Origin of the sequence: Bradyrhizobium sp. LMG 9283 (genome assembly GCF_045571415.1) — a bacterium.
In the GTDB taxonomy this organism is placed as follows: domain Bacteria; phylum Pseudomonadota; class Alphaproteobacteria; order Rhizobiales; family Xanthobacteraceae; genus Bradyrhizobium.
The window spans coordinates 7,494,406-7,725,091 of sequence record NZ_CP120691.1 but is presented as its reverse complement, the minus strand read 5'-3'; the positions used below and the strand labels follow the sequence as shown (position 1 = coordinate 7,725,091).

Genomic DNA, 230,686 nt, shown 5'->3' with positions numbered 1-230,686 from the left:
TGACCTTGTCGGCTCGGGCATCAAGGAAAAATACGTTTTCCAAAAGATGGGTGTGCCGTTCCGGCAGATGCACTCCTGGGACTATTCGGGTCCATATCACGGCTATGACGGCTTTGCGATCTTTGCGCGCGACATGGATATGGCCGTCAACTCGCCGGTGCGGAAGAAAACGAAGGCCCCTTGGAAGGAAGCTTCGAGGGCTAAGCTCCTGGCTGCAGAATAAAGCAACTCATCTCGCTCTCTGGGAAAGCCGGGGCGATACCAATCTCGATAGTGAAGGACTTCAAAAATGGCGCAGAGTGCCGAACACGTGCTCGATCATCTCGAACTGTTCCGCGGTCCAGAATACCAGCAGATGCTGGCCAAGAAGAAGATATTCGAGAATCCTCGCGATCCCGCCGAGGTCGAACGTATCAAGGAATGGACGAAAACGGCCGAATATCGGGAAAAGAACTTTGCGCGGGAGGCGCTAGCGGTAAATCCGGCCAAAGCCTGCCAGCCACTCGGCGCCGTATTCGCCTCTGTTGGCTTTGAGGGCACGCTGCCCTTCGTCCACGGCTCGCAAGGCTGCGTGGCCTATTACCGCAGCCATTTGTCGCGGCACTTCAAGGAGCCTAGCTCCTGCGTCTCTTCGTCAATGACGGAAGACGCTGCCGTATTCGGCGGCCTGAACAACATGATCGACGGGCTCGCGAACAGCTACAACATGTACAGACCCAAGATGATTGCGGTCTCCACGACCTGCATGGCCGAGGTGATCGGCGATGATCTCAACGCCTTTATCAAGACGTCGAAAGAAAAAGGCTCGGTTCCGGCGGACTTCGACGTGCCATTCGCCCACACGCCGGCGTTCGTCGGCAGCCACGTCACTGGTTATGACAATGCGCTCAAGGGCATTCTGGAGCATTTTTGGGACGGCAAGGCCGGAACAGCGCCGAAGCTGGAGCGCAAGCCGAACGCAGCGATCAACATCATTGGTGGGTTCGATGGCTATACCGTCGGAAACCTTCGCGAGATCAAGCGCATCTTGGCGTTGATGGGCATCCAGCACACGATTCTCGCCGATAATTCTGAAGTCTTCGATACTCCGACAGACGGCGAATTCCGGATGTATGACGGTGGTACGACGCTGGAAGATGCGGCCAACGCGGTTCACGCCAAGGCGACAATCTCCATGCAGCAGTGGTGCACCGAAAAAACGCTGCCATTCGTGGCTGAGCATGGCCAGGACGTCGTATCCTTCAACTACCCGGTTGGCTTATCCGCAACTGATGACTTTATCGTCGCACTGTCACGCATCAGCGGCAAGGAGATTCCAGAGCAACTCGCGCGGGAACGTGGCCGTCTGGTCGACGCCATCGCTGACTCCAGCGCGCATATCCATGGCAAGAAGTTCGCGATCTATGGCGATCCGGATCTTTGCTATGGGTTGGCTGCGTTTCTGCTCGAACTCGGCGCCGAACCGACCCATGTGCTGTCCACCAACGGCAACAAGGCGTGGCACGAAAAAATGCAGGCGCTGCTTGCAAGCTCGCCATTTGGGCAGGGCTGCCAAGTCTATCCGGGCCGAGACCTCTGGCACATGCGCTCACTCCTGTTCACCGAGCCGGTCGATTTTCTGATTGGCAACACCTATGGCAAGTATCTGGAGCGTGACACTGGAACGCCGCTGATCCGCATCGGCTTTCCAGTTTTTGATCGGCATCACCATCACCGCTACCCGCTATGGGGCTATCAGGGCGGCCTGAATGTGCTGGTGAAGATCCTGGACAAGATCTTCGACGAGATCGACAAGAAGACCAACGTTCTTGGCAAAACTGACTACAGCTTCGACATCATTCGTTGATGAGCGACTGTGCGCGTGCCATCGCCCAAGCACTCGACGATGGCACAAGCACACGGCGGTTGACCATGCAATTAGTTTGCGCTGAGAGGAAAAAGGTATGAGTTCACTAGCGGCCACGGTCCAGAATGTTTTCGACGAGCCGGGCTGCGCCAAGAATGGCAGTAAGTCGGAGGCTGAACGTAAGAAGGGCTGCACCAAACAGCTGCAGCCGGGTAGCGCTGCCGGCGGCTGTGCTTTCGATGGAGCCAAGGTTGCGCTGCAGCCGTTCACCGACGTCGCTCACTTGGTCCATGGTCCGATCGCGTGCGAAGGTAACTCTTGGGACAATCGCGGCGCGGCGTCGTCCGGCTCGAATCTGTGGCGCACCGCATTCACAACCGATTTGAGCGAAACCGATATTGTATTCGGAGGCGAGAAGCGGCTCTGCAAAGCGATCAAGGAGATCATCGACAAGTGCGACCCGCCCGCCATCTTCGTCTATCAAACCTGCATCCCGGCGATGATCGGCGACGACATCAACGCAGTCTGCAAGGCAGCATCTCAAAGGTTCGCAAAGCCGGTGATCCCGATCAATTCCCCGGGCTTCGTCGGCTCGAAGAACCTCGGTAACAAGCTCGCCGGCGAGGCCTTGCTCGACTATGTAATCGGGACGCAAGAACCGGACTACACCACGCCGTACGATATCAACCTGATCGGGGAATACAACCTTTCGGGAGAGCTCTGGCAAGTGAAGCCATTGCTAGACGAGCTTGGAATACGGATTCTCTCCTGCATCTCCGGCGATGGCAAATATCGCGAAGTCGCTTCATCTCATCGCGCGCGGGCGGCGATGTTGGTGTGCTCAAAGTCCATGATCAACGTCGCACGCAAGATGGAGCAACGCTACGGGATCCCGTTCTTCGAGGGGTCGTTCTACGGTATTCAAGATTCGAGCGAATCGCTGCGTCAGCTTGCCCGCTTGCTAGTTGAACGCGGCGCGCCGGCAGATCTGCTCGGGCGCACCGAAGCGGTGATCGCGCGCGAGGAAGCGTGGGCCTGGGCTGCGATCGAGCCGTACAAGCCACGATTCGAAGGCAAGAAGGCCTTGTTGATTACGGGCGGCGTCAAGTCATGGTCGGTCGTCGCGGCACTCCAGGAAGCCGGGCTTGAGTTAGTCGGAACCAGCGTCAAGAAATCAACCAAGAAAGACAAGGAGCGTATCAAGGAGCTCATGGGGCAGGATGCCCACATGATCGAGGATATGACGCCGCGCGAAATGTACAAGATGTTGAAGGACGCAAAAGCGGACATCATGCTATCGGGCGGCAAGTCGCAGTTCGTCGCGCTGAAAGCGGCGATGCCCTGGCTCGATATCAACCAGGAGCGTTGCCACGCCTATATGGGCTATGTCGGAATGGTCAAGCTGGTGGAGGAGATCGACAAGTCGCTCTCCAGTCCGATGTGGGAGCAGCTACATCGACCGGCACCATGGGAGGCATTAGCCAAGGCGATGGAGCAGATGCAATCGCCGGTGGCCGCGATCGCCTGCGATCCGGCGCTTGCCGAAACCGCGCGCCGCGCGAGAAAGATCTGCGTGTGTAACACGGTCGATCTGGGCACGATCGAGGATGCAATCTACGCGCACGGCCTGAGGAGCGTCGCAGGGGTCAGAGAGCATACCAATGCGGTCGGTGGCTGCTGCCAAAGACGCATCGAAGGTATCTTGGTGTCCGAGCCATCTGCCATGCGACACGCCGCAGAATAGGGAGGCGTCATGGCCATCGTCATAGCGCCGACAAAGGCCTGCGCTGTCAACCCGCTGAAGATGAGCCAGCCGATCGGCGGCGCATTCGCCTTCATGGGGCTGCGCGGGGCGATGCCGCTTCTGCACGGCTCCCAAGGGTGCACATCCTTCGGGCTCACGCTCTTTGTCCGGCATTTCAAAGAGGCAGTACCGCTGCAGACCACCGCGATGAGTGAGGTCGCGACCGTACTCGGCGGGTATGAGAATCTCGAGCAGGCGATACTGAACATCTACAACCGTACCAAGCCTAAGATCATCGGAATCTGCTCGACCGGTGTCACCGAGACCAACGGCGACGATGTGGATGCCTACCTCAAGCTAATCCGGAGCAAGCATCCGCAACTCGCAAAGTTGCCACTGGTGAATGTCTCGACGCCTGATTTCAAGGGCGCGTTCCAGGACGGCTGGGAGAAGGCTGTGGCGCGCATTGTGGAGGTGCTGGTGGAAGGGCCCAACGCCAATGGCCTGCGGGATCCATCGAAGGTGAATGTTCTGCCGGGATGTCACCTCACGCCCGGGGACCTTGATGAACTCCGTGTCATATTGGAGGATTTCGGGTTGTGCCCGTCCTTCCTCCCTGATCTCGCGGGATCGCTCGACGGGCATATCCCCGATGAGTTTACGCCAACGACCATCGGCGGCATCGGCGTCGACGAAATTGCGAGCATGGGCCGCGCCGGATGGACGATTGCAATCGGCGCGCAGATGCAGCGAGCGGCAGAGGTCATGCAGGTCAAGACCGGCGTGCCTTTTCGCGTCTTCGAGCGGCTGTGTGGTCTCTGTCCGAACGACGAATTCATGACGTTCTTGAGCGAGATCAGCGGCCGCCCCATACCATTGAAATATCGGCGCCAGCGCGGTCAGCTCGCCGATGCAATGCTGGACGCGCACTTCCATATTGGCGGTCGCAAAGTTGCGATCGGGGCTGAGCCAGACCTCCTGTTCGATTTGTCCGGCATGCTGCACGACATGGGCGCGCAGGTGACCGCGGCCGTGACGACCACTCAGTCGGGGGTGATCGAGCGGATCAAGACCAAGGAGGTACTCATTGGCGATCTCGAGGATCTGGAAGAGCTTGCCAAAACAAAGCGTTGCGACCTGCTGATCACGCATTCGCATGGCAGGCAAGCGGCGGCTCGGCTGAAAGTCCCGTTCTATCGTACGGGGTTTCCGATGTTCGACCGACTTGGCGCAGGACACCAACTATCCGTGGGCTATCGTGGTACCCGCAATCTAATCTTCGAAATCGCCAATCTCGTGATCGCGCACCGCGAGGAGAACGATCAGCCTACCCCCGATAGATGGCGGACTGCGGCCGGACTGCCACGATGCTCGCGGTATCGCAGCTCCACCGCCGCAGCTGAGAGATCGATTGCATGAAGGTCGCGTTTGCCACTCAAGACCTTAGACGCGTCGATGCCCATTTTGGTTGGGCAAAGAATATCGCAATCTACGATGTCACGCCTGGCGGGCACGTGTTTCTCAAAGCGATTGAGTTTGAGGGCGATCTTAAGGAAGACGGAAACGACGACAAGTTGGCGCCGAAGATCGAGGCCATCAAGGACTGCGCAATCCTTTACGTCGCCGCCATTGGCGGTGCCGGGGCTGCGCGAGTCGTGGCCAACAAGATCCATCCTATCAAGGTGAATAAGCCAGAAAGCATTCTGGTGTTGCTTGAAAAACTCGAGCGCGTACTGAAGGGCACGCCACCTCCCTGGCTACGCAAGGCCATGGCAAAAGACCGACGGCGCACGTTCGAGTTCGACGAATGAGGTGATATGACGACAAAAATAGAGCAGCAGGGCAGCGCCGTCGAAGCGCCGTTCCTCAAAGAGTTGATCAAGATTTGGCGTGCTCAGGATACCAACGGAGCCTGGGAGGCGAAGAGCGATCTTGACCTGCTCGAACCCTATATCCTGGACAAGGAGAAACGGCGCGCATTGCCGATTATCGGTGATCCTGATCCCGATACGCTGTGGCGACTTAAGCTGTTTTTCGATGCGGTCGCGCTCTCGATCGAGAGGGAGACCGGCGTGATGATCCAGCCGATTCTGGATCTGCATCATGAAGGCTTCGGCCGCATGGTGCTCATCTCAGGCCGGCTGATCGCCGTGAACAAGCAGCTGCGCGATGTGCATCGCTTCGGATTCCCTAATTTCGTAAAGCTCGCGCAGGAGGGCGACAGATATGTCAGCGACGGAATCGACCTGATTCGGAAATTTCCGGACGTGGCGAACTATCGGGGGTACTCATGAGCGATCGTGAAACACTGAAGGCAGAACTAAAGAAGCTGTCTGTCAAGGCGACACAAGCCAAGATGGATCTGCACGACCTTTCGGAAGAATTGCCCGTCAACTGGACCTCGATCATGGTGGTGGCGCAGAAGGCGCACAATGCCTATGCCGAACTCGAGCGCAAGAGCCATGATTTGAAGGCGCTCGAAAATACTTAAAGGGGCCCGACCCATGTCATTTGCAACGCGCGATGGACGCGACTGGACGCCAGAATATCTGATCACGATCGATAGCAAGAAGTGCATCGGCTGTGGCCGCTGTTTCAAGGTGTGCGGTCGAGATGTCATGACCTTGAAAGGAATCAACGAGGAGGGCGAACTTGTCGACCTCGACAATGACGAGGACGATGAAATCGAAAAGAAGATCATGGTTCTGAGCGATCAGGGCGCTTGCATCGGCTGCGGTGCATGCGCCCGGGTCTGCCCGGCCAACTGCCAGACCCACAGTTCAGCCGCAGCAGAAGCTGCGTGAGCGAAGACAGTCATCCTGTCGCGGCAGGCGAGATATAGGTGAGAAAAGACACAATCTTGATCAGAACTCATGGTGGGACGGCGCGTCCGAATGATCTCGATCAAACATCGAATAGCAAGATCGCACGAGCTAAAACGCAAGCGTTGCCCCGCGCTGGTCGAGCGCCGGGTATGTCATGCCGATAGAGTATCCATCGCTCACAAGCCAATCGCCTCCGAGGTCCACGTATTCGAAGGCGATCTGCGCCTGCGCGGAGCACCGGGTGATCGAACTGCCTTGTCATGATGGACTTCGAAGGGCCTACTTCAGAGGCAGGTAACCAATGCATCGGACGATTTGATCCGAGCGGGTGCTGTGACATGTCTGCTTGCGGATCAGGAGAAGCTTACTTGCCGGCGGCGCCGCCGAGCATGGACAACGATGCCTGCCTCGATTTTGGTCGATCTCATTGAAAACGTAATGTGCTGCGAAGCGTGGCTGGTCTCTTTGCGCACTTCCGGTGGGGGCGAACATTTCGCTGCCCAGACTAGATAGTCGGTGCAATAGTGTATGCGATCGGTCGATCTCCTTTATGGGCGGTTCGATCTTGGCTAGCGCGTTTGAAACTGGCTGGATCAGCCAACGATTCTGCCATACATCAGTCGCAACGATATTACGTCCGTAGATCTTCGGGTTACTCATCCGCTGGTCGAGAACGCGGGCAACTGCGAGAAGACGGCGATCATCGCTGATCTTGTCACGTCCGTCTTAGAGAGGATGGAATCTCGTCTAGCGGCAATGGGTTTTGCTCACGTGGGCTGCAATCACTGGGTGCTTGATCCTCACCAGCACCCCGAAGTGTGGATGAAGAACGAGGACGATGAGTGGCAGCGGGTCGACAAGCCTACGAAGTATCCTTCGAAAGCTGGGGCAGTGATATCGATACTCAGATTCGGACGATGACCCTTCATTTTACTTGGAGCGCGCTCTTAGGGGGTGCGCGTGGAGTAAAGTGGCTGCAATAGCAGCCCGAGCCTGAAATGACGGACATTTGACCGTTCTTACGCGCGGGCGCAATGGTCTTAGCCAAAGGGGGCGCAAGCTCGCCGCGTGCGCCCCTCGCCGGCTGGAAGCGAGCGTTCAACCTTTCTGCGAGGGGCACTTGCCATGCCGCGGTGGGATACCAGGCATCGTAACCGGCCTTCCAACCTGGCCATCAACGAGCAGCAATGACTGCCACCGCGTTCAGCTGTCCGGCAAATGCTCCAGAAAGCTTGGCGCGCGAAAGCTGCAGCTGCGCACCCAGCGTGGAAGGGGCAGCAAGGCTCAATGGTCGTGCGAATTGGTCTGAATTATGCGCCCGAGCAATGCGGCGTGCTACAATGGCGAAGCTTGCGCGTTGGATTGCCAGAAACACGATCCGCTCGGGCACTTGTACGGTTCTTGCAGGGGTGATTGCACAGCGACAATGAAGAACGTCTTGCAATAAACGAGCGATGTATGCAGCCAAATCCCATCTATGCGATTTGCGGCTTTAACGACATTCCGAGCCGCCAGGCCATGGGATTCCATCTTATGGTCGTCGATGATGACGGCAATCACCGGCCGTGGTCCATCATTGTGGTGCGCTGGGGCAAAAAGGTGCTTGGCTATGTCAATAAATGCCCGCACAACGGCGTCAATTTGGACTGGGAGCGGAACGAATTTCTCGATCCCTACGGTACCCGGCTGATGTGCGGCAAGCACGGTTCGACCTTCGAACTCGGCACCGGGCGGTGCGTCGAAGGTCCATGTCAGGGTAGAGCGCTCACACCGATCGCGTTGGCGGTTCTGGATGGTGATATCTGTGTCTGCGGTGTGCGTCTTGTCGAAGACGATGCATCGCCCAACAACTGAAGACCGCGCTCAGACCGGCCGGTTCTCGTTGCGGTTTTTCACAGGCTCCATCCTCTTTAGCCCGTCGTCGTACGAGATCTCCTCATAGGACAGATCGAGATCCTTTGCGGCATCGAGGAGGTAATCAAGCTTGCCGCCCGGATCGAGCTTCTTGATGTCGTCCTTGTTGAGCCCGACCAGGTCCATCATTTCCTTCCAAACGGTGGATTCATCGCACGGCAAGACGTGGAAGTTAATATCACCGAGCTTGATTCGGTATTTCGCCAGCAAATCTAGGTTGTTGCAGAACATGAAGTAGCTGCCGTTTGGGCTTAAGGCACCGTCAAGGACGGTCGCGACGTCAGCAAGATAGGCGAAGGAATGCAGGTAGCCGGCCAGCACCGGAATAGTGCGTTCTCCATCCTGCGCGATCGTCAACACCTGCTCGATCGAATAGTCCGGCGGCCGTTTCTCGTCCGCGACTTGAGTCTGGAATTTTAGTGCGACGTCGCCGCGAAAGCCGAACCGGCCCGGCTTGGTAGTCCCGCCTTTGAGTACGGCATTGAGCAGGCGGCCCTCCTTCTCAAGTCTGCCGAGTGCGGTGTTCTCGATTGCGGTCATTAAATTCGTCCTCGATCTAAGCTCTTCACCGACGCCTTGGCCGGTGCCAGATGCAATGCAAATTGCTTGCCGTCGCGTGCCTAGCGGCCTTCGGCGTAGCTTAGAAAGAAAACGCGTCAGTGAGCTGCGATCGCCTCAACTAGCCTTGTCAGGAACCCGACACCGGTCCCAAAGCCAACAGGCGCGCTCCGAAAGAGTGAGTATCATCAAGCGTCTGCGCGCTGGCACGTGACTTGCCCTTGGGAGCTGGATCCAAGCTGATGAGGGAAAGCCGTGATCAACCTGACGGATAGCGCAGTGAATGCAATCAAGAGCGCGATTTCATCGTCGACGCACCCGACCGGCGGTCTGCGCGTCATGATCGAGGCAGGCGGCTGCAATGGGTTCAAATACAAGATGGGTCTGGCCGAGGAAGCGAAGCCTGACGACACTGTGATCGAATGCGACGGGCTGAAGGTGTTCGTCGATAACAAGAGCCGTGAGCATCTGGTCGGCACGACCATCGATTTCGTGATGGCACTGGAGAGCTCTGGCTTTACCTTTCATAACCCGAACGCCACCGCGAACTGCGCCTGCGGAAAATCGTTCAGCTGATGAAAAAAATCGTTCAGCTGATGAGGAGGAGACATCGCGGCATGCCGGCCGAACCAGAACAACTGAGGCAATCGTCGTCCACTGCGACAGACCGAGAGCGTCGCATTCGCGGCGCAATCGAAGAGATCCGACCCAATCGCGACGGTGGCGACTGTCACCTGATCGGGATCGATGGCCGCAGGGTCATGGTCAGGCTGACCGGTGCCTGCACGTTGTGTAAGCTTTCGAGGATGACGCTGGAAGGCATTCAGGCGCGGCTGGTCGATAAACTCGGCGAATTGGTTCGCCTGATCCCCGTTGCTGCTGCAAGCGAGGCAGTGGATTGAGCGAAAATCGACTACCGATTTACCTCGATAACAATGCAACGACGCGGACCGACCCATCGGTCGTGCAAGCCATGTTGCCGTTCTTCACCGAACAATTCGGCAATGCCTCGTCCACGCATGCGTTTGGCAGCGAGGTCGCAGTCGCTGTGAGGCAGGCACGGCGTAGCTTGCGGGGCCTGCTAGGGAACGCATACGATCATGAAATCGTTTTCACCTCGGGAGGGACCGAGGCCAATAATGCCGCGGTCCTCTCTGCGCTTGCGACGCAGGAAGACCGCGACGAGATCGTCACCACCGCAGTTGAGCATTCCGCCGTTCTTGCGCTAGCCGAGCGATTGGCGACAAGAGGAGTCAAGACGCACATCGTACCCGTAGATGCCTACGGCCGGCTCGACATCGAGGCCTTTCGCTGCGCGCTCGGGCCACGCACAGCGGTTGCCTCGGTTATGTGGGCCAACAACGAGACAGGAACGGTGTTTCCTGTGGAGTTTCTGGCAGGGTTGACCCGTGAGGCGGGCGCGCTGTTTCACACCGATGCGGTCCAGGCCATCGGCAAGGAGCGCGTGAACCTGAAGGACAGTGCGATCGACATGCTGTCGCTATCCGCGCACAAACTGCACGGCCCCAAGGGGGTCGGCGCGTTATATTTGCGCAAAGGGACAAAATTCCGGCCGCTGATCTGCGGCGGATCACAGGAACGAGGACGCCGCGGCGGGACTGAGAATATTCCCGGCATTGTCGGCCTGGGAAAGGCTGCCGAGCTTGCGGCGGAGCGGCTCGAACCGGAGCGCGTTCGCATTGGCGCGTTGCGCGACCGCCTTGAGCAGGGAATTTTGCACAATGGTGAGTGCGTTGCGCTCGGCGATGTCAGCAATCGATTAGCGAACACGGCCAATATTGCCTTCGATCATCTTGAAGGCGAAGCCATCGCTCACCATCTCAATCGGGCGGGCATTGCCGTGTCGCTCGGATCAGCCTGCAACTCCGGCTCAATGCAGCCATCGCATGTTCTGCGTGCCATGCACGTGCCGGCGTGGCGGATGCGCGGCGCGGTGCGCTTTTCTCTGTCGCGTGAAACCTCCTTCGCGGACGTCGATGACGTCGTGTGCGCGGTGTCCGACATCGTGGCTCGCCTGCGCGCCACCTCCCGCGTCACAGTCAGGGAGTTGACCTCGTGAAAATCATGATCCGCCGGTCTCCGGACGCGGGCCTGTCGATCTACGTGCCAAAAAAGGATCTCGAAGAGCCAATCGTGGAATCCGAGTACGAGACGCTATGGGGCGGCTGGATCAAAGTAGCTAATGGCTGGGTGCTCGATTTGCCCGAGATGGCGAGCGACACACGGTTACCGATCACAATCAACGCTAAAAAGCGGGGCGAGAACGGGGACGATCCGTGAAGGCGCCCCCGCAGATCGACTTTGTCGATGCGGACGATGCAAAGGCCACGCTCGTGGACATCGCTGCCGGCCTGAGGGCCGCGAGCATTGTTCCCTATCTCGGTCCTGGCCTCGCCGAATTGTGCAGATCCGATGTTCCGACCACACCCGAGGCGTTGGCCGGCTTCTTCGCCAGCAAGGTTGCGCTGCCGCGACGGGCTAGGGGCAATGCGTGGGCATCGGCGCAGCATATCGAGATCAGCAAACATCGGTCCACCGTGACGGCATTGATGACGCAGGCCTTCGCTCAGCCAGTCGAGCCGACGCGGTTTCACCATCATCTTGCGTCCCTGTCGCTGCCCGTCATAGTAGACGCCTGGTATGATGCCGCCATGCGCGCGGCGCTGGGTAAGCGCGATGGATGGGGCGAAGTGCAGGGTATCACCCGCGTCGGCATTGGGAAGAACCGCTGGTATCGCTTTTACGATTCAGTTGGCCAAGAGGTCGACAGTGCCGTGGCCGGCAGCTGGGCGACGGTGCTGTACAAGCCGCATGGCAGCGTGCAGCCGGCCAACAACTTTCTTATCTCCGACGCTGACTATGTCGAGGCGTTGACCGAAATCGACATTCAGACGCCAATTCCGGACATCGTCAAGGAAAGGCGAACCGGACAGACCTTTCTCTTCATCGGCTGTCGCTTCAACGACCAGCTGTTGCGTAGCTATGCGCGGCAGATCATCAAGCGCTCGGCCGCCACCCACTATGCGATCGTTGATCCGGACGCGCTCTCTCGCAACGAGCTCCGTTTCCTACTCGAGCAAGGCCTGACACCGCTTGCGATTGGGCTCCCTTGGGCGGTTGAGATACTGCTGACCCATTAGTGGCCTTGTGATCTCCCAGCTCGTATCGGCATATTGCGAGAGCCGCAACGCGAGAAAACCCGTTCAGATGGAGCCGGGTTCCGGCGAGCTTAGTGCGAGAATGAATGCGCAAGCCATGGAGCTCTGCGTGAGAATGACGACGTATCTGTCGCATCGTCAACAAGCGCATCATTGCTGTTCTTAGATGCGCCAGAGACGATCGTTTCCGCTAACTCGTTGGCGTATGGCTGCAATTTCATCGTCTCCGCCGTGGCATGCAAGTTGCTACCCGGCTTCTTGAGGTTCGCTCACGGATGGTCCTGGGTGGCCGATGATGCCTGCAGGGAAAATTGAAAATGAACGCGGTCGTCGAACGCGGAAAATATGCCAAAGCTGCAGTGGATAGCGGCAAGATGATGCAGCCCGCCACCGAGCAAAAGGGCTGCCGCGCCTTGGCCAAGACCGGGCAGGCGAGCTGCGGTTCGCAGGCAGGCCAAGGCGATCTGCCGACCGGAATTTGGGAAAAGGTCAAGAACCATCCCTGCTACAGCGAAGAAGCGCATCATCATTACGCCCGCATGCATGTCGCGGTCGCGCCTGCCTGCAACATCCAGTGCAATTACTGCAACCGAAAATACGACTGCGCCAATGAATCGCGTCCGGGCGTGGTGAGCGAGAAGCTCACGCCTGAGCAGGCGGTAAGAAAAGTGCTCGCGGTCGCGACCACCATTCCCCAGATGACGGTGCTTGGCATCGCTGGTCCCGGCGATCCCCTGGCCAATCCAGCAAAGACGTTCAAGACGTTCGAGCTGGTTGCCAAGGCGGCTCCCGACATCAAGCTGTGTCTGTCAACCAACGGACTGGCTCTGCCGGACTATATTGATACCATCGCCAGGTCCAAAATTGATCACGTCACCATCACCATCAACATGGTCGATCCCGAAATCGGCGCCAAGATCTATCCGTGGATCTTCTTCAACCACAAGCGCTACACCGGCATCGACGCGGCAAGGATACTCACCGATCGCCAGCTGCAAGGCCTCGAGATGCTTAGCGAACGGGGTATCCTGTGCAAGGTCAACTCGGTGATGATCCCAAACATCAACGACGACCACCTGGCAGAGGTCAACAAGGCGGTGAAGTCACGCGGTGCCTTCCTTCACAATATCATGCCGCTGATCTCCGCGCCCGAGCACGGCACAGTATTTGGCCTCAACGGTCAGCGCGGGCCGACGGCGCAGGAATTGAAAGCGCTGCAAGATGCTTGTGAAGGGGAGATAAAAATGATGCGGCATTGCCGCCAGTGCCGCGCCGATGCGGTCGGTCTACTCGGGGAGGATCGCAGCGCAGAGTTCACCACCGATCAGGTCATGAAAATGGACGTCCAATATGACTTAGAGATGCGCAAGGCATATCAGGACAGGGTAGAGGATGAGCGTGCCGCCAAAGTCGCGGCCGGCCAAAAGGAGCTTGCGGAATTTGCCGGAGAGATGAGTGCGATCACTCTTCTGGTGGCCGTCGCAACCAAGGGCTCGGGGTTGATCAACGAGCACTTTGGGCATGCAAAGGAATTCCAGGTGTACGAACTTTCTACATCCGGCGCCAGATTCGTCGGCCACCGCCGCGTGGACGTTTACTGCCAGAGCGGTTATGGCGAGGAGGATAGGCTTTCCGCCGTCATGCGTGGCATCCATGACTGCCATGCGGTCTTCGTGTCCAAGATCGGCGGCTGCCCGAAAAGCAATCTGATCAAGGCGGGGATCGAGCCGGTCGATCAATACGCCCATGAGTTCATTGAGAGGTCGGCGATCGCCTGGTTCAGATCCTATCTGGACAAGGTGAAACGCGGGGAGATCCAGCACGCGCAGCGCGGCGACGCCGCGATCCGGCAAGGATCTCTGATCTCTGCAGCGTAAGGGGGAATATGTGCCATTCAAGATCATCGCCTCGCAGTGTACGAGCTGCTCAGCCTGCGAACCCTTATGCCCGAACGTTGCCATCTCGGAGAAGGGGGGCAGCTTTGTCATTGAAGCGGCAAAATGCACTGAATGTGTTGGCTATTTCGACGAGCCGCAATGTGTCGCCGCCTGTCCGGTCGACAATACCTGCGTGGTTGATACGTCCTTGCCTCGCTACCAGGCGCCAGCCTAAAGCGTGAACCCCCATGAACGGCATGCCAAGAGCTGGTGCTGAAAACGTCGCTAGCTTCGTGCTGCGCGTTGGCGGAGGCGCAGGCGCCGACGTTCGGTCCTCCATCACGGACGACGACTGCGCTGGATTGCCCTGCGATCGTTCTGTTGCTGGTCGGCAGCACGGCCCTTGCGGGCATTTCATTCCGGGCGGCGGTCCAAAGATGCTTCGCGACGTCGAGAGCGGCCTTCCAGGCGGCGCTGCCATCGTCGATGTGACTGACGATGCCGCGCGAGCACGAAGTGATGCAGGATCTCGCCTGCGGTGGGCCAGGCGGCGTCCCTGCATCTCTACGAGAGAGCGATGCATGAGGGGCGGTACATGAACAGCATTGTTCGCGACAGCGACGTCGTCGAGCTCAGCGAGCCGCCTTTCTTCAGCTTTGGCCAAATGCTGCGAGCCAATCGCACCATCCGTAATGATGGTACCTATCGCGGCAAGGAGATTGGCGACGTTTTGGTCAAGAAGGGAGAGGTGGGTTACGTCGTCTCAATCGGCACGTTCCTGCAGCAATTCTACATCTACGGCGTCGAGTTTCTGGAAAGCGGCTACCGCGTTGGCATGAAGCGCAAGGAACTAGAGCCGGTGGACGCCTGCGAGGAGATCGATGATCTGCCATTGCCGGAGGAGTCATGACTCAGCCCGGTTTTCCGAAATATCGGCGCGGCCAGCGGGTCAAAACTGCAGTCGACCTCATCAACGACAGCTCATTTCCCAATACGGAGCCCGAGGGAGTCTTGCTCGCCGCCGGAGCGACCGGCGAGATCATCAACGTCGCTATCCATACCGAAGCGAACGTGCCGATCTATATTGTCGATTTTGGTGAGCAGCTGCTCATCGGCTGTCTTGAAGAAGAAATCACAGTGCTTTGAAGGGAGGCTTTCGCCATGAATGCCGCGCTGATGAGGAAGGTAAAGCCAGGGCTGGTGCCTCACCCCAACGAGCTCGATCGCAAACGGATCGAGCGCGGCCTGAGCTCGCGCAAGCGCTATCTCTACGTCTCGCCGAACGTGATGCCGGTGAGGGGCGGCTACCTCGTCGAGAGTCCCTGTTGCTCGCGAAACATCGATAAGGATGGCGCTCTCATCGATGTCGCGCTGATTCTTTATGATGCCGTGAGCGGGATCTGGAAGCTGTTTCGCAAGAACCACGCGCGAGGAAACTGGGAATTTTACAGCCTTTACCATCGGTTGACGTCTGCAATCGACGAATTGAATGCGGATCCGGAGCGTCTGTTCTGGCAATGACCAACCGCCTTTGACGAGTCACAGAGGGGCCACGATGGCGCTCACCGCGGAGGAATTGATCGAAATCGAGCGGCTGCTTGCAGCCGATGGCGCCGAGATGGGTAAGTTTGTCGAGCTGCGGCGCCGCTTTCCGCAGCTTGCTTGTGTGCGCTGTGATGCGTCGGATGTGGCGGATCAGCCGTTCCGGCAGTTTCCGCGTTTCGACCTTCATCTGATCGATGGATCGGATGACTGCGTGCAGATTACGGCCGATCCGACACGGGCGACCGGCATCGTACTGGCCAAAAGGAATGCTGGCGGTGAGCACTGAACTCGTAGAGTATCGGCTTGATGGCGCGCACACTGTGGAGGAGAATACATCATTCATTCCACTGTCCGATCCCGATGTCACCTTCGCCGAGCTCTCTGCCGTGGAAACGCTGCTGTGTTCGCCGCAAATCTCCAACGGGCGGATCACTGAGGCGTTTGAGCACGCTTTCGCCGACTATGTTGGCCGCAAATATGCTGTTGCGGTCTCCAGTGGTACCATCGGGCTCCTGCTTGCGCTGAGGGCGCTCGGCATTGGCCCGGGGCAGGAGGTCATCGCCTCGCCCTACTCCTTTCGTGAGACCGCGCATGCCATCAGTCTCGCAGGTGCACGAGCGGTATTTGCAGATGTCGACTATTGGTCCGGCGCATTAGTCCCAGCGAAGGCCGAAGAGTGCATCACGGCCAACACGCGGGCAATTGTCGCCGGCAATCCCAACGGCCATCCAGCGCCATGGTCGGAACTGCGCGCGATCGCGCAGCGCCATCATCTGCTGCTTTTGGAGGATTCCACCGAGGCGATCGGATCGAGCTACAAGGGTGAGCTCGTCGGCCGGTTTGGCGACCTCGCGGTGTTCGACTTTGCCCAACCGCTGGCTCTAACCTGTGGCGAAGGCGCAATGGTGGTGACCGACGATATCGACATCGCGGTCGGCTTGCGTCGCCATCGCGCCCATCGACTGGACGAGCGCTCCTCCGTTGTTGTCGGTAGCACGGCACCCTACCAGGCCGGCGTGAGCGATCTCACGGCTGCCTTGGGCCTGGCGCAGCTCAAGCGTCTTGATGAAATCCTGGAGCGGCGTCGGTTGGTCGAGCAGCTTTATAACGCGCATATGCAATCATTTGAGGGCATCAAGCCGCCTTATGTTGGCCCCCATGTGACCGAGGTGAACTGGTTGCTTTATCTCGTTCATCTGGGGACACGCTTCACGCGATCGGGGCGCGACGCCATTATCGATGATCTGCGCGGCGCACGGGTTGAATCCGCTGCCTATAGCCAACCGCTGCACTTGCAACGCCACTACGTTGACTTCGGCTATCGGCGTGGCGATTTCCTGGTTACGGAAAAAATAGCCGATCGCGCTCTGGCGCTTCCGTTTCACACCCATCTCACGAACCAGCAGATCGAGGTTATCGTCGAGACCATGAAAGATGCGTCGATCAACGTGGGAGCGGGTGCAGCGATCTACTGAGATGCTCGTCATCCATGACACGGAAGAACGAGGATTGAATGCCGATGATCGTAGTTGTTGTCATCGCGAGAGATGAGCAAACGGACCGAGCAGACGTCGTTTGTGGCAGCGTTGCCGGGCGCACATCTGATCCAAACAAATGCGGGAGCGCGCCGGATGCCGCTGGAGGCATGTACTCGTCTGGAAGGGCCGCAAGAGAAATGCTCCAAGCGAGCGCGAAGAAGACCTGCTCGACAGTAGAAAAGGCGCTGCGTCCAAGGCGCTAGGCCCACGCGCCAAGGTGCCCGAAACCAACCAAAACAGGGGATCGGTATGAACTCGCAACAGGTCATCATCCACGTCCGCTTCGGTCCGAACGGGAGAGTGATCCAAATCAGTGAGCGTCCGGCGAAGCTCACGCCGAACCAATGGTTTGATGTCCTCAACGCCCGTGCCAGCTCGGCTTATCGGCCGCTCGCTCGTGGCCGTGGGATTTTTCGGCTGAGCCGGACTGCGATCGATGCCTTCAAGCAGGAAACTGCGAGGCCGGGATGAGCGAACCGATAATCGGCAACCTGATGAGCGATCAGATCGAGGTTTTTGCCGTCTGTCCGGCCGATGCCATCGAACGGAGTGGGGCCATGGGCTTTAGCCTGTCGCGGATCGATGATAGGGGCGAGAGCCGGCCGTTTCCAATTATTGTGGTGCGCACCTTCGGCAACGACTATTTTGGTTACGTCAATCGTTGTCCGCATGAGAGCGTCTGGCTCAACATCGGCTCCGGTGCATTTTTCTCGGCGGACCGCTCGTTTCTCAGATGCGGCCGGCACGGTGCAAGGTTCGAGATCGACACTGGGATGTGCATCGACGGCCCCTGCGATGGACAATGGCTTGAGCCGGTAGCTCTCGCCGTGATCGAAGGTGATGTCTGCCTGTGCGGCGTCAAGCTGCTGGAGGACGATCGGTTTGCCGACCCGTTCAGGGGGAGCAGCGACGAAACCATGGATATCACGATCCATCCGGACTAACGGGCCTATCGCTTCGTTGCGCTCAAGCTGCCTGAGGCGCTTTGCTGTCCATGAGGCCATCGTACTCGTGAGCGTTGCAGATGCGTGTCATGGCTTTTGGCTCGTGAGAGAAAACGGGCAGCCCGCCGGATCGCGGCCTTGCACTCCGCGATCTCCGCCGCACCAAGAAGCTGCTCTGGCGCTAGCTCGCCAAATCGAGCCGGGAGGCAGGACACCCTTCGTACTGCCGACGATATGTTCGAGCGGGAAATGCCCCCGGCGGCTGGAACGCCGAGGGCATCGTCTGGGCGGGGAAATGGAGGGACCCAGACTGACAGGACCGTTGGGGAGGAATGACGATCCTGTGTCAGAAGTGTTTGGCCGGCCGGCGCGGCTGGCGTTATTGCCTGCTCTGCAACTGCAATGCCAAACCTCCGCTCGTGCGACGCCCTTAGCGAATGGCGCCACCATCGTCAGCTAGGGACCCGTCAGGAGTAGATGCATTAATGGGGCACGTGCTCGTTGTTCCGCAGGCGCCGCTGCAAGCGCGTATTGACGTGTATTGTGCGAAACGTGGGCCAGTCTTGGACCGCTGTGTTGCCGGTTTGCCGTTGCTGCCAATCGGGATTGGGGCCGGCTTGGCCTGCAGCCTCAAAGGTGGCTCGGCGATCATCCTTGCCTCGTTGGGCTCTCGCGACAGGCGCTATCTGTTGAGGCAAACGATAGATCGGCAGCGGCGGAACGCAGCGTCCAGCTTCAGGGCGAACAAGATGCTGTGGGCTCACGATGCGGCCGACCGATCACGCCATGGCAGAACAGAGCGCTCGATTCACCGCGCCATCGTCGAGAATAAGGGCTCCTCGATAGGCGGCACGAGGGTCATGAAGATCGCTGCTAATTCCAAGATATGATAGCGCAAGAGCTGGGCAAAATAACCGAGATCCTCGGTTATTCTGCGTACGAACTGCAGAAGGTTGAAGCGGGAGGTCAAACGCTATGCGAGGTTTGTCGTGTCCGAAACAGAAGTAAACGACATTGTCGCAACCTCGGCAACAATTGTGAGTCGCGCCGGGCAAAGCAAGGGATCGTTGCAGAAACGAACGTTACGCATCTGGTGTGCAACTTGCTTTGGAGAAGTTGGATGGTGAGCAAGTGATGCGGAAGTAAAAACGTCGCGATGACGGAAAGAAGAGGTTGGAATTGATCAAGGAGGCTGCTCCGGACGCGAAGGTATCTATTGCTGATCTTCAGCGACGACAATCACGATGGCGCCCGCTCATTTCGCCTGCTTTCGCAAGCGCGAGTGGGAATCAGTAGCATCAATTGGTCGATGCGGCGTTCAACCGTAAGAGATTGTGGAGGGCGATGTGCTCGCACCTTGCCTCTTTTGAGATGAAGCCCATTGATCACAGGATAGGCGCATGTACTCAGAAACCGAATTCGAACTTCCTCAACTTTATAGGCATCATGTCTTTGCCTGCAACACGCAGCGTCCGCAAACTCATCCGCACGGCAGCTGTGGCGCCTCCGGCGCGCAAGCCCTGTGGGATCGAATGGGCAAGGCGATCGAAGCGCAAGGCCTCAACGATATTGGCTTTACGATCGCGGGCTGCCTTGGCTTTTGTAACTCTGGTCCCTTGATGGTGGTCTATCCCGACGGAGTCTGGTATCGCGCGACCACACCTGAGGACGTTGACGAAATCGTAAACTCCCACCTCAAGCAGGGCAAACGTGTCGACCGCCTTGTCATGGTGCTAAAGCGAAGCTAGAGGCTTCGCTTAGCGGCCACTTGCCCGGGCTAACAAGCATGGACGGCTTGTCCGTCCATGAGTTGGCGCTCAGAGCTCGGATCGTCTGAGGTTGAGCGGAGGGCTCACGCTCCGGGTCTGCGAACAGCAGGTCATTGACCTTGGCGCGGCGTGCCGGTTTTTTTCTCCGGCCCAATAGGCAAATGACGCCTTTGCAACGCGCGACGAAACAAGAATATGATCATATCTGGGTCGATCTGTTGGTGTACCGTCACTCCATGCCGCGCGATCCGTAGCTCACAGCGAGAGCAATGCTGCGAATGGCTGCCTGCGTCTCGCGAGATGACGCGTTCTTGACGCGTCATCTCGCTCCGTGCTTGCACTGCGGGGAAGTTAGGGGAGGCGCTCGATAAGCTCGCCGCGTCCGGGGTGATCAAACGGATTCCCCTTTCTGGTCCTGTTCTAGTGTCAGAACTTGTAAGTGACGCCGCCGCTGACAAGCCATGGGTCGATATTGGCGCGCCCGGTGACGGCAATCGCATTGTTTACGGTCGCGGAGTACTCCGGCCGCAGCCACAGCTTCTTCACATCAAAGTTGAGACCCCAGTGACGATCAAGCATGTAATCGAAGCCGAATTGGACCGCCGCGCCTAATTGGTTGCTGATGCGCAAATCCGTCACGGCAAGACCGGGGAGCGACGTATTGGCTGCCGATTGGTTGAAGAATGCGGTGTAGTTGATGCCCGCGCCGATATAGGGCTTGAGCTGGCCGAAATCGGTGAAGTGATATTGCAGGGTCAGTGTTGGCGGCAACAGCCAAGCTTTACCGATATCGAGGCCAGTGAGCGCGCCATTGCCGCTGATGTGATGGCTGGTCACGCCGAGAATGAGTTCGGCTGCAAGGTTTTTTGTGAAGAAATAAGTGATGTCGAGCTCGGGTATGGCTTGATCGCTGATCGAAAGCCCAGAGCTTGGTGAGGACAGCGAGGGCGCCCCGGCGACGCTGACCGAGCTGCCAGCAGTATCCGGCAAAACGCCGAGCACGCGCAGGCGGATCATCCATGGATTGAAGGGTTCGATCGGAGGCGCTTTATAGTAGACCGGGGCCGGGCCCAGATCCGCAGCCCGTACCGAGATGCTGGCCAACGAGGTCGCCAGCGCCAGGAGCGATGCCGTCGTCAGAACTGTCCTTGTTCTCATCGAATTCTCCAATCCAAAACTCGCGCGAAGAGCCGCGCGAGATCTCTGTCACACATGGGGAATGGCGGAGGATTTGATGTCGATCAAAATGGGAGGGACCGTAGCGCAATTATGCCGCCAAGTTGCATAAGGATCACGGCCGCGAAGCGTGGTGGTCTGTTCTGATCGTTATTCGATTCAAGAGAGCCGAACCTCTTCAATAAACTGCCTCTCGGCTTGGTGCGGGGACCCAATCTAGGCCGCGGAGGCCACGCCTGATAAAGCCGGCAACTGCGGCGGCCTCTCACACACTGCGTAGGCGAGCAGCGCGGCATTCGAGCGCAATATGGGCGATGCCGCTTTACGGAGCAGCCACTCGCGCGGGCGTCTCAGCGAGGGTCTCCTCGGTTACCACCCGTGAAGGAAGCCGGAAGTGGGAAACGTCATTCTTTGCCTCGTTTGATGGCCTGGGGGCTCGCTCCGCCGTTTCCTCACGTCTGCGGACAGCGCGTGCGGTTTGCTTCGTGCAAGCATCCCTCGAGATCATCTTGCGTCTTGCGGCCAAGCAGCGACAGCACGGGCTCATGATCGAGTCCGGCACATCGTGCCCCGTCTATGTCGATCAGTGGTCGTCGTATCAGCAGCGGATCGCCCACCATCAATGCGAGTGCGCTTGCCGCGTCGATAGTATCGGGATTGACTTCGCCTGACTTGATACGGGGCGCAGCTCGGTTGAACCAAGCTTCGACGGGCATGTTGCCGAAGAAGCTGCGCAATTCGTCCGCATCCCATGTCTCCTTCAAGATGTCTTGGGCGATCACGTCGTGGCCGGCGGACTTCAGCACTAGAATCTGACGCGCGTTAGTGGCGCAGCTGGGTTTCTGATAAAAGATGATTGTCGCCACGACACACCTATGTAGGGGCGCTGAGCTGAACGATTGGCACGGCGCTGCTGCTTCCGGTAGCCGATTCGAATTTATTGCCGATCTCTCCAATGTCAGCGCACCAAGCATGCAACACTCCCCACTGGTCGGTCAGTTTTCGAGTCCGACCGGCATATTCACTCCAATCGCCCGCCTTGCGAGAAGCGCAGCAAGTTCCGTTCCACACCTGAAGGGATCGGAACAGGTCCCGCCAAATCGGCTTTTCGCGTTGATGGTTGTGGTCGTTGTTCGTTTTCTGACAGCCGCGCAGATCCTGTCAGATCCAAAACAGCCAGGATCACTCACCGGATGGTTGGTTTTTAGGAACGTAATCAGAAGCTTAAGGAGCGCGGTCAAGCGTTGGCACGGCGGTTGCTAATACGCGGAAGCAACACTGAGTGAGGGCTGAGTGCACGCCGACGCTTAAGGCGAGCGATGCGCTCCTTCCCTTGAACCCGTGTGCCCCCGTTTCTGAGAGAGAAACAAGCTCGCGCGCAAGAAGCGCGCAACTTTTGGCAAATCGGTTGATGGAGAGCAACATGTCTTCACTGAGACAAATCGCGTTCTACGGGAAGGGCGGCATCGGCAAGTCGACCACTTCGCAGAACACGCTGGCGGCGCTGGCCGAGATGGGTCAGAAAATCCTGATTGTAGGGTGCGATCCGAAAGCGGACTCGACCCGCCTGATTCTGCACGCCAAGGCGCAAGACACGATTTTGAGCCTTGCAGCGAGCGCCGGCAGCGTGGAAGACCTCGAGCTCGAGGACGTAATGAAGGTCGGCTACAAGGACATTCGCTGCGTGGAGTCTGGTGGTCCTGAGCCGGGTGTCGGCTGCGCCGGCCGCGGCGTCATCACCTCGATCAATTTCCTGGAGGAGAACGGCGCCTATGAGAACATTGACTATGTCTCATACGACGTGCTCGGCGACGTCGTTTGCGGTGGCTTTGCGATGCCAATCCGCGAGAACAAGGCGCAGGAAATCTATATCGTGATGTCCGGTGAAATGATGGCGATGTATGCCGCAAACAACATTTCCAAGGGCATCCTGAAATACGCGAACTCTGGTGGCGTGCGGCTGGGCGGTCTGATCTGCAACGAGCGGCAGACCGACAAGGAGCTGGAACTGGCGGAAGCGTTGGCCAAGAAGCTAGGTACTCAGCTGATCTACTTCGTGCCGCGCGACAACGTGGTGCAGCATGCCGAGTTACGCCGCATGACCGTGCTCGAATATGCACCCGATTCCAAGCAGGCCGATCACTATCGCAATCTTGCGACCAAGGTTCACAATAATGGCGGCAAAGGCATCATCCCGACCCCGATCTCCATGGACGAGCTCGAGGACATGCTGATGGAGCATGGCATTATGAAGCCCGTGGACGAATCCATCATCGGCAAGACCGCCGCCGAACTCGCGGCCTCGTAAAGGTCGCGAGTCGCGGCCTTGTGAAGGCGCGCGACGGATGCCGGTCTCCCTCACCGCCCATCCCGGGAGGCCGGCATTCTGATGATCGACCCTGACCAAAACCAGGATGCCGCGGGGGCAAACCTGACCACTGTGGAAACCCGCAAAATTATGTCCGAAGCGCACTTCCTTCCGTTGATGGCTGCTTGTGCCGTTGATGCCAACAGCCAGATGCACAGGGGAATTGCAACCTACCGCCTGCTCACCGGTGTGCCTCCTGCAGATGCTGATATTGCCATTGACAGCAATCTCGATCGCCATGTCCTGGCGTCTATACTGGCGGCTGCCACAATGGATGGTGGCTCCCTTCCCGAGAAGGCCGGCCTGTCCGGCCTTGAACTGGCGGCCTTGCTGGAAGAGTACTTTCCCTCGCTTGAGATCAAGCTCGGGGAGCAGCTCTCGGCTTTCAAGTGCGAAGAGGACGACGAGATCGCAATGCTGCGCGATCTCTTGCTCAAGCAACGCTCGACGGAAGGGGATATCGGCCGCTGGCTGGCTGCGATGATCGCGCGCCGTGCCATTGAGCCAGGCCACCTGTGGGAAGCTCTCGGCTTGCGCAATCGTCGCGAACTCTCTCGGTTGCTGAGCCGCCATTTCGCGCCGCTCGCCGCGCGCAATGTCAACAATATGCGCTGGAAGCGCTTCTTCTACCGCATGCTCTGCGAGAATGACGGCCTCGTGATGTGCACAACACCCGTGTGCAAGCAATGTGACGACTTCAACCTCTGCTTCGGCGAAGAAAGCGGTGAGAGCCGGATGGCCGAGCGCCGGTGCGATTTTCTGTTGCAGGCGGCTCGGCCGGTCGTTGCCGGCGACTGGCCGTCTGAACTGCCACAAGGGTCCGCTATCGCCCCCTCATCCGAGAAAGCCTCGCCGGATTTGGTAAGCCGCGCGGGAGGTTGAGGGCGCGGCTGACGCCGTTTCGATGCGAGCGAGTGACCATGTGTCCAAGGCGGCAGCGGGCCCCAAGTGCTCCGCGACAATTCTCGATATCCCGGCGCGCGGCAATTGCATTAGCGTTCGAACTCGGCGTGGCAACAGGCAAGGAGTTCGCTTCATGAGCCTGTCGCATTTGTGACAATCCATTTGCTGAAGAAGGTCGAGGACCGAAGCGTTAGCTTGGTCAGGGGGTTGCCTGGGACCACGGGGTGGCATGCTGGTTGCTGAAGCTTAGGTAGGTCAAACAATGAGGAGCTCTCGCGTGATTGCCGCCAGCACCGCCGCCAGATCGTCTTGGTCCGACCAAGTGCGCGCCAAGCCCACGGTGCTCAACGACACGACATTACGCGACGGCGAGCAGGCACCTGGCGTTGCGTTCAGCACAGAGGAAAAGCTGGCGATCGCGCAGGCGCTGGCGCGGGCCGGAGTCACGGAGATCGAGGCGGGAACGCCGGCGATGGGCAACGAGGAGATCGCCGCCATTCGCGCCATTGTCGAAGCAGATCTTCCGCTGACCACCATAGGCTGGTGCCGGATGCGGGAATCGGATGTCGACGCGGCGATCGAAGCAAAGGTGTCCATGATCAATATGTCGATCCCGACCTCCGATGTCCAGATCGCGGCCAAGCTAGGTGGTCATCGCGACCTGGCGCTGGAACGGGTGAAGCGAGTGGTAGGCTATGCCTGTGCGCGCGGACTTGAGGTCGCCGTCGGTGGTGAGGACTCCTCCCGCGCCGACATCGATTTTCTCGTCAGACTGATGGCAACTGCAAAAGCCGCGGGCGCGCGTCGCTTTCGTATTGCAGATACGCTCAGTGTGCTCGATCCCGACGCAACCTACGCGCTGGTCAGGAATTTGCGTGCGACCACCGATCTGGAACTCGAATTTCACGGTCACGATGATCTCGGACTCGCAACCGCCAACACGCTCTCCGCTATCAAGGCTGGCGTGAGCCACGCCTCAGTGACCGTCATCGGGCTGGGCGAGCGGGCCGGGAATGCACCGCTCGAGGAAATCGCGGTCGCACTCAAGCAGCTCTACGGGCGCGAGACCGGCATCATACTCCCGGAGCTCGAGAACGTCGCCGCCGTGGTAGCAGCCGCGGCCGCACGTGCGATTCCTATGAACAAGGCGATCGTCGGAGAGCATGTATTTACGCACGAATCCGGCATTCATGTCGATGGCCTTTTGAAGGATCAACGCACCTATCAATCGCTTGATCCCGTTTTGCTTGGCCGCTGCAACCGCTTTGTGATCGGCAAGCATTCCGGACTTGGGGCGATCACCGCGTTACTCGATGAACTGCAGCTCGTCGCCAGCGCCGATCAAGCCAGACAGATTCTGTCGCAAGTCCGCAAATATGCCATCGAGCACAAGCGGCCGGTCGAGCGCGAAACCGTGGCGGCGATCTGGCGCGACGTGTGCGGATGCCTGGCAACCCACCCCGCGTGAAAAGCCGTGTCCAACAGCATTTGCGTCGACCATTCGCAAACCGACGCGCCGCAAGGACGGCGTCCGATGGCGCTGATGGGCGCGAACGGCGTCCAGCTTTCGCACGTCAGATCCCCTGGCGCGATCTCACCTCCAGATCTTACTTGCCCTTCCGCCATACATGCTGTGATCTCCTCCCCAATGGCGAGCCGTCCCCGGACTGCCAATCGGCGTCTTCTCGCGCGGCTGATTTCCGGTCCTGCGACCGTCCTGACGAGCGTCAACCTCGATCGCGGTTTGGCGATTGATCCCGGATCTTCATCGGAACTGACGTCGTCACCGGCGGACCTGCCGATCTGGAGCAGCGAAGTTGAGGGCCCCGCTTCCCGGAGTCAGTGTGCGAGGCAGGACGGCAGGAGTCAAAAGGAGCCGCCCCATCTCGTTAAACGTGCAGAGCTAATCCGAAGGAGGATTTTCGATGATCAACTCATCCCCGGCAGCTGGTATCCTGGATCGGCTCAGCAAGGCCTCGTCGGCAGAGGATTTTTTTTCGCTGCTTGGCGTCGATTACGACCCTAAAATCGTGAATGTCGCGCGCCTTCACATCTTAAAGCGCATGGGACAATATTTTGCCGAAGAGCAGTTTGCTGGTGCCGCAGAGCCGGAAATTAGAGCTCGGTGCAAGGCGATGCTGGAGCAGGCCTATGCCGATTTCGTGGCATCGTCACCGATCGACCAGCGAGTGTTCAAGGTTTTGAAGGATGCCGTAGCAGACCCTAAGAAGGCCGCGGCCTTTGTCCCGTTGAGCGAGCTGAAGTGATCTCGCGCTCCACTGCAAGCAAGGTTTGCCCGACGGGGCGCCGTGGCAACCCGATGTGCAGCCTTCGTCTTCATCCGGGTCAACTCTCTGCAGCGAAGACCCGAGCGACGCCTGTCGTATTCCCGACCCATGTCTGGACTGGTCGTGTCCACGGTATCAGCGGCTATTTCAAGTGTCTGCCAAACCATTACTTTCGACTGACTTTCAATGGTTTTTGCAACTGGTACGACACTTGCTGTTGTCCTGCCGATCCGATTATCGATGTCGATAGATTGGAGTCGTCCGAGATGAGATTGAAGGAAGACCCATGATGCTGCTTCTAGTACCCGCTGAGCGCTGCGCCATCATCTCGAACGATCGCGCCAGGTCCAGGAAACGGCCTTTGATGCGATCGGTCCACGGTGAGATGGTGGTCAATGGATAAGTCGCTCGTTCGCGCTACACCTGGAGAGGGTATGCACAGCTTCGTCCGCATCAAACCGGCTCCCGATTCCGCTCAGATTTGTATCCATCTCATGGCGGATAGCAACATGCGTCAGGAAGAGGGTCTGCGTCGGCCCATACGGGTTGTCGGCGCTGGAGGCTCGGCATGGATTGCGTGACAGGTGCGTTGCCGGGATCGCCCTCGTCGTCACAGTCAATGTGGAGCCGCTGGGCCGAAAGTGAGGGGCAGGTATGGCGCAGCGAACGGACTCGCCAACTCAGGCATGGAAGCGACCGGTCAGAATCACCGCGGCGCCCTGGCCGCCGCGGTGGTGCTCGTCGAACCCGGCGCGCAGGGATCCAGTGTGGAAGACCTCTCCAAATCCGGCTGGACCGGTACGTCTATCGCGAGGACGCGCCTTGTTGTGCGGCCGGTCGGACCAAGCAGACGGGGCAGAGCAGCCGGCCACTTGCTGACCAAAAGTGATCTTCTGTTAACGAAGCTAAACAGCAAGCCTGCGGCGCGGGCGCGCGTATTTTGAGGGGAACCTAGAGTATGAGCAATGTCACCAGAACGGCCATGCCGGCGGCGGGCGGCCGCGCAGCAGCCAAAAAAGAACTGCCGGAGCACTTTAAGGCGTATAAGCACGTCTGGGTCTTCGTCGAGCTGGAGCGCGGCCAGGTGCATCCGGTTTCCTGGGAGCTCATGGGTGCGGGGCGCAGGCTTGCCGACAGGCTAAAGGTGAACCTTGCCGCTGTCGTTATCGGTCCGGAGGGGCAGCACACACGTAACGCCGCGCTTGAAGCCTTTTGCTATGGTGCCGATCTGGCCTATCTCGTGAGCGACAATGTTTTGTCGGATTACCGCAACGAATCCTATACCAAAGCGCTAACCGAACTCGTCAACACCTATAAGCCCGAGATCCTTCTGTTGGGGGCGACGACGCTCGGTCGCGATCTCGCAGGTTCCGTGGCGACGACCCTGTCGACGGGGCTCACTGCCGACTGCACCGCGCTGGAGGTCGACGCCGATGGTTCGCTTGCGGCGACGCGTCCGACCTTTGGCGGCTCGCTGCTCTGCACGATCTATACCTTGAATTATCGTCCGCAGATGGCAACCGTCCGCCCGCGGGTCATGCCGATGCCTGAGCGCGTCGTACGCGATGCCGCTCGTATCATCGTCCATCCGCTCGGCCTTGTCGAAGATGATATTGTCACAAAAGTATTGTCGTTCCTACCCGACCGCGATGCAGAAACGTCCAATCTGGCCTATGCCGATGTTGTGGTTGCGGGCGGCCTGGGACTGGGATCGCCTGAGAACTTTCGGTTGGTGCGCGAGCTCGCAACTCTGCTTGGCGCTGAATATGGCTGCTCGCGTCCCCTGGTGCAGAAAGGGTGGGTTACGTCTGACCGGCAAATCGGCCAGACGGGCAAAACCATTCGGCCAAAGCTCTATATTGCCGCCGGCATTTCCGGCGCGATCCAGCACCGGGTTGGCGTGGAGGGCGCGGATCTGATCGTCGCCGTCAATACTGACAAGAACGCTCCGATCTTCGACTTCGCCCATCTCGCGATCGTCAGTGACGCCATCCAATTGCTACCGGCGCTGACGGCCGCATTTCGCGCCCGGCTTTTGCCGAATTCGCGCGCCCGGATCGCGGTCTAGAGGAGATAATGATGATTGAAGAGAGATTCGATGCGATCGTGGTCGGAGCCGGCATGGCCGGCAACGCGGCGGCATTAACCATGGCCAAACGCGGCATGAAGGTGCTGCAGCTCGAGCGGGGCGAATACCCCGGATCGAAGAATGTGCAGGGCGCCATCCTCTATGCCGACATGATGGAAAAGCTGGTCCCCGAATTTCGAGATGAGGCGCCGCTCGAACGTCACGTTATCGAACAGCGGTTCTGGATGATGGACGATCGCTCCCATGTCGGCATGCATTACCGTTCAGACGACTTCAACGAGGAACGGCCAAACCGCTACACGATTATACGCGCCCAGTTTGACAAATGGCTCTCTTCCAAGGTGCGGGAGGCTGGCGCGACCGTGCTGTGCGAGACGACCGTCACCGAGCTCGCACGGGACGAGCGTGAAAGGATCGTCGGTGTTCGTACAGATCGCCGAGACGGCGAAATACATGCCGATGTCGTCGTGCTAGCCGAAGGGGTCAATGGCCTGCTCGGCACGCGTGCGGGCCTGCGCGCGCGTCCGACACCCGATAACGTTGCGCTCGCGGTGAAGGAAATGCACTTCTTGCCCCGCGAGACTATCGAGGCGCGCTTCAATCTCAAGGGCGATGAAGGCGTCGTGATCGAGGCGGCCGGCACCATTTCCCGCGGCATGACCGGAATGGGTTTCATCTACGCCAACAAAGAGTGCATTTCGCTCGGCATCGGTTGTCTCGTCGCCGACTTCCAGCGCACGGGTCAGACGCCCTACGGCCTGCTCGATCAATTCAAGAGGCATCCCTCTGTGGCGCCCCTGATAGCAGGGTCCGAAGTCAAGGAATATTCGGCGCATCTCATTCCGGAAGGCGGGTACAAGTCGATCCCGCAGCTTTATGGGGAAGGCTGGGTCGTAGTGGGCGATGCGGCCCAACTCAACAATGCCATTCATCGTGAGGGCTCCAACCTCGCGATGACTTCCGGCCGCATCGCCGCCGAAGCGATAGGTTTGGTGAAATCGCGCGGCGAGCCGATGAGTGCAACAAATCTGTCGATCTACAAGAAGATGCTGGACGATTCCTTCGTAATCAAAGATCTAAAGAAGTACAAGGATTTGCCGCCCCTGATGCATACCCACTCACAAAACTTCTTTCTCACCTATCCGCAGCTCATCTCCAAGGCGATGCAAAATTTTGTGCGCGTCGATGGTACGCCCAAGGCTGAGAAGGAGAAGGCAACCCTGAAATCCTTTGTCAAGGCGCGGTCATGGGCGGGTTTGTTCGGCGATGCTTGTCGTTTTGCCCGGGCCTGGCGCTGACCGCAAAACTGTGAAGTCCAACAATGGAAGGCCAAAGCATGAATGTCGAACCCTCAATGCGCGTCGAAGACAAGCTGTATTATAACCGCTATCTTGTCGACGTCGGTCACCCTCACGTCAGGGTCCGCGCGCACACGACGCCGTCGCCGCAGCTACTTGCACTTTTGAAAGCCTGTCCCGCGCGATGCTACGAGCTCAACGACGATGGCCAGGTTGAGATAACTGTCGACGGGTGCATCGAGTGCGGCACCTGCCGCGTGATCGCCGAGCCAACCGGCGATATCCAGTGGAGTTATCCGCGCGGCGGATATGGGGTGCTGTTCAAGTTTGGTTGAGGATGAGGTGAATGTGCAGCGGAAGGCGCTCGCTCGAACCGACCTTAGAATCTCACCGCATCTTTCGCGCACTTTCGCCTCTGGCGCGGTGCGTGCAAATTTGAGCTAGGCACGCTTCCAAGGTGATGTCACGCAAGAGGTGCCTTGTGGGTATGACGCCCGTTAGGGACCCGCAAAGCACTGGTGTGGCGCCGCTGCGTGGCGCCACAAGGATCGGCCGGATGGCGGAGGAGGAATTAGGCCGTCGCCTGGCTCGGCCCGGTGGCCTCGATTGCGGTCGCCACTGACTGCACGATTGCAGCAGTGCGCACGGCGGTCTGTATCACTTCGGAGCTCACGCCCGCGGCTCGCAGCGTCTTCTCGTGGGCATCGATACAAGCACCGCAGCCGTTTATGGCGGAAACCGCAAGCGACCACAGCTCGAAATCCGACCTGTCAACACCAGGGCTTCCGATCACGTTCATACGTAGCCGTGGTGGCATCGTCTTGTATTCCGGGTTAGAGGCGAGGTGAACGAATCGGTAGTAGACGTTGTTCATCGCCATCACCGAGGCAGCGGATTTCGCCGCGGCAATCGCCACAGGCGTCATCACGGCGACCGCAGCCGATTCGATTGCGGCAATTACGGCTGCATTGCGGGTGGCGATCGCGCTCGCCAGCAGCAGCCCATATTGTCGCTGCGGCGAGAGCGTCTCATCGGCCACCAAGGACGTCAGATTGAGCCTGACGTCCTTGGCGAAATCGGGAATCGTTTTGCTCAGCTGTTCGATCGACAACATGCTGCCTCAAGCAACCTTCAGGGTTTGGCCGCCGATTTCGCGGTTGCAGGGACAGAGCTCGTCGGTTTGCAGCGCGTCCAGAACGCGGAGCGTGTCCTTAGGATTGCGTCCAACACTGAGATTGGTCGCATAGACGTGCTGGATGGTATTTTGGGGGTCAACAATAAAGGTGTAACGATAGGCAACCCCTTCGGGTGAACGCACCCCAAGACCATCGACGAGCGTTCCCTTTGTGTCGGCAAACTGCCATATTGATAGATTGTGCAGGTCGGCATGTGAGCGCCGCCAAGCGAGCTTGCAGAACTCGTTGTCAGTCGAACCACCCAGTACAACCGCACCGCGGTCGGCGAAATCCTTGGAAAGCCGGGCAAACTCAGCGATCTCTGTCGGGCAGACGAAGGTAAAATCCTTCGGGTAGAAGAAGATGATCTTCCATTTTTCTGGAAAGCTCGTTTCGGTCAGCGTCTCGAATGCACTCTGTCCTTCTTCTTCCTGCGTTTGAAAACCCGGCTTCACGCCTGTGATTTCGAACGGCGGCAACTGACTTCCAATTCCGAGCATGCTGTCCTCACAGATTTGCTTTTTGTAGATCGTGACTTCACTGTTGAAGCAAACGACATGCCATCCGTTTTCAGGAGTGGATTCCAGCGGCTTTGGTGCAGGCATGCTCGCGCGCTTGGAGGGTCGCTAAGTTATAAAAAATGTGTAGCCGAGCGCTTCCTTGCCCAAGCTTCAACTGGTTGACAGTCGTATGAAGCATGAAGCTATACAGAACTCACGAGAACAGTCTTGAACCGCCTGAGATGTTCGCCTGCAAGCGTCTGGTCAAAGCCCGTTCTGCGCCCTCAGAGCAAGCTGCCTCATCTCCGCATCAACGTGCCGAATAACTGTCGGCCTGTCGAGATGTAGTGGAAACACTGAACCTGACGGAGCCGCGAGGTTTTGTAGAATCTGGCGCAAACAAGAGCGGCTGTATCGCCGGGACAACCGATTGCGCTAATAAGGCGGCAGATGCTCGCCGTTGCCAATCAAGGTGCGAGTAATCATAGGCAACGGCGCCTCGCGCATTGAGGCGCTTGAAGCGGCGGTAGATCACCAAGCTCGAGGATTTAGCGGATTTTGAAACGCGTTGGAAGCCAACCAGGCTCGGCGCGGCGGCGATGGGGTTTGAATTTCACGTAGCGTCAGGTTGTACAGTCTGGATGCGGCCAACGCTCTGAAGCTTCATGATCATAAGGAGAGACTTCAACGTCTCCAGATTATAGGTGCATTGGAGCGTGTGGCTGTGCAGACACGACCCGGTTTGTAGCGGTTGTGAGGACATTGCGTGAAGAATTGAAGATGAAGCAGAACTTACAGTGCAAGTCTCAAATCCCGGAACGTCCTCCAAGACGGGATTGGAACAACCAATATTGATGCCGATATGTGCCGCATACGACATTGCAAAGGATGAGTGTGCGAATGCCGTCGTTTTTCGGATGAGGCGAGTATTTGTCGTCGACCGGCCGGCACTGCAAAACCGACTGAGGGGTTGATGTTGGCTTGAACTGGTTAGCGCGCGCAGCTGGTCGAGCTGCGACATCGCGCCATTGAAGGTCCGCAATCAGCACGCTCGCAAGGCATCACGGTGGCATAGAGTGTGGGAGCGGACGCCAAAGCTAAGGCTGTTTTCCGAGGCGGCGAAGGAGTCTGATGGGCGATGTCGGAGCCGACGTGCTCGACAGTCTCACTGTCGTCATCAAGCGGGCCGGTATCGTTGTCCCCAAATAACCGCAGCTGGAGCTGAAGGCCCCGCTGCGCGCCACGCGCCTTGAGATATCGCACCACCACTCCTCCAAGGATGGACGATCTCAAGGCAGCAGCGTGCCAACGCCCGCGGTGAAGGTTCGCCAGTCGGCAAGGCATTTCTTCGGAACGGCTGTCAGGACTGGTACGCCTCGGGTGATCGCGTCAACGAATTCGGCGCGCAGGCCCCGGCCAGCTGCTTCTTGTTTGGAGAATTTGTTGATCACGAGGAGATCGATCTTGTGGCGAAGTGCCTGGGAAACGACGGTTGCGGCCTCGGCAAGCCCAGTTGTATCGAGATTACAGGACATAGCTCCGCTGCCGAGTGGCTGGGAAATCGAGATCTCTTGTCCCGTCGCAACGTCGATTGCGAGCATGACGTGCGTGCCATTTGCGCGCCTCGAGTGTCACTGCACGATGCCGCCGATGCGTACGCCTTGCTGCGCGATATCCTGAGCGAAATCTGCCAGTAGCGTATCGACATCGTCTTTTGGACGGTAGAGAATTGCCCTCACACTGTTCGGATCTATCTCACGCAAATTATCAATCACGACCGGGATCCTGTTGATGTGTTTTCTCGTATCGGGGCATAGCTGTCGAACGGTCTCATGCGGATGTGCCAGGCGTTGCAAGCAACCGCTCGGCAGCCGCGAGCGGAACGGCGCGCGCAACCTCCGCGAATACGTCCGCTCCATTGCTGAGCCGTAGCGCGTCAAACGAGCGGCGCGTGATGCGCGCCAAAAGCGGCACGCCAGAACGGCCAGTTTCAAGAGCCAGAACCAAGGTGACCTCAGCCTCGTCGAACGGCAGAGAGGCTTTGATGCGCGCCGGAAATACATTGAGGATAGAGCTTGCACGCGGGGGCTCGCACGCAATGCTGACGTCGCCGGCTGCGATGCGCAGCCGCAGCTGCGCGCCCGGCCTACGCGGCACTCCAGGTATCAGAAGGCGCGCCCCCTTGAGGCGGAGCATGATCAGCCCATAGCGTCCGTCATAGCCGCCGACCACGGTATCAAGACAGACTGCCGCTTCGCCGCGCCTGGCAAGCGCTGGATCGCTCTGAACGACATTGAGCGGCCCGGCCGCAGTCACGACGCCATCTTTCATCATGACAAGATGATCGGCAAAACGCTCGATATCAGCGATGTCATGGCTGATGTAGATCATCGGCAATTGGAGCTTTTCCCGCATGCGCTCGAGAAATGGCAGGATCTCGCATTTTGCGGAGCGGTCGAGCATAATGAGTGGATCGTCCAGCAAAAGCAGCCGAGGCTGGCGTAACAGCGCGCTGCCAAGGGCAAGTCGCTTCCGCTCGGCCGCGGAAAGATGTGATGGCGAACGCTCGAGCAGTGGCGCCAACGCGAGCAATTCGACCACACCATCAAAATCGATCAGTGTCGGTGTCGATATTGACGCGTTGTATAGAAGAGCGCGCCGTACAGACAAATGAGAAAAAAGAACTGGGAGCTGGAACAGATATGCGACGGGACGCAAATGAGGCGGTCGAAACGTCGTATCATCCTGCCAAATCTCTCCATCGATCGCGCAGAATCCGCCCGGCAGACGCTGCACGCCAGCGATGCAGCGCGCGAGTGTGGTCTTGCCGCACCCCGGCGGACCAAAAATCGCTGTGACGCCTTTGGCTGGTAGGCTGAATTGCGCATCTAGCGGAATGTTTGCGGGAGAGCCGTTGAAGGCAACCTCAATATAGCCCGTTCTTGCTTCTCTCATGAACCTGCGCCTGTGCTGTATCTTCCCATCCAAGTCACGAGCACAATCGCTGCAATGGAGATGATGGCGATGCATGCGACAATCCAGTCTGTGCCGCTCCAGCACAGCGTCTCTGCTCGCGTGAGGGCATAAGATGCGTCGGCGGACTGCAGATCGGTGTCAAAACCAGAGGCTTGTTGAGCATCTCCGCGCCACGAGGATCGTGACAATCGGACGGCGCTGCCCGGTGCGCTTGCCAATGAGAGGCAAAGCGCCTTTCCAGCAGCGCGAGGGTCTCAGCCTGGTTGGCCGGGCCGAGGGCTTCTGCTGAATGTCCAAATGGCGCGGCTTGAGAGGTTTGACCGTGAAGATGTCGGCTCACGCCAGAGCTGAATACTGGCTCGGTGTCGGAAATCAGCATCAAGGATCCCACAGCTTTCGTAGCCGATTTGAAGTTTGCGCTGGTCGCCATAGGCATGGCCCGTGCATTCTCGGGTGCGAGCAGCATCAAAGCCAGATCGATCAGGATGAATCGGATAAGCCTCATTGGAACTCCGGATCCGCCGCGACCGCTTCCTTCGCGGCAACTGGTTGATCCCTACCCAGCAATCCGCGTGCCGTTTCAAGGAATATCTGCGCGTCTAGCGGCAAGGGCGGCTTTGTATCGGTCTCCACCCGGTGTCTTAACTCGCCGCGTTATTGTAGGGCTTTGGGCGCTCGCATCACCAACCGAACATGTAGGACCTACGAGATGGAAGCTGAGGATGAGATGTGGGTATGCCCGTCTCAGAACGATGCCGGACGCTGAAAGTGCTTGAATCGACCGTAGCGTCAGGTTGTAGGCATTGCGAAGCAGAACGCCATATTGAGAGCCAGCATCGCCACAAAAGCGCTAAACGGCCGATCTCTGTTGTATCTCGGTTTGCGCAATGAGCGTGTTGCGCGTGGCGGGACGATGATTCGGGAGCCCATAGTAATTGCGTCGGCCCCGCAACAGCGAGGCAGTGGCTGCCGAGGCGGCCCAATCCGGTAAACAGATTTATGCTCGCGGGGCAGAGAACAATAGTGAAGGATATGCGGCTTAAGAGAGGTTTGGTGAATCAAGAGCGACGAATGGGCTGGACTTGCAATTCGCATCGCTGTGCAGCCGCCCTCGCCGCGATCGCGATCGCAACGACGTGGTGCACAGGACACGCTCGTGCGCGAGATCGGCGGGCCGAGGAAGTCTTGACGTCGTGCAGAGCAGACGTGATCCGCTTCTGTGACCACTTTACAGGGCGTAGTGATGTGGACGTAGCCATGTTTTGTCTTAGGGACAATTTCAAGAACTTGCGCGGTGAATGCCGTCGCATGATGCCAACCGCGGCGGAGAGAAACGACGGACCCAGACGACGTCTCAACAGGCTTCCGGTCGTCATTCATCGAGAGTAAGGCGTCCGAGCGGCAGTGAGGTGTCAGACTGACGGGCGCCGGAGTTCGGCCAGCTTGGTGGCCGACAGTCGATCGGGCTGAAGCATCAGCCTGCCGAGCCGCAGTTCATCTATCAGGGGGACTGAGCTCCGTGAATCGATTGGCCTCGATCAGCGATCGATAGTGCGCCCCACGATTGTTACAAGGTTGTACTGCGCTCCGAATTTCGATTTCGTACTGCAGCAGTTGCGCTTTATTCAGCGCTGCAGCCATTCGCCGACTTTGAGGCCGTCGTGAGATTGCCATCGCCTCGCTGTACTGCTCGGAAAGGCAATCTGCGTAAACTGTGGCAGTTACGGCCGGACATCTGCTGGAATCCGTGCTGCCCATCAATCTACGGCGTTATGGTCGGCAACCAAGTATTTTCCGAAAGATGGCTAAATCGGCGATAACTGCAAATGATTGGCGGAATGTTAGCGTTGGAGGTATGTTCCATCGCAGTCTTCCTTAAATTCAGCTTGGGATTTGCTTGGTCTCGACTGCCGGACTCAAGGTACAGATAGAGCTAGGAAACCTCTATTGTTAGCCTCCCATCGGCTTCCCGAAAGAACCGCTTGATGCCATTGCGGCGTTCTCGATGGGCGCTTCAGGGGAGTCGCTTCGCCCGATCGTGGTGCTCTTGGCCGAATACACTTTAGGGCTCAAGGTCAAAGGAAATGCCGTCAACAAGAGCCGTTCAAAGGCAGAAAGCTGTTCAAGCAGACGCTTCTCAACGGCCTTGCGCTCCGCGCCAGGTAGGTCCCTTTTAAGTAATCGACGGCAGCGCCAGATTTCGGTCCGCAGCCATCTGATCTCACTTAATGTATCATCAATTGAAGTCATCAAGATGTGGTTCACTTCGTCCCTGGAGTATCAAGCATGGCGATCGTCATCGAGCGGCCATTCCTTGGCTCCGCATTCCTGCCGAATAATTGCATCCGAGGACTTGCGATTTCCGGCCCCTTCTTTCGGCGAGAAGTTCGATGTATGCAACTCTTAGCATCAATATCACCCTACACCGCGCGTGTGACGAGAAATTGCGGCAGATCCTCGCGGTTTCACGGCACTGCGATCGTGTGCCTTGAACAATTCCTGCGCTCCACAGGATTTATTGGTGCGCGAACAAAAACCGAGAACCGGAGAGCAGTTAAATCCATGTCCGACACGCAGACGGCTCAAGCAGGAGCTATTAATGCACAACGCATGTCCCCATGGTGATGGCGGCGGAATTTGCAAGCGTTGGACGGCTTTATTACCTGTTCAGGCGCTGGGCGGGACCTGATTTGGGCCACAGCTCGCGACCCGAAACGTAGCGATGTCGAGTTCTAGCGGCCGAAGCGGGTAAAGCGGTAACGGCTTCATTGCGATCGCCTCCTCTCTGATGATGGTCAGTCCCGCGCTGCTACCGGGCATTCGCAATCGCTTACCTGATAAAAAATTTATGCGCGAGGTGGACCTCATCAACAACATGGGAAAGCCATGGGGGCGATCGTTTGAGGAAGGCGAGCCTGCCTGACTGCGATCCTCGGCACGCGCCACCCAATCAAAGAAACGCACGCGCCGGGGTTGGGATCTCGGCAATCCGAGGCAAGTGTCGGCTAGACGCAGTGTCGAGCCAAATGAGCATTCCACGGACAATCATTGCTATCGACATCCGCTGTGCACAATCGGCCTCAGAAGACCGATTTAATAGCTTGAATCTCACGCTGCGACAGGTTGTAGACTTGCTGATGCGTAAAAGATAAGGGCCGCTTGGCAGGCGTTGATGGCGCATCGCAAATGGAGCCCGAGGGGGGGCTGCTGATTGCCAGTTTTCTCGCATGCGGGCGATGGCCAGGAAAGGCATTTGCATCGTCGGCAAGGGGCGCCGGGCCAGCCGTTGTCAAGTACACGGACCAGTTGGAGTCGCGAGATGGCATGGATGATGGAATGATACAGCAGCAGAATATCGCTGACCCCAGCCGTAATTGCGCTTTTAGCGGTCCAGCGAAAGCCGCTGGGTGAACAGCCCGCGCTCGCAAGTAAGTACTCCAACGGAATAGACGGTTCATATCCGGCCAGAGGCGATGACCGGCAGCACTGATGGCCGCACAGAGCGCTGCGGTGAAAGCTCGGAAGGGTCTTATGTCCTTTCAAACCAGCCTCACGAGGGCGCTAGGCGAAATCGACCGCGCCAGCGACATTGTTGAATTTTCAACAGTGGTGGTCACGCGCGACAAGCAACTGCGCAACGTCGACCATTCGGTGTTCCAGCAAAAGGCGGCGGTTGAGTTTCAATCTAGATTTCTGCCGAGTTTCGAGGAAAGCATCCGCGCTGGAAGATCGTGGGGCTACACCACGACATGCAACGCGTTGAGCCGAAATGCGGGAGGTCAGGCCGGCCGGGACGTTTGCGAGAGAATAGCTTCTCGTGTGTCGCAACTTGACGACGTTCTGATTGGGAAGGTCGGAATTAGGGGCCCTTTCCATATTTGCAGCATCATTCGGTCGGCACTCCAAAAGAGCGGAATGCCGCTGTGGAGCTATCAGAATCGTGCAACTCACGCTATCTGAAGCCGTGCGCCTGTTCTGAGGAGAAGCGGTCCGAGCAGTGAGGTAACCCACCAAATAAATCTCTCGATTACAGCGTTCAACGGGCATGAAGCTGCAATGTCGAAGACGACTATCCTTCGCAGCGACACCCTCGCGATGTCGTGGCCAAAGATTACAGAACTGAACAAAAAATCAGAAGGACTAGGTCTTGAGCCAGGCGGAGAATGACGTCGTAGAGCACATGCTCTCGTCATTGACGACCAGCTTGTTGCAGAATGGTATCGCGCCCTCTGACGAGCAGGTGATGCATCATTTTGGGTTAGCTTGCGAGAGAGCGGGACTGATCGCGACGGAGGAGATAGCAATACGGATATTGAAACGTGTTTCACGCGAGATCAACGAGGCGCAGTCGATGCTCGAGTTCATTGATCGCGGCGCGGATCGACTACATTGAGCTCGACATACAGAAACTCTTGTCGCACCAGTGCAGATGCAGCTGTTCGATCATTCAGTCGAACGCGTACGGGTCAAGTGCCGCCTCATCCGCGCTTGCCCGACGAGATCTGCGACGGTGAGCCGAGGGGGAGGGCCGGACTTCGTGGCCGATCTCAAAATGGCGCTGGGAACTCGTTCATCGGAGAAATTTAGCGAGCCCGTGTTGTTAAGATCGGGTGCGCGCCGCGTCTCGTAGGAGGCCGAACGGCATTAGGCGCGATGCGCTACAGCTTTTTAGCTCAGCTATTTACATAAGCGTTTGAACGCAGCGGGAAGTAGGCTCGCCTTGCCGCCGCAAGCGACGGCAAAGTTGTCGGCCTAAGCGTCCCGCTGCCGGCGTGCCGGCACCCGGCGACCAGTCGGTCCAGCTCGAAGTGATTCGTCTCCGGAGCGCTGAGCCTAAGGTTGAGAAATTGATGGGGCCGTCCAGTTTCGTCACTACGTGATCCGTCAGCTTATCGACAGCTAGCTCTCGTATCATGAAAGTCCACTTGCTGGCAGGCCCGGCTCAATGGGCGCAGATCTGGCAGGGGACACTCCAATATCAGCCGATCCACAAGCGAGACTTCGCCTGGGTTCGCTGTGTCCGAAGTTACTCGGTCGCACTCGCAGCAGCGTATTCGCGCCAGCCGTGCGTGACGCCCCGCTGTGTGATCGCACCTTATTGCAGTTAGCCGGTGGAGCGTGGTGGGGATTACCGGTTCAAAGATGCGCCGCCCCGGCGCGTTCGCTTCATTTTGTACCGAAAGAGACGACATCGATGAATGCAGAACAGCTCGGCGTTGGTACTCCTTCCGCAACTTCCGACCGAACCGGGCTCTCCGGCCGCATCGCAGTGGGGAGAGGCCTTGACGGACGTGCAGGCGGCTGCTGCCGAGGCGGCTACGTCGCGGGACGAGGTGTTGACGGACCGGGCTACCGAAGACGGGCAGGGGCAACATGAGGATGGGCAACAGGCGGTAAGTCGAACGAGGACTTGGCGCGGCACGGGTGATCTCAATGAGCCGCTTAGACCTGTCGTGTCTGTCCCTGACCGCCTTGTCGGCGTCCATTCTGGCCGGGTGCGCCGCCTGAATGTCGACGACAATCAGCTCAACAGCCTGCCCGAGACCCTTCCGGGCAGCCTCGAACGGCTCTACGTCAGCAACAATCGGCTGACCAGCCTACCCGAGCTTTCAGCTGGCTTGCGGCGGCTCTATGCCATCAGCAATGGGCTGACGCGCCTGCCCGCAGAGCTGCCGCTGGGATTGCGTCGGCTGAATGTCAACAACAATCAGCTGACGGACCTGCCCGAGCCTCTTCCGGCCGAGCTCGAATGGCTCAGCGCCAGCCACCCGGCTGACCAGCCTGCCTGAGACGATCCCGCCCGAGCTGCTGTGGCTCGGCGCCAGCAACAACCAGCTGACCAGCGTGCCCGAGACCCTGCTGACGCCGTTAAGCCGTGACTCGAGCGTTGATCTGGAGAATAATCCGCTCGCCGATTGGATGCAGGCCGGCCTGGCAACAGCGATGCATGCCGGACACTATGCCGGCCCGCAGGTTTTCTTCTCGACCGCGGATGGAGCGGCGGAAGTTCAGCCGCGGTCCCTGCAAGAGGTTGCCGCGGACTGGCTCGAGGGCGAGCCCACGGCAATGGCCACTTGGCAGCACTTAGCCCGTGAAGCGGGGGCCGCGGACGATGCACGCTTCCTCGACAGGCTCCGGGGCACCGTAAACTATGGCAACGAGGCGTTCCGCCAGGCCGTCGCCGAAGAGTTGCGGCAGGCACCCGTCAGCCCGCGTTTGCGCGAGCAATATTTCGAGTTGGCTTCGGGAGCGAACGCGAGCTGCGAAGATCGCATTACTTTGGCCTGGAACGGCATGCAGGCCGCACGCCTGAACGCTGATGTCGAGGACGGCGTCCATGACCGGCGACTGGCGAACTGCTCCAACACGGCCGCGTCATGTTTCGCTTGGAAGCGCTGGACGGAATCGCGCGCCAGACGGTCAACTCGCTTCGTCGCGCCGATCCCGCCGCGGACGTCGATGAAATCGAGGTCTATCTTGCCTACCAGACCCAGCTGCGCGACCCGCTCGAGCTGCGGCACATCGCTCCCGACATGCGCTTCATGAACGTCTATCACGTGACCGAGGACGATGTAGCCAGCGCCGAGGCATCAGTGCGGAATCAGGAAGCGGCGGAATTTCCGGACTATCTGGCAACGCGCTGGCAACCGTGGGAAAGCGTGACGAGGCCGCATCGCGCCCGAACATTATACTGCCATGCAGGAGCGGCTCGTCGACGCGATGGGCGAAGAGTTTCAAACCCGTCTGAATCTCCGACTGGCCAAGGAAGGTTTGACAGGCGATGCCGATGCCGAGCGAGTGCTCGGAGTCCAGATCCGAAACGAGATCGCCCGCGAGATCAAAAGCGCGGTCATGCACCAGGTGCTCGGGAAACTCGGCCTTGATCTATGAGCCTCCTCTGATGGAAGGGCCCGTCGATCCGCCTAGCCGCTCACAAGGTGGAGACGGTCATCGATCCTTTCGAGGACGGCGTGTCTGCATGAGCCATTCGGCGAATGAGCTGCCGTCAATTGCCGGTCGCGTGGTCCGTGCGGACGATCACGGTAAGATGCGCAATCCACCTGAAGATTCGCATACCGCAATTCATGCGTTCGCGTCCCGTTGAGAACGCCATTGAAGACTACTCATAGGCCGGACGAATAGATGGCGAGCAGGTCGAATCTCAAGTAGCCCTTGTGCAACGTAGGCTGTCGATATCCGTCCCCCGAGATCGATAGGACTTTCGCAGCATCACACTCGAATCCAGATCGCGAAACATGCTGTAATTCCGTCGGATCCATTGATGCAGCTCGGTGGACCAGTCCTTCTCGTTGCGCAGATATCCAGTGAAGGAAAAGCTAAGCCGGTCTATATATCTCTTGAGGAACAGCGGAAGCGCGGGAATCCGAAGCACCCGCTCGCCATCCATCGCTTCAGGTAATCCGCCGCGCAGCACAAATTCATTGTGGACGGTGACCAGTGACGCCGGCGGAATTCGCCGCCGCAGCATTTCATAACCGCGAAAGGAGATGCGGTCAGCGCCCGCGACGAAGAGGATGATAGGGGCGACATAGCAGCGCGCCGTCTCCTTCATGAAGCCGATCTCGTCGCACATCTTGAAGAATTCGTCGAAGGCGTGAAAGCCGAGATCGATTACCTTTGGTACCCGATCGTGGATGACAAGAGGGTCCATCAGCTGCATCTTGCCGTAAGTGTCGATCACATCCGCCGTCTCCGTGATGTTGGGGAGGTAGTCGAGCAATGACGGCTCTTTCAAGTTGACATCAAACGACAGCGCTGTGCCGTTTTTCAGCAGCAAGAACTCGCTCATGGCCCGAGCGATGAGAGTTTTGCCGACCTGCGGGCTAGGAGAGCAGATGATGTAGATGGGCGTCGCTAACATAGCCGGCAGATCAACTTCGTTTCGTACGCAGGCCAGACCCGAGGTCGCCGAATATGCGACTACTTCTCGCCGGCCCGGGTGGCGGACTTGGCGCCCGCCAATTCCGTCAAGTTGATGCGATCAAATTCACTCCAGACATTTGCCAGCCAGTGCCGGACATAGCCGCGCAGCACGAAGGAGTTGTTCGCGGGTTCATCGTTCCGCCCCTTGTTTGCGACGAAGTCTATGAATGGGACGGATGCGACTTCCACCTGCTCATAGGCCATCTCGTTAAGCTTCGGTATGACCAGCTCAGTCGCGTGTTTGATGCGGTGAAAATAGGAATTATATGTCGCTTGATCCCACTGGAAGAATTGAGTGTCGTTGATGAAGTTCTTGACTAGGTAGTACTTTGCGCCGCTCATGAAGGTCGCGGTTTCCGCGATCTCGTCTAGCGAAGCGATGGATGATCCCAGGATATGGAACACGGCAAATGTTATCTGGCCAGACCGCGCCGAGTCCAGAAATCCGATGTCGCGCAAGGAAGCCAGCGCAGAGGACAGTAAGCCTGCGCGAGCATCGATGACAGTGACGGACAGCCCTGAGTTCAGGGTGTCGAAGATCTTCATCTGGTCCGCCGTCGTCGTCATGTCGACGATCTCGGTGATCTCGGGATAAAAGCGCTTCAGCGTTCCGCGTGGCGACTCCGTGTCGAATGCGCGTGTTTGCACGTTGTTGACGCTGAAGTAGTCCAGTAGCGTTCGTGATACGGTCGTCTTGCCGACACCTCCCTTGTCCGCACCGACCACAATTACAACTGGCTTCACCATAGAAATCTCCTGAGACACTCGCTATCGCGGCGCGCAAAGTACGCAACCGGCGCATCTCTGCTTTGGGTGCGAACATGGCAGAAAGAAGGGGCAATGAACCTTCGATGCGAGAGCTCTGCAACCGATGAACGTTTTCAACATCAAGCGAGTGACGTCCTTGGATCGCAACGACGATGCAGGCCGAGAATGGGGAGTAAATCACCTGTACTGGTGATCTACGTGAGGTTTTGTAAACGGCTGGAATGCGCGCCGCCAAGAATCAGCGGCTGCCTGTGGTGATCGTTGCAAGTTATCTATCGCTGCCGCTATCTAGATTGGCATGAAGCGGCCGAATCTTACGTAGCGTCTGATTGCGAGCTCGGTGGAAGCGCAATCGAGGCGGTGCTACGCGGTCCGACTATGACTTGGCAGATCATCAAGGGTATGCTGGATCAGATCGCCGTCTTTTCGGCAGACAGCGAAGTGGCTGGCCAATCACTGAGAGATGACCCTAAACGACCGAACTCTCACTCTGCTGAAGAATATCGAGATATGCGAGCGCTGATGCTGACGCAAATAGCAAGCATGCATCTGTTCGCGCCGAGCGAGATTATCGTGTCATGGAGAACAAGATCGAAGTGTGAGCGGGGCGCGCCGGCGCCAGCCGACCAGGGTAACGCAACTCGAGCACAACTGAATGCGATTAAGGCGGATACTTACTGCAACGACCGAGGGAGGCGTGGAAAATAGGAAGTGTCGACCTCATTGCTGCCGCCGAAGGCCGCCGAAAGTAGCGATCCCCTGCCGCCGCGAAGAGCTCCGATCAGGCGATCGCTGGTCAGGCCGGAAATGAAAAGAAACTAAGAACAAGCCATTTGGGAAGCGTTATTTCCACGTCTGTGCCATTCCCCCAAATGGCACGACCACAGTGGAAGCTCTGCCTCAGCGTAGCCCCTGCCGAGGCCGTTTTGCTTGGTGATAGCTCTATTTTTGCATTTCGCTACCCTGAAGACTTCAAGCCGGACTGCCGCCTTGTTTGGCAAAGCGATTGAGCAAAAGCGGCACTCGAGCGGCCGCATGGTAACTGCCCGATGATCGCATATCTCCGCGGGCTAAAGGCGGGTGGCTAGACGCACTCTGCGCGCAACAGGGAGGCGCTTGCTAAGCGCCTGGGCTGCTAGAAAGTCAATTCGGTGGCGCCGTCGGGGCGGCGCCTAGCTGCTCGGCGCCTGGCGGGGGTGTTGTCCCCGCTGGCATGGTGGTCGGCCGCGATGCGTCCTTTGGGGGGCGTCCGACGATAATTGTGAGCAGACCCCCGCCCCACAACCGCTGCGCTGCTCTCTTGGCGTCCTCCAACGTCACCCCATCGACCACAGCGTTGTGCTTTTCGAAATAGTCGATGGGCAGCTTGTCAAGCTGATGCTGCAACAGCGTTCGCGCAAGCTTTGATGATGTGTTGAGAGCCAGCGCTTGCGAGCCCTTCAGGTAGGACTTTGCATCATCGAGTTCCTGCTGAGTCGGTCCTTGCTCGGCGATGCGGCGGACCTGCTTCTCGATTTCGTCGACCGTTTCGCCGGCACGATCGGTGCAGGTGCCGCTACTGCCGAGAAACATGGCTGAATGATCCAACCAGACCAGGTGCTCACGGACGAAATAGGCCAGTCCGCGCTTCTCGCGGACCTCGCGGAACAGGCGCGACGTCAGGCCGGCGCCGCCGAGGATGTGGTTAACGACATAGGCGGCCATGAAATCGGGCTCGCTGCGACCGACAGCTGGACCGCCAAAAGTCACAACCGTCTGCGGCACGTCGAGCGGAATAAAGACCCGCTGCGGCGGCTTTGCTGCGACGACTTCGGGAACCGGCGTCGCTTCCGCTTTGGTTGGCAGGCAGCCAAAGGACTTGTCGAGCAGTTTGCAGAGGACCGCTGGATCGACGTCGCCGACCACCGCGATTTTGAGCGTGTCTTTCGCGATCACGCGTCGGACATAGCCCTTGAGATCCGCGACCTCGATCTTCGGCACGCTTTCCAGCGAGCCTCCGGCTGGGCGAGCATAAGGATGATCGTTAAAGGCGACTTCGTGGAACTTGCGGTGGGCCAGAGACGAAGGATCGGTCGAGTCGTGCCGAAGGCGCGCAAGCACGGTGGCACGGATCCGTTCGACATCGGCCGCGTCGAAACGCGGCGAGGTTAGCGCCATCCCTAAAAGGTCGAAGGCTTCGTCTGCGTTGTCCTCGAGCGTGCGCAAGGAACCGCGGAAGTGATCATGGGTCGAGTGAAAATGCAGATCAATGGCACGATGGTCGAGCCGCTCATGAAAGGTCTTGAAGTCAAGCCCGGCGGACCCTTCTTTCAGCAGGCCAGCCACCAGGTGGCTTACCCCAGGTTTTCGAGAGGGGTCCTGAGTCGCGCCGCCGGTGAAGGCATATTCCATCGCGATCAACGGGACAGTGGAATCCTGCACGAACCAGGCTTCTATACCGCAAGACGAAACCAGGCGCTTGATCCTGGTCCGGGCAAGCGTGCCCCCGGCGGCAAGCAAATTTGGCGAAGCGAGCATCGCGATTGTGAGCGAGGCTCCCCCGAGGAGGATCTCACGTCGTGTGCAAGGATGATTCATTAGATCTTCTCCCCGGGTTTTGGCGTGGACTCTTTGATGAGATAGCCGGTCACCGCTCGTTTCTTGTCGAACCATTTCCGCGCGGCCTCGTGCACCTGCTGTGCACCGACCGCGCGGATGCCGTCCGGCCAGCCTCGAATATCGTCGATGGATAGTCCCGTTGTCAGGCCGCGGCCATAACAGTGCGCGAGCATTTCGTGATTGTCCTGGGCGTAGGTTACCCGCGCGATCAGCCGCGTCTTGACCCTTTCGAGATCCTCGGTGCTCGCGGGATTACGCGCAATGTCGGCGATTACCTCGTCGATGGAGCGCGCGATCTGGCTGAGTTTGATGCCAGGTTTTGGTACGGCAGAAATCGCGAATAGCGAGGAATCGAGCGCGGCAGAGTGATAGCTCGCGCTCGCAGTGACCGCGAGCTGCTTTTCGATCACCAGCGAGCGATAGAGATATGAGTTGACGCCGCCGCCCATCAACTGCTCGAGCACGTCAAGCACTGCACCTTCGCCGGCGGCCCCGGTGCGAGCCGACGGTACAAGATAATAGCGGTGCAGGGCTGGCTGCTCGACGCGGGCATCGGCCAACGTCACTGTGCGCGACGCGGCCGGCGTCGGCTCCTGCGGGCGCAGGCGTTCCAGGGGAATCGATGGTTGCGTGGGGATGCAGCCAAATGTCTCCGTCACCATCGAGCGGATTTCCTTGGGGGCGACGTCTCCAGCGACAATTAGGATCGCGTTGTTCGGTGCATAGAAGCGCTTGTAGAAGGTAAGCGCGTCCTCTCGGGTAAGCTTTTCGATTTCATGGCGCCACCCGATAATTGGGCGACCGTAGGGGTGGTTGAGGTAAAGCGCCGCCATCATCTGCTCAGCGAGCCGTTCACGTGGATGGTTGGCGATGCCCTTATTGAACTCCTCCAGCACGACGTCGCGCTCCGACAGCACGTTCTCATCTTTGAGAATGAGACCGGTCATGCGGTCGGCTTCAAATTCCATCATCTTGCCGAGGTGCTCGCGCGGCACGTGCTGGAAGTAGCTGGTGTAGTCGAATCCGGTGAAGGCGTTCTGATTGCCGCCGGCACGCTGCACGGCCTTGGAGAATTCATTCGCCGGATATTTGGAGGTACCCTTGAACATCAGGTGTTCGAGAAAATGCGCAACCCCCGATTTGCCAGGCGGCTCGTCGGCGGAACCGACCTTATACCAGATCATCTGAGTCACAACGGGTGTGCGATGATCCGGGATCACGACCACCTGCAAGCCGTTCTGAAGCGTGAAGCTAGCTGGTCGATCTGATCTGACCGTGTCGGCAAAGACGCTATCCTCATCAGGAAGGTATACGTCGGTATGAGCATCTATTCTGTGCTCGACCGTCGGCGCCGTGCGCGTCGTCGAGTCGGAGGCTTTGGCGGCGGTACCTCCCGCCTTGGCGGTGACCGAAATCTCGTTCTGCATGGCATCGCCTTTCGTTCCATACTGATCGACGTTCATGGCGGGCAGATCCGACAAAGCGGGGAGCCGCACGTCGTTTGCCAAACAGCAGAGCAAAGGCCGGACCAATTGCTGGAGTGGCGTACTCACGGCCGCGCGCACGCCAACTGGACACAAAACAGAACCAGCGCGTACTATTCTGGCCAAAGGTGATCCGTCGATATGTCGTGAACACTACATCGCGCACCACGCGTCAGGACAACTTGGCGTCAACTGACAGAATGGAAAACTTGCAGATAAGGTGGATTGATCGGCGATGTGACGCCGGTGCAACTTTCGCCAGGCTCGCTGTTACACGTCTCGCTCTACACGATGAGTGGCTTGGCAATATTTCTTATGGTCGCGAGGCGGGAGTCGGCGAGCAGCTCCTTGGAGTACACTGCGCCGAAGTAGTCCAGGACGAAGGTGCCAGAATAGCGTAGATTATCGGCCGCGCGGATTAGGTTATCGAGAATTGTGCCGACTTGGCCAATGCGGTCGCGATAGCGGGCGCGGATAACGTTAACGGCGTTCATCGAGTGGACCGCCTCGTCGGCAATTACCTCCCGCAGCCAATGATGGAACGTAGTGTTCCCAAGTGTGTCATAAAAAGGCTTTTCTGCTGCGTAGGCGCGGCAAGTGCACATCTCATCAAATGCGATCATAACCATTAGGGAGAATTCGTCCTTCAGGTGTTCAAAGATCGGACCAAAATCGTGAGATCGAGCGTCCAAACTCTCCCGAAGATCCTTTTCGGATCCATTAGCGACAAGTTCAATGATCCTTATGAATCCGTCGGTGTGGCGCTCTTCGTCAATCGCCCAAGCGTTGAAGAATGCCGCAGCTTCATGGGAAGCGATAAGATTTCTCGCCACTAATTCTTGTTTCAAATACCGGGCGTCATATTCCGTGTACAGATCAGGCCACAATTTGTCCCAACGTGCGCGGACAGTCGACGGCTCGGCGGCGAACATCGCTGGCGTAAGAGCATCGAATAATTCTTTTGGACTCCAGTTCCGTCGAAACGGCGTGATCATCCGAGTGCCCCTAATCGCGTACCGTGCGAGCGCTCCGGCGCAACATTGTTGTCATCTGTTGTCAGCCGTACGCTCGCACCGCATATGCTACAAACAAACAAGAGATGCCGTCGTCTCCTTGTTTTGGTAGGCTGATGGCCAGAGGCCTTTCGGCCGGCTGACGCCTCCTCTTGAATGGCGCAGGAGCCCTTCGTGATGTACACGGCCGCAAAACCAAGGACACTCGTCATTGCCAGTCGCCGGTCCAACACGGCCTCACCTGACTCCGGCGGGCCCACCATGCTGACAGGCACCATAGTTTCAGCACTGGGTAGGACTGCGGCACGTTTTGAAGCACAATTGGCGGCACACGTGGCATCGGATGCGGGGGCCCGGGCACCAATCGGATGTGGATCAAGGGGTGGTTAGTCTGCGTCCCAAGAGATCCCGGCCGTTAGCCTCGTTCCCATAGCCGTTTACTTTTCGGCAGTTGCGGTGATACTACTTGAGATGAGCATCGATGAGTATCTCTGGCATTCTTCGATACCGTTTAACTCTCGGCGAATCCCTTTGCACTCCCGCCGCGCAAGCGCACCGCCTAAATCAAGTAAACCGAGCCACGGAAGGTTATGCGATTACCTACACCACCTAGTAGATCGCCTAGGTCGAGATTAAGAGGATTTGTCGCTAAGCAGCATTTCGGTTTTCGACCGGCGAGGTAAACAACTGCTCAGTCTCGCTAGCTTCGATGAGACGGAGGAAGTAACAGTTGCGTGCCGTTTGCTGTTTATGGAGGCAAAGGGATGCCGACAAAGCACCGGCCCTCTCGGTCCTTCAAAACACCAATAAACGGATTGCTCATTACTCCTGAGGATTCGAAAGACAGGCCAGATCACAGTCATCTGATGGAGATTGCAAGCCGAAATGTGCCTCGTTCCCGTTAGCTATTTCTACATTCCGCTATCCAACCAATAAACTGAGACAACGGGGGGCAGAAGCGCCCGGATGGAGCACTGCCGAGCCGGGTTTTATGTGGATGTGCTCCTTGTGGAAGACCTTCATTATCGGCCCTCTCATGCCGGCAAGATTCTGCCAACCATTCACGCCTTCCACTCCGGCCGCTAACGGATCGAAAACGGTTTTCGAGCAAGTTCTTGCCCGGGATAGCAGGGGAGGAGATCCACACATGACCGGACTGGCCGTTATGGAAAACGTGCGCCGCTATCGCGCGATAGCTTCGTTGTGCCGTCAGTCCGCCGCTTTTCGGCCAATCCAACGGGACTCATTACTAGCGCAAGCTGCAGAGTGGGAGGAACGCGCGATCGCGGAGCTCGAGAGATACTTTAGTTCCTCGGCCGTATGTGTTTTCGTTGACGGCAGCGGGCGCTTCGCAGATCCACGATCGAACAATAAGTAAGGTTCACGAGGGAGAACGGTGGCCAGGTGATCCGGTTGCGCAAGCCAGTCCTCGTGAAATCATGTCGGCGTTGGCGCTACTATCTTCAGCTGCGGAAAAGATATAAGCTGCCTGCTCGCGCATTTGGCATCCTTGTTCTTGTTCCACTCGTCGCCCTGCTTGGCGGGATCAGGCGCGATCATCGAGCCACTTACGTCAGCAAAACCCAACGCTGCTGCGCGAGCTTTCGCTGGGCGATTGAATATGTAGAGAGGACGAGCGGTTCGTCGCCATCGAGCCGGAGCTGACGGTCCAGGAGGATATCGCCCTGGGTTGTTGGCCAGCGGATGACCTTGAAATCTATCGTCGAGGTGCTTTCATCTCGTCCAGGAAAGTTATCGCGCTCGACGGAAGACTTTGAGAGTCAACCACTGGCGGCTCGGAAACGAGCGAGTACGGCGGGGGTGCCATCGAAGATCGATCCGGGGGAAGAATTCGAGGGCGCCGAATTCTTTGTAGAGACTATGTCCTGGGAACGTTTGACTATCAGTTCAGTACGAGCCATTGTTCGTGGGTCCGTCGCGGATACACTTGGCGTGTGGTTGGGTTACTGGTGTGGTTATACATGCCGGTTTCATTTACGAACTGTCGCTTCGCAGGGAATTTAACTCTTGAGCCTCCACGGCAGCTGATAATCGGCTAGCTGTCGGTAGGTGACAGAGAGGCACCGAGCAACTGCGACCCGCTCTTGCTCGTTGCTACTCTAATGGTACGATGCGTGCCGGCCATCCGTTTGCAGTTGTGGGCTCGGATTGCCGTTCTGCGTCGTCCCTTCAAGGGCGAGCGACAGCTTGAGATTGTTGCTCAACATCGGATTTTCCGGGTCAATTGCCAGAGCTTGGCGGTATAGCGTTTGCGCCTCGTGATGGCGGCCCTGGTGATCGAGCACAACACCTTTGGCATTCAGTGCGCGCAGGTCGCCGGGTGCTGCAAGCAAGATGTTGTCGAGCACCTCAAGCGCCTCGTCAGGGCTTTCACGCATCAGCAGGGCCCGCGCAAGAGGAATCGCCGCATCGACATTGTCCGGTCGTTGCTTCAGCGCATCGCGCAAAGCCTTCTCGTCAGCATCCCGACTGAGGGCGTGAGAGATGCGCTCGCGCATAGCTGGATCGACCTCCTTGGCCCCAACCAGCTCTGCCGTAGACGTCGGCTGCTGTGAAAGACCCGAGTTGTGCGAGTTAGCGCAACCCGTGAGCACAATGGCAAGCATGGGAAGAAAGGCCGAGCACGAATCGCGACGAAAGTTACGCCGGCGCCGCCGAACGTTAATCTTACATGAATTCATAAGCGACCTCACGACCCCACACCTGTGCTCGTCAGCCGGCCGCAGGGATGAGGTCACGATGTCCGCCTGTAGGAGTCTTATCCTTGCCAGGCGCAAGTTTGACGGAGCCAATCGGCTGGACGGTGAAATCCGAGGCGAGATCTTGATACGAGAGAACAGGTAGGTCTATCCCATTGCGGGTGAGAAAGCCGCGGACGAAGCGCCGGATATCCATCGAGCCCAGGATAACTGGCTGGTTCTGACTGCGCGCGATGCTCGAATGGATCTGGCGAAACTGTGAAAGTAGCATCTCGCTTTGCCGATCCTCCAAAACGAGGTAGGGACCGACAGCGGTCTCGCGCACCGCACCTCGCACGATATCCTCGGTCTCACGCTCGACGATAAAGGCCGCGACAACACGATGGGCGTTGGCATAGCGGTGACAGATCTGCCGCTTCAGAACGGAGCGTACATATTCGGTGAGCAGTACGGCATTTTGCTCCCGTTCGCTCCATTCTGCAAGCGCCTCCAAAACCAAACGGGTGTTCCGGATCGGGATGCCCTCGTCCAGCAAGCGACGTAGGACATCCGCGATGCGAGGGATCGGTGTCGTGCGCAGCACCTCCTTCACCAGATCGGCATATTCCTGCTCCATCCGGCTAAGCAACTGACGCGTTTCCTGAATGCCCACCAGGCGCTGTGCATAGCGTGTCAACGTCGACTGGACGCGCAAGGCGATGATTTCGCTCGGATGGTGGTGCCCTATTCCGGCAGCTTTGAGAGCAGGCGCATGGCCTTGTTCGATCCAGATCCGATTCGTGTCTGGGTCCTGCCAAAAGGGGATCCCGCTCAGTTCAATGTTCGCCACGTCGTCGTTAAGTAGGAGTTGTTTCGGGTCAATGGCGCCCTCTTCCACCGGCACTCCTTCGACATCCACCCGGAATTGCGATTGGGCCAGGTGCTGTGCGCTTTGGGCGGGAATGCGTGGAATTGTGATGCCAAGATCAGCTGAAACCAGTGCCGAAACCCGTGCGACGCACTGCTCGAGTTCCCCTACGTCGATTGCCTGCATCAGGTTCGGCGCTAGCGACAGTGTAATCGGAAGTGCCTCGGCGGGCACGGTTTGCTTCTGACCTTGTGCGGAAGCGGGAGCCGAACCGGTGGGACCGGCGCCGGCCTTGGGAGCGGTCTTGCCCTCTTGCACGCCAACCTTGAGAAAGCTGGCGGCAGAGAACAGCGCGGCCAGTACGACAAAGGGGGGCAAAGGGAAGCCAGGAACGAACCCCATCACAAGCAAGACACAGGACGCCAAGCGTAGCGCTTGTGTGCTGGCCGTAAGTTGGTTGACGATATCGGCGCCGAGATTGAGTCTGGAAGGACCGTTGACACGAGTGACAATGGTTGCGGCTGTAATTGACAGCAGCAGGGCCGGAATCTGCGAAATGAGCGCATCACCGATCGTCAGGATCGTGTATTGATGCATCGCCTCTTCGAGGGACATGCCCTTGGAGAGCGACCCGATCGTGATGCCACCCAGCATGTTGATGCAGATGACTATTAGTCCGGCTATAGCATCGCCCTTCACGAATTTCATAGCGCCGTCCATCGCGCCGTGCAGTTGGCTTTCTCGCTCAAGCGCGCCCCGCCGGCTGCGGGCTTCGTGCTGATCGATATGGCCGTTGCGCAGCTCCGCGTCGATCGCCATCTGCTTGCCCGGCAGCGCATCGAGCGTGAAGCGCGCCGATACCTCCGCCACCCGTTCGGCGCCCTTGGCGAGAACCATGAACTGCACCATGGTCACGATCAGGAATATGACAATGCCGACGGCGATGTTGCCGGATATGACGAAATCGCCGAACGTATGGATGATGCTGCCGGCATCGCCCTCAGCTAGGATCAGTCGCGTCGTTGCAACGGTAAGAGCGAGACGAAAGACGGTGGAGATCAGGATGACGCCCGGCAGGGACGAAAAGTCGAGCGGCGTGTTGAGATACAGGGCTACCATCAACAGCAATATGGCAAAGCCCAGATTGAAGCCGATCAGCATATCGATCACGACGATCGGGATCGGCATGATCATCATTCCGATCGCCAGAAGAAGCATCAACGCGACCATCAAATCCGGGTGAGCCGGCGCGCGCGTGATGAGATTTCGTAGAAGGTTGGCCATGAGAAGCCTTATGGTTGTTTGATTGCAGCTGTGCTGCCCCGCAACAAAACATAGCGTTTGAAGACGGCTTGCGCTTCGGTCATGCGGCCAGCGTGACGCAGGGCGTGGCTGCGCATCAGCATCAAGGGCGGACACGAAGACGGCTCGTCATCCAGTTTGTCAAGCCTGTCCAATATCGACAGTGCTTCGTCACCGCGACGCTCCGAGATGAGAGCGTAGGCCAGGATGCGGAGCAGGCCGATGTCTTGAGACTGTTCGTGAGCGACCAGCCGCAACAGAGCCAGGCTCTTTTCGCTCTGTCCGCACGCAAGGTAGACGTAAGAAAGCACGCAGAGCAAATCTCGCTCCGGCCCGGAGATCAGCTCGATAGCGCCGGCTTCGGAAACGATCGGCGGCTGTGTAGATGTGAAGTGTTGCACTTTGTCCGGCCCGACCATTGCTAGCCTTTGATCAAGCCGTTGTGACTCTGCCGGAGCAGGATTAAACGTTGCAGCTCCAGTTGCAGAAGGGCGGCCCCTTCACGTGGCACCAAATCCTCTGGCGCGGCTGATAGCGTATCAGCCAAACGCTCCAGAAGAAGGCCGTGTTGCTCTGGACGCAGAACATGCGAATGACGTAAGCGCGGCGTCACGAAGGAGAGCAGACTGCGCGCGAGATTGGGCTCATTAAGCCAAGCGAGTTCCGAGCTTGGCTCGATCTGACCTGGCGAGGCGCGCGCCTCGTCTAGATTGATGCGCGAAACTGCATCGATCGAACTGAGCTCGAGCGCGCCCTCGATCGTGGCGTCCACCAACCGATCCAGCACGTCACTATGATGAGAAATTGAGGTGTGGCTCTTGTCATCATTGCCACGCGTCCGGTCAATCCCGATGGACTTGGCTCGAGAATTGACCGGCGTAATGGCAGACGCATGATGATCAACGTTTGGCTCCTGAAAAGAGGTGCTGGGCTCGACGGGATTCGGGGGCAGCCTAGTCATGCGCTTTGCTTCCTTACCTGCGGCCTAAAACGCTAATAGGGTAGAGTGGCAAGCCGGCCATCCCGGCTCAGCAGAACACGCCCTTCCTCAATCCCGTAGACGGTCCATCCATTGCTCAAGAGCGCGCCGACGAAATACTTTTGACCAGCAATGACAATATAGGGGGCGCTCCCGCGCCAAACAGCTTGGACCCCAATTGCGGGAGGCGTCTTCTCATCCTTGATAGCCACCGCATTGACGAGCGTATAAGCGCCATTGCTATTGTGATCAAACCGCTGCTGGACGTCTCGCCATGTGGCGAGCGAGGCGGGCGTAACGGTGCCGTCGGCGGTGACAACGCCCGCCCCAGAGCCGACCTTGATGCCGACAAGGCCCGCTCTGTCAACGTCCTCTTGCAGCCGCTCGGCAGCTGCATCGGTGGCCAGAGCATCAGGAGCGCTGAGCGCCAGCTTGGGTGCAATGTCCGTAGCAGGGGACGACGGACTTGACGCCACGGTGGTGTCGGTCTGGACAAAACTGGATGAGAATGCGCCAACCGCGGCAGAGCTGATTAGGACCAAAGCGAGAAAGGCGAGCGATATACGCCGGCGGTCGATGGAGCCAGCTTGTTTGTAGTCCTCGATCATCCAGCGAATGGACATCGCCCCGACATGCAAAACGACAGGAAGAGGGACAACAATGGACTCGTTCGGTAAAACAGTCTCGTACCCCTCGATCCTAACGTCCCTCGCAAGGGCCTCGATCTCGATTGAATTGGAATGGGGGGTGACACGAAGATGGTGCGGTTCGAGGCCTTGTTCGATGAAGATTAAGTCAGCATCGAGGCTGCTGCCAATCAGACACGATCCGAACCCCACTTTACTTGTCAGCCCGGAGTAACAGCCCGACAATACTTCGAAATGCGGGCAATTTGGTTCATTCACGGTCGGTTTCCTGAACAGCGAACGGAACCGTACGGCAAAACCGTACGGCCCGTTGCGACTTCACAGACTAAGCAGCCGGGGAAAGTGGGGCGGCGACGTCGCCCCATCTCATCCCTTACTGCACCCGCTCATCGGCCGCTTTCTTGACGGTCGAGAGCTCGGTCGAGACGACCCGAAGTTCCACATCTCTCTCAGCCGCCTTTGTGCTGGTCGCAGTCAGAGCGGCGATTTGCCGTTGGAATGCCGCCTCTCCAGCAACTTCAGCAGCCGTGGAAGCGGCTGCAGCAGTAGCGGTGCCGGCTGCCCCACCTGCAGTCGAGGTATGAGACGCACCAACATTTTTAGACATACTATTCTCCTGTGTGCTCGAATTTCGCCGCGACGTGCGGCTCCTATTTCCTAACGTCGCAACATGCGACGTCAGGAATCCTCCTCTGTCTCGGCCATGACATCGTCGAAATGGCTCATTGCACTATTCGCAAATTGGAGAGCCGCGGCTCCCAAAGCGACGCTGAACGCTTGCTGCATAGCGGCTTCGTGCGAGTTGCCGCCCGTGGACGCGCCGCCGTTTTCGGGAATGTTTGCATCAGGCGATCGGGCATGATCGTCGCGCTCGCCAGGCTTGTGAGATCCTTTTTTGCCGCCGCTTTTGCCGCCAGCCGCATGGAGGTCAGCATCAACGTGCCCAGCGGTGCTAGAGCTCGTAACGCGCATCGGGTTCTCCTATGTCAATTCGATCGTGCCAATGGAGGCAGTTCCCGCCCTCCACTATGCAAGTATTAGCTTTCGACAAGCTGACGAGTCGTAGAAAATGCAATGAGCCGATGGTCGATCATTATACGTCTTCACCAGCCGACCGTATTTGAACAAGTTGCCCGCGAAAGCTGGAGATCAGATGGTTAAGACAAACATCGTTTGTGGAGCTTGATCGGGTGAGCACGTTGCTCATCGTTTCGAAAGCTTCAGTAGCGAAATATCAAAGCCACCACTAACAAAAGCGTTTTGAGGCCGACGTGCTGCAATCTCGGGCTCACGTCCCTTGCGATGCCTCCGAGCTCTTTCGACAATTTGCTTGCAGTCAGGCGAAGTGCATGGAGCTTGACCTGGTCGGAGCGAGGCGGAAAGCCAGAGTGACGGCCGATTCAGCGGCCAAGAGCGGTCCCTCGGTCCTGGCGGGCCCATAGCAGATCCTCAATTGCGATCCACTTTCAGGGAGACCGAGCAGAAGCCCGCCACTCGAGAAAGAGCCCTTCGGACTTCTACCGCTCTGGACCAATGTGCTCTCGATCCTTGCGCAACCGGCAGGCTCCGCGGCTGCGGCCGGTCTGTCGCGTAGTGTAAATGCATCGCGGTCTTGGCGGGCGGCGTATGCAGTCGATGGAACTTCACAGCGGCAGACTGGGTTTGAGGTCGGATTCGAACGATCGAGTGCGGCCAACATAGTTTGTACGCAGTGAAGAGCCGAAATAAGTTCCTCGGATTCGGGGGCGGTCTCAAGTATGCTGGTAGAGCTTGCGCGACCTACTGCTCGGCAGAGAGGCCCAACCGCGGGGAGGCCGCGCAAGCTCGATTAGCGTTTCCAGCGTGATCCTGAGAAGATAGCGTCGCTCCGTCTAGGCGTTAGCGCCTGCAGCTTGCAAGCGCTCGGATTCGATGCGAGCCTTCAGGTTATTCAGATAATCCTCCGCGTAGGACTGGGCCGCCGAAACCGGCAGGTTGATGCCGGCCGTCGCGGCTTCTTGAATTGCCTGCTTCACCAAGCCTTCTCGCATTGCTAATTTGACTTCAGGTCCGGCGATGCAGCCCACCGCCTGTGCCGCAAGGCTCAGCCCGGCTTCTTCCAGCGCTTGGTTTATGTTGCCGCCACTGATGGCAGTGTGAAGAAGATTTGCAGCTTGCGCCTCGGCTTCGAGCACCATTGACGCCAGATCGGCCAATTCACCCAAGCCTGGAATGAAGCCAAGTACACCGACTGCTGTCGCGGCCCAGTCGAATACCTTAGAGCCAACTTTGAGCACGTCATTAAGTGCGTGCATGAAGGCGCCACCGTTCTTTTTGGGAGACTTGATGTCGGGCTGGTCTGCCATGCCCATCGTCATGTCCGCGACCGCGTCCTGCTCGGCAGGCGTTCGGACGGCATGCGTCTTCACTTGGTGAACGGTGCGGTTCGCACCCGACATGTTGTTGAAGAACTGGTTGAAGTCGGTCTTGCTGATGTTGCCGGAATCAACCGTATGGCCGCCGCCGAAGTCGAAGAACTTATGGTGGGTTTTGTAGCCCGTAATCGCGTTGTTCATCAACCCGAACAACACAGGATCGGAGAGCAGCTGGGAGGCCGCCTTTCGCACCTCGGGCGCGAGGCTCTTATCATCGACCATGCTCGCCAGCTTTTCTCGGGTCAGATCACCCTTTCCGAAGAAAACGTTTTGGTTCTTGCTGATCGTATTGAGCGTATCGAGCTCGGCTTGCGTGAGATTCATCGATGATGAAGCAACCTGCAGGAAGTCCTCTTTGTGGACCTTGTCTATCGAGCCACCGTACAAGTGCTTCCATTCATCCGGGTGGTCGAGGAAGTATTGAGCGGCCGCGAGGACCTGTGGCGGGCATTTGCCGGTTTTAGCTTCGCCGTCGACGATCCGCTTGAAATCCGCAAGGCTCAGGTTCTTAGGCAGGTTGTCGGAATAGCGATAGAGCTCGCGCAATGCATCGGTCTGGGTCATAACCGATGGTTCGCCATTCCGGGTGCCATCGGAAGGGATGTAGTTTTGCGTATAGCTCTTTGCCCGCTGCTCCTGGAAAGCAGCAACCTGAGGGTGGTGATCGGAGAAGCCGGAGAGATCACCTGCTTTGATCTTCCCGCCGCAGCGGCCGTCACCTTGCGAGCCTATCGCATAGAAGAGCTCTGGGTCCTGTTGCAGAGCCTCGATCGCCGCCTTTAGATCCGGCGGTGTGGAGGGATCGTTGGCCAAATCTCCAAGAGATTTCCAATCCAGCGGGCATTTGTCTTTGTGTCGGTTCAGCACCGACACAATCTGCAGCTCGGTATCAGTCAGCGTGCCGCTGTTCCACGTGATCCTGGAGCTTTGTACGGGTGCCTCTGCAATCTTCGGGGCGCTCGCAGCGGAGGAGGACTCCGCGGAGGATGGCTCTGGGGCCTGCTGACATGCGTCCAGTGCGGCCTTGATCTCCGGCGGGAGGATGTTCCGCACCTCCTGCGTGAGTTCCTCCGTCAGCTGCTTGGCTGAGTCTGCAGCCGGCGGATCCTGTGGAGTGGAATGGTCATCGGCATTGTCTTTCAACGAGAAACTAGCCAGCATCGCCTCGAAGTTTGAAAGATCCCGCGCCGATGAGGGCCCGGGGGCCAGCCCGGACAAACTCGAGCTGGCGGTTAGCGATAGGTTGTTGACTGACATTATACGTCCTCTGATTTGAGATCGCACCACAAGCCGGTCATGTGGCGCAGCCCGAGAATCGCGACGAACAACGAGCAAGAAATGTCGATAGGCTTCGATGGCTCCTACCACTTGCTTCCGATTGCTCAGTGCGCCCCCAGCGCTCAGTTCCGCTACAATCTATAGGCACATCGCCGTCTAGATATTCACGCCACATGGTAGGTTCGATTAGCTTTCCAAAAGCTGACGGCGCTCAGAGGTTTCACAACGAGACGCGCAATGATGGTGTGAGAGGCGGTGATGGGTTCTCGATATCGGAATCGGCTTGCTTGTTATGCTCGATCGCTCGCCTCCGGCCAACTAGGTCGAATTAGCGAGGCCGAGTCTGCCGCTCTGCGGATGGTCACGTGCGCTGACTAGTGCAACAACGTCGCAGGCCTCCGCAGCATCTTATGGTGAAATCACCCACGCGTAGCGACCTCGCGCCTGCCCCCAACGAGAGTGTTGGCGCTTGCGTAGATGCTCGAAAGAGTCCGACGGTATTGGGCGGACCCTATTGCCCCGAGCGGATCGAAACTCAGCTGGGCACGGATTCTTCATGTCATCATGCTTAGCCGCTTGGCGAGTGTTCGCTCGAACCGACAGGCCAAAGGGAAGGGTCCAGCGACGGTTTGAGACGAATAAAACCTTCTTCTCGCCATTCCGCCGTGTGAGGCACACCCAGGATGGTGAACGTTGTTGTCCGGACACCCCTGGTAGGTATGAGATCGCGGCTTCTTAGCATTTCGATCTGAGCGGGCGTAGCTGTTTGGCCAGTGAAGACCCAGTCGTCCTTGGCGCGACGACCGTTCGCCATGGCGAAATCTCCAATTTCCGGCGGAGCAACCCTTGCGTGCCACGTGGGCCTAGCTTGAGACGGTCCAGTGTGAGGTGACCCGGCCCGCATGAGCGAAGGCTCTAGATCTTGCCAAACAAGGTCGTTGCCGAAATCGGAGGCGTCCGCGCGGTGTTGAGCGATCGGCTGTTGGGAATTGGACCGCTCGCCGCCGCTCAATGATGGCTCGACGCGCGATGATCTGCCTCCGAGTTCCTGCCAAATTAGGTCCTGGCTATATTCGGGTATTTCATGCAATCCCATTAGTTCACGCTCAAACTCCCTTGGACCGGCGGGCGACGAGGACGAGTGGGGCGCTGGGCTGTTGTTCGCCGGGCTTAGCGCCTTGAAGTCCATCCTGTTTCTCCTTTTGGACAACGGAGTGGGCTTATGCGACGAAGCTCATTTGCATGACGGATTTCGTAGAGTTGTTCAAAAGCTCGCATGAGGCGCGATCCTGGTTCGCATCCGTGGCTCCGGCCTGGACGTTTATTGCGCCGCCCTGCGGCATCGGCCATCTACACATCCACGCTCTGACAATGTCAGCAGTAGCTTTCGAAAAGCTGACAGAGGGCATAAACGGAAGCATTGGATCTCTTCCTGGGCCATCTGTTGTCATCAGGTCATTTCTTAATTGCATCGGGTGTGTGGACCACGGCGTCTTGATGTGGTGCCTCCGGCGAAGGAGCGTCATTCGGTCGTCCTTGGCGAACGACCACGCTGGAGGATCCCCGAAATAGCATCAAAACCGACTCGTGCGGTGGCTTTTCGTCACCGCTCGGGTTTCGCCGTGCCTGTGCCTCCGCCGCAAGTCCTTTGAGTGTTTGCTCCACAAGCGCGACAAAGCGGGGTGGACCAGAGGCGAAGACGAGGCCGTCTCCCGGTACGGCTCTCACGATGTAACGCTCGTCGGAAATGTTGAGCGCATCGAGTGCCGCCTTGAACGCATCAAAGCTGATTGGACTCAAGACCAAAAGGCGGCTTTGCGCCTCATGCGCGTCGGATACGTAGAGCACCAGCCCATCGTAGTACCATTGAAGATTGTAGAGATTGATTAACCGGTCGAGGAACTCTCGCGGTGGGAGATCCGGCATTCGCCCGCGAATCCGCCCCTTCACCCCGGTGCTGACATTGACTCTGATATTTAGGTTGTTGCCGAATTCCTGCAGTGCGGCCGCGAGGTCCTGATCTAGAACTGTGTAGCTATAAGGCGTCGATGGCAGCGCCAGGGGAGCGCCGAGCGCCTCGACGACGCCCAAGCAAATGAAAACACCAGCATAGAGAACTTTCTTCAAGATGTGCAGCCTTGTGGATGGGATGAGCATTCCTGCTATTTTTACACTTGAGAACAAGCACCGGAATTCGTCCCAAAATTTGGAAGCCGATGCTTCGTCCCAAATTGGAAGCTGACCGTGATCATTAGATGACACATGCTCGTCAGTTTTTGGTCAGCTTGCTTCTCTAAGGTGCCGGCCCATTCGTGTGAACGGACGGCTCATCTCACTACGTGACAGAAATGATTTCATCCATGTTGTTTGGCGTTACGTCGATCTCTGCCAACTCGGTCGAGTGTGCCTCCAACGGCTGTTCGCCGGCACATGCCCAGTTTGTCGAGAGTCTTGCGCAGGTGGCCTCGAACCAAGATGCCGCCTCTTCTGTGGCCGAGCGCGCGCCAGCTCCATCGCTGCCGGAGGTGCAGCGCGCAGTCACGCCGGCGAGCCCGCTCGGCGATCGCGTCCTACAGAGTATTTCTGCTATCCACCAGGGGAAACCATTTCCGTCGGGTGCAGTCTCGCCGACACTCGTCGGCGAGCCTGATCGGACCAAGAGTCTCCAGCTTGGGCCGGCAGCGCAACCAGTCTTGCGTGCACAGCAAGTCGAGGTACATCCAGCGGCAAAACCGGAAGGTGCGGATCATTTCGACTCGGCGCTGGCGAATCTGCGGGATGTTTACAACGGCGTCATTCAGGTTTCACTCCTCTCCAAGGGGACAGGTGCTGTCAGTTCATCTCTGAACAAGCTCCTATCGGCGGGCTGAGCGGGCCGTTGGCTGTCTTGACGAAAGACAAGATCGGGAACGGCTGTCCCGCAAGAAAGCGGCTTCATGCTCTCGTCCTGTTGCCGCTTTTGCTGACCCTCGCCGGTTGCAAAGCTGATCTGTATACCAAAGTTCAGGAGCGCGAAGCCAACGAGATGCTTGGGTTGCTCCTGAGCAAGGGCGTCGATGCCATCCGTGTCGTCGGTAAGGATGGGACCAGCACAATTCAGGTGGAAGAAAAGCAGCTCGCCTATTCAATCGAGCTGCTGAATGACCAGGGCTTGCCGCGCCAACCCTTCAAGAGCCTTGGTGAGGTGTTCAAGGGAGCGGGCCTCGTTGCCTCTCCGGTTGAGGAGCGAGCCCGCTACGTCTATGCTCTCAGTGAAGAATTGTCGCGCACGATTAACGATATCGATGGGGTTCTCTCCGCCCGTGTGCATGTCGTTCTGCCGAAGAATGATCTTTTGCGACAGGATGCAACCCCGTCCTCGGCGTCGGTATTCATTCGACACGCCTCGAACGCGAAGCTCTCAGCCTTGCTGCCGCAGATCAAGATGCTCGTCGCCAACAGCATCGAAGGTCTATCGTACGACAAGGTGGCGGTCGTGTTCGTGCCGGTTGAGCGGGCTCAGCATGAGGTCTCCGTTGTGGCAGCGGCAGCTTCCGCCGAACCAACCAAGTTCATTGCAACCCACATTGCGATCGGTGCAGGAGGTGCGCTCGCTGCGTTGGGCATTCTATCTTACCTGCTGCTGAGCACACGTGGGCGACAGCTTCGTCAATCCTGGCGCAAAGTAACAGATCTCGGCAGAGGTGCCAGCAAGCCAACGGTCCAGTCCGCCGGCAAAAAGCTCTCCTCCGATCTGAAATAGGCGGCAGCAGGCCCGTATCGATGGCATCCACTGAGCCAAATCATTCACTCAACCCGCATTCCGATCGCATGCGCGACCTTGCCGCCTTGATCCATCCCAGCCGTTTTGCTGGCCATCTTGATGGGCTCCTGTCGGCCGCCACCGTGCTGCAGTTGCAGAAGACTCCGAGACTGCAGCAAAGACTGGTCGAATTGCTGCTAGGCAGTGAGCTGGTCTCGAACGGAACCGACTGGGGTAGGGACGTTCTGCTCGGGCATGATCCGCGTCGGGCGGCGCTGCTCGCTGGCAGTGTCTGGCATGCCCGTTCGGTGCTGAAGCTTGTGTCAAAGCATGATGTAGCGATTCTGACCGAAAATATTGGTGCGGAAGCACATGCTTTCGCAATCCGCCACTTATCCAGCGCCGTCGCAACCACATCGATTCACGATCCGCAGAAGCTGGCGAGCCAGATTGAACATGACGGATGTGCCTGCCTTGGCGCTTGGCTCAAGGACGCATCAGAGCTTGACCGTGTGCGCGTTCTTTTCCGCTTACCTGTGGGGACCACCGCCGAATCCCCAGCAGCCGAACACCACAACTCAGCGGGTCAGTTACTGTCTTTGGTGGTGGCCCACTTGGCCACGGAGGGGCCAGCGGCATGACGGCCAATGAAACAGTCTTGCCAGATAGCCCGCGGATACGGCCGCTTGGTCCGCTCATACCTGCCGCGGAACTCAGCATCTGGTACGATGCGGTGCAGACGCGCGCGCTAGCCGAGCGATATCTGCGGCAGGTTCGCAGTTGGGCAAGGAAAGCCTATCAGCAGGAGCGGGAGCGCGGCCATTGCGAAGGTCTTAGGTCAGGCTCGGACGAAATGGCACAGCTGATCGCCCGAGCTGCTTCCGATGTGGCCCGGCGAAAAGCCGTTCTGCAACGGGAGTTGCCACAGCTCGTCATTGAGATATTGACCGATTTGTTGGGCTCCTTTGATCCGGGTGAGATGTTGGTAAGGACCGTTCGTCACGCCGTCGAGCAAAGATATGGCAGCGCAGAAGTATGCCTTCACGTGTCTCCTGTGAACGCTGATGCACTAAGACATGAATTCCTGGCGTTCGATGGAACGGATGGTCGGCCGAAAGTCAGAATTGATCCGGATCCGGCCGTGGGGCCCGACCAGTGCGTTCTGTGGAGTGAGTTCGGCAGTGTCGATTTAGGACTTGCCGCGCAGCTCCGCACATTGCGTCTCAGCCTTAATCCATCTTCTCAGGAAAGCGATCCGTGACGACGCAACGATCAGGCCATGATCAAGCGGCCGAAGAGGGAGATGTGCATGCGGCGATAGCATCTCTAAGATTCGCAGCAAAGGATGTCGATACGCGTGCCGTGCGGGGACGGATCACGCGTGCGATCGGTACCTTGCTCCATGCCGTGTTGCCAGCGGCCCGTGTTGGAGAACTTTGCCTGTTGCAGGATCACGCTTCCGGATGGTCACTTGAGGCGGAAGTCATCGGTTTGCTGCCGGACGGGGTGTTGCTGACGCCCATTGGCGATCTGGTAGGCCTGTCCCACCGCGCGGAAGTGCTCCCGACCGGGCGCATGCAGGAAGTGTCAGTCGGCCCCGACCTGCTCGGCCGCGTGATCGATAGCTTCGGCCGTCCACTCGATGGCAAGGGACCGATAAAGACGGTCCACACACGTCCGCTCCGCGGCAAGGCGCCCAACCCGATGAGGCGGCGTGGCATCGAGCAGCCGTTTCCGCTCGGCGTTCGCGTGCTGGATGGACTTCTGACGTGTGGCGAAGGTCAGCGGATCGGAATCTATGGAGATGCCGGTTGCGGTAAGTCGACGCTGATGTCGCAAATTGTAAAAGGCGCGGCCGCCGATGTCACCGTGGTTGCGCTCATAGGAGAGCGTGGACGCGAGGTGCGTGAATTCATCGAACGTCATATTGGAGATGCCCTCGCTCGCACGATCGTTGTCGTTGAGACATCCGATCGATCGGCAATGGAGCGGGCGCAATGCGCTCATACGGCGACCGCACTCGCCGAGTATTTTCGTGATCAAGGGCTGCAGGTCGTTCTGATGATGGATTCGCTGACGCGCTTTAGCCGTGCGATGCGCGAAATCGGCCTTGCCGCAGGAGAACCTCCTACCCGGCGCGGCTTTCCTCCTTCCGTCTTTGCGCTGCTGCCTAGTCTGTTGGAGCGTGCCGGTATGGGCGAGCGGGGCTCGATCACGGCATTCTATACCGTGCTTGTCGAAGGTGACGGCACGGGCGATCCGATCGCCGAAGAGTCGCGCGGCATTCTCGATGGTCATATCATTCTTTCGCGCGCGCTGGCCTCGCGAGAGCATTTTCCCGCCATCGACGTGCTGTCGAGCCGAAGCCGTGTCATGGATGCGGTCGCCTCTGGTCCACATCGCAAGGCGGCATCCGTCTTCCGCGATCTGCTCTCGCGCTACAATGAGGCTGAGTTCCTGATCAAGGTCGGTGAATACAAGCCGGGCAGCGATCCACTGACTGATCGGGCAATCGATTCAATCGAGGAACTGCGCGCATTCTTGCGCCAGGGACAGGACGAGCCGTCTAGCTTTGAGGAGACCGTTTCATGGATGTCGCGTCTGACGGCCTGAATCTCGTGCAAGCGTCGAAATTGCGGCTGGTGAAAGACATGAGAGAGCGAAGCGCGCTTCGTGAATTGTCGAACATGGAAGCCAGGCGCCGAATTGCGGTCGAAGCGCTGCAGCGAGCGTCTGAGAATCTTGAAGGCGCGGAGAATCGTCGCGCCAAGGTCGAAGCTGAACTTTATCAGGAGCTGGCGTCGCTCAAGACGATGTCGGTGACCGAGCTCGATCGTCGCTGTCAACTCGTCCTTGGGCGACTGGCAGCACAGATCGAATCGGCACGCCAGGCGCGTGAGCAGGCGCGCGTCGCGCATGAGCAGGCTCAGCGGTCAGTGAATGAGGCGCGGACCATATGGGCCAAGCGCTCGGCGGCGAGCCAGAAATGGGAGGAGATTGAGGGCGATGTCCAGCGCACTACCGCTGTCCGTTCGGAGTGTGCGGCCGAAATCGATGCCGACGACGAGGTTTTGCTCCGATATCAGGGTGGTTCGCGCAGCCAAGCGGTCGGTGGCTCGAACTGATGGCTCGTTCTCTTATGACGTCGCGAGCTGCGCCCGTGGAACCTGTCGGTAAATGCCGTGGGTGAACCCACACTATTTCAGCCAGCGGTAAAGTTGTCGCTTGGCGTGGTCTCGTGGCTCAACGAGGTCGCCGCACCACGCACGGTTCTGCAGAGCCGCCTTGGCGATAAGCCGCTATCGATCCGTATAAGCCGGCTTGTTTGGCAGGCCGAACCATATGCCATGTCGATGCTCGACTGCGTATTTTGCGCCGGAGGCGAGACCGCTGTCTTGTCCTTGCCCCGCCTTCTCGTCGAGGCGCTGATTTCAATGGTCCAGTATGGCCTTACTTTACCTTCGGACCCAACCCGCTCGCTGCTTCTCGAACTTGCTGTGGAACCTTGGCTCGCTCGATTAGAGATCATGCTCGCGCGGAATTTGCAGCTGATCCGCATCGAAGACGCGACGGCCAAAGACCCATATTTGGAGCTCGACGTTACTTTCGGACCGCTGGCGGCCAAGGCCCGCCTGCTCTTGTTCGCACCACTTGACGGTCTGGTTCCGTCTGCTTTTCGTGTGTTAGGCGAGTTGATCGGCCAATTACCGCGAGACTTAGGCAAGATTTCTTCGGAATTGCCGGTCGTGATTGCGAGAGAGATCGGCTCGCTGCGGGCGCCCGTCAGGCTTCTTCGTCAAGCACAGCCCGGCGACGCACTGCTGCCCGACGTCATTCCATTTGCCCATGGCCAGCTCATCCTCGCTGCGGACAAGTTGTGGGCGCCGGCGCAGGTCGCGGGCGACAGACTTATCCTTCGGGGACCATTCCGCCTGCAGTCCCATCCTCTAAGGTATGAAAATATGACGATACGAGCCCAAGCGGAGCAAGCAATCCCGCCCTCGGAAGCCGACATCGACAGTGTTGAGATCACACTTGTGTTCGAATGCGGCCGCTGGCCCATCCCGCTGGGTACGTTGAGAAGCATCAACGAGGGGCACGTGTTCGAGCTTGGCCGGCAGCTGGACGGTCCGGTCGACATTGTCGCCAACGGTCAAGTGATCGGCCGCGGCGACATCGTACGTGTCGGTGAAGCGTTGGGCATCCGGTTACGTAGCAGGTTGGCGGTCAATGGTTGACATTCAACCGAGCATCCTTGCGCTTGTTGCGGCGACCGTCGGCCTTGGCCTGTTGACGTTCGCAGTCGTCACAACGACGGCGTTCATCAAGGTTTCCGTCGTTCTCTTCCTGATCCGCAACGCGCTCGGCACTCAATCCATACCACCGAATATCGTTCTGTATGGCGCTGCATTGATCCTTACCGTGTTCATAGACGCCCCGGTATTCGAGCAAACATACAACCGCGTGACCGATATGCAACTTCGTTACCAAACCACCGACGACTGGTTGACCGCCGCCAAGGAGGGCAGCGAGCCGCTGCGCGCCCATCTCAAGAAGTTCACCACTGAGGAGCAGCGCACGTTCTTCCTGTCGTCGACGGAACATATCTGGTCGGAGGAGATGCGCGGCAACGCAACAGCTGATGATATTGCGATCCTCGTGCCGTCCTTTTTGATCTCGGAGCTTAAGCGTGCGTTTGAAATCGGTTTCCTTCTCTATCTTCCGTTCATCACAATTGACCTGATTGTGACGACAATTCTGATGGCCATGGGTATGTCAATGGTGTCACCAACAATGATATCCGTTCCTTTCAAGCTTTTTCTGTTCGTCACAATCGACGGCTGGTCACGGCTCATGCACGGATTGGTCTTAAGCTACGCATCTCCGGGGAGTTGAGATGGACGAGGCCAGCATCCTCACCCACCTGAGCCGATCACTGGTGCTGTTCATGATCTGGGTTCTACCGCCGCTCCTGGCAGCCCTCGTGGCCGGATTGGGTATCGGCATCGTGCAGGCAGCAACCCAGCTCCAGGATCAAACCCTGCCGCTTACCGTGAAGCTCCTCGTCGTCGTCGCCGTCCTCGTTCTGTTTGCTCCGGTGCTGAGCGCGCCGCTGATCGAGCAAGCCCAGCATATCTTCACTGAGTTCCCCGCGCTCACAGCGAGGTATTAGTGCGCGGAACGCAAGGCTGTCTAAGTTTTAGCTATTGCGCGCGCTTGTCGGCCTTCATTGTGAACCACAAAAGGCGAGTTCGTCAGCTTATCGAAAGCTCGCCTCACTAGCATGAGACGGATAGATATCCGAACTGTCCTGTTCGGCTCCGTGAGCCTGCCGTATTCGGAGGAAGAATGACCCCATTTGGAAGTTCTATCTATTCGATTTAGGTTTTTGCTAACGACGTGATGGAATTACCTGCTGAGACCTGGTCCTCGATGCATTGCCTGGCGAGTTGTCGACGCAGTGAACGGGCGAACCGCTTTGATTGCAAGTGGCCCCACGATTCTAGCGTTCTGGTGATGAGCCTGCGAATGAAGGTGCCGCTCGAGACCGATCTCCATAGACTGCGAAATTGATGGAAGCTTTGAGGCCCTCAGATCTCCAAACCGCGCTGCGGCCGGTGAGAGCGGAAGAAGCGTGGTGGCTTGTAGGCCGCGCAGCGGCGCGATTTCGCCGGTGCTCTCATCGAATGGTCATACCTCTGCGCCGGATGGCTGTAGTCATATGGATGGTTGAACCCGAAGCATCTGCCTTGTGGGAGGCCTGTCGCTCTGCAACCGCTGGGACAGGAGATCTGCAGAGTTATTGACGTCTCACATCATGGCGACGCGAGTGCGACGGTTGCATTGGCTGAAGGAACGACGAGCTGAGCTCAAATGGATGCCTTGTCACCCACCGAGACGCAAACTCTGATTCAGACTGCTGTCGAGTTCGTCGTTGCGGCCGGACTTGGCGCGGCCCGGGCCCTCGGCATTATGCTGATTCTTCCGGTATTCACGCGACCGCACATTAGCGGGATTATCCGCGCAAGCGCGACGGTTGTGATTGGATTGCCTTGCTTGATGCAGATCAGGAACGGCTTGCAGACACTAGATCCGGGCACCCGTATGATTGCGGTCTCGCTCCTCGGTTTGAAGGAGATATTTATCGGCCTGCTGTTCGGTTTTCTGCTTAGTATACCACTTTGGAGCATCCAGGCCGTTGGTGACATCATTGATACCCAGCGCGGCATCTCCAGCCAGGTGGACGATCCTGCCACACGCAGTCAAACCGCCCCGATGGGGCTCTTTCTCGGAACTGCCGCGGTTACGATCTTCGTTGTATCAGGAGGTCTTCAGACCATGGTCAGATGCCTCTATGGAAGTTATCTGATCTGGCCCGTGTATCGGCTGCTACCGCCCCTGACCCCCCACGGGGCAATGGAGTTTATCGGGCTTCTCGACCATATCATGCATACGACCCTCGTGGTCGCCGGGCCCGTGCTGGCTCTGCTGCTTCTGATCGACGTATCCCTCATGCTGCTCGGGCGCTTTGCGCCGCAAATCAAGCTGAACGATCTCTCTCCGACCATCAAGAATGCCGCCTTTGGCATCATTATGGTCAGCTACGCCGTCTTCCTGATCGAATATATGGGAGCAGAGATCATTCGGTTTAACGGCGTGCTGGAGTGGCTCGAGAAGTTCTTGAAATGAACGACACGAGCGAAGAGAAAAACCTTCCACCAAGTCACAAGAAGCTGAGGGACGCGCGTAAGAAAGGGCAGAGCCCGCGCAGCGCCGACTTTGTGACCGCGGCAAGCCTTTGCGCTGGTTTCGGCTGCCTGTGCTTCAGGGCGGGCCCGATCGAAGACGGATGGCGCGAAGCCGTGCGGCTCATCGACAAGCTGCAGGAACAGCCCTTCAACAGTGCGGCCCGGCAGGCGTTGGTCGGATTGATGGACCTTTCTATAACAGTCGCGGCTCCCATCCTAGGTGCGGCGGTTGTTGCGGCGATTCTGGCCGGTGTCCTGGCCGGCGGCGGGCTGACGATTTCGGTTGAGCCGCTTAAACCCAGCTTTGAGAAATTGGACCCTGTCAAAGGGCTGAAGCGGATTGTCTCCCAACGGTCGGTTGTCGAGCTTGGAAAGTCTATCGTCAAAGTTTTGGTTCTTGGCGCTACGTTCGTTTTCACTGTGCTCGCAAGTTGGAGGGCACTGGTATACTTGCCCGTTTGCGATTTGAGCTGCTTTGGTTTTGTGTTTAAAGAGCTCAAGGTGCTGATCGCGATTGCTGCCGGCGCTCTTCTGATTGGCGGCTTGGCCGATTTGCTCATTCAGCGTTGGTTGTTCTTGCGCGACATGCGCATGACGCAGAGCGAAGCCAAGCGCGAGTCCAAGGAACAGGATGGTAATCCGCAGATCAAGGGTGAACACCGCAGGCTCCGCCGGGAGTCGGCGAACGAGTCTCCCCTCGGCATCCATCGGGCGACAGTGATACTGACGGGGCGAGCGACATTGATTGGGCTGCGCTACGTTCGGGGCGAGACCGGCGTCCCGGTACTGGTGTGCCGCGGCGAGGGCGAAACGGCTTCACAGTTACTGGCGCAGGCGCGCGCCCAACGTCTGAGCATTGTCGAGGATCATGTGTTGGCGCGTCAGCTGATCCGAAAAGGTGCGATGGGCAAGGCCGTTCCGATGGAGTGCTTCGAGAGGGTTGCAAAGGCAGTCTTTGCGGCCGGCCTAGTTTAGCGTCGCGCAAAACAGCGATGCGCTCAAATCTCTGGTCAACAACCCAACTGTCTCAGAACCTGATCTGCAAGCTGCACGATCCCAAGAAAAGGACCGAGCAAAGATTGGATTCCAGGAGGCTCGTCGGCCGATTCCAAGACTGATAGGACAAGAATGCCAACCGACGTTCATGCTGCTCGGGTCTTACGAGCCGCTTATTGGGTTTCTGGCGCAACCCTGTTATGCGTTTCATCCTCCAAATTGCTCCTGTTGCCCGCCGACGTGGCCCCACGTGCGGTGATGGGAAGCACTGCACGATCACCACTGGTCGGCATGACAGCGCCATTGCCTAACAAGTCGCCAGGTTCATTGACCATGACCGCAAGGTTATTCCGGACTGAGCAGCCAAGGGTTGGATTGAACGAATTGTCGTTCACTGTAGGACCGACGATGGAGAGCGAGGGGCAGACCGGAGGATGGGCTTCGAAAGTGATTGCTTCGATCCTCACCCCGGAACGAGCCGGAAAATCCACACGAGAAGCAGACAGGCGGATGTTGTAGGTGGCAACGCCCATGGCGCGAGCCTCGTGGGCCACCTGTGCAATGAGTCTGGGTGGGCCGATGACACCCACATGGAGGGCATCCCGTCGGCCGCGACTGGTGGCTGCAATAAAGCTTCGCAGCCGATGCCGTTCGGGGCTACGAAGGCTCTGCAGGAACAGCACGCTACTCTTCTGCTCGACGTGGATCTCTTGGTCAGCCGGCGCGGGCTGGATCGAGCCAGTATTTGCGCAGCCCCCCAATGTTGCTCCAATAACGATCGGGTAGCACAGATGTCGCAAAGTCATTTGGCGATCCTCATTCGATAATAAAGCCGGCGCTGCCGGTCAATCCTGGTGCGCTGGCGCGAGGCGCATCGCGCTCTCGCGGCGGCCGGGCCACCGTATTCGTCAAAATCCGCCCCGCGTCTGAGGGCGGTGAGATGCGGTCGCTCGGCGCACTCATCCGGTTCGGATTCGGTCCGGGCCGCACGATGTAGGGCGTGACAATAATGACCAGCTCGGTTTCACGTTTTTGAAACGATGAGGAGCGAAAAAGCGCGCCCAGGATCGGCACATCGCCGAGCCAGGGAAACTCGCCGATATCAGTGTTGAAGTTGCGTCTGATGAGGCCGCCGATTGCAAAGCTCTGACCGCTGGCGAGCTCGACCACGGTGCTCGCCCGCCGAGTCGAGAGGGCAGGAACCGCCATGCCATTGATTTTGACTTCGCCTTCGCTCGATAGTTCGCTGACTTCGGGCTTCACACGGACATTGATCTGATTATTGTTGAGAACCGTCGGAACGAACTCGAGGCTCACGCCGAACTGACGAAATTGGACCGAAACCTGCCGGTTGTCCTGCATCACCGGAATGGGGAATTCGCCTCCGGCGAGGAAGCTTGCCGCTTCGCCGGACATCGCCGTTAGATTTGGCTCAGCCAGGATTGAGGCGAGGTGCTCGCTCGCGAGAGCGTCGAGAACAGCGCTCAGGTTGGCATTGCCGGCGCTAAACCCAATCCCGATCGTGCCGCCGCCGCCGGCCGCGCCGGACCCGCCCCCTTTGCCGGTCACAAGGAAAGCGCCGTTTGGGCTCGAGGCCGTGAAGTTGATGTTGAGATCCTTGACCGCGCTGCGGGAGACTTCTGCCACCCGTACGCTGAGATTCACCTGCAATGAGCCGGCGACCTGGATCTTGTTGACAACCAGCGCGCCCGCGCCAAGGAACTGCTCAGTGACCTTCCTGGCGGTCTCGACGACATCGGCATTAGGCGCCGTACCGCTAAGGATCGCGCCGCGCGGGGTATAGCTGACCTGAATTGGATAGTCGCCGACCTCGGCCTTAAGCGCGGCCCGCAGATCCTCGATCGGTTGGGTGACGACAACACGCAGCTCGGCGAGAGCCTCTCCGTTGTCGTTCAGGGCAAACAGGCTCGTCCGTCCGGCCTTTTTGCCAAACACGAAAATCGTGGTGTTCGATGGCGCCTGATAATCCGCAATCGCCGGGTCGGCTATAAAAATGCTCGCAGCCGGCCCGGTCAGATGAACTGTCTTGCCCTGTGAGGAGGTAAGGTTGATCGTGCCCGTGGTGCTGCCAGGCGCCGCACGTGGCGGTTCCCCTTTGCCATCCCGCTTTGTCTGAGCTGTGACAGCAAGCGGAAATAGCAGAGCGAGTGCGCACAGGACGTAGCAGAGGCGGGGAAAAGCGGCGTAGTGCGAGCCGCTGGCGACCATCGGCGGCTCGCCGGCGTCATTATTAACCACGTTCAAGGGAGTACTGCTTTCAAGTTCGATCGGCTAGGCAGCCGATGCTGCGCCGATGAGTTCAAGGGTGTAACCGACACCGCGCGCGGTCTTGATCCTGAGCGTTGCACCCGCCTGGCTCAAATGCGTGCGTAAGCGATAAATCCCGACTTCCAGCGCATTGGTCGAGACCTCATCGTCAAATGCATACAAGCTATCTTCGAGCGATGCGCGCGGCACGGTACGGCCCGCGCGGTTGAGCAGATGTTCAAGAATGCACACTTCGCGGCGCGCAATTCTCAGTACTCGACCACCGACCGAGACTTGTCTTGCGATCGGATCGAAATGCAGATTCCCGAATGTCACAACCGGCGCCATCATTTGCGTTGACCGTCGCAAAATAGCTCGCATGCGGGCAATGAGTTCGTCGATAGACACGGGCTTGGGCAGAAAATCATCCGCGCCCGCATTGAAGATCGCAATCCGCCGGCTAAGATCATTGAGACTGCTCATCATCATAGCCGGCATTGATTGTCCCTCGCGCCGCAACTGCTTCAGCCAGTCCAATCCGTCTCCATCGGGCAAAGCCGATTCGAGCAGGACCATGTGGTAGTTCGCGCAATCGAGCGCGGCCGCCGCCTCATCCAGCGTGCGTGTCACGTCGACGGCGAAGCCACAATTTAAGAGCGCTTCCTTCACGTCGCGGGCAAAGTCCGCATGATGATCAACCAGGAGAATTCGCATTCATCGCCTCCCGTCCATCCTCGGCAGGACTTGAGCGTGTCACGCTGACCATGAGATTCGGCGGAACCTAGAGGCCGCCGCTTTGGCGTGAATTCGAAAAGCCGTAAACGACACGCAAGACCTTGTTGGCAGGCGACCCATGTCTGCGCGTCCATCGTCATCGGATAGGTGGCGGCCTGCGGCGGATCGCTTGCGCAGGGGGGCGCGGCTCAAAATCTCCCTTACGCCGGCAAGAGCTCTGCAATCTCTCACGAAGCTGAGAGTCCTGGCCGCGCGCTGATGCATCTGTAGGCCGAGCATAGCCGTGCCTGCATGCACTACGCGAGCGCCTGCAGTAGCGATCGCGCCAAACCGCCCGAACGAAACGAAAGCGCAGGCGAGAGCGGCTGTATTTGCCGCCGAACAGACTTGCGAAACCGACATTGGAAACTCCCATTCGCCTTGATCCGCGGTCAGTCCTGCAAGGCTGTTGAGCCCGTAGTGTCGTCAAGTCACGACAACGCAAGTTTTCCGCGTTTGAAGACACTTCACGCACTATGCATCGGCCAATGGCTGGAAAAGGCCGAGATGCGCGACGAACGATCAACACGCTCATCGGCGGGATAGACATCCTCTCGCTAGCCGGTGATAGCCAAACAAGATGTCAACTGTCCCGAAGTTCGGTCGCTCCGGAGACGTTCTCCACCGCAGTCGAGCGAATGCTGCCAACGAAGGACAAATTGAGTCCGGCGTTGCTGTCGCGCATTGTCTAAGGTGGTTACGCCGCCTCCGTTTCGTCAGAAAGGGTGAACGGCGCAAGAATGATCTAATCTCGAGCTTGGACTCGACATGTGGTCGGCATAGGCGAAATAGCGATTGCCCGCGTTGTTCTCGCGCGCTGGATCCTGGTCTGGCTGCGAGAAGGGCGCTGCGTCCTGCGCTCACAGAGCAGATAAACGATGCAAGCTCCGAAGGGGAGCAGTCGAGTAGTGTGACGGGGCGGATCGGCCGAGTATTGAGGTTTTGAGACGTTCGCAATTGTTGCTACCTGTCAGGAAGAGTTCACGCGGGCGGATTCTGTCGCGAGACTGTCGGAAATCCTACAATCTGACGCTGGGTGAGATTCAAGTGCCTTTAAAGGCTCCTTGTAGCGGTGCCCTCAAATTCGAAATCGTTGTGAGGCAACGGCGGCACAGTTCGGCCATGCCGTCGACCTGCGCGTGGCGGTCGGTCTCGCTCTCTCCAACGTCGTGAGCATTTGTCCGTCCAATTGAGCGTAGCGCCAGAAAACCCCTTTGAACTGCGCGAAGAGGCAGTCGTTCTTACGAAGCTTTGGGTAAGCCATGACCCCAGGATCGGGCGATCCGATCCGCCTCATACGTGGCAATTTAGCGGGAAGACCGTGGCGAGGCGCGGGGATGCGTCCACGTGACGACAGGAGCTAACGTCCGAGATGCAGATGGCCGATCGCGCGAGCCAAGTTGTTCGGCAAGGGACTGAGGAGAGAATCGATTGCCAGACGTCATCTTGAATGCGGCCTCCATACATTGCGATCGACTATGGGGCTGTTAGGCGTGCTCGGCAAAATCGATTGTTTTGATGGAACGCATCCAGGTGGCGGATCGGCCGTACTGCAACAGCGCCGCTTGCTGCGGACCAGTAAATACCTGATAGGATCGCGGCCGAAACACCTGTTGGTTGACCGCGCGGTTAATGTCAGGCCGAGCTAGCTAAGGCGGGGAGCGTTCAGCGGCTTACCTCACCAAAGCCGCCGGCCAACCGTGAGGGCGGCTAACAAATTGATGCGGGTGATGTCACAACGCATCCAAGATGCCAGGATGCTTCAATGAGCGGGCAGGGGAGAGAGGATGTCCGGCGTCCTCCCGACCGTCGGGGGCGTATCTTCCGTCGCAGCCCTCAACCGCTGTACCGCTCGATCGGCGAATTGATCGGGCCATCGATCACGCGGCCAATATGCTCAAGCTGTTATGCGTGAGGCGGAGCTGGTGCGCCGTTTTCCCAGTTCTTCCTTGGGGGGTGTTTTGGTGCTTGAACGCCAACGAACCAGTCAAATGGCGCAGTCGACGGACCATCTACTGATTACTCTCGCGCTTGTAGGGATTTGCTTCGCTAGCGGTCCGGTAGCTTTCCAAATTGCCGCCCAGGAACAGGCGTTCGGTTTCTCGGGTTGGCGTTCTGCCCAGTGAGCACATCAAATCGACGTCTCCATCGATGTTGTCCTGATCTTCGGCATTCATTCCAAGCCCAATGCTACTCAGCACGTCGTCGGGGGTCCAGACAGTGGGCTTCGGTACGGTGTAGGTGTGCAGCGCGTCCGCATTGTTGGCGATCGCTCTCGCCCAAGGATCGAGAAACGACGAGTTTTGCCGGATCCGGGACCAATGATACGAAGGGTGATGCTGTTGTCTTGCCGCGCATATGCGAGCCAGCTCGGCGCGCTCGGTCCATAGGATACCGCTCCAGAGGATCTCCAATGGAAGAATGATCCCGAGCCGTGTTGCGGAGATGCGATATTGCGCTCGTGTTTTCTTCCGTGCGCGGCTTGCAATCATTGTCCTGATTCTAAAAACGCCGCAGTGTGACATATGACGACCGCGCCACCTCGTCGAATAGGGGGGCCCGATCGACGGGAGCTGCGATCGCCGATGACCAATGTGCTGTTTGCTGCTCGGCAAGGTCAATCTCGTTCCGAAGCGCTTCAAGAGTGGCACCTGTCAGTGTTGCGGCAAGCTGAGCGCGTGCGCTGACAAATGATGAGGCTGGATAGCGACTGGTTTCCGGGGCCACCTCGTTTGGCGCAGACGAGGATGTGGCAGTCCCGGAATTTGCCGCTAATGAGACTGAACCCGAGGTCGGGTAGACCGAATCTAAGTCGTCTAGATCCAAGTCATTCAGCTGCTGCTCAAAGCTTTCTTGGTCTTCTGCACTGTTTGCCGGTGCGCCGGTCTGGGCGCTAAGCTCGTCTGGTTGCCAGTCGACGCTGTGCGTGTGCTGCAGCGCGTCGTGAACCTCAAAGGGCGTGTCTGCGGCATTCCGTGCATCAACATTCATCTCTCTCTCTCTCTCTCTCTCTCTCTCTCTCTCTCTCTCTCTCTCTCTCTCTCTCTCTCTCTCTCTCTCTCCCTTCGAGTGCCGGCTGTCGGCGTAGATTGTTGCAGGTGCAGCTTTCGGGAAGCTGACGGACCAGGAAGGAAGCCATTTAGCTTTAGCCTTTTGAGGCATGCCGAATGGATTCAGTCAGTGAGGCGAGCGGTCAGCTGGACGGAAGCCGCGCAAAGCGGCGGATCAAAAGTCGGTGCCGCCTTGCCTTCTGGTATTGCTGTTTCGACTAGGCCGAGATCGGGTGCCTTGACTGAGCTTGATCCGACCGCCGCGTCAGGTTCGCTCCACCACCTCATTGCGGACACGTCGTCTAGGGCAGGCAGTCCTTGCACAGCTATCAAGATGGACAAGCTGGCGCATGCGGCTGGTCGAAGTGTTCTTTCGTAGATCGTCTACTTTATGCAGATGTGAGAATTGCATGCTTTCGGTCGTTGGGCCTGCAATGGAGGAGCGCGACCGGTCGCCGTTTTGTGTTTTCCACGCGGCCGACGCTCGATCAGATCGTTCTAGTCGACGTCGCGCGAGGCTAAGCCACTTCCGCAAACCTGACCTACGAGGTTGTGATGTCGGAATAGCCATCACAACCACTTGCGCCTGGTTGCGACAGGATGTTTTTGTCGCAGACGCGAGCGCGCTTGATGTGTGGAATCAGTCAAACGGTTTGCGAGCACGACGTCTTGAAAAACGAGATCTGTGGTACTTATCGAGGGAGAAGAGCATATGAAGTTTACTGGCATAGGACTGACGATCCTGTTGTCCTTGCTTTCGGCCGCGAGCGGGAGCGCGCAGGCGAGAGCTGATGAGCCCTCGCCGAAATACACCGAGGTGCTCAATGCCCTGCAGGCCGGGAAGAATGTGAAGCTCATACTGGACATGAGCCGCTGTACCACCGCGGAGGCTGGCAAGCCTGCGTCGGCGACGCAGGCCGGTCTGGTCATCAATGCCTTCAGGGTGACCGCCCAGAACGGCATCAGCTTCGCCAATGCGCACCAAACGGTCGACAGCTCCGGACATGCCGTGACCGAGTACATCCGCCATAGCCTCAGCCGCGAAGGCAAGCTGACAGTGCGAGCCTCGAAGCTGGTCGTCGGGACCACCGAACTCGTGAACCAGGGCGAATTCATCTGCGAACTGCCGGATGGCGCAAAGTTCATCTGGTAACGAAGAGCACAGGGCAGGGGGATGCGCTTCGAAGACTTGATCCTCTAATCGTTTGGACAGCTTCGCAAGCCATGACACGGATCGTTTCGATCGTCAGGAACGGCCAGAATATTTCTGGCCGTCTTTTCCTCGGGGGAGTCATCGAGTTGCACGAACTTGCTGCAGTTTGATCAAGGTAACTTATGAGGGCCGTCGATCTACATTCGATCTCAGTGATTGGAAGATCGGCGGTTCAGGCTGTCGTCGTATGGGTTGGAGCCAAGGCCTCTCAGTTGAACGCTCCAGATGAGCTCGCCAAGGTACGTCCGCACGCTGTCCGCGGTCCTTGTGATGACATTGTTTCCAACCCGATCAAGCGGCGCCCGCGATGATGACGTCGACCCTCGCCCATCCCACGATGCGCTCGTATCTTGCATCCCGCGTCTTTTGGGGTCCTTTCACCGGAAACTTCCGTGCTGCCGAATGCGGCCACAACGTGATTGAACCATCCCGCTTTAGATCATGCTGGGCCTCGCCGCTGTGGGGTTTGCTCGCCGCTTAAACTGTCGTTCGGATGCAATTCTAAGTTCTCTGAAAGCAAACGATCCGGCGTGGTTCGGGAGCTTGAGCAGCTGTCCGAGGTGCCGACAAGTACCTCATTCACCAAATTGCGGTCGATGGAAGAGAAGGACGCGGCCTCCGGGTAGGCTTTCGGCCGTGTAGGGCTGACTGTGGATCAGAAAACGGGTCATTGGAACCTCCTGGCTCGGCAGAAGGCCCAGGTTTTGGAGCATGTCGATCACGACAGGCGAAGCCTCTTGGGGGCCGTGCCTCCAGTCGTCACCGAACAACTCTCCGAGTTCAGGCACTTGCGGGGACGGCTGATGGCCCGATCCCGGTGCGGCAGACGGCAGTGGAATGTTTGGCGCCAGCGCCAAAGGAGCGTCCTTTCGCAATTCGAACGAGGAGAGCGGATTAAACCCAGGTGCAAGGCCGCCGTAGGCATGCGGGGGAGCCGTCGGCGTTACAAGCGCAGCTTCAGCCGGCAAAGCGAGCCTTGGGTGATGAATGAGTTGAACGTCGTTGGATCCTCTCGGTCCCAACACGGCCGTGTAGCGATTCCCGCCAATCTCATAGTTCATGACCGGATGTTCTCCATTAGGCAAGAAGTCCCACTTGCCCAACGTGGAAAGCAACATTTCGGGGGCCAACTGGGTGCCATGCGAAAAATCCTTGGGCACGGCGAACGAAACATCAAACTTATCGCCGATAGCAGGAGACCGCAGATGGATGAGCTGAACATCATTGCGCCCACGCGGTCCTAGCACGGCCATATAGCGTTCACCGTGAATGTCGTAGGTCTTTACCCGCTGTGCTGCATCCGGCAACAGACCCCAGCGGCCGAGCCTGGAGCGCATCATATCCGGCGCGGCCTGGGTGCCATGCGAGAAGTCCTCGGGAACGGCCAAAGAGGCATCAAAGCTCTCGCCGGCTGCGACGGACATCGTATCACGTGTTGCCGGGGTCGCACCATCTTGATGCATCATCCTCCCAAAGTCTTCTTCAGAGGCGGGATTCTGCGACCGTGAGCTGGGCTGCCAGATCACGGCATCGAAAGGATCCGCTCGGCCGACGCTTTGGGGGGGCGACCCCATTGCCGTCCATAACTTGGATGCATCCAGATCGACAGCAGGCGCAGACCCGTCTCGATCCGCGGCAACGAAAAGCTCTTCCTGGACGACACTTTGCACGGGCGAGTGGGTCACTGAACTCGTGGTTGGCCAAAGCACCGGTGCATCGAAGGATGTCGCTGGCACGCCCTCGCGATGCGCGACATCGAGAAGCTCTTCATGGACGGCACTTTGCACAGGCGGGTGGGCGACCGAACTCATTGTTGGCCAAAGCACCGGTGCATTGAAGGGCACGGCTGGCAGCAGGCCCTCGCGATCCGCCGCATCGAAAAGCTCTTCCTGGGCGACACTTTGCACGGGCGAGTGGGTGACTGAACGCGTGGTTGGCCAAAGCACCGGCGCATCGAAGGATGTCGCTGGCAGCAGGCCCTCGCGATCCGCGGCATCGAAAAGCGCTTCCTGAGCAAAACTCTGCACGGGCGAGGGGGCGGCGGCACGCATTCCCCGCCAAAGTACCGGCGCATCGAAGCTGGCACGGGGAGGTACTTCGCTTCGGCGCACAGCGTCGAAAAGCATATCCTGGGCGACACGTTGCATGGGAGAATGAAGGGTCAAACCCATTTCCCCCCAAACCTGCGTAGCATTGAAATCGTCGGCCGGCAATGAGCCGCCTTGGTCCGCAGCGTTCCCCAAAGGCTGCTCATGATCGAAAAGCTGCACGGGCAAATCGGCGGCCGGCTGTATTGGCTGGCGCGAGTTACCTCCGTCAGCCCCCGAATTGTCCTGCCCGGCGATCCGGCGGTAGTCACTCAGCCTGTTCAACGCGTAGATGAGTTTCTTGTCCTTCGGAAACAAAGCGTCGGCATGGCCGAGCAGCGCTTTGTGACTGAGCTTAGCAATCGACAAAGGTCGCAGTGCTGCCGCTAGCTTCCGAAGACAGCTAGCATAATTTCCGGCGGTTTTTGCATCGAGTGCTCGACCAAAGCCCGCCTCGGTGGCCTTTCTGATGAGGCTCGCGTCTTCCTTGGACGGACGATAATGTGTTGTGGGGGCCGGAGCGGTGTCGCTGGGCTCGCGGTACCTACTAACCATTGACAATGCAGGGGCGATGACCTTGTCTTTTGGCAGTAGCTTCTTGGAGCGGTCGAGCAACGTATCGTCATCGAGCTCAGCAATCGACTGACCAGACTGCTTCAGCGCCTCAGCCAATTTGCGAAGCCGACGGTCGTAAATTTCGATGGTGGTCGCATTCGGCGGTGGCCCTCGGTCAAGGGCAGCACCAGACGCTGCTTGGATGAGGCGATCGTCTTCTTCAGTGATGTCATAAAGATCGCTATGGGAATATATCGGGCCGAGCTGTCGCACCTCTCCCAAGTGTTGCTCAAACACCGCTTGCGGTTGTTGCGGCTGCTCCACGGTGGTATCTGACGCAACGGAATCTTTATCGGCTGGGCTGATCGCGTTGTATCGGTCCATGGCGCAGTCCACTGGCATCGCTTCCTCGTTCTTTCGCTACTCACGTTAGCTTTCCAAAACCTGACGTGGACGGGCGGAAAGATAGAATGAATGACGGCGGGCAAGTGCCTTTTTCAACCTGACGACAAGTGCGGCGAATTTGAAGACGGTACAGCTTTCGGCTGAAACTCTGATTGTCCAAGTGCAGTATGCGGCCAGCCCCCGCTGGCCGCTCCGATCGGAGTATTATAGGTGCTGCGAACGCTGCTTCCGATCTTTCCGAGCATCGGAACAAGACAAATCACCCGTTCTGGATCTTCTTATCTTCAGCGACTTGTCCCTGACTTCCTATATGGATTCGATTCGCTAGCGGTCCGATAGTCATTCAGGTTTCCACCCAGAAACAGTACCTCGCGCTCTTCAGTTGGGGTATCGCTCACCCATGCTAGATCGGGTTCATCATTCTCAGTCCCGTCCTCAAGAATCGCGACGATCTCTTCGGCCGTCCGTGTGGTGACCTTCGGCACCGTGTAGGTGTGCAACTCTTTCGCGTTTTCCGCGATTGCTTTGGCGCCGTACTCGTTGTGATCGTCCGGCGAAAGAAGCAGTTGTGAGGCATCCTCGGACAGAGATACAAAAGGCGAAGAACTGGTATCGCCTCTCATGTGCGCTGCCGCTGCGCGACCCAGGTCAAGTTGTTGGCCTCCCCAAATATTCCAGGGGGCGGCGTCGTAACGCAAAGCCGCCATGGAGCGCAAATGGTCCATCGCGCTTTGTTGGTCCAACACATGTGGCTTACAATGGCTGGCGTGGTTTTGAAAGCGCTGCAGCTCCGCGTATGACGATGCCATCACGTCGTCGAAAATGCGGCCACTATCGACACCGGCTGACGGACCAGTCGCTCTTGACCACTGTGCTGATCTTTGCGCAGCGAGTTCGATTTCTCTTCTGAGTTCCGCAATATTCGCGCAGGTCAGCGTTGCGGCAAGCTGAGCGCGCGTTCTCACAAAGGATGCAGCTACGCACCGTTCGTTCTCCTGGATAGCCTGCGCTCTCTTATTGCCATCCGTTGCAGTCCGGGTCGATCCAGCCCCGCGTGAAGCTGATGTTGGGAGGATTGGCTGTGGTTCTCGAAGCCGCTGCTCAAAGTCTGCTTGCGCTGTCTCTTCCTGTTGCGGCTCGACGTAATTCATCCGAGCCGCGGATGGGTTGACGTTGTCAAATGGGTCCATTTCCTTCTCCCTTTGGTAGCCTCTGTCGATATCATTCGAACAAAGTTGATCCGATCCGATAAGGATCAGCAACTGAGGTGCGCGCAAATGTCTATAACTGGATCGGATCTGGTTCTCGAACGGGTCGGTATGTTGAGGGCACACGTGGGACTGACCCGGATCCAGCTCCTTCTTCTCTTCCAGATTTTGAGCCATCAAGTCGGCCTCCTGTCCGGATAGAGGTGTTGTATGTTAGAGGTCTTAGCTGTCGAACAGCTGACCAGATTCATTGTTTGAAGCAAATTCGGTGCCCTTGCGACTGTGCTGGCGAGCCTATTGTTCATTGCAGAGCTGAGTTTGACGAGATGGGGCCATCGTCCCTGTCCAGCTCGACGGCAGCGCGGTGTGAAAGGTCCGGGAGAGGCAGCCCGGCGGAAGCGCAGGCATCGGTGAGCTTGAGCTGCGTGAGGAAGTCTGCCGAGGCCAGCTTGCATCGGCTGCGAGTCGATGTCCCTGAAACGTTACTCGAGACGCAGCCGATCTGGTCGCGGCCATCGGGCTCGTGACCGCGCCGGCGTGGCGTGGAGCTCATTGTGCTCTGTTGGGATTGCTGATGGGCGCGAGGATTCGCGTGGGCCCGCCGGGCGCTGGCCGCCACAAGACCCGCGCGATGCTACCTCGATCCAGGCATCCGCAACACGCGCGGAATGGCCTAAACTCACAATATCAAGGGGGTTGCGCGGCCGCGAGACGTTGGATTGCCGACCAGACTTGGCAAGGCCACGAACGATTCGGCTCGCATGAAAGCCGCGGCGGCGACGAACCGGCGCACGGGCGCCTCAGCTCGGAAAGACAAAATGGGGAGTTGACGCTTGCAGCCAATGCGCCACACGTGCACCACAAGGTTGGTCGCGCCTAACAACCATATCGCGGCGAAAGCCTTGTGGTGTGGCCTGCAGGCGCAGCCGAACAAAAGGACCTAGAGCGATCTGCGCAGTCGGTCGTATCGGCCCCTCCTTCCCATCCTCCGGGCCCGACGCGTTTCCAGTCAAAGAAGCGATAGATCCCAGACCAGTGATGGACGGGTTTCCCGCAACGCGTACAGCTAAAAAGGCCTGAGCTATTCAAAGCGGCGGAGGCCTGCTCCTGAACCACTGAATAAGTGGTGCCGCACCCGATGCATGAAAATTAGACTATCATTAGTCTTCCTGGGTCGATCCAAAGCGGTCAGTTGGCCGCTGCGATGCCCGAAGGAAGCGGCTCTTGGCGCTCGCGGGTTGCACCCCTGTCGCTGGTGGCAGGACGGCAGCAGGACGGTGATGGCTTAGGTCAGAACGCTGGGGCTGCGGTCGGCCACCAAGCTGGCGCGGAGCGTGTCGTCCGTGATCTCCCTCGCCGATGATGGCCGCAGACCTCGACGCTGGGGAGGCGATTCGATTTGGCATTGTTGAAGCTGATAGCCGCGATTCATCACGAGAGGCGCGCCCCACCTCATGTGCCGGTAAGTGACGCGCTCCAATACTGTGATTTCGTGAACGTTGATGCGGGGGATTTTTGACGCTCCGAGGTGGCCTATGTCCAAAGCTAATTGAATCCGTGAACGTATCGGCGCAGACGACGGGCATTTCTTGTCCCGCGCGGTCATCATACCGATAAAAAGCGCGAGGACGATGCGGCGCCTGCAAGATAATCAACCGAAGGTCCTAGCATCCTCGAATGCAGCAGGCGGCACGGGTCGTGCAGAAGAGAGTTCAGGTTCCAAGCGTTGCCTTAACGAGGCATCGAGAATCTGGAATGTTTCATCGCATTATTAGATGGTTGGCTTAGCGCGGCCTTATTGATCGGATGTCGCTTTGCAACGGGGCAGCGAAGCGGTTGATCAACAATGTCGCGCCAAATCTGTCGTGTGTTCTCGAACGCATCAATTCATGTCGTTCGCTTCGAGCCGGCGCTACCAATTGAAGCCGCTGCAATCAGGCAGCGCGTGTTCGGTGAGCCTGATCAGAGACCATTTGGGTTAAGCGATGGAAAGATAGACATCGCAATAGAAGAGGATGCCAAGGGACGATAGTAGATTGAAATACTCAACTATTGCGTTTGCTCGGTCGGGACCTCTAAAAATCCTCTAACTCGATCATTTCTCGCCCGGTCGGGAGTCCAAACGTTCGATCGCGAATGCCATGCAAAACATCTTCCTGAAAAGGAGCTGGCTTCTTGATTAATTCTGGAGAGCCGATGTGAGTGTACTCGTGTGGAATCAACCAGCCGCTGGAAACAAGCTGTCACGTCGGCGTCAATCGGCAACCTGCGTGGTCGAAGCTCTTCTCGGCCGCGCCCGCTCGGAGAAGATGGCAAGACCTAGCAAAAGCTTCTTTGGTGACATTCTTCTCACATCAGCCGGCTGTGTGTTGTCTATCCCTCAAGGTGGCTGCCCGGAGCACCTTCAGGGTGAGCTTGCGCGAAAGGGCAGGCGGGCCGCCGAGAGCAACCTGTCCTCGAGGCCCGCCAAGCGGCTCAGAAGCCGCCGCATGGGGGGCTGTGATGTCTTCGGTTAACTCCATGCTTCATCTTGGCTTAAATCTTCATGGTGCTGGTGGTCATTCCGCCGCGTGGCGCTGGCCGGGCACAAATCCAAGCGCGTTTTTTGATATCGAGCACTACGTCCGGGCTGCGAAGCTTGCGGAGCACGGTCTGCTGGATGCTGTATTCCTCGCCGATACCCCCGCGATAAATTCCGACATTACGCACCAGCCGCCGCTCAATGGGCTCGAACCTACGCTGGTGCTCACTGTGATTGCCCGCGAAACGAAGCGGATTGGGCTGATCGCCACCGCATCGACAACCTACAATGAGCCATACAATCTCGCCCGGCGTTTCCAATCGCTCGATGTCATAAGCGGTGGCCGCGTCGCGTGGAACGCGGTCACGACGTCGAGCCCCGCGACGGTGGCGAACTTTGGCGGTCAAGAGGTCGCACGAGCGGATCGCTACCGACGCGCCGAGGACTTTGTTGAAACCGTCCGTGCTCTCTGGCTGAGCTGGAGCAGCGAGATGATCATCGCCGACCAGGCTGCGGGAGTTTACGCAGATCAGAGTCGATTCCGGCTGCTCGACCCTGATACGAATAGTTTTGGCATCCGAGGCCCACTTACACATCCCGCTTCGCCTCAAGGTCATCCAGTCATCGTTCAAGCGGGCGGTTCGGATCCCGGATTACGGCTTGGTGCCCTCAGTGCAGATGTCGTGTTTGCGGCAGCCGGGGACTTGACAACGGCGCTGCAGGAGGCCGAGCGCCTGCGTGCTCTCTCTCGTCAATTCGGCCGCCCTGCGGCTCCGCTGATCCTCCCAGGTCTCGTCACCTGCATCGGCGGAACCGAAGAAGAGGCGGCTCGTCGCAAAGAGCAACTTGACGAGTTGCTCGATCTGGAGCGCGCCGTCGCCGCTCTTGCACGAAGCATGGGCGTGGCGATCGAGAAGCTCAGCCTCGAAAGGCCCATCCCGGAAGAGATTTTGCCCGATGCAGATAACGTTCCGTTTTCTGTCGGTCACCATCGCACGATCGAAACTCTGGCGCGTCAAGGGCGGACGGTTCGGGAGATCATCAGCAGCGTTCAAGCTTTTGGCCACCGCTTGCTCGTGGGCGCGCCCGAGCAGATCGCTGATTCGATTGAGGCCTGGTTCCGCGCTGGCGCGGTCGATGGTTTCAACATCATTCCCGACGTGCTGGCCGACGGCACTGCAGCCTTTGTCGACCATGTCGTGCCCGTCCTCCAGACGCGCGGTCTGTTTCGCACAGAATATCGGGGAGAGACATTGCGCGAGCATTTGGGGATTCCCCTCCACATCGAAGCGGCAAAAACGGCGAGTACGTCAGCCGTCTGACGCTGCATTCTTTCCGTCCGCATTCATTGCCCTGGAGCTTGGACATGTCTGTATCGAATGCGCAATCATCGAGGCGTTTCACCCGCCAGTCGAACCATCGCGGAAGAAAAGTGGCGGCTAGCCTGTTCGTGCTCCAAAGCCTGTCACAGTTTGCGCCCAGCGGCCATGCTCAAGAGGCGTCGGGCGGCAACGTCAAGCGAGGCGGCGTTATTCGTTACGGGCATTTTCAAGAGCCGGCGTGCCTGTTCGGAGGATGGGTGCAGCAATGGTATCTGCAACGCCAGTACAGCGATAATCTGGTTGCCCGCAGCGACGATGGCAAGATTTTGCCATGGCTGGCCGAGTCATGGACAATCTCCGACGACAAAAAGGTATACACATTCGAGATAAAGTCGGATGTGAAGTTCACGGATGGGACTCCTCTCGATGCGCAGGCTATCGCTGACAATATCAACGGATGGCTCAGCAACGACCCCGATCTTCGTAATCCGACTGCCGCTCCTTATCTTAGCGATAGCTTCGAATCGGCAAGGGCAATCGCTCCTCTGAGGTTGCAGGTAACCTTGAAGGTGCCATTCCAACCCTTGCTAAACGTGTTCGCCCAATCCTCACAAGGCATTCTCTCGCCATCCGCGCTCAAACGTGGACTTGCGGTGAATTGCGAGAACCCTGTCGGCTCAGGTCCATTCATTGTCGACAAGTGGCGCCATGGGCGGGAAGTCACCTTCCGCCGCAATCCCGATTACAATTCGGCGCCGGCCACCGCGAAACATCAAGGACCGGCTTACGTTGACGGGATCAGCTGGAAGTTTCTGCCAGATCAGACTGTCCGATACGGCTCGCTGATCACGGGGGAGACCGATGCCATATACGATGTCCCAGCCATCGCATGGAAGGACGCCAATTCCCGCTTTCCAGTGTTGCGGCACCTTACCGGCGGCACGCCTCTGCGCCTGGCGTTGTATACGGCGCGGCCCCCATTTGACGACGTGCTCGTCCGCAAGGCCTTTGCCTATTCTACTGACCGAAAGGCCGCGGTCGACACATCCTTCCTTGGCTCTTTGCCATTTGAAGGCAATGGGGCGCTAAGTCAGAACTCGCCGGAATACCTGCGTGAGCTCGGGAACTCCTATGCGTACGATATTCGGAAAGCCAATCAGCTGCTTGATCAGGCGGGTTGGACTGAGCGTAATCCTAACGGCGTTCGTGCCAAGAACGGCAATCCGCTCATCGTGCGCATTTCCTATTCGAACGCCTTTCTGAAGCCGGATGGCGAGCAAGCCTTGCAAGTTATCCAGCAGCAGGCAAGGGTGGCCGGTTTTGACGTACGTCTTCAACCCACCAATCCGGCTGATTTCTTCGCCGGAAAAAACCTCGGGCCCAACGATTATGAGATCGTGCTTCTCTATTGGGTTGCACCCGGCGCTGAGATATTCCGAATTTCGTGGAAGCCGGACCAGAATGGCGAGCCCAATCGGTTCAATCCATCGCGCTTCCAGGATCCGACACTTTGGGAGGTGATCCAAAAGGCGGAGCAGGATTTCAATGGCGCTGAACGTACCGCCCTCTATCAGCAGGCGGAACGGAAGATCGTGGATGACGCTCCTGTGATTGGCCTCACCGTGCTGGACGTAACTTTGGCGACCAAGCCGAACCTGAAAGACGTTTGGCTCGACCGCGGGTCAGTTGGCGAACCTGTCTTCTATGACGCTCATTTTGACGACAAGAAATGACGCCGTGAAGATAGTAGCCCATCATCCCATTGTTTGGTTCGCGCGCCGGATATTGTCCGGCGTGGTCGTGGTGTGGGCTGCCGCAACGTTTGCGTTCGTAATTCAGTGTGTGCTGCCTGGCGATCGCGCCCAGATCATCATCAATGTGGCGAGTGGCAACGTCGGGCCGGCGTCGTCGGCAGAGCTTGCAGCGATCAATGCGAAATACGGCTTTGATCAACCGCTCGCGGTTCAATACGGCAAATACATAGTGCGAATCCTGCATGGAGACCTTGGCGAATCGTACCAGCAGCATCGGCCTGTCGCAGGGATCATCGCGGAACAGATTGGCCCCACGATTATTCTGGCGATCGCCGCGCTGCTGATCGCATGGATTATCGCAATCCTTACAACCTTGTTCATCGCCGGCAGAGACAACATATGGTCGAAGCTGCTCAATGACACGCAAGTCTTTTTGGCAACCGTGCCGCCTTACTGGCTCGCCACAATTCTGCTGGTTGTCTTTGCGGTAAAGCTGCGCATGTTTCCGGTCATCGGTGGAAATTCGCCGATCGGGCTCGTTCTGCCGACACTTGCGTTGGCTCTTGAACTGTCGGGCTTTTTCGGACAAGTCGTTCAGAACGAGTTCACGCGCGTGCTCGAGCAGCCGTTCGTTACGTCCGCGCGCGCCCGCGGTATGAGTGATTTCGGTGTCAGGCTTCGCCATGTCCTCCGCCACGCCGCATTGCCCGGCATTACTTTATCAGGTTGGGCGCTCGGCAAACTTCTTTCGGGCGCGATTTTGATCGAGGTGGTCTTCGCCCGTCAAGGCCTGGGTGGAGTCCTTGTCGCTGCAACGTCCTCGCGCGACGTTCCGATTGTCTCGGGAGCTGTTTTGATCTCTGCGGGCTTATTCGTTGTTGCCAGTATGATTGTCGATCTGACTTACCGGGTGGTCGATCCGAGGATCAAGTTGACATGAGCATGTTCGCCGAAGTCACCGTGTCTCGGCCAATCAAAGAAATCCTGGCAATCGTCCGTCATGTTCCCTTCCGAGTTGCCGTCTGTCTCATCATCATTGGCCTCTTTGCCCTCGCGGCTATGGCGCCAAAGGTGCTGCAGACGCACGATCCGCTCGCTATTGATTTGAGATCGTCATTGCAGTCTCCGTCGATCGCCCATTGGTTCGGAACTGATCAATTGGGTCGAGATCTTTACTCTCGAGTAGTCGAGGGGGCAGCCCAATCCCTGGCCATCGGACTTGGCGCGACGGCGCTGAGCATGTCCATTGCGATCGTTTTGGGCGTGGCCGCCGCACTTTCTGGTGGCGTACTCGACAGCATCCTCAGCCGGATTGTCGACGTGCTCTTCGCAATTCCCACGCTCTTGCTCGCCCTTGTGTTCGTGACCGTTTTTGGACCGTCGGTATTGACTGAAGTCATAGCTGTCGGAATGGGCACAGCGCCAGGTTATGCGCGCATGATCAGGGGCCAGATCCTTTCCATCAGAGGGACAGGGTATATCGAGGCCGCCAAGGTGCTGGGCCATCCATTTCCCCGTATCGTCTGGAGGCATATTCTTCCCAACGCCATGAACCCGCTGGCAGCAATGATGACGATCGGCGTGGGTCAGGCGATTATCTGGGCCTCCGGTCTTGCCTTTTTAGGTGTTGGCGTCGCTCCCCCGGCCCCTGAATGGGGCGCGCTGCTCAATGCCGGGCGCAATTATGTGATCTACGCCTGGTGGCTGGAGATCATACCCGGTCTGGCAGTGTCGGCGTTCGCCCTCAGCGTCACCATCGTCGGGCGCCATCTACAGGATCATCTGGAAGGAAAAAGGTGAATGTTGCAGGTTCGTCCCAAGCCTGTCTCGCAGCAGGCAGACCTCCTCACGGTCGATTCGCTGCGTGTTTCCTTCGGGCGCGACATCGCCGAGAAAGCGGTTGTGCGCAGCATGTCCTTCTCCCTCCGACCGGGACGCTGCCTTGCGATCGTCGGTGAATCCGGCTCAGGCAAGAGCGTGACTGCGCGGGCTCTCATAGGCCTCGCTGGTCGCCAGGCCGATGTCCGTGCACGCCAGCTGAGCTTCGACGGGACGGACCTGATCGGCCTTAACGATCGTACCTGGCGGCGCATCCGCGGCAGCGAGATTGGCTTTGTATTACAGGATGCACTCGTCTCGCTTGACCCGCTTCGCCGGATCGGCAAAGAGATAGGTGAAGGCTTGCTCCTCCATGGTGCGGTATCATCACGCGAGGAGCTCGCGCAGCGCGTCATTGCTCTCCTTGAGCTCGTCGGTGTCCCTGAGCCCGAGATCAAGGCCGAGCAGCTGCCGCATCAATTATCCGGCGGCCAGCGTCAACGGGCTCTCATCGCTGCAGCACTTGCGCTCGATCCACGCATCCTTATTGCCGACGAGCCGACTACCGCTCTCGATATGACGGCCCAAGCTCATGTGCTGGCACTGCTCGAGGAGACCAAAACGAGGGGCAAGGCTCTGATCCTGATCAGTCACGATCTGGCAGTGGTCTCCCGCGTGGCGGATGAGATCCTCGTCATGCGAGGAGGCGAGGTCGTCGAACGCGGCACCGCCGCCCAGATATTCAAAGATCCGCGACACCCCTATACTCGTCAGCTGCTGGACGCCGTGCCATCAGGCCAGCCGCGCGGCTCACGCCTCTCACCATCGACTATTGTACGTTCGCCTGGCCGGCAAACGCAGCCACCCGTGCAATCGCTGCCGAAATCTCGTCCCATCCTGCTCGAAGCGACAAGTCTGGTGAAACGCTTCAAGGGCCCGGATGGCACTTTACGGGCGGCTGTGGACGGCGTCTCCTTCGAACTGCGATCCGGCGAGACTTTGGGCATCGTAGGTGAGTCCGGATCAGGAAAGTCAACGATGGCGCGCATGGTCCTGGCGCTCGACGAGCCCGACGAGGGAGCCGTTCAGTTTGCAGGCCGGCCTTGGACCACGCTCGCCGAACGCGAACGGCGGGCTCGGCGGCGGTCGATGTCGATCATTTACCAGGATCCTCTTGGCTCGTTTGATCCGCGTTGGACGGTCGGACGCATCATATCCGACAGCCTTTCGAGCGACGTTGAGACACGGCGCAAGCGGCAGGAGCGCGTTATCGAGCTGCTCGATCTGGTCGGGCTATCCCAGGCCTTGCTCGACCGACGACCGCTCGAGCTCTCGGGCGGTCAGCGCCAGCGCGTTGCGATCGCCCGCGCGATCGCACCAAATCCCGCCGTAATCGTCTGCGATGAGCCGGTTTCGGCGCTCGACGTCTCGATCCAGGCCCAGGTCTTGGACCTGCTCGGCTATCTGAAGGACCACCTCGGCGTAAGTTATCTCTTCATCTCGCATGATCTCAGTGTTGTTCGTCATATCAGTGATCGTGTCATAGTTATGCGCCGGGGAAGAATCGTCGATAGTGGCGCTACTGAAGAGATGTTTCGTAATCCACAGTCTGAATATACCAAGAGCCTTATCGCTGCCATGCCGCGTCTTGTGCGCGACGAACAGATCGGTCATTCACCTACGATCCTCGAAGAAGGCATCGCATGAATGCCTTCGAATGCGACTTCCTTCATCATAAAATCGTCTATCTCAGATCACCGGAGTATTCGCCTTAGCGCGCCGATTTGGTCACGATTGCACGCTCGCTCATCGCTCGGCCAGGACAGTCTGTGGACACGGGTTCCCACTAGGTGCACCGGCGCGGCGCGCGGAGCAGGGCTAGCCGAGTTTGAACAATCGCCAACCGTGAGGTCGGCGATCCGCACGTGTCCAATTGCAAGTCATCGATTGCGTGCCCGCAAGGACTGGCGGCTCTTGCTCTCCTGCAAACGAGCTCGGAATTGTCGCTTTCACGATAGCCTTGCGATCATGGTGCAGTCCCCGACAACGAGACCGTGTTTGTCGGGTTCAAAACATTCGGCGTCAATTTCGATTTCATGAAGCCTATACAGCCCCTTACTTGCGACTGATGCGCGCCTGGCACGGTCGTTGCTATCGAAAATGAGGTAGCACCGCGTAAGGGCTGAGTGCAGCCCTAGATGAACGATCACTTTTCCGCCCGCAAGCCGTGGGTCCATTCTGAGAAAGAAGCAAGACCTTGCATTTTTCGCATTCGGTTTGATGGAGAGCGATGTGGATTTGCCTAAAAGAGCCGACGAGACAAACCGCAACTTCTGGACATATCGGCACTGTCAAACGACCGTTGCGTTGTCAGCGTTGCCGGGCTCGGTGAACAATCGTAGCGAGCGGCATGGGGGGCGCACGACTAGAATTCGGCTGACGTGCTCAAGCGTGCCGGCTGCGGAGGCCGCCGACACATTAGGTGCCTTGACGCATCGTGTCGCCATTTCGCCGACGAGTTCGCCACAAATCGCATAGCGTACCTCCAAGGTCGAGCAAAAAGAGGTCAAGATAGGCCCGTAATCCGGGCAATACGGAATCGTCGACATGTCACAAACGATCGGCGCTGATAGCGAGTGCACCGCGAATGAATGCGCAGAGCACTGGTCAGAGCCGAAAAATAACATTTCATCAGATGGCGACTTTGTTCGGTACTGGAGCCGAGCTGCCGATCGGCTGCGCGCGGTGGCCACTGTCGGGAGGCGAACCGAGGAGGCGATCAGAAGGACTGGGATTGGCTTGCAGCTATCCTCCGAGAACTTTAACGGTTACGACCTGTCAGATTTCCCGTTGCGACGCTGTACCCTCAATCGTGCGCAGCTCTACGGAGCAAAGTTGGATCGGGCAGACCTTTCTGGGGCGAATCTTATCTGCCCGGGGCTAGAGAGGGCAAGTTTCCTCGGGGCCAAGCTCGATTTTGCGTATATGCATGCGATTGCAGCGCAGGTCTGCAACTTCGATGATGCCAGTCTGCGCAACGTAATTGATGCAACCGGCAGTTTGTTTCACGGTTGCAGCATGAAAAGGACACGCTTTGACAATGCGATGCTCAGCGGGCTCCTCGTTTACCAGTGCGACGCGAGTGATGCTGTATTTGATGGCGCGGAATTACAGGGTTCGACCATCAATGAATGCTTCCTTGCTTCTGCTTCCTTCCGCTTTGCCAAGCTGAGCCAAGTCACGATCACGAAGGCGCATCTGGCGGATTGCTCGTTCTTCCAGTCAAAGGGGGACTGTTTATCGATCGTGCGTCCTACCTCGGTCGACGGTCTTGTCCTGGAAAGCGCTCATCTTCCCTATTTGAGACTCTCAAAGGTGAGCGGCCGCATTACGGCGAGAGCGCTGAGCGCTCCATTCGCCGATCTTCACCTGTCAAATCTTTCAAGTGCGGAGCTTGAGCAGGCAGACTTGACCGAGGCGCGGCTTCTGTCCGTAAGCTTGTCCGACGCGAACCTCGTCGGTGCTGTGTTGAACGGCGCATCTATTCGTTCCTGTCAGCTCGATGGAGCGGACCTGTCTCGTGCATCAGGCGAAAGCATTTCGATAACAGAGAGCACAATGCGAGCCGCCAAATTGACGGGTTTTCGTGGCCGCTGTGCCTTTGTGCGCGACTGCGATCTTGAACAGGCAGACTTATCCCAGGCGTACCTCTACAGGTCGATGATTACCGGTGATCCCCCGCAATCAATGGCGTTGAATCACGCAAATCTCGAAGGATCCAATCTCGTTCAGGCATATCTCGCCGCGGGAATGACCGACAGCAACCTGGAGGCAGCGCGCGTCGCATATGTTCGCATGAACCAATCGTCCTTGCGCGACGCGAACCTGAGTGGGATATCGCCGTTCCAGGCCAGCTTCGTAAAGGTCGACTTTTCAGGCGCTAAGATAACCACATTCGAGCCACCGTTTTTTGCAGACCGATGTCCGGGACTGCAGACCGCTTTGAAGGGTGATCAGCCGCGCGAGCCATCAAGCTATCTGGCTGAATTCTCATCGGTGATCAGACGTGGTCGAGAAGGGTCAACCTGACTGCTTTGGAAGCCGCAAAATAGAAGGGACTACAGTGTCCGTGAGCTTAGAATAGGTTGATGCGGCGGTCCGAGCTGTGAGTGGGCGTTAAGGCTCTTTGGGGCTCCTTCGTGCGCGGCCAACACGACACGCAGGGCGGACCTTCGGCGATCCGACCGGTCAGATAACTCTTTTGGGGTTCAAAGAAACTGGAGTAAGAAAATGCATCTGGCGTGCCTTTCCGCAGGCAAAGCGTTCATCCGGGAGGTGGCGAGAACAGGCCAGTCTATTGGGACGGTACACACTCTAGGCGCCCTGCATCTTGGGCATGCAGAACTGATCCGAAGAGCGGCATCGGAGAATGACGTCGCGATTGTAACAGTCTACCCGAACAAGATCCAGCTTAGACCAGGTGGGAGCTACGATTTCAATTTGGACGATGATATTGGACTTGCCCTACGTGCGGGAGCAACGGCCGTGATTTCCTCGAACGACACCGAAATGTTCCCGCCTGGCTATCGAACGTTTGTATCGCAAGGCGACTATCATTTGCGTTTAGACGGGCCTGAGGCGTACTTGAAGGAAGCCGTTACCGGGGCGATCCGCTGGATCTGTTATGCGCGACCGACTCGCAGCTACTTCGGCCTCAAGGATATCGGTCAGGCGATCCTGGTGAAGCGCGCCGTCGCAGACCTCCTTCTCGATTGCGAGATACGGTTTGTGCCGACCGTGAGATACAGGAACGGAGTGCCCATTTCGTCGCGCTTGAGGCGATTTAGCCGCTCCGAGCTTGATGAGCTGTCGTGTCTCTTCAAGGCACTCAACCATTCGAGGAAAGAGATCGCCCAAGGCGCGTCGAGCGTCAAGGATCTGGTAGCGTCGGCTACATCTCAGATAGAGTTCCGAAAGTTTAAACTCGATTTTGTTCGGATTGTCGGCGCTGATAACTTCGAAGACCTAGAGCAGGTCAAGCTCCCTTTCATAATTGTTGGAGCGGCAATGGCTCATGGTCTCAGGGTCTTCGATAGTATCTACGTTCCAGATCAGGATACACTCCTGAATGGTCCTCCGGATGTCTGGATCGATCTGCCTGAACAATCCTAGCCGGGCGATTATGCATAGCGTGATTTTGACAAAAGTAGCCACTCCGTCCGTGCCGGAACGAGGGGCTACCTTACGGCTGTGCATTCGTCTTTACGTTGCCTCCAGCGCACAGCCATGTCCAACCAGCGGTGATAGCTCTCACGGATCCACTGAGTAGATCGACTTGGAAAGTCAATGCCATCCTCACTGTTCGACGTGGTAGGGGTGGGCTAGCTGCACTTTGAGATAGTCTGGTCGAGCGGCCCTTCGCAGCCAAAAGCCACGGCAGCTCGAAACGCTGAATCGGCTTTGGATCCGTAAGCGCAGAATCTGCGGAGACGATCATGAAAAGGCGATTGGAAGATCATAGAGCTGACGAGGAGTGTATCATCCCGCTGAGCAATCTGGATGTAAGCGAGGCCAAGCGCTTTCAAGACGACAGCATATGGGGTTGCTTCGAGCGATTGCGAAGGGAAGATCCCGTTCACTACTGTCAAGACAGCGCCTATGGCCCGTACTGGTCCCTCACGAAATACAGGGATATTGTAGCAGTAGATACCAATCACAACGTATTCTCGTCGGAGCAGGGTGTCACGATCGTCGAGGTGCCTGACGAGCACTGGACCCCGAGTTTCATCAAGATGGGGCCTCCGAAACACGCCGAGCAGCGCAATACCGTAAGTCCGATCGTTGCACCGGAAAGCCTGACGAAGCTCGAAAGCCTCATCCGCTATCGGGTCAGGGCAATTCTGGACGGCTTGCCGCGCAATGATCCGTTCAATTGGGTGGATATGGTCTCCATCGAGTTGACAACGCAGATGCTCGCCACGCTGTTCGACTTTCCATTTGAGGATCGGCGGCTCCTGACCTATTGGTCAGACGTAGCCGTTGCAGCTCCGAAAGCAGGCCATGCGATCGACAGCTGGGACAAACGAAGCACAATCTTGTCCGAGTGCCTGGACTATTTCACCCGGCTATGGAACGAGCGCATCAAAGCCGAGCCGCGCCTCGACCTGATTTCCTTGATGGCGCACTCGCCCGCAACGCGCCATATGAAGCCGAGTGAGTTTCTCGGGAATCTGATTCTGCTGATCGTTGGTGGGAATGACACTACCCGCAACTCGATTACCGGCGGCGTCCTATTCATGAGTCAGTACCCCTCCGAACTGCGAAAACTAACCGACAATCGCAAGCTTGTCTCGAGCGCCGTGTCTGAGATTATTCGATACCAGACGCCGATCGCACATATGCGCCGCACCGCCGCGACCGATAGCATCGTAGGCGGGAAACAGATCAGGAAGGGCGACAAGGTCATCATGTGGTACATCTCCGGCAACCGGGATGAAGAGATCATTGAGAACGCCAACAGTTTCGTCATCGACCGCAAGAATGTGCGGCAGCATCTCTCGTTCGGATTCGGCATCCATCGCTGTCTTGGCCGACACCTTGCGGAACTGCAGTTGAGAGTGCTCTGGGAAGAGATTTTGGACGAGGGACTAGAGGTCAAGGTTGTCGGCGAACCCGAGCGAATTGCGTCCAACTTCGTGCACGGTTATTCCGCTCTCCCCGTCCGGATTGCAGCCTAGCCCTGATCGCGCCGGTCTGGCAGCCGGCACGCGGTGGCTCGGGCTCGATCTGAACCATCTTTGCTTCTGCAAGAAGCGAAGATGGTTTGATCGACGCGAAACAATTTCTGCATGTCGGGATCTCGTCATCAGCCGGGCAGACGTTTGAAGTGCCCGTGAGGAGCGATAGCGCGCGGACCGCTTGCAAGCGCCTGGCAGGCCGAAAAGGCAACCGCGACGGTAACCTCCGATGTCCCGTCTCCGGGCTGTCTTGGATAGCCGGAACTGTAGAGGCCGATGAACTTGGTATTGAAGATTGTAGCGGTGGCAGCGATTTTCCTTGGAGAAGCGCTTTCGATATTCGCCGAGTTGATTGCCTCAAGGCAATTTGGAAAGGCCGGCGGTGATCTGGCAATGCTGTTGCCGATGTTTCTCCTGATATCCTTCGGTGGCATCCTCCTCGTTTTGGGATACGCGCTGGGCTACATGCATCTGAAAAATATCTGGATCATTGTCGCGATATCGGTGGGAGCTATTCTGGTATTGGAACCGATACTCACGCTTCTGCTCTTTAGAGACGTGCCGACAGCCGGTTCGCTGATCGGGCTGATGCTGGGTGCGCTTGGTACGCTGGCTGCCATATTTCTATGAGGGTGATCTGACCGGGCCTGGATGGGTGCCGGCTCGGCGAGAAGTAGCTTGAAAAAAGACTTGGGCAACGTCGATTCTGCTCGATTCGCAGGGAGAAATGTTGTTGCGAATCGGCCTTCAGCGTCTCGTCACAATCGGTGCATGGCCGTTGGCTTGGTAAGCTCTTTTGTCGAGGTCTCCTTACGAGATAGCGGACGCGTGCGGCGGCCGTAGGTCTGCCGATCGATATACGCTGGCCATTCCTGCCTGATCACATTCGCCGTTCAGGAAGCGAGCGGTCTCCCGGCTGCTCTCTAGCGTTTGGGATGGCTTGGCCCAGTTCGTGTGGAAAGAGCCACCGGCATAGGCGCGGGACTCTTACGGATCGCCTCCCGGCCGGTACTGTCGCAGTCCACAGCGCAGATCTTGGCCAGGGCACGTTAGGCTGCGGTCACGTACCTCAGCTGATTATCCCACAACTGACGCCGTCATCGCGCATCGCTGCCTTCACCAGCACAGGAGCCGCGATCGAAATGGAACCCATGGCGACATCGGCTTTCTTGTGCATCCGGAAGAACGCTCTTGGTCAGCTAGTCGTCAGCCAGGCGGTCTATCCAGACAGGCTGCACATTCTGGACTTTATCGGAGATAAAATATGACGGGCATTGGCCGAGCTGGCAGATCGCATGTTGGGGCCTCAGGAGCCGACAGCACCGGGCAATTGAGCAGTTCGAGCCTGGAGCCCGGCCTCTTGCCTGGGCAACGCAATCAATCCTTCGACGCCGTCGTGGAGCGGATGCGCTCCGGGCCTCAAGATAGAACCGCGGCGCTTGCGAACCAGCCACCGACTTCGGATGTGGCGGCGCCAACGCGGGACGAGATCAAGGCAGCAAAGCGAAAATTGGGCAGCCTGCTTGAGGAGTTTGAAACTTGCCGTCAAGCGGCCACGCGCGCCCGGAACTTGCCAGAGGCGCAAGAGTTGATCGACCAAGTCGTCAGGGCAGGCTCAACAGTTCTGGAGTACTACGCGAATCTGGCCCCCAACCTGGCGCGTCGCATTCTGCCCGACGATCGGGCTCGCCGGCTGCGCGACGACACGCTGGATGCGGCGAACCAGTGTAACGAAGTGGCCACCGAGATTATCTACGCCCTGGAGAAGAGCAAAAACAAAGCAGCAGACTGGCTCGAGAAGATCAGAGGCACCGCTACGCCCGACCAGCTGAGTCGCGTGGTTGCAGGCGTGGCGGATCACTACGCGGCCTGCATGGATTGGTGGGGAAAGAAGGCACTGCGCTCGGAGCGGATGCAGTCCGTCTGCGCGGCTACTGCCAACTTGCCAAGCAGCACGCTCGAGATGCGCAAGGCCGAAGAGGCCGCACTACGACTGCATACCGGCTGGGCACTCAATACGAAATGCATGTATCTGCAATCGCGGATCGCTCTCGCGCAGCTCTTGATTGGTGAGCAAGCGAGCACGTTCGAACCAGCCGTGCACGACACCCTCATGGACGAGAACGGGCGGGTGCGTCTGCTCGGGACCTTCATAGGGGATGTTTTTCCGGCATTCGTCTCGACCGCCGAGGCCGTTCTGAACAGCAACGGAGCGCCGCTCGACGCCGAGCATCGCGCCGTTCTGGAAGGAGTCATGGAGCGGCTTTCGGAATTCGCATCGGGGGTGAGCTCCATGGTCGCCACGCTGAGGGAGGCCGGAACGGGAGCTGACCTTCCGTTGCAGTTGCTGGACGAGATCGTGGAAGGTGCGTGGCTCACGGCGAACGAAGTCATGCGGCTGCTGGCAGTGCAGCCAAACACGGAAGCTACGATTGAACCGCCGGCTTGGGCTGCGCTGCCGGAAAATACTGCTCTCGTGGGCGAAGGCAGTCCAGCGCGCAGAAAGGGCAAAGGAAGACGCGCAGCGGCCGCAGGCGAGGGGAGTTCGACGGCCCGCCCGCCCGAGCCGCAACTTGCGCGGCCCGATGCCGCCACGGCCCCGACAGGCAAGGTTATCGTGCTCTCGGATCTCGGTACCAAGAAGCTCGTGACCGCGGAGGAGGCACGGGCGAGGGCGTCAACCTCTGCCACCGAGCACCTCCAGATGTGGCAGGCTCCGCCCTCCAGGAAAGCACTGGCGGGATTACTCGAGCGACTGGACGAACTGCTGCAGTTTAATCTGCCGGCTCAGCAAAGCGCCGTCTCGCAAGCGCGCCAGATGAAGCCCGAGGATGCCGACCACGTCTTGGATCTCGTCATTAAGCGCTTGCAGACGCAGGCCGCCGAGATTGAGGCCTGTGTAGCCGCGCTGGAGGAGCTTCGCCGACGTGGCCTACTCACGCCTGCGCAAGTGCCCGAAGTGCACGAAAAAATAGTCCGGCTCAAGAGGATGTGGTCCGAGGTGCAGGGACAGGCAAACTCATTGAACGCGCGGAAGGCAGCAATCACGAGCGATTGCCTGAAGACCTATGCGTTTCCATCGCAAAAATACCTTGAACAGTTGCGGGCGGCGGGGGAACTGGCGTCAGTGGATCCACCGCGCGCCTTGAAGGAAGAGCCAGGGACGCTATTCGAGATCAAGCTGCAGCCCAAGGCGCTGCGCAGTGGTGAGACGCCAAGACCGATGTGGGTGCACATCCATACCAAGCGGCCGGTACATGCCTGGGAATTGGCAACGCTGCGCGATCGCGAATTCGCCGCTTGCCACGTAAAGTCCGACCAACAGCGCGGCTACAATCAGCACTGGCAGAGCGCTCGAGCCGCCGAGGGGCACGAGAATGTCGTGATCCACCGCGGCAAGCTCACCCCGGCGTTCTGTAGGTCCTTGTTGAGCACCGCCGCTGGCCGCCATCCGTGGCACCCCCTTCCCGATCCGGAGGTGTCGGCGCAGATGGCTCGACTGGGGATCTAGTGAGCTGGTTGTCTTGCGGCAGTGTGCCGTTCGGTGGCAGCTTCATGCCTCCGGATCGGCTCGGCGGATTGCCTGAGCAGCACCGAGCCCCTTCAGGCTCCATCTGGCAACAGGATGGAGCCTGGGGAAGAGAACACGCACCACGGAGGCTTGTCAGCCGGCGATCCGGGTCGCCGACAAGCAAGCTGCCATTACGAGGCGTGGCGAAGATCGGCGCTCGGGCGAGAAGCTAGGCCACTGAGTGCGGCAGGCGGAGAAACATGTGCCTGATGCCGGCGGCGATCAGCTCGGATGTACCGGCGCTTTCGCCTGTCTGCCCGCCGCGAACTGGCGCGCAAACCCTTGGCGGAGCTTGAGCGGCTTGCGCGTGGTTCGGATGCACGGGAGCTGAGCATCCCGGGCCGCTTTGACGAATCGAATCGGGCGGTGCACAATAACGCTGCCTGTTTGATACTCTTGCATAAGGCTACGACGGCCCAGCATCCCGCCTCCATGGCCTGCGGAAGATGCTGGGGCTTCTCGTTCTTCGTTGAGCGCCTCAAGCCGAGTGACGTCGGAGCTGCTTCTCTTCAAATGACAATGGCGCCGAGCGCCGCCGAGACAGTTCCAGTACATGGGCGTAAAGCCAGTCATGTCCCTGCATTTTTTCAGTCGCCATCACGAGCGACCAACGGTGGCATCGCCGGAAGCGTAGGCGATGCCTTCGCAGCCCGATCAGCTTGGCGGGGGCTGTCCATTGAGTCCGTGGCGCGAGCTCACGACAGAAATCCGTATCATTGGTCTGACCGATCTTTACAGCTCGATGCCGTGCGGCCCAAGCACCCGGTGCATCACCTCGCTTTTGATCTCGGGGGCGATCTCGTTCACGATTTGAGGTCCGAGCGTCCGCTCGGCATCGGCATCGCCCGTTAGGTCCGCTTCGGCGAGCCCTTGGTTCAGCCGAGTTTGAAACTCGTCGCCCATCATCGACGAGCCGCTCCTCCATTGCTGCATGCTCTTCGGGGGCAATGCGCCTCAGCACCGTTTCCCAAGCTTGCCAACGCGTTGCTAGATAGTCTGCAAAGCCTGTAGCTTCCCGCTCCCGCACCGTTGCGATCGCCCTCGCAACGTCGTCGCCCGTGACGTGAGAGACGGTCAAAAGCGCATGTCAGGGGGACGTGTCGCAGCTCCAGTGGGTCGCGCACCTGGGTCTGGTAGGCGAGATAGACCTCGATCTCGTCGACAGCAGACGCTTCCCAATGCGCCACGCTGCGCCACAGGCGCCCGGCAACCATATCGCGGCGATGGCAAGTTCTGGCCAGCAATGCAGTCCCGCTCGGCAGCCAGCATGCCGCCGCGATCGGGTCGGTCGAAGCCTTGCCGTGTATCCTGCAGCGCAGCCGAACAAAAGAATGGGTAAGCGATGTTCGCAGTCGTCTTATCGGTCATGAACAATCGCGCGTGCAAATGTGACGCAGGTGCCTTCGGGCAGCACATGTTCGAACCATGCAAACGACTGTCTCATTGCCAGGACGACACAACTCAGGTCAACAACACGCTGTGTTCGAGTGATCCGAGAAATGCGTCGAGCCCGTCGAGAGCTCGGAAACGGGCTCTGCACGTTCCGAGCGGCCTAAGATAAAGCCGTACGGTGATGTCCGAGCTTATCCATTCCGTAGATAGACCAGATCAAGAAAATCAATTTTACCACTTGCACAGTCGTCATATAGACGTCGAGGACGGCTGGGCCAACCTAGGGAAGCGATTTCTCGAATGAAAAAATTCGTGTTTGTGACTGCGAGTGCCCTCGCGCTTGCAACGGCGGCGGTGCCGGCTTTTGTTGCAAAGGTTGCCGCACAACCGGTCACCACCAAGGTGCAGGTAGCCGATACGTCATATCCTCAGTGCGCGGATGACCCGCTGGATGGTATCTGCGACCTGTTTCTTTGTTTGACCGATCCGTCGTGCGTACAACACTGACAACGGAAAACAAATCAAGAAGAGAATGAGGATAGAGACTCGTGCGGCCGCCTGCTCCGACGGCGGCCGCATCCTCTTCTTGTACGAGTAAGCTGCCAGATGGTGCAGGCCGGGCCATCTTCTTCTGTAAGATGATCTGAGTGATTGCTCACTTACACCCAGTCGGGTGACGATAGCCATCGCGCAAATGCTGAATCGGCGTAGGTTGAGTGAGCGGAAAAATTCCTTTGACCGTGACGCTGCGTTTTGACGCGAGCCCCTGCTCGATGTGAAATTGGTCGAATTCTCAGGATAGATGCTTTTGGATACTACGCCCAAGAGCATCCATCGGCTCGATGTTTCGCTTTTCGGGCGTCATGGATGTCATCCTTACCTGTTCGCCTAAATGACCGCACCTAACCTATATACGGCGTCAATATGATCCCAAGGACGGCGACAACGATAATTACTTGAACTCTTGAACCGCGCAGCTGTTCTTTCGATCAATTATGCTTTGCTTTTTCTTTTGACGCGAACGGGCCGTGGCAAGGAAATTGCCGCAAGATCGTGCGGACGCGTCGGAACCCCCGTATGGTCCAAGACTCCACGGCGGTGTATCGCGTGTCCGTCGACCGCGAGCAATCGTGGGGCGGCGAAAGTGTTTCAGATGTGTCTGCCGGGCCGCTCGCGCTCCCTGACTGCAAAGTGGCCTAAGCTAGATGAACCATCGGGAAGAGTAGCTTCTAGCGTCGCGTGCTCTACCCGCGAGTGCCCCACCGCTGAAAATGTTCCTCAATGTCTCTTTCCATGGGCTCGACGAGCGTGAACGTCCAGTGACATCGGCGCGTAGTCGCTAAGGTGGCGCTATCAACGAAGCTGCCGAACGAAACGTTCTGCCCATAGAAAGCGAGCGAAGGTGCTTGTCGCGGAAAATTCCTGCGTTGTTATCACTCGTTCAAGAGCGCGATAACAGACTCTCGTTAAACCAAGCCAAAGTCTACGAGGGCGCAAGAAGAAAGCTGCGATGAAATTGTGTCTGCACAAGCCGCAATCGCTCTTGGGAATACAAGCGCGAACGTCTCCTTTATAGAATCCTGCGGAAATACGTCAGAGGCCAAGCGTTTGCGCACGTGAGAACAGAGTATTTCCTTGGGCGCGCGAAGTGCAAGCGGAAGAGCGGATGTAAGGCGGATCAATTTCGGGTCTCGTAGCGGACGAACGGGCCAGAGCCCTCGCCTCGCGAGTGGACGAGCATGACAAAGACTTGCGAGCAAAGTTGTGGATACAGTGGAGCTGGGCGGCGCATTAAAAAGGAAGGATGAACGAGTGGCGTCAAGCCCGCGTTTCGCCAACAGCTCTTCTGCAAGCCCAACAGCGAGCTGCAGGCAACATAGATCTAGGTTCATCCTCCTCGGCGCTGGAGCAAGCGCAAAGCTCGTCTCCGCCTATGCCGGACCAGATTATTTCGCAGCCGTCAGCGCGAAACCTATCCAAGAGTGAGCCAAAGGCCTCGAGGTAATACTCTGACATGAGTGGCAGGCGTCGGTTTGGCGCAAGATCCAGATCAATCGCAGGCATGTGGGCTTGCAGGTCGACGGCGTGATCGCGGCAACTCAGTTTGCCCAAAATGCTCGCTCGCCCATCAATCTGCTTGGGGCTGCTCCCGTCGCCTAATAGTATCCCGCCACATGCTAGCGATCCGACGCTTTCTCGACAGCAATCGCGACGGACGCGGAGTCCATTCCTGCGCTAAGTTCCACAGCCTTGCGCAGAAGTCCGTTGGCCACGAACGAACAACCTCCTACAGAGTATCAACAAATTTAAGCAGACCTGTGCTCTGCTCCCGTCCAGAGAACTGACGGGCTGACGCAGTTGTTGAGGGGCGGCAGCACCGGTAGAGGAAGGTCAGTTGTATCGGCCGGGGCGGCCGTTTGGACGAGTCTGCACGCTCTTCATGTCGTGTTCCGAGCGATAGGGTGATAGGCGTCTCGTGGTGTCGACATCCTAGGCTCCAGAAAATGACGGATGGAGTGGCGCGGCTGCGGTGTCGAAGGCGCAAAAGATGATCTCTCACGTGAGAAGGCGAAGGGCAACCTACCAGGGTTGGTGAGTTGATGACGGTGCAGGACCGATTGATTTGAAATCAAGCAATGGTACACAAGTTAAATTCCGGTGAGCCCGCATCGAGCGTCTATATGTGAGCTGGCATGGAAGCTGAATCGTGCCGAACAAGGCTATGTCGGCTCTTTCAGCCTAAGCAAAGCCAATTTACCCGATCCGCCGCAGATCATGTCGAACGACAGCACGTTGTTACCGATTTCCGAAATTTTGCATGCGTACTGGCGGTCTGATCGGTGGTTGCTTCTCGTCGTTGTCGCAGTGGCGCTGATCTCCAGCGCGAGCAGCGTCGCAGCGCCCCTTGTATTTTCGTGTCTCATTGACCGTCTCCCGCGCGAGGGAGACATGTCGGTGCTTGCGTGGGGGTTCGCTGGCTATGCGGTCCTGCTCGGCGTGGCCTCCGCATTGCAGCGCATGCTCCAGTATCTCTCCTTTATGACAGCCGAGAACCTGGGCTTCATCGCTGCAACAGGCTTCTTCGATCGCATCCTGAGGAAAACCGCGGCTTTTTTTCTTGAGCACAATCCAGTGGAGATACAGAGTGCGGCCGCTCGCGGTCGTAGCGCGCTGACGGCCCTGGTCCAGCTTGGGACCGTCGTCTTCATCCCTGCTGCAACACAGCTTCTACTTACGCTCGCTACTCTCGGCACGCGCCTCAACATCCACATCGCTGCAATCGTTGTTGTCTATGGGGCAGTCGCGATTGCATTGACGTGGAGTTCCACGCGTCGGGCGTACGTGTTCCTAAATCGGGCCAGCGAAGCCGGACAGGAGAATGCACGTTTCGTCGGCAACCTCATGAACGCCGTCGACACCTTGCGCTATTTCGGCAGTCATAACTGGATGAGCCAGCGCTTTACGATGAAGGCGCGGGAGGTGCGTGATAACTGGCGAGCCTATGTGTTCCAACGCGTTGCCTACATAGCCGTGCTCGGCCCAGCCGTCGCGCTACAATTTGCGGTCACGCTTTTCATTCTTATACCTGAATACCGGGTTGGCGCGGTCAGCATGGGGAATATGGTGCTATTCAACACGCTTCTACTCCAGCTCAATATGCCATTCGAGATGGTTGCGCGAGCGATCTCTGACGTGGCGCGGTCGCGCGTCGACCTCATCCCTCTAGCGAGACTATGGGCCGCACCAGAAGAGCGGCCAACATTTCACGCTCAAGATTTTACGCCCTCCGCTGGCCAGCTATCTTTCGAGGGCGTTGGTTATGCCTACGACAACGGTCGTGGCATTACGAACGTCTCGTTTATGGCTGGGCGCGGCGGGATCACTTTCCTTGTCGGTGAATCCGGATCGGGAAAGTCGACAATTTTTAAGCTCGTCTTGAAATCGATTGAACCAGACTGCGGTCGTATTCTGGTAGATGGAATCGATATAGCGGGCGTCGATCGCGCGGATTGGTATGCCGCAGTTGCTGCCGTGCCGCAGGACGTGATGTTGCTCAATGAGTCGCTGGCCGACAACATCCTACTAGGACGGCCCCGCAACGAGGTGCGCCTTCGCGCTGCCGCGGAAAAAGCCGCTATTCTCCCCTTTATCGAGACTTTGCCGGCAGGATTTGACACAGCCGTTGGAGAACGCGGTTTGAAGCTTTCCGGCGGGGAGCGCCAGCGTATTGCTATTGCCCGCGCGCTTTATGGCGAGCCGGCGATCCTTCTTCTCGACGAGGCCAGCTCCGCGCTCGATGAACAAACCGAGCGGGACATTATGGACCATATCCGCACTCTAGCGAAAGATGTGACCGTGTTGGCGATCACTCATCGCAGAGGCGTCGTTTCTACGACCGACGTCGTGGTCGACCTGACCGACTGCGGCTTGTCAGTGACATAGGAGAAGTAATGAACAGCCCGGCGCGTTGACTGTCTGCACTTGAGTTGCATTCCTGCACGAGATGCTTTCGCAGTTCAAGGAGCTACCCAGGCCGTAGAGACGATCCTCGGCGTCTATGACGGAGTTGGGCTGCCGCTGCTCCGGTGGATGTGAAATATCCTAGGGCGCCGATTACCAACATTCGATCCCGGGCGGCAGGGACAGGCGTGCGATTGGCGATCGGCCCACTTGCTGTCGGAACAGGCTCCCTCCTTCTTCTTGAATTCAGGCGGCCCTAGACCGGAGTTCTGCAAATATACGCCGAAATCGATGAGTTCGTCGACAAGGCAGACATCGACAAGCTGGCGAAGCGAACCGCTCGCAAGATCAGCAATCGGCAGGCTCGGAACGCCGCAGCCGAATTGAAAAGAAACAGCTGCGCCGAGAGGCCGATCGTCTGCGGGAGGAGTCGGCCAGGTAAAGGATCGCGAACGGCACGTGAAGGCGAGCGCGAAACCGCAGGCGGCGCTGCGCGAGCGCGAGGACACAGAAAAGGTTGGGGGCCATCCAGGAAGATCGTGCTCTGAGGGCTCACGGTCCGAGGACGAGCGTTGGGAAAAGCAGCGCCAGCGGCTGCAGACCGCTCTGCGCGCCCGGGAATAGGCGCTCGTGACCAATTGACCGTTGCGCTTCCTCGCGCCAGAATTCAGCTCCCCCGTCCTGAAACCGTCTAGCCTCCAACGCCCTTGTTGACCTCGGGGCTGCCTAAGGGATCTCGCGGCTTGTGTCGCCGGCCGGCGGAGCGTGCGCGTAGCCATCTTCCTCCAACGAGGATTTGGATATGAGGCGCAGTTCGTCCATGAAGGGTGTCCGAAGACGTCAGATCGACATTCTCGCAATCGCCTTCGTTGGAAGAGCGCAGTGCAAGAGTGGGCGGGTGCTGTGGTCACTGGTTCGATTGCTCCTTTTTCGGCGCATATGCTGCAAGCGGGCTTCAGTCCCGTCCGATGAAAACAATCGTCGATCTTGGCTTCCATTTACCTGGCGTTGCGTCTGACGCGGTACTTACTGATGTCGCAGGCCGGCGGAGCGTCATAAATGCAGTCTGCTAGCCGCCATCGATCATCCGGCCAGGTCAAGTGGTGCGGCTTGTACCTGGCCGGCCACTACGGATCTCCCGATCGGGTCGCTGGCTTCAAGAGGATCGTGGTGTGTACGATTGCGCGCCGCCCGTGCAGTCAAGTGGGCGTCGCAAGCCTTGGTTTTGCCCGCTGTGAAGGGCCCTACGGTCTCGGTACCTAGCTTAGATACTTGCGCCACTCAACTTTCTTCTTCATTGGTCGGTCGCCCCGGGGGTTGAATGGAAAGGTCATGGTCCTCTGGGGGAGATTTCTCCGTCGCCGCGCTTTCTTGGGCCGCTGTAGGCGCTCGTGGATCTTGGCGGTGGCTGGATCCGGACGCAACTATGTTTTCATGGCGTCCTTACAGAGCGTCGGCGCCGCGGCGACGTACATTCTCGGCGGCCCGCGCGAGGCAGCGCGCGAGATCATCCGGAAGGGACCGTGATCACATTGTCCGGCGCTATGGCGGGCTTTTACTTGTGCGCCGCGCTCTAAATTTGAGTGGGGCCGTCTCCGGCATCATGAGCATGGCAAACAGCCCAGCCGCGCCAGCGACAAGCATGTACCAGGCGGGCGCGAGCGCGCTCCCGCTAAGGTGGATCAGCCAGGTGACGACTGGTTGAGCTGTGCCGCCGAAAATCGCTATCGCAAAAGCGTAGATCGTCGCGAAGGCGCGACCACGAATGTTCTTGGGCAAACCTTCGGCCATGCTCACATAGAAGGCGCTATACGGAATCGTTCCGATCAGGGTGAGTGCGCCGAGACCTCCGAGAAGTGCGAGGGCACTGCGGCTCTCTGCAATCCACAAGAATACCGGATAAGTCATCAGCAATGCAGTGACCTGCGGCCATATCATGATGTGCAGACGGCCTGCGCGGTCGGCGAGCCAGCCGCCCAGCAGTGCGGCAGCAATTCCTATCGTATTGCTGACGAGCGCAGTACCAAAGGCGAGAGGCGCGGAAACGTGCAGGGTGTTCAGCGCATAGGTGGTCATATACCCCGTGACATAAGTAATGATCGTGCAACTGGCCAAGATGACAAATCCCAAGCTCATGATGCGGCGAGCGGCAGGCGATCTTCCTACAGGTTGGATGACCAGAGCCGGCGCCTTGGGGCGGTGCAACGTTTCGGGCAGAGTGCTCCGCAACCAAAGTCCGAACGGTAACGTAGCGGCGCCGAGCAACAGCGCGATCCGCCATCCGTACGCATTGAGTGCCTCGCTCGTCATGGTGAGGGAGAGTATTTCTCCAACGAGCGCTCCGGCCGTCGCAGCGATCTGTTGGCTGGCGGGTTGGAATGAGACAGCAAGACCGCGCCCTTCGGTCGGGGCCACTTCCATCAAATACGCGGTCGTCGGACCAACCTCACCGCCCAGCGCGAAGCCCTGCACTAAACGTGCAAAAATAACCAGCAGCGGAGCGGCAATTCCGATTGTCTCGTACGAGGGCGTAATAGCCAACAACAGGATCGCGACGCTCATCATGGCAAAGCTGGCGGTCATCGCGGGCCGGCGGCCGGCCCGATCCGAATACGAGCCGAGCACGATGGCCCCAATCGGTCTGGTCACAAAGCCCGCGCCGAAGGTTGAGAGCGACAGCATGAGGCTGGCGAACGGGTCGCTTGCCGGGAAGAACGCTTGGCCGATCTGGATCGCGAAGAAGCCATAGGTCCCGAAGTCGTAGAATTCGAGAATATTGCCGATCGTTGCACCCAACACGGCGCGGCTGGTCAAGCGTTGGTCTGCGGCATCGAGGACCGAGTCCGGCTTCTCCTGAGTAAATTGCGTGGCCATCCTCGATCCGTGTGATGCGCGATCGCTGGCCTGAACATTTCGACCAGTCAGGCCGCGCACGTTGCGCTCCACTTGCCGCACACGCTTGATGATCTGGCACGGCCAGTGCGCCAGTCCACATGTAGACTGAAGCGTTGTCAGGACGAAGCTCATGATAACATGTGCAATAAAAATGCCTGCCTCTTGCGGCCCCATTGAACAACTTGAACTGATCGCGGCCCTTGCCAGCAAAGACAAATAAGAGAACCCGCTGCAGTTGTCGGCGGGCCCAGACATTGCGCTGCCGTGCAGCGGCGGGTTTGCGACAAAATTGGCGGGCGCCGAACAGGTGGCGCCTGCTCTGATCTTGCGATCGCAGCCGTCGAAGCAATCGGCGACGACTGCGCACCAAAGGTGCGATCGGACAAGCTCGAGCTGCTTCAACCGTCGGATCTCGGTCGGCGGCAATCCCTGGTACTTCCTTTTCCCGTTGAAATAGGTCGCCTAGCTGACTGCGGCTCTGCGGCAGATCTCCGCAACCGCAACCGTTTGAGAATGAACGCCTTCTTGGAAAACTTTGAGGCCTTCATCATCTGTCGCTCCTCCCAGCCGAGAGGATTCGGCGGCGAAAACTTTAGCCAAAAAATGTCCAGTTTGCCGGCCTCAGATCACTTGAATCGCACGCAGCGTCAAGTTGTATCTCAGATAGGTGGGGACGGTCCCCGACCACGCGAAGGCTCTCCAACGACCGACAAGGATTCCGAATGTCTCAACTCTCGCGAAAAGCAGAGCGGTTTGGACAGTCTCAACGTTCTTCATTAGCAATGGTGGCGGTGTTGTTCACCCGATGCGAGCCCCTTCCGCCTTCGAATGAACCTGGAGCACCAACACGACGCCAATGCGCGAGTGGAGGCTTCCGAGCCGCCGATGCTGATCGCTCGTTACGAACGCGGCTGCTCCTTCAAACGCGGTGATGAGCATCGCCTTAAGGCGGGGTGGCTTTCAATCTCACAACCTGTGAAATCCCTCCCCTGACCTCGCCGCCAGCGTGCCAAGCGATGCTCTTGTCGATCGAGGGAGCTGGAGCTCTGCACCGATTAGACAACTCCAACAAACCGCTAACATTTGATGAACGAAATGGGAGCCATCCCAAGCAATGCGGGATCGGACAGCCGAGTTAGTCCGCACATTGCCGAGCCATTTGGAATATCTTCAGCATCTTCGGCGAGCGAGGAACTGAACTGGACTCCCAATTTTCGACCAGCGGATCAGGTGGGCGGATGCCGTTCGATTTTTTTTATAACGAGCGGACCATGACGAGAAACGGCGGAACTCAATCTCTCCTTCGAGCCCGGCTCGTTGGTCATGACCAAGGAGGACCGCGAGTGCGGACGCAACACCGTGAACAGCGAAGCGAACATGTTGGCGCCGACGTTGGCAATAGTGGCTGGGACGCTTCTTCTTGCGCGAGTTGCACAATAGCAGAAATGCCGCTCGATCATCGCCTCTACCCGTTCCGACCGCCTATGCCGCTTTGGACATACCCAGGTCGTGCTCGGCGGCAGAGCTTCGTGGCCCTGGCGGAAGGCCTGCCATGGCGGCCTATCCCAGTAGCCATTTCGCCACGCAACGGACCGCGCATGGCTTCCGGGCGGCATGAGCTATGCCAAGAGGTGAGGCCCCCGTGGCCGCGCCTCAGTCAGGACGGTTGAACGGGCGAGTAATCATGGCTTTTGAGACTGAGCATCCGGTATTCCAGGCCTTGCGCGAGCGCCTACTGCTGGGCCATTGGCTGCCCGGCACTGCCTTGAAGCCTGCCGACATTGCCGATGAGCTTCGCGTCGGCATTTCGCCCGTACGAGAGGCTTTGATACGGCTGACTGAGCGCGATGTGGTGCAAAATGTCGACCACAAGGGGTTCAACGCCAGGCCGATCGACCCACACCAAGCCATCCTGTTCTGCAATATGCTCTCGCAAATGTATGTCGATAGCATCAGCGATTTCACCAAGGCGAAGCTGATTGACCAAGTGGCGGCAAGCTTCTGCGGTGAGATTAAGCCCATTTACGCAAGTAATGAGGATCCCGCCAAACTCTTCTTGAAAGTAGGCGAGTGCTATCGGCGCGCGTTGCTGGTCAAACAGCATCGCCACATTGCGGATCACGTCGCGGACGTTGTTTATGTCTATCTTTCACGCGCAATGGGAACGCGTACGTACTACAGCGATTTGCTTGTTGAAAGCCAAAGTATTAGTGCGTTGATGGTCGAAGGGCAGCACAAAGCCGCAGCCCGCGCCATCCAGGACTTTTTCAGACGCCGGGTCACGGAAGTTATGCGAGCACATGCGAGGCTCTCGCGGATGCCGACCACGACAAATCTAGCACGTAGTCATGTGGGCTGATCACGCCCCGGCGATGCGTGATTGCTATGATCGTCGTCTCCGACGCGAGTTGCCGAAGTTCGTCGAAGATTCCGCGCTCGGTCTGCTCGTCCAGTGCGGAACTGGCCTCGTCGAGGAGCAACAGCCGGGGCCTTGCGATGAGTGCACGGGCGATCGCAAGGCGCTGCCTCTCGCCGCCGCTTAGCAATTGACCCCGCTCTCCGACACGGTAGTCCAAACCGTCCCGCAAGAAAGTGACCTTATCAGCCAGATGGACGCATTCTAGCGCTTGGAACACGTCCGCATCGGAAAACGGGCGGCCCAGCAGAACGTTTTCGCGGATACTCAGATTCATCATTATGGGCTCTTGGGGCACGTAACCTACGTGCGCCAAGTAATCTTCCTGATCGATCGTGACCAGGTCCAGGGAGCCAATGCGTACCAGGCCGCTGTAGCCTTGATGCATTTTTAGCAAGAGTTGCATAAGCGTCGATTTGCCAGCGCCCGACCGTCCGATGATGAAGTTGATGACACCGGGCTTGAACTCGCCCGTTATCCCAGAGAGAAGCGGCGAGGCGGCTCGCTCATAACCAAACGAAAGCGCGCTGATGGAAATGGTGAGTGAGCCGGATGTCGGCATAGTGCGCCTGAGCATAGAGGGTCGCACCGCTGGGGCATGTGCATCAAGCAGGGCCTGCAGCGGCCCGGCCATGCCACGCGCAACGATGATGTCCCGAATTGACATGCCGATAAGCTCGAACGGCCGGTTCAGTTGAACCAGGATCATGCTCACCGCGACGAGCCCACCTATCTCGCCTGACCGGTCATAGAGCCACAGCGAGAGACCCAAGATCGAGGCATACTGAACGAACAAGAGAGTGGCTTGCAAAGCGCCGTAGCGCAACCGGACGCCATAGAACGTGAGCCACGCTCGGCGCGTGGCGGCGGTCTGGCGATCATACAACTCAGCTATCCAGGGTTGAGCGCGGAACATCCTAATCGAAACGATGTTTTCGATTGCATTTCCAAAAAGGTTCGAGCACTCGTTGGTTGAGGCTTGCGCCTGAGCCTGATACACCTTTGTAACCCTATTGCTCTTCCACGCTATCAGGACGAGGACGGCGCCGTAGAGTATGACGAACAGCGCCACAAACCAATTCGCTGCTCCACCGACGGCAAGGAACGAGAACGCAACATCGGCGACCCCGCCCATCAGCACCATCAAATAGAGCTGGATGTAGATCTTATTGGACTGGTGCCAACTCTCTACCATTGCCGAAATCTTGCTCGGATTGTTTTGAGCAAACAGCGATCCCTCGGCGCTCACCAGAGCGGCCATGATCATCTTGCTGGAGAGATTACGAATATCCTGTTCCAGCCTGTTTGACAGAACCACCTTGACGTCCTGCAAGCATCGAGCAAGCGCCGCCGTAACGGCAAACAGCAACAACAAACTGAGCGTATAGCGCGGCGCCGCGCTGGACAGCCGGGCGATGGCCCGTGAGAACAAGAGCGGCCCGGCGACCGTGCAGCCGGACGCTGCAATGGTCGTGAGCAGGAAGCCCGCGACAAGAAGGCGGGAAGATTGCAGGCTCGTCTTGATGATGTCCCATTGGAGCGGGGGCAAGAGCGGCTTACCCGAGTTCATGAAGGTCCATCCAATCGGCAACAGCGCAGACACGAACGAGTGCCAACGCTGAGTCGTAAGACAAATTGTCGATAGCAGAACGGAGGAGATCGCGGGAGATCAAGCCGTGCCGATACAATGAACTACGCTCGACGCGTGACGCCAAGGCACCATATTCGTACCGCATCAGCATGTCGCGCCCGGCACCTTTACCAACCCGATAATAGATCACGTCGGGCAAGTCTTCCCGGAAGGCCTCGCGCTCAAGCGCACGATCAATTCCATTTGAGTGATGATGTCGGCGAGCCGCGATGACACCTGCTTTGATGAGCGGCCAGAATACAAACGCCTTTCGCTCCTCTACCGCAATGTCTCGTAGTGCGATGCGATTGAGCTCCGCATTACGCATGCCGAAGAACTGAAACAGTCGCGACGTCGGCAGGTGGCGTAGGGACCTGGCGCCAGGTACGAGCTCTGTACTGATATCCGGCCGCACTGATGCGACAGGCGACTGCGGAAACCGAAGATCACCGAACATATGCCGGCGTAAGTCCCGGCTGCTCTGACCGGTGATCACGTCGCGAAGAACACGCCAGACAGACGCACGAGCCTGGATCGCAAGGCCGGCGAGCTCGTGCAATGCCTCTCGTGGCGATCGGGATTCGGCAAGCAGCTCTCTGGCCATCGTCAAGCGGCTCATTCTAAGAAATAGTTGATCGCCTCCATCTCCAGTGAGCACAAGGCGCGATCCTGCAGCCTGCGCAGCTTCGTGAAGTTGAGCCGTTGTGGCGATCGTGGCCGCCAGCTTACAAGGTCGCGGCGTTGGAGCCAGCAAGTCTGACGATAGGCCGGTCGTCGACGAGCGAGCATTCGCTTCGACATAGATTGGCGCGCCGCCCACCTGCTCGGCTAGCGCGGCAAAAAAGAAGCGTTCGTCACCATTGACGTCCGTCTCTGAGTAGCTGTTCAGGAGGGAGAGGGGCCTATCTCGATGGAGGTCGGCCGCAGCCAACGCCACTACCGACGAATCAAGGCCCCCGGAACATTCAATGCTGAAAGCACCGTCATAGCGGCGCGTTTTGTGAGCAACGCTCGCCGAGATCAATTGGCGAAAGCTGGCCACGTCGTCCTCGAAAGAGACCACCGACGCGTTGAGCCTGGCCACGGCGCTCGCCAGAAAATCGACTTGCCGAAAAGTGCCACTTGAGACGATGAGCGCCGCGCCACTCAGTAGCTCGAAAATCCCACACAACCCCGTTTCCGGGGTCAACCAGGACGCGTTGCATATCAGGCCGGTCAAATAGCCAAAGTTGAAGGCGCGGCGTTGCGCCAAGGCGGCATCTGGCAGCTTCAGTCCTGCCCAGCACTCAATCAAATCATGTCTGACCTGGTAGAAGATGGGGATTTCCGAGAAAGCGGGGCGTACGATCGCGATGCCACTTGGCGCGCGAACAATGAAAGCCGCATCGCCAGCGTACCGCTCCTGCAGCAGAGCCACAATCTCCGGCAGAGACGTGCCTTTGAAGTGTGTTGGTTCCAATTGAGTCGGCATGCCGGTCTCGGCGTCAACAATATCGTTGAGCACCGTAATTTCCACCTGGCCGTTTACAACGATGGTGGCAAGCTCCTGGGCTGAATCCAAGAGCGCGTCTGCATTGAGTCTCATTTCTCGAATCTCAAGATGACGCTGTAGTCCTCCACAGCACGCTTCGCGTCGTTCAAAATGAGGTCGCCAGATTGCAGCCAGGCGTGGGCTGTGAAGGGTGGCTGCTTCACACCCACGAGGAGCTCGAGCGATGCGATGTAGGGATAGAAAAAAAGATAGCCCCCCACGGAATCCTCAAGACAGCGCGGGCGGCGGAACCGAAGATTGCGCAGATGTTGGAATACGCTGGCGTAGTAATGGATTGTTTCGACTCCCACGGACGCCGGTGCCGTACCGCGACGCGAGGCACGTATGAAGTCGAGTTGACGAATGATGGTCTGGCTGCGAATGAAGCGAGCAGCGTGAGCCGCACGCGCATAGTGCCACACCAGATGGAGAGGTGGCAGAAAGGCTGGCGGTGAACTCAGGCAATCGCGCAACTTTGCCGTCGTCTCGGTTAGCCGTTCACGTTCCTCCGGACAAGCTACAGATGTGGTAGTCATGCTGTAACGATTGGATTGCAGGTCGAGGCTGATCCAACGCCCGTTAGACCACGCATGTAATATGTCGCTCACAGCAGCGATCCCTTGCCCACTGCGCCCTCAAACTGATGGGATGGGCCGAAGCCCATCCCATCAAGACGGTCCGCGTCAATCGGAGTCATCCATGTAATAATAATCGCCCGTGGTGTGTTCCGCGCGCCACGAGCCCCCAAAGCCTTTTGTGAGCTCGGTAGCGTCCCCGAGGTCCTGCACCGTGTCCTTGATAAGGGTGTCATTGATAGCGGTTGTATTCATCCACTTTCTCCAGAGTGACCGGCATATCGCCAGCTCGCGGAAGCTAGCATCGTGATGTAAAATAGGGCTTTTATTTTCTGAGTATGATGTCGATCGATTCGAAAAATAGTTTGACGTTGCGGAGGATGCGGGATTGGGCGACGAGGCAATTAGGTGGCGCGTTTGCGGCCGGCGGCCGAAGGACGATGAGTCAATCACCTATCATCATGCGTATCTTCCAGGGTTGGTTCGAGAGGAAGGTTTCGTCGCCAGTTTTCATCAACAGTCGCGTCTTTACAAATTCCAACAGGCGTTAACCGCAGGTCTCCCCATCCTCAGGCTCAATCCAGGTTGAAGTTCGCTCGGGCCCCACAACAATGACCAGAACGTGAAGCGTAGCAGCTGTTCGCAACAGATGGGGTATTCGGTCCCGATCGCCTGGCCTATTTGCCGAGTAGCCCCTTTTGCCTGGCGATCATGAACCCTTTCCATCCGAGGGGGACAGCCATGATCTACGTCGGCCTGGATGTTTCCCTAAACTCCTTGCGATATGCGAGGTACGACGGGACCGGAAAGCTTGTTCTGCGCCATCGATTGTGGGGTACCTTGAGCCTTGGATCAGTCAAGTTGAGCGTGTGGCCCTGGAGGCAGGACCGACTTCAGAATGGCTGACGCGAATGGTACGACGCCGACTGGTGCCGCCGGCTCCGCAACCTCAAAGCCCATCTCCGCCAAACCGAGCGCAGCGACAAATACGTCGATCACGCGAACCGGGTTGCTCTCGCCAATCAAGTCATCGAGGCGTTCGGGCAGCAGTGTCCGCTGCCCACGATCTGCCTCTTCATAAAGAGCCTGATCAATTCCCCTAAAATAACAAGGGACTCGTAACAGCAGCTGAGTGTTTTCACTGCCAGGACCCGTTGCGGACATTAGCCGGTAAAGCGAGTCAGTACCTTAGGTTGGCACAACAGATGTAGCGAACTCCGCGCAGGGAGCTACTAACGTCATCAAAGCGCGTTCGCGACCGTGCGCCACCGCACCGTCCGCGCCAAGGGATGTCTATCGAACAAAAGGGATGTCTATCGAACAAGACTGTGCTCACGTCGTCTCGATGGCCACAACCAATTGCCGAAACTCTCCCGGGTGTAAATTCGCCGACGGAATCACAGTCGTCAGACCGCAAACTCAATCCGCCGCCGCCTGGCGCCTTCCGGCACCAAGATTCGGCGCTAGCTCTTTAACCCACGACAAGTCGCACCTTGGATCGAAAGACAAGTAATCGCAAGTCAGTTCTTCACCCGGTTGTACGTCACGGGCTGTGAAAATTCGGCAATGATCGTCTTGATATGTGTTTGGCTGACTGCTGTGATTCATGAAGCGGGCGTTGTCAGCATTGTACTCTAGAACACCATCATCAACGTCGAGGTCTCTTGGATAGGCATGCTTGTCAAGTAAAGCTTGAAATGTTGGAGGTAAAGCGTCGTACTGTTCAGGTGTCACGGCAATGTCAACGATCGGATTATGAATCCAAATTAATGTACCTTTAGATAGAAGTGTAGCGGAGAAAAGTCCGATACCGCCAAACTGGTCTGGCTTCAAAATGGTTTCAACAATTAACACTGAGATATCTCCAAAACGACTAACACCCAGCAAGCTAACTGACCTGAGTCCTGCAATCTCCTGCAAGAATTGGTAGGGGTCGTTTAATCGCGACTCCGCCACATTTCGATTTTTCTTCGATCTCTGCATTCATTTCGGCGCTGCTGCTGTCGGACAGGATCTCAGCGAACTGGATCGGCTTTGCGGCTATCTCATAGAATCCGGGCAGCCGGATATCGGGCGGGAATAGGAAGGAGTCCAATGGCCCCAGCCGCATACAGCGCCGCAGGCCGTGCCACTTCCGCCAAAAGAGCCCGGTGCGATGAAGGTTGCGCTTGATGGGACTAAGATTCTCGACTCAGCGCAGTCGGCCTGAGAGATGCGCCTCCTCAAGAGGCTGCAAGCGAACACGCCGAGACAAGTCATAGACCAAGGCTCGCCCGGCACGAACCCAAGGGCATTGCTGGCCGGCTTTCCGCGGAGGCGCTGGATGCAGATGTATCAAGAGCTATAACCAGGACACGGGCGTTGGCGGCAACGTCGGCGCAGCATTGGCTCAGCTGCGGAAGTCGTCGCTCGGCGCTAAAGCGATGGAGATCGTGCACGGTTCCCCAACCACCGCTGATCTCGAAGATACGGGACTGGCAGACTCGAGCCAGATCGACGACGCTGCTGCAGCCTGGCGTTGGCCAGAGGAGCTTTCTGCGGAAGGCGGCGACCAGGATGTGCATCGGAGGCTGATGGACGACTAGACCGCATCGGCCTTGCAGCCAGCTCAGCCGACGGGGACCTCAAGGGGCGCGGGAAGCAGCCTCTTTACTCCGAGGATGCTTCCCTGATTTCGGGGCTTGAGGAGGGCCTCATCGGGCAATGCCGCCAAACGTACCGTCAAGAACACCGTAGGTTTTCTTCGCAGCTTTGGCCCCTGGCTCTTCGCAAATGACAAACGGGCCATGGCTGTTCGGCTCAACGAGCGAGTCGCTGAGCGATGCTGAGCGCAAGTTCATTGGGACGGGCCCGCATTTGCACCGCCCGCCCCATTGCCAAGGTCGCAAGAGTCGCTGAAGCAAGCTATCATCCAATAGCAATCCCGATATCAGAGCTATCTGGACGGGCTCCTAGCGTCGGGAGTGTCCCTCGGCGTCTACATTCATGGATGATGGATGAGCCGAACGTCGTTGGGCCCTCCCGGCCCCAAGAGGGCGGTGTAGCGCTCGCCGCGAATGTCATATTGTTTTTCCGGCTGCGCCGTGTCCGGCAAGAGGCCCCAGCGGCCGAGCTTCGAGACCATCGTGTGCGGGGCGGGTTGGGTGCCGTGCAAAAAGCCCTCGGGAACGGCCCATGATGCAGCATAAATCTCGCGGACCGCGGGGGACGTCGTCTCAGCCCTGGAGGACGCCGGAGCGGCTTTTTCCGTCGACCGTCCAAGCCGCCCTTGCGAGGCCCGATTCGCCGGCCGCGCATTGGGCTGCGGAACGTTTTCCAGTCGAAAGCTGGGACGAATGGCAGCGCCTGGCGGATTGGTGCTTTGCCTCATCGCCGCCGCGGGCACGAACAGCGCGGTGTAGCGGTCAGTGTGAACCACGAAACTGTTGGGTCGGCTGTCCTGGCTCGGCGGGATGCTGCTACCGTCAAGCGCACCCGGCGCGTGCTGGTCGCCCTGTCGGAAGTTGAAGGGACGAACGACCGCTCCTAAATCCAGGGTCTGCTGATGGCGCGCGGTTGGCTCGAGAGACGATGACGGGCCGGCGTCTTCCACTATCGCCCACAGCTGATCCTGATCGTAATCTTGGTCAGGAAGGACCAATGGCGAACCGACCGCTGGCCCGATAGGCGACGGTGCGCCGGCGCTTTCCATCAGCACACGAGCCATTGAATTGCCCGGCTCGCTCAGCTGGCGCTCAATTGCATCCAGTTCCGCATGGCTTAGCGTCCTCTGCCTCTTCGCAGGACTCAACTGCCCGCTGTAATCCTCACCCATGAGCGCCGCGTGACTTGAAAGGGAGGCGCTCCCGGTCAGTTCATTCGGGGCCGGCTGGTAGCCGTCGCTCCAGTTGAAGTGACGAACGGGATCCGGTGTCTGGTGGTCGCGCGCGATTGGGTTGAGAGACGATGCTGGGATGGCTTCGCCCATCATTCCTCGCAGCGGATCCTGATCGTGATCTTCCGCAGTCAGCTCCTTCGGCCAACTCAAAGCTTCCTGCGGCGCGCTGTGCTGCGCAGCCGCGTCCCCGACGCGTCTGGCGACCGCGTCTTCGGGATGAGGACGGCGGGCCCTATGGTGCCCAAGTTCCAACCCCCCGGTGAGTCTACGGTCTTCGTCTGACAGATGAGGATAGTAGCGATCTGGAGAAACAGGAATCCCTGCGACGACAGTGGTATCAAGCTGCGGCACTTCATCCAAGTACGGCTCAAACTCCGCTTGCTGCTGTTGCGGCACCGCGGCGTTGTAAGCAGCGAAATCTCGGTCGAATGGGTTGATGCTGTTAAATGGGTCCATGTCCCCTCCCGGTTTGAGTCGGTTCGCAATCCTGAGCAGATAGTGTCGCTCTCTGGTTCTCGCTCTATTAGGATCAGCTGTCGACAAGCTGACGGGCTTAGAGACTTAAGTGAGCCATTGGCCAGCCCGAGCGCCACTCACTCGAGGAACGCGCCAAGGATGTCGGGATTGCATTTTTCGGAAACACTGGCTGGTAAGTCGGAGCCGGCACGAACAGATTCTATTTGTGGAGCTAAGTGTGGCTTCGTTCCGAGGTGCTGCGCGACTTCCAGCCGCGTAAAAGGATGTGGGGCAGCACGGCTCCGGGCACACTGCCAGCGGCTGTTCAACTATCAGTAGAGCTACACAGCCGCAACGTTATCCCATAACCCATCAGGCGCGCCGAAGACGCGGGATTACCTGGCGGTACGCAGGTTCGTGGGACGCTCTCCCGCAGCGTCGGTAGCCGATCGGGAAGCCCCGAAGTTGGCGGTCGGTCGCATTCCTTTCCTCACTTGTCAGCTTCTCGAAAGCCGCACCTGTCAAAATCAAACTGAACGTCCCATGCGCGAGGGGAACAGATGAACATCGATCCACCGAACACATTAGAACGCTTGACCCAGCAGCAGCGGACGCAGCAACAGCCGGGCGGCCCTATAAGCGCACAAACCAGCTCACCAGCACACCCGTCGCCGGATCAAATGGACTTTGAGCAGCATCTTAGCGAACTGCGGTCACACCGAATATCAGATTCAGCTGCCGCTTCGATGGATTCGCGGATTGGATCACCCTCGACCGTGACGAGGGGCAATCGGAGAGCTTGCGCCATCCAGGAAAACGAGCGGTGCCCGGCCGCGTCCTTCGTCAGGGGGCGCGCCGAACTTGCCGCATCGCTAGCCGGAGCAAGCGTTAAGGCGCTGAAGAACGAGATCAAACTCGCTGCGCAGCGAGCCGCACAGTGGCCACGAACCACCGGATCTTCTGCCGGCAGCGTCGACGTCGAGCGCATTTTCGACGATGTGGTGGCATCATCGTATCTGACGCTGCACCGTTTTCAGAACGAGGACATCGATTGTGAGCCTATTCTAGACGAGGAGGTGAGTGCCATCGCGCATGTGCGTTCCCTCGCGGGTTTGCGTGCTCAGGCGAGCCCGCATGTTTATAAGGCTGCTATCTGCTCGGACGACGAAAGGGAGGACGAAATTGATATGGCGCGCCTCGCGGCATGGCACACGAAAGGCGTTACAGAGAGTGCTTTTGTGTCATTGTCCCAGACCCCCTCGCGACTGCTCCTTTCAAAGGACCACAGCGAGAATGGCGCGAACGCGATTGCAAAAAACGCTAAGAAGCTGCACACTTATACGGTACCAAGCGTCACCGCCTGGCCGATCAAAAAGATCAACGATATTCTAGAGCGTGGGCATGCTCCCGGAGATGAGGAGCTGCGAGATTGGCTCGGGGGAATACCGCGCGAGGAGACCGAGGTCTTGTTTCTGGGCGGCAATTTAGCTGATTATTGGATAGCCAGTGTGGATAATCCGAACATGGCTAGCACACCGCAAGATCGTACGCCGATCAAGAAAGCAAGGATCACCTTCAATACGCCCGCGATGATGACGGACTCTCGAACTCATTGCCCCTCGGATTCCGGCGACCGACCCTCTCAGTCCTGACGAGCTATCGACTGCGGTCGAATCGGCCGGGGCTGGCGCCCCTGCTTTCTGCTATTTGGAAGTCAAGCGTGCCGGGCGCATGCGCGTCCGGTCCGAAGGCCGGGCCCCTCGTCAGAACGATAGCCAAGTCAGCGAAAGCGATCATGCTTCGCCGAGAAGGACGTGTTGCACGAACCCGACCGTGATGCTGTCTTACCCATCAGGTGCATGTCGGCACCAAAGCGTGAATTTGGATCTTACCCAATGTTACCCAACGTTGGTTTGAAAACCGCCTCAAGGCGGAAAAATGACGGATTACCATCCCTGCACCGCGGCCCTGGAAGAGGAGGGCACGCGGGTTTACAGGCCAAAGAGCCTAGAGGAGGGAATGATGACAAAAAAGCTCGCCGCTTTTCGCGGTTATTGGATGAGTTTTGCCCGAAACGTTCTCATCTGCTCCACGCTTTTGCCTGGAACGGCCGTGGTATTCACCCAAGCCAAGGCGAACGACATCAACTGGCGCCAGTTTGAAGGCGCCTCGATCGTCTGGGCCTATGACATTCATCCGTATGCCGACGCGGTCGCAGCCCAGTTGCCGGAGTTCGAGAAGCTCACGGGCATCAAGGTGACGCCCGAGCTTTATCCGGACGATGCTTATTGGAATAAGTTGACAATCCAGCTCAGTACCAAATCACCGAGTTGGGACGTCGTGGGGACGGGCATTCAACCAGCTTGGGATCTTGCGCCAGGTCAATTGCTTGAGCCGCTCGACAGTTATCTGAACGATCCGAAACTCACGGCGGCGGGCTACGACTACCAGGATTTCTTCCCTGCACTTCGGGATGCGCTGACCTGGAAGGTCAAAGAAGGGCAGATCGAGCCGGGAAGCGGACAGGTCTGGGCCATTGCGCATGGCTTTGAGAACATCCAGCTGTTCTACCGCAAGGACATCCTCGACAAGTACGGCATTAAAGTCCCAATGACTCCGCCGGAGATGTCCGCGGCCTGCGAGAAACTGAAGGCCGCGGACCCCGCCATCACACCTTTGGGCGTGCGCGGCGTGCGATTTTGGAGCAGCATCCACACGGCTGCGATCTCGATTGCCAGGTCCTATGGGGTGCACGATTTCGTCCTCAAGGATGGCAAGGCGGACACTGGCCTCGACTCGCCGGAGTCGATCGCGTTCCACAAGGACTATGTGGACATGATCAAGAAGTGCGCGGCTCCGTCCTTCGCCAACGACAATTGGTACCAGGTGGTCGATGGCATCAGTTCGGGACGAACGGCGATGGCGATCGATTCCAATATGTTCGGTTTTTGGAATGACGTGGCCGGCAAGCCCGCGTCGGGGAAGATCGCATTCGCGCCTCCGCTGCACGCTCCGAACAGCGAGAATTTCGAATCCAACATCTGGATCTGGTCTCTTGCGATGAATGCCGCGTCAAAGAAGAAGGGGGCAGCCTGGCTGTTCATCCAATGGGCAACGTCAAAGCAGGTCGGACTGAACGGCGCCGTCGCCGGCAAGCTCGTTAACTCTCCGCGTGCCTCTACCTGGAATGACAAGGCCTGGCTCGAATACGCGGCAAGGCCGGAGTTCAACAACTTCGTGGACACGTTCAAGACCGTGCAGGACAGAGCGAAACTCGCATTTACAGCTCGTGTCGGCTTTGCAGAAGCAATGAATGCCTGGGCCGTCGCTATGCAGAAAATGGTCAATGGAGCTGACGTGAAGGCCACGCTGGCCGACCTTGCCTCCGAGATTCGCTCGTCGATGTGAAACGCGCCTGGGGCGGCGAGCATCATCGCCGCCCCTGCATTGTAAAGACGAAGTGAGATGGACATTCCTGGATCCCACGGAATAGTGACACTACAGTCTTCGACCAGTCAACTTGCCTTGCCAAAAGACAAGTCGGTCAGGAGCGCTCAGGATTCGCGCCTTGATTGGTGGAGCATTGCCGCAATCACCCCTGCTATCATCGTACTTCTTGGCTTTCTTTTCCTGTTTTTCTATGGCGTCTTTCAGTCGCTGACCGATCTCAAGTTCGGTCGGCCTCTGGTCCACTTCATCGGCCTCAACAACTACGCGGCATTGATCAAGACAGGAGATTTTTGGAACAGCGTTCGTGCCACCGTTCTTTACGCCGGATCTTCGGTGCTTGCGGAAGCTGTATTCGGTCTGGCGCTTGCCAAGCTGTTCGCAACTGACGTCTTCCTTGCGCGTGTGATGCGGCCCGTCATTCTCTTGCCGCTCGTCCTGCCTCCGATGAGCGTTGCGCTCATGTGGACGACAATGATGGACCCGCAGAACGGGATTCTGAACTACCTGCTCTCCCTTGCGGGCATAAGCCGATTTGCATGGATTTCAGATCCAAACACCGCGATGTTCTCGCTTGTCCTTATTGACGTCTGGACGTATACGCCATTCTTCGCGCTAATCATTTTCGCCGGTCTCCGGGGCATCAATGAAGAGATCAAGGAAGCAGCGCGTGTCAATGGCGCGAATGGGTGGGCAACCTTCCTGCACATCGAGTTTCCGCTGATTGCGCCATACATTCTGATCGCCGCAGTGTTTCGGCTGATCGAATCCCTCAATCAGTTCGACATCATTTTCGGGACGACGCAAGGTGGGCCTGGGAATAGCACCTCCGTACTTTCGGTGCGAGCTTACATTACCGCGTTCCAGAACCTCGCCTTTGGGCGTGGTGCCGCACTGATGGTCGTCAATTGGATGATCGTGTTGATCGGAACTTTTGCCATGGTGAAGCTATGGCGCTTTGTTCGGCAGCGCGTTGGCTGAGGATGCAACCATGCGAGTGAAGCGCTCGAGCTCTACCAATTTGCTTCTGAACCTGCTCGTCGCCATTTGCGCATTGATCCTGGCCTTTCCACTCGTCTGGATCGCGATGACGTCGCTGAAGCAGCAGGCTGAAGTGATGACCTGGCCGCCAACCTTCCTGTTCGCGCCGACGCTGGAGAATTTCCGTGTCCTGTTTGATGCCACCCAGGCCGGAGCGACCAGCTATGGCACCATCAAAGTCGACTTCTTAACGCCGATCACGAACAGCGTCGTCATTGCGCTGGGCTCCGTAATCATCTCCCTGCTCATTGGGGTGCCAGCCGGCTACGTCCTAGCCAGGCGAGACATACCTTTTAAGGAAGACATTGCCTTCTTCATTTTGGGCTTCCGCTTTGCCCCGGTCCTCTTGGTCGTCATCCCGCTGTTCAGCGTCTTTCAGACGATCGGATTGTATGACACCTATATCGGGATGATTTGGGTCTACCAAGTCGTTACATTGCCAATGATTGTTTGGCTGAGCCGCTCCTATATCGAAGACATCCCAAAAGACATAGAGGAGGCAGCCGCCATGGATGGGGCCAAACCCGCCCGAGTCGTGGTGCACATCGTGCTGCCGCTTTTGAAGCCGGGCCTCGTCGGGGCATCGTTGCTCATCTTCCTACTCGCTTGGCATAACTTCGCCTTAGGTCTGATGCTCAGTTCGACCAAGGCGCCGGTAACGGTCGCTCTTCTCAAGCTGCTGAATCCAGGCGTGCAGTTCTATCCGGTCATGGCCGCAGGGCTGGTTGTGACGATGATCATTCCCGTCATTCTGATCGTGATTGGTCAGCGTCATCTTGAACGCGGCCTAACCTTCGGTGCCGTAAAATGAGCGTCAGGCCATTGATGTTCTTCGGAACGACGAATCTCGATCTGTGCTTCAATGTCGAGCGGCTTCCAACGCCGGGTGAAAGCCTGATGGGTACGGTTACTCGTCACCCTGGAGGAAAGGGCGCGAACCAAGCCGTTGCTGCTGCCCGGCTCGGCCTGAAACCACACTTCTACACGCATCTGGGTGATGATGATGCCGGTCAGTCGCTTTTAAAATCGCTTATGGAAGCTGGCGTTTGCATTGACGCAATCACGGTCTGTGCAGGCGAAGTCTCGGGCTCGGCCTTGGTTATGGTCGCTGACGACGGCTCCAACATGATCGTCATAGACCCAGGCGCCAATTCGAAGGTGGCGCCGGACATGATCGAGAGCGCAACAAAATTCATAGAGCACGATACAATCGTCGTCGCCGAAATGGGTATGCCGATCCCCGCGCTCAATCGACTCTTCGAGCTGAAGCGTAAAAAAGGCTTCGAGCTTATTTTCAACCCGGCCCCGGTAAGGCCAGGTCTTCCATCAGCTGCGTGGAGAAGCGTTGATTTCGTCACGCCGAACCAGACAGAAGCTTTCGAGCTGACAGGCATCGAGGTATGCGACTTCGATAGCGCCGCCTGTGCGGCGGGCAAGCTGCTTGATCTTGGGCCCGGTGCCGCGCTGATCACGCTCGGAGCGCAGGGAGCATATTATGCTGATGCCACGCGCTCCTTTGCTCTGCGCGCGTTTCCCGTCAAGGTCGTCGATACCACGGCCGCAGGAGATGCTTTCAATGGGGCATTCGCAGCATCGCTCGCTCAGCGGCTGCCTTTAAAGGAAGCAGTGAGGAAGGCACTAGCGGTTGCAGCCTTATGTGTGACACGGCGCGGTGCTCAAAGCTCAATGCCGACAGCCCAGGCTGTTGACGAGTTTCTACAGTCTCAAACGATCTTGGAGTTGGAATGACCGAACAGTTCTCAGTTGCAAACCGAACGGTGCTCGTCACCGGGGCAGGCGGCGGTATTGGCTCTGCCATTGCTAATGCGTTTCGCCAGGGAGGCGCGAACGTCGTTGCCACCGATGCCAATCTGGAGAACCTCAGAGACACTTTGCCAAGACTGCCCCATGGCAACGGCATAGTGCCCATGGCTATGGATGTCGCGCGCGAGGAGGACGTCGGAAGGGTCCTCGAACAGATCGACGAACACTTTGGCCGGCTGGACGTGCTGGTCAACAATGCAGGCATAAAATCTGCCCAGCCGTTGCTTAGCGGCAGCGCTGAAAAAATTGAACGTACGATCCAGATCAACTCGATCGCGGTCCTGCGCTGTTCAAAACTGGTCGTCGAGCGCTTCATGAAAAGCAAGGGCGGACGCATCGTCAATGTCGGTTCCTCGCTGTCCTCGCAAGGTGCAGTTTTCAACTACCAGGCCGGCGGAGGCGACTATTGTCTTTCGAAGGCAATCGTTCACGACGTGACCAAACTACTTGCCTATGAATGCGCGCCCCTCAGCATCAACGTGAACGCAATCGCGCCTGGCATCATTGATACTCCCATGCACGGTCGCCCGCGGGAGGAGACTGAAGCGCGCCATGGTGGCCGGATTCCGTTGGGACGGGTTGGCGTGCCTGAGGATATCGCAGGGCTAGCCGTCTTCCTCGCGAGTCCTGCGGCTTCCTACATGACAGGGCAGATCGTTCACGTGAACGGCGGGATGCTGATGAATGGCTAGCCCAGGCTCTCACCTCAACTGGCCGTCAGTCGCTGGGATCATTTCGGACCTCGATGGCGTCCTCTATCGTGGAGATGCCGCAATTGTCGATGCCATAGAAGCGTTTGCGCGATGGCAGGCGGCCGGACTGCCGTTCTGCTTCGTGACAAACAATTCGACCCACACGCCGGAGGACGTCGTCCGCAAATTGGAAGCGTTTGGCCTTGCAATCGCGCCGAACGAAGTGGTTACCAGCGCGATTGCGGCCGCAGAACTCGCACGCGCGAAGTACCCGGACGCGAGCCGCGTATATGTCATCGGCGCGCCCTCGCTTGCGAATGCAGTCGCCGCGGTAGGTCTGGACGTTACTGACCAAGAGCCGGAGATCGTCATGATGGGTCTCGATCGCCGCATCACGCATGAGAAGATGCGGATTGCTGTTAAGGCGATCTTGAACGGAGCCGCCCTCATCGGCACCAACCCTGATCTTCTCTTGCCGACCGCCGATGGCTTTGAACCGGGAGCAGGAGCAACGATTACGGCTGTGGCTGCTGCCGCCCAGGTCAAACCCCTGATCGCTGGTAAGCCTGAGCCGCACATGATCAAAACGGCGCTTTCCCGTCTAGGGACGATGCGCAGCGCCACACTGATGATCGGTGACCAGATTGCGACGGATATTCAGGCCGGTAAGCGAGCTGGCGTTCCAACCGTGCTGGTCACGACCGGCGTTCCGCCGCGAGAAGATCCGGCCCTGGCACCGCCCGATTTCATCGTATCGAGCCTGGCAGAGATTGAGATCCCGGCGTTGGTTGGAAGCCCGCGATAGAGGAGAGCGTGATGGCCGATGTTCGTCTGGAAGGCGTCAGCAAGGCGTATGGGACTATCCAGATCCTGCGGAATATCAACCTGACAATCGACCATGGCGAATTCGTCGTCTTCGTCGGGCCATCCGGGTCGGGGAAATCGACGCTGCTGCGCATGATCGGAGGGCTGGAGCCAATTAGCGGTGGGCGGCTGCTGATCGATAACGAGGTCGTCAACGATGTTGACGCGGCTGATCGTAACCTTGGCATGGTGTTTCAGAGCTACGCTCTCTATCCGCATATGACTGTCCGCGAGAATCTCGCCTTTCCTCTACGCATGGCGAAAGTTAGCAAAGCCGAGATTGATACCAGGGTTGCGCAGACTGCCTCGCTGTTGCAAATCGATCATCTCTTGGATCGTAAACCTCGACAACTCTCCGGCGGGCAGCGGCAGCGCGTGGCAATCGGGCGTGCCATTGTGCGTGAGCCCAAGGTGTTTTTGTTCGACGAGCCGTTGTCCAACCTGGATACGGAATTGCGTGTCCAAATGCGGGTTCAGATTGCCAAGCTTCACAAGCAATTTGGCAACACGATGATTTATGTGACGCACGACCAAATCGAAGCGATGACGATGGCTGACAAGATCGTCGTGCTCAAGGACGGCGTTATCGAGCAGGTGGGTAGCCCACATGATCTCTACCACAATCCGGCGTCCCGGTTTGTCGCGGGATTCATTGGCTCGCCCAAGATGAACTTCCTGGGCGGAAAGGTCGAAGCAGCGAATGAGTTCGGCATGGACGTTAGACTGGACGCGGGCACGGTGGTCTGCGTCCCCGTGGAGCCGGACAAATCGCTCATCGGCAAGCCGATCACGCTTGGGATCAGGCCCGATGATTTCTCCCCATCGTCCGCAGAGAAGGATATCGCAATCGATCTCGATCTCGATTTCGTCGAGCATCTTGGTAGCGTCACTTACGTTTACGGCAACGCCGGAAAGGAGGCAGTCGTCGCAAAAGCATCAAAGCCCGAGCCGCTCAAAAGCTCCGGCAAAGTTCGGCTTGCGGCCTGCCCGGCGGACTGCCATCTTTTCATGGCGAACGGAAAAGCCCTGCGACGGTTGCATGCGCCCGCAAATTGGAGCTAATTTTAGTTAGTGCCGCGCCAGGAGCGAACGCGGTCTATAGACACGGACGGATGAGGTGAAGGGAGGCGGTATCAGGCAGTTCTTCCGGAACTCCCGTTCGTTTGTGCTGGGGGCGGGGATCGGATCGGGCATGGCTGCGAGAGCCGCCGAACGAGCAGGAGCAGATTTCGTGCTTGCGCTCAATGCCGGCCGATTTCGCGCGATGGGCGGTTCTTCACCCGCCTCAATCCTTCCAATCCGAAATACCAATGAATTCGTGGCCGGCTTCGGTCGGACCGAGATCCTGCCCAGCACGAAATTGCCGGTATTCTTCGGCGTTTGTACCTTTGATCCGCAGCTCGATATTGATCGTTGGCTCGATCGGATCAGCAGATGGGGTTTTTCGGGCGTCACTAACTTCCCTTCCGTCATCCACATTGATGACTACAGGAGGTCGTTGCTTGAGAAATGCGGCCTAGGTTACGCCCGCGAAATAGAGCTGCTGGTGAAGGCGGCAAAACGTGGCCTGATGACGATCGCCTATACTCGAACCCAATCCGAAGCAAGGCGCATGGTCGAAGCTGGTACTCAGGCCATCTGCATCAACTTCAATCTCAATCGTGGCGTTGAAAGCGCATCCGACCCATCGATTAGCCTGTCGGAGCTTGCCGCGCGCACGAGCGCTGTCGCGCGTGTGGCTCAATCCGTCGACCGAAACGTGATCTGCCTACTTGGCGGCGGGCCGATAACGAAGCCTGACGAACTCTTGGATATCTGCGGCGAAACGGGTGTCAAGGGCTTCATCGGGGGCTCCTCGCTCGATCGCGTCCCGCTGGAGATGTCTGTCCTTGAGGTCACCTCGGGATTCAAGACTCTTCACTTGTTGCGGGAGAAGGTGGATCTCCTTGAGCGCCAACTCCAGTTGAGCGGCTTCAGGCACGGGATCATCGCACAGTCCTCAATCATGAAACGCGTTCTTGAGACCGCAAAGCGCCTGGCTTCCCATCCCAGTCCTGTGCTCGTTTGGGGCGAGACCGGCTCGGGCAAGCGAAGGATAGCCAGCCTGGTCCAGGCCTTCAGCGACCGCAAGCACGCGAAGGCAGCGCTGTTTCAATGCCGACCCGGCTTGCCCATCGATACGGTCGGTGCGCTTTTTGGGGCCGAGCGCGATCAGAGCAGGAGACGCCAACTGTCGCTGCTGGAAAGCGCAAACGATACGACCGTGTTGCTGCTGCATCTCGATCAGCTTTCCCGTGATGGGCAGGAAAGGCTTGCCGATTACCTCGAGACCGGTAGTTTCGCGCCCTTGAACGGCGCATCCATTGTGCGCTCCAGTGCTCGAATCATCGCAACGGCCACGGTTGCTCGTGGGGCGGGCCTTCAAACGGTGCTATGTCCCCGGCTGCTCGGCTTGTTTTCGGGGCTCGACATCAAGCTACCTGCCTTGCCAGACCGACTGGAAGACCTCCCTCAGCTGGTTCAGCATTTCACAGTCGAGGCGAAGGGAGATTCGAATGCCCAAACGCTGGCGATTGAAAATTCTGCATTTTTGGCGCTCGCTGGCCATGATTGGCCCGGCAATTTAAGGGAATTGCGCCAGATCGTGAACCTGCTCGTGACACTCCCAGATGCGCATATCAGCGCGGGCGTTCTGAGGCCGCTGTTGAACGCGTCGGCACCAGCTAAGCCGAAAAATGCATTCTCCGAGCGGGAATGGATCATAGAAGGCTTGAAACGAAACAGACTTCATCGCGGAAAAACGGCCAGTTCTCTGGGGCTTTCAAGAAAAACCCTCTACAACAAAATCAAGAAGCTGCGGATCTTGGAGTAGCAGTCCCGGTGTTCACGTTGCTCAAGCTAGCCGCCTCGAAGCGGTCCCGTCCGAAAGCGTGAACATTGGTAATGATGACCGGGTGCGCCAAGGCTCACCATGCGATTTCACGTTCACTAAGCCGATTGCGCCGCGATCACCATTCGCCTCATTTCGCATGTCCATGACCCATTCGTCATCAGCGAGATCGGCGCGACCGACAATTGCTTCCTTCGGACTCGCGCCATCTAGAGCGAGTTGGGGTCGACTTGAATCGTAGGGATTCCCAAAGGGAGCGAACCGTGATTCATCCTTGAGGCCGGAAGGAGGCCGGCAGGGATGGCGCATGGAGAGGCTCTTCGCATTCGGGTGATCAAGGCCGTCGTTGAGGATGGTCTTTCGCGGAATGAAGCGGCCCGGGTATTCCGGGTCGGGATCGCAAGCGCGATCCGCTGGGTGAAGGCGTTTGAGGAAACGCAGCGCACGGCGGCTTTGCCGACCGGCGGGGACCGGCGCTCGGTGCTGAAGCCGCATCGGGAGTGGCTGCTGGAACTTCGGCGCAAGGAGAACGATCTGACGCTCGATGCGATCGCCGAGCGACTGCTTCGCAGGCATGGCGTCGAAGCCGACAAGTCGATGCTGTCGCGCTTCTTTGCCGGTGAGGGCATCAGCTTCAAAAAAAACCGTGTACGCCAGCGTGCTGATTCCGCTCGATGTCGCCCACCATTCCGGAATGATCTCGCCCACCGTTCCGATTTGATCTCGCCCGCCATTCCGAGATGATCTCGCCCACCATTCCGGGATGATGTCGCCCGGGGTGACGAGGCCTCTTCTGGCTCCGATACGGTCCGCCTTTCGGCTTTGCGAAGGGGGACCTGGATGCCGACGGAGAGGTTTGCGATGCGCCATGTGCGCGATGTGATCAGATTGAAGTCGGCCGGGATGCCGACCCGCGAGATTGCGCGGCGGGTGGGGACAGCCCCTTCGACGGTGCGGTTGACGATCCACCGGTTCGAGGCGGCGGGGCTGACCTGGCCATTGCCCGACGCCATCACCGACGCTGTGCTGGAAGCCCGGCTGTTCGCCAGCGCGGGAGCCGGTCCCGGCACCCGGCGGGGCCATCGCCGGCAGGCCGAGCCGGACTGGGCGGCGGTGCACCGCGAGCTCCGGCGCAAGCACGTGACGCTGTCGATCCTGTGGGAGGAGTACATCGCGGGCGAGCCCGGCGGGTATCGCTATTCGCGTTTCTGCGAGCTCTACCGCGCCTGGGAAGGCCGGCTGTCGGTGACGATGCGCCAGTCGCATGCGGCCGGCGACAAGCTGTTCGTTGACTATGCCGGCGACGGCGTCCCGGTGGTGATCGACCGGCGCACCGGCGAGCGGCGCAGTGCGCAGATTTTCGTCGCGGTGCTCGGCGCATCGAGCTTCACCTACGCGCAGGCGACCTGGACGCAGGGGCTCGCCGATTGGATCAGCGGCCACGTCGGCGCCTTCGAGGCGATCGGCGGCGTACCGGCGCTGCTGGTGCCGGACAACACCAAAGTCGCTGTGATCAAAGCCTGTCTCTACGATCCCAGGATCAATCGCAGCTATGCCGACATGGCGGCGCATTACGGCACCGCCATTCTGCCGGCCAGGCCGCGACGGCCGCGGGACAAGGCCAAGGTCGAGCAGGCGGTCCTGATGGTCGAACGCTGGCTGCTCGGGCGGCTGCGCCACCGCACCTTCCACAGCCTCGCCGACGTCAACGCGGCGATCGCCGAGTTGATGATCCGGCTCAACGAGGAGCGACCGATTAGGCGGCTCGGTGTCACCCGCCGCAAGCTGCTGGAGGAGATCGACCGGCCAGCGCTGAAGGCCCTGCCGGAGAACCCTTACGAGTTCGCCGAGTGGCGGATCTGCCGGGTCAGCATCGATTATCACGTCGAGGTCGAGGCGCATTATTACAGCGTTCCGCATCGCTTCGTCCGCGCCGAGGTGGAGGTGCGCTTCACGGCTCGCACCGTCGAGATCTTCCACAAGGGTGAGCGGATCGCCGCGCATCAGCGCATGAGCGGCAACCACAAGCACACGACCGTGCCGGAGCATATGGCCTCCAGTCATCGGCGCTACGCTGGCTGGACCATCGAGCGCATCCGTAAGGACGCCGCCTCGATCGGGCCGGCCACCGCGGCGCTGTGCGACCTGATCCTCGACGAGCGGGCGCATCCGGAACAGGGCTTCCGCGCCTGTCTCGGCATCATCCGGCTCGCCCGATCCTACGGGCACGAGCGGCTCGATGCCGCCGCCATGCGGGCGATCGATATTGGCGCGCGCACGTACGGCTCGGTCAAATCGATCCTTGCCAACAATCTCGATCGGCGTCCTTCACCCAAGCGCTCCGCGGACGACGCGCCGATCCTTCATCCCAACATCGCACGCGGGCCGCGCTACTACAATTAGGAGATCACATCTTGCTCACGCATCCGACCCTCGATCAACTCTACGCGCTCGGCCTGCATGGCATGGCCAAGGCCTTCGCCGACATCGAAGCCGGCGGCGAGGCCGCAAGCCTCGGCCACGCCGAATGGCTTGCGCTGCTGCTCGAACGCGAAGCGTCATTACGACGCGACAAGCGGCTGTCGAAGCGGCTGCAATACGCCAAGCTGCGCCAGGAGGCCTGCGTCGAAGACATCGACTACCGCACTCCACGCGGCCTCGACCGCAGCCTGCTGACGAAGCTGGTCGAAGGCCGCTGGATCGATGACCACGCTAACCTGCTGATCTGCGGGCCCTCCGGCGTCGGTAAGAGCTGGCTCGCCTCAGCGCTCGGCAACAAGGCCTGCCGTGACAATCGCTCCGTGCTCTACCAGCGCGTCCCGCGGCTGTTCACCGATCTCGCTTTGGCGCGCGGCGACGGCCGCCACTCCCGCCTGCTGCGCGCGCTTGGCCGCGTCGATCTCCTCATCTTCGACGACTGGGGCCTCGAGCCGCTCGACGCCGCCGCCCGCCACGACCTCCTGGAGATCCTCGAGGACCGCTACGGCCGCCGCTCCACCATCGTCACCAGCCAGCTCCCGGTCGATCAATGGCACGCGCTGATCGGCGATCCCACCTACGCCGACGCCGTCCTCGACCGCCTGGTCCATAACGCCCACCGGATCGATCTCAACGGCGAAAGCATGCGGCGAACCCGCAAACCCGACCGAAAGGCTTGAGCCTGTGGCGCTGTGGACATGCCGCTACGCTTGGACAACGCAAGAGCGTCGCCCACATGCCCACAGCAGGAGCAACAGAAAAACCAACCCGTCGAGCCGCGATTCAAGATTGACCACGCGGCTTCGCCGATGCCAGAAACCAGACAGCCAGAACGCCTCGCGCCCCGGGCGACATCAAATCGGAATGGTGGGCGAGATCATCTCGGAATCCTGGGCGAGATCAAATCGGTACACCCGGGCGAGATCATCGGAATCAGCACGCCAGCGAGCAGGATCGTCCCGACGTCGTTGAGCGCCGGCAAGCGTGGCGGTGCGCGCAACCCAGCCTTGGCGGTCGGCTCATCTTCCTCGACGAGACCTGGACGACGACGGCGATGACGCGTCGTTACGCCTGGGCTGGGGTCGGCGAACGTGCCCTGGGCCATGCGCCGCACGGACATTGGAAGACGACGACGTTCCTTGCCGGCCTGACCCGCGAGGGGCTGATCGCGCCCTTTGTGCTCGATGGGCCTATCAACGCCGAGTGCTTCTTCGCCTACGTCGAGCAAATCCTCGTTCCGGTACTGCGCGCCGGCGACACAGTGATCCTCGACAACCTGTCGAGCCATAAGAATGAGGCGGCTGGGCGTCTCATCGCCGACGCCGGCGCGAGCCTCCTGTTCCTGCCGCCCTACAGTCCTGATCTCAATCCGATCGAGATGGCCTTCGCCAAACTCAAAGAATTGTTGCGACAAGCCCAGGCAAGAACCGTCGACGCACTCTGGGATCTCATCGGCCGCTCTCTGAGCCTCTTTACCCCCGAAGAATGCGCTAATTACATCCGCCATTGCGGGTACAATCCGTTTTGATCGCAACTCGCTCTAAACGCGTGTTGTGGCGAGAACAGGATCGTCGGGCGGATCACTCGAGCTGTTGGGGAAAAGGTGCGGTCGGTCGACATCGCCCGGCTGCTGATGGCGGTTAGAATCGAATGGTGGGCCGAGAGTTTCTCGATGCATCAGTCGAATGCCCATCCAACCTGTTGCCGGCCATCAGAAAAAGTCCGATCTGTGAGGGGGAGCTCGCGCACATGTGCATCGGCGCGCGCATGCGAGTCCGGGAGTGGCCCCGGAATCGAATTGAGCTGTCGGACCCGTTGGTATCTCTCTCCGAAACATCGCTCGTTCCTATGGAAGCACGCATTTGCCGCGAGAAACCTTTGGATTAGGAAATAAGCTCGCCCGCGTATTGTGCTGACGAAGTATCGGTTGCTCTTTCACAATCGCGCGGGCCGGTAGTGCCAGCGTGCCAGCGGCCACCTGTTAGATGAATCGTGCCCGTGCGACTCCGCAAATCGCGTTTCTAGAGCCGTGGGAAGGTAACTCTCGCATCAGACCTGGAAGACAGCTGCGCCTAATACGGTCGGTTTACCCAACGTTACCCCGATGCTGAGGTCGTGCACCGTGACCAATCCCACATCATTTGGATAATAGCGACCGGCGTCCAGAATTTGGTTCTGATTCTGATCTCTTGGCTCCGCTGGCAGACCGGCTCGTCTGCTTTCTCCCAAGACTTGAGCCGCTGCCGGAGAAATCCGGCAGCGGTGTTTTTTTGGAGCTTCATCATGCCCACTTTGCGGTCGAGATAGGTGATTGCAGCCAGTCCGATGGACGGACTATCGCGGAAAGCGGTCAGTCTTCTGGGGTCGTCAAGACAAACCCATCGTCAGGCAGCTGCGGATCTTAGAGAGCAGTCCCGCTCGTCACTTTCTTCAAGTTGGCCGCTTCGAAGTCGTCCCATCCAAAAGCGCGAACATTGGTAATGACGATCCGTGCTGGCCAAGGCTTACCAGCTCCATCTCCTCGCTCATCGTCCGTGTAAGAGCCTCTGCTGGTAGATGGATGAGTCCGTTCAGATGGGAGCCAAGTCGCTTCTCCGCTGCGGTAATTTCAGAATCGCTCGCGATGGCAAACAACGCCTTGAAACCATGGCTTGTGAACCATTCCATCCGCCGAAGTTCGAGCTCCTGTCCGGCATCAACCGGTACGCCCGCCGCCGACCGCTCGAGCATAGATGCGGGCGGGAAATTGGCGACGCCGGTGATGCCGGCATCCTTCAACGATTCGGCGATATCCTCCCAGCAAGCGAAGGGGTCGATCATGAGTATCGCTGCATAGACATAAGGAGCGGATGTTGCCTTGTCGAGGGTTAGCAAGTCTCGCAAAAGACAGTCGTTCCAGTCGAGGATTGGCAGGGTCGCCATGACCAGCAGGGAGCCTTCTGGAAGGCTGCGCAAAGAGGGCGCGTAGACGTGCAGTTGTGCGCCTTTAGCTATGTCCGACATGCGTGTGGCAAGTCTGCCGGGAACTCTCGCTCTCACCGTTTCTACCCAATGTTACCCAGTTGGACGCCTCACCGATCTTATACCCGGTTAGAGCCGGGTCTAGACCACCTGTTGTTAGGAATGGTTCTGGGAGGAAGATCGTGTCTCACCATTGTACGGACGACCACAGGTCGGGCCGGGATGGTAACCTGTCCGAACTGGCGACCGGATCCACGACTACGGACGCGGTCGCGATCGTGGCCACACTGGATACCAAAGGCCGCGAGGCGTCTTACCTTGCCGGCATTATCGAGGCGTGCGGACGCAAGACCATCCTGATCGACGTCGGCACTAAGAGGGATGACGGCGACAAACAAGCCGATGCGAAGACCCCCACCGAACTCTTGAAGCAGATTGCTGAAAGGACGCGCAGCAAGGTTGGGGACCTCGTGGGATCAGGAACGATCAGCGCGATTATCGGGGTTGCGGGTGGCAAGGGGAGCGCGGTTTTCGGCGAGGTTGTGTTTGAGCTGCCTTATGGCTTTCCGAAACTTCTGGTGAGCAGCGCAAGGCCTGCGCTACTCGCCGAATTGGCCACTCACAGCGACATCATCCTCTATCCGACGCTGGTCGATCTCTTCGGCATCAATGTCTTTACCACAAGGGTGCTCGAGAACGCGGGGCGGGCCATTGCGGCCACGCGCTATGCTCCCGCCAAGCTTGGACGAGACAAGAAGATCGTTGCGATCACTGCCTTCGGCGTGACCACGCCAGCGGCGAATCAGTGCGCAGCGCGGCTTGCCGACGCCGGCGTAGACGCAATCGTCTTTCCGGCTAACGGGGCGGGCGGCCGTAAAATGGAGCAGCTGATCGCGGCTGGTGAATTCGACGCCGTCATTGATTTGACCACAACGGAGCTCGCAGACGAAATCGTTGGAGGCACCGCAAGCGCGGGTCCGGATCGGCTCAACGCAGCGTCGCGGCAAAAGATTCCGCAAGTGATCGCGCCCGGTGCGGTCGATATGGTCAATTTTGGGCTGCCATCGAGCGTTCCTGATCAGTTTCGCGGTCGGCAGTTCTACGCCCATACGCCTTACACGACGCTCATGCGCACAACTGCGTCTGAGAACGCGAGCATTGGCCGGCTCACGGCAGAACGACTATCGCGAGCAAAAGGACCCGCAATGGTCCTTTGGCCGGCGAAAGGCGTATCCGATTACGACCGGCAAGGCGGCATCTTCTACGATCCCGACGCCGACAAGGCTTGGCTGGATGCGGTCAAGGAACATCTCTCCGCGCACGTCATGGTCCGCCACCTGAACTGTCACATTAACGATGGCGAGTTCGCCGAGGCTGCCACGGCATGGATCCTGGAACAACTCACGCAAGAAGGTTCATCCCATGCGGATGTTTGAGCGAACGGAAATCCTTTCCAGGATCGAAGGACAGGTGGCGGAGCGAAAAGCAATTCTCGCGGCAGGAAGTAGCTGCGGCCTGGTCGCGAAATGTGCCGTTCTTGGAGGTGCCGACATGCTGGTGGTCTACTCGACCGGCCTGTCGCGTCTGATGGGGCTTCCCACGAGCCGGATTGGCGATTCCAACGCACGCACGTTGGAGCTTGCGGCGGAAATTCGTAACGTGGTGTCTTCCGTGCCGGTGGTTGGCGGTATTGAGGCTTGGGATCCTCTCCGGCTCGACCTCGATGCTCTTTTGGACAAGTTCTGGGCTGCCGGGTTCTCCGGCGTCATCAACTATCCGACGATCTCCACCATGGGTGACAACTGGCGTGACCGCCGCGGCCGCGTCGGCCTCGGCTTTGAACGTGAGGTCGAACTGATCGCTCTCGCGCGCAAGAAGAATATCTTTTCGCTCGCCTATGTCGCAAGCCCTCAAGACGCCAAAGCGATGGCAAGTGCGGGGGCCGACTGCATCGTCCCACATGTCGGCGCAACGCGCGGCGGCCTGGTCGGTCATGAGGACGGGCAATCCATAAAGGAGGCGATCCGGCGCATCAATGAGATCAACGCGGCGGCGCGAACAGTCCGGTCGGACGTCCTCTCGCTTTGCCATGGTGGGGCAATTGCCGAGCCTGAAGATACGATCGAGGTCTATCGGACGACCGAGTGTGTCGGCTTTGTTGGCGCATCCTCAATTGAAAGAATTCCAATTGAGCGGGCAGTGAAAACAGCGGCGGCGGAATTCAAAGCTGTTCCGCTTCCGCAAACTCATTGACGTTCACTGCAACGTGCAGCGAGGCCGCATGAACACACCAAATGGAGCTAAACCGGACACGATCGCTTTCGCCTCCAAAGGAAGGACGAGGGCGGATCAGGACTGGGAGACAGATGTCCTCGTGATCGGCAGCGGCGCGGCTGGACTGTCGGCGGCGCTCTATGCGGCAAAGGCCGGACTGCGCGTCATTGTATGCGAGAAATCTCCGCGACTTGGCGGAACGACGGCCCTGTCCAACGGCATGATCTGGGTTCCGTGTTCTGCTCAGGCGCGCGCGGCTAACATCGATGACACCATCGCCAATGCGAGGACATACCTGCAGCATGAACTCGGCGTCCATTATCGTGCGCAATTCATTGATGCTTATCTTGAAGACGGCCCGGCGGCGCTAGCCGCGCTCGAGAACGGCACGAGTGTCAAGTTTACCTTGGCCTCTACGCCCGATTATCACTCGAGCCAACTTGGCGGCGCTGATACGGGACGAGCACTGAGCCCCGCCCCATATGATGGGCGGCTTCTAGGCAACGACTTCGATTTGATTGGTGACCCCATTCGCGTTGTGCTCGGGGGCATGATGATCTCATCGAGTGAGGTGAGAAGCTTTCTCAACCCGCTCCAATCTGTTGCGTCGCTCAAGCACGTCTTAACTCGCCTGAACCGCTATGCGCGGGATCGGCTCACCTTCAGGCGTGGTACTGAGCTCAGCGGCGGGAATGCCTTGATCGCGCGGCTGCTGGTGAGCCTGCGCGAGTACGGCGTAGAAATTTGGCCATCTTCTCCAGCGCGCGAACTCATCAAGGAAGGCGGGCGCGTCACGGGTGCTGTTGTCAAGCGGATCAACCTTGACATCCGCGTGCGCGCCTCGCGTGGTGTTGTTCTTGCAACTGGCGGCTTTGCCCGGAACGCGCAGTTGAGGGCGGACCTCAGTGGCGCACACCAGCATGACGTTACGTTGGCCCACGCCGATGTTAACGGTGACGGCATTGAGCTTGCAACCACACTCGGGGCCGCCATCGACAAAGATGTCGCATCCGCCGGCTTCTGGACCCCAGTGTCAATCCTGAAACGCGGCAGCGGCTCGCAGGTCGTGCCATACGGCTGGCTCGACCGCGGCCGTCCTGGGGTCATTGCTGTCGGTCCAAATGCCAGACGCTTCGTCAACGAATCGAATTCGTACCACGATATTTGCCTGGCAATGTTTGAAAACGGATATCCAGCAGATAAGCGATTCTACTTCATCTGCGATCACCAGTTTGTGCGATTGAGGGGCATGGGACACCTGCTGCCATGGCCCTGGACGTTGAGCATCGGTAAATATGTCCGCCTTGGCTACATCAAGGCAGGTGAAACGATCTCGGAGCTCGCAAAGCAGCTGGGACTAGATTCCGCTGTGCTTCAAAAGACGATCGAGGAACACAACGCGCACGCTGCCCAAGGACGCGATCCCGTTTTTAAGCGTGGGGAATCGGCTTTCAATCGAACGCTCGGCGATCCGACCGTGGGAAAAAATCCAAATCTTGGACCAATCAAAGACGGACCATTTGTCGCATTGCCGATCGTTCCGGCAACGCTTGGCACGGCGACCGGATTGGCGACCGACAGTTACGGAAACGTCCTGGATGCACAAGGCAACGCAATCCAGGGTCTTTATGCTTGCGGCAACGACATGACGTCGCCGATGCGCGGAATTTATCCCGGGGCAGGCATAACGATCGGTCCGGCCATCGTATTCGCCTATCGCACCGTCAACGCAATAATGCTTTCCGCCGATCAGGAGCAAAAAGCCATCGCTTCCGGAGCTTGACCGTCTATCACACTCGTGTGTTGGCGGGGAATATGTGCTCGGGTCCGGGGCGCGCATCGATAGAACTGGAGTCGGACAGCCTTCATCAGCAGCTCTCAGCGGACGTGGCTCCCGACCCGCGACATTATCGAATTGGCGGCCGGTTCGAGCGTGGTGAGCCCCGGCGGAGGGGGAGATCGCCGCACCACCTGTCTTCGATGTATCGCAAAGAGCTGGGCTCCCATAGGTGTTCAAAGGCACATGACAACGGGAGAAATCGATCGTTCAACAGCTAGGCTGCGTACTGACGAATCGAAAATGTCAGGACAAGCCGCGCAGGCGTCTGCTGCCCCGACGCGATCGAAATCCGCCGGCCGCGAGGCAGTGATGCAACTCGACAAGATCGATTTTCGTCTTCTTGATCTCATCCAACGAAACAATCGCCTCTGTAGTGAACAACTTGGCGGGAAGGTCGGCCTATCTGCATCCGGAGTTCAACGTCGGCTGAAGCGCCTTCGATCCAAGGGTGTCATAGAGGCCGACATTTCCATCATTTCTCCAAAAGCAATTGGGCGGAATGTGACGGCAGTGGTTCTCATCTCCTTAGAGCGCGCGCGTGCCGACACTGTTGATCGCCTAAAGCGGCAAATTCGCAAGATGCCTGAAGTGATGAGCGCATTCTACGTTACAGGTCTGGCCGATCTCGTCTTGCTAGTTACCGTAAACGATATGGAGGATTACGAGCGGTTTGCACGGCGTCTTACAGAGGATAGTTCAGACATAAAGCGCATTGAAACAATGGTTGTCATGGATCGGTTCAAAGTAGGATTCACTTTGCCAATAGCGTCCATCGCATAGTGTTAAGCGACTGCCGATGAGGACATTGGCTTGCACAACTGCCGTCGACCGCAGTCCGTAAGGGTCGGCTTTGGACTTTATGGCTAGATCGATCACATTCTTTCAGATGGGGGATACGTTGCGTCGCTCGCGTCACGCCAAGATCGTGGCAACCGTCGGTCCGGCAAGTGCCGAGCCTGAGAAGATACGTGCTCTCTACCTTTCCGGGGTAGATATCTTTCGGCTAAACTTCAGTCACGGAACCCACAAAGACCACGCCAAGAGTTATGTGTGTATCCGTGAACTCGAGCGGGAATTCGGCCGGCCGATAGGCATCCTGCAGGATCTCCAAGGTCCAAAGCTCCGCATCGGCTCCCTTGAAGAAGGCACGCTGGCTTTGCGTGCCGGAGAAACGGTCCGCTTTGTGATCGATGGAGCCAAAGGAGCAAAGCAATCGATACCCTTGCCTCATCCGGAGATTTTTGCAGCCGTCCATCCCGGACAAGAACTTCTCATCGACGATGGCCGGGTGCGCTTGAAGATCACCGAGCCAGGAGACGGAGAAATCGTTGCGCAAGTGGCGGTCGGAGGCCTGGTCTCGGACCACAAGGGGGTCAACGTGCCGGGGGCCATGCTCGACTTATCTCCGCTCACCAAGAAAGATCGCGCCGACCTTGCGTTCGGTATTGATCTTGGGGTCGACTGGGTGGCCTTGTCCTTTGTTCAGAAACCGTCCGACCTGATCGAGGCGCGCGCCATCATTGGCGAGGCCGCAGGTTTGATCGCCAAGATCGAGACGCCGATGGCGCTCGATCGTATCGACGACATCATTGGGTTGTCGGACGGCGTTATGGTGGCGCGCGGTGATCTTGGCGTCGAGATTCCAGCCGAGGAGGTCCCTGGCCGGCAAAAGGAGCTCGTGCGCGCCTGTCGGCGTGCCGGAAAATCCGTCATCATCGCAACGCAAATGTTGGATTCCATGGTGGCTGGGCCGACGCCGACGCGGGCGGAAACCTCAGATGTCGCGACCGCCATCTATGATGGAGCCGATGCTGTGATGCTATCTGCTGAATCCGCAAGCGGGGCCTACCCGATTGACGCTGTTGCCATGATGGATCGCATCATCAAAAGCACGGAGCGGCATCATCTCTATCGGTCGCTGATCGAAGCTTCTCGAGCTGACGTGGACAGTACCCCTTCGCATGCCGTCGCGGCCGCAGGGGCAGATCTTGCCGCTACAATTGGCGCCAAAGTCATCATCGGCTTCACGGCAGGCGGGACGACGGCCGCTCGGATCTCGCGCAGCCGGCCGCCGGTGCCGATCCTTGCCCTTACTCCGGATGAGAGAGTGGCTCGGCGCATGAGCTTGTTGTGGGGGGTGCACAGTGCGGTGTCCAGCGATCCTTCTGGCTATGAGGAGATGACGCGCATCGCCTCGGCGGCCGCGCACCACGAGGGCTATATTCGATTGGGCGACTTGGCTGTGATCGTCTCTGGAGTGCCGTTTGGACTTAGAGGCGCGACAAACAATCTTCGCGTTGTCGCTTGTTAAGACAATGCCCTTGAATCGCGCTGCGAAAGGCCACCCGATCGCCATATGGACCACGCTCAGGATTCAGCTGTGACGGGACGCCGATATTGCTTGAGTTCGAGGCGGCATCAGCCTTCCAAGCTGAATACGAGGGTTCGCTTCCCTTCACCCGCTCCATGGCACGATTTTTCGCGCTAATCTACGATATGATGCGATCGCGTTCGTTCGACGGTTGCGCCTGGGGCTTCATCAGCTGTACCCAATATCGCCCCATGCAAAGGTGAGGCTCTGCAAGATGCCCAATGATCGATTGAAGCGAGAGTTCAGTTTTTTTAGGTGGTTAGAGGGCTGCCTGTGCGCGACGTGTGCACCGGGAGATCAAAAAAAAATTTCTCACAGCCAGCGTGTGCAGACTCCGAAGCTCGATAGAGCCGCTCAGCGAACAGGGCGCACGTCATAAATTTCCGAGAGCAGGGGTATCCGCAGCAACTGACGAGCGGTGTCAGTTGTCTGGGGCGCTATGTGCTCATGGGATAAAAGGCGACGGCATCGTGCCAACAGTCGAGGTAGCTTTACGATCACGCTACAACGTCAACTACTCGCGCTCGTGGATCGTAGAGGCACTCCGCATGAACCCATTGGTCATGCCGGACGAAACCTGAAGTCTTCGTAGGACCGCCCCAGATTTCGAGTGGGGGGCCTAATAAGGTATGGTTGGCAAGCTCGAAGCCGTTTGAAGTACTTCAACGTCCTGCTTGAACTTGTCGATGTTTAATTGGTTCTTGATTTGGGGACCACCTTCAATCGTTCCGTGGATATCGATCCCGACTCGTGAGTTCAACGAGGTTCTTTAGGCTCCCTCCTTCGACGGAGGCAGTTAGTCGTGCGAGCCAGGTACTGCCGGTGCTCCGTGGCTGAGTAGGTTGTCGTGACACTCCAGAAGCGAGAGACATGACTGACTGGTTGGCCATATGCACGTCGATATGCTTCCTCGCCGATCGAACACGAGACGCGTGCAGATTGCGTGGAGGCGAACTGTTCCCTGATCCAGATGCGTGATCCGTTATATCGTAAATGAGCATTGTCTCGTCCTTAATCCTGTCGCGGTCCGTGACTGTGCTCACGAGCGAACTGGGCCTCACGCAATCCTCATAATATTGGTCGAGGTGTTCGGATTTTGCCCGCGATCCCGGTGGCTCACTGACCATGAGTGGTAGGCTTAGGGGACACGGCGCGATTTGCGCCGTTCATCGGGCGAGCGTTTCGTAAGCTGCTCGGCGCCGAACCTTCGCCGAAGGACTGCGTTGGCTATTTCCAGCGCTGTGAGAATGCGTTCCGAGCGGCCGCCGGGGCCAAGATTGCCCGCACCGGGGTGGCATGAGCACGTTTCGCTCGATCGTGTTCTCGTCGGTGATCGCCGGCTTCATCGTAAGCGTAGCGCCGAGGCCCTTTGGATTGTTTGTGCGGAGTCTTGAGAGCACCGTTAGAAGAGTCATCTTCTGGAAGGGTGCTCACAATGGACGACCATTCTGACGACATAAGACGACCGTTGTCACCGCGTATTGAAGTGTTCGCTGGCGCAGGTCGAAAGCGCTGGCCGGATGATTTGAAGGCACAGATTGCCGCGGAAAGCCTCGAGCCGGGGGCGGTTGTCACAGACGTCGCCCGTCGCCATGGCTGCCGGCCCCAGCAGGTGCATGACTGGCGGCGCCGGGCGCGTTTGGGCCAGTTGGTGCTGCCAGCTTCGGCGGAGACGCTGTCGTTCGTGCCGGTGGTGTCGGAATCGGCGCTACCGGCGGCCGCAGAGCCCACCGGGTCGCCGGAAGCAGCCGTTGTGACGGTTGAGCTCCAGGGGGCACGAGTGGAGGTGCGGGGGCGCCTGGCCTTGCTGTGTTGAGTGATGTGTTCTTGGCGCTTCGACGGACACGTTCATGCTGACGCCGCCTGCGAACCTTACGATTTACGTGGCGACGCAACCTGTGGACTTCAGAAAAGGTGCGGAGGGCTTGGCGCTTTTGGCGAAGGAGACGCTGGGCCATGATCCGATGAAGGGCGTGGCGGTGGTGTTCCGCGCGAAGCGCGCCGATCGGGTGAAGATTGTCGTCTGGGATGGCAGCGGCCTTGTGATGTATTGGAAGCGGCTCGATAGCAACGGCTTCAAATGGCCTCCCATCGTGGCCGGCGTGATGCGGATGAATGCCGCGCAGTTGTCGGCGCTTCTGGCCGGCATGGATTGGACGCGGATGCACGCGCCTCGGATCCCGCAGCCGAAAGCGCTTGCGTAAAGATACAAATCTCGCTGCATCGGGGCGCGAAGCATGGCAGACTCGGGCCAATGAGTGATTTGCCTGATGAGCTGCCGAGTGATCCAGCTGAGTTGCGTGTCTTTGCCGCGGCTCTGCTGGATCGCTGCGCCAGGCTCGAGCGGTTGCTCAAGCTTGCAAAAGATGCGCAGTTCGGTCGGTCCTCGGAAAAGCTGGACGCTGATCAGCTGCAGCTTGTTCTGGAGGACATCGAAGAGGCCGTCGCGGCCCTCGAAGCAGCCGAGGATCGCGCCAATCCCAGAACCTGCGAGAAGAGGACGGCCGAGCGCAAAGCCAACCGTGGTCAGCTGCCGGAGCATTTGCCGCGCATCATCGAGACCCTGATGCCCGCTGCAACCTGCTGTCCGTCCTGCAAAGGCGATCTCTTTGAGATCGGTCACGATGAGAGCCAGAGGTTGGACGTCGTACCGGCGCAGTATCGCGTGATCGTCACCCGCCGGCCCAAACTGGCCTGCCGCGCCTGTCACGGTGTCATCCTCCAGCATGCTGCTCCCGAGCGACTGATCAGGGGAGGATTGCCCACCGAGCGGCTGGTCGCGCATGTGATCGACGCGAAGTATCATTGGCATTTGCCGCTTTATCGCCAGGCGCAGATGCTGGAGACCCACGGAATAGCGCTGGACCGTTCCACGCTCGCCTTCTGGGTCGGCTACGCCGCCCAGGAATTGAAGCCCTTGTGGCATCGTCTACGCCAGCTTCTGCTGGCCTCCTCGAAGCTCTGTGTCGATGAGACCCCGGCGCCGGTGCTGGATCCGGGGCGCGGCAGGACAAAAACCGGCTACTTCTGGGCGCTGTCACGCGATGACAGGCCTTGGGCCGGACCTGATCCGCCTGGGGTGGTCTATGCCTATGCACCGGGCCGCGGCGCCGTTCATGGCTTGCGGCTGCTTGAGGGCTATCGCGGCATCATCCACTGCGACGGCTATCAGGCTTACAAGACCATGACCCGAGAGACGCGTGCGGACGCCCTGTCCGGGACGCTCGCCTTCTGCTGGTCGCATCTGCGGCGCCAGTTTGTGAAGATCGAGCGGGAGGCTGCGCCGGCGCCAGCTCCGGTTGCCCGCGAGGCGCTCGCGCGCATTGCCCAGCTCTACGCGGTCGAGAAGGCACTGCGCGGCCGCTCTGCTTCCGAGCGCTGCGCCGGCCGACAAGCGCATGCCCGGCCTCTGGCTACAGCCTTGAAGCAGTGGTTTGAGGCCAAGCTTGATCACCTTGCGGGGAAGAGCGACACGGCGAAGGCTTTGCGTTATGCGCTACGCCATTGGGACGGCCTGACGCTCTACCTTGATGACGGGCGCATCGAGATGGACACGAATGCGGTCGAGCGTGCGATGCGGCCGATCAAGCTCAACGCCAAGAACTCCCTTTTTGCCGGTTGCGACGAAGGTGCCGAGAATTGGGCATTGCTGGCTTCGCTCATTGAGACCTGTAAGCTCAATGGCGTCAGTGCCGAGCACTGGCTCGCTGACGTTCTCGCCAAGCTCGTCAATGGTTGGCCTGCGGCGCGACTGGACGAACTGCTTCCCTGGGCATCGACCTATACGATGCATACACACGATCCGAGGCTGGCGGCATGAGCCTGAACACGACCGCGGTCCGGATCAAGGTGACCCTCAAGGATGTGAAGCCGGAGGTGATGCGTCGCCTTGTCGTACCCGTCACCCTGCGCCTTGATCGGTTGCATCTGACGCTTCAGGAGGCATTCGGCTGGACGAACAGTCACCTCTTCGAGTTCTTCGCTGGTGAGGTCCGTTGGGGGATTCTGATCCCCACAACGATTACGGCCACCAGCCCATGGATGCCCGCAAAGCGCGGCTTTGCGATATCGTTCGCGAGACCGGCGCCAAGACGATCCACTATCTCTATGACTTCGGCGACAGCTGGGACCATGTGATCAAGCTCGAAAAATGGTTCGAGAACACCACGACGGAGGGGCTTCCCTTCCTGCTCGAGGCCGCCGGCCGTTGTCCTCCGGAAGACGTCGGCGGTGCGCCAGGCTATGCCGAATACCTCGCCGCCATCAGCGACCCCGGCCATCCCGAGCACGAACACATGCGCCTCTGGGGCCCGGAGCGGTTCGATCCCAACGTCGTCGACCGGAAGGCGCTCGAAGCCGCCGTCAAGGCGTTGTCCGACACATGGATACCGCGGCGACGCGCCACGCGAACAAAATAGGCGTCAAGCGTCATTCAGAAGGGCTGCAGAGCTACGCTTACGCTTCATCGTTGGTCTCATGTCACGGTCGCCCAGCAATTCGGCACCGTCCCCTTGATCCTGAAGGCCGAGGTCTTCGAGAAGGCCGCGGAGACGCACCAGCATGACGCCGCGACCGCGACGCAGGGGGCTGCGGACGATCATGACCATTCGACGCACAGCCACGTCGACCACGACCACGGCACGGAAGCCTGGGAGCCGCGCGAAGGGCTCGAGCGCAACGCCTATACGGCTGCGGCCGATGTGCTGACCGCAATCGGCGCTGCTCTTGGCCGGCTTCTTCGCCGTCCGTAGCGGCGCGACTGGCAGCGGAGTTTCCTGGCACGAAGGCCTCTTGTGGGGCGGTCTTCACGGTCGCACCTGGGTTCGGCCTGCCCCCGGAATTGCCTGGCGTGCCGGCCGCGCCATTGCTGTCTCGCCAAATCTGGTGGCTCGCCGTGCTGGCGACGGCTGGAGGGCTTGCCTTGATCGCCTTTCGCCGTTCGGTGCCGGCGGCCATCGCCGGTGTGATCCTGCTGCTCTTGCCGCACCTGATCGGTGCGCCGGAGTTGGAGCACGTCGAGACCAACGTGCCGTCCTCGCTGTCGTACCAGTTCATGGTCGCGGTGACGCTGACGAGCCTGGTATTCTGGAGCCTATTGGGCGCGCTGACGAGCACGATCTTTGCGCGGCTCGATCGCGACTCGGCGTAGGTCTGGCCAGATCGCCGGGCCGGAACTCCCACATTCGACAACCAGTCTGAGCGGAAGCCTCAAACGAATCGTTGACACCCGTCCGCGAATACACCACATGTGGGGCGTCACGGTTCCGCTGGATCGCAAGATTTAGTGGCTAAGAGGGAAGCCGGTGAACTGCGCCTTTCGGCGCGGAATTCCGGCGCTGCCCCCGCAACTGTCAGCAGCGAGCTGCTTCCGACAATCGTCACTGGTGCTTTTTGCGCCGGGAAGACGGGAAGAAAGCTATGACCTGCGAGCCAGGAGACCTGCCGTGACGATCTGAACGTCCACGGGCGGGGTGTCCGGCGGTCGCTTGCATGCACCGTCCGGCGCTTTGCTGTCGGCGTTTCTGCGGCGTCCTTCCTTATCAGCCCCGTTCAAACATAACACGCGCATCACGGGGCCTATTGATGTCACTGAACCTGCACGACGCGGACACCGCTTCCGCACCCATCATCCAGTTGCGTCCGCAATCGCTTGCTGCTGCTGCGAGCGAGCCGGCGATGCAGATCATCCGCCGCAACGGAAAAGTTTCGCCGTTCGACTCCGCCAAGATCGCCGTCGCCATGACCAAGGCGTTCCTGGCGGTCGAGGGGACCAGCGCGGTCGCCTCGCGCCGCGTCCATGAGAGTGTCGAGCAGCTCACTGCCGAAGTCGTCACCGCGCTGATGCGGCGGGCAGGTGAAGGACGCACCTTCCATATCGAGGACGTGCAGGACCAGGTTGAGCTAGCCCTGATGCGCAGCGAACACCACAAGGTCGCGCGCGCCTATGTGCTGTACCGCGAGGAGCGTTCGCGCCAGCGCGCCGAGGAAGCCGCCGCCGAAGCCGAGCCCGCGGCAATGCCGTCCCTTCATGTCACGCTTGCCGACGGCTCGCGCGTCGGTCTCGACACCAAGCGCCTCGCCCTGATCATCGGCGAAGCCTGCGCCGGCCTCGATGGCGTGTCCGCCGCCCCTGTGCTCGCCGAAACCACGCGCAATCTCTACGACGGCATCAGTCAGGACGAATTGGCGCTGGCCGCGATCATGGCTGCGCGCACACTGGTCGAACAGGAACCGAATTACGCCTATGTCAGCGCGCGCCTGTTGCTTGACAAGCTCCGCGGCGAGGTGCTGTCCTATGTCCATGGCGTCCCGACGTCGGCCGCTCAGGCTGACATGGCGACGCGCTACGCCGAGTATTTTCTGGCCTATGTGAAGACGGGTATTGCGGCCGAACTGCTCGATCCTGAACTCGCCCGCTTCGACCTCGGCCGGATCGCCTCGGCGCTGAAGCCCGAGCGCGATTTGAACTTCCAGTTCCTCGGCCTCCAGACGCTGTACGACCGCTACTTCCTGCACGTGCATGGCAAACGCATCGAGCTACCGCAAGCCTTCTTCATGCGTGTCGCGATGGGCCTGGCCGTGCGCGAGATAGATCGCGAAGCCAGGGCTATCGAGTTCTACGACCTGCTGTCCTCGTTCGCCTTCATGGCCTCGACCCCGACACTGTTCAATTCGGGCACACTGCGCCCGCAGCTGTCCTCCTGCTTTCTTACGACCGTCTCGGACGACCTCGACGGCATCTTCGAGTCGGTCAAGGACAATGCGCTGCTCGCAAAATATTCCGGCGGCCTCGGCAATGACTGGACGCCGGTGCGCGGGCTCGGCGCCCACATCAAGGGTACCAATGGCGAGAGCCAGGGCATCATCCCGTTTCTGAAGGTCGCCAACGACACCGCCATCGCCGTCAACCAGGGCGGCAAGCGCAAGGGTGCGGTCTGCGCCTATCTGGAGACCTGGCACGTCGACATCGAGGAATTCCTCGATCTGCGCAAGAATACTGGCGACGACCGCCGCCGCACCCACGACATGAACACGGCGAGCTGGGTGCCGGACCTGTTCATGCAGCGCGTCGATACCGACGGCGAATGGACGTTGTTCTCGCCCGACGAGACGCCCGATCTGCATGATCTCTACGGTGAGGCGTTCAAGGCCGCCTATGAGTCGTATGAGGCCAAGGCAAAGGCCGGCGGCCTGCGCGTGTTCAAGACCGTACGGGCGACCGATCTCTGGCGCCGCATGCTGACGATGCTGTTCGAGACTGGCCATCCCTGGATCACCTTCAAGGATCCCTGCAATCTGCGCTCGCCGCAGCAGCACATGGGCGTGATCCATTCGTCGAACCTCTGCACCGAGATCACGCTCAACACCTCGGCTGACGAGGTCGCGGTCTGCAATCTCGGCTCCATCAACATGCTCGTTCATGTCGGTCCCGGTGGTCTCGACCAGGCCAAGCTGAAGCGGACGGTCACGACGGCCGTGCGGATGCTCGACAACGTCATCGACATCAATTTCTACACGATCCCGGAGGCGCGCCGTTCCAATATGCGCCATCGCCCGGTGGGCCTCGGCCTGATGGGCTTCCAGGAAGCGCTTCAGATCCAGCGCATTCCGACCGCGTCCGATGCAGCCGTCACCTTCGCCGATGTCAGCATGGAGGCGATTTCCTACCACGCGATCGAGGCCTCGTCGGATCTCGCCGCCGAGCGCGGACGCTATCCGAGCTTCGAGGGCTCGCTGTGGTCGAAGGGCGTCTTGCCGCTCGACTCCATCCAGCTGCTCGCCGACGCGCGCGGTGGTCTCGACGTCGATCGCTCCGCAACGCTCGATTGGGGTCGCCTGCGCAAGAAGGTCACTGCCAGCGGCATGCGCAACTCGAACGTCATGGCGATCGCGCCGACGGCGACCATCTCCAACATCTGCGGCGTTTCGCAGTCGATCGAACCGAACTACCAGAACCTGTTCGTCAAATCGAACATGTCCGGCGACTTCACGGTCGTGAACGAGTTCCTCGTGCGCGACCTGAAGGGGAGGGGGCTGTGGGACGAGGTGATGGTCTCCGACCTCAAATATTTCGACGGCAGCGTCGGCCAGATCGATCGCGTGCCCGACGATCTCAAGGCGCTCTACGCCACGGCCTTCGAGATCGACAGCGCCTGGCTGATCGAGGCGGCCGCGCGCCGGCAGAAGTGGATCGACCAATCGCAGTCGCTCAACCTCTACATCGCCAATCCCTCCGGAAAGAAGCTCGATGCGCTCTATCGGTTGGCCTGGCAGCGCGGCTTGAAGACGACCTATTACCTGCGCTCGCGCAGCGCCACGCATGTCGAGAAATCGACGCTGAAGGGCACGGACGGCAAGCTCAACGCGGTGTCCGCCGCGGTCGCCGTGTCGCGCGCGCCGATCATGATCCCGGCCGCCGCCGCACCGGATCTCGACGGCATCAAGGCTTGCCGGATCGACGATCCCGAATGTGAAGCGTGCCAGTGAGGAGATGACGATGCTCGATTGGTCCGATACCGAAACCACAGTGGCCGCTCCGGCTGCCTCAGGCCTCGCCACGGCACTGCGCCCGCAGACCCAGCTCATGCTCGAGCCGGTCGATCCGACCGGTTTGGGTACGATCGATCGCGCCGGCGGCCGCGTCTCGGTCGACGAGAAGCGGATGATCAACTGCCGTGCCGACGTCAACCAGTTGCTTCCGCTGAAGTACAAATGGGCCTGGGAGAAATATCTCTCCGGCTGCAACAATCACTGGATGCCGACCGAGGTCTCGATGCAGGCCGACATCGCGCTGTGGAAGTCGCGGGACGGCCTGACGGACGACGAGCGGCGCGCCATCAAGCGCAATCTCGGCTTCTTCGCGGCCTCGGAGTCGCTCGTCGCCAATAACATCGTGTTGGCAATCTACCGTCACCTCACCAATCCGGAATGCCGGCAATACCTCCTTCGGCAGTCCTTCGAGGAGGCGGTCCACACCCACACCTTCCAGTATATTGTCGAAAGTCTTGGTCTGGACGAGGGCGAGCTGTTCAACATGTATCGCGAGGTGCCGTCGATTACCGACAAGGCGGCCTGGGCGCTCAAGCACACGCAGCATCTCGATGATCCGTCGTTCCAGACTGGTACGCCGGACAATGACCGCGCTTTCCTGCGCGATCTCGTCGCGTTCTACGTCGTATTCGAAGGTATGTGGTTCTACACCGGCTTTGCGCAGATTCTATCGCTCGGCCGCCGCAACAAGATGGTCGGCATCGCCGAACAATACCAGTACATCCTCCGGGACGAGAGCATTCACCTCAATTTCGGTATCGACGTGATCAACCAGATCAAGATCGAGAACCCGCATCTGTGGACGCCGGCGTTCCAGGACGAGGTCCGCGGCATGATCCGCGACGCCGCCGAGCTGGAGGCTGCCTATGGCCGCGATACCATGCCGCGCGGCTTCTTGGGCCTCAACGCGGCGCTCTGCGAGCAGTACATGCACTTCATTGCCAACCGCCGCTGCGCGCAGATCGGCCTCGCGCCCGTCTTCGCCGAAGTCGAGAACCCGTTTCCATGGATGTCGGAGGCGATGGACCTAAAGAAGGAGAAAAACTTCTTCGAGACCCGCGTCATCGAGTATCAGAACGGCGGTGCGTTGAGCTGGGATTGATTAGAAGGGGCGAGGGTCTTGCGGCGGTACGCAAGGTCTGTTCGGGAAAGATAGTGATTCTCCGATCTTAGCTTCTGTGATTGGACATGAAAAAAACCGCGGCTGACGTACTTTCGACGAAGCTATGATCGACGTTTTTGGAATTGAACGATCTTGGCACCAGAAATACTGCGCGGCGAACGCGACGTTGCCGCGCGGTATTCTGCGTATTCGGAAACTCACACTCAGTCGGGCGGTTAACGAGCGCTCCTGCCCCTTGAGGTTGTAGCCGTAATCCGAGAACGCCCATCATCGAGACCACCTTGTAGTCGACCAGATCGGCGCCATCGAGATCCAGCCACACGTGCTGCCACTGATAGCGCTAGCGTGTAGGGCGGAGGCGGCGGGGTGCTGAAACAGGTTTGAGCGGAAAACGAGCCAAAAGAGCGGCAAAAGAAGAGTGTCTAATGAAACGTCCAACAAAACATCCAATACAAGAATTGGTGACATAAACATCTGAAATTAGTAAGGAAAGTCTCAATAAATATTTGAAGCAGAGCGCTTCACCCGCTCCAACGATTTCAAACACTTGCGCGCATCAGGTTTTGCCATTCCTACAAGCCGGGCTGCGGCATTCCTACAAACATTCGCGCAACGTTCGCCAGATCACTTCGGTGCGCTGGTCTTCCTGGCCCGCCGCTCGATGCGCTTGAGCATTTTGATTACGACGCGTGCGGCACTCCTGCGGTGCCGGACAAGCGGATCTCGCGCGGCCGCCGGGCCCGAGGTAGCAGTCTACACTCAAACACTGAGCGACGAGCGATCGATCCTCATCATCGCCTCGTTGTGGACGACGACGAGCCGCATGCCAGCCCGCAAGATCATTGAGCCCGTGTTTGGCAAGCCGGGCACACGGGAGCGGGGTTAGGTTCATGTCCTTGATCTGGAAGCTGCGGTCGGATCGAGCACACGGGGTTCGGTAGCTATGCCTTGGATCGCCGCTATTCCAGGCGAGAACGAGGTCGAACTCCAAGCCCGCGGCCAACATGGGATGCCGACAAGGGGAACGGTGCGTAAGTGCACTCGCTGGTCTTGCCGTATTGTCGCGACGGGGCGGCGGATGCGGCTGGGGCAAACACAGACGGCGCAATTTCATTGTCGCTGAGCGCCGGTGTCGATGTCTATTTTCCCGGGAGCTGGAGATCTCTGGCGGGCAAACGAAACGTCGGCAGAGCTTCATTCGGCGTGAATGGGGGATTGGTTTTCCCTGGCTAGCGACAAATCGCGAAAGTGATGAGTTCCGGGTCACCCTCGCGGGGATGGCCGGGTCAGGCTGTCAGAAGTTCTCCTACGTTTCTGACACTGGAGCGTGAGCCATGACCCACCTGAGCACCCGGATTCTGGAAGCAACCAAAGAATTGCCCGAGGGCGCACCGATCGCTGCGAAGGCGCTTTTGCATCTTGGAAAGCGTGCTGCCGTCGATCAGGCTCTTTCGCGTCTTGCCGAGCGAGGAAGACTTCTGCGCGCGAGACGAGGGATATATTTGCGTCCAGTTGAAAGCCGTTTCGGAGTTAGAGCTCCATCGGTCGAGAAAGTCGTCGAGGAAACCAAGGTTCGCAGCGGCGAAACCATTGTTTCCAGCGGCGCGGCGGCGGCCAATCATCTTGGTTTGACGACGCAAGTACCTGTTCGCCAGGTTTATCTGACCTCTGGTCCTTCCCGCAGGCTCCGCCTTGGTAAGCAAGTCGTGGAGCTCAAGCATGCACCGCGTTGGCAGCTTGCCTTGGCGAACCGACGGACCGGTGAGGTAGTGCGTGCGCTTGCCTGGGTGGGCCCAGAGGCGGCAGAACGAGCATTGAGGTCCCTCAGTCAGAAATTAACTCCGACCGAAGTGAAGGAGCTGAAGTCTGCTGCTTCTTCCTTTCCGACTTGGCTTGCCAAGGCGGTAAGCGAACTCCGTGTCGGATAGATATCTAAAGCTGTCTCACGCCTAGCGCCAAGAGGCGCTCGGCGTTGCTGCGTCCAACTCAGGTCGTCCGGCACATCTTCTCGAAAAGGATGTCTGGGTCGTCTGGTGCCTGAACGCGCTCTTTTCCTCGCCTTTAGGCGAACATCTCGTCTTCAAAGGCGGAACTTCGCTATCAAAGGCTTACGGTGCGATCCGCCGTTTTTCGGAGTAATCCGGTCCCCCAAACTCGCAGTCAGAGCAAGAAGTGGAGCGCGCAGGCGCGAGAACGGCTCCCGGTCTGGGTGAAGGAGAAAGCATTACCGGTCGTCGAGCAGCGGCTGGAGGAAGACAAACTCGAGGCAACCGCTGAGGCCCAGGACGACAAGATTTTCGTAAGATACGATCCATTGGAGACCGGCAGTGGCTATGTAAGTCCCGCCGTTATGCTCGAATTCGGAGCACGATCGACGGGGGAGCCGAGCGAACTCCATGACGTGGTTTGCGACGCAGCGGAATATCTCAAGACCCTCGAGTGGCTTCATCCAACCGGAGGACGGCGGAGCTGACGTCTTCGTGCACATCAGTGCCGTCGAGAAGGCCGGCTACACCAATCTCGCGGAGGGCGCCCGGGTCAGCTACGAGCTGAAAGCCGGACGTTCTGGCAAGATGAGCGCGGAAAATCTCCGCATTGGCTGAGGACGTCAGGGCCCCGAGGAACCAAGCCAGGTTCATCGGTGTTCTGAATCGGCTTCCGGCTTGTCCGAGAAGCATCGATACGGCCTCAGCCTAATCCCCCCGGTGCCGCTGAGGCCGTTTCGTTGTCCGCACCATTGTGACCGGCTGGATAGTTAAACCTACGCGGCCAGTCGCGCCGTCAGGCCGACATTGCCGCGACAGTTGCGACAAATCTCTCCGCGACATCTCCGCGTGAACATTGGATGCGCTCGTTCACGCCGGCTGCGGAGCGCATATCGATCTCACCGTAAAGACAAATCGGTAGCTGCCGATTGTTGTTGAAACGCCGGTCCGGACCACCCTTGCGATTCACATAGCGCCAGGTCTGGTCGACCACGATGGCGTCATGAGGTGGAGTCACTTCCTCGATGAACTGAGCATTTCGGAACGCGAACTGTACATCCTGGTAGGCGAAGGCGGCAATCGTCCTGCCGGCAGTGACGAGGATGGCGTCGGGCGTCAGATAGAAAGTCTCTTTTCCAAGTGGCAGCTTCAGGAAATCCACGTTGCTTTTGACCAGGTGCGGCTTGTCTCTGCCCAAGGAGATCGGGTGCCGTTGTATCAGCTTCGAGGCACCAGCATTGCGCTTCCAATCCGCTTCCTGCATCTCAAGAGGGACGTTCCAGATGCCGCCGCAACTGGCCAAATCGTGAAAGGCCGAAGCGAGGGTTTCAAACCGCGACGAATGCTCCGCTGACAGTTCGTACTCGAGCGACACGGTGCTGGATTGGCGGCCATGGATTGCGAGCGATCCGACGATCAGAACCGCGCCGGCCGTCAGGACAAAGGCCGCGACCGGGGGGACGGCGGAAGCTGAGCCGGCGACCATCAGGGCGCCAACGGCAAAGAGTGCGGACAGCATCGCGATTAATATCTTATACCGCCGCCATCGCGATTGGGCCGCCGCCAAAGTTTGCGCAATATCGATGGTTGAGTTGGCGACCAGCTCATCGATCGGAGCACTGTCGATCACCGTGCCCTGGCTGACCTCGATCGAATCAGGAACGGGCGGCTGGTGTTTGTCCGGCAGGGGAGGAGGCGAGGCGTTGGCCACCGCGTATGGTTGGTAGGACGTCCACGACACCCCGGATCCCGGCAGACCGATCGTCGTTCGCGTGCCACGTGGGCCAACGGTGTAGTGCAGGCCGCGCGGCCCCAGCGTGACACTGGCTCCGCTCCCGCTCACATTCAGGCGGACACCGGGAATGATCTTGAAGCTGCGGCGAAATCTAAAGACCATCGGAACAAGCATTGGCAACGATGAAAGTAGTATCGTGCCATTTTATCGTGCAGAGATCGAATACTACAAGAGTGAGGGGGCGCTGGCCTGCGCGTATAGTTGATAAGAGGTCCATGGGAGTCCTGACCTCGCGTTAATCCTGATATATAGCGTACCGTCGCGTCGCTCGATCGTTTGTCCGGCGCTTCAGGATCAAATTTGTTTGGGAGGCACTGGCCGCAACTGCCTTTTCAGTCAGGTTCGCCCGCGAACTTGATGACAGGCGAAAACCCGACGGCGGAACGCGATGGAGCTGAGCTTCTCAGCGCATCTGGCGAGGCGATCCGCGCCGATATCGAATGCTCGTCGTGCGGCAAGTTCGTGGCTCGCTCCGCCAGGTCGCGCACATCGAGGGCTATTCTCCGGCAAGCGCACTTCAGGTTCGTGGATCCCGATGGTGGCGACGCCCACCACCCGTTGTGCGAGCCCTAGTCGTAACGCAAAGCAAGAAAATGAGGTCATAGGATGGACTTCGCCCAAGGCCGGTTCTTGGCGCGGATAGGGTTTTCAGTTGCTATTAAGGCCGCAGTCGTTGCCGTGACTTTCTTCGCAATCCGCTACATCGCGGGCTTTTATCAATGATCACAGCAGGCGCGGCGCGCCAGCATCGCGCTCTGCCGCCGCAAACCGATAATCCGTGCAAAAACCACGAAAGAAGCCGACAAACCGCCGAATTTAGGCGCCAGTCCTGGATTTGTTGCATTAATCGATTTTCATTGAGCGCTACAATTTCAGCGCTGAACGAGATGCCTCACGAAGGGAATTTCGGCGGTCTAGAAGACAACGGCAATTATTGGCCACATCTCGTTTGGCTATTGCTGCACAGGAGCAGAACATGGCTAAGCATTTGTACCGTCTCCGTATGGGCTCGTATGTCGGGAACCTATTTCGGCGCAGCAAGCATGATTTACAGCAGAGGCTCTGGCTGCAATGTAACCTGATGCGGCTCGGGTGCGACCTACCGCGATCCCAGCATCAGCCGGGCGTTGAGCGAGGGAAGCTACTACTACCACTTAAGCCGCTCACCAAGTCGACTTCAACTACGAGGCGCAACTAGTGCCGCTGTGGGTCTTCATTGACGCTAAGATGAATTTGAGCGCCGCGATCGTGGCCAACTCAGGCACTGTCGATGGAGAGTGTAGCGATGGCGAATGAACAAGATGTTTTCGGCCGGATCGATGAGATCAAACTCAACGAGTCGGCGGCGGTCATAGTTGAGCAGGCCGATGAGAGATCACTGTTGTCGGCCCGGAACGAGCGAAAAGCTGCAGAATTTAAGGAAATCTTGCTGCTTCGAGGAAGGATCTGCAATCATTCCTCCCGGCTCGCTAATACAACCCGTTGCGCTTCTACATCAATGCTGACGGTTTATGCCAAATCCCGATCTACTGTTTCTGGTCCTGGGTGGTCTCACCCTCGGAGGCTTCGTCGGCGCCCTGATTAAAGCTCTGATCGGCAACCGTACGCGACCGTGGATGATACCCTCGGCAGGACTTGAACCTACGCCACGAGACGTAGAAACTCCCCGCTCTTTCCACTGAGCTACGAGGGCACATGGCAGAGGTGAAAATCACGGCCAACCGATCGGACGAAGAAAGCTGGCGCATCGAGCGCCTCGAGGAAGTCCGCGATATTATCCTCAAGAAGGGCGTGAAGAACGTCCTCGCGCTTCATGATCACAAAGGCAATCTCTACGTTGATTGGTCAGAGCAGCCCAGCACCTATGCTCTCGCCACCGCAATCAAGATCTGGTCCGATAAAGGCGAACCGCACTCAAACCATTCTGTGCGGGGACGCCCGCTTGTATGGGATATGGGTGGCTACAATCCTTTTGGCGGCCCTTCTTTCCCTTAATTTCATAATCTTCAAAGTCCGCCGCTACATTGGTAGCGAAACGGAGCTCGATTGCCCTGCCAGCACTTTGGGTCGGGTCACAATCGGTCGCGAAGAACGGCGTCGATACCATTGATCGAAAGTATTTCGTCGCAAAAGAGCGCGTGCACGAGGAAGATCCTCCTGGACATACCTGGGAACGACACATGGAAGAGAAGGACTGGGTCGATATGACCGACTTCCGCCGCGCGATGACATTCGCGCGCGCGACATGGCCGAAGAAGTGAGGTCTGGCGCGCACAAAATCGAGCCCGTCCGGACGGAGTCAGGGTCCAATGCCTAACCGATCGGCCAATTGCGCTATAGATGGCGAGGCGCGTGCGCGCCGCCGGTTCTTGACATCCATCCCAGCGATCAATGCTGTTGAGTACGTTGCAAAAAACTGCGGCTCGATGCCTTTTCCATGTCTCACGCAGAAGGTTGCAGGTTGTGGAACTAGTTATAAAGTTACCTTCCGCTCAATTTTTGGATGTGGAGTTATAAAATCCATTTATTCACTTGCAATTTTTTGTGTGCTCGCCGCGTCGTCTGGGCCCGCTCAGCAAGCTACTGAGGAAACTCAATTTACTGCGTCGGGGCCAACGACTGGTTCATGGACTAGCGGCAACCCGGGGCAATCAAGGCCGCCTCATTTGGCGGCCATTTTCTTCAGAGCCGGACAAGGTCTTTCTCGACCTTTCATCTGATGCCAGCGCTGAACTCCGGGCACTAGCCTTCGTATAGAGGAACGGCGCGTTGAGCTTCTCGATATGGATGTGGCTGTCTTGGCGGGCTCGATGCTGACGGCGAGCTGGACAAGCTCGAGGGCGACGGCTCGGTCGATAGTCCCAGTAGACAAAGACGCTGTGCAGGCCACCGGCGAAGCGAGCTTCGTAGCTCCCGGCATCGGGGACGGCTTCGTCCTTGAGCAGGCGGACAGGATGACAGGATCAGCGTCATGGTTCGGAGTCTAGGCAATTGATTGGGTGATGCGAGTGCAACGCAATGGAACGACGTCCGGCGCGTCGCCCAGACACAATGCTTGCACAGGAACAGTCCCGCGGTTGCCAAGTTTCCCCGAAGGATGACCCCGATTGACCCCAGCTCCAATGCCCCCAGCTGAGGCCGTCTTTGGCTGCCAGGGCAACCTCATCGAGCTCAGTAAAAGGGGAGCGGCTGATGACGAGCGTTCTCCCCAGCACGAGGCCGTGTATGTCCTGCAACTCCGTCCCAAGAGCCTTGGGCCGGATTGGTTACCAGGTCCTGTGAGGGCGCATTGTGGGTTATCTCGCGCAAGGGGTATGACCCAACCTGTTCTAGAGTTTTTTCGTTTGGAGCTACTCATTGGCAAGAAGCATTGAATCGATCGTTTCGGCTTATGTACGTCTGAAGAACCGGCAAGCCTTAGAGAATATGCGAGACCTTCGGCGCCAGTTGCTCGAACAGCTACAATCCACATCAGGCGTTGACCCGACTGACTCTCGAGATGCTCTACTTGAGGACCTCCGAGTGATCGAGGATGGACTCGAGCAGCTCAGCTAAGGCCGTAACGGGGGCGCGCCAGTTCACGCTGGCAGATCTACGTGCTAACCAGCAGGCGCCGTGGCGATCGTGCGGAACGTCGTGGCACCGGCCGCAGGGGCTGGTCCAAAGCGGCTCCTGCGGTCGTTTGTTCTGTAATATCAGGAGGTGGCCCAATTGCCAGAAACGAACGTTTTCTTGGGCACCTAAGGGGCTGATAGACGAACGACGGTGCAGCCGTTGCTGAGGCTATGGGCACGGCCTCCTAGGCACACCGGGCCCGCGCTGCTCAAGGCCGCCTCAGTTGGGCGCCGTTCTCTTGATCTAGCTCAAGCGGTGCCCCCCACTGCAGCAGTCCATTAGGCCGCGCCTGCCGCGCTGCTGGCAAGGCGTTCGTGGTCGACGATTTCAAGACGGAGCAGCTTCGGGCAGGGCGCCCGAAACTGATATCGCAGCCATGTTCCAGGAGCGGGCGATTACCGTGGTCGGAAAGCCGCCGCTCCTCATTGCCTCGACACTGGCTCGGGCGAGCCCCTAATCGTCGGGCTTCAGAAGGGCAACTTCCACAGGAAATAGAGAAGCGCAGCAATGGCCCCCCAGAAAAGTATGCCGCGGAAGATGAAACCGAGCGCCATGTTAATCGCCGTCTCGCCCAAGCCGCTGCGTCATGGCGATTCCATCGATCGCGCCTGCCAGCCCTTCTAAGAAAACCCGATACCACGCATCATCATCGGGAAGCTCCCACTCTCGTAGGTTGCCGACGTAACGGGTCAGAGCAATAACGCCCGCGATCGTGGTTGGCGTTGAACGGATGAGCACATTCGCATGCTCCGCGAGAGCATGGTTCCTTTGACTGCTGATCTCGTCGGCGGCATCAAACTCGAACCCCCCATCGAGCTTCGCCGATACGGACAAGGCCGCATCGTAATGCGCCGACAGCTCGCGATGACGGTCGATCACTACGAAGATTAGATCCCGATCGGCTGCAACAGTCGACTGGGTAGAAATTTCCTGCGATGACAATGTTGGCCCCGAGCAAGTAGCAGGCCTACGTTAGCATCGCGGCCATGATGATAATCAGCGTAGAGGGTCCTTCATCTGCGGTATTTCTGCTCGATCGGCTTGGGCATTCAGACGAGGTCACCGGCTCCATTTGGAGGCCGAGGTTTCGGGGACGAGGGCGCGCGCCTTACTCGCGCCGGGAAAACGGCTCCGCTCCAGCCGTTCCCGGCGTAAAGCTGCATATTTTGCGCGTATCAGAGGTTGTTATCCAGCATCGGCTGCGCTTGATACGCTTCCACATTCGAAAGGGCGGGCGAAATATGAGGTTGATTGCAATAATTGCCGGTCTGTTGCTGCTCGGCGTGATCGGACAAGCAAACGCACGCGGAGGACATGGAGGGCGCGTCAGCTACGGCGGTGGACATCACAGTAGCAGTCATGGCGGCAGCTATTTGGGCGGATCTGGCTCATCACACCGTGGCGGGACTTATGTCAATTCGAGAACTGGCAACCGTTACGGCACTCATCGATAAGCAGCGAAGAGGCAGGACTCGAGGCGCTGCCATTCGATGGGGCTTTTTACGCGTGGACAACAATGGCAGCCGACGTTTCGGCTACGAAGCCGTCAGGGTCCCGGAAGGGGCTTTCTAACTGCGCTGTTTTGCTCTGCTGCGTGATCGGCCTCCTCTTCAATGCGGGCACTCTCTTCGGCCGGGCTGGCGGGTTGGGATCGGCACTTCGGTTTATGTCACCGCCATCATCATTTGGATTGGCGGCATGGTTCTGTTCGCTTTGGGAGCGCTGGGCCCCTGCCAGAAGACGCAGGCGATATTGGGATAACGCGCTAGAACTCTCTAGCGTGAGGGCCGAGATGAAGTGCAGCCCGCAGTGTCCGAACGCATGAGAGGCTCAGCCGCGGTTCTTCACTTTGATCCAGTGGTCGTGTCCTGCGTTACAGGATGGGAACTAACGCCGACGAGCGTTTCGCCGAGCGAAATGGCAGACTGCCGTCAAGCAATTCAAAGCTTTATGGAAGCCTGTTGAATAGCGAAGATCTTGCGAGGTGTGCTGCGCTGCTTAAAGCATCACACTCAACCCCGGCCGCTGGCGACGCTAAGCCCTTGAAGTGTGTATGAAGAGCGATTCGAGGATGAGGTAGACCGCTTTCGGATCGGTCTGCCTAGCGACCAGATACGGTAAGATGTCGTGGCGGAGCTCTGGCGTGAGCCGCAGTACGAACAGCTCTTTGCGATCGATCCGATTTTCCTCGTACCAGCAGAGGACAGCTAAGAAAAAATCGAAAGCGAGCACGACATCGCGCGTTGCAACTAAGTCATCTCGCGCAGCCTTAAGCTGAGCTTGGTTGCCTGCGAAGCGAAGGTCCGTTTCGAAGGCGAGCGCGCTCACACGAGCGATGTACGGCGCGAGCACAAGATTCGTGAGCAATAGCGCGGCGACTCTGGCGTGAGGCAGCGCAGCGGTGTGCTGGGGGAAATGTTGGGTTCGCCAGATTTCACAGTCACCCGCCGATCTTTTGTGCGCGAGCTTGAGCGTGTTACTGCAAATGCGATAGCCAACCGGCCGATTGCGGATCCGGAGCCTGAACTCGCGAAGGCGAACGTCCTTATTGAGATCGACGAAACGATCAAGAAGGGCTGGCTATCGAAAGGACGCGCACATTGATCTCGCCGATCCGTTGGCAGATGTGGTGGGCGCTGAGCTGCGCGTTCATGACGACCTTCTGAAGCATGAATCTAGGCGAATCGGTGATGCCTTGTTCGTCATCACATGCGCTGCCGCACGAGCGTTGGCTTTGTTATTTCTCAGACGATCTCGTCGCGCTTCAGACGGATTGTTGCGAAAACGCCAGCTCATTTCCCCGGCCACAGAGATTGCGAGAGCGGAATCTCGACACCTGTGGGTTTGATGGACGGCTCAAATTGCTAAGCGCTGGGCGCTGGTACGAAGCTTGCTTAAAGGCAGGTCCATTTCTTCTCGGGTCGGCGGACTACATCCGCCTTGTGACGGGCTCGGGACATGGACGCTACAAGAAGGTTACCAGCATGTCAGGTATCGCTGCCGCTTTTCTGTTGCCTTGGAGCAGTTCCCATCAGACCGTTTATGATCGGCTAAATTACATGCTTCCAAAACTCTCACTTCGCGGACAGGCAGGAATCGGCACCGCCGCCTTTATGCACAACAAAGGCGTTCGATATAAAACTGCGTCTCGGCCGTCACACGAGCTGCGTGCGATCGACAGGGATGAGCAGGATCTGGAGTTCACCCCCCATGTTGCAATCGCTCATGTTCGCGGTCGCGTTTGCACAGAGGGTGAGAGCGACGATCAACCAGCTCCAAGTCGCACGGCCACCTCCCGTCAAGTGACAATTTCGTTGGACGGAGCATTAGTAAATGGTCGAGAGGTTAGGGCAGAACTAGTTGCCCAAGGTCACTCCTTCGAGGGGCGGACGGATGCCGAACTCTTGCTTAAGCTAGTGGAACACATTTGTGAAAGGGACTACTGGCGCCGAGGCCTGCGGGTTAACTATGAGAACGTCTTTCGTGAGATTGATGGGCGCATTGACGGTGCTATCAGTGCGCTTTTGCTGGACAGCGAAGGAAACCTGATTGCGTTCCGCAATAGATATGGTCTGCGTCCTTTGGAGTTCATGCAGACGGACGATGGATTCTTGCTCTTTGCGTCGGAAAATTGCGCCTTTGCCGGACTTCGGGGCAAGTCAGACCAAATCGTTCCTGGCTACATCAAATATGTGGATGGCAAAAAGGGGCATTGCTTCGATAGTTGTGTCAGCGATTCTCAACGTGCCGCCAAGCTTTGCGTCTACGAAACTCTTTATCTCGGAAGTCCGGATACGTCGATCCAGGGCCGATCTCACCTCGAAACTCGTCACAGTATCGGTTTCTCGCTGGGTGATCTTATTGCGCAGCGGCTTCCCGCGGAGCCGGACGCCACTCCAATCATCGTTTCGTCCATGCCTCATACCGGAGGGCCCTACGCTGACGGCTTATTTTCATCTCTCGTAGCACGCGGGGTTAACGCCGAACGACGTGAAGTCATCGAGACGCAAATCTCTGAGCGAACTCTCATCGGCCCAAATAGCGAGCGCAAGCGTCGTATTGCTCACAAGTACCGTCTGGCTTCGACTGACGTCGAAAAACGCACGATACTCATTGCCGATGAAGCTCTCATTCGTGGCGATACCAGTCAGACCGTAACGAATATGCTTCTTGCTGCCGGGGTCAAAGCTGTCCATTGGGGAATCGGCTCACCGCCTATCGTTGCCCCAAATTACTACGGCGTAAATATTGAGACCATCGATGAACTGGCCTTCTGGCGGACATGGAAGGGACTGTCCGCTCAACAGCGGAAGCAAAGCCTACTATTTAAAGATATCGAGCCGCATGTCCTCAAAACCATCGAAGGAAGAATCGCGGCCTCGATCAACGCGGCAACTGTGACTTACTTGCCCTTCTCGCGTCTCACATCGTTGCTGCCGCGGGGGAGCGAGGGAATAGATTTGTCACCCTTTACATTCGAAATGCCAACTCCTGCCGGGCAAACGCGCGCGAATAGAGACCTGCATAACCTGGTGGCTGACCACTATAGAGCTGCCTGAGGCCCGAAGCATGAAGCCAGTTCTTGTTTTTGATTGGAATGGCACGTTGCTTGACGATGCCAATGCGCTACTGCAAACGACGAACACTATCTTGGAGCGCTTCGGACGCCCGACGATCGATCTGGATACCTTCCGCGACCATAGCGATGTCCCACTCTCTATTCTTTTCCGAAATATCGGAATGTCAGAAGCGGAAATCGCAGCCGTAGATCACGATGGGGGCGCAATCTTTCATGATACGTACGAGCCGCTCGCCGATAAAGCGGAGTTACGCATAGGTGCGCGCGCAATGCTGGAATTGGTGCGCCAAGAAGCGGCGTCGTCCATCATAGTGAGCAACCATATAGTCGCGCCCCTTGTTGCTCAATTGAAAAGGCTCGGAATCGATCGCTACTTCAACAGCGTACTGGCCTTTGAAAGCCGTGCCACGCAGTATAAAACGATGAGCAAAGGGGAGAGACTTAGGCGATATATGGAGAAAAATGATATAAATCCCGAGTCAACCTTCATCATCGGGGATATGCCAGTAGAAACGAATATTGCACGAAGCCTTGGACTGATAAGCATTTCCATCACCGGTGGATTTGTTTCCGAGTCGCGCTTGCGAGCTGCGAAGCCGGACCACATCATCCACAACTATCACGAGCTGTTACCAATCGTTCAAACGCACGGCTTTTTTCTAAATGGATAGATGCTATGTGCGAACGCTGACACCGCACTTAGGCCGGCGGCGAGACGGGCAGGCCTTCTCGGAGTGGGCGCATGGGAAAGGCTGTGGTCTCAGCAGCTCGGCTTGCCAGAGTGAAGGTGACGAGAATCGGCGGGTCGCTGGGCTGGCCTGCCCTGAGAGATCTGTCCTGCCTAGCCACGGCGGGGTCACAGAGGCAATGGGCTTAGGATAAGATGGATTGCTCGCCCCGTCTGCCGAAAGGGGGGTGATTATTCACTGCACAACCTCGTACTTCTGCAATCACTCTGCTCAGAAGCTCAGAAGGCGAGTTACGGCCATTCCAAAAACGCTCGTTTGAAATCCTGCAAACAGCCAGCGACGTTAGGTGAGTGAGCCCGGTTCGGCCGAATATGGTGGTCCGACCTTGAAGAACGTTCGCACCCTCCGCCGTAAATGTGTCCTTCTGCGACATCGCTGGCGGTGGGTTTCCACGGGTGCGAGCGACAGGTCGGTCTCGCGTGCTGAGGGGTGAGGACTTTAGGCCCAGCGAAAAGGCTTATGATTGGCTCGGTCCGATTGCGGTACTCAACCAGCGCCTTATTCGTGGAGTATTTCGTCCGAGAAGTCTAGATCGCCAGTGCCAAGCGATGTCTGGCTCCTAGGCTAGGCTAGGGCATGGACTCAGAACGCGCAGCCAGTCATAGCCGGATAGATGCGAGTTGGACGAAGGCAAGGTAGTTTCCCGCAAGCCTGTCGTAGCGCGTCGCCACACGACGACATTGTTTGATCCTGTTGAAGAACCACTCGACCCGGTTGCGAGTGCGATAAAGGTACGGGCTGAAGCAGATCGGATCGGTGCGATTGCTTTTGGGCGGGATGTCGGCCCACGCGCCTTTTTTCATAGCCAGTTCTCTTATCCAGTCCGCGTCATTGACCCGGGCCTCAAGCGAGAGAGCAGTTTTCCGGCAAGTCAAATGTCGTGGTCCTCGCCGGGGCTCAGCGCCAAGTCGTACTGGCAAACCATTGCTATCGACCTCTGCGTGGAATTTAGTCGTCAAGCCGCCGCGTGCCCTTCCCATCGATTGGCGCCGATTCCTAGTGTGCAGGCTCCATGCTGATGCACGCGGACAATCGAGGTGTCAATCATTTGGACAGTGTTCGTGCGCGGCAGCAAGTGCGCTATGATGCGGCCCCAGACACCAGCCCGCCGCCAACGGACGAAGCGGTGTAGCAAGCTATACGGACGTAAGCGCTTACGACCCAGAAGATGCCATCGGGACACGACGGTCGTTAACCCGAGGAACGCCACGCGGCTTGTTCGACAGCATGGGCTTGATGGCAATCCATTCATGATCGGCGAGTTCGTAGCGCATGATTCACCCCCCTGTTTGGAAGCTTGAATCATAGGGATCTGGCAAGACGCGACGCTTCCGGGTACGCTCCGGTTGGACGCTTACGGGGTAGAAGCGGACATCAGCCAGCCGACAATGTCCGCTGAAACCGTCGAAAATGACCCAAAGGCGACAAGCCGTTTATGCCCGCCTCACACAATCATTAGATCTTTGCGATGATCTCGCCTTTGGAATGCTTCGCCACCGGGGCACGCCAGGTTTCGTCGCCGATTCCGTCGATGGCCAGAGCGAGGTGCGACAGCACGAGCGTCTTGACGCCAGCTTCCTGGGCGATGCGCCCGACATCTTCGGATGGTGTGTGGCTCGCCTTCATATGCGCCATGAATGAGTCGAACTTCACCGGCAGGCCCGCGGCGACCTGTGCTCTGACGAACGCCTCCATGGCCGGCACGTACATGGTTTCGTGGACCAGTACGTCCGCGCCCTCCGCCATTTTCGCCGCGGCGTCGAGCGGCGCAGTGTCGCCAGAAAATGCTATGGCTCGGTCTTTGCGTCGTAGGTCATCTGCTGAACCACATGCGCCGAAGAAGGTGGTCACGGCGAATGAACTGGTGATAGAGAGCGGCCCCGGCATGAAGCGCGACCAAGGCAAGCAGAAGCCGCGCTCCGAAGCCGTGCGGCACACGGGGCGGATACTTCCAGAAGTCAGGCAGCAGGGCGCCTTCTCCGCCAAAGATCATTGGCGCTGCGCCGCTCAGCGCAATCATCCCTATACCGCTCGCAATCATTCCGAAGGTGACCACGTAGAAGAGAAGATGTATCGCGCGAGCTATGTGCTCCTGCCACCGCGGTGACCCAGCGACCGGATGGGGCTTGCGATCGACGCCCCACCACCAGCCAATTCGAAGAACCATCAGCCCGAGAACCGCGGTGGCGATCGGGACGTGAACCCCTAGGATTGCCGCCTTCACTACTGGATCGACCGTGTTCGCCGCGCGGAATCCTGTGGCAATGAGAATGATCATCAGCAGTGCGGTCAGCCAATGCATCGTTACGATCATGGCCCCATAGCGTTCGGAGGTACTCTTCAGGCCCATTGCCAATCTCCTTCTAACTGGTTGCGGGACGAGCTACGCGACACAGATGCCGGGCACGGCGACCTTCTGGAACAGGTGCGGAGAGGCGACGGCGGACGAGGGATAGGCCGCAATCTTCGATCTGAACTCCGGGTGCGTGAACGCAGCCCGGAAGTGCGCGGTGGATTCCCAGACGGCGTAGTTCAGATAGGTCGGGCTTTCGCCGATCGCGCGGTGAAGCTGGGTGGAGATGAAGCCGGGTTGGGTCTTCATGAAGGCAGCATCGTTCTGCCAGTTTCGGAGAAAGCTTTGCTCGTCGGCCTTGTCGAGAGTGAAGACATTCACCATCACGACAGGGCTGGCATCGATGCCGATCTGGCGTTCGATGGGAAAGGCGGGGTCCAGTGGGCGGAACGATGTCATGAGGTCCTCAATTGGTTGCATGATGTCAATGTGGTACGATAGGTTTACCACATTGACATTATGGTGTCAATACAGTTTTATGGTGACAGATGCTGAAATCCCAACGAACGCCAGCCGGCGATGCCCTGACCAATCTCATGCTCGATCTGTTCCGACTGAACAGCCAACTCTTGACTGCAGGGGACCGCTTGGTGGCTCAGCTCGGGCTCACGAGCGCGCGCTGGCAGATCCTCGGGGCCATTGTGCACGCAGAACGCCCGCAGCCGGTCGCGTGGCTCGCCCGCGACCTCGGCGCCAATCGCCAAAACGTGCAGCGGATCGTCAACGACCTGCATGCGGAAGGCCTTCTCGCCTTCGAGGCCAACCCGCATCATCGGCGGGCACAACTTGTCGTGCTGACTGATAAGGGTCGGCGCGCTTTCGATGCCGCCATGGCTTTGCAGGCACCGTGGGTCAACGGCCTTTCGGAAGGGCTTTCGGTCAAGGACCTGCAAACCGTTCACCGTGTCGTCACGGCACTACGGAAGAAGCTCGCGAGCAATGAAGAAACCGAAGCGCTGGGGTGACGACCCGCCGCGCTCGCAAGGAAACAGCAATCCGCGAAGCTTCTAAGGTGGACGCTCCAATGCTTTCGTGGGTATCTCGATCTCGGAAGCGCGCCAAACTCAGGTCGCCTTTCGGCCCATCGTGACATACTGCGCTGCCGCACGAACTTGGTCGCTATAGGACCAAAGCGGACGTAGTCACCCGTCACATGACGGCGCCGTTTATAGCTACGCGGCCTAGCCTAGTTCGGTTGTCCACCTCCTCTTGTTTCTCCGACCTCAACCAGCCTGATTCCCACTGACCCACCGATGGTGTTACAGCCGCGGTGTTGACGTCTCGTCTCGGTATCGCCGGACAGCGCGTGAGATGAGGGCGGCGAATCCTATAGGCATCGCGAGCCGGATCGATACGCGAAGCTTTGGCAGATAACAGGAGCGTTGATCCGATACCGAAGAGAAACGCCGATCCCATAGGCACCGGTGGCCAAGTGAGGGGAGGAAACGCCCGTAAGCCAGAAGATGGCCCCGACTTACCGAATGGAGGTGATGCCTCTTCGATCTCACGCTTCGAAACTGGCCGCCAATCGCAAGAAATTCATAAGCAGCACGTGCCCATGTTGAGTAAGTACTGACTCGGGGTGGAATTGCACGCCATAGGTTGGGTGATGCCTATGTGCCAAAGCCATGATCTCACCTTCAATTGAACGGGCTGTCACCACGAGATGCTGCGCGTCTGACTCCTCGAGTTCGACCGCCAGAGAATGATAGCGTCCAACAGGAAGTGGAGACGGGAGTTCCTTGAACAACCCCCGGCCGTCATGCGTTATGTGTGAGGCTCGGCCGTGCATGGGACAACGCGCGCGCGACACGCGCCCGCCGAAAACGCTCCCAATACACTGGTGCCCAAGACAGATGCCAAGAACTGGAACGCGACCCGAGAGTTCGCGGACAACGGCAGTGGATATGCCGGCCTCCATGGGCGTGCACGGCCCGGGGGAGATCACGATTGCACGCGCCTGGAGCGCGACGAGATCGGTGAAGCTGATCGCGTCATTCCGGATGACGTGCGTCTCTTCACCGAGCTCGCGGAAATAGCGCGCAATATTGAACACGAAGGAATCGTAATTGTCGATGATCAAAATCAAAACGCACCAGATGGATCGGCACCAAAGGCGTCGAAGAGTCGCTGTGCTTTAGCAAGCGTCTCCTCATACTCGGCTTCAGGATCTGACATCGCCGTTATTCCAGCCCCTGCATGAAAGACGGCTAGGTCGTCGTCGATCATCACGGTGCGGATCGCAATGTTCGTGTCCATCTGTCCATTGAATCCAATGAAACCGATCGCCCCGCAATAGACCTCTCGCGCCACTCCCTCGATGTCGGCAATGATCTCCATTGCTCGCACCTTCGGAACGCCGGTAACGGAGCCGCCCGGAAAACAGGCGCGAAGCAGACCGACGGCGTCTTTGTCTGGAGTAAGTGCGCCCCTGACAATCGAGACGAGATGGTGCACTGACGCATAGGATTCCAAATTGCACAGTGCGGTAACCTCGACCGAATTGTCGGTACAAACGCGTGACAGATCGTTGCGCAGCAGGTCGACGATCATAATGTTCTCGGCACGATCCTTCTCGGACGCAAGAAGGAGTTCGGCACGGCGTCCATCTTCCGCGGAATCGGCGGAACGCGCGAATGTGCCCTTGATCGGGCGCGTTTCGACCTGCCGTCCGTCAAGTTTCAGAAATCGCTCAGGAGAGCTCGATGCTATCGTCAGCTTATTGTAGCGCAAGAGAGCTGCAAACGGTGCCGGGTTCAATGACCGGAGCTGGCAGTAAAAGGTGAGCGGATCGAACAGGGGCGAAACCCTGGCACTGAAGCGTTGCGCGATGTTCGCCTGGAATATATCTCCGGCCAGGATCAAACCGACGACGCGCTGGACCGCTGCGATGAAGCGTTCACGGCTAAAGTTCGAGTGCCAAGCGCCAGACGTGCTGGGAATTATGATCCGCGGCGACTTTGGCCTGGCAAGCAGTGCTGCAAACTCGTCGGCCCGACGACGCGCGCGATCGGCCCGTCGGATGGGGTCCTGCTCGGGCCGTCCGGTCGAGACGATCCAGCACCTGTGGTCCTTGTGATCGAAGCTGACCACCACATCGTAAAAATGCAGGATTGATTGGGGCAGCCGGAGACCGAGAATTGACGGCGGCGGCAGCCGCTCCAGTGTTCGGTTCAGATCGTAAGCGAGGAAGCCGGCTGCGCCGCCCTGAAATGGGGGGAGATCGGGGCGATGCGCTTCTTTGTATCTCGCAAGAAGGCTGCGGAGGACCTCCCATGGATCGCCTGTAAGTGCCTCTCCATTCCAACTTGCCTGTCCATCGGCGACCAAATAGGTACTGAACGGCTCGCAGGCCAGATATGAGTAACGCCCAAGCAGCTCATGCCCTGCCGCGCTATCGAGAAAGGTAAGCTGCGGCCGCTGCGCAAAGCATCGCAGCGCCTTGACAGGCTCAATCCACTGCAACTCGCGGACGTGCATAGGCGATCTGTTACCGACGACCGGCAGGTTGTGAGGCCCGCGGCGCGTGATGCCCTTCCGAAGGAGGGGTGTTTCCGTCCGATGCGTACGAGACTTTGCGGCTGATCATCAAGCTACTCACGGCCAGCTGGTCCGCTGCGCCGAGCGACTTGCGTTAGCCCTGCCGTTCCAGCGAAATGCACGTCTGTTGACAGCTCATAGTCAGCAGCAAAGCGCAACTCCCGGAGTGGCCGTACGCGTCGGATCGCTTCTCGATACAAATTGTGCGTTTTGTACGCAGCGAGATCCGTCTCGCTATCAAACTCCCCGTACACCACGACGTCGATGTCATTGCCGAGCTGATCACGCTTGCGGTTGCGCGCAATCTCGAGCCGACGTGCATATGGGATCGAGGTAAGAACCGATAGACCTTCGACGATTTGGTCGATACCGGCCTCATCTCTGGCTGTGAAGAAGACGATGTGACGGATCATGGTGGCCGCAAACGTGACGCCGCAACTTGGCCGCGTTCTTACCTCGGGATGAGACTCGACGCAATGCTGGAACGGCGTTGATGGCAGAAGAGGGGGCGCTCGGGCGACGCTCGGCCTTGCAGCAGAGGCTCGCAGGATTTCCAATTGAGCAAGATGTGTGAGTTGCTCGGCGCCCAAATGATCTGAATGTGGCGTTATTCTGGCTAGGCGGCTCGATGAATGCCCGCGCGCAAAACTCGAGAATACTCCGTTGCGGGTGATATCGTCGATCAATGTTCTCCGGAGAAGACTTTTCAGCACTATCTCAACGGCCCCATACCAATTGAACTCAGTCACCAATCGTAGAGCTGTGGTACGAAACGTACAGTTCTGCATCTATTAAGGATACATCGTGCCGGACGTGAACGCCTTCGTCCGATCCGGATAGTATTTGTGTGCCGAAAACAATCTTGACCTGTCACAACGCAAGACACGCAACTCGGGAAGCACGATGGTCGTTGATGGCGATTGCCTTGGCAATGGCGACTTCCTCGCTGGCGGCGAGGACGATCATGTCGTGAGCGCCCAATCGTTGAGACGGACGCGGTAGCGCCGCGTAGCGGCGGGGCTCATCGCCCGCCTCCTCGTCGTCCTCGGCGACCTTCGGATCGCGGAGAACAAGGCGCCCGTTCACGGGCAGGCAGCTTAGCTGGATGTTGAAGTCCTTGCCGTCCTGGTGCGCCCAAGCTGCTCCGATCTTGGTCCAGAAGGTCTTGTCACCTTCTCCTTCGACCACATAGATCCCGTGCGCGCCGGTTTCCTTTCGTTGCGTTTCATCTTTCGTACTCCCGCTTGGTTTTACCGGCTGCGCCAATCGCGGCCGGACGGGAATTCCCTGAGGAGCGAAGGATGAGCGGCAGGGCAAGGAGGCTCCGACCGAGGGACCCTCCGGGATACGGTTGGATGCCTTGCGCTGACGCGCTACGGTCCCAAATTCCCGGTCCTACTGGCCGCGCATTGGATGCTGCCTCGACACGGAGTAGACCTGAGACGCAACAGAACCGCGCCAGAACGATTTGGTGGTCAAGGCGGAGGAGAATAGCGCCAATGGCCAGCTTCGCTGCCCTGGCGCTTGGGGTGGCCCGCTACAACCAGCCGCGAACGACCGTGATTGTCCGGCCGCCTAACGCTTCGCACTGCGGACGGGGGTGCGTGATCAAAAGCCGACTTAAAACGCGAACAGGCCGTGATCGTGTTTTGAGATTTTTGGCGCAATTGCAAGTGCAAGCCGACAAGCCTCAACCCCATGTTGCGCGATCGACACAGCTGAAGAATCTTCGACATTGTCCAATCAGAAGCCGTTGCGACCAAACAAAGAGTATGTCGTCATGCGGCCGTCGTTTTTTTATGCGGTTTTATCATGCGGATTTGTGGGCTTCTGCTTTGCGCGGCCGCTATTGCGCTTTTCGGCGGCTGCGGGGCTTACGTGCCGGAGATGCACGAGTGGTACGAGCCTCCTGACAGCCAAAAGATCACTGAAAACCGCATCATCAACCACATCAAGTGCGAGCTGCATAAGGGAGTGGATGACGCCATCAGGAAATACTATGGGGCTGGCCAGCGCAGCGGGATCAAGGCTGATTGGATCAAAGACTGGTTGGCAACGGTTACCCTGAAGTTGACTGTTGAGGAAAAGAGTAGCGCAAACCCAGGCCTGTCGTGGGTACGAACTCTTTCCGATACGAGGTCATTCACACTCGGCGCTGGAGTGAATGCCTCTTCAGACGCAACCAGGATTGAAACGATCTCCTTCACATATCCTCTCAGGGAATTGCGCTCCGCCCGACCGATTGTGAATCCGTGCGAGAAGCCGGGAGAGATTCTGATCGAGGGAGATCTCAAGATCGGCCAGTTTCTGGATAAAAAGATCTTCTTGTCGACCGTGCCAGGGACGATCATTGGTCCTTACAGCGCATTCAGCTATCAGGTCACGTTCGTCGTTGTTTATGGCGGTTCGGTAACTCCAACGTGGAAGCTGGTTGAGTTTACGGCCAACCCGGACTCTCCGTTCTTGAACGCCACGCGGACACGGACCCACGATGTGACCATCACCATAGCACCGCCTGGGGACGCCGCCGCCGCTGAGGCCGCCGCAATCCACAATGCCGCGCTGATCGGACAAGCTGTCGCGGCAGCCATTCGCAAGGGAGGGCCGTAAATGGCAGACGCTGTAAAGATTCCCCAGACGGTCGAAGAAGCCCATCAGCAGGGCTACGCCACGGAGCGGAAGACGCTTGAAGAGGCGCAGGCAATAATGAGGGCGGGGGCGATCGCCGGTATCCTGCGCGATGGTCCGCACCGGGATTGCAGCACCCTTCCTCCTAACCACAAGTGCTGGGAGGGAGACTGCGACCCCTCCGGCTGGAAAGAGGTTTTGTTCTGCGACGGGACGCAAGGGTGCACGATCTATGCGAAGGTTCGCTGCCGTTAGCGGCTCGGCCGAGCGCCGCTAACCCGCGGGGAACGATTGTCTGCGAAGCACTTCTTCAACCTGGCGACAGCGCTTTTTGCGATCCTGGCCGCTGGTTTGTGGTTCTTGTCTGCAAAGGTGAATTCGGGAAATAGGTTTGAGGGAGTTGGAGGAGCGATTGGGATGAAGGAAGAGGCTGAAAAGCTCAACGCGCTCGGCGCTGCCTATAACCGCCAGAGCACCTTCAACGCCTTGGCCGCTAGCGCAGCTGGTGTTTCGGCTCTTTGTCAGACCGTCGTCGTGTACTTGGACTGGTAGGAGTTGGCCAGAGGTCGAGGGAGCGACGCGAAATTCTTCAAGTCGAGTTGGCCAGGTATTCTGCTTTACCGAATAACAAATGGCGTGCGGCGCGTTTGTAATGTCGCGCTAGACATAGCACTTTGGTAGTTGTTTGCGCTGCGGTAGGTGGTGGGAAGCAAATGATATCCGGCACTTAGATGGAAAGCTCTGGTTTTTGCATCGACTCTCTTGAACCGCTGCTTTCGCCTTCCGACATCTTGTTAGCGAGCAACTCAGCTCGCATGGAGGATCTAATGCGCTGCTCTCGTCCGTCGGCACCGGTTATCATCAGGGCAAACTCGACGCTCTGCGGCGGTTAAGGATGCAAATGCTTCTCGGGCGTTTTCGCGCCCGAGAATGCCTTGGCGGGGGGGGGGGGTATGGGCAATTCGCGCAAAGCACGAGCGGGCAAGCAGCTCGTATTACCTCCGAGATTTCTAGTTGCAAAAAGGTGTTGGAAGGGGGTTCGCGACACGGTGCGACCGTTGGCGCCTGACCTGGTGCGTCAGGGCCTGAAAGCGGCGCTAGGTTTTGTCGTGGCCGCTGTCGTCGTCGGGTTTATTCGTGACCCGTTCGAGCAAAACGTGATCCCTTGGCTCATAAGAGTGATGAGTCTTGAGCAGGCGCTGTACATCTACACAGATTCTTCTGACGGTCCTGCCGATCAATATGAATTCCTTGTGCCCCGGCACGTTCTCGCATCCGGAAGAATGATCCAGGATCGAGACGTTGCCGAACGCACCAACAGAAAAGGCAATCCCCGAAACTTCAAAGTAAAAGGCTCCCGTTCCGGCGATCTTTTAATGTTCACGTACATATCCAGTTCCGACAAGCTAGGGATGGGCGCGTTTGTGGGCCAGCGGCTCGACACTGATAACGATGACATCTTCATTGGAAACCTTACCGGATGGGGCCACGGTAAGGATGGGCACTGCACGATCGTCTCGTACTGGGCAGTGATCGGCCCTGCCGAGGAGAAACAAAGGTTCGGCGATCTCCTCAAAAAGTCCGTTGGTGGTGCTGCACCAGCAAAGGCGACCACTTCCGCCGCATCTCTAAAGTGCAGCGAACCCAAAGGCTGAGCCCGAATACAGTCCTGCGTTTAGTCAATCCGGCTGCGCCACTCGCAGCCGGACACGAATTCCCTGATGACGCGAAGGATGAGCGGCGGGGCAAGGAAGCTCCGACCGAGACTCCCCTGGGAATGGTTGGACGGCTTGGGCTGACGCGCTTCGGGTCCCAAGGGCCCGGACTCTCGGCCCGGCGCGCACTGCGCATAGAGTCCGGTCGGCTCGCCGACGCGCCACTGACCGGAGCGCTTCTCAGCAAAAGTGTCCCGCATCATTTCTGATGCGGGGCAAGGAGCTCTGCACCTTGCGGGTCATCAGCTCTCAACGGACTTCAACCATTCCAAGTGTGAAGGATGGTCTCCCTTGCCACGCCAGCGTGCCTCGCCGCTGCTCCGGGATGAGTCGCACAGAGCCGCGTCGGCGCATCAGGCTCCTCTCATGATCAGCTGGTGGCTTCCTTTCGCTCGCGGATGACGAGCCGTCTGCTGACAGGCAGGACGACCAGGTCGACGTTAAAGCCGTTGGCATCATCGTGCGGCCAGACCGCGCCGATCTTGGTCCAAAACGCACTCGACGAAGGCCTCATGGCTCGGCTTCTTAGCTTGGGGTTTTGCAGGCACTGCATTCTCCAGGTTATTCACGAGTGTCACTTGCATCGTCGAATGTGCGCCACGTGGAGCAGGGCGCTGGATCCGGCGAAGCCCTCGCTCGCTTGCTCAGGCGGCCAACGTCAGGATCGGGTCTGAACACGCTTCGCGCTGCGGGTACCTCACTTAGATGATCAGCTATTTTGCCGATTCCGAGAAGATGGTGCGCACCGTACCGACTTGATGGCGCGCAGGGTTCCGAAATGATCGGCGCAGCATTCCGAGCATTGTCCGCGCACCATTCCGATTTGATCGCGCGCAGTTTCGGATGGTGTGAGACCCGATCGTTGGGCCATTTCTCCGGCTGGAAGCAGCTGGGAGGATTGGATGCCGACGAGGAGGTGCGCGGCGGCGATCAGGGTGAGACTCCGTATTGCCTCACGTATCGATGCTCCCGGGCGCGATCGGTTGCCTCATTTATTTTGCTCCTGGCTTGGGTTGAGGAGGAGGCCGGGTGCGGAGATGGCCGGGGTTTCGGAGCGCCCGGCCTCCTCCGCTGGCAGCCGCTACATCATTGCGGTGTCGTGACCTCTGACCTTGGTGGCATTTTCGCTGTAGGAGCGAACAGCAGCGCATTCGCTTGCTCGCTACGCCAGGATTTAAGCCGCCGTTGAAGCGTTCGAAGAAGCTTGTTCGGGTAGGCTCCAGGATATTCCACCTGCAGGCGGGAGAGCAGTTCGCTGCTGGGGCGGCTGCGCAACCGAACTTTTTACAGCCTGGCCGAACTCAACGGTGCGATCGCTGAGTGGCTGGCCAAGCTCAATGACGGACGGGTGCGGCGCCAGTATGGTCGCACACGGCGCCAGCTGTTCGAGGAAATTGACGCGCCGAATCTTAAGCCGCTGCCCGGCGAGCCGTGGGTCCATGCCGAATGGCGCCGATGCCGGGTCGGGCTCGACTATCACGTCGAGATCGAACGACACTACTACTCGGTGCCCTACCGCTTCGCCCGTCGCGAGGTAGAAGCGCGGATCTGTGCGCGAACGGTTGAGATCTTCCTGGGGGGCGAGCGTATCGCCGCGCACATGCGCGGCAGCGGCAACGGGCGGCTCACGACGATCAGCGCCCACATGCCTTCCAGCCATCGGCGCTATGGCGAGTGGACGCCGGCAAAGATCCGTAGCGAGGCAAGCCGGATCGGCCCGATGCTGCGCCTGCTGATTGACCGGATCATCGAGGATCGGCCGCATCCCGAACAGGGCTATCGTTCGTGCCTGGGGATCATCCGGCTTGAGAAGCGCTTTGGCGCCGAGCGCCTCGAGGCGGCCGCGCTGCGCGCGATTGAGATCCAGGCTCGCAACTACCCGAGCGTCAAATCGATCCTCGAGAAGGGGCTCGATCGCGTTGCAACGCCCACGTCCCCGAGCACGAGCTGATCCTACACACCAACATCAGAGGCTCGGACTATTACCACTAATAGGAAAGAAAATGCTGACACACCCCACGCTCCACTTGCTTACCCAGCTCGGCCTTACCGGCATGGCCGAGGCCTTTAAGAACCTCGCCGACAACGAGGAGGTCCATGGCCTCGCTCACGCCGAATGGCTGGCGTTGCTGCTGGACCATGAAGCGACCTGGCGTAACAACCGGCGCCTGGCACTTCGCCTTCGTAAGGCAAAGCTGCGTCATCATGCCGTGCCCGAGGATATCGACTACCGCGCACCCCGTGGGCTCGACCGCCGCTTGTTCGACATGCTGCTCAAGGGAGACTGGATCAAGAACCACGAGAATTGCGCCATTGTCGGGCCGACCGGCGTCGGGAAAAGCTGGCTTGGCTGTGCGCTTGGTCACAAGGCCTGCCGGGACAACCACTCTGTCCTTTACATCCGGCTGCCGCGGTTGTTCGAAGAACTGGACCTTGCCCGGGGCGACGGACGACTCACTTCGCGGATGAAGAGCATCGCCGCGGTCGAGCTCCTGATTTTGGACGATTGGGGCCTCCAGGCCATCGACGCCAATGCCCGGCATCATCTGCTCGAAATCCTTGAGGACCGCTACGGCCGTCGATCAACACTCGTCACCAGCCAGCTTCCAATTGCCAAATGGCATGAGCTCATAAATGACCCAACCTACGCTGATGCCATACTTGATCGGTTGCTTCACAATGCTCACAGGCTCGAACTGAACGGTGACTCCATGCGTCGCCAGCCGGTTCTTCCTCGACCTTGATTACATCGTCGGCCCGATGAAGACCGGGACTGCAGCCCGCGAAGCTGACCGGCCGCTACGGCACTGTTGGGGGTGCGCGTCCAGTCAGCTTCGCTCCATCGAGTGACGCTAGACGTGATCTCTTCCGCTTGACCACCGGCTACCGATAGTGCCAATTGCCTTTAACGATCGGGCGCTTCACATGCGCGCGATCAGATTGGAATGCTGCGCGGCATCAGATTGGAATAGCTGCGCGCGATCATCGGAATCCGCACTATTTCGCTGGGTTGACTTTGTTGGACATTCCACCACCTTCAGTGGAATTCGACTGCCCGCGCTCGGGACAAAAGGGACGCAAATGACGATCTCGACGCTAGTTCTCGCCGCTATCAACGCGCCTCACAGCAAACAGCTGGACGCGCAGGCGCTCGTCTTTTGCCTTAAGAATCCAGCTGCCGCTAAAACAATGCCGGGGCACATGTCGGCTTTCTTCGGTGAAGTTGACACGTATTTGCAGAAAGAATTCGCACATCAGTTCGGCATCAGCGATGCGGAGCTCGTTGCTTCTGCAAAAGCGTTTTCCAGCTATTCGGGTGAGCATTACCCGATTGCAGCGGGATAACCGAGAAGACCAGGTCGGATTGGGCGAAGCTATTTCGGATAGTGCGCGATCTAATTGGCTAAGTTAACTCGCAAGGAACAGTCATAGACCCCATTGGACGTTCGGTGGGGGCACCGCGATGATGCTGCAAATTGCACATCGCGAAAAGCTACGACGTGGACATCTTTCTTTGTGATCCGCAATTGCTGCCGTTTTGGGTCCGCAGAAACAGTACTTCAACTTCGAGATACGCCCAAGCGAGTACAAGGGTGACGGCAATCGCTTTCTCAAATTGGCGTTCGAAGCTGTTGGCGAGATTGATTTCATCGTTGCCGGTCACAAGACCGCTAACCCAACGATTGAGAGAGAAATTGAAGGTATGAACGTCCTTCTAGAAACGATTCCGGAAATCATCGCTAAAAAGATCATCTTCCTTGGCGCGAGTATCAAACCGCGAGATATCTTTGATATCGCTGCAGCGAGTGTCGATCATTCCGCCGAAGTGATCCGCGAGCTGAACCCATATCGACAGAACGTGATCGAAACCATCGCTGAGATCGATAGGTTAAATCCTGAATTTGTACGAGGCGGCAATAGACAGTCTATCTAACGTTCGAAGGCGACAACCTCGTCCATGCGGTAATGTCATCGGCCGGGCAACTTCAAGCTCGGGCGCTGGGCTCTCTGACTAATGGGAGACTTTTGAAGAGTGGGCCTGGTTTTGCCTGGACGCCCGGGCCCATAGTCTCAGCGACCTGAGCGGCAGGTTGTTCGGCTACACGCCACTTTATGAAAATGAACCAAAGCCGGGCTGCGACACGTCAAAAGCCACGGACGGTGAGCCCCATCTGACATGGATTAAGGGCTTGCCGGTTTTTCCCGGTCTGCTGTAGAATCTTCTTCGCGTGAGGATTTGGCCTCCGTTTAGTTCCAGATTTCGCAAATTCATTTGAAACTTTCTGTGGGGGACATTGCGATGGCTAAGCCTTCCGTTTCCCGTGAGGCCTTTCGTGGGTTGTTCGCCTTTTATGCGGCCAAGGCCCACCATGATCATAACGGTGTCGCCGAAGGCCGGCTCCTCAAACTATTTGCATCGAGCGAACACATCCCCGACGGGCTGTTGGAGTTGTGGTCATCACGGACCGAGCTGATTGGCCCTGAGGCTGTTGGCAACATAATCGCACCACTCGCTCATCAGATCCTGGACGGCGGCGCACAATATAACCACGCGAGCGACTTCCTTCATCGACTGTTGCGAGAGTTAGACCGAGACGTTCATTAATCGCTTAAAGGAGGCTCAGGGTCCGAGTTGGGCGAACAACAGACGTAGCTTTCGAGGAGACGGCGAGTAGTTTTCCTCGATTGAGGCGGAGCGGGTGGCGATCATCTTCAATCAGTATAAGCGCGTGGTCCCTCGGTTTCGGCAGTCTCGTTTGGGGCTAAGCAACGGCGCGCCCGCTCGATCTGTGCCTCGGTAGCGCCATGGTTACGAGCGTACATCTCGGCCACTGGCGCCGAATATTTCGCAACGTAGTATCTGACCTCGCTGCAAGAGATGCGCCAAGGCAACAATGGCCGCCGCCCGTACGATCATTCTCGCCGTCCCCGATATATTCTGTATGGTTCTTACACAGAGGAGGCCTGAATCGCGCACACGGCGCAAATTAAGATCGTGCACTGGTCCAAAGTGCTGTGAGACTGTTGCTCCAATGCTTCGGTGCTGCGCAGGCAAAGGCTGGATATGGAGGTGTCGTTAAAAGCGATCCGATGCGAGCTCCCCAACAATGGCGAGGTGGCAAGCTCGATCGTCGTATGAACGGCTCTACGAGCTTGCGATGCCTAGCTCCGCCGAAGAGCTCTCCTTCTACGGCTGGCCTTGGGGATACGGCTAGTCGTGGCAATCCTTCTCGCCTGAGCGGCTCGTAGGCGACGCCGGAGGGTCTGCAGTTCTCGAAATAGTGCGACCAGTCCCTCGACCCTTTCGCTGAGAATAGTCGAATAATTGTAAACCCGACCTCGATTACTCATTACTGCCCAAACCATGATTGTTGAAAGCAATAGGCGGTCGACAACGGGAAAAATATGCAATCCAGGGTAGGAACATACAACCCATAAATGAGGATGGCATTAACACGGGCACCACGCAAACGTCCTACACCGTCGCTTAGGGTGTACTGCTTTCGCTTTGTCTTTCGGGTGGTTTCGCGTCGAAGTTCAAAGCAGCAGGCTTAGTACCGCGGCCCGTGCCCCGTTGTGACCAGTTGCGTGCATCATGATAACGCGTGGCGCATGCCCCCGCCTTGCCCATGGGACCGCCGGCCACTCTCCCTCTCCTCCGCCGCGGAGGGCCGGGGGCGAACTATGAGCCCCGGGCGCCTAGGCAAACCGGCCTTGCCTTAACTGCTCCTCCGCTTAGCACATGCCAAGGCGTGCACGCTTTCGCGATGGTGAGACGACATGAGGCTCGATAGGTCCGCCAGGGAAACATCGATGATCTCAGCGCCACTGTGCACTATGGCTGTAGCCTGCCCCTCCACGCTGAGCCATGTGTTGTCGATGATGCGGCGGAAAGGCGTGCCTTCGTTGGCGCCAACAGGATGCGTTGGAGGCCACAAAGGCTTGGGAAAAATCGTACAACAGCTCAGCGAAGCCGCAGACGGAGAATGATCTCGCTGCGGCTCGCATCGAGCCGAATGAACAAACCGGGAGGCCGCCTCATGAAATGGTTCGTTAGCTTCTGTGTGCCAAATCTCGGTGCGTGCCGCCTAGCGCCGATCGCGGCACGTGGAATGGGAATGCCGGCCCCGGCTGTTTACCCCATCCTGCGGCTGGGGCCGTTTTGAACTTGCTCAGCATCGTTCAATCCGGGTCACAACCATGCTAGAAGCATTGCTATCGCGCTATTTGGAACGGGCATCTTTTCTCAGCTTGATCGAGCGCTCTTCAGCGGGCGCAATACTGACGCCGCGATCAGCTTATCCAGGAGATCGGCCGCGGGTTTGGCTTATAGACCCCGCGGTTGTCGGGAAAGCAATTCCAAGCCCTGCAGCCCGACGTTCCGGCGCAATTGGTCAATCCTGAATGCGCAGTCTCCGTCCCGGGGCATGAGGTTACTTCGGCCCATGCTTGCCAGCCAACTCGCGAGCAGCCAAGTTGAGCTCCAGCTCTCTGAGCTGTTCGATCAACTGCTCTATGATCTCGTCATAATCGGATGGCAAGAATGCACGCCCGCGCAATGCCAGCTGTGGCCTACTTCAATGCGTTGTTGATCAGGTTGGCGAGCCTTGCTGCCGCCAGAGCCGCTTGGCTGCGCGCGATGTTCCGGACGTTGGTCTCATAGTCGCGGGTCAGGAGAACCGGATTATCGCCAAGGCTGACCGGTGCTGCGTAAGCATACTGCTTGGCGAGTTCAGCGCTCTCATCGATCCATTTTTGCGGGTCCGCGATCTTAGCGGCAACCTCGTTGACGGCGAGACTTGCAAGCCCTTCCCTGGCATCCGCGTCAAATATAGCTCCGTAAGGCGACACGTAACCTCCAAAAAGACTGTCCCAATACGCATGAAGCGCCACGGGCTCTCCGGTTGCCGGTATCACCTGTTCGGCATTGCCGCCGGCATCGCCACCCGGAATTTGTCGCGTGTACCGGCTGCTGCCATGGAGTGGCTGATGCGCATCGCCAACGAGATGCAAAATCCAGACGAGGTCATACGAGCGAACATCATCCGACGCGCCCGAACTTGCCGGAAGGGCTGCAATCATCAATTTCATCTGCGTGATAAGATCGACGGCGTCCGGAGGCGGAAGCGGCGTTCCGTCCGGCGTCCAATTCACGTCCTTATAATGCCAGTAAGCGTGCTGGTTCTTGTCCGAATAGCCGATGTTCTGGCCGGCTGTCGGACTATCCAACTTGTCACGCGTATAGTTGTATTCCTTGGTCTTGATGTCGTCCGCCCAGGTCGCCGCATGGACGAATGCGTAGAGCTTGGCAGTCTTGGGGTCTGTAATGCCGGATGTCCATTTTTCATAATCCGGATTTAGCCGCAGCAGGACGTCGACCTTCTCTTTAACTGGCGGATCGAGCTTCTTATAGGCCACGTAGGCAATCTGCATGTGGCCGGCATCCCACCAGGCCGAGGCAGGGCCCGTGAGGCTCCCCAAAATCAAGGCGATGTAAGCGAGAATACCAAGCGAGCAGCGCGGGGTCATAAATTTCTCCTGACAAAATGACTTTCCCGACATTCTAGGTTCGTGGCCGGCCAAGTTGGTATGAAGCGCTTCACAATTCTAGATAGCAGACCAGGACGACAGTGGATGTCCGCTTCGTCTGTTGCGGCAGATTACGCTGCCCTGCGGCAGCGACCGTCCGTCTGCCCGTGCTCGAACGATACTCCGGCATTAGGCAAAGGCGCGCCGAACTCCGGATGGACCCGAAGAGGGCGCGTTAGTTTGCTAGGCGCCTGCGACTCGCCTTGAGCCGGTATCGATAACCGTGACCGTGCCGTAAAGACTCGCCACATAGGCCTCCGGCGCAAACGCAACACCGGCACTGGGATTTGCGCGGTCAGCATTTTCTTGAGCGCATTGATGCTGTTGATGCTGCCAGCCGTGCACCACATACACGTCCTCTGGAACACGTTTGCGGGTGCCGTGATTGAATTTACATTTCCGCTCGTTGGCAAGCCAGGTGTTCGGCCCAAATGACTTCATCCTTTTTGGTGCTGAACTAACCGCCGGCGGCCATCGTCAAGTGGCGGGTCCTCTCGTCTGGTTTCCTCCCCATGGTTCGGCATCGTTCGCCGCGGAACGCGTTTGCGCCTGCCTGCGACGCGGTTAGGGCATGCGGATAGCTCTCCTATCGCTGTTGGCCCATCGAAATTGGGCTGGCGAGAACGTTAGCGACTCGCCGGAGGGCTCTCTTTGACGCGGGCGCAATGTCGCTTGCCCGGCGAACATTACCCAAGATTACTCAGATCTCCCTACGTTTCTCTAGGCAATCTCGCGCCGCATGTCGTGAATGAAGCGCCGACAGGCGGGCCGCCCAAGAAGCCCACCATCGCCTGCAACTCCCTTTGCCGGGATGACCTTCCAGGAGCGCTCTCGTGCCAGCAGCCCTTCGCATTCCAACGAGTAGCTCACGCCTTCGAGCGGTCGGCGTGAAGATGATGTGCTCGCAATCCCAAGGAATGTGACGCAGCAGCATGGATACGCTACTTATCGCGACGTTCGAGATCTTGAGCTTTGGCGCCATCGTTGTGCTGGTCGTGCTCGGTCTCGGGATCATTGCCAGCATGATGGGCATCTTCAACTTCGCCCAGGGCGAGTTCGTCCTGCTCGGCGCCTACGTCACTTATCTCGTGCACAGCGTCGGTCTGCCGGTCCCGCTGGGCATGCTTGCCGCGCCCGTCGCGGTCGGCATGCTGGGTTTCGTGCTGGAAAAACTCGTGGTGCGACGGTTCTACGCCGCTCCAGTCGTCGCCATGCTTGGCACCTATGGGCTCGGGCTGATCATTCGTGAAGCCGTGCGCGGCCTGACCGGGGGACTGTATCTCTCGGTGCCCGAGCCGATCGGTGGCTCTATCACGATCGGTAGTCTGCATTTCGCCACCTGGCGCGGCGTCATCGTCATCATCACTTTGCTGGTGATGGCCGCGAGCCATGCGCTGCTTGCCTACACCTCGTTCGGCCTGCGAGTCCGCGCCTCGCTGGAGAACCCACAGCTGGCGCGTGCCTCGGGCATCTCCACGGGCATGATCTACAGCGTCACCTTTGCGTTTGGTGCGGCGCTCGCGGGCCTCGCCGGCGCGCTGATCGTGCCGGTCTTTTCACTGTTCGCCGATCTCGGCATCCGCTTTCTTATCCAGGGTTTTGTTGCCGTGATGGTCGGCGGCGTCGGGTCCTTCGCGGGCCCGGTCGCTGGCGCCAGCGTCATCGGCACGTTCAGTGCCTGGCTGCCTTGGCTGATGTCACCGGTCATCGCCGACGTTCTGGTATTCGTGCTCGCCATCATTTTTATCAAGTTTCGGCCGCAAGGCCTAGTTTCCGGAAGAGGGGTCAACCGATGATCAACGCCAGCCGTCAACTGAGCCGCCGCCGCTTTCTCGGCAATTTTGCCTTCGCTTCCGCCGCCATCGCGGCGGGCCCGGGCAGCTGGGTGATCCGCCCGGACTGGGCAAATGCTGCGGAAGGCCCGATCAGGCTCGGCATTGCGACCGATCTTACGGGATCACTCGGCTTCGCCGGCAACACCGACGCCAACGTCGCTCGCATGCTGGTCAAGGAAATCAACGATTCCGGCGGCCTGTTGGGGCGCCCAATCGAACTCCTGATTGAGGATACTGCCTCAGACGAATCCGTCGCCGTGGGAAATGTGCGTAAGCTGATTCAGCGAGACAAGGTCGACTTGGTGCTCGGCGGTATTTCGAGCTCGATGCGCAATGCGATCAAGGACGTCATTATCTCCCGCGGCAAGACGCTCTATATCTATCCGGAAGGTTACGAAGGTAAAGAGTGCACGCCCTATCTGTTCTGCACCGGACCGGTCCCGGCTCAAAATTGCGACCAATTCATTCCATGGTTGATCAAAAATGGTGGCAAACGCTTTGCCCTGCCTGGCTCCAATTATGTTTGGCCGCAAACAATCAACGCCTATGCGCGCAAGGTGATTGAGAGCAGCGGTGGCGAAGTCATCTTCGAAGAATACTACCCGCTCGATCAGATCGACTTTTCCTCTACGGTTAGCCGTATCATATCCAACAAAGTAGACGTGGTTTTCAACGCCATTGTCCCGCCCGGCGTTAGCCCGTTCTTCAAGCAGCTCTATCAAGCCGGCTTCTCCAGAAACGGCGGGCGGCTGGGCTGCGTCTACTATGACGAAAACTTCCTGGAAATGAACCAGGCCCACGAGATCGAAGGGCTTGCGAGCTGCCTCGACTACTACAAGGTGCTCGCGGCGGAGGATCCAGTGAGCGCCAGGATTCAATCGGCTTACGACAAACAGTTCCCTGCCAAGTTCCGGTTCTCGGCAGGCAGCGCCGCTACCGGCACCTATCGAGGACTGAAGCTGTGGGAGGCTGCAGTGAAGGAGGCCGGTACAATTGACCGCGACGCGGTAGCCGCCGCCCTCGACCACGCGAAGATTGCGGAAGGGCCGGGCGGGCCTGCCGAGATGGCGCCGGGCAAGCGCCACTGCAAGATGAACATGTACATTGGAGTGGCGAAGGGCGGCCAGTACGAGATTGTCGCGCGTAGCGCCGGCCTGGTCGATCCGAAGGAGTGCTGATGTCATCGACCGGCACTGGCATACAGCCCCCGCCACGCGTCATTGAAGCTGCTCGTTCGCCCGTGATGGCATCTGCCTTCGCAGGGCGAAAGAAGGTGCTTCCGCTTCTCGAACTAACATTGCTGATTGCCGCATCGATCGCACCTCTCGTCCTGCGGGATTACATCACTGTCTATGCGACACGAGTGCTCATTCTGTGCCTCTTCGCGTTGTCGTTCGACCTGGTGTGGGGCTATGCGGGTATCTTGAGCTTGGGTCAGTCGTTGTTCTTCGGCATGGCCGGCTACGGTGTGGCGCTGCTTTCACGCGATTTCGGGGTTGGATCGTTTTTTGCCGTTCTTCCGGCCGGAACCCTGATAGGCTTTGTGGCGGCATTGTTGCTGGCAGGCTTCCTGCTGCTCGGCCGTCACCCCTCCAGTGTGGTCTTCGTTTCACTTGGTACTATGACCGGAGCTTACGCAGCTGACCGGCTGGCGAGAGGTTCTCATTATCTTGGCGGTCAGAACGGTATCCCTTCGATCCAACCGATGACAATCGGCTCGCACGAACTGAGCGAGGGACCAGGTTTTTACTACCTGGTGCTCGCCATTCTGGTTCTGATCTACCTTCTGTCGCGCTTTCTGTTGCGATCCCAGTTCGGACTGGCGCTGGCGGGATTGCGAGAGAACGAACAGCGTATCGCCTTCTTCGGCTACAAAGTGCAACATTTGAAGGCGATCATATTCGCAATCAGCGGCGCGATTGCAGGTACTGCCGGTAGCCTCTATGCGTTTCACGAGGGGTTCGTCTGGACGAACATGCTGGGCGTGGTCATGTCGACCCAGGTCGTGCTCTATGTCTTGTTCGGCGGCTCCGGGACATTGATCGGTGCGATCATCGGCACCGCGATCGTCGAGGGCCTCAGCTTCTGGCTCTCCGACAACTATCGCGATATCTGGCCGATCATACTCGGCGTTCTGCTGTTGCTCGTCATTCTGTTCCGACCCCTCGGCTTGATCAGCCTCGTGCTGGGCGAGCGGGAACGTGTCGGTAGTTTCGGCCCGGGCCTCAAGGAGAAGCGCAATGCCGCTCCTTGAAGCCGCCGGCATCTCCAAGGTCTTTGGCAAGCTCATCGCGCTGGACGGAGCGGCACTCACGGTCGGCGAGAGAGAGTTTCATGGCCTGATCGGGCCGAACGGCTCGGGCAAGAGCACGCTGATGAAGTGTCTTGCAGGTGCGCTAGTGCCGACGCAAGGCAAAGTGACGTTCATCAATACTGACGTCACCTCGTATACGCCGCCAGAACGTGCGCGAGCGGGCATGAGCCTGAAATTTCAGATCACCGCCGTGCTACCGACCCTCACGCTTTACGACAACATCCTGCTCGCGCTGCAGGCGCGGTCCTCGCTGCTGGATCTGGCGTTCTCGCGCAGTCGAGGACGACTGCACGAGGAGGTCATGACGATGCTCGGCCAATTCCGGCTCGCCGATCGCGCCTTTGATGCTGCGGCGGCCCTATCGCACGGGCAGCAGCAATGGTTGGAGATCGCGATGGCGCTCGCGTGCCGACCGCGCCTGCTGCTGTTGGACGAGCCCACCGGCGGCATGAGCCTGGAGGAGCGCCGCGTCACCGGCGAATTGCTGCAGCCGATCAAACAGCATTGCTCGCTCGTCATCGTGGAGCACGACCTGGATTTCATCCGCGACATCTGCGACCGCCTGACCGTGCTCGATCAGGGCAAGGTGCTGGCGTCAGGAACGGTTGCCGAGATCCAGGGCAACAGAAGCGTCCAGGAGATTTATCTGCGCCGTGGCTGAATTCCTCAATATCAAGCATCTCGATGCCGGCTATGGACGCAGCCAGGTCTTGTTCGGCGTCAACATGGCCATTCCGCCGCGCGGCGGTGTGGCCGTCCTCGGCCGCAACGGCGCCGGAAAGAGCACGCTCATGAAAGCGATTGTTGGCGAACTGCCGCCATGGAAGGGCCGCCTGCAGTTCAACGGCCAAGACATCGATCGCAGCCGGACCGAAATGCGGGTGCGGGCCGGCATTGGATATGTGCCGCAAGAGCATTCAGTGTTCGCGCGCCTCTCCGTGCGTGACAATCTCGCCGTCGGATCGCTTTTGCACCCCCATGGATCGGCAGTGGACCGGGTGATGAGGATGTTTCCAAAACTCGGCCAGCGCCTTGATCAGCCGGCCGGAACGCTCTCCGGTGGCGAGCGCAAGATGCTCGCAATCGGGCGCGCTATCCTCGGAAACCCTAAACTCCTCCTGCTCGATGAGCCGACCGAGGGGGTCTGGATCGGCGTCATCGAGGAGATCACCGAGCGCTTGGTCGAGCTAGCCAGAGAGATCGCCATCATCATCGTCGAGCAACATCTCGACCTCGCAATGCGTGTAGCGGAGCACGCCTACGTGCTCGATCGCGGCCGTGTCGCGCTTTCGGGCCCGTCGCAGCAGCTGCGCAACGACCCGCGGCTGTTGACGTATCTAGCGCCGTAGAGGCGTTCGCCGGCGGCCATCTCCTGGCCGAAGGTGGCGCATTCGAGTTCCTTGCGATGGCTGAACAGAGAGGGGCGATGTCCGAAACCATGAGCGATTTTGTGAATGCGTGCCAAGTCGTCGATGTCCATGAACATCACATGCCCGAGGTCGCATATAGCCGGGACGTAAATCTGTTGAAACTGTTCCAACAGAGCTATGCGGCTTGGACGAGCCACGTGCTGCCATCCGAGCCCAAGGCAACGATCGAAATGATGTCTAGCCCTACCGAGCCGACCACCTGGGAGGCGCTTGCTCCGTTCCTGGAGAGGAGCGGATCGAACGCATTCGTCCGTAACCTTGTCCGCGGAGTTGCCGAGCTTTACGGCGTCGCCGACACTGGAATCACCCGCGACAACTGGGAGGCGGTAGACGCTTCAGTGCGCTTGCGCCACAAGGAGGCGACATGGCCAAGTGAAGTGATTGGGCGCGCCGCCATCGGACGGATCGTAACGGACCCTTTTCTCGATCCGTTGATGGATCCGCGGCCGGTCCTTGGGCAAAGTTACGATGCGGTCCTGCGGATTAACGCATTCGCCCTCGGCTGGCACTCCGAATCCCGCGATCATAATGGCAATTGCGGCCATACGTTGCTGCGGCGCCTCGGCATGGAGGTGAAAACCTTCGATGATTATTGCGACGCAATCCGCGAGCTCGTAGCCGGCTGCTCACGGCGCAATCACATCGCACTCAAGAACGCACTCGCCTATGACCGGGATCTAAGCTTTGACAAACCGAGTGAGGAACTGGCTCGGCAGGCCTGGGGACAAAGGTTTCCATCCCGTGCGGCGCGTAAGGCGTTCTGCGACTTTGTCGTCGACTTGTTTTGCCAACTCGCAGGTGAGGCCGACCTGCCAGTCCAAACGCACCTTGGAACGGCAATCATAAGCGGCTCCCAGCCGCTACGTATCACCGGGTTGATTGAGCGTCATCCTCGGACCCGCTTTCTGCTGATGCATTTGGCCTATCCCTGGAGCCGGGACTTGTTGGGAATGGCCTTTGTGTATCGAAATGTTTGGCTTGATCTGTGCTGGTCTTTTCTGTTGAGCCCGTCACATTTTAAGCTCGCCCTGCACGAAGCTATTGAAGTCTTGCCGGATGAATCGCGAATGATGATCGGAGGAGATTGTCTTCACGTTGAGGAGACGTTTGCCGCGATACAGGGCGCACGCCGGCTAATCAGCGAGGTTATGAACGAAAAAGTCGTGAACGGTTACTTTCGGTCGAAAGACGCAGAGCGCTTGGCGATCAGAATCCTTGGCGAGAACGCGAAGGAGTTTTTCAGACTGTCCTGAATGCTGCACTTCGTTACGCGATTTTACCCAAACATGAGCTGAAGAGGCTGCTTGAAACCCAAAATGACGGATAGCTTTCCGGCTACCGCGCCCCCGGAAAGAGCAGGGCACGTCGATTTGAGGCCATGAGCCAAGGGGAGGTCAGTTCGATGTTGAATGATCACCGACAACTCAGCCGCCGCCGCTTTCTCGGCAATTTCGCCTTTGCGTCTGCGGCCATTGCGGCCGGCCCGGGCAGCTGGGTGATCCGTCCTGACTGGGCCAACGCCGCCGAAGGCCCGATCAGGATAGGCATTGCCACCGACCTTACGGGGGCACTTGGCTTTGCCGGGAATACCGACGCCAATGTCGCTCGCATGGTCGCGAGCGAGATCAACGAGAATGGTGGTCTGCTGGGGCGTCCCATCGAGCTCCTGATCGAGGACACCGCGTCCAACGAGTCCGTCGCGGTTGGCAATGTCCGCAAGCTGATTCAGCGAGACAAGGTCGACCTGGTGCTCGGTGGCATTGCGAGCTCGATGCGCAACGCCATCAAGGACATCATCATCTCTCGTGGCAAGACGATCTACATCTATCCGCAGGCCTACGAAGGCAGGGAGTGCACGCCTTATCTGTTCTGCACCGGCCCGGTACCGGCGCAGAATTGCGACCGGTTCATTCCCTGGTTGATCAAAAACGGTGGCAGACGCTTCGCGCTGCCTGGCTCCAACTACGTCTGGCCACAAACAATCAACGCCTATGCGCGCAAGGTGATCGAGAGCAGCGGCGGGGAGGTGGTGTTCGAGGAGTACTACCCGCTCGACCAGATCGATTTTTCATCGATCGTGAGCCGCATCACGTCCAACAAAGTAGACGTGGTATTCAACAGCGTCATCCCCCCGGGCGTCGGCTCCTTCTTCAAACAGCTTTATGAAGCGGGCTTTTCCAGGAATGGGGGACAGCTGGGCTGCGTCTACTATGACGAGAACACGCTCGAAATGAATCAGGCTCACGAGATCGAAGGCCTCGCCAGCAGCCTGGACTATTACAAGGCACTCACGGTGGAAGATCCGGTGAGCGCCAAAATTCAGTGGGCCTACGAAAAGCAGTTTCCTGGCAAGTTCCGGTTCTCAGCAGGCAGCGCTGCGACCGGCACTTATCGAGGATTGAAGCTGTGGGAAGCCGCAGTAAAGGAAGCCGGTACAATTGACCGCGAGGCGGTCGCCGCCGCGCTCGACCACGCAAAGCTTGCGCAAGGGCCTGGCGGGCCGGCGGAGATGGTGCCGGGCAAGCGCCACTGCAGGATGAACATGTACGTTGGTGTGGCAAAGGCCGGCCAATACGAGATCGTTGCCCGTAGCGCCGGCCTGGTCGAGCCGAAGGAGTGTTGAATGCCACATGTTACGCGGGCCAGCTTCGCTGGCACCGCATGCGAGCGGATCGCGGTAGCTAGTTCCCGCGATAGTTCGGCGGCCTCTTCTCAAAGAAGGCGTTCATGCCTTCCTGCTGGTCAGCTGTGCTGAACGCAAACCGGATCGCTTGGCGCTCAAACTCGAGCCCGGCGTCCAGCGTGGTCTGAAACGCGGCGAGAACGGCCGCTTTGGCAAGTTCAGCCGAACGGGGAGGCTTTTGCGCAATCAGATCGGCTACTTCGAGCGCACGAATTTGCGCAATGCCGCTTTCGACAACTTCCGCCACAAGACCGGCCTGCATCGCAATTCGCGCGGTAATGGATTGGCCGCTCAGGATCATCAGCATGGCCAGCGATTTGCCAGCCACGCGTGTCAGCCTTTGCGTTGCGCCATCGCCCGGCAATATCCCGATGTTAATCTCGGGCTGCCCAAATACCGCCCCTTCGCCTGCTATCACGATATCCGCGAGCAGTGCCAATTCGTGGCCGCCGCCGAAGCAAATGCCCTCGACCGCGGCAATGAGAGGCTTGGGGAAATTGGCGACATCCCGCCAGGCAGAACGTCGCGCGGAATTGTCGATTGCCTCAAAGCCCCGCTCTCGCATCTCCTTGATGTCGGCTCCGGCAGAGAAGAACTCATCGCTGCCACAAAGCACGACACAGCGGACATCTTCGTCGATTGCGGCATCGCGCAAGGTGGCGCCTAGATCCACAATCATGTCGTTGCTCAAGGCGTTTCGTTTCGATTTCCTATTCAGCGTCAAAAGGCGCACGTGGGGCGCGACAGATGTCGACAGGATGAGATCGGACGTCTCGGTCATGGAGCGGTTCTCCTGAAGGAATATGAGAATCAGCCCTTAAACTGAAATCGATTTCTTAGCAATGCGGCCGTCTTGAAGCCCGTTTTTGGCTGAATCAGACCCCGCTTCGCTGGCGCCATTCGCTTAACGCGGCGCTGACGGGGCCGGCGAGGCGGGTCTCACCCTTGAAAAACCGGCTTGACTCCACAGTTCCGAACTCCTATTGCTCGTGAAATCGATTTCATAAATCGGTGTATAAGAATGCCCAGTACTGCGGGAAACCGGAAGCATGCGGCCGGCGAGAGTGGGTCGCATCTGAGGGGTCTCATTGACGCTGCGGCGGTGTTGTGACGCCGCGCTGTCCAACAAAAACATCAGCTTCTTCAGAAGCGCGCTTAGAGCAACAGGAGGAAGGCTAGCCATGGGATCGGCACGGAATCTCGCGCGCGCTATATGCCTGCCGCCGCGCAAGTCGGAAGCAACGAAGGAGGCGTCCTGCGCGATGAGGGTCGTGCAATGGCCGCTCGTGAGGCGAGGCCCGCAAATACGTGAAGCGAGGCGGGCTTTCTGCCGGCACCCCGGGCACCTTTTGCGCCTGCGCTTCCGCGGTCCGGCCTGCTCAACGCGGCCGCTCTCGTAAGACCCCGCCGCGGCGGGCGCAGTCGAGCCGACGGGCGGCTGCTCGTTCTCGCGCGACCCGCAACATCATCAACGTCATCAATAGAGCCCGAGGACCCATGAACATCATTGCTCAGCCCAGCGCTGTACCCATCCAGCTTGACAAGCAAACTGCCAACAAGCGGATGACCGCCGGCCTTGGAGGAGGGGTGGCGCTGGAGTGGTACGACTGGAATGTCTACGGCGTAATGGCAGCGTTTCTCTCGCCGCACTTCTTCCCTTCCGATGATCCCACCACCTCGCTGCTGGCGGGACTGGCCGTGTACGGGGCGGGTTTTTGCGCTCGGCCGCTGGGCGCGGCTTTGCTGGGGCCGGTCGCAGATCGCATCAGCCACAAGCGCGTGATGCTGATCTCGGTCACGGCCATGGCGGTTTGCTCGCTTTTGATATCCTTGTTGCCCACCTACAAGGACCTCGGCGTCACGGCGGCCGTAGCGCTGCTGATCATGCGGCTCATTCAGGGGCTTGCCACAGGCGCTGAGGCTGGTGTCGCCAACGCCATTGCAATTGAATTGGCGCCACCTGGAAAGGAGGGACACTACCTCGGTCTGATCGGTGGCACATTCATTCAGTTGGGAAACCTTGGATCCAGCCTGGTTGCCTTCCTGGTGAGCGCCTCGGTCGCACCTGAAGCCATGCGCGAGTGGGCCTGGCGCATACCCTTTGCGGTCGGTGGCGTGCTGGGCCTTTTGATCATCTATCTGCGCACGACGGTGCCGGAAACCTTGATCAATCGAGCCATGCATCGGCAAGATGAGTCTTCGCGCATTCAGGAAACGACTGGCGGTGTATGGAAAACGCTATGGAGCGTCCGCCTTTCGCTGCTCGCCGTCATCCTGGTGATCGGGTCGGTGCAGATCGCCAACTATGCCTGGAACACCGGTCTGCCCAACATGGCCAACACGGTCTTCAAGGAGAACAGCACGTATGTGTACGGGATCATGACGCTGATGGTCCTGATCTGGATGTCAACGGCGCCTCTTGTCGGGGCTTTCGCGGATAAGGTGCGACCCTCGCGCGCGTTCACGCTGCTGCGCCTTTTGCTTATCCCATGCTTCTTCCTGACACTGCTCTATTCGGAAAAAGGCATCGTCACGTTCTTCTTTGTCACGGTGTTCGGCGGCGCGATCGTGGGCTTCAACATGGCCCTCTATAACTTCATCGCCACCACGCTGATGCCGCGCGCCGTGCGGACCACCGGAGTGGCCCTCGGCTATGCGCTTGGCGTCTCTCTGTTTGGCGGGACGTCACCCTATCTGCTGGTCTGGTTGCAACGCGAGCACATCGGTTGGATGTTTCCCGTCTACGGATCGTTGATCGCGCTCCTGAGCGTGCTGGTCTACCAGATCGCCAAGAAGCGCGGCCGCCTCTACATCGGTGAATGAACACGCTCTGCCCCTGCGCTTCGCCGTGCCGGCGACAGACGCAAAGCGTCCGCGTCAGGTGCAGAACATACGGGCTCGCGCGTATCTCTTCATGCCGGGCATGAGCATGGGATTGGCGCAAGCGTCCTTGCGCGAGCAGTCATTCACAAGACAAGACAAGACTGCTTGCGGGGCACTGAGTTGCTGAAAACTGGAGTCCGAAGCATGAAAACACCTTCATCGCCGCACTTCACGCCTGTGGACTTGAAGCGATATTTCAACGCCAGGCGCGCAAATGCCGGTGAAGGTTTCGCCAACCGCCCGGGTGACACCGGCTGGATCGATTCGCTTCGCGGGCTCCAGACCCATCGCGGCATGCCCTTTCTCTTCGGCAGCGAAACAGGGCCGGATGTGCTGGAACTGCGCCCCGGGGCCCCTCCTGCAGTAATTGCGTTGCCGCCGACAATGGCGAGCTATGTGCTATTCGTGCAAGTGGCGGCAGACCGTCCCAGTGCAAGCCCCGAGGGTTTCGGAGAGATCGGCCCGGCTACGCTCCCTGTAGAAGGTAATGCACTCGGCGATCGGGTGGCGACATACGGGCTCCGCTACGCCGACGGCAGCGAGACCGACGTGCCGGTGCTGCGCCGCTTCGCGATCCAGCAGAATCACATCTCCTGGAGTGCGAGTGCGTTCGCCGCCCTGCCGCTACGCGCGCCCATCGTGCATGCAAGCACCGGCGAGGACTTTGTACTCGGAAGAGCGCCGGGGGCAAGCTTCTTCCAGGGCGAGGCCCGCACCCAATCGGGACGCATGGATCGACAAGGTGAGAACCTGTGGCTTTACGCGCTCCCGAATCCTTATCCGGATAAGGAGCTTTCGGCGTTAAGCTTGCGCGCGGAACAGGAAATCTCGCTTGTCTTTGCGGTGACCACGACAACGCTCACCCAGCACCCGCTGCGCCTCCAGGGCCGTCGCAAGCTGAAGGTGAGGCTGCCGCCCGGGGTCCATCTGAACAAGCTTGGCGAGCTCGATGTCGACGATCGAGGCGAGCAGATCGGCATGGACCTCGGCACGGTCATCTCGGCCCGCGCAGTGCTCGAGTACTCCAGAGCGGATTGGCTGGGCGCCAAAGTTGATGTGCAGCCCGTGCGCTCTGCGAACGAAGTCATCGTGGAGTACTCCGCGCATCCGGACGCAAGGCTCTACCTGCGCTCCGACGATGGCTGCTTGCACATGTTCGAGCTTCGATCGTTGGAAGCTGCCAGTAACGCAGGGGGCGCCGCGCTCAATGTGGCGACAGTCGAACCGGCCACAAGGCCGGTCAAGATTCGCATCGTGGAGAAGGGCAGTGGCTTGCGTGTTGCCGCGCGGCTGCATGTCCATGGTGCGCACGGGGAGTATCTGCCACCCAAGGGACATCACCGCAAGGTCAATACCGGCAGGTTCGAGGACTTCTCGGGCGAATTTGCCAATGGGCTGAACCAGTATGCCTACGTGGACGGCAGCTGCGAGGCGGACCTGCCGCTCGGGCCCGTGTTCGTAGAGATCTGCAGGGGTTTTGAGGTGCGCCCACTGCGCACCATCGTCGAAATCACTGCAACGACGGACAATCTCACCTTTGAGCTCGATCGTGTGCTGCGCTGGCGCGAACAGGGATGGGTTAGCTCTGATACGCACGTGCATTTCCTGAGCCCGCAGACAGCGCTGCTTGAGGGCAAGGCGGAGGGTGTCAACGTCGTCAACTTGCTCGCCGCACAGTGGGGCGAGCTATTCACCAACGTCGCCGATTTCGACGGACGCACGACGATCGGGGCAAAGGATTTCGGCGGGGACGGAGAATTCCTGGTTCGGGTCGGCACGGAGAACCGGATGCAGGTTCTGGGGCACATATCGCTGCTCGGCTACCAAGGTGAGATGATCAATCCGCTCTCTTGCGGCGGGTCCAACGAAGCTGCGATCGGCCATGTTCTGGAAGCGACCATGGCCGACTGGGCGGAGCGCTGCCGTCAGCAAGGGGGGCTGGTCGTAATGCCCCACGCGCCGAACCCGCAGGCGGAGCGGGCGGCCGACATTGTGCTCGGCCTTGTCGACGCCATCGAAATGATGTCGTTCAACCCGCGGACCGCGCAGATCAGCGCATTTGGTCTCGCCGATTGGTATCGCTACCTCAACATCGGGTACCATCTGCCGCTGGTAGCCGGCTCCGACAAGATGGACGCGGCCGCACTCCTTGGGGGCTCGCGCACCTATGTGCGGCTGGGCGAACGCGACTTCACGTATCGCAACTGGATGGATGCCGTACGCAGCGGGGACACGTTCATCACGGTCGGGCCTCTGGTTGAGATGATCGTTGAAGGACGTCGCCCTGGAGGCACGGTGGCCCTTCCCCGTTCAGGCGGCACCATCACGATCGACTGGCGGATCGAATCGGTCAGCGTTCCGCCGGCGCGGGTGGAGCTCATATGCAACGGCACGGTCCTCGAGGAGGTTCGGTGCGGGGGCTTGTCGTGCAAGGGGCAGCTCTCCCTGCCCATCAGCGAGTCATGTTGGATCGCGCTGCGCGTTCGGGGCAGTGTCGCCGGACGCGACGCCGACATTGCGGCGCACACCAGTGCGGTATATGTCAAAGTAGGCGGGATGCCCATCTTTGCCACCGCGGATGCGGTGTCGGTCCTTGCACAAATCGAGGGATCGATCGCCTATATGGACACGCTCGCTCCCAAGTCCGACGAAGCGCGACACTCGCGGCTGCGAGCTGCCCTGGAACTCGCGCATCATCGTCTGCATCATAGACTGCACGAACTGGGCGCCAGCCACCACCACGCGCCCGTTCACTCCGTTCACGTTGAAAGCGAGCATTGAGAAGCCTCTTGTGCCATTGACGATCGCGCAGGCGGCGCGTCGCATGCTCAGCCAACTCTACTTACGGGCGATCAGTGAAATGGGGCGAGCTGCTTGCCTCGCCGGGTGCCTGGGGAAGGACAGGCCACGGTTCTGAAACGGATTTCAGAAATCGTGGCCCGATCAATGATCTCGACTGCGCCCGCGACGGACGGAACGGACGCTGGACCGCGGCGGGGCGCTCGATGAGCGCATGACGAGCCGGTACGGCAACACGACGCTTCTCGGGACAGGACTTCCGGCAATGGCATTGATGAGATAATCGGCGGCTCCCCGGCCGATTTCTGCTGCCGGAACACTGACCGTTGTGAGCGGCGGGTCCATTTGCGCCGCCAGCTCCACATCGTCAAATCCTGTGATGGAAAGCGTGGCTGGTACGGCCAGACCCATCTTGCGAGCCTCTGCCATTGCACCGATGGCAAGCGTGTCGGTGGTGCAAATTACTGCTGTCGTGTCCGGGTGATCGGTGAGGAGTTGACGAAGGGCACTACGGCCTTGGGCAAGCGAATAATCGGCCTTGACGATCTGGGTTGGCTTGAGCGGGAGGCCGGCGTCCGAGAGCGCGCGCTGAATTCCCTCAAGCCTGGCGCGGGATCTGTCGTTCGACGCAGCAACAACGTTGGCAATCGCGCCGAAACGGACGTGTCCAAGCCTTAGCAGATACTCCGTCATCTCGCGGGTGGCGCTTTCGTTGTCGATACCGATCGCCGGGATGCCGCCGGCGGCCTTGGCAACATAGGTGGTGATGACGGGTACTCCTGCCTGTTCGATCAGGCTCCTCAGCTCCCGTCCGTGGGACGCTCCGACCAGCACGATTCCATCGATGCCGCGTTCAATGAGACTTTGCAGTTCCTGAAATTCACGCCGCTGGTCATATTGCGAATTCGCAATGAACAGCGTGTACCCGCTTTCGCTGAGGCGGTTCTGGAGCGCTTCCACGCCTTCTGCAAAGATACCGAGCGCCAGTGTCGGAACGATGACGCCAACGGTCCGCATGCGTCCCGATTTCAATGCTCTGGCTGCGCTATCACGCGTGTAAGCCAGGTCATTAATATGCCGCATGACCCTGTCGCGAAGCTCCGGCCGTACGATATCGGGGTGATTGAGCACCCGCGACACGGTCGCCGGCGACACATTCGCCTTCCGAGCAACGTCCTCGATCTTCACGCGCGGCTGCTGGCGGCCTTTTGGCGCGATTACGTTTTTCTTGTCCATTTGGTCAACCAGGAGAAGGAGAGAGTCTCCCCTCAAAAAGGGTTAAACCATCACGAGCGCCACCTTCTCAAGCCCCGTATGCGCGCCATCCGCACGATTTCTGGCCCTATCATGCGCAGATGGAGCAGGATGAGGCGGATCTCATTCGAAAGTTGGTTGATTCGCTTGACTCCGGTTCTTGCACGGCTTACTTCTGAAATCGATTTCAGGACTCGAGAGCCAAAGTGCTCGATTTCCGGGAAAACCGAAAGCAAGGATGTATGGTCGATCTCTTGAAGGGCATTCGTGTCCTCAGCCTCAATCACTTTCTAATGGGTCCGGTCGGCGTGCAGTTTCTTGCCGACCTTGGTGCGGACGTGATCGCCGTGGAACCGCCCGGAGGGGCCTTTCAGAGGAAATGGGGCGGGGCGGACAAGCGGGTTGATGGCCAGTCGATGTTGCTTCTGACGGGAAACCGCAACAAGCGCAGCCTCACGCTCGATCTGAAAAAACCCGAAGCCGTGGTCATCGCCAGGCAACTGATCGCGAAATCGGATGTGATCGCAGAGAACTTCCGCCCGGGTGTGCTCGACAAGCTTGGTCTCGGCTACGAGGATGCAAAGAAGATCAATCCGCAGATCATCTATGCCGCTGCCTCCGGCTACGGTCCTGACGGGCCCTACGTCAATCGCCCAGGCCAGGATCTGTTGATCCAGGCGCTCTCAGGACTTGCGATGATCACCGGAAGCCGCGAGCAAGGGCCGCGGGCTGTCGGCGTTTCCGCCATCGATCATCACGGCGCCGCCTTGTTTGCGGCGGGGATCTTGGCTGCCCTGGTGAGGAAAGCGCGCACGGGGCAGGGCTGCCGCGTCGATGTTAGCCTGCTGTCGGCTGCGCTCGACCTGCAGATGGAATCTTTTACCTGCTACCTGAACGGCCAAAGGCCTGACGACGTCCGTCAGACCGGCCCGGTGGCCGGCTGGTACTATGGCGCGCCTTACGGCATCTATGCGACACGCGATGGACACATTGCGATCTCTTTGGGATCGCTGGAGGCGCTCTCAGACGCGCTTGGCCTTCCGGCCGACCAGCGAATTCCTGACGAGGAGGCGTATCGCCGGCGGGACGAGGCCTCTGCCATGATTGCGGCCAGTGTCGCCAAAAGCACCACCACCGAATGCATCGCCTTGCTCGAAGCGCGTGGAATTTGGCACGCTGCGGTGAACGATTATACCGACGTCGTTGCGGATCCGCAGATCGCGCACAACAGGAATTTTCAGGTCGTGACCGGCGCGACCGGAACTCCCATCACTCTCGTCAGCCATCCCGTGCGCTACGACGGCGAGCAGCCGGAGGTGCGTTTGCCGCCGCAAAAGCTCGGTGCGCAAACGGAAGAGATTCTGAAAGAGCTGGGCTATGACGGCAGGACATTGAAGGATCTTTACGTTACGGGCGCCATCGGCGCTGCGGACTCGCATCACTAAACGAACAAAGAGACTTCTCGAAATCAGCGCGCTTGCGTCAGGAGGGGTGGTGATCGGCATAAACTTGCGCGCGGCTTTCCCTGCGGCTGCTGACGAGGTTTGCTCCTCGGCAGCCACGCAAACCAAGCACGCTTGGAAGTCTCGTGAACGCTAACCGTTCACGCCAGTCCAGTATCTGTTGGTAAAGAGCTCTAAGTTGTCGCCAAGCCAAAGCCGCGCGGCGAGTTTTATGTTGGACCAGAAGCCATGTCGGAAAGCCAATATCTGCCCGCGCGCGAGCGTATGCTGAAGCGCATTGCCGAGACTCGGGATACTGCACGCTCGGGCTTGCCACACTGGGCGAGTGCCGCCGACGGAAAATGGACGTTTACGCCCGATGGTGATTGGACCGGCGGGGCATTTGTCGGTGAGCTTTGGCTCGCGCATCTCGCATCCCAAGCAGTTCCCAATCAAAGACGCCCGTGCTGCGCTAACTCGAATGTTGCCGCGTGCCGAGCGGCTTACGGCCTTCAAGGGCTTCGGCTTCTATCATGCTGGCGCCCTCGGCAGCATCCTGTTCAAGGATGAAAGCGCCCGCGCGGCGGCTTTGACCGCAGCAAGGTCGCTTCGTGATATGTTCGATCCACACCTCGGGCTGATACCGTTGGGCGGGGATGCCGAGGAGGCGAGCGCAGTCGGAGCCTCCGAGAGCAGCATCGACTCGCTCCAGGCGACAGGCCTGCTCTATTGGGCGGCGGACGAGCTTTCCGATGCCCGCATGGAGGAGATTGCCAATGCACATATGCGGCGTGTCCTGGACATCCATGTGCGGCGGGACAATTCAGTTATCCAGTCTTCCACGCTTGATCCCCACACCGGCAAGGTACTCAGAACGCATACGCACAAGGGATATAGCGATATCAGCACCTGGGGCCGGGCGCAGGGATGGGCGATGCTCTACACCGCTCACGCCGCCATGCTCCGCCCGGACGAACCGCTATGGCGCGACTACGCCGTGCGCCTTCTTGACTGGTGGATCGACCATGTCCCTGCGGATCTCATTGCCTTCTGGGATTTCGACGATCCGGCGATCCCCAACACCAGCAGGGATACTGCGGCCACTGCTATCGCTGCTGCCGCGGCGCTGCGCCTCGCATCCGCACTTGGTCCTGAGGGGGGCGCCAAATATAGACTATTTGCGGAGCGCACAGTTACTCAGCTGAGCTCGAAGTACCTGACACCGACTGCTCCCGATGACCCGCGCCCGCCTGGAATGCTCACGGGCGGCTGCTTCACCCGAAAGGCGATCGTGCGCGATATCGATGCGGCCCAGAACGTCGAGCTGATCTTCGGAAGCTACTTCCTGTTTGAATGTCTTGCCATCCTGACGGACCTGGTGCCGCCTGGCTGGATCTAATGAGGAGGCGCGAAAGGCTTCCAACGACAGCAAAGCCTCAAACCAATCTTGTTCGTCACGCCACGCCAGTTCTGTCCAGGAAGTTCGACGGCATCGGCTCCACTCCTTTGATGTTTGCGATGGGCTGATCGAGTTCGAGAGCAACTGACTGCCTCCTGTCTGGAATCCTCTACATGAGAAATGCGAAAACTCCCATCTATCGCGGCTTGTTCCCAGTCGCTCCGATGCCGTATACGGACTCTGGAGATGTCGATCTCGAAGGACAGCGGCGCGTTCTCGATGCATGATCGATCAAGGCGTGGACGGGATCTGCATTCTGGCCAACTATTCCGAGCAGTTCCTGCTATCTGATCAGGAACGTGACATTCTGGTCAGCTCTGTCTTTCGCATGTCGCGGGCCGCAAGCCAGTCATGGTGACCTGCAGCCATTTCAGCACGCAGATTGCGGTGCAACGCGCCCGCTATGCGGCCGAACGTGGCGCAAGCCTCCTCATGCTGATGCCGCCTTACCACGGTGCAAGTCTCAAGGCGGATGAAGGCGCCATGATCGGGCATTTCGGGCGGGTCGCGGACGCAGCCGGGATTCCAATCATGGTCCAGGACGCGCCGCTCTCCGGCGTTACATTGACGGTCCCGTTTCTCGTCCGGCTCGCTTGCGAGGTGCCGCTCGCCAGATATTTCAAGATCGAGGTGCCGTTTGCGGCTGCCAAGCTGCGCAGTCTGATCGCGCTCGGCGGTGAGGCCATAATTGGTCCTTTTGACGGGGAGGAAGCCATCACCATGATGGCAGACCTCGATGCCGGTGCGAGCGGAACAATGTCAAGCGCGCTGTTGCCCGATCTGCTCCGCCCCGTGCTCGATCATCACGAAGCGGGCGGCAGGCAGGAAGCCGCTCTTGCGTATGCAAGGGTGCTGCCGCTCATAATTTCGAGAACCGCCAGTCGGCCTGCGCGCCGCCAAGAGCGTGATGGCTGAAGGTGGCGTGATCAAATGCGAAGCCGTGCGGCATCCGCTCGAGCAGATCCATCCCGCAACGAGAGCCGGATTGATCGAGCTTGCGCGTGAGCTCAACCCGCTGGCTCTTCGCTGGGGACATTGAGGTGCGGGCATCAAGCGCCGGGAGGCGAGAAAGATTTGAACGATTTTGCGAGAACCAGACATTCGAAAGACGCTCGGGACGGTGCGGGCGGCCGGGCTCGAACCGGCACAGCTCCTTTCGAGCCGAGGGATTTTCGTACCACTACGACTTTCGTCGCCTCGCCTGGACGCGTTCGCGCGTCCGGCTAGTTTGTGGTCTGGACTATACCTTCACCGTTGCGCTTCGCGCTTTAGGTGCTGCTCGTCTAGTCTCTACACCTTCGAGCCGTTCGTTCGAACGGCGCGCTTGGCTCGGGATTGCCTGTTACCGGTTTCCCCGAGTTTGGGCAGTTCTGCACCTCGGGTTTCCCCGGGGGCACTCAAATGCTTAAGTCCCTTGCGTCTACCAATTTCGCCACGCCCGCGTTGCGCCATTCTAGCGGGCTAAGTGCCCGTAAGCCAACGAAGAATTGCTATAGCGGATTCTCCGACGATTGCAGAGCTTTTTTGCGTTTTGTGCACTTCTTTGGGCGCCGGACGTTGACGACCGCCGCATCGACCATGCTCTCAATATGCGAGGCGTAGAAATCCTCAATCATCTGCACGCTGGCCCAACGAATTCAGTGGTGATTGGCTCTTCGTGCTGCCAGCGCAGATTTTCGCTTCCGGGATCACTGCCTCGGCCCTATGCCCCGCTCACAAATAGTCGCCGGCCGTGGTCCGCCGCTATTTGGTCGATCGCTCACAACGATCGTCACGTATCTGCCTCCCTGCGACAACCGGTCGAGCCGCAACGCTTGCGCTGCTCTGAGTGACGCTTCAAAGGCGAGGAGAGCGCTCCAGCTGCGTGATCCAGTCAACCTCACGCGACGTGACGTTATCAGCCCATCGCCGAGCCTTGCCCGGGGGTCCGGGCGCGGTCACTCGCAAGGCTCTGCATCGACAAATCCAACCAGAGCGTGGCCGCTCAAACAATGGCAACGGCCGGGCGAGCGATCGCCTTGCCGAAAACAGCCCCTTCCCTGTGGCCTGTGCCACGTGCGCATTCTGTCAGAATACAAGCGTGCTCATGTCTGAAACCCGCCTCCGACTGTCTTCGAAAGCCACAATGCGTAAAAAAGACGCGAGAGTGCCCCTTCTATAGTGCTGGCCCAAATCCTGCACCGGCTCTCGGCGCCAGGAAGTTTGGCGCCGGCAACAAGATGGGAGTCGAGTTTGGGCCTCGATCCGTCAATCGACAATGCGCTTGCCGCACCGGAGGTCGTTTATCTGTACCACACTGGGAGAACGGAAGACATTCCTGCTTGCCACGGCCTCGCGCAGCATCGGTCGTCCCACCGGAAAACTGCTTTCAGAAGAGGGCCGGCGTATCTTCACTTGCACGCGGCACCCCTTCGGTGGCGGGCGATGTCGGTGGGATTCGGAGACAGACAACCATGTCAACGTAAATCTAGGCATTCGTCGAACGGTGCCGCGCGCCACCGCCAACGTCGCGGAACGGCTTGCTGGCGCTCCGCTACACCTATTGAGTCACAATGCCGGCATTTCGCCATAGACATCGGACCATACCTTGATGGCGTCATTCGAAAGCTGGATCAGCCGGATCCATCTCAATCTGCCTGGCCCCACCTTCCTTCCGCAAGACCTCTTTCCCGAGTTCAAGGCGGCCTCGGTAGTGATGGTCGACATGATTCGATCAGCAACCTAGCCGCGCGCGACCGTTTCCCAGCACCGCCATTGCCTCCCGCGTCAAGGCTGACGGTTGCTTGCTCACCCTGAAGTGAGGCGTCAATACATGATCGATGAACTGGATCTGCGAACCTTCACGCCACATCCGCAACGCGACGCTGTGCTCGGCGAAGTGCACGCGCGCCCCTTCACGCGCCTTGTTTCGCCCTTCAGCGTGATCCACTTCGCTTTTCTTGCACAGGGCGAGGCGGCCACAAGCGATCGCTGCCGTTTTATCGAGTTTTGCCTCGATCGCAATCTTACGCCGCCTGAGCAATCGGCGAAACTTCATCAGATTGTCATCGGGCCCGCTACGCTACGCTGGGAGCAGCATTCGGAATTTACAACATTCACCTGGATCTGGACTAATGCAAATTGTTCTGCCGCAGACCATTTTGACAAAGTTGATGGCACCGTCCGATCGCTGATCCGCGCGTTACGTCAGACCGGACAGTTGCTGGTCGCGATCAGGCTAGAAGTGGAGCGGGACGCCTCGCCGATCAGGCGGGCCGAACAGATTTTTGACAAGAACAGCCTGGCCATGGTTGCCACAAAGAGCGGCGCAGCCGTTGCCGCTTCAGACTTCCGCGTAGACGAAAAAGGCTTCACGAAAATCCTCGTCTGCGACCTCGGGTTGACGTCGCACGATCTCGGAGCGCTGGTGCAACGGCTCCTCGAAATCGAGACCTACCGTCCATTGGCGCTGCTTGGCCTGTCGGCGGCCCTTGAGCTTGCACCATCTGTTGATCGCATCGACCGCCGTCTTGTTGAGGCGCTCGAGAAAATGCAAAGCGGTGAGGGGCTGCAGTTCAACAACCATCTGCTTGCCGAGCTGACGGCTCTGGCCGCATCTTTCGAAAGAGGCGCGACCGGCAGCCTGTTTCGATTCGGCGCCAGCAGGGCCTATAACGAGCTGGTCCAATCGCGGCTATCCATCATTGAAGGCAACGATGTCTCGGGCTATCCAACCTGGTCGTCGTTTCTGGCACGCCGCATGGCGCCGGCGATGCGAACCTGCGCAACTGTGGAGGATCGCCAGGCGACTCTGTCGGTCAAGCTCGCGCGCGCCGCCGATCTGTTGCGAACCCGGGTCGACGTCGAAATCGAACGACAGAATCGTGACCTGTTGCAGGCTATCAACGAGCGCGCGAGACAGCAACTTCGGCTGCAGTGCACGGTCGAAGGATTGTCGGTCGGGGCGATAGGATATTATGTGGTCAGCCTGTTTAGCTATCTTGCGAAGGGCGCGCATGATGTCGGACTGCGAGTAGAGCCCTCGTTCCTGACCGCAGCCTTCGTGCCGATCGCGGTCGGCGTGATCTGGCTGGTGAGTTACAATGTCCGAAAACGACACCTCAAGCACGACGACGCGCCCTCGGCTACTTGCGACTAAAGCTCCTGGAGGGAATCCGTGCGTCCGTCCTGCGAAGCTCGCATGGTCGGGGTGCGACGCTGCCGCAAGATCGCGCCCGGCTCCTGCGCAAGGTAATGTCCCGCCCGGACCAGCCGGGCGAGGGATTGTGGATCGGGTCAGTCGCCGTTGCGACGGCTAGGACGGGACCAGATCAGGCTGAAGCCCTCACCTTCCTCGTCGGCGAAAAGTTGGCGAAGATCGGAGCGGTGAAGCTCGGATCGTCGAGTGTCCCTCGTGGACACGCCGCCAGTCGAGAACTTCGAGCAATGCCGACAATAGCGCCGCCGACAGGCGCACACGCCATCCTCGATCTGCCAGCGGAAGATCCCATCCTCGAGCCGCTTGACGAACAGACACAGGCCCGTTCCGTCCCAGAACACCAGCTTGATCCGATCCGCCCGCTTGGCCCTGAACACATAAACAGTTGCCGAGAATGGGTCCGTCCCCAAGCTCTCGCGCACCAGGGTAGCAAGCCCTCCATTCCCTTGCGGAAGTCTACCGGTTTGGTCGCCACCATCACCCGGACCGCACCCGACGGACCGATCACCGGCTCGCCTTCAGCGCCTGGACGATCGACGCAATCATCGTCGGGTCCGTACCACGGCCAGCCCGGATCGTGATGCCGTTAACTTCGATCTCGATGACCCCGGTATCCGCCTTGGCCTTGCAGCGCACCGCCTTGCGCTCACGGCCAAGAGCTGGCGCCGGCACCACGGCATCCACCACCGCCGGCACAAGCTGCACTTCTGCTCCGAAATGACCGCGCGCTGCTTCTCGCAAGTGACAGCGCCAGCCAAACAACCGCTGCGGCGACAATCCATGCCGTCGCGCTACCGAGCACCGCGTCGCCACTCGTAACGATCTCCGCAAAAATCCGGGCCTTGTCCTCGTCGCTCCACTTCCGCCGACGGCCGGCTCCGGTGAAGACCTCGATCCGCCGCACGGGCTGCATGATAGCAGTATGCACTGTGTCCATTCTAAGCCTAACGGTCTAAACCGAACCGCAGACTCGCAGATCACCCCGTCACCCGGTAGGTGGCCCCTGAGCGGCGCTTACCCTTCAACCCAAGAGCGGTGCAGACAAGCGCATTGGTCTTACTGACTTCCCGCCATCTCAGTATAGGGCGCCTATGATACGCGCGGTTCGCCACGGCCTATTTGAGGTCGTGCTAGCGCGAATGCCTAGGTTCTAACTGAATTACAAAGTGCGTTTGCTTACCGTGCGCCACTCCGTGGCATCGCGCGGCCATGATCTCGTTCATCCGGTAGAGAGTTCCGCTGCATTCGTTCGCTCGACGTCGGAGAAGGCGTACGGGCCGCAGGTCGCGCGTACGCAAATTGTCGTCGTAGGCGGGAGTGCTTGGTCCGAAACCGAACGCGTCCGCTGTCTCGAATCGGTCAAGCCGCTTCCAACCCCGACTTTGATCAGACAATCGCCAGCTATTTCCTCTCATTGGAACTGGCCCAGAGCGTGCATCGTGACAGATGGGACCCCATCTGAGTCTCGCGACATGAGCCACAGTTGCGGCGCCTTCAAATCGAGTGGATCACCGACATAGGTTCGGAAGACAGTATGCGCATCTGCGGTATCAAACTAACCCATGACGGAGCAGTCGCCCTTATCGAGGACGGACGGCTTGTCTTTTGTGTCGAGCAGGAAAAGCGGGGCAATAATCCGCGATATCAAAAAATCGACAATCTCGATGCAGTTGTTGCCGCCTTGGCAGAGCACGGTTTAGATCCGCGAGACATTGATCGGTTCGTCATCGACGGATGGTGGGGCGAGGCCGAGTCACAATTTCAGGTTCTCAGTGGGACTGCATCCATTACCCTTAGAGGGGCACCGTATGTAGAGGGCGATGCCGAAGGCCTCCTCATAGCGCACGACGGCTCTGGGCTGATGCTCAACGAGAGCGTCTTCCCTTATCAAAGCTATCCGCATGTCACAGCCCATGTGGCTTCCGCTTTTTGTACTAGCCCTTTCGCCAAGGCCGGGCAGCCCGCGTTCTGTCTGGTGTGGGACGGCGCCTCCTTTCCGCGTCTGTACCATGTAGAACGCCGCGCAGCCAGGTTCCTCGAGTGTCTCTTTCCGCTGATCGGGCATGCTTATGCTGCCGCAGGCTATCACTTCGGACCATACAAGCAGGCAAACCGAACCAAGTGGGACCTCGGTGTTGCGGGCAAGTTGATGGCCTACATCGCGCTCGGTTCAGTCGATGAAAGCATCGTCGAGGTGTTTCAGGAGCTCTACGAAAAGCATTTTAGCACGTTTACGGAGCCAGTCGGTCGTTGCAGCGAGGACACCGCGCTTGAGCCCGTCCATGCGTTCTTCGATGCCTGCGCGCTACCGTTAAAGGCCAAACCCCCCGCAAATGTGCTTGCATCCTTTCATTGCTTCCAAGAGCGACTGCTCGTTAGCAAGCTCGCAAGTGCTATACAGAGACATTCGAGCCTTCCCGCGCGCAATCTTTGCATAACCGGCGGCTGCGGTCTCAACATAAAATGGAATAGTGCATTACGAGCTGCCGGCTTGTTCGATGCTATCTGGGTGCCCCCCTTTCCGAATGACAGTGGCTCAGCAATAGGTGCCGCTTGCTCCGCATTGGCGGCGGAACAAGGCTTTGTACCATTGGATTGGTCCGTCTATAGTGGTCCAGCCGTGGAACGAGGTGACGTGCCGCCCGGATGGGGCGGCTCACCATGCAGCATGCGTGAACTTGCAACCATTCTCGCCAGCAACAAGCCTGTCATTTTCCTTGCCGGCCGCGCGGAGCTTGGACCTCGGGCTCTGGGTAGCAGAAGCATACTGGCCGCGGCGACATCGCTGCAAATGAAGAACCGTCTCAACGACATCAAACTTCGCGAGCACTTCCGGCCTGTAGCGCCAATATGCCTGGAGGATCGGGCGCCGGATATTTTTAGCCCTGGAACGCCAGACCCTTACATGCTTTTCGAGCACCTAACACGAGCAGAATGGCGGGACAAGATCCCCGCTGTTGTGCATCTGGACGGATCTGCGCGATTGCAGACTATTTGCAGGACCTCTCAGCACAAAATCGCCGAACTTCTCGTCGAATACGAAGACCTGACGGGCATTCCGCTACTATGCAACACCAGCGCCAATCACAATGGACGTGGGTTTTTCCCGAATGCGGCATCTGCCTGCCAGTGGGGCCGCGTTGACCACGTGTGGTGCGATGGAACGCTGTGGACGAAACGCGCGGGTGACTGAGCGCTGGCCAACGGCATCTTTTTCTCTAAGCGCGCCCTGAAGCGAGTATATAGCGCCTTTCGTGGCGGTCGAGATTGGGGCGTCTGCGCCGCCGCGGGAAGTTGGCCGAAGCGCCATTGACGACGACGCTGGCGCGTCGACGAAGGGGACAGGGCATCATCGAGATTGATCTTCGTACCGGGCACCGCATCCGGATCGATGGCGTGGCTGATGGCGACGCTACGTCGTGTTCTCGATGCTTTGGTCCGCCGATGATCCGACGAATACGCCACTTCGGGTGGGGTAAGCTTGTGGTGCGACCGGTAAGTTATTGATGTTCTTAGGTCGAAGCTCACTCTTAATCAATGGCCCCGTCAGCGTCCTCTCATGGAACAAACCTTGGAGCCTCTTGTTCAATCAATCCAAAATCGAGTGTTACGCGCTCCCCGTGACGCATCTTACCTCGCTGCATATGGCCGCTACGCGTCGTTAGCGGCGCGAACAGCGCCTTGCCGTACCTCCGTCCGGCCTCAAGCCCCCAGAAATTCGCCGCTCTCATGCAAACGACGATCCGCTCGCCTCGCTCCGCTTTCGGAAACAGAATCGACTGCGCCCATTCGAGCATGGCCCGGCTTGAGGGAAGCGCTGCGAGAACATGATGGTCAGTGAAACTGCGGGAGTGACAGGCGCCGATGTTGGCGATGGCGCCCCTGTCCTTGATGGCCTCTGGATCGCGGCCAGGCCAGCCGCCCTTTGCGCCATCTGGCCGCCTCCGGGGTGATCGTCCGTGAATCCCAACCTGCCGGTTCGTTGTTTGACGTAGCGCTCCCGTCCTTCCTTCGACCTGGCGAGCCGGAGATCGCTTTCCGAGAAGCCCGGCGACAGGTAGAGCAGCACGACGGGCGCGGTTCGCAGCTTCCCACCGAAATTGCAGGGCAGGCACCGGAGGTCGAATCCGTGAGAATTGTTCAGGCGTTCAAAAACAGGACGGTCAAGCGGATGGATCGTCTCGGCCTTGCCGATCATTGACCAGAACTTGAAGATGTCCGTCATATAGGCTCCTCACGCGCTCGGCCGTTTGATCCGCAGTATTTTAAACGGCGCGCTACTTGCGCGATTCGTCTTCCTCTTCCCAGGTGATCTGGGCGACGGCCAGCACCTTGCCCTTGATTTTCGGGGCCGATTGCGCAGCAACCGCATCGTTCGCTGTCTTGTGGATGCGGCCACTCGGGTATTTAATGCCTTCCTCGTTGATGAAGATGTTGGTGAAGCCGGTGAATACCGTCATAGCGTACTTCCTGTCTGTCAGTATTTGGGAAGAGGATGGGGGCGGCAATCGAACGGGCCGCCCGAGCCCCTGCCCTTGATGTTGGCGTTGTAGTATTTGCCCATCGAGCACGCATTGAGGAAAGCTTCATACGTCGCCGCTGGCATCTCGCAGTAGGGATAGTAGACCGACCGTAGCTGCACGACCATGAAGCGCTGGGCCCTGTTCAGGCGCGGTTGATGAAGCTGCTGCGGGTGATGTCCATGCAGGTGAGGGCGCAAGATTCAATCGCTCCGGCCGCGGCCCAGGTCGTGCCGGCGACGAGCGCATTGACCACGAAAACGAAACGCAGCACCTGGGCCTCCCCCGTTTCGATAGCGGCGGCATGGAATCATCGTTGCCTGCCGCGGCGCGTGACCGATGATTTTGCACAGATTCGGATGCAACACAAAAGGCCCCGCATAGAGGCCTTTTGATTTTCGCTATCCGGCTTTCAGGCCGTAGACCTTGCCACCGATTCTGGCGGTTGCCGGTATCGAATCGACCTTTGTTCCTTCGAGATAGACATCGCCGCCGACCGACAGGTGGTCAGGCAGCCTTCCAATCGCTGTGCCGCGAACGTCGAGATCACGGCCAACCTGCCAAGTTGTCGGGGAGCGTAGTGATGGCCGTACCTTGAAGATAGAGGCTGCCGCCGACCAGCAGGTTGTCGGGCAGCGCGGTGATCGCGGTGCTCTCCAGGAAGAGATTACGCCCGACTGACAGTTGTCGGGCAGCGTAGTAATCGCCGAGGGCCGAAGATCGAGTGTGCAGACGACCGAAATGTCGTCGGGCAGTGCAGTGATCGTCGAGCCCCGAACTCGAGATAGTCACCCGCCGAAAGGTTATCGGGCAGCAGCAGATTGCTATCGTCACTCAACGGAATGCTGAGCGTCACTCTCGCACTTTTTGACATGGAAATCCCTAGGGTTGGCCTCCGTCACGCCAGAGGCGACGACAGAAAAGCCGGATGCCCGAGGGCAAAACGGCAGTCGTGATGCATGCATTGTGGGGCAGGTTTCGCGCTTTTCAACTCGTCGCGCTGAAAACGCGTCCGGCGTTGTCTTCAAACAAGGCCCCGCGGACGGGACGCTTCGCTATCGCTATAGAGTTGGCAATCTCACGACCAGCATGTTCATCCCTATTGCGCAACATCCCGGGAGTTCTCCAGGAAAGATAATCGGAGCGCCGATGAACAGCCGATCGCTTGGCTTCGCGGCAGTACGAGCTCCAGCTCATCCCTTTTGTGCAACCTTCCCGGGAGTATTCCTGAGATATACTGCACCAATGAGCAGCTGATCGCTTGCGCCGGTAGGCTCTAGCTCATCCCAATTGCGCAACCGTCCCAGGAGTTTTCGTGGGAAAAGAATCGATTCGCCAATGAGGCTGATCTATTATGCCGGCCAGCCGAAGCGCTTCCTTCAAGAAGGGAGAGGGTTATCCCGTCAGGCGCCGAGCCGATCACTGATTAGGTGGCACCGTGCGTTCGCGCATCAGGCGGGCAGCGTCATTTTCGACTCGCAACGAATTTGCAGCGATATTTATACTGTTGGACGCGGAGGTCGGTAATGCTCTTGTCGATCGTACGAGTCTCTTCCGGCAATTCGATCTTCTCGATCGTGAAGTCGGGGTATTGTTTCTTATAGATCTCCCATTGCGGATCGCAGTAATCTCTGGTGGACCTGTTCTTGCCCCCGTCGACCCAGCCGGAATCGTATTCCGGGATCTGGGGCACCGGCGGTCCGGGCGGTTTGATGGAGTCCGGGAACGTCGTGCTGATATACATCAGCACGACACCAACAGCGACAATGAAGAACGCCGGCACGTCAACCTCGATGGTCAAGCCGCCGACGCTGATCTTGAACTTTCCGGGCTGACTCGATGGCCGCAGATACCAGGTGGCAAGACCGACAATGATAAGTGCGATGCCAAGATAGAATGAAATGCGGTTCATCGACAAAGCTCCTATCAGGGGCTGCCACTTCAAACCGGGCGCAGCCGAGATACTAATTGTTTAGCGCCACTCGGATGCAGCCTTGGTGACAGTGTGTCACAGGGTGCACCCGTGCGCGATGCCTGAATCAGCGAAGAAGATGTGTCACATGGGTCGGTTGCAGTTTTTTACACACCTGATCTATGACGGCTCAGATCCCCTGCCACACGGGAGATGGGTACTCGCCTAACCGAAGCTTGCGAGGTAGCCATTGGAGCTTAAGCAAACCCATTGGCATGAAGGTCTTCGGCCCGGTCGAGTTTATATTCGTGTACCCACGGCTTCCCTATTGCCGGGTTTATGAACGTTCCTTTCACGTCGATCGATAGGTGTGGGGGCAGCGGGATACGCCGACCCCTTGTGGCTCGGTTGGCAACCCAGCGCGGTGGATTCAGGATGTTTTCTGGCGCCCTGTCGAACGCATCCTTATCCTCGAAAAGCCAAATCTTTGAGTGCGCCGCACGAATTGAGTGCTCCACCACCTTCAACGGTACGGGGAGCGGCGTGATGGTGTACGCCAGTTTAATCGCTGGCATGAGGGTATCGACGATGGCTCGGTTGAAGATCAGGCCATCGCCGGGTGACAGATAGAACTGAGCGCGGTAGCCGCTGCGACCGTTAAAGAGTTGGTCGAAAACGACCTCCGCGACTGGGATTTGCGCCCACAGGCGTGCGAGTTCGGCCGGAGCATCTGGGTCGATTGCGGGCTCCCACGCGACTCGTATTTTGCCCTGATCGGCCGATTGCTCGGCGTCATTGGCCACTGCGCCAATCAGCTCGCGTGGTGACGGGGGACCGAGAAGTCGAGCTCGGCGATCGTCGTCAACTAACGCCGTGAGGTCCCATTCCCTCGAACTGACAAGTTGCATGGATTTTTAGACCTCGTCTTCAGCCAGAACCTAGCAGCCGTAGCCCTCCAGTGAAACGCAGTTCTGCACGACAGTGAAAGGGCACTCCTGAAAGCGACATCCGTGCATCAGGGGTAATCAGAATTGTCACTTTTTAGATTTCTGATACCCGTTTGCAAGCCGTAGATTCTCTTACGGGATAAATGACTACTTTTCGTCCGCTGCGATATTTCGGTACGACTGTCACATAACCGAACGTTTGAGTGACAGGAGGCGCGATGCAGATTGGTTATATGAGAGTGTCCAAAGCCGATGGCTCTCAAACTGTGGATCTACAGAAGGATGCGCTTCTCGCTGCCGGTATCAAATTAGAGCATCTCTATTAAGACTGGGCTTCCCGCCGCGATGACCGGCCGGGACTAGCAGCCTGCCTTAAAGCGGTGCGGGAAGAGGATATCCTGGTCGTATGGAAGCTGGACCGCCTCGGCCGGGATCTCCGTCATCTCGTCAACACAATTCAAGACTTGGTCGAGCACGGCAAAGGCTTCCGCGTCCTCACCGGGCATGGTTCGTCGATTGACACGACTACACCCAGCGGCAAGTTGGTTTTTGGGATATTCGCGGCCTTAGCCGAGTTCGAGCGCGAGTTGATTTCCGAGCGCACCCGGGCAGGTTTGGCCTCCGCACAGGCGCGCGGCAGGAGAGGCGGCCGCAAGGTCAAGATGATGGCCGCCAAAATTCTCTTAGCCCAAGCTGGGATGACGAACCGCGACACGAACGTCGGAAAGCTGTGAAGAACTTTCGATCACGCGGCAGACGCTCTATCGCTTTGTGTCGCCGGAGGTGTCCTCGGCATTCGGCGGGCTAACAACTCTGCAGCAGTGATCAAACAAATAGAGGAGGAAATCACATGATCGCAATCATGCTCACGCGCATCGATAACCACCGCAACATGGCGCGGTTCTATAGGCTGGACATCCAACCGACGCTGTTCGGGGAATGCTCACTCGCCATGGAATGGGGGCGGATCGGCGGTAGGGGACCGTTCGCATTGAGAAATACCCGACTCGTGGTAAGGCTGACCCCTTGATCTCCAAGTGGATAGAGAAGCGGAGGCGAGGGTATCGCTAGAGGAAATCTCATGTGGTGCGACGAGCTAGCGGGAAAATCATGGGCCAGCATTTGGGCTGGCTACGTGGTTTGCGGATCAGATTGCCAAACCATTCGTACTATTAGCGCTCCTTGTCCGGCTTGCGGAGGCGGGCCGTACGACACCAGACCCACAATCATAACCGTAAATGACGGTGAGAGGATGATCCTGCCTGCCACTTTTGCAGGTGCTGAGGGGCGCTACGAGGACTACATCTATTTACAGATGCTCCAGCGGGAGTGGGAGCGGCCTGTCGTTGAGTTTCAAACATTTGCTCACGTTGGCGATGCGGAGCGACCATCTGCACGAGCGGCACTGGCATTACTATTTTGGGGGTACTTTGAGACCCGCATTGAGCGGCTTCATCGTACCGCCATGCGGAACCTTCCGCAGCGGGTTCTAGACGATACGCTCCGGCGCTATAGCGGAATCGGGCAGCGCCTGTACGAGTTGTATAAAATCTTCCACGGTACCAATTATTTCGACGATCTTCGCGCACATGGTTTTCTAGCTGTAGCGGAGCTGTTGCACGACATCCATCGACGTCGAAATGAGTTCACCCACGGCAAGCCGCAGGCCATCAACGATGCCACAGTGAACGCCCTCGTTGCGAACCTCAAAGCCGAGCATGAGGCCTGGATCGCCGTATACAACAGCCGGGTGAAGCCCTGAACGAGCATGGGTGAGGCGAGGCGGAAAAGAGAAGGCGTTTTGAACGGTCCTTGCCCATGCGGTTCGACGAGGCCTGGGCGAGGCTGTTGTTTCAATGGTAGGGATTGGCATAAGTCATCCGCTGTCCTGAGTCTGAAAGCGCTTCCTTCGGCATCAAGCGTTGCCAAATGTTATATGCGCGACTTGGGTTCGTGCGTCGGCCCGATCTCGGGCGAGCACATTATCTCGGAGTCGGTTATCCGGGTTTTGATGGGCGACGGCGAGTTCTCGGTCGGCGGTCTTCCATGGCTGGCGCCGGACGAGGAGAAGATCCTCGCCCCCAAGAGCTTGCGAACAAATTGTCTTTGCACCAAACATAACAGCGCACTTCATCCACTCGACGATGCCGCGAAATACTTCTTCGCGTCGCTAAAATCGTACCTGGAGGGAGATGCCGGATCGAGGCACGCTATTGTCTCGGGGCACGACGTCGAAAGATGGCTGCTGAAGACGGCAAAAGCGGCTGCGGTATCGAAAAATCTCGCGAGGGGGAGGGCGCCGCTATCTGGCGCATTCTCGCGTGATGCCGTGCTATTGGACATGCTCGACGAGCCTCGGCATTGGCCGGAAGGCGCGGGGCTCTACTGCACCATGAATACGGGCGATCGAACTCTCAACAACACGCGCTTCCAACTACAACCTTTGACCAATGCCCAAGAGGATATCGAGGCGCTGGCGTTCAATATCCTAGGCCTGAGTTTCGTGCTGCTGCTGGAGCCCCTGGATGAGAGCAACTATCCGTTTTTGCGTGGAGCGCGATACCGACCAGGAAGGATCGTCGTTTCGTATCCGGCCTCGACGAACTGGCTGACAATGAGCTGGGATGACGGTAGGGCACACGCGCCCCTGACGATGCAATTCGTGCAGCCAATGCCCGCCAGGCCGTAGGACATTCACACGATTTGCGAGGCGTAGGCTGATTCGTAGATTTTCTTACCTTCTTCCGTTTCAAGGCGGAGGAGGCAGTACAGTTCCCAATAGCGGCTCCAACGCACGTCATAGGGCGCAAGATATTCGATTGGCAAGCCGAGCTGTTTCGCATCGGCATAATCAATGGGTTGGCCGTGCGTCTTCCATTGGCTGGCGCTCATCAGAGCCTGGGAGATCGTCGAACTCGGCGCGCCCCGACGCTTAAGCATATCCTCGGCGAACGTCCTCACGCGGTCACGGATGCCCTGGAATTTCTTGACCGTTCTGGCGTCAAAGCTATCGAGCATCAGTAGGGCAATCGGGTCATCAGGGTTTTTGCGCATTACCGCGCAATGTTCTTCGTAGGCCTCCAGATAGCCCATGACGGAATACGTCAGCTCATTGCCGCGAGCGTCCTTCAGAAGGAATTGTGGGTCGATCATGCCGAGCTCGGAGGTATTGCTCATGATGATCTTGCTGGCGGCGAGCGCCATCAAGGTGCCCGCGCTCTTCGCCAAGTCGGGCACGATCACTCGGAACGGCTGCGTGCCGGCCTTTGCCAGCACAAGCTTGACCAGTTTCTCGCAGGCGTCGACGTCACCGCCGCCGGTGTTGAGAAGCAGATCGATCGGCGAATTCTCGGGAATATTGTGAAGCATCTCCACAAAGCCCATGACATCGTTGCGATCGATCTCGGTTTCCAGGCTCGAAACGTAGCAGATGAGCTTTGTGCCTTCGGATGCGTTGATCGTTTTAATCAGCTCCTGCCGTTGATAGCGGCCCGCGTTCATTGCCGCATACATCGGCGTCTTCGTCAGCGGACGCTCGGCTTTGGGCGGCGTAGCTTCAGACGCCGGCAGGGCTTCCGGACCGTTGTCACTCACCAAATGAATCCCCTATCCAATCAATTTTTCCGTTTCTAATAAAATAATGGCATCTGCGCCGGCCATCATGGTAGTTCACGCTCGGCGAAAGCGAAAGACCATGCTCAACCATAGATACTTGCCAGAACGGTCTCCGCCCGCGATCGAGGTTGAGCATGATGCGATGACCACTTCTGCAGGGGCAATCGAACGCGATCCATTTTAGCCGCGATGCTTCGCCGACGACGACGGCGGTGTTCCTCGGCAGCTTTTCAGGTATTTCATCGGCCGATTCGACCAGGCCGATGCAGTACAGCGGCGGCTGAGCTGTGAGCCACTGAGGAAGCCAGTCGAGCTGTAACCACTGCCACCGCGGCAGACGTGGCAGCCACCACGGAAGCCAGTCGGTCCATCGCCACTGCCACCAACGAACCTTCATGCGCCGGGCCACGCTTGTTCGAGGAAGGGATTACCATCGCCCTTGCCGATCTTGTGGCTTTCCGGATTGCAGTAGTGACCTGATCGCGGTTTGGCGCTGTTGGTCGAGATTTCCCGCTCGTGCCAACGGAAGAGCACCTCCGTCGGCCTTGGGCTCGGGCCGAAGCCGATCAGGCGCTCTAGAAGTTCGTTAATCGCGGCGGAGGCGATACTGGTGGTGAATGTCACCACGGCTGGTTCAATGCCTCCGAGGACGGGCGCATAGCCCTCGTTTTCAAGCCTTATGCGCTCTTCCGGCGTTCGCAGCTCGGTTTGCGCGCGGGCGAGGTCGATTCGGTCGCGGCAGACGAGACAGGCACCCCCCGGTGTAAGGGTGGTCACCCGGCCGTTGATGCTCGCGAGCGCTCCGTCTCCCCCCAGCAGCACGCCGCAATCGATGACGGGCGTGGCCAGGAACGTCGAGAACCGTGAGAGAACCAGGCGGCCGGCGTTGTCGTCGGTGCAACCGAAGACGATATCGCAAGGGATCAGCTCGCGCGCTGTTTTCTCGAGCGTAACCATCGCCGTCACGGTAAGGCATTCGAGATCTGGCGCAATCGCCGTCAAGTGGTTTTGCAGCGTCTCCGTCTTCGGCTTGCCGACTGCGGCAGACGTAGAACCGTAAACACGGGTAATGTTGCTCTCGGTCAGTGTGTCGGCATCGATCAGCGTGAGATGCCGCACGCCGAGGCGCACCAATTGCTCGGCGACCGCTGACCCGGTGCCGCCACAGCCGACGACCCCCACTCGCAATGCGCCAAGGGTCTGTTGAATGTCAGGGCCGAATGCGCGGACGCTCCGGTCAAAGATGGCCGGAATTTGCGGCGCGGTTGAATTGAAAGAATGGACGAGCTGCCACTTTTCGCCGACACGCCACAGGCGGTCGATCGGTGCTTTCCCGCCGTGCTCGAAATGCACCTCGCCGGTAAACGTGATCCCGTCGTCGCGCGGCGACGCGATAAGCGTGACGTACAGTTCCGAGCCCGAGCGCAGCCGGAAGAGATCGGAGATGTCCTGATCGACCTTGCGGTCGGCCATGCTCGGCGTCGGGTGACCGACCGTGCCAGGGTGCGTGTGAAACCAGATCGGAATCGCGCCCATGCACTCGGCTTCAGCCAGGGCAGGGACGTAGCCCTGCGACGCGATTGCCAAGTGATCTCCTTCCCGCGCGAGATAGGCGTCTTGCGGCACCCAGCGCATTCCGCGTCCGAGGAGCCGGATGTCATCATTCGGGGCGCGGGCGATGCCGGCGAGCAGTACGCCTGCGGTTTCCACCGGAAGTCTCGCGGTCTGGTCGATCTCCTGGAAGAGCGGTTCTGTCAGGACCAGTGTGATTGTCATGATCCCCCCGGGGCCGCTTTTAGCAGCTCGTTTCTGATCAAAGCGAAGTAGCTTTGCAGTGAGTCGATGCCCGAGCGCCATTGGCCCGCTGTAAAGTGCCGGGACCAGCGCTGCCATTGGCGCCCGAAATGGCCCTCCCGGGCCTCGGTTGCCGGAATGACAACGCCGTCGACCCGCTTCACCGGTGGGTCGAACCACCACATGTCCGGCGGCACATCGGGATAACCCGGGGCTAGGCGGATCAACAGATCGCTGGCCTCCTGGTCGAACCCATTCGGCAGCGGGTACGATGGAACGAGTACGCAAATGACGCCGCCTTCAGCTGTGACCTGATGGCCGGGAGCCCTGGCGTTCAGATATTCAATGTCGTGTGAAGGCAGCACGGGATCGCTCCTTAGGCGAGGCCCGGGTTGATCTGCGCGGGCGCGGTGAAGAAGCGCAGGCCATCGCGCATTTTCACTTTCTGCGTGTCCGCGATCTTTTCGTCGGAGCCGCCTGGCACGACCTCGAACAAGTCACGGTCAGGGCCGATGGGCGGGCTGGGGAGGGCCCGGAGCTGCGCGCCAGTAAGGAATTGCTCCGTCACCTTGAATTGGGTGCGATCGATCTTGATCTCGTACGGATGTTGACGCTGTTCGAGCTCCTTCAGCTCTTCCTCCTCACGGCGCGCGAACTGTTCCAGCTCCTGTTTTTGGCGCTCTTCGAACTCCTTCAACTCGCGCAGCTGGCGCTCTTTGAAGGCTGCAAGCTCCTTCTCACGGTTCGTTGGGGTGCCCGGTTCGTGATGCTTAGTCATTGTGGTACCTCCATTGATTGATACCGAGATACCACGATACTGTAGTGCTTGACAAGACCGGTGTTAAGGTGCAGATTTCCCGCATGAAAACGACCAAAGCGATGACCATCCGCCTTACCGACGAGCAGGCCGAAGCGCTCGAAACCGTTGCGTCGGTCGAGCAGCGGGCTGTCTCGGACGTGATTCGTGCCGCGATCAGCGAGCACATCGAGAGCCGGCGCAAAGATCCTGCCTTTCAGGAGGATCTGAGAGCCCGGTTGGCCCGTGCCCGCAAACTGCTGGCCCGTCAGGCCGGCGGCGAGTAGCTCAAAGCAGTTTCCGCAGCTCGTTTTTGAGCGGCCCGTTGTCGCCGAGGAAGCTCGCGATCATCGCTGGCATGAACGTGTCGCGGTTGATGCGGGTGAGGATCAGCGGATGACCGGCCCGCTGCCCGAGAAGATACATAAGGGACAACTGAGAGCGTCCGTTACCCTCGCGGAAGGGGTGGATAGCGTTGAGTTCGGCGAGAAAATCGGTGGCCGCGTCCAGGAAGGCCGGTACCTCCGCGCCCGGATTGAAAGCGGGGAGCGCAAGCTTCGCGAACAGTTGGTCCATGCTGGAGGGAATGTGTTCCGGATAACAGAACATGTTTCCGCCCTTGGCGGTGCGGACTTTCCGATACTTTCCTGCCCAGCTGTAAACGTCCTGGAATAGATGATGGTGGATGCGCCTGTAGTGCGGAGGCGTAAACCTTCCGGCGGGGAGAGGCTCTTCCGACCGAAGTGTCGACATTTCGAGTTCAAACGCCTCCAGGGTCCTGCCGTCCCTGAGGCTCGCTCGATTCTTGAGAACGGAAGTGCCTTTGTAGCAGTACGGATCGTCAAAGACGTCGTAGCCGCTCAAAGCCGTTAACGGCCCTTGGGTTGGACGTACGCCCGCAACACCTCGGCTCGCTTCTGGGCAGGTGTCAGCTTCTTTTCGCGGAGCGCAGAAAGGCGTTCCTTTGAGGCTCTACCAAGCTTCAAACCTTCGACGGCCGAAATGGCCGCAAAAGTCTTGTCTCCCAAAATGCGGGAGGAGGAATTGATGCTGGTGCCTTTGCGCTTATCGGTCATGAGCGAACCATATCACGGATTCTAGGAGCTGGCGAAGCCCATATTCTCGATATCAAACCAGCCGTTATCGTTCCCTTGCACCTCCACACTATGCGCGATGGGGCTTGGGCTGTCGCGGAGGTGTTTCACCTAACCCTAAATCACTGCCCCCGAGTCCCGCCGCAGCGGTCTGACGCACGATCGCATTTCGAGCCGCGTTATCCGCAGTCGCGGCATCGTGCGCGCGATTGTTCAGGCTAGCCGCAACGATCGGAGCTTTGGGTCTTCTTGCCGCAAAGATAGAGAACGGCAGGCATTGGGTGGGGGCTTCGGTGGTAACGCTCCCTCGTTTCCAACCCCGCAGCCGCAGCCCACTCCTCATGATTTGACGGAAATCACCAGCGGCGCCAGTCTGTGCGGGCGGCTGTTGCGGGTCCCCGCAACCACCGATGCTTGCGATACCAAGCCATCCAGAGCCCCGGCCTCCGAAAGGAAGTCGGGGTTTTTCTTGCCCGCCGCAAAGCGCAGGATCGCGGCCAGGTCACCCCGCAATACGACCGCTAGCTCTTCGCCATTGGGGACGAGTGTCACCTGATCGACCAACGCGCGGAAAACCTCCGCCGCTTCGGCTCTCTCGCCTTCACTTTTCAGGCTCTCGTACAGGGCGGCCACACGTGATGGTAGATCCCCCGCCATATTCGGGTGGAGGAAGGGCGGCGGCTCCTCCGCGTTCGCGAGGAGGTCGACCAACTCGGCCTTTCGTGCTTCCAGAGCGCCAATCTTGTCCTTCAACTTCGCTCCTGGCACACCCTCAAGGATGGCTTGAATCGCTTTGTCCAGCTCGCGCTCAGTCCGCTCGAGCTCGCGCCTCTGCACCTCGATATCGGCCCCGCGCTCGATCCTCAGCCGATTCACCTCCCGGGTAAATTCTTGGCAGAATTCCTTGAAAAGTTCCGGCTCCATGAGATGCGTTTGGAGGCCTCTCAACACGGACGCCTCCAACGCATCGCGCCGGATGTTCAATCGGTTATTGCACGTTCCTTTGTTGCGCGCCGTTGCGCAGCCGAGCAGATTCTTCGAAACCATTGTGTACCCGCCGCCGCAGCATCCGCACTTCACTAGACCGGCGAAAAGGTATTTGGGGCGGCGGCGCTCATTGAGCTTGTTCTCGCCAGGCGCCGACGGCTCGTAGGCGAGCGCCTGCTGACGCGCCGTAACCGCATTCCATGTTTTCTGATCAACAATACGCAACTCGGGGACTTCTTGGACCACCCATTCAGGATTCAGCCAAGAAACGCGCTTTCCGGTATCCGGGTCTTTGAGATAGCGGAGGCGATTCCAGACGAGACGGCCGACATAGAGCTCGTTGTTGAGGATGCCAACGCCGCGCTTTGGATTGCCGTGAATGGTCGATGGCCCCCATTCAGCGCCCTGCGGTCCAGGCACACCTTCGCGGTTCAAATCGAAAGCGATTGTGCGCGAGGACTTGCCTGCGAGGTAGTTTGCGAAAATTCGGCCGACGACAGCAGCTTCGGCGTCATTGATGGTCCTGTCGCCGCGGATCGGCTCGCCATTGGCAGCGAACTGCTTGACGACATCATAACCGAAGCACAGTCCCCCGCCGGACTTCCCGCATTCGACTCGGCCGCGCAGACCTCGCCGCGTCTTGTCGGCCAAGTCCTTCAGGAACAGGGCATCCATCGTGCCCTTCAGCCCGACGTGGAGATGCGTGACGTCTCCCTCCGAGAAAGTCACGATCCGCACGCCGGCAAAGGCCATACGCTTGAAGAGCCCAGCGATGTCCTCTTGATCGCGGCTGAGGCGGTCCATCGCCTCAGCCAGCACAATAGCGAATTTCCCGCGAGTTGCGTCGCTGATCAGTTCCTGGATGCCGGGCCGAAGCAGCGATGCACCGGAGATCGCCCGGTCTGTGTAGCTGTCGACCACCGTCCAACCTTGCTTCTCGGCGTGGAGGCGGCAGAGCCGCAACTGATCTTCGATCGATGCGTCGCGCTGATTTTCGGACGAGTAGCGAGCATAAAGTGCGATCTTCATGACGCCTCCTTAGTCCCGGGGACGGTCACGCTTCCGGCTGTCAGTTTCGGCTTGAACGAAGTCCCGCGCGGCTTGCCGGGCGAGCAGTCGCACCAGATTGACAAGGCGAGGATCTGGCTTGGACGCGACGAACTCAACCGTGGCTTCGGGCGCCACATCGGCGACCATGCGAGGCTTTTCTGCCCTTGTTCCTCTGGGTCGCGCCACCGCGGCGTCCTTGCTGTTGCGCGGATCGCTCCGCATCGTGACAAAGATGACGAGTCGCGGCGGCAACGCAAGAAAGAACATTCAGCGATATCAACGTGTTGCGTCGTAGTCGTGCGCCGATTCAAGATGCGAAGCGTAGCCCGTCGGGAAATCGCAAAGTCGAGCGCACGAAGAACATTTTCGTGATCGCCTCTCGGAGCTGCAATTTGGTTGATCCCAACGTCGGTCAATGCACCGCCCTCATATCGCCGCTGCTGACACCACACAGGACAATTGCAATCTTGCGGCAAATCCGTAATTCGGCTATATAACCAGATATACTATGGAGGCGGTCGGTGAGCAATAGTGCGCAGAAAAGGGCGATCGAAAAATACCGATCTCGGCTGACCAAGCGGGGCATCGTGCGGTTCGAGCTCCAGGCCCTCGAGGCCGACCGCGACCTCATCAGAACGCTTGCCCGTAAGTTGACCGAGGAAGGGCCAGAAGCTGGGCATCTTCGGCGCACGGTGCAACAGGCCGTCTCTGGCGAGCCACCGAAGCCTGGTGGCATCCTGACCGCGTTGCGTCGCTCACCGCTCGTTGGCGCCGATCTCGACGTGACGCGCCCACGTGAAGAAGGGCGCAAGGTCGACCTGTGACACGCTATCTTCTCGACACCAACATCATCAGCAATGTCGTCAAGCCGCAGCCATCGGAATCGCTCCTGGCTTGGATGGCGGCACAGCGCGACGAGCATTTGTTCATCACCTCGCTTACCCTCGCCGAAATCCGTCGCGGCATCCTGGAGAAGCCAAACGGCAAAAGACGAGCAGCGCTCGACGCCTGGTTCTCAGGTCCCGAGGGGCCTCAGGCTTTGTTCGCGGGCCGCATCCTGCCGTTCGACGAGAAAGCGGGCCTCGTCTGGGCGGGATTAATGGCGGAAGGGCGAGCCGCCGGCCGGCCACGCAGCGGGCTCGACATGATCATCGCCGCCGTGGCCGCTGCGAACGACTGCGTCGTGGTAACGGACAACGAGAAAGATTTTGCCGGGGTCCAGGTCATCAATCCGATCCGAGGATCGATGTGATGCCGCGGCAAATTGGAGAGCGTTGAGGCCGATCATCGAGCATCTTGAAGAGCTTCATGATGACGCCTACCGCAGGACTGCGGTGTTCGTTTCGGAACTTCCTCTCAGCGGCAGACGCCGGTTCGATGACCGGCCATAAGAAGAGGGCGTTAGTTCTCCTGACGCCCCGCGCCTGATGCTGCGCGCCGACGTGCTGGTTCAATTCCCCTGGCCGAAAATCGACTAGTCACATAACCAATTGAAGGTTTTCGTGGTCGATTGCGGCCGATACCAACAGGAATACCAATAAGTTCAAGGGCAATATTGGCTGGCAAAAATAAATCTTGAGGCATCGCGGCAGCTAACACGGCTAAGGCCGTTCCGGTCGCAGACGAAGGAGCGGAGGGCAATGATCCCCTTCTGAAAGATCGGACCCGTCTTGAGCTCGAACCCGTGGCCGCCTACCCGAGCCTGCAGCTCGTTCCAGATTCGATCATCGGACCAGTTATCGACGCTATCAGCGGGGTAATACATGCGCTGCACGTCCGGCAAGGCCGGGATCAGCCAGGCGACCTATTTCAACTGGAAGAAGAGGTATGACGGTCTGCTGCCGACCGAGATCCGCCGGCTGAAGCAGCTCGAGGAGGAGAACGGCAAGCTGAAGAAGCTGGTGGCCGATCTCAGCCTCGACAAGGAGATGCTGCAGGACGTGATCCGCCGAAAGCTATCAAGCCTGGCTGGAAGCGCAAGCTGGTCAACGAGGTCTGTGGCGAGTGGCAGGTCTCGATCCGCAAGGCCTGCGAAGCCCTCGAGTTCGATCGGTCGACCTACCACTACGAATCCCGTTGCCCCGGCCAGGCTGCCCTCGAACAGAAGATCAAGGAGATCTGCCACGTTCGTATTCGCTACGGTTATCGTCGCGTCCTGCTGCGTCGTGAAGGCTGGCGCCATGGCCAGAACAAGACGCGGCGCCTCTATCGCGAATTGGGCCTGCAATTACGCAACAAAACGCCGAAGCGCCGGGTCAAGGCCGAACTGCGCGATGATCGCAGGGCGGCGACGCGATCGAACGAGACCTGGGCGATGGACTTCGTCCATGACCAGTTGGCGACCGGACACAAGCTGCGCGTGCTCACGATTGTCGATACTCCCGCTTCTCGCCGGCGCTGGCGCCACGGTTCACCTTCCGCGGCACCGATGTCGTGGGGGTGCTGGAAAGGGCCTGCAAGGAAGTGGGATTCTCGGCAACGATCCGCGTCGATCAAGGCAGCGAGTTCGTGTCGCGCGATCTGGACCTTTGGGCCTACCAGCGCGGTGTGACGCTGGACTTCTCGCGGCCCGGTAAGCCAACCGACAACGCGTTCATTGAGGCCTTCAACGGCCGCTTCCGGGCCGAATGCCTCAACGCCCACTGGTTCCTATCTCTTGCGGACGCCCAGCAAAAAGTGGAGACTTGGCGCAGCTACTACAATGAAGAACGGCGCCATGGGGCAATCGGCAATCGACGACCGATTTTGCTGCACACCCACGTCGGCGCAACCAGCCCGCCAACGTGATCACGGCGAAAAACTCTAATTCTGGATGGTCCAAAGTTCGGCCTCGCTGCAAGAGGCGCAAAACTCTAGTTCTGAGTGGTCCAAACTTCGGTCTCGCTGCAAAACTTCGGTGTCGCTGCAAAAACCCCGAGACTCTAACTGCCGCTGGATGAAAAGCAGTGGCAGGTCACTCCTTCGTCAGGCTAATCGCTGTCGCTCAGGGCTGCTGCTCATGCACCCTTGAAGCAAGACACAACTTTCAGGAAAAGTGGGGACTACGCTAGGCCAATGCCACGGCTATCCTTCGAGTGCCCGGTGCCGATGTCCAATTGTTCACCGCATGCGCCCAAGTTAGGTTGTTCAGAATAACAAGGTCCCCTGGTTTTAGCTTGAGAATAATCTCGTCACAAAAAAGTTTCTCGTAATCGGCGCCTGAACACCAGCTCCGTCCTGCATTAACGGGGTCCAGTTGGTGCAACTCAAAACCGTCCGGCGGGAACTTGAGAAGTTCGCGCTCCTGCAACATCCGAACGAAAAAGTGAAGACAGCTTTGGTCAACACTACCAATGTTATCCCAAAGGACATTCACATCGCGCCCTAGGAGAAGGGAAAAGCTTCTTTTCGGCCTTGCCATAACAATCGCCAGCAAAAGGCCCGGGATCTCGGATTTCACCTCGGCTACTATTTGGTCATCTGGTACCAAATAGTCATCCGGCGAGCTCAGACGATAAAGTGCTTTGGCACGAGTGATCATGCCCCGAGACAATGGTTTTGATCCAGGTAATATTTTTGTCGTTTTTTCTCGTAAAAGTCCCCATGCCTCACTTGTGTCATCGATGTTCAATAGGATTGTTTCTCCTCCGTCTTTACTATTTTCGAAACAATAAAAGCACGACAACTGCATATTAGATATTCTATCTCCTTCGGAATGCGGGGTGACAAACTGATAATCATCTCGGGAATTAACGCTCATGAAGTATTTGTTGATCCGCCGTCGGTGACCAAGAAAATCGGAAAAGCCGGCCTCCAGCTCTAGCTTCTTTTGCAATCCCAGTTCACCGGCAATTTGATGTACGAGGCCGTCCGCCTCGCTCGGTGAGACATTACGAATCAAAATGACACAGTCTCGACTGAGTGCCTCGATCACGCAAGTCACATCCAAGCCGCTGCACCCAAGGGTCAACAGCATGCGCCGATGTGAGAGATCAGGAGTCAGTTGTGGTTGCGACATTCGCCGTGGACCCGTTCTTCGTCGCTTTCGTCGCCTCACGAGCAAGGGCCGTGCCACAGACGTCAGCGGGCATTAAGCGAAAACGCTACTTAGTGCCGAGCCCCGGCCAATCTGCGAAAACGCGATGCGTGGCGAACTTTGCAACATCGAGCGGAATCCCTGCCGCAGGACCCTCTCTCACTCGACGAGCAGACCACCTGGAGAAAGCAGCGGCCAGCATTTTGGCTCGCAAAGGCAATTCGGGCAAGGCGCGGGCGCCCGATCTTGAGTGGTCGTCGCTGTTGACGGCGCGTGCTGTTGTGTTGAGCTCTGTTCGGTTCAAGGCGTTAATGTCCCAAGCCCGACGGCATGACGGCAAAATTCTGGCAGCCCGGCGAGAAGCGAATTGTTTTCTTCAGAATGAGTTCGCAGAAGGTCATTGGCGCGTCCGTTACTTAACGTGAGCGCCAAGGAGATTCTGCTGTACGCGCGGTGATGACGGCGGCTGTTGCAGAGCTTCCGACGACTTTGCGGACGCCCATGCGGTGATCGTCGCCAATGACGTCCGTATTGTTGTGCTGAGCTGTGTCTGGTTCAGGACGTCGATGTCCCAAGTCCGACAGCGGCATTTCGAGCGAGGCGCGCGTTGTTTCTTCCGGAAACGCTCGCAGCGTCATTGGTATGTCGATTGCTTGAAATGCGGGGTGATCCGTTACGGCCTTCATCGTAACCCCTGTCTAAGAGTTCAGATGAAACTTGCTACACCGGTTGGCTCTTGCATCTTTGTTGGTGGTGGTACGCTAGCTATTAGATGTGCTCAGCTAGTGATGGAGATGGGCCACGTGATCCGGGCGGCGCTGTGTGCCGACGCCATATTCCGCGATTGGGCCGCTCTCGCCGATATCTTGTGTGTGACGAGCATTGAAGAGCTATCTGCGCTGCTCAACGCCGAGCCAGTCGAGTGGATATTTTCCGTTGCCAATCCGTTCATATTGCCAGCAGATGTGTTTGGGAAAGCGCGTAGAGGCGCTTTCAATTACCACGACGGTCCGTTGCCGCGATATGCCGGAACTCATGCGACGTCTTGGGCGCTTCTTGCCCGAGAGACCGAACATGGCATCACGTGGCATCGTATCGATCACGGTGTTGGTACTGGTGAGCTGGTCGTCCAACGCCAAGTGTTGATTGCGACGAGCGATACTGCGCTGACGCTGAATCTCAAATGTTATGAGGCTGCTATCGATGGCTTCCGCGAGCTTCTAACTGGCTTAACAAATGGAGAGCTTAGTGCTCGTCCGCAAGCGCTAGCGGACCGAAGCTTTTTCCCGAAAGGTCGACGCCCAGATGCTGGGGGCTGTCTGCGATGGGATCGATCCGCACAAGATCTGGAAGCGATGACGCGCGCCTTAGACTTTGGCCCGTATCATACCAATCCATTGGGGTTGTCCAAGGCTCTCGTTGGCGATGACGTTATCGTCGTCAGGCGCTTGGAAGTGACGGCTCGGCGCTCGGGCTTTGCTGCGGGGTCTTTAGTTGAGATCCACCCCAGCCACTGGCGTGTGGCGACAGGGACAGAGGATGTTGATGTTTGGCTTAGCAGCTTGCATGGTAAGGCTCTGGATGCGCGGGCACTCGCGAGGCGTTCTGATTCCCATGTAGGCGACCGCCTCCCGATTCTGAGCGATGACGAGGCGCGGAGCATAACGGTTGCGCATGAAATGTTGGCGCCTCGTGAGAGTTTTTGGCGACGGCGGCTTGAACAGTTCAAAACATCCCAGCTTTCCTTTTTGTCGTCTTCAGTAGCTTTGGCTGCACCTCAATGGCAGTTGAGTTCATGGCGAATTCCAGGTGCTTTGGCTGAGCTGTCTCCCAGTAATCGCACGGAATTCTTGCTAACGGCTTGGCTGATCTACCTAGCCCGCATCACGGGAGAATTAGAGCTTCAATTGGGATGGACTCCCGCGCCGAGTGGATCGCGAGCGGGCTTGAAAGCGCTCGAGGTGCTTGTCGCTTCTGTTGTGCCGATGGCAATTACCATCGATCTCGACAATGATTTTGCAGAGGCGCGCACGGTGGTGGCGGCCGAATTCGCTCAGCTGAAGGAGCAGGATAGCTTCGCGCGAGATCTTATCGCGCGCTGCCCAACGTTGCTCGGTGTGGAGGCGTTACGATTGCGCCGGCCCTGGCCCGTTGGCGTTATGCTTACTGTAAGTGGCGAGTCTGCCACTGGTGACCTAGCTTCGAGCCCGACTTCTGAGGCAGCCCTGCCCGGTGAGGCGTTAACATTTGAGGTTTGCGCTCTAGATGGGAGCTTTCGATGGCACTTTGATGCAAGTCGCTTGGAGCCCAAGCATATCGACCGTATGACCCAGCACTTGCAAAATTTGCTATGTGCTGTGAGGGCAGATCCGCGGCAGCCGGTGGGGCGGATTGAACTCTTGTCATCCGCTGAGCGCGCGTATCTGCTGGAGGAGCTGAACCGGACGGCATCGGCCTATCCGTCGGACCTGTGCATCCACGAGCTGTTCGAGGCACAGGTTCGCCGTGCGCCGGACGCGGTGGCGGTGGTCCATGAGGAGGAGCGGCTAAGCTATGGCGAGCTGAATGCGCGGGCCAACCGCTTGGCGCATCATCTGATCGGGCTCGGGGTCAGGCCGGACCAGCCGGTGGCGATCTGCGTTGCGCGCAACGTGGCGATGGTGGTCGGGCTTTTAGCGATCCTCAAGGCGAGCGCGGCGTACCTGCCGCTGGACCCGGCCTATCCACCGGCGCGGCTGCGGCAGGTTCTCGACGATGCGGCGCCACGAGTGCTGCTGGCCGATGCGGCCAGCCGATCCGCGCTGGGCGCCGATGCGCTGGCCGATGTGAGCGTGGTGGATCTGGAGACGGCCATGCCGGCGTGGGCAAACCTGCCGGCGTCGGATCCGGACCCGCGCGCGCTTGGCCTCACCTCACGCCATCTCGCCTATGTGATCTACACCTCCGGATCAACAGGCACCCCCAAGGGGGTCATGGTCGAGCATCGCGGAGTGGTGCGTCTGGTGTCGGAGAACGATTTCGTCGAGATCTCGCCGCAGGACGTTTTTCTCAACGCTTCCTCGCCGACATTCGATGCGACCACGTTCGAAGTCTGGGGAGCCTTGGCGAACGGCGCCAGTGTTGTGCTCTATCCTGAACGCTATCTCTCGACGGCAACGCTGGCCCGGATCATCCAAGACCAAGGCATCACTATCGCTTGGATGACTGCGCGGTTGTTCGACGTCTATGTCGCGGAGGGGCGGAGCACCAGTGGGCTGCAGCAACTGCTGGTCGGGGGCGAAGAGGTCTCAGCCAGTTCCATCAGAGCATGTCAGAAGCGACATCCGACGCTGCGAATCTCAAATGGCTACGGCCCGACCGAGAACACCACCTTCAGTCTCTGCTACCCGGTGCCTGCTGGCTTCGATGGCCAGCAGCGGGTGCCACTGGGACGACCAATCCGGAATTCGGTGGTCTATCTGCTGGACGGTCATGGTGCGCCGGTTCCATTTGGCGCGGTCGGGGAGCTCTACGTCGGCGGGGCGGGGGTGGCGCGCGGTTATCTGAACCGGCCCGAGCTGACCGCGGAGCGGTTCATCGCCAGTCCCTTTGTCGACGGCGACCGGCTGTACCGCACCGGCGATCTGGCGCGCTACCTGCCGGACGGCAATCTGGAGTTTTTGGGCCGCAACGACGACCAGGTGAAGATCCGCGGCTTTCGGATCGAGCCGGGCGAGATCGCGGCGCGGCTTTGCGAGCACCCGTTCGTGCGCGAGGCGGTGGTGGTGGCGCACGAGGGCCCCGGCGGCGAGCAGCGTCTTGTCGCCTATGTGGTGTGCGCGCCGGAAGCAGCTTCGAACGGGCTGGATGGAAGCGAGCTTGCCGGCGCCTTGCGCGCCCACATAAGTGCGCACCTGCCGGAGTACATGGTGCCATCGGCGTTCGTGCGGCTGGCGGCGCTGCCGCTGACGCTGAATGGCAAGCTGGACCGCAAGGCGCTGGCTGCGCCGGACGATGAGGCGTATGTGCGCGCCGCCTATGAGGCGCCGCAAGGCGAGATCGAGATCACGCTGGCACAGATCTGGGCCGAGCTGCTCGGTGTGGAGCGGGTCGGACGCCATGACCACTTCTTTGCGCTCGGCGGGCACTCACTGCTGGCGGTGCAACTGATCGAGCGTTTGCGGCGGCGGTCGCTGGGGGTTGAGGTGCTCACGCTGTTCGCCACGCCGGTGCTGGCCGATCAGGCCGCAAGCCTGGGCAGTCATCAGGAGGTGGCGGTCCCGGCCAATCGGATCACCGAACAGAGTACGGCGATCACGCCAGAGATGTTGCCGCTGATTGAGCTGGCGCAGGGCGAGATCGACCGGATCGTCGCCACAGTGCCCGGCGGGGTCGGCAACATCCAGGACATTTATGGCTTGTCGCCGCTGCAGGACGGCATCCTGTTCCATCATCTGTTGGCGACAAAGGGCGATCCGTACCTGCTGGTCTCGCAGATGGCGTTTGCCGATCGTGGCGTGTTGGAGCGCTATCTTGCTGCGGTCCAGCGGGTGGTGGACCGGCACGACATTCTGCGCACCTCGTTCGTCTGGGAGGGGCTGTCGCGCCCGGCCCAGGTGGTGTGGCGCCACGCATCGCTGGAGGTGAGCGAGGTCGAGCTGGACGGGTCTGCTGGTCCTGGCGCCGCGCAGCTTAAGGATCGGTTTGATCCGCGCCAGCACCGCATCGAGCTTGGCCGAGCGCCCTTGTTGCGGTTTGTGATCGCGCGCGAGCCCGGCAGCGCGCGCTGGCTGCTGCTGGAGCTGCAGCATCATCTGATCGGAGACCACACCACACTGGAGGTGATGCGTGCCGAGGTCCGCGCTGAGCTGGAGGGGCGGGCGCATGAGCTGACCGAGCCACAGCCGTTCCGCAATCTGGTGGCGCAGGCGCATCTCGGCGCTGATGCAAAGGCGGATGAAGCGTTCTTCCGGGAGCTGCTGGCAGACATCGACGAGCCGAGCACGCCGTTCGGCTTGAGCGAGGTGCGCGGCGACGGCAGCGGGGTTCGAGAGGCGCAGCGGATGCTGCCGCAGCAGCTGAACGCGCGGCTGCGCAGCCAGGCGCGACGGCTGGGGGTGAGCCTGGCGAGCCTGTGCCATCTGGCCTGGGGTCAGGTGGTGGCGCGCAGCAGCGGGCGCGAGCAGGTGGTGTTCGGCACGGTGCTGTTCGGCCGCATGCATGGGGGGGCGGGTGGCGACCGCGCGATGGGGCTGTTCATCAACACGCTGCCGCTGCGGCTTGATCTTGACGGGACCGCGGTCGAGGCGAGCGTGCGGACCACCCACGCGCGGCTGGCCGAGCTCTTGGCCCACGAGCAGGCCTCGCTGGCGCTGGCGCAGCGCTGCAGCGGCGTTGCGGCGCCGGCGCCGCTGTTCAGCGCGCTGTTGAACTACCGCCACAACACGCCAATGGCGGTCTCCGCCTCCGCACCCGATGATGTGCTGTCCGGCGTGGAATGGCTGGGCGAGGAGGAGCGCACCAATTATCCGCTGACCTTGTCGGTGGAGGATTTTGGCGAGGCGCTCGGGCTGACGGCGCAGGTGACGGAGGGCGTCTCAGCGGATCGGGTCTGCGGCTACATGCAGCGGGCGCTGGAGCAGCTGGCAGAGGCGCTGGAGCGGGCGCCGACCATGCCCGTGCGGGAGCTGGACATCCTGCCAGCGGACGAGCGCACCTATCTGCTGGAGGAGCTGAACCGGACGGCGGCGCCGTATCCTGCGGAGCAATGCATCCATGAGCTGTTTGAGGCCCAGGTGCGCCGTGCGCCGGATGCGGTGGCGGTGGTCTACCAGGACCAGCGCGTAAGCTATGGCGAGCTCAACGCACGGGCCAACCAGCTGGCGCATCATCTGATTGCAATTGGGGTGAAGCCGGACCAGCCGGTGGCGATCTGCGTTGCGCGCAGCGTGGCGATGGTGGTCGGGCTGCTGGCGATCCTCAAGGCCGGTGGCGCCTATCTGCCGCTGGATCCGGCCTATCCACCGGCGCGGCTGCGGCAGGTTCTCGACGATGCGGCGCCGCGAGTGCTGCTAGCCGATGCAGCGGGGCGATCGGCGCTGGGCGACGATGCGCTACGCGATCTGACGGTGGTGGATCTGGCGGCGACGATGCCGGAATGGGCAAATCTGCCGGCGTCGGATCCGGACCCGCGTGCGCTTGGCCTGACCTCACGCCATCTCGCCTATGTGATCTACACCTCCGGATCCACAGGCACCCCCAAGGGCG

195 protein-coding genes, 1 tRNA gene, 13 pseudogenes and 1 riboswitch (2 of these 210 running past the window's edge) are annotated in these 230,686 nt (G+C 58.7%); of the genes and pseudogenes, 130 read left to right on the top strand and 79 right to left on the bottom strand.

The features are described from left to right. From nifD to fdxB, 8 genes are all read left to right on the top strand, one after another. On the top strand, positions 1-223 hold the final stretch of the coding sequence (gene nifD / locus P6U29_RS35960) for a nitrogenase molybdenum-iron protein alpha chain (protein WP_407119523.1). 1,280 nt of this gene lie to the left of the window's left edge; the window shows 223 of its 1,503 coding nt (coding positions 1,281-1,503); the start codon falls outside the window, past its left edge; it ends in the stop codon at positions 221-223. Positions 224-289: 66 nt separating this feature from the next. Then, positions 290-1,846, top strand: a complete 1,557-nt coding sequence (gene nifK, locus P6U29_RS35955) for a nitrogenase molybdenum-iron protein subunit beta (RefSeq protein WP_407114891.1) — start codon at positions 290-292, stop codon at positions 1,844-1,846. A gap of 97 nt (positions 1,847-1,943) precedes the next feature. Then, entirely contained in the window at positions 1,944-3,590 is a 1,647-nt protein-coding gene (gene nifE / locus P6U29_RS35950) for a nitrogenase iron-molybdenum cofactor biosynthesis protein NifE (protein WP_407114890.1), read from the top strand. 9 nt (positions 3,591-3,599) lie between these two features. Next, positions 3,600-5,009, top strand: coding sequence for a nitrogenase iron-molybdenum cofactor biosynthesis protein NifN (nifN, locus tag P6U29_RS35945; protein ID WP_407114889.1), 1,410 nt, complete (start codon positions 3,600-3,602; stop codon positions 5,007-5,009). After that, entirely contained in the window at positions 5,006-5,401 is a 396-nt protein-coding gene (gene nifX, locus P6U29_RS35940; RefSeq protein ID WP_097669291.1) for a nitrogen fixation protein NifX, read from the top strand. The genes nifN and nifX overlap by 4 nt, the downstream gene beginning before the upstream one ends. Before the next feature lie 6 nt (positions 5,402-5,407). Then, positions 5,408-5,884, top strand: a complete 477-nt coding sequence (locus tag P6U29_RS35935; RefSeq protein WP_407114888.1) for a NifX-associated nitrogen fixation protein — start codon at positions 5,408-5,410, stop codon at positions 5,882-5,884. Continuing rightward, positions 5,881-6,081 (top strand): CCE_0567 family metalloprotein, encoded by a 201-nt coding sequence (locus P6U29_RS35930; protein ID WP_018319619.1) that lies wholly within the window; start codon positions 5,881-5,883, stop codon positions 6,079-6,081. The genes P6U29_RS35935 and P6U29_RS35930 overlap by 4 nt, the downstream gene beginning before the upstream one ends. 13 nt (positions 6,082-6,094) lie before the next feature. After that, a complete protein-coding gene (gene fdxB, locus P6U29_RS35925; protein ID WP_407114887.1) occupies positions 6,095-6,394 on the top strand; it encodes a ferredoxin III, nif-specific in 300 nt (99 codons plus the stop codon). A gap of 1,195 nt (positions 6,395-7,589) precedes the next feature. On the opposite strand, the gene P6U29_RS35920 is transcribed toward fdxB, so the two are convergent. Continuing rightward, positions 7,590-7,883 carry a hypothetical protein gene (locus P6U29_RS35920; protein WP_407114886.1) on the bottom strand — a complete coding sequence of 98 codons (294 nt, stop codon included), beginning with the start codon at positions 7,881-7,883 and terminating at the stop codon, positions 7,590-7,592. Here P6U29_RS35920 and P6U29_RS35915 point away from each other — a divergent pair. Then, complete coding sequence (locus P6U29_RS35915) at positions 7,874-8,269, top strand: Rieske (2Fe-2S) protein (RefSeq protein WP_407114885.1); 396 nt, start codon at positions 7,874-7,876, stop codon at positions 8,267-8,269. The genes P6U29_RS35920 and P6U29_RS35915 overlap by 10 nt on opposite strands. 9 nt (positions 8,270-8,278) lie before the next feature. On the opposite strand, the gene P6U29_RS35910 is transcribed toward P6U29_RS35915, so the two are convergent. After that, complete coding sequence (locus tag P6U29_RS35910) at positions 8,279-8,869, bottom strand: hypothetical protein (RefSeq protein WP_407114884.1); 591 nt, start codon at positions 8,867-8,869, stop codon at positions 8,279-8,281. A gap of 273 nt (positions 8,870-9,142) precedes the next feature. On the opposite strand from P6U29_RS35910, the gene P6U29_RS35905 reads away from it, so the two are divergent. From P6U29_RS35905 to P6U29_RS35840, 14 genes are all read left to right on the top strand, one after another. After that, entirely contained in the window at positions 9,143-9,463 is a 321-nt protein-coding gene (locus P6U29_RS35905) for a HesB/IscA family protein (RefSeq protein ID WP_407114883.1), read from the top strand. Between the two features lie 41 nt (positions 9,464-9,504). Beyond that, positions 9,505-9,789 carry a NifU family protein gene (locus P6U29_RS35900; RefSeq protein WP_407119522.1) on the top strand — a complete coding sequence of 95 codons (285 nt, stop codon included), beginning with the start codon at positions 9,505-9,507 and terminating at the stop codon, positions 9,787-9,789. Next, the gene (nifS, locus tag P6U29_RS35895) at positions 9,786-10,967 is read left to right on the top strand and encodes a cysteine desulfurase NifS (protein ID WP_407114882.1); all 1,182 of its coding nucleotides are present in this window, start codon (positions 9,786-9,788) and stop codon (positions 10,965-10,967) included. The genes P6U29_RS35900 and nifS overlap by 4 nt, the downstream gene beginning before the upstream one ends. Then, on the top strand, positions 10,964-11,188 hold the full coding sequence (nifT, locus tag P6U29_RS35890) for a putative nitrogen fixation protein NifT (RefSeq protein ID WP_018319613.1): 225 nt from the start codon (positions 10,964-10,966) through the stop codon (positions 11,186-11,188). Before nifS ends, nifT begins: the two co-directional genes overlap by 4 nt. Then, positions 11,185-12,048 carry an SIR2 family NAD-dependent protein deacylase gene (locus tag P6U29_RS35885; RefSeq protein ID WP_407114881.1) on the top strand — a complete coding sequence of 288 codons (864 nt, stop codon included), beginning with the start codon at positions 11,185-11,187 and terminating at the stop codon, positions 12,046-12,048. Before nifT ends, P6U29_RS35885 begins: the two co-directional genes overlap by 4 nt. A gap of 335 nt (positions 12,049-12,383) precedes the next feature. Further along, positions 12,384-13,943, top strand: coding sequence for a nitrogenase cofactor biosynthesis protein NifB (nifB, locus tag P6U29_RS35880; protein ID WP_407114880.1), 1,560 nt, complete (start codon positions 12,384-12,386; stop codon positions 13,941-13,943). Between the two features lie 10 nt (positions 13,944-13,953). Further along, the gene (locus tag P6U29_RS35875; RefSeq protein WP_091881697.1) at positions 13,954-14,178 is read left to right on the top strand and encodes a 4Fe-4S binding protein; all 225 of its coding nucleotides are present in this window, start codon (positions 13,954-13,956) and stop codon (positions 14,176-14,178) included. Positions 14,179-14,538: 360 nt separating this feature from the next. Next, positions 14,539-14,853, top strand: coding sequence for a nitrogen fixation protein NifZ (locus tag P6U29_RS35870; RefSeq protein ID WP_407119521.1), 315 nt, complete (start codon positions 14,539-14,541; stop codon positions 14,851-14,853). Then, a complete protein-coding gene (locus tag P6U29_RS35865) occupies positions 14,850-15,089 on the top strand; it encodes a nitrogen fixation protein NifZ (RefSeq protein WP_407114879.1) in 240 nt (79 codons plus the stop codon). The genes P6U29_RS35870 and P6U29_RS35865 overlap by 4 nt, the downstream gene beginning before the upstream one ends. Positions 15,090-15,104: 15 nt before the next feature. Then, entirely contained in the window at positions 15,105-15,464 is a 360-nt protein-coding gene (locus P6U29_RS35860) for a DUF3024 domain-containing protein (protein ID WP_407114878.1), read from the top strand. Positions 15,465-15,498: 34 nt separating this feature from the next. Continuing rightward, the gene (locus P6U29_RS35855) at positions 15,499-15,774 is read left to right on the top strand and encodes a hypothetical protein (protein WP_407114877.1); all 276 of its coding nucleotides are present in this window, start codon (positions 15,499-15,501) and stop codon (positions 15,772-15,774) included. A gap of 34 nt (positions 15,775-15,808) precedes the next feature. Continuing rightward, positions 15,809-16,963: a DegT/DnrJ/EryC1/StrS family aminotransferase gene (locus tag P6U29_RS35850; RefSeq protein ID WP_407119520.1), complete on the top strand. Its 1,155-nt coding sequence runs from the start codon at positions 15,809-15,811 to the stop codon at positions 16,961-16,963. 554 nt (positions 16,964-17,517) lie between these two features. After that, positions 17,518-17,970, top strand: a complete 453-nt coding sequence (locus P6U29_RS35845; RefSeq protein ID WP_407119519.1) for a Rieske (2Fe-2S) protein — start codon at positions 17,518-17,520, stop codon at positions 17,968-17,970. Positions 17,971-19,370: 1,400 nt separating this feature from the next. After that, on the top strand, positions 19,371-19,718 hold the full coding sequence (locus tag P6U29_RS35840) for a (2Fe-2S) ferredoxin domain-containing protein (RefSeq protein WP_407114876.1): 348 nt from the start codon (positions 19,371-19,373) through the stop codon (positions 19,716-19,718). A gap of 447 nt (positions 19,719-20,165) precedes the next feature. On the opposite strand, the gene P6U29_RS35835 is transcribed toward P6U29_RS35840, so the two are convergent. Both P6U29_RS35835 and P6U29_RS35830 read right to left on the bottom strand, forming a co-directional pair. Further along, the gene (locus P6U29_RS35835; protein WP_407114875.1) at positions 20,166-20,897 is read right to left on the bottom strand and encodes an OmpW/AlkL family protein; all 732 of its coding nucleotides are present in this window, start codon (positions 20,895-20,897) and stop codon (positions 20,166-20,168) included. A 470-nt stretch (positions 20,898-21,367) separates the two neighbouring features. After that, a complete protein-coding gene (locus P6U29_RS35830; RefSeq protein ID WP_407114874.1) occupies positions 21,368-21,781 on the bottom strand; it encodes an ArsC/Spx/MgsR family protein in 414 nt (137 codons plus the stop codon). 557 nt (positions 21,782-22,338) lie between these two features. On the opposite strand from P6U29_RS35830, the gene nifH reads away from it, so the two are divergent. The 7 genes from nifH (at position 22,339) to P6U29_RS35795 (ending at position 30,196) form a co-directional block, all read left to right on the top strand. After that, the gene (gene nifH, locus P6U29_RS35825) at positions 22,339-23,223 is read left to right on the top strand and encodes a nitrogenase iron protein (RefSeq protein ID WP_027571409.1); all 885 of its coding nucleotides are present in this window, start codon (positions 22,339-22,341) and stop codon (positions 23,221-23,223) included. A gap of 150 nt (positions 23,224-23,373) precedes the next feature. Then, positions 23,374-24,165: a nitrogen fixation protein NifQ gene (locus tag P6U29_RS35820; protein ID WP_407119518.1), complete on the top strand. Its 792-nt coding sequence runs from the start codon at positions 23,374-23,376 to the stop codon at positions 24,163-24,165. A gap of 298 nt (positions 24,166-24,463) precedes the next feature. Further along, entirely contained in the window at positions 24,464-25,654 is a 1,191-nt protein-coding gene (nifV, locus tag P6U29_RS35815; RefSeq protein ID WP_407114873.1) for a homocitrate synthase, read from the top strand. Positions 25,655-26,111: 457 nt separating this feature from the next. Continuing rightward, entirely contained in the window at positions 26,112-26,453 is a 342-nt protein-coding gene (gene nifW, locus P6U29_RS35810) for a nitrogenase stabilizing/protective protein NifW (RefSeq protein WP_407114872.1), read from the top strand. Between the two features lie 979 nt (positions 26,454-27,432). Then, entirely contained in the window at positions 27,433-28,542 is a 1,110-nt protein-coding gene (locus P6U29_RS35805) for an electron transfer flavoprotein subunit alpha/FixB family protein (protein ID WP_407114871.1), read from the top strand. Between the two features lie 11 nt (positions 28,543-28,553). Further along, positions 28,554-29,861, top strand: coding sequence for an FAD-dependent oxidoreductase (locus P6U29_RS35800; protein WP_407114870.1), 1,308 nt, complete (start codon positions 28,554-28,556; stop codon positions 29,859-29,861). A 38-nt stretch (positions 29,862-29,899) separates the two neighbouring features. Next, positions 29,900-30,196, top strand: coding sequence for a ferredoxin family protein (locus P6U29_RS35795; protein ID WP_407114869.1), 297 nt, complete (start codon positions 29,900-29,902; stop codon positions 30,194-30,196). A gap of 236 nt (positions 30,197-30,432) precedes the next feature. Here the strand turns inward: P6U29_RS35795 and P6U29_RS35790 are convergent, their stop codons facing one another. The 6 genes and pseudogenes from P6U29_RS35790 to P6U29_RS35765 form a co-directional block, all read right to left on the bottom strand. Then, positions 30,433-30,975 (bottom strand): carboxymuconolactone decarboxylase family protein, encoded by a 543-nt coding sequence (locus P6U29_RS35790; RefSeq protein WP_407114868.1) that lies wholly within the window; start codon positions 30,973-30,975, stop codon positions 30,433-30,435. Between the two features lie 6 nt (positions 30,976-30,981). Then, a complete protein-coding gene (locus P6U29_RS35785) occupies positions 30,982-31,536 on the bottom strand; it encodes a peroxiredoxin (RefSeq protein ID WP_407119517.1) in 555 nt (184 codons plus the stop codon). A gap of 1,289 nt (positions 31,537-32,825) precedes the next feature. Beyond that, positions 32,826-33,275 (bottom strand): annotated as a pseudogene (locus P6U29_RS35780) (DUF2478 domain-containing protein). 91 nt (positions 33,276-33,366) lie between these two features. Then, the gene (gene modC, locus P6U29_RS35775; RefSeq protein ID WP_407114867.1) at positions 33,367-34,491 is read right to left on the bottom strand and encodes a molybdenum ABC transporter ATP-binding protein; all 1,125 of its coding nucleotides are present in this window, start codon (positions 34,489-34,491) and stop codon (positions 33,367-33,369) included. A gap of 34 nt (positions 34,492-34,525) precedes the next feature. Beyond that, positions 34,526-35,017, bottom strand: a complete 492-nt coding sequence (locus P6U29_RS35770; RefSeq protein ID WP_407114866.1) for a hypothetical protein — start codon at positions 35,015-35,017, stop codon at positions 34,526-34,528. A gap of 1,445 nt (positions 35,018-36,462) precedes the next feature. Continuing rightward, positions 36,463-36,777, bottom strand: coding sequence for a hypothetical protein (locus P6U29_RS35765; RefSeq protein WP_407114865.1), 315 nt, complete (start codon positions 36,775-36,777; stop codon positions 36,463-36,465). A gap of 1,224 nt (positions 36,778-38,001) precedes the next feature. On the opposite strand from P6U29_RS35765, the gene P6U29_RS35760 reads away from it, so the two are divergent. From P6U29_RS35760 to P6U29_RS35740, 5 genes and pseudogenes are all read left to right on the top strand, one after another. Beyond that, the gene (locus tag P6U29_RS35760) at positions 38,002-38,472 is read left to right on the top strand and encodes a hypothetical protein (protein ID WP_407114864.1); all 471 of its coding nucleotides are present in this window, start codon (positions 38,002-38,004) and stop codon (positions 38,470-38,472) included. 187 nt (positions 38,473-38,659) lie between these two features. Further along, positions 38,660-38,905, top strand: coding sequence for a hypothetical protein (locus P6U29_RS35755; protein WP_407114863.1), 246 nt, complete (start codon positions 38,660-38,662; stop codon positions 38,903-38,905). An 889-nt stretch (positions 38,906-39,794) separates the two neighbouring features. Continuing rightward, entirely contained in the window at positions 39,795-40,301 is a 507-nt protein-coding gene (locus P6U29_RS35750) for a hypothetical protein (RefSeq protein ID WP_407114862.1), read from the top strand. A gap of 130 nt (positions 40,302-40,431) precedes the next feature. Further along, positions 40,432-41,126 (top strand): annotated as a pseudogene (locus P6U29_RS35745) (NEL-type E3 ubiquitin ligase domain-containing protein); the annotation flags it as partial. 82 nt (positions 41,127-41,208) lie between these two features. Then, on the top strand, positions 41,209-41,403 hold the full coding sequence (locus P6U29_RS35740) for a hypothetical protein (protein WP_407119615.1): 195 nt from the start codon (positions 41,209-41,211) through the stop codon (positions 41,401-41,403). A gap of 271 nt (positions 41,404-41,674) precedes the next feature. On the opposite strand, the gene P6U29_RS35735 is transcribed toward P6U29_RS35740, so the two are convergent. From P6U29_RS35735 to P6U29_RS35715, 5 genes are all read right to left on the bottom strand, one after another. Next, a complete protein-coding gene (locus P6U29_RS35735; RefSeq protein WP_407114861.1) occupies positions 41,675-42,394 on the bottom strand; it encodes a hypothetical protein in 720 nt (239 codons plus the stop codon). A gap of 59 nt (positions 42,395-42,453) precedes the next feature. Beyond that, positions 42,454-43,203, bottom strand: a complete 750-nt coding sequence (locus P6U29_RS35730) for a hypothetical protein (protein ID WP_092302639.1) — start codon at positions 43,201-43,203, stop codon at positions 42,454-42,456. Positions 43,204-44,367: 1,164 nt separating this feature from the next. After that, positions 44,368-45,801 carry a M16 family metallopeptidase gene (locus tag P6U29_RS35725; RefSeq protein ID WP_407114860.1) on the bottom strand — a complete coding sequence of 478 codons (1,434 nt, stop codon included), beginning with the start codon at positions 45,799-45,801 and terminating at the stop codon, positions 44,368-44,370. Continuing rightward, a complete protein-coding gene (locus tag P6U29_RS35720; RefSeq protein ID WP_407119516.1) occupies positions 45,801-47,249 on the bottom strand; it encodes a M16 family metallopeptidase in 1,449 nt (482 codons plus the stop codon). The genes P6U29_RS35725 and P6U29_RS35720 overlap by 1 nt, the downstream gene beginning before the upstream one ends. 341 nt (positions 47,250-47,590) lie before the next feature. Continuing rightward, positions 47,591-48,301, bottom strand: coding sequence for a hypothetical protein (locus P6U29_RS35715; RefSeq protein ID WP_407114859.1), 711 nt, complete (start codon positions 48,299-48,301; stop codon positions 47,591-47,593). 1,165 nt (positions 48,302-49,466) lie between these two features. Between P6U29_RS35715 and P6U29_RS35710 the strand changes: the two genes are divergently transcribed. Next, positions 49,467-49,697: a hypothetical protein gene (locus P6U29_RS35710; protein WP_407114858.1), complete on the top strand. Its 231-nt coding sequence runs from the start codon at positions 49,467-49,469 to the stop codon at positions 49,695-49,697. Between the two features lie 742 nt (positions 49,698-50,439). On the opposite strand, the gene P6U29_RS35705 is transcribed toward P6U29_RS35710, so the two are convergent. The 9 genes from P6U29_RS35705 to P6U29_RS35665 all read right to left on the bottom strand — a co-directional run bounded on the left by P6U29_RS35705 (position 50,440) and on the right by P6U29_RS35665 (position 60,663). Next, the gene (locus P6U29_RS35705) at positions 50,440-50,838 is read right to left on the bottom strand and encodes a tetratricopeptide repeat protein (protein WP_407114857.1); all 399 of its coding nucleotides are present in this window, start codon (positions 50,836-50,838) and stop codon (positions 50,440-50,442) included. Positions 50,839-51,052: 214 nt separating this feature from the next. Further along, on the bottom strand, positions 51,053-53,170 hold the full coding sequence (sctV, locus tag P6U29_RS35700) for a type III secretion system export apparatus subunit SctV (RefSeq protein ID WP_407114856.1): 2,118 nt from the start codon (positions 53,168-53,170) through the stop codon (positions 51,053-51,055). Between the two features lie 8 nt (positions 53,171-53,178). Further along, positions 53,179-53,607: a tetratricopeptide repeat protein gene (locus tag P6U29_RS35695; protein WP_407114855.1), complete on the bottom strand. Its 429-nt coding sequence runs from the start codon at positions 53,605-53,607 to the stop codon at positions 53,179-53,181. A gap of 2 nt (positions 53,608-53,609) precedes the next feature. Next, on the bottom strand, positions 53,610-54,149 hold the full coding sequence (locus P6U29_RS35690) for a hypothetical protein (protein WP_407114854.1): 540 nt from the start codon (positions 54,147-54,149) through the stop codon (positions 53,610-53,612). Positions 54,150-54,181: 32 nt separating this feature from the next. Further along, positions 54,182-55,072, bottom strand: a complete 891-nt coding sequence (locus P6U29_RS35685; RefSeq protein WP_407114853.1) for a hypothetical protein — start codon at positions 55,070-55,072, stop codon at positions 54,182-54,184. Positions 55,073-55,187: 115 nt separating this feature from the next. After that, positions 55,188-55,421, bottom strand: coding sequence for a nodulation protein NopA (locus P6U29_RS35680; RefSeq protein WP_407114852.1), 234 nt, complete (start codon positions 55,419-55,421; stop codon positions 55,188-55,190). Positions 55,422-55,492: 71 nt separating this feature from the next. Beyond that, positions 55,493-55,786 (bottom strand): hypothetical protein, encoded by a 294-nt coding sequence (locus P6U29_RS35675; protein WP_407114851.1) that lies wholly within the window; start codon positions 55,784-55,786, stop codon positions 55,493-55,495. A gap of 899 nt (positions 55,787-56,685) precedes the next feature. Then, on the bottom strand, positions 56,686-58,485 hold the full coding sequence (locus P6U29_RS35670; RefSeq protein ID WP_407114850.1) for an HrpF/NolX family T3SS translocon protein: 1,800 nt from the start codon (positions 58,483-58,485) through the stop codon (positions 56,686-56,688). Positions 58,486-59,961: 1,476 nt separating this feature from the next. Further along, complete coding sequence (locus P6U29_RS35665) at positions 59,962-60,663, bottom strand: secretin N-terminal domain-containing protein (protein WP_407114849.1); 702 nt, start codon at positions 60,661-60,663, stop codon at positions 59,962-59,964. A gap of 191 nt (positions 60,664-60,854) precedes the next feature. Here P6U29_RS35665 and P6U29_RS35660 point away from each other — a divergent pair, with 191 nt between their 5' ends. The 11 genes from P6U29_RS35660 to P6U29_RS35610 all read left to right on the top strand — a co-directional run bounded on the left by P6U29_RS35660 (position 60,855) and on the right by P6U29_RS35610 (position 69,972). Continuing rightward, on the top strand, positions 60,855-61,376 hold the full coding sequence (locus tag P6U29_RS35660) for a nodulation protein NolB (RefSeq protein WP_407114848.1): 522 nt from the start codon (positions 60,855-60,857) through the stop codon (positions 61,374-61,376). Between the two features lie 17 nt (positions 61,377-61,393). Then, positions 61,394-62,248: a type III secretion system inner membrane ring lipoprotein SctJ gene (gene sctJ, locus P6U29_RS35655; RefSeq protein ID WP_407114847.1), complete on the top strand. Its 855-nt coding sequence runs from the start codon at positions 61,394-61,396 to the stop codon at positions 62,246-62,248. Positions 62,249-62,268: 20 nt separating this feature from the next. Then, the gene (locus tag P6U29_RS35650; protein ID WP_407114846.1) at positions 62,269-62,889 is read left to right on the top strand and encodes a nodulation protein NolU; all 621 of its coding nucleotides are present in this window, start codon (positions 62,269-62,271) and stop codon (positions 62,887-62,889) included. Further along, positions 62,886-63,509, top strand: coding sequence for a type III secretion system stator protein SctL (sctL, locus tag P6U29_RS35645; RefSeq protein ID WP_407114845.1), 624 nt, complete (start codon positions 62,886-62,888; stop codon positions 63,507-63,509). Before P6U29_RS35650 ends, sctL begins: the two co-directional genes overlap by 4 nt. Next, positions 63,506-64,861, top strand: coding sequence for a type III secretion system ATPase SctN (gene sctN / locus P6U29_RS35640; protein ID WP_407114844.1), 1,356 nt, complete (start codon positions 63,506-63,508; stop codon positions 64,859-64,861). Before sctL ends, sctN begins: the two co-directional genes overlap by 4 nt. Continuing rightward, entirely contained in the window at positions 64,837-65,373 is a 537-nt protein-coding gene (locus P6U29_RS35635) for a hypothetical protein (protein ID WP_407114843.1), read from the top strand. Before sctN ends, P6U29_RS35635 begins: the two co-directional genes overlap by 25 nt. Before the next feature lie 57 nt (positions 65,374-65,430). Beyond that, positions 65,431-66,486: a type III secretion system cytoplasmic ring protein SctQ gene (gene sctQ / locus P6U29_RS35630; protein WP_407114842.1), complete on the top strand. Its 1,056-nt coding sequence runs from the start codon at positions 65,431-65,433 to the stop codon at positions 66,484-66,486. Beyond that, positions 66,479-67,144 carry a type III secretion system export apparatus subunit SctR gene (gene sctR / locus P6U29_RS35625; protein ID WP_407114841.1) on the top strand — a complete coding sequence of 222 codons (666 nt, stop codon included), beginning with the start codon at positions 66,479-66,481 and terminating at the stop codon, positions 67,142-67,144. The genes sctQ and sctR overlap by 8 nt, the downstream gene beginning before the upstream one ends. 1 nt (position 67,145) lies before the next feature. Next, positions 67,146-67,421 (top strand): EscS/YscS/HrcS family type III secretion system export apparatus protein, encoded by a 276-nt coding sequence (locus tag P6U29_RS35620; protein ID WP_025038819.1) that lies wholly within the window; start codon positions 67,146-67,148, stop codon positions 67,419-67,421. Positions 67,422-68,122: 701 nt separating this feature from the next. Further along, a complete protein-coding gene (sctT, locus tag P6U29_RS35615; protein WP_407114840.1) occupies positions 68,123-68,938 on the top strand; it encodes a type III secretion system export apparatus subunit SctT in 816 nt (271 codons plus the stop codon). Continuing rightward, complete coding sequence (locus P6U29_RS35610) at positions 68,935-69,972, top strand: EscU/YscU/HrcU family type III secretion system export apparatus switch protein (protein ID WP_407114839.1); 1,038 nt, start codon at positions 68,935-68,937, stop codon at positions 69,970-69,972. Before sctT ends, P6U29_RS35610 begins: the two co-directional genes overlap by 4 nt. Positions 69,973-70,166: 194 nt before the next feature. Here the strand turns inward: P6U29_RS35610 and P6U29_RS35605 are convergent, their stop codons facing one another. The 5 genes from P6U29_RS35605 to P6U29_RS35585 form a co-directional block, all read right to left on the bottom strand. Beyond that, entirely contained in the window at positions 70,167-70,799 is a 633-nt protein-coding gene (locus P6U29_RS35605; RefSeq protein ID WP_407114838.1) for a CpaD family pilus assembly lipoprotein, read from the bottom strand. Positions 70,800-70,809: 10 nt separating this feature from the next. Next, positions 70,810-72,258 carry a type II and III secretion system protein family protein gene (locus P6U29_RS35600; protein WP_407114837.1) on the bottom strand — a complete coding sequence of 483 codons (1,449 nt, stop codon included), beginning with the start codon at positions 72,256-72,258 and terminating at the stop codon, positions 70,810-70,812. A 27-nt stretch (positions 72,259-72,285) separates the two neighbouring features. Beyond that, positions 72,286-72,975, bottom strand: a complete 690-nt coding sequence (locus tag P6U29_RS35595; protein ID WP_407114836.1) for a response regulator — start codon at positions 72,973-72,975, stop codon at positions 72,286-72,288. A 2,072-nt stretch (positions 72,976-75,047) separates the two neighbouring features. Continuing rightward, the gene (locus tag P6U29_RS35590; RefSeq protein ID WP_407114835.1) at positions 75,048-75,527 is read right to left on the bottom strand and encodes a hypothetical protein; all 480 of its coding nucleotides are present in this window, start codon (positions 75,525-75,527) and stop codon (positions 75,048-75,050) included. Positions 75,528-75,537: 10 nt separating this feature from the next. After that, positions 75,538-76,026: a hypothetical protein gene (locus P6U29_RS35585; RefSeq protein WP_407114834.1), complete on the bottom strand. Its 489-nt coding sequence runs from the start codon at positions 76,024-76,026 to the stop codon at positions 75,538-75,540. Between the two features lie 744 nt (positions 76,027-76,770). Between P6U29_RS35585 and P6U29_RS35580 the strand changes: the two genes are divergently transcribed. After that, positions 76,771-77,238, top strand: coding sequence for a VirK family protein (locus P6U29_RS35580; protein ID WP_407114833.1), 468 nt, complete (start codon positions 76,771-76,773; stop codon positions 77,236-77,238). Between the two features lie 635 nt (positions 77,239-77,873). Here the strand turns inward: P6U29_RS35580 and P6U29_RS35575 are convergent. Together P6U29_RS35575 and P6U29_RS35570 are read right to left on the bottom strand one after the other, a co-directional pair. Next, complete coding sequence (locus tag P6U29_RS35575; protein ID WP_407114832.1) at positions 77,874-80,324, bottom strand: hypothetical protein; 2,451 nt, start codon at positions 80,322-80,324, stop codon at positions 77,874-77,876. 305 nt (positions 80,325-80,629) lie between these two features. Further along, complete coding sequence (locus P6U29_RS35570; RefSeq protein WP_407114831.1) at positions 80,630-81,730, bottom strand: hypothetical protein; 1,101 nt, start codon at positions 81,728-81,730, stop codon at positions 80,630-80,632. 2,325 nt (positions 81,731-84,055) lie between these two features. Between P6U29_RS35570 and P6U29_RS35565 the strand changes: the two genes are divergently transcribed. The 10 genes from P6U29_RS35565 to P6U29_RS35520 all read left to right on the top strand — a co-directional run bounded on the left by P6U29_RS35565 (position 84,056) and on the right by P6U29_RS35520 (position 99,216). Further along, entirely contained in the window at positions 84,056-85,396 is a 1,341-nt protein-coding gene (locus P6U29_RS35565) for an NtaA/DmoA family FMN-dependent monooxygenase (RefSeq protein WP_407114830.1), read from the top strand. A gap of 44 nt (positions 85,397-85,440) precedes the next feature. Then, a complete protein-coding gene (locus P6U29_RS35560; protein WP_407114829.1) occupies positions 85,441-87,129 on the top strand; it encodes an ABC transporter substrate-binding protein in 1,689 nt (562 codons plus the stop codon). After that, a complete protein-coding gene (locus tag P6U29_RS35555; protein WP_407114828.1) occupies positions 87,101-88,090 on the top strand; it encodes an ABC transporter permease in 990 nt (329 codons plus the stop codon). Before P6U29_RS35560 ends, P6U29_RS35555 begins: the two co-directional genes overlap by 29 nt. Continuing rightward, on the top strand, positions 88,087-88,950 hold the full coding sequence (locus P6U29_RS35550; RefSeq protein WP_407114827.1) for an ABC transporter permease: 864 nt from the start codon (positions 88,087-88,089) through the stop codon (positions 88,948-88,950). The genes P6U29_RS35555 and P6U29_RS35550 overlap by 4 nt, the downstream gene beginning before the upstream one ends. Continuing rightward, positions 88,951-90,675, top strand: coding sequence for a dipeptide ABC transporter ATP-binding protein (locus P6U29_RS35545; protein WP_407114826.1), 1,725 nt, complete (start codon positions 88,951-88,953; stop codon positions 90,673-90,675). It abuts the gene before it with no gap. A 900-nt stretch (positions 90,676-91,575) separates the two neighbouring features. After that, positions 91,576-93,057, top strand: a complete 1,482-nt coding sequence (locus P6U29_RS35540; protein ID WP_407114825.1) for a pentapeptide repeat-containing protein — start codon at positions 91,576-91,578, stop codon at positions 93,055-93,057. 201 nt (positions 93,058-93,258) lie between these two features. After that, positions 93,259-94,140, top strand: coding sequence for a pantoate--beta-alanine ligase (locus P6U29_RS35535; protein ID WP_407114824.1), 882 nt, complete (start codon positions 93,259-93,261; stop codon positions 94,138-94,140). Between the two features lie 323 nt (positions 94,141-94,463). Then, a complete protein-coding gene (locus P6U29_RS35530; protein WP_407114823.1) occupies positions 94,464-95,705 on the top strand; it encodes a cytochrome P450 in 1,242 nt (413 codons plus the stop codon). Between the two features lie 276 nt (positions 95,706-95,981). Further along, positions 95,982-96,335: a hypothetical protein gene (locus tag P6U29_RS35525; protein WP_407114822.1), complete on the top strand. Its 354-nt coding sequence runs from the start codon at positions 95,982-95,984 to the stop codon at positions 96,333-96,335. A 634-nt stretch (positions 96,336-96,969) separates the two neighbouring features. Further along, complete coding sequence (locus P6U29_RS35520; RefSeq protein ID WP_407114821.1) at positions 96,970-99,216, top strand: hypothetical protein; 2,247 nt, start codon at positions 96,970-96,972, stop codon at positions 99,214-99,216. A 792-nt stretch (positions 99,217-100,008) separates the two neighbouring features. On the opposite strand, the gene P6U29_RS35515 is transcribed toward P6U29_RS35520, so the two are convergent. Both P6U29_RS35515 and P6U29_RS35510 read right to left on the bottom strand, forming a co-directional pair. Then, a complete protein-coding gene (locus tag P6U29_RS35515; RefSeq protein WP_407119614.1) occupies positions 100,009-100,182 on the bottom strand; it encodes a hypothetical protein in 174 nt (57 codons plus the stop codon). Between the two features lie 88 nt (positions 100,183-100,270). Beyond that, positions 100,271-100,490, bottom strand: a pseudogene (locus tag P6U29_RS35510) (NEL-type E3 ubiquitin ligase domain-containing protein); the annotation flags it as partial. A 478-nt stretch (positions 100,491-100,968) separates the two neighbouring features. Here P6U29_RS35510 and P6U29_RS35505 point away from each other — a divergent pair. Continuing rightward, positions 100,969-101,175 (top strand): hypothetical protein, encoded by a 207-nt coding sequence (locus P6U29_RS35505; protein WP_407114820.1) that lies wholly within the window; start codon positions 100,969-100,971, stop codon positions 101,173-101,175. Between the two features lie 2,268 nt (positions 101,176-103,443). After that, entirely contained in the window at positions 103,444-105,111 is a 1,668-nt protein-coding gene (locus P6U29_RS35500; protein ID WP_407119515.1) for an ABC transporter ATP-binding protein, read from the top strand. Between the two features lie 1,560 nt (positions 105,112-106,671). Here P6U29_RS35500 and P6U29_RS35495 read toward each other — a convergent pair. Beyond that, entirely contained in the window at positions 106,672-108,003 is a 1,332-nt protein-coding gene (locus P6U29_RS35495) for an MFS transporter (protein WP_407119514.1), read from the bottom strand. Between the two features lie 1,705 nt (positions 108,004-109,708). On the opposite strand from P6U29_RS35495, the gene P6U29_RS35490 reads away from it, so the two are divergent. Next, positions 109,709-110,383: a GntR family transcriptional regulator gene (locus P6U29_RS35490; RefSeq protein ID WP_407114819.1), complete on the top strand. Its 675-nt coding sequence runs from the start codon at positions 109,709-109,711 to the stop codon at positions 110,381-110,383. Here the strand turns inward: P6U29_RS35490 and P6U29_RS35485 are convergent. The 4 genes from P6U29_RS35485 to P6U29_RS35470 form a co-directional block, all read right to left on the bottom strand. Further along, a complete protein-coding gene (locus P6U29_RS35485; RefSeq protein WP_407114818.1) occupies positions 110,313-112,010 on the bottom strand; it encodes an ABC transporter ATP-binding protein in 1,698 nt (565 codons plus the stop codon). The genes P6U29_RS35490 and P6U29_RS35485 overlap by 71 nt on opposite strands. Beyond that, positions 111,997-113,655 (bottom strand): asparagine synthase-related protein, encoded by a 1,659-nt coding sequence (locus P6U29_RS35480; protein ID WP_407114817.1) that lies wholly within the window; start codon positions 113,653-113,655, stop codon positions 111,997-111,999. Before P6U29_RS35480 ends, P6U29_RS35485 begins: the two co-directional genes overlap by 14 nt. Continuing rightward, positions 113,652-114,209 carry a lasso peptide biosynthesis B2 protein gene (locus P6U29_RS35475; protein WP_407114816.1) on the bottom strand — a complete coding sequence of 186 codons (558 nt, stop codon included), beginning with the start codon at positions 114,207-114,209 and terminating at the stop codon, positions 113,652-113,654. Before P6U29_RS35475 ends, P6U29_RS35480 begins: the two co-directional genes overlap by 4 nt. A 75-nt stretch (positions 114,210-114,284) precedes the next feature. Beyond that, entirely contained in the window at positions 114,285-114,431 is a 147-nt protein-coding gene (locus P6U29_RS35470; protein WP_249757627.1) for a hypothetical protein, read from the bottom strand. 987 nt (positions 114,432-115,418) lie between these two features. On the opposite strand from P6U29_RS35470, the pseudogene P6U29_RS35465 reads away from it, so the two are divergent. After that, positions 115,419-115,584: pseudogene (locus tag P6U29_RS35465) on the top strand (IS256 family transposase); the annotation flags it as partial. A gap of 11 nt (positions 115,585-115,595) precedes the next feature. On the opposite strand, the gene P6U29_RS35460 reads toward P6U29_RS35465, so the two are convergent. Both P6U29_RS35460 and P6U29_RS35455 read right to left on the bottom strand, forming a co-directional pair. Beyond that, positions 115,596-116,159 carry an SET domain-containing protein gene (locus P6U29_RS35460; RefSeq protein ID WP_407114815.1) on the bottom strand — a complete coding sequence of 188 codons (564 nt, stop codon included), beginning with the start codon at positions 116,157-116,159 and terminating at the stop codon, positions 115,596-115,598. A 1,000-nt stretch (positions 116,160-117,159) separates the two neighbouring features. After that, complete coding sequence (locus tag P6U29_RS35455; RefSeq protein WP_407114814.1) at positions 117,160-118,509, bottom strand: hypothetical protein; 1,350 nt, start codon at positions 118,507-118,509, stop codon at positions 117,160-117,162. A gap of 560 nt (positions 118,510-119,069) precedes the next feature. Between P6U29_RS35455 and P6U29_RS35450 the strand changes: the two genes are divergently transcribed. The 13 genes from P6U29_RS35450 to P6U29_RS35390 all read left to right on the top strand — a co-directional run bounded on the left by P6U29_RS35450 (position 119,070) and on the right by P6U29_RS35390 (position 133,273). Next, complete coding sequence (locus tag P6U29_RS35450) at positions 119,070-120,161, top strand: hypothetical protein (RefSeq protein ID WP_407114813.1); 1,092 nt, start codon at positions 119,070-119,072, stop codon at positions 120,159-120,161. Positions 120,162-120,531: 370 nt separating this feature from the next. Beyond that, positions 120,532-121,917: an extracellular solute-binding protein gene (locus tag P6U29_RS35445; protein ID WP_407114812.1), complete on the top strand. Its 1,386-nt coding sequence runs from the start codon at positions 120,532-120,534 to the stop codon at positions 121,915-121,917. Between the two features lie 57 nt (positions 121,918-121,974). Further along, complete coding sequence (locus P6U29_RS35440; protein WP_407114811.1) at positions 121,975-122,937, top strand: carbohydrate ABC transporter permease; 963 nt, start codon at positions 121,975-121,977, stop codon at positions 122,935-122,937. A 10-nt stretch (positions 122,938-122,947) separates the two neighbouring features. Beyond that, positions 122,948-123,808: a carbohydrate ABC transporter permease gene (locus P6U29_RS35435; RefSeq protein WP_407114810.1), complete on the top strand. Its 861-nt coding sequence runs from the start codon at positions 122,948-122,950 to the stop codon at positions 123,806-123,808. Continuing rightward, positions 123,805-124,746, top strand: coding sequence for a ribokinase (locus tag P6U29_RS35430; RefSeq protein ID WP_407114809.1), 942 nt, complete (start codon positions 123,805-123,807; stop codon positions 124,744-124,746). Before P6U29_RS35435 ends, P6U29_RS35430 begins: the two co-directional genes overlap by 4 nt. Beyond that, positions 124,743-125,513, top strand: a complete 771-nt coding sequence (locus P6U29_RS35425; RefSeq protein ID WP_407114808.1) for an SDR family NAD(P)-dependent oxidoreductase — start codon at positions 124,743-124,745, stop codon at positions 125,511-125,513. Before P6U29_RS35430 ends, P6U29_RS35425 begins: the two co-directional genes overlap by 4 nt. Continuing rightward, positions 125,506-126,318 (top strand): HAD-IIA family hydrolase, encoded by an 813-nt coding sequence (locus tag P6U29_RS35420; protein ID WP_407114807.1) that lies wholly within the window; start codon positions 125,506-125,508, stop codon positions 126,316-126,318. Before P6U29_RS35425 ends, P6U29_RS35420 begins: the two co-directional genes overlap by 8 nt. An 11-nt stretch (positions 126,319-126,329) precedes the next feature. Beyond that, a complete protein-coding gene (locus tag P6U29_RS35415) occupies positions 126,330-127,439 on the top strand; it encodes an ABC transporter ATP-binding protein (RefSeq protein ID WP_407114806.1) in 1,110 nt (369 codons plus the stop codon). 130 nt (positions 127,440-127,569) lie between these two features. Further along, positions 127,570-129,249 carry a phosphoenolpyruvate hydrolase family protein gene (locus P6U29_RS35410; protein WP_407114805.1) on the top strand — a complete coding sequence of 560 codons (1,680 nt, stop codon included), beginning with the start codon at positions 127,570-127,572 and terminating at the stop codon, positions 129,247-129,249. Positions 129,250-129,597: 348 nt separating this feature from the next. Next, positions 129,598-130,011, top strand: a complete 414-nt coding sequence (locus P6U29_RS35405; protein WP_407114804.1) for a hypothetical protein — start codon at positions 129,598-129,600, stop codon at positions 130,009-130,011. Between the two features lie 117 nt (positions 130,012-130,128). Then, the gene (istA, locus tag P6U29_RS35400; RefSeq protein ID WP_407119513.1) at positions 130,129-131,670 is read left to right on the top strand and encodes an IS21 family transposase; all 1,542 of its coding nucleotides are present in this window, start codon (positions 130,129-130,131) and stop codon (positions 131,668-131,670) included. A gap of 11 nt (positions 131,671-131,681) precedes the next feature. Then, on the top strand, positions 131,682-132,425 hold the full coding sequence (istB, locus tag P6U29_RS35395; RefSeq protein ID WP_407112755.1) for an IS21-like element helper ATPase IstB: 744 nt from the start codon (positions 131,682-131,684) through the stop codon (positions 132,423-132,425). A 173-nt stretch (positions 132,426-132,598) separates the two neighbouring features. Then, complete coding sequence (locus P6U29_RS35390) at positions 132,599-133,273, top strand: IS630 family transposase (protein WP_407119512.1); 675 nt, start codon at positions 132,599-132,601, stop codon at positions 133,271-133,273. Between the two features lie 902 nt (positions 133,274-134,175). Here P6U29_RS35390 and P6U29_RS35385 read toward each other — a convergent pair. Beyond that, positions 134,176-134,748, bottom strand: a complete 573-nt coding sequence (locus P6U29_RS35385; protein WP_407114803.1) for a hypothetical protein — start codon at positions 134,746-134,748, stop codon at positions 134,176-134,178. Between the two features lie 236 nt (positions 134,749-134,984). Here P6U29_RS35385 and P6U29_RS35380 point away from each other — a divergent pair, with 236 nt between their 5' ends. From P6U29_RS35380 to P6U29_RS35300, 17 genes are all read left to right on the top strand, one after another. Next, positions 134,985-136,142 (top strand): Tm-1-like ATP-binding domain-containing protein, encoded by a 1,158-nt coding sequence (locus P6U29_RS35380; RefSeq protein WP_407114802.1) that lies wholly within the window; start codon positions 134,985-134,987, stop codon positions 136,140-136,142. Further along, the gene (locus P6U29_RS35375; RefSeq protein ID WP_407114801.1) at positions 136,129-136,959 is read left to right on the top strand and encodes a phosphoenolpyruvate hydrolase family protein; all 831 of its coding nucleotides are present in this window, start codon (positions 136,129-136,131) and stop codon (positions 136,957-136,959) included. The genes P6U29_RS35380 and P6U29_RS35375 overlap by 14 nt, the downstream gene beginning before the upstream one ends. Positions 136,960-136,987: 28 nt before the next feature. Beyond that, on the top strand, positions 136,988-138,763 hold the full coding sequence (locus P6U29_RS35370; protein WP_407114800.1) for an FAD-dependent oxidoreductase: 1,776 nt from the start codon (positions 136,988-136,990) through the stop codon (positions 138,761-138,763). 366 nt (positions 138,764-139,129) lie between these two features. Then, positions 139,130-139,600 carry an Lrp/AsnC family transcriptional regulator gene (locus P6U29_RS35365; protein WP_407119511.1) on the top strand — a complete coding sequence of 157 codons (471 nt, stop codon included), beginning with the start codon at positions 139,130-139,132 and terminating at the stop codon, positions 139,598-139,600. Positions 139,601-139,718: 118 nt separating this feature from the next. Then, a complete protein-coding gene (gene pyk / locus P6U29_RS35360; protein WP_407119510.1) occupies positions 139,719-141,131 on the top strand; it encodes a pyruvate kinase in 1,413 nt (470 codons plus the stop codon). 1,495 nt (positions 141,132-142,626) lie between these two features. Further along, positions 142,627-143,007 (top strand): IS66-like element accessory protein TnpA, encoded by a 381-nt coding sequence (gene tnpA / locus P6U29_RS35355; RefSeq protein WP_407114617.1) that lies wholly within the window; start codon positions 142,627-142,629, stop codon positions 143,005-143,007. A 34-nt stretch (positions 143,008-143,041) separates the two neighbouring features. After that, on the top strand, positions 143,042-143,395 hold the full coding sequence (tnpB, locus tag P6U29_RS35350; RefSeq protein WP_091880705.1) for an IS66 family insertion sequence element accessory protein TnpB: 354 nt from the start codon (positions 143,042-143,044) through the stop codon (positions 143,393-143,395). A 50-nt stretch (positions 143,396-143,445) separates the two neighbouring features. Continuing rightward, on the top strand, positions 143,446-145,011 hold the full coding sequence (gene tnpC, locus P6U29_RS35345) for an IS66 family transposase (RefSeq protein WP_091880708.1): 1,566 nt from the start codon (positions 143,446-143,448) through the stop codon (positions 145,009-145,011). Further along, a complete protein-coding gene (locus P6U29_RS35340; protein ID WP_407114799.1) occupies positions 145,008-145,328 on the top strand; it encodes a plasmid pRiA4b ORF-3 family protein in 321 nt (106 codons plus the stop codon). Before tnpC ends, P6U29_RS35340 begins: the two co-directional genes overlap by 4 nt. Beyond that, on the top strand, positions 145,229-145,609 hold the full coding sequence (locus P6U29_RS35335; RefSeq protein WP_407119509.1) for a plasmid pRiA4b ORF-3 family protein: 381 nt from the start codon (positions 145,229-145,231) through the stop codon (positions 145,607-145,609). Before P6U29_RS35340 ends, P6U29_RS35335 begins: the two co-directional genes overlap by 100 nt. 93 nt (positions 145,610-145,702) lie before the next feature. Next, positions 145,703-145,942 (top strand): hypothetical protein, encoded by a 240-nt coding sequence (locus P6U29_RS35330; RefSeq protein WP_407114798.1) that lies wholly within the window; start codon positions 145,703-145,705, stop codon positions 145,940-145,942. 98 nt (positions 145,943-146,040) lie between these two features. Continuing rightward, positions 146,041-146,340, top strand: a complete 300-nt coding sequence (locus P6U29_RS35325) for a CbtA family protein (RefSeq protein WP_407114797.1) — start codon at positions 146,041-146,043, stop codon at positions 146,338-146,340. Positions 146,341-146,433: 93 nt separating this feature from the next. Beyond that, positions 146,434-146,653, top strand: a riboswitch (cobalamin riboswitch). A 121-nt stretch (positions 146,654-146,774) separates the two neighbouring features. Further along, positions 146,775-149,678, top strand: a complete 2,904-nt coding sequence (locus P6U29_RS35320; RefSeq protein ID WP_407114796.1) for a ribonucleoside-diphosphate reductase subunit alpha — start codon at positions 146,775-146,777, stop codon at positions 149,676-149,678. A gap of 10 nt (positions 149,679-149,688) precedes the next feature. Continuing rightward, a complete protein-coding gene (locus tag P6U29_RS35315; protein WP_407114795.1) occupies positions 149,689-150,843 on the top strand; it encodes a ribonucleotide-diphosphate reductase subunit beta in 1,155 nt (384 codons plus the stop codon). 1,355 nt (positions 150,844-152,198) lie between these two features. Then, the gene (locus P6U29_RS35310) at positions 152,199-152,792 is read left to right on the top strand and encodes a DUF6088 family protein (RefSeq protein ID WP_407114794.1); all 594 of its coding nucleotides are present in this window, start codon (positions 152,199-152,201) and stop codon (positions 152,790-152,792) included. Positions 152,793-152,901: 109 nt separating this feature from the next. Continuing rightward, entirely contained in the window at positions 152,902-153,003 is a 102-nt protein-coding gene (locus tag P6U29_RS35305) for a nucleotidyl transferase AbiEii/AbiGii toxin family protein (protein ID WP_407119508.1), read from the top strand. Positions 153,004-153,260: 257 nt separating this feature from the next. Then, entirely contained in the window at positions 153,261-153,467 is a 207-nt protein-coding gene (locus P6U29_RS35300) for a cold-shock protein (protein ID WP_407114793.1), read from the top strand. A 178-nt stretch (positions 153,468-153,645) separates the two neighbouring features. Here P6U29_RS35300 and P6U29_RS35295 read toward each other — a convergent pair whose 3' ends face one another. Further along, entirely contained in the window at positions 153,646-154,758 is a 1,113-nt protein-coding gene (locus P6U29_RS35295; protein ID WP_407114792.1) for a DUF4236 domain-containing protein, read from the bottom strand. A gap of 1,506 nt (positions 154,759-156,264) precedes the next feature. Then, positions 156,265-156,337 (bottom strand) — tRNA-Arg (locus P6U29_RS35290). A 2-nt stretch (positions 156,338-156,339) separates the two neighbouring features. Here P6U29_RS35290 and P6U29_RS35285 point away from each other — a divergent pair. Continuing rightward, complete coding sequence (locus tag P6U29_RS35285; RefSeq protein WP_407114791.1) at positions 156,340-156,639, top strand: hypothetical protein; 300 nt, start codon at positions 156,340-156,342, stop codon at positions 156,637-156,639. A 2,175-nt stretch (positions 156,640-158,814) separates the two neighbouring features. On the opposite strand, the gene P6U29_RS35280 is transcribed toward P6U29_RS35285, so the two are convergent. Both P6U29_RS35280 and P6U29_RS35275 read right to left on the bottom strand, forming a co-directional pair. Next, complete coding sequence (locus tag P6U29_RS35280; RefSeq protein WP_407114790.1) at positions 158,815-159,201, bottom strand: hypothetical protein; 387 nt, start codon at positions 159,199-159,201, stop codon at positions 158,815-158,817. A gap of 1,092 nt (positions 159,202-160,293) precedes the next feature. After that, entirely contained in the window at positions 160,294-160,626 is a 333-nt protein-coding gene (locus tag P6U29_RS35275) for a hypothetical protein (protein ID WP_407114789.1), read from the bottom strand. An 18-nt stretch (positions 160,627-160,644) separates the two neighbouring features. On the opposite strand from P6U29_RS35275, the gene P6U29_RS35270 reads away from it, so the two are divergent. The 3 genes from P6U29_RS35270 to P6U29_RS35260 all read left to right on the top strand — a co-directional run bounded on the left by P6U29_RS35270 (position 160,645) and on the right by P6U29_RS35260 (position 163,509). Beyond that, the gene (locus P6U29_RS35270) at positions 160,645-160,863 is read left to right on the top strand and encodes a hypothetical protein (protein WP_407114788.1); all 219 of its coding nucleotides are present in this window, start codon (positions 160,645-160,647) and stop codon (positions 160,861-160,863) included. 380 nt (positions 160,864-161,243) lie between these two features. After that, positions 161,244-162,818 (top strand): hypothetical protein, encoded by a 1,575-nt coding sequence (locus P6U29_RS35265; RefSeq protein WP_407114787.1) that lies wholly within the window; start codon positions 161,244-161,246, stop codon positions 162,816-162,818. A gap of 10 nt (positions 162,819-162,828) precedes the next feature. Next, positions 162,829-163,509 (top strand): HAD family hydrolase, encoded by a 681-nt coding sequence (locus P6U29_RS35260; RefSeq protein ID WP_407114786.1) that lies wholly within the window; start codon positions 162,829-162,831, stop codon positions 163,507-163,509. Positions 163,510-164,186: 677 nt separating this feature from the next. Here P6U29_RS35260 and P6U29_RS35255 read toward each other — a convergent pair. From P6U29_RS35255 to P6U29_RS35240, 4 genes and pseudogenes are all read right to left on the bottom strand, one after another. Then, positions 164,187-164,861, bottom strand: a pseudogene (locus tag P6U29_RS35255) (IS5 family transposase). 181 nt (positions 164,862-165,042) lie between these two features. After that, positions 165,043-165,438, bottom strand: coding sequence for an MBL fold metallo-hydrolase (locus P6U29_RS35250; protein ID WP_407114785.1), 396 nt, complete (start codon positions 165,436-165,438; stop codon positions 165,043-165,045). Beyond that, positions 165,401-165,937 (bottom strand): cytochrome b, encoded by a 537-nt coding sequence (locus P6U29_RS35245; RefSeq protein WP_407114784.1) that lies wholly within the window; start codon positions 165,935-165,937, stop codon positions 165,401-165,403. The genes P6U29_RS35250 and P6U29_RS35245 overlap by 38 nt, the downstream gene beginning before the upstream one ends. A 33-nt stretch (positions 165,938-165,970) precedes the next feature. After that, a complete protein-coding gene (locus P6U29_RS35240) occupies positions 165,971-166,339 on the bottom strand; it encodes an antibiotic biosynthesis monooxygenase family protein (protein WP_407114783.1) in 369 nt (122 codons plus the stop codon). Positions 166,340-166,428: 89 nt separating this feature from the next. On the opposite strand from P6U29_RS35240, the gene P6U29_RS35235 reads away from it, so the two are divergent. Then, positions 166,429-166,905 (top strand): MarR family winged helix-turn-helix transcriptional regulator, encoded by a 477-nt coding sequence (locus tag P6U29_RS35235; protein WP_407114782.1) that lies wholly within the window; start codon positions 166,429-166,431, stop codon positions 166,903-166,905. Positions 166,906-167,444: 539 nt separating this feature from the next. Here P6U29_RS35235 and P6U29_RS35230 read toward each other — a convergent pair. From P6U29_RS35230 to P6U29_RS35215, 4 genes are all read right to left on the bottom strand, one after another. Beyond that, positions 167,445-168,029 carry an anthranilate synthase component II gene (locus P6U29_RS35230; protein WP_407114781.1) on the bottom strand — a complete coding sequence of 195 codons (585 nt, stop codon included), beginning with the start codon at positions 168,027-168,029 and terminating at the stop codon, positions 167,445-167,447. After that, positions 168,026-169,420 (bottom strand): aminodeoxychorismate synthase component I, encoded by a 1,395-nt coding sequence (gene pabB / locus P6U29_RS35225; protein ID WP_407114780.1) that lies wholly within the window; start codon positions 169,418-169,420, stop codon positions 168,026-168,028. The genes P6U29_RS35230 and pabB overlap by 4 nt, the downstream gene beginning before the upstream one ends. 113 nt (positions 169,421-169,533) lie before the next feature. Continuing rightward, positions 169,534-169,893, bottom strand: coding sequence for a Dabb family protein (locus P6U29_RS35220; RefSeq protein ID WP_407114779.1), 360 nt, complete (start codon positions 169,891-169,893; stop codon positions 169,534-169,536). A gap of 457 nt (positions 169,894-170,350) precedes the next feature. Then, the gene (locus P6U29_RS35215) at positions 170,351-170,746 is read right to left on the bottom strand and encodes a hypothetical protein (protein WP_407114778.1); all 396 of its coding nucleotides are present in this window, start codon (positions 170,744-170,746) and stop codon (positions 170,351-170,353) included. Positions 170,747-171,292: 546 nt separating this feature from the next. On the opposite strand from P6U29_RS35215, the gene P6U29_RS35210 reads away from it, so the two are divergent. The 4 genes from P6U29_RS35210 to P6U29_RS35195 all read left to right on the top strand — a co-directional run bounded on the left by P6U29_RS35210 (position 171,293) and on the right by P6U29_RS35195 (position 173,763). Beyond that, positions 171,293-172,090 carry a hypothetical protein gene (locus tag P6U29_RS35210; RefSeq protein WP_407114777.1) on the top strand — a complete coding sequence of 266 codons (798 nt, stop codon included), beginning with the start codon at positions 171,293-171,295 and terminating at the stop codon, positions 172,088-172,090. Further along, positions 172,091-172,363, top strand: coding sequence for a hypothetical protein (locus P6U29_RS35205; RefSeq protein ID WP_407114776.1), 273 nt, complete (start codon positions 172,091-172,093; stop codon positions 172,361-172,363). Positions 172,364-172,399: 36 nt separating this feature from the next. Next, on the top strand, positions 172,400-172,660 hold the full coding sequence (locus P6U29_RS35200) for a hypothetical protein (protein ID WP_407114775.1): 261 nt from the start codon (positions 172,400-172,402) through the stop codon (positions 172,658-172,660). Between the two features lie 506 nt (positions 172,661-173,166). Continuing rightward, the gene (locus tag P6U29_RS35195; RefSeq protein ID WP_407114774.1) at positions 173,167-173,763 is read left to right on the top strand and encodes a hypothetical protein; all 597 of its coding nucleotides are present in this window, start codon (positions 173,167-173,169) and stop codon (positions 173,761-173,763) included. 430 nt (positions 173,764-174,193) lie between these two features. Here the strand turns inward: P6U29_RS35195 and P6U29_RS35190 are convergent, their stop codons facing one another. Beyond that, complete coding sequence (locus tag P6U29_RS35190) at positions 174,194-174,337, bottom strand: hypothetical protein (RefSeq protein WP_407114773.1); 144 nt, start codon at positions 174,335-174,337, stop codon at positions 174,194-174,196. A gap of 572 nt (positions 174,338-174,909) precedes the next feature. Beyond that, positions 174,910-175,089, bottom strand: a pseudogene (locus tag P6U29_RS35185) (ISNCY family transposase); the annotation flags it as partial. Here P6U29_RS35185 and P6U29_RS35180 point away from each other — a divergent pair. The 5 genes and pseudogenes from P6U29_RS35180 to P6U29_RS35160 form a co-directional block, all read left to right on the top strand. After that, positions 175,079-175,815, top strand: a pseudogene (locus P6U29_RS35180) (Mu transposase domain-containing protein); the annotation flags it as partial. The pseudogenes P6U29_RS35185 and P6U29_RS35180 overlap by 11 nt on opposite strands. 11 nt (positions 175,816-175,826) lie before the next feature. Continuing rightward, positions 175,827-176,567 carry an IS21-like element helper ATPase IstB gene (gene istB / locus P6U29_RS35175; RefSeq protein ID WP_407114772.1) on the top strand — a complete coding sequence of 247 codons (741 nt, stop codon included), beginning with the start codon at positions 175,827-175,829 and terminating at the stop codon, positions 176,565-176,567. A 181-nt stretch (positions 176,568-176,748) separates the two neighbouring features. Further along, positions 176,749-177,168, top strand: a complete 420-nt coding sequence (locus tag P6U29_RS35170) for a hypothetical protein (protein WP_407114771.1) — start codon at positions 176,749-176,751, stop codon at positions 177,166-177,168. Between the two features lie 193 nt (positions 177,169-177,361). Next, positions 177,362-177,757 (top strand): nucleotidyl transferase AbiEii/AbiGii toxin family protein, encoded by a 396-nt coding sequence (locus P6U29_RS35165; RefSeq protein ID WP_407114770.1) that lies wholly within the window; start codon positions 177,362-177,364, stop codon positions 177,755-177,757. Between the two features lie 366 nt (positions 177,758-178,123). Further along, entirely contained in the window at positions 178,124-178,429 is a 306-nt protein-coding gene (locus tag P6U29_RS35160; RefSeq protein WP_407114769.1) for a hypothetical protein, read from the top strand. 1,967 nt (positions 178,430-180,396) lie between these two features. Here P6U29_RS35160 and P6U29_RS35155 read toward each other — a convergent pair. Continuing rightward, positions 180,397-181,353, bottom strand: a complete 957-nt coding sequence (locus tag P6U29_RS35155) for a S1/P1 nuclease (protein ID WP_407114768.1) — start codon at positions 181,351-181,353, stop codon at positions 180,397-180,399. Between the two features lie 243 nt (positions 181,354-181,596). After that, positions 181,597-181,854, bottom strand: a complete 258-nt coding sequence (locus P6U29_RS35150) for a hypothetical protein (protein WP_407114767.1) — start codon at positions 181,852-181,854, stop codon at positions 181,597-181,599. Between the two features lie 491 nt (positions 181,855-182,345). Between P6U29_RS35150 and P6U29_RS35145 the strand changes: the two genes are divergently transcribed. From P6U29_RS35145 to P6U29_RS35115, 7 genes are all read left to right on the top strand, one after another. Then, a complete protein-coding gene (locus P6U29_RS35145) occupies positions 182,346-183,209 on the top strand; it encodes a branched-chain amino acid ABC transporter permease (protein WP_407114766.1) in 864 nt (287 codons plus the stop codon). Then, positions 183,206-184,426 (top strand): substrate-binding protein, encoded by a 1,221-nt coding sequence (locus tag P6U29_RS35140; protein WP_407114765.1) that lies wholly within the window; start codon positions 183,206-183,208, stop codon positions 184,424-184,426. The genes P6U29_RS35145 and P6U29_RS35140 overlap by 4 nt, the downstream gene beginning before the upstream one ends. Positions 184,427-184,491: 65 nt before the next feature. After that, a complete protein-coding gene (locus P6U29_RS35135) occupies positions 184,492-185,502 on the top strand; it encodes a branched-chain amino acid ABC transporter permease (protein WP_407119507.1) in 1,011 nt (336 codons plus the stop codon). Then, positions 185,489-186,223 (top strand): ABC transporter ATP-binding protein, encoded by a 735-nt coding sequence (locus P6U29_RS35130; RefSeq protein WP_407114764.1) that lies wholly within the window; start codon positions 185,489-185,491, stop codon positions 186,221-186,223. The genes P6U29_RS35135 and P6U29_RS35130 overlap by 14 nt, the downstream gene beginning before the upstream one ends. Then, complete coding sequence (locus P6U29_RS35125) at positions 186,216-186,911, top strand: ABC transporter ATP-binding protein (protein ID WP_407114763.1); 696 nt, start codon at positions 186,216-186,218, stop codon at positions 186,909-186,911. Before P6U29_RS35130 ends, P6U29_RS35125 begins: the two co-directional genes overlap by 8 nt. A gap of 77 nt (positions 186,912-186,988) precedes the next feature. Then, positions 186,989-188,245 (top strand): amidohydrolase family protein, encoded by a 1,257-nt coding sequence (locus tag P6U29_RS35120; RefSeq protein WP_407114762.1) that lies wholly within the window; start codon positions 186,989-186,991, stop codon positions 188,243-188,245. A gap of 149 nt (positions 188,246-188,394) precedes the next feature. Then, the gene (locus P6U29_RS35115) at positions 188,395-189,615 is read left to right on the top strand and encodes a substrate-binding protein (protein WP_407119506.1); all 1,221 of its coding nucleotides are present in this window, start codon (positions 188,395-188,397) and stop codon (positions 189,613-189,615) included. A gap of 58 nt (positions 189,616-189,673) precedes the next feature. On the opposite strand, the gene P6U29_RS35110 is transcribed toward P6U29_RS35115, so the two are convergent. Further along, positions 189,674-190,456 (bottom strand): enoyl-CoA hydratase-related protein, encoded by a 783-nt coding sequence (locus P6U29_RS35110; protein ID WP_407114761.1) that lies wholly within the window; start codon positions 190,454-190,456, stop codon positions 189,674-189,676. A 716-nt stretch (positions 190,457-191,172) separates the two neighbouring features. Between P6U29_RS35110 and P6U29_RS35105 the strand changes: the two genes are divergently transcribed. Next, positions 191,173-192,498, top strand: coding sequence for an MFS transporter (locus P6U29_RS35105; protein ID WP_407114760.1), 1,326 nt, complete (start codon positions 191,173-191,175; stop codon positions 192,496-192,498). A gap of 204 nt (positions 192,499-192,702) precedes the next feature. After that, positions 192,703-195,339 carry a CehA/McbA family metallohydrolase gene (locus tag P6U29_RS35100; protein ID WP_407114759.1) on the top strand — a complete coding sequence of 879 codons (2,637 nt, stop codon included), beginning with the start codon at positions 192,703-192,705 and terminating at the stop codon, positions 195,337-195,339. 162 nt (positions 195,340-195,501) lie between these two features. On the opposite strand, the gene P6U29_RS35095 is transcribed toward P6U29_RS35100, so the two are convergent. Next, positions 195,502-196,593, bottom strand: coding sequence for a LacI family DNA-binding transcriptional regulator (locus P6U29_RS35095; protein ID WP_407114758.1), 1,092 nt, complete (start codon positions 196,591-196,593; stop codon positions 195,502-195,504). Between the two features lie 260 nt (positions 196,594-196,853). On the opposite strand from P6U29_RS35095, the gene P6U29_RS35090 reads away from it, so the two are divergent. The 4 genes and pseudogenes from P6U29_RS35090 to P6U29_RS35075 all read left to right on the top strand — a co-directional run bounded on the left by P6U29_RS35090 (position 196,854) and on the right by P6U29_RS35075 (position 203,650). Continuing rightward, complete coding sequence (locus P6U29_RS35090; protein ID WP_407114757.1) at positions 196,854-198,056, top strand: CaiB/BaiF CoA transferase family protein; 1,203 nt, start codon at positions 196,854-196,856, stop codon at positions 198,054-198,056. 376 nt (positions 198,057-198,432) lie between these two features. After that, positions 198,433-199,452, top strand: coding sequence for a hypothetical protein (locus tag P6U29_RS35085; protein ID WP_407114756.1), 1,020 nt, complete (start codon positions 198,433-198,435; stop codon positions 199,450-199,452). 173 nt (positions 199,453-199,625) lie between these two features. Beyond that, a pseudogene (locus tag P6U29_RS35080) lies at positions 199,626-200,551 on the top strand (dihydrodipicolinate synthase family protein). 1,773 nt (positions 200,552-202,324) lie between these two features. Further along, positions 202,325-203,650 carry a DUF3422 family protein gene (locus P6U29_RS35075; protein WP_407114755.1) on the top strand — a complete coding sequence of 442 codons (1,326 nt, stop codon included), beginning with the start codon at positions 202,325-202,327 and terminating at the stop codon, positions 203,648-203,650. Positions 203,651-203,787: 137 nt separating this feature from the next. Here the strand turns inward: P6U29_RS35075 and P6U29_RS35070 are convergent. The 3 genes and pseudogenes from P6U29_RS35070 to P6U29_RS35060 all read right to left on the bottom strand — a co-directional run. Continuing rightward, positions 203,788-203,897, bottom strand: a pseudogene (locus P6U29_RS35070) (DUF736 family protein); the annotation flags it as partial. Positions 203,898-203,908: 11 nt separating this feature from the next. Beyond that, positions 203,909-204,218 (bottom strand): annotated as a pseudogene (gene tnpB, locus P6U29_RS35065) (IS66 family insertion sequence element accessory protein TnpB); the annotation flags it as partial. Further along, complete coding sequence (locus P6U29_RS35060) at positions 204,215-204,415, bottom strand: hypothetical protein (protein ID WP_407114754.1); 201 nt, start codon at positions 204,413-204,415, stop codon at positions 204,215-204,217. The pseudogene tnpB (P6U29_RS35065) and the gene P6U29_RS35060, both read right to left, overlap by 4 nt. 829 nt (positions 204,416-205,244) lie before the next feature. Here P6U29_RS35060 and nodU point away from each other — a divergent pair. Beyond that, a complete protein-coding gene (gene nodU, locus P6U29_RS35055) occupies positions 205,245-206,903 on the top strand; it encodes a nodulation protein NodU (RefSeq protein WP_407119505.1) in 1,659 nt (552 codons plus the stop codon). A gap of 534 nt (positions 206,904-207,437) precedes the next feature. On the opposite strand, the gene P6U29_RS35050 is transcribed toward nodU, so the two are convergent. The 6 genes from P6U29_RS35050 to P6U29_RS35025 form a co-directional block, all read right to left on the bottom strand. After that, complete coding sequence (locus P6U29_RS35050; RefSeq protein WP_407114753.1) at positions 207,438-207,935, bottom strand: hypothetical protein; 498 nt, start codon at positions 207,933-207,935, stop codon at positions 207,438-207,440. A gap of 52 nt (positions 207,936-207,987) precedes the next feature. Next, positions 207,988-208,170 (bottom strand): hypothetical protein, encoded by a 183-nt coding sequence (locus P6U29_RS35045; protein ID WP_407114752.1) that lies wholly within the window; start codon positions 208,168-208,170, stop codon positions 207,988-207,990. Positions 208,171-208,187: 17 nt separating this feature from the next. Continuing rightward, positions 208,188-208,316, bottom strand: coding sequence for a KTSC domain-containing protein (locus tag P6U29_RS35040; RefSeq protein WP_407119504.1), 129 nt, complete (start codon positions 208,314-208,316; stop codon positions 208,188-208,190). A gap of 59 nt (positions 208,317-208,375) precedes the next feature. Further along, on the bottom strand, positions 208,376-208,504 hold the full coding sequence (locus P6U29_RS35035; RefSeq protein WP_407114751.1) for a hypothetical protein: 129 nt from the start codon (positions 208,502-208,504) through the stop codon (positions 208,376-208,378). Between the two features lie 1,191 nt (positions 208,505-209,695). Next, positions 209,696-210,142 (bottom strand): hypothetical protein, encoded by a 447-nt coding sequence (locus P6U29_RS35030; RefSeq protein ID WP_407114750.1) that lies wholly within the window; start codon positions 210,140-210,142, stop codon positions 209,696-209,698. Positions 210,143-210,399: 257 nt separating this feature from the next. Continuing rightward, the gene (locus P6U29_RS35025) at positions 210,400-210,945 is read right to left on the bottom strand and encodes a hypothetical protein (protein WP_407114749.1); all 546 of its coding nucleotides are present in this window, start codon (positions 210,943-210,945) and stop codon (positions 210,400-210,402) included. A 362-nt stretch (positions 210,946-211,307) separates the two neighbouring features. On the opposite strand from P6U29_RS35025, the pseudogene P6U29_RS35020 reads away from it, so the two are divergent. The 4 genes and pseudogenes from P6U29_RS35020 (at position 211,308) to P6U29_RS35005 (ending at position 213,778) form a co-directional block, all read left to right on the top strand. Then, positions 211,308-211,914 (top strand): annotated as a pseudogene (locus tag P6U29_RS35020) (recombinase family protein). 25 nt (positions 211,915-211,939) lie between these two features. Then, entirely contained in the window at positions 211,940-212,119 is a 180-nt protein-coding gene (locus tag P6U29_RS35015; protein ID WP_407114748.1) for a WGR domain-containing protein, read from the top strand. 222 nt (positions 212,120-212,341) lie between these two features. Beyond that, the gene (locus P6U29_RS35010) at positions 212,342-212,851 is read left to right on the top strand and encodes a hypothetical protein (RefSeq protein ID WP_407114747.1); all 510 of its coding nucleotides are present in this window, start codon (positions 212,342-212,344) and stop codon (positions 212,849-212,851) included. Between the two features lie 174 nt (positions 212,852-213,025). Then, positions 213,026-213,778: a hypothetical protein gene (locus P6U29_RS35005; protein WP_407114746.1), complete on the top strand. Its 753-nt coding sequence runs from the start codon at positions 213,026-213,028 to the stop codon at positions 213,776-213,778. A gap of 5 nt (positions 213,779-213,783) precedes the next feature. Here P6U29_RS35005 and P6U29_RS35000 read toward each other — a convergent pair whose 3' ends face one another. Genes P6U29_RS35000 through P6U29_RS34980 form a run of 5 tightly spaced genes read right to left on the bottom strand, consistent with a single transcriptional unit; the run spans position 213,784 to position 217,276 of the window. Next, a complete protein-coding gene (locus tag P6U29_RS35000) occupies positions 213,784-214,683 on the bottom strand; it encodes an SDH family Clp fold serine proteinase (RefSeq protein WP_407114745.1) in 900 nt (299 codons plus the stop codon). After that, positions 214,676-215,101 carry a DUF6527 family protein gene (locus P6U29_RS34995; protein ID WP_407114744.1) on the bottom strand — a complete coding sequence of 142 codons (426 nt, stop codon included), beginning with the start codon at positions 215,099-215,101 and terminating at the stop codon, positions 214,676-214,678. The genes P6U29_RS35000 and P6U29_RS34995 overlap by 8 nt, the downstream gene beginning before the upstream one ends. Beyond that, entirely contained in the window at positions 215,098-216,480 is a 1,383-nt protein-coding gene (locus P6U29_RS34990; RefSeq protein WP_407114743.1) for a ThiF family adenylyltransferase, read from the bottom strand. The genes P6U29_RS34995 and P6U29_RS34990 overlap by 4 nt, the downstream gene beginning before the upstream one ends. Then, a complete protein-coding gene (locus tag P6U29_RS34985) occupies positions 216,477-216,863 on the bottom strand; it encodes an E2/UBC family protein (RefSeq protein ID WP_407114742.1) in 387 nt (128 codons plus the stop codon). The genes P6U29_RS34990 and P6U29_RS34985 overlap by 4 nt, the downstream gene beginning before the upstream one ends. Before the next feature lie 11 nt (positions 216,864-216,874). Beyond that, on the bottom strand, positions 216,875-217,276 hold the full coding sequence (locus P6U29_RS34980; protein WP_407114741.1) for a multiubiquitin domain-containing protein: 402 nt from the start codon (positions 217,274-217,276) through the stop codon (positions 216,875-216,877). Positions 217,277-217,320: 44 nt separating this feature from the next. Between P6U29_RS34980 and P6U29_RS34975 the strand changes: the two genes are divergently transcribed. Then, complete coding sequence (locus P6U29_RS34975; protein WP_407114740.1) at positions 217,321-217,581, top strand: DUF6290 family protein; 261 nt, start codon at positions 217,321-217,323, stop codon at positions 217,579-217,581. A 1-nt stretch (position 217,582) separates the two neighbouring features. Here P6U29_RS34975 and P6U29_RS34970 read toward each other — a convergent pair whose 3' ends face one another. The 4 genes from P6U29_RS34970 to P6U29_RS34955 form a co-directional block, all read right to left on the bottom strand. After that, positions 217,583-218,158, bottom strand: a complete 576-nt coding sequence (locus P6U29_RS34970) for a Fic/DOC family protein (protein ID WP_407114739.1) — start codon at positions 218,156-218,158, stop codon at positions 217,583-217,585. A 5-nt stretch (positions 218,159-218,163) separates the two neighbouring features. Next, positions 218,164-218,370 carry a hypothetical protein gene (locus P6U29_RS34965; protein WP_407114738.1) on the bottom strand — a complete coding sequence of 69 codons (207 nt, stop codon included), beginning with the start codon at positions 218,368-218,370 and terminating at the stop codon, positions 218,164-218,166. Between the two features lie 357 nt (positions 218,371-218,727). Further along, on the bottom strand, positions 218,728-220,404 hold the full coding sequence (locus tag P6U29_RS34960) for a recombinase family protein (protein ID WP_407114737.1): 1,677 nt from the start codon (positions 220,402-220,404) through the stop codon (positions 218,728-218,730). Between the two features lie 9 nt (positions 220,405-220,413). Continuing rightward, complete coding sequence (locus P6U29_RS34955) at positions 220,414-220,692, bottom strand: hypothetical protein (protein ID WP_407114736.1); 279 nt, start codon at positions 220,690-220,692, stop codon at positions 220,414-220,416. A gap of 254 nt (positions 220,693-220,946) precedes the next feature. On the opposite strand from P6U29_RS34955, the gene P6U29_RS34950 reads away from it, so the two are divergent. The 3 genes and pseudogenes from P6U29_RS34950 to P6U29_RS34940 all read left to right on the top strand — a co-directional run. Next, positions 220,947-221,249: a hypothetical protein gene (locus P6U29_RS34950; protein ID WP_407114735.1), complete on the top strand. Its 303-nt coding sequence runs from the start codon at positions 220,947-220,949 to the stop codon at positions 221,247-221,249. Continuing rightward, the gene (locus P6U29_RS34945) at positions 221,246-221,677 is read left to right on the top strand and encodes a PIN domain-containing protein (protein ID WP_407114734.1); all 432 of its coding nucleotides are present in this window, start codon (positions 221,246-221,248) and stop codon (positions 221,675-221,677) included. Before P6U29_RS34950 ends, P6U29_RS34945 begins: the two co-directional genes overlap by 4 nt. A 529-nt stretch (positions 221,678-222,206) precedes the next feature. Beyond that, a pseudogene (locus P6U29_RS34940) lies at positions 222,207-223,212 on the top strand (IS3 family transposase); the annotation flags it as partial. 259 nt (positions 223,213-223,471) lie between these two features. Here P6U29_RS34940 and P6U29_RS34935 read toward each other — a convergent pair. Together P6U29_RS34935 and P6U29_RS34930 are read right to left on the bottom strand one after the other, a co-directional pair. Further along, on the bottom strand, positions 223,472-224,338 hold the full coding sequence (locus tag P6U29_RS34935; RefSeq protein WP_128942680.1) for a hypothetical protein: 867 nt from the start codon (positions 224,336-224,338) through the stop codon (positions 223,472-223,474). Between the two features lie 518 nt (positions 224,339-224,856). Further along, positions 224,857-225,126, bottom strand: coding sequence for a hypothetical protein (locus P6U29_RS34930; protein WP_407119613.1), 270 nt, complete (start codon positions 225,124-225,126; stop codon positions 224,857-224,859). Here P6U29_RS34930 and P6U29_RS34925 point away from each other — a divergent pair. Together P6U29_RS34925 and P6U29_RS34920 are read left to right on the top strand one after the other, a co-directional pair. Next, positions 225,007-225,579, top strand: a pseudogene (locus P6U29_RS34925) (formyltransferase family protein); the annotation flags it as partial. The gene P6U29_RS34930 and the pseudogene P6U29_RS34925 overlap by 120 nt on opposite strands. Before the next feature lie 1,260 nt (positions 225,580-226,839). Further along, positions 226,840-230,686, top strand: the 5' portion of a protein-coding gene (locus P6U29_RS34920) for an amino acid adenylation domain-containing protein (protein WP_407119503.1). Its footprint extends 560 nt past the window's final position; only the first 3,847 of its 4,407 coding nucleotides appear in the window; its start codon is at positions 226,840-226,842; its stop codon lies beyond the right edge, outside the window.

Bases quoted from the DNA above. Each gene is read 5' to 3' on its own strand.
- P6U29_RS35205 (WP_407114776.1), top strand. From the start codon at position 172,091: ATGGCAGACGCTGTAAAGATTCCCCAGACGGTCGAAGAAGCCCATCAG.
- P6U29_RS35030 (WP_407114750.1), bottom strand. From the start codon at position 210,142: ATGAACCGCATTTCATTCTATCTTGGCATCGCACTTATCATTGTCGGT.
- P6U29_RS35075 (WP_407114755.1), top strand. From the start codon at position 202,325: ATGATCGATGAACTGGATCTGCGAACCTTCACGCCACATCCGCAACGC.
- P6U29_RS35930 (WP_018319619.1), top strand. From the start codon at position 5,881: ATGAGCGATCGTGAAACACTGAAGGCAGAACTAAAGAAGCTGTCTGTC.
- sctT (WP_407114840.1), top strand. From the start codon at position 68,123: ATGGATGCCTTGTCACCCACCGAGACGCAAACTCTGATTCAGACTGCT.
- P6U29_RS35310 (WP_407114794.1), top strand. From the start codon at position 152,199: ATGACCCACCTGAGCACCCGGATTCTGGAAGCAACCAAAGAATTGCCC.
- P6U29_RS34960 (WP_407114737.1), bottom strand. From the start codon at position 220,404: ATGAAGATCGCACTTTATGCTCGCTACTCGTCCGAAAATCAGCGCGAC.
- P6U29_RS35585 (WP_407114834.1), bottom strand. From the start codon at position 76,026: ATGAATGTTGATGCACGGAATGCCGCAGACACGCCCTTTGAGGTTCAC.
- P6U29_RS35665 (WP_407114849.1), bottom strand. From the start codon at position 60,663: ATGCTCATCCCATCCACAAGGCTGCACATCTTGAAGAAAGTTCTCTAT.
- P6U29_RS35130 (WP_407114764.1), top strand. From the start codon at position 185,489: ATGCCGCTCCTTGAAGCCGCCGGCATCTCCAAGGTCTTTGGCAAGCTC.
- P6U29_RS35245 (WP_407114784.1), bottom strand. From the start codon at position 165,937: ATGGGCCTGAAGAGTACCTCCGAACGCTATGGGGCCATGATCGTAACG.
- P6U29_RS35105 (WP_407114760.1), top strand. From the start codon at position 191,173: ATGAACATCATTGCTCAGCCCAGCGCTGTACCCATCCAGCTTGACAAG.
- P6U29_RS35420 (WP_407114807.1), top strand. From the start codon at position 125,506: ATGGCTAGCCCAGGCTCTCACCTCAACTGGCCGTCAGTCGCTGGGATC.
- P6U29_RS35545 (WP_407114826.1), top strand. From the start codon at position 88,951: ATGTTGCAGGTTCGTCCCAAGCCTGTCTCGCAGCAGGCAGACCTCCTC.
- P6U29_RS35150 (WP_407114767.1), bottom strand. From the start codon at position 181,854: ATGAAGTCATTTGGGCCGAACACCTGGCTTGCCAACGAGCGGAAATGT.
- P6U29_RS35095 (WP_407114758.1), bottom strand. From the start codon at position 196,593: ATGGACAAGAAAAACGTAATCGCGCCAAAAGGCCGCCAGCAGCCGCGC.
- P6U29_RS35590 (WP_407114835.1), bottom strand. From the start codon at position 75,527: ATGATTGCAAGCCGCGCACGGAAGAAAACACGAGCGCAATATCGCATC.
- P6U29_RS35005 (WP_407114746.1), top strand. From the start codon at position 213,026: ATGCGCGACTTGGGTTCGTGCGTCGGCCCGATCTCGGGCGAGCACATT.
- P6U29_RS35715 (WP_407114859.1), bottom strand. From the start codon at position 48,301: ATGATCACGCCGTTTCGACGGAACTGGAGTCCAAAAGAATTATTCGAT.
- P6U29_RS35170 (WP_407114771.1), top strand. From the start codon at position 176,749: ATGCGCGCGATCAGATTGGAATGCTGCGCGGCATCAGATTGGAATAGC.
- P6U29_RS35725 (WP_407114860.1), bottom strand. From the start codon at position 45,801: ATGAATCATCCTTGCACACGACGTGAGATCCTCCTCGGGGGAGCCTCG.
- P6U29_RS35500 (WP_407119515.1), top strand. From the start codon at position 103,444: ATGTCGAACGACAGCACGTTGTTACCGATTTCCGAAATTTTGCATGCG.
- P6U29_RS35485 (WP_407114818.1), bottom strand. From the start codon at position 112,010: ATGAACTCGGGTAAGCCGCTCTTGCCCCCGCTCCAATGGGACATCATC.
- P6U29_RS34955 (WP_407114736.1), bottom strand. From the start codon at position 220,692: ATGTTCTTTCTTGCGTTGCCGCCGCGACTCGTCATCTTTGTCACGATG.
- P6U29_RS35575 (WP_407114832.1), bottom strand. From the start codon at position 80,324: ATGGACCGATACAACGCGATCAGCCCAGCCGATAAAGATTCCGTTGCG.
- P6U29_RS35410 (WP_407114805.1), top strand. From the start codon at position 127,570: ATGGCTGCGAGAGCCGCCGAACGAGCAGGAGCAGATTTCGTGCTTGCG.
- nifK (WP_407114891.1), top strand. From the start codon at position 290: ATGGCGCAGAGTGCCGAACACGTGCTCGATCATCTCGAACTGTTCCGC.
- P6U29_RS35695 (WP_407114855.1), bottom strand. From the start codon at position 53,607: ATGGTCGGGCCGGACAAAGTGCAACACTTCACATCTACACAGCCGCCG.
- P6U29_RS35760 (WP_407114864.1), top strand. From the start codon at position 38,002: ATGGCCGCACAGAGCGCTGCGGTGAAAGCTCGGAAGGGTCTTATGTCC.
- P6U29_RS35430 (WP_407114809.1), top strand. From the start codon at position 123,805: ATGAGCGTCAGGCCATTGATGTTCTTCGGAACGACGAATCTCGATCTG.
- P6U29_RS35650 (WP_407114846.1), top strand. From the start codon at position 62,269: ATGGCATCCACTGAGCCAAATCATTCACTCAACCCGCATTCCGATCGC.
- istB (WP_407114772.1), top strand. From the start codon at position 175,827: ATGCTGACACACCCCACGCTCCACTTGCTTACCCAGCTCGGCCTTACC.
- P6U29_RS35365 (WP_407119511.1), top strand. From the start codon at position 139,130: ATGCAACTCGACAAGATCGATTTTCGTCTTCTTGATCTCATCCAACGA.
- P6U29_RS35145 (WP_407114766.1), top strand. From the start codon at position 182,346: ATGGATACGCTACTTATCGCGACGTTCGAGATCTTGAGCTTTGGCGCC.
- P6U29_RS35730 (WP_092302639.1), bottom strand. From the start codon at position 43,203: ATGGTGAAGCCAGTTGTAATTGTGGTCGGTGCGGACAAGGGAGGTGTC.
- P6U29_RS35425 (WP_407114808.1), top strand. From the start codon at position 124,743: ATGACCGAACAGTTCTCAGTTGCAAACCGAACGGTGCTCGTCACCGGG.
- P6U29_RS35415 (WP_407114806.1), top strand. From the start codon at position 126,330: ATGGCCGATGTTCGTCTGGAAGGCGTCAGCAAGGCGTATGGGACTATC.
- P6U29_RS35540 (WP_407114825.1), top strand. From the start codon at position 91,576: ATGTCACAAACGATCGGCGCTGATAGCGAGTGCACCGCGAATGAATGC.
- P6U29_RS35900 (WP_407119522.1), top strand. From the start codon at position 9,505: ATGCCGGCCGAACCAGAACAACTGAGGCAATCGTCGTCCACTGCGACA.
- P6U29_RS35840 (WP_407114876.1), top strand. From the start codon at position 19,371: ATGTACTCAGAAACCGAATTCGAACTTCCTCAACTTTATAGGCATCAT.
- P6U29_RS35295 (WP_407114792.1), bottom strand. From the start codon at position 154,758: ATGCTTGTTCCGATGGTCTTTAGATTTCGCCGCAGCTTCAAGATCATT.
- P6U29_RS35560 (WP_407114829.1), top strand. From the start codon at position 85,441: ATGTCTGTATCGAATGCGCAATCATCGAGGCGTTTCACCCGCCAGTCG.
- P6U29_RS35520 (WP_407114821.1), top strand. From the start codon at position 96,970: ATGACGGGCATTGGCCGAGCTGGCAGATCGCATGTTGGGGCCTCAGGA.
- sctV (WP_407114856.1), bottom strand. From the start codon at position 53,170: ATGGCCAACCTTCTACGAAATCTCATCACGCGCGCGCCGGCTCACCCG.
- P6U29_RS35285 (WP_407114791.1), top strand. From the start codon at position 156,340: ATGGCAGAGGTGAAAATCACGGCCAACCGATCGGACGAAGAAAGCTGG.
- P6U29_RS35335 (WP_407119509.1), top strand. From the start codon at position 145,229: ATGGATGCCCGCAAAGCGCGGCTTTGCGATATCGTTCGCGAGACCGGC.
- P6U29_RS35805 (WP_407114871.1), top strand. From the start codon at position 27,433: ATGAGCAATGTCACCAGAACGGCCATGCCGGCGGCGGGCGGCCGCGCA.
- P6U29_RS35770 (WP_407114866.1), bottom strand. From the start codon at position 35,017: ATGAGGCTTATCCGATTCATCCTGATCGATCTGGCTTTGATGCTGCTC.
- P6U29_RS35375 (WP_407114801.1), top strand. From the start codon at position 136,129: ATGCGGATGTTTGAGCGAACGGAAATCCTTTCCAGGATCGAAGGACAG.
- P6U29_RS35820 (WP_407119518.1), top strand. From the start codon at position 23,374: ATGTCCGAAGCGCACTTCCTTCCGTTGATGGCTGCTTGTGCCGTTGAT.
- P6U29_RS35675 (WP_407114851.1), bottom strand. From the start codon at position 55,786: ATGCGCGTTACGAGCTCTAGCACCGCTGGGCACGTTGATGCTGACCTC.
- P6U29_RS35440 (WP_407114811.1), top strand. From the start codon at position 121,975: ATGGACATTCCTGGATCCCACGGAATAGTGACACTACAGTCTTCGACC.
- tnpC (WP_091880708.1), top strand. From the start codon at position 143,446: ATGAGTGATTTGCCTGATGAGCTGCCGAGTGATCCAGCTGAGTTGCGT.
- sctL (WP_407114845.1), top strand. From the start codon at position 62,886: ATGACGGCCAATGAAACAGTCTTGCCAGATAGCCCGCGGATACGGCCG.
- P6U29_RS35605 (WP_407114838.1), bottom strand. From the start codon at position 70,799: ATGACTTTGCGACATCTGTGCTACCCGATCGTTATTGGAGCAACATTG.
- P6U29_RS34990 (WP_407114743.1), bottom strand. From the start codon at position 216,480: ATGACAATCACACTGGTCCTGACAGAACCGCTCTTCCAGGAGATCGAC.
- tnpA (WP_407114617.1), top strand. From the start codon at position 142,627: ATGGACGACCATTCTGACGACATAAGACGACCGTTGTCACCGCGTATT.
- istA (WP_407119513.1), top strand. From the start codon at position 130,129: ATGCGCCATGTGCGCGATGTGATCAGATTGAAGTCGGCCGGGATGCCG.
- P6U29_RS35705 (WP_407114857.1), bottom strand. From the start codon at position 50,838: ATGCGCGAGCGCATCTCTCACGCCCTCAGTCGGGATGCTGACGAGAAG.
- P6U29_RS35050 (WP_407114753.1), bottom strand. From the start codon at position 207,935: ATGACGGACATCTTCAAGTTCTGGTCAATGATCGGCAAGGCCGAGACG.
- fdxB (WP_407114887.1), top strand. From the start codon at position 6,095: ATGTCATTTGCAACGCGCGATGGACGCGACTGGACGCCAGAATATCTG.
- nifX (WP_097669291.1), top strand. From the start codon at position 5,006: ATGAAGGTCGCGTTTGCCACTCAAGACCTTAGACGCGTCGATGCCCAT.
- P6U29_RS35235 (WP_407114782.1), top strand. From the start codon at position 166,429: ATGCTGAAATCCCAACGAACGCCAGCCGGCGATGCCCTGACCAATCTC.
- P6U29_RS35785 (WP_407119517.1), bottom strand. From the start codon at position 31,536: ATGCTCGGAATTGGAAGTCAGTTGCCGCCGTTCGAAATCACAGGCGTG.
- P6U29_RS35445 (WP_407114812.1), top strand. From the start codon at position 120,532: ATGACAAAAAAGCTCGCCGCTTTTCGCGGTTATTGGATGAGTTTTGCC.
- P6U29_RS35110 (WP_407114761.1), bottom strand. From the start codon at position 190,456: ATGACCGAGACGTCCGATCTCATCCTGTCGACATCTGTCGCGCCCCAC.
- nodU (WP_407119505.1), top strand. From the start codon at position 205,245: ATGCGCATCTGCGGTATCAAACTAACCCATGACGGAGCAGTCGCCCTT.
- P6U29_RS35515 (WP_407119614.1), bottom strand. From the start codon at position 100,182: ATGATGGGCGACGAGTTTCAAACTCGGCTGAACCAAGGGCTCGCCGAA.
- P6U29_RS35470 (WP_249757627.1), bottom strand. From the start codon at position 114,431: ATGAATACAACCGCTATCAATGACACCCTTATCAAGGACACGGTGCAG.
- P6U29_RS35865 (WP_407114879.1), top strand. From the start codon at position 14,850: ATGACTCAGCCCGGTTTTCCGAAATATCGGCGCGGCCAGCGGGTCAAA.
- nifB (WP_407114880.1), top strand. From the start codon at position 12,384: ATGAACGCGGTCGTCGAACGCGGAAAATATGCCAAAGCTGCAGTGGAT.
- P6U29_RS35435 (WP_407114810.1), top strand. From the start codon at position 122,948: ATGCGAGTGAAGCGCTCGAGCTCTACCAATTTGCTTCTGAACCTGCTC.
- P6U29_RS35565 (WP_407114830.1), top strand. From the start codon at position 84,056: ATGTCTTCGGTTAACTCCATGCTTCATCTTGGCTTAAATCTTCATGGT.
- P6U29_RS35450 (WP_407114813.1), top strand. From the start codon at position 119,070: ATGAACATCGATCCACCGAACACATTAGAACGCTTGACCCAGCAGCAG.
- P6U29_RS35740 (WP_407119615.1), top strand. From the start codon at position 41,209: ATGCAGGAGCGGCTCGTCGACGCGATGGGCGAAGAGTTTCAAACCCGT.
- P6U29_RS35085 (WP_407114756.1), top strand. From the start codon at position 198,433: ATGGTGATTGGACCGGCGGGGCATTTGTCGGTGAGCTTTGGCTCGCGC.
- P6U29_RS35595 (WP_407114836.1), bottom strand. From the start codon at position 72,975: ATGCGAATTCTCCTGGTTGATCATCATGCGGACTTTGCCCGCGACGTG.
- P6U29_RS35300 (WP_407114793.1), top strand. From the start codon at position 153,261: ATGACGTGGTTTGCGACGCAGCGGAATATCTCAAGACCCTCGAGTGGC.
- P6U29_RS35620 (WP_025038819.1), top strand. From the start codon at position 67,146: ATGGACGAGGCCAGCATCCTCACCCACCTGAGCCGATCACTGGTGCTG.
- P6U29_RS35480 (WP_407114817.1), bottom strand. From the start codon at position 113,655: ATGAGACTCAATGCAGACGCGCTCTTGGATTCAGCCCAGGAGCTTGCC.
- P6U29_RS35505 (WP_407114820.1), top strand. From the start codon at position 100,969: ATGAAAAAATTCGTGTTTGTGACTGCGAGTGCCCTCGCGCTTGCAACG.
- nifN (WP_407114889.1), top strand. From the start codon at position 3,600: ATGGCCATCGTCATAGCGCCGACAAAGGCCTGCGCTGTCAACCCGCTG.
- P6U29_RS35735 (WP_407114861.1), bottom strand. From the start codon at position 42,394: ATGTTAGCGACGCCCATCTACATCATCTGCTCTCCTAGCCCGCAGGTC.
- P6U29_RS35045 (WP_407114752.1), bottom strand. From the start codon at position 208,170: ATGACGGTATTCACCGGCTTCACCAACATCTTCATCAACGAGGAAGGC.
- P6U29_RS35455 (WP_407114814.1), bottom strand. From the start codon at position 118,509: ATGGACCCATTTAACAGCATCAACCCATTCGACCGAGATTTCGCTGCT.
- P6U29_RS35690 (WP_407114854.1), bottom strand. From the start codon at position 54,149: ATGACTAGGCTGCCCCCGAATCCCGTCGAGCCCAGCACCTCTTTTCAG.
- P6U29_RS35915 (WP_407114885.1), top strand. From the start codon at position 7,874: ATGCAGCCAAATCCCATCTATGCGATTTGCGGCTTTAACGACATTCCG.
- P6U29_RS35340 (WP_407114799.1), top strand. From the start codon at position 145,008: ATGAGCCTGAACACGACCGCGGTCCGGATCAAGGTGACCCTCAAGGAT.
- P6U29_RS35855 (WP_407114877.1), top strand. From the start codon at position 15,499: ATGGCGCTCACCGCGGAGGAATTGATCGAAATCGAGCGGCTGCTTGCA.
- P6U29_RS35210 (WP_407114777.1), top strand. From the start codon at position 171,293: ATGCGGATTTGTGGGCTTCTGCTTTGCGCGGCCGCTATTGCGCTTTTC.
- P6U29_RS35140 (WP_407114765.1), top strand. From the start codon at position 183,206: ATGATCAACGCCAGCCGTCAACTGAGCCGCCGCCGCTTTCTCGGCAAT.
- P6U29_RS35320 (WP_407114796.1), top strand. From the start codon at position 146,775: ATGTCACTGAACCTGCACGACGCGGACACCGCTTCCGCACCCATCATC.
- P6U29_RS35015 (WP_407114748.1), top strand. From the start codon at position 211,940: ATGATCGCAATCATGCTCACGCGCATCGATAACCACCGCAACATGGCG.
- P6U29_RS35870 (WP_407119521.1), top strand. From the start codon at position 14,539: ATGAACAGCATTGTTCGCGACAGCGACGTCGTCGAGCTCAGCGAGCCG.
- nifE (WP_407114890.1), top strand. From the start codon at position 1,944: ATGAGTTCACTAGCGGCCACGGTCCAGAATGTTTTCGACGAGCCGGGC.
- P6U29_RS35570 (WP_407114831.1), bottom strand. From the start codon at position 81,730: ATGGCTCAAAATCTGGAAGAGAAGAAGGAGCTGGATCCGGGTCAGTCC.
- P6U29_RS35530 (WP_407114823.1), top strand. From the start codon at position 94,464: ATGAAAAGGCGATTGGAAGATCATAGAGCTGACGAGGAGTGTATCATC.
- P6U29_RS35260 (WP_407114786.1), top strand. From the start codon at position 162,829: ATGAAGCCAGTTCTTGTTTTTGATTGGAATGGCACGTTGCTTGACGAT.
- P6U29_RS35265 (WP_407114787.1), top strand. From the start codon at position 161,244: ATGTCAGGTATCGCTGCCGCTTTTCTGTTGCCTTGGAGCAGTTCCCAT.
- P6U29_RS35660 (WP_407114848.1), top strand. From the start codon at position 60,855: ATGATTTCATCCATGTTGTTTGGCGTTACGTCGATCTCTGCCAACTCG.
- P6U29_RS35240 (WP_407114783.1), bottom strand. From the start codon at position 166,339: ATGACATCGTTCCGCCCACTGGACCCCGCCTTTCCCATCGAACGCCAG.
- P6U29_RS35315 (WP_407114795.1), top strand. From the start codon at position 149,689: ATGCTCGATTGGTCCGATACCGAAACCACAGTGGCCGCTCCGGCTGCC.
- P6U29_RS35535 (WP_407114824.1), top strand. From the start codon at position 93,259: ATGCATCTGGCGTGCCTTTCCGCAGGCAAAGCGTTCATCCGGGAGGTG.
- P6U29_RS35100 (WP_407114759.1), top strand. From the start codon at position 192,703: ATGAAAACACCTTCATCGCCGCACTTCACGCCTGTGGACTTGAAGCGA.
- P6U29_RS35160 (WP_407114769.1), top strand. From the start codon at position 178,124: ATGGCTAAGCCTTCCGTTTCCCGTGAGGCCTTTCGTGGGTTGTTCGCC.
- P6U29_RS35525 (WP_407114822.1), top strand. From the start codon at position 95,982: ATGAACTTGGTATTGAAGATTGTAGCGGTGGCAGCGATTTTCCTTGGA.
- P6U29_RS35490 (WP_407114819.1), top strand. From the start codon at position 109,709: ATGGCTTTTGAGACTGAGCATCCGGTATTCCAGGCCTTGCGCGAGCGC.
- P6U29_RS35790 (WP_407114868.1), bottom strand. From the start codon at position 30,975: ATGTTGTCGATCGAACAGCTGAGCAAAACGATTCCCGATTTCGCCAAG.
- P6U29_RS35370 (WP_407114800.1), top strand. From the start codon at position 136,988: ATGAACACACCAAATGGAGCTAAACCGGACACGATCGCTTTCGCCTCC.
- P6U29_RS35670 (WP_407114850.1), bottom strand. From the start codon at position 58,485: ATGTCAGTCAACAACCTATCGCTAACCGCCAGCTCGAGTTTGTCCGGG.
- P6U29_RS35935 (WP_407114888.1), top strand. From the start codon at position 5,408: ATGACGACAAAAATAGAGCAGCAGGGCAGCGCCGTCGAAGCGCCGTTC.
- P6U29_RS35040 (WP_407119504.1), bottom strand. From the start codon at position 208,316: ATGCCAGCGGCGACGTATGAAGCTTTCCTCAATGCGTGCTCGATGGGC.
- P6U29_RS34930 (WP_407119613.1), bottom strand. From the start codon at position 225,126: ATGAAGGCCGTAACGGATCACCCCGCATTTCAAGCAATCGACATACCA.
- P6U29_RS35795 (WP_407114869.1), top strand. From the start codon at position 29,900: ATGAATGTCGAACCCTCAATGCGCGTCGAAGACAAGCTGTATTATAAC.
- P6U29_RS35720 (WP_407119516.1), bottom strand. From the start codon at position 47,249: ATGCAGAACGAGATTTCGGTCACCGCCAAGGCGGGAGGTACCGCCGCC.
- P6U29_RS35635 (WP_407114843.1), top strand. From the start codon at position 64,837: ATGGATGTCGCGTCTGACGGCCTGAATCTCGTGCAAGCGTCGAAATTG.
- P6U29_RS35115 (WP_407119506.1), top strand. From the start codon at position 188,395: ATGTTGAATGATCACCGACAACTCAGCCGCCGCCGCTTTCTCGGCAAT.
- P6U29_RS35835 (WP_407114875.1), bottom strand. From the start codon at position 20,897: ATGAGAACAAGGACAGTTCTGACGACGGCATCGCTCCTGGCGCTGGCG.
- P6U29_RS35710 (WP_407114858.1), top strand. From the start codon at position 49,467: ATGACCGGACTGGCCGTTATGGAAAACGTGCGCCGCTATCGCGCGATA.
- P6U29_RS35385 (WP_407114803.1), bottom strand. From the start codon at position 134,748: ATGTCGGACATAGCTAAAGGCGCACAACTGCACGTCTACGCGCCCTCT.
- P6U29_RS35460 (WP_407114815.1), bottom strand. From the start codon at position 116,159: ATGCAGAGATCGAAGAAAAATCGAAATGTGGCGGAGTCGCGATTAAAC.
- P6U29_RS35555 (WP_407114828.1), top strand. From the start codon at position 87,101: ATGACGCTCATTTTGACGACAAGAAATGACGCCGTGAAGATAGTAGCC.
- P6U29_RS34980 (WP_407114741.1), bottom strand. From the start codon at position 217,276: ATGACTAAGCATCACGAACCGGGCACCCCAACGAACCGTGAGAAGGAG.
- nifH (WP_027571409.1), top strand. From the start codon at position 22,339: ATGTCTTCACTGAGACAAATCGCGTTCTACGGGAAGGGCGGCATCGGC.
- P6U29_RS35800 (WP_407114870.1), top strand. From the start codon at position 28,554: ATGATTGAAGAGAGATTCGATGCGATCGTGGTCGGAGCCGGCATGGCC.
- P6U29_RS34965 (WP_407114738.1), bottom strand. From the start codon at position 218,370: ATGACCGATAAGCGCAAAGGCACCAGCATCAATTCCTCCTCCCGCATT.
- modC (WP_407114867.1), bottom strand. From the start codon at position 34,491: ATGAGAGAAGCAAGAACGGGCTATATTGAGGTTGCCTTCAACGGCTCT.
- tnpB (WP_091880705.1), top strand. From the start codon at position 143,042: ATGCTGACGCCGCCTGCGAACCTTACGATTTACGTGGCGACGCAACCT.
- sctR (WP_407114841.1), top strand. From the start codon at position 66,479: ATGGTTGACATTCAACCGAGCATCCTTGCGCTTGTTGCGGCGACCGTC.
- P6U29_RS35155 (WP_407114768.1), bottom strand. From the start codon at position 181,353: ATGACCCCGCGCTGCTCGCTTGGTATTCTCGCTTACATCGCCTTGATT.
- pabB (WP_407114780.1), bottom strand. From the start codon at position 169,420: ATGCACGTCCGCGAGTTGCAGTGGATTGAGCCTGTCAAGGCGCTGCGA.
- P6U29_RS35495 (WP_407119514.1), bottom strand. From the start codon at position 108,003: ATGGCCACGCAATTTACTCAGGAGAAGCCGGACTCGGTCCTCGATGCC.
- P6U29_RS35120 (WP_407114762.1), top strand. From the start codon at position 186,989: ATGTCCGAAACCATGAGCGATTTTGTGAATGCGTGCCAAGTCGTCGAT.
- nifW (WP_407114872.1), top strand. From the start codon at position 26,112: ATGATCAACTCATCCCCGGCAGCTGGTATCCTGGATCGGCTCAGCAAG.
- P6U29_RS35135 (WP_407119507.1), top strand. From the start codon at position 184,492: ATGGCATCTGCCTTCGCAGGGCGAAAGAAGGTGCTTCCGCTTCTCGAA.
- P6U29_RS35010 (WP_407114747.1), top strand. From the start codon at position 212,342: ATGATCCTGCCTGCCACTTTTGCAGGTGCTGAGGGGCGCTACGAGGAC.
- P6U29_RS34995 (WP_407114744.1), bottom strand. From the start codon at position 215,101: ATGAAGGTTCGTTGGTGGCAGTGGCGATGGACCGACTGGCTTCCGTGG.
- P6U29_RS35220 (WP_407114779.1), bottom strand. From the start codon at position 169,893: ATGATCCGTCACATCGTCTTCTTCACAGCCAGAGATGAGGCCGGTATC.
- P6U29_RS35680 (WP_407114852.1), bottom strand. From the start codon at position 55,421: ATGTCTAAAAATGTTGGTGCGTCTCATACCTCGACTGCAGGTGGGGCA.
- P6U29_RS35610 (WP_407114839.1), top strand. From the start codon at position 68,935: ATGAACGACACGAGCGAAGAGAAAAACCTTCCACCAAGTCACAAGAAG.
- P6U29_RS35860 (WP_407114878.1), top strand. From the start codon at position 15,105: ATGAATGCCGCGCTGATGAGGAAGGTAAAGCCAGGGCTGGTGCCTCAC.
- P6U29_RS35550 (WP_407114827.1), top strand. From the start codon at position 88,087: ATGAGCATGTTCGCCGAAGTCACCGTGTCTCGGCCAATCAAAGAAATC.
- P6U29_RS35910 (WP_407114884.1), bottom strand. From the start codon at position 8,869: ATGACCGCAATCGAGAACACCGCACTCGGCAGACTTGAGAAGGAGGGC.
- P6U29_RS35090 (WP_407114757.1), top strand. From the start codon at position 196,854: ATGGTCGATCTCTTGAAGGGCATTCGTGTCCTCAGCCTCAATCACTTT.
- P6U29_RS35190 (WP_407114773.1), bottom strand. From the start codon at position 174,337: ATGAGGCCTTCGTCGAGTGCGTTTTGGACCAAGATCGGCGCGGTCTGG.